The sequence below is a fragment of the Micromonospora sp. LA-10 genome (assembly GCF_051853095.1).
Classification (GTDB): domain Bacteria; phylum Actinomycetota; class Actinomycetes; order Mycobacteriales; family Micromonosporaceae; genus Micromonospora; species Micromonospora echinospora_A.
Genome location: NZ_CP195710.1, coordinates 5,856,127 through 6,086,812, shown reverse-complemented (window position 1 = coordinate 6,086,812; position 230,686 = coordinate 5,856,127). Strand labels below are relative to the sequence as shown.

The following is a 230,686-nucleotide window of genomic DNA, read 5'->3' as shown; positions in this document are numbered from 1 at the left end:
ATGGAACCGGAGCCTGCGTACGGCGAGTCCCCCGGCCACCGCAACCCGATCCTCCCGGGCTTCTGGCCCGATCCGAGCATCTGCCGCGCCGGTGACGACTACTACGTCGTGTGCTCCAGCTTCGAGTACACGCCCGGCGTGCCGATCTTCCACAGTCGTGACCTGGTCGGCTGGCGCCAGATCGGCAACGTGCTCGATCGCGCCGGTCAGCTTCCGCTGCCCGCCGACACGCTGGCGTCGCGGGGCATCTACGCGCCGACGATCCGCCACCACGACGGCCGGTTCTGGGTCGTCACGACGAACGTCACGCTCGGCCGGCACCTGATCGTGACGGCGACCGATCCGGCCGGACCGTGGTCGGATCCGGTCTACGTCGACCTGCCGCACGTGGACCCGTCGCTGGCCTGGGACGACGACGGGAACTGCTGGATGACGGTGTCCGGGGTCGAGTCGTACCGGATCGACCCGCGTACCGGAGAGGTCTTCGAAGGGCCGGTGCCGATGTGGTCGGGGACGGGTGGCCAGTACCCGGAGGCGCCGCACCTGTACCGGGTCGGCGACTGGTGGTACCTGCTCGTCTCGGAGGGCGGCACGCACACCGGTCACGCGGTGAGCGTCGCCCGCGCGCGCTCGCCGCGCGGGCCGTTTCAGCCCGGGCCAGCCAATCCGATCCTGACGCATCGAGGCACCGACCGGCCGGTGCAGGCGACCGGGCACGCCGACATGGTCGAGGCCGCCGACGGCAGCTGGTGGATGGTGTTGCTGGGCATCCGGGCCCGGGGCCAGTGGCCGCCCTACCACGTGCTGGGGCGGGAGACGTTCCTGGTGCCGGTGCGCTGGGTCGACGGGTGGCCGGTGGTCGATCCGGTGTCGTCCGAGACCGGTCCGGCAGCGACGAGCCGCTGGGACGACCGGGACGACTTCGACGGCGACCGGCTGGGGCCACAGTGGATCTCGCCCCGGGAGCGGCCGGCCTCGGCGTGGTCGTTGACCGACCGGCCCGGCTGGCTGACCCTGCGCGCGACAGGCGACAGCCTGGACCGCAGTGGCGCCACAGTCGTCGGCCGCCGCCAGCAGCACCATGACTGCCGGGTCAGCGTCCGCGTCGATCCCGGCTCCGGCCGGTCCGGCCTGACGATCCGGATCGACGAGGCCCACCACTACGAGCTGGAACTCGCGCGGGGGCAGGCCCGGGTCATCGGCCGGGTCGGGCCGTTTCGGCAGGTGTTCGGCGAGTGCCCGGTGCCCGCGGGGGCGGTGACAGTGGCAGTGAGCACGCGGACCGCCGACGTGCTGCCCCCGACTGTCACCTCGTCCGACGCGCCGGCGCAGGCGGGCCACGTGGGCGTCATGGCAGCCGGGAGCGACACGATCAGCTTCGAGGTCGAGACCGCGGACGGCTGGTCGTGTCTGGCGGAACTCGACGGGCGCTATCTGTCCACCGAGGTCGCTTCCGGGTTCACCGGCCGCGTCATCGGCATGTACGTCACCGAGGGGACCGCCGGCTTCGACTGGTTCGACTACCGGTCGGCCGGATGACAGGGCCGGCACCTCATCCCTTGAACGCGCCTTCCATGATTCCCTGCACCAGGCGACGCCCGACGAAGACGAACAACACCAGCAGCGGAATGGTGGCCAGGAAGGAGCCGGACATGGCCAGGCCCAGGTCGATGTCCCGGTTCTGCTGCAGGGCCTTGATGGCGATCTGGACGGTGTAGTTCTCCGGCGACTTCAACACGATGAACGGCCACAGGAAGTCGTTCCACGCGTAGACGAACGTGAACAGGCCCAGCACGTACGCCGCCGGGCGGACCAGCGGGAAGGCGATCCGCCAGAAGATCTGCCAGGTGGTCGCGCCGTCGACGCGCGCGGCGTGCATCAGCTCGTCGTCGATGGTGCTGCCGATGTGCTGGCGCATCCAGAAGATGCCGAACGCGCTGACCAGGCCGGGGACGATCACCGCCTGGAGGCTGTCCACCCAGTTCAGCTGGGACATGATCAGGTACTGCGGTACCACCGCCAGCTGCGCCGGCACCGTCATGGTCAGCACGACGATGAGGAACAGCGTGTTGCGGCCGGGAAAGGACAGTTTCGCGAAGGCGAAGCCGGCCAGCGCGCAGAGCACGGCCTGGCCGACGGCGACGGTGGTGGCCACGATGAGGCTGTTGAGCAGGGACTGCACGAACGGCACGATGCTGAAGACCAGCTCCGCCAGGTGCAGGAAGTTGCCGCCGGGTGTGATCGTCGGCGGGAGGGTCGTCGCGGTGGCGGCGTCCGTCGTCGCCACCACGAACATCCAGTAGAGCGGGAAGACGCTGACGAGCGCCACGAGGGTGAGCAGCGCGTACACCGTGATCGAGACGCGGTTGGCGTGGCGCCGCCGGGCCCGCGTGGGCGCGGCGGTCGAGGGTCCGGGCTTCATGGGCGCTCCGAGCGGACGCGGGTGGCCAGCAGGTAGTTGATTCCGGAGAAGGCGACCACGATGACGAAGAGCGCGACGCCGACGGCCGCGCCGTAGCCGAAGTGGAACTGCCCGAAGGACTGCTCGTAGAGGTAGAGGGTAACGGTCTGGCACTGCCGTGCCGCCCCGCACGTGAGCCCGCCCACCGGGTTGGCCAGCAGCGGCTCGGTGAAGACCTGTAGACCGCCGATGGTCGACGTCACCACGGTGAATGCGATGATCGGCCGCAACGACGGGATGCTGATGTGCAGGAACTGTCGCCAGCCGTTGGCGCCGTCGGCGGCGGCGGCCTCGTACAGCTCGCGGGGAACCGCCTGGAGCGCGGCGAGATACAGCAGCGTGTTGTATCCGGTCCAGCGCCAGGCGATCATCGTGGCGATCATGATGTGGCTGCCCCACAGCGAGGCTGTGAAGTCGATGTGCTCGAAGCCCAGCAGCCCGAGGAACCAGTTGATCATGCCGTAGTCACGGTCGAACATCTGGGCGAAGACGATCGTCGTGGCCGCCACCGAGGTGACGTAGGGAACGAGCACCGACATCCGGAACAGACCGGCCAGCCGCAGCCGCGCATGGTTGAGCAGATGCGCCAGGCCGAGCGCCAGCAGCAACTGCGGCACCGTCGAGAGCACCCAGATGCTGAACGTGTTCCGCAGCGCGCCCCAGAAGCGCGGATCCTGCAGGAGTTCGGAAAAGTTGTCCAGCCCCACGAAACGGTGCTCGCCGATGGGGTCCCAGTCGAACAGCGAGATGTAGAAGGTGAACAGCAACGGGAAGAGGCCGAAGATCAGGAACAGCACGAAGAACGGCGAGATGTACGCGTACGGCGCCAGGAACTCCCGTACGCCCTGCTGGATCCGCCGGTTGCGACCGGGCCTCCGCCGGACGTCCGGCGGGATCGGTGCCGGGCCGAGCATGGTGGTCAAAGCGTCACCTTCCCGATGGGCGGCGGCCGGGACGTACCCGGCCGCCGCGCATCAGCCCTCCGTCATTCGCGTACGGCGTTCTTGACATTCTTGAGCGCCGTGTCCCAGGCGTTGGCCGGGTTCACCTTGCCCTGCTCGACGCTGGTGAGCGTGTTGAGGAACTCGGTGCCGATCGGGCCGTCCTGCGGACCGAAGTAGAAGGGCTTGATCCCCACCACCGACTGGGTGTAGATCTTGCCGATCGGCGCGTTGCTGAAGAACGGGTCGGTCTTTCCGACCAACTGGGGGTCCGTGTAGACCGAGGGCGTGGTGGGCAGCGATCCCTGCAGCAGGAAGTGGTCGAGCTGGCCCTTCGGCGACTGCATCTCGGAGATGTAGTTCCACGCCGCCTTCGCGTTCTTGGCGCGTTTGGGAATGGCGAGGAAGCTGCCGCCCCAGTTCCCCGAGGCACCGGGAATGGTGGCGATGTCCCACTTGCCGTTCGTCTCGGGGGCGTTCGTCTTCATCTGGCTGAGCATCCAGGACGGTGAGCACACCACCGCGTAGTCGCCCTTCTTCATGGCCGCGGTCCAGCCGGACGAGAACGATCCCTGCTTGGCGGAGATGCCCGCCGAGAACGCCTTCAGCGTCACGTCGAACGCCGCCTTGACCTGCTCGTTGTCGTAGTCCAGCTTGCGGTCGGCGCTGTAGTAGCGCTGACTGCCCTGGTTGACCGCCTGGAAGAAGACGCTGGTCGGCGTGTTGTCCACGAACGGTTTGCCGGTCTTGTCGACGTACTTCTTACCGACGTTGATGAACTCGTCCCACGTCGGCCAGAGCTTGGAGACCTCGTCCCGGTCGGTGGGCAGGCCGGCCGCCTTGAACAGATCCGTACGGTAGGCGACCGCCAGACCGCCGACGTCGGTCGGTACACCGATGATCTTGTTGTCCTTGGTCGTCGCCTGCGCCATCACCCAGTCGAGGTAGTTGCCCTTGATGTCGCCGGCGCCCAGGGTGGTGAGGTCGACGAAGTTGTCCGGGGACTGCATGAACTTCGGCAGGTCGTCGGCCTGGATCAGCACCAGGTCGGGCACCTTGCCACCGGCCAGCGCGGCGGTGAGCGCCTGCGCGGTCTCGGTCGTGCTGCCCACCTCGGTGAGCTTGATGCGCACATCCGGGTGCGCCTTGGTGTAGACGTCGACGTCGGCCTTCTGGTTGATGTTGGCAAACGACCAGAACTCGAAGGTCTTCGAGTCGGATTCGCCGTCTGAACCGCCACAGCCGCCGAGGAGCAGCGCGGCGGTGGCGATGATGGCTACGGTGCTCCGGACGCGTTTCAACGGCCCTCCATACGGTGATCGTGCGGCGGCGGCGGGTGCCCGCGGCGAATCAGGGCGATGGTTCTACTCACCGACGGGTCAACGGTGATCCCGTCGCCGGTGAGTTCGTCGTCTCCGAAACTTATCGAGATATTTACATGCCATGATTGCGTGCGCTGAGGCTACTAACTGCCCCGGCATCCGTCAACGACCCCGCTGCCAGCACGAGCGCCGGTCAGCGAGGAACCGTTCCGACCGGCACAGCGCCGAAAATTTTCGGAGCGAGCAGCGCACCAGGGGGCGAGTTCGATAGACCGGGGTCACTGAGTGGCCTGCTCACCCGCTCCCGGGCAGCACGCCGGCGAGGTCCGGCAGCACTGGGCCGCCCGCGGTGACCGCGTTCGGTCAGCGCGCGCAGGTCCGGTGTTCGGCGGTCAGGCGAGGTCCAGCGCCACCGTGACGTACGCGTGCGGGGGAAGCTCGACCTCCAGGCCGCGCGGGTGGTCCGCGACCCCGTCGTGCTCGCGGGGCGCGACGCCAGTGGTCGACGGCGTGTTGTGCGCGTCGAGCGCGTCGGCGGTCAGGACGGTGGCCCGGTGGGCTGTCACGTCCCGGCCGCGCAGGTCGAGGACGACAGTCGCCGGACGCCGCGCGTCGAGATTCGACAGCGAGACCAGCGCCGTGTCGCCGCGCGTCGAGGCGGACGCCGAGAGCGTCGCCAGGCTCTCGCCCGCCACCTCGCGCACCGGGACCTCGTCCTTGAACGTCACCGCGAGCGACGCCGCGTCATGGTGGGCCCGGTTCATCGCGAACACGTGGTACGACGGCGTGAGCACCAGCGCGCCCGTCTCCGGGTCGGTGAGAATCATGGCCTGGAGCACGTTCACCGTCTGCGCGATGTTCGCCATCACGACGCGCGCCGCGTGGCGCTGGAACGTGTCGAAGTGCACGGCGGCGACCAGCGCGTCCCGCAGCGTGTTCTGCTGGTAGAGGAAGCCGGGGTTGGTGCCCGGCTCCACGTCCCACCAGGTGCCCCACTCGTCCACGACGAGGCCGACCTTGCGCTGCGGGTCCCAGCGGTCCATGACCGCCTCGTGGCGCGAGACCAGCTCCTCGATGCGGGTCGCGTTGCGCAGCGCGAGGTACCACTCCTCCTCGTCGAAGCCGGTGGCCGCGCCCTTCGACGACCAGCCCCGGGTCATCGTGTAGTAGTGCAGCGAGACGGCCTGGAACGGCCAGGCGCGGGAGTCCGGCGCCGCCAGGTCGTCGAAGGAACGCATCAGCGTCTCGGTCCAGTGGTAGTCGTCGCTGTTCGCGCCCGCGGCGATCCGGTAGACCGTGTTGTCGCCGTGGTCGCGGACGTAGGTGGCGTACTGGCGGGCCAGCGAGGCGAACTGCTCGACGCGCAGGTGGCCGCCGCAGCCCCACGCCTCGTTGCCCAGTCCCCAGAACGGGACCCGCCAGGGATCGTCGCGCCCGTTATCCCGCCGCAGGGCGGCCATCGGAGAGTCGTCGCCGCGGGTCAGGTACTCGACCCACTCGGACATCTCCCGTACGCTGCCCGAGCCGACGTTGCCGGAGACGTACGGGTCCGCGCCCAGCAGCTCGCACAGCGCCATGAACTCGTGCGTGCCGAAGGCGTTGTCCTCGACCACGTCGCCCCAGTGCGAGTTCACCATGCGGGGGCGTAGCTCGCGCGGGCCGATCCCGTCGCGCCAGTGGTAGTCGTCGGCGAAGCAACCGCCCGGCCAGCGCAGGTTCGGGATGCCGATGCCGCGCAGCGCCTCCACCACGTCGAGGCGCATCCCGCCCTCGTTCGGGATCGCGGAGCCTTCCCCCACCCAGAAGCCGCCGTAGACGCAGCGTCCCAGGTGCTCGGCGAAGTGCCCGTAGACGTGGCGGGAGATGGTGGGGCCGGTCAGGTCGAGGTCAATGACGGCGGTGACGGTCGAGGCGGTCATGGTCGTCCTTGGGGGAAGCGGCCTGAGGGGTGCGACGGGGCGGCCGGCGGCTGTGCCGACCGGGGAACGAGGCTCGCGCCGTGTCGACGGCCACGATACAGGGACAGACGATCATGTCGATCCCCCAGCCGCGGGCCGCGCGCCGCGATCGTGCGGGCCCGCCGGCTTCCTTGACCGCCCACCTGCTGCTTTACTACGTTACTAGTAAAGCAGCGAAGGGCTACCAGTGTTCGTCTTCCGGCTCGACACCCACTCCGGCGTGCCGCCGTACCTGCAACTCGTCCAGCAGGTGCGCCAGGCGGTGCTGCTGGGCTTCCTCCAACCCGGCGACCGCCTCCCGCTCATCCGCGAGGTGGTCGAGGACCTGGCCATCAACCCGAACACCGTCGCCAAGGCGTACCGGCAGATGGAGCAGGAGAACCTGGTCACCGGCCGGCCCGGCCAGGGCACATTCGTCACCGAGCAGCAGTCGGTCGCGATGTCGCCCTCGACGTACACGTCGTTGCGCCGTGGCCTGGCGACCTGGCTGCGCCGCGCCTACGCGGCCGGCCTCGACGAACAGGCGGTCGACGCGCTCTTTACTTCCGTACACCAGCAGACCAGGAACGAGGACGTGGCGTGACAGGGACCGAGTTCGCGCTGCGCACCGACGGTGTGGGCAAGCGGTACCGGAAGGGCTGGGCGCTGCGCGACTGCACCCTGGCCCTGCCGGCGGGCGGCGTGATCGCCCTGGTCGGGCCGAACGGCGCGGGCAAGACCACACTGCTGCGCCTGGTCGTCGGGTTGCTGGCGCCGAGCACCGGCACGGTGGAGGTCCTCGGCCACGACGTCACCGCCAGCACCCCGCAGACCCTGTCCCGGGTCGGGTTCCTGGCCCAGGACCACCCGCTGTACAAGCGCTTCACCGTCGCCGAGATGCTCCGCTTCGGCCGGGCCTGCAACCTGCGCTTCGACCAGGGGCTCGCCGAGCGCCGGCTGGCCAAGCTGGGCATCCCGCTCGACCGCAGGGCCGGTTCGCTCTCCGGCGGGCAGCAGGCCCAGGTCGCGTTGGCGCTGGCCCTGGCGAAGCGGCCGGACCTGCTCGTCCTCGACGAGCCGGTGGCCAGCCTCGACCCGCTGGCCCGGCGCGAGTTCATGCAGGTCCTCATGGGCGCGGTGGCCGAAGGCGGGGTGACGGTCCTGTTCTCCTCCCACGTCGTGCACGAGCTGGAGCGCGTCTGCGACCACCTGGTCGTGCTCAACCAGGGCCGGGTCACGCTCACCGGTGACATCGACACCCTCCTCGCCGAGCACCGGCTGCTCGTCGGCCCGCGCACCGCCACCGACCTCGACCGCTCCGGCGCCGTCGTGGAGGCCGTCCACAGCGACCGGCACACGACCCTGCTGGTACGCGACGGCGGAATCCCGGCCGCCCCGGGGTGGCAGAGCCGGCCGGTCGGGCTGGAGGACCTGGTGCTGGCGTATCTGCGCCGGCCGTCCGAGCCGGGCGCCACGGTCCCGTCGGAGGTGGCGGCATGACGTGGTTGATCTGGCGCCAGCACCGCACCGAGGTCTGCGTCCTGGGTCTGCTCCTCGGCGTGTTCGGCATCGCCCTGCTAGTGCTCGGGACGCAGGCCCACGACCTGTTCCCCGGCGGTCCCGCCGATTGTGCGGGAGAAGCCGGCGCCAACGAGACGTGCACGGCCGCCTTCCGCCGGCTCGACGAGGAGTACGGGTACGTCGAGAACCTCCTCGCCGCCTTCTATCTGGTCCCCGTCGTCATCGGCGCGTTCCTCGGCGCGCCGCTGCTCGCGCGCGAACTGGAGGACGGCACCTGGCAGCTCGCCTGGACGCAGGCCGTGCCGCGGATGCGCTGGCTGGCGGCCAAGCTCGCCGCGCTGGCCGGCGTCACAGTCGCGCTCACCGGGATGTTCACCGCCGTGCTCACCTGGTTCCGTCAGCCGTTCGACGCATGGGAAGGGCGATTCCAGTACGACGCCTTCGACCTGGAGGGACTCGTTCCGCTGGCGTACGCGCTGTTCGCGTTCGGCGTCGCCACCGCCGCGGGGGCGATCCTGCGGCGCAGCCTGCCCGCGTTCGGCGTCGCGTTCGGGGCGTTCCTCGCCGCCCGGATGTCGGTGGCGCTGCTGGCCCGTCCCGCGTACGCCACGCCGCTCACCACCATGGAACCGGTGCCCGCCGGCGGCGCGAAGGGCCAGGCCTGGCCCGGCGTCGCCGACTGGGTGATCGAACACGGCTACGCGGACGCCACCGGGCGCAGGCTCAGCTCGACGGAGTACTACGAGCTGGAGGACGCCGCCAACCAGGCCGGCACCAACCTCAACCAGTTCCTGCACGCGCGGGGCATCCAGCGGTTCGGGGTCTACCACCCGGCCGACCGGTTCTGGACGTTCCAGATCGTCGAGACGGCGGTGTTCGTCGCGGTCGCGGCGATCCTGATCGGCGTGGTGGTGTGGCGGGTGCGGCGCCGAATCATCTAACGCCCTGCGCCAACTGTTCAGCACCCTGATCATCGGTCCCAGCCGACATCACGCAGACTGGCCTCCTACGCCAGGCAAGCCCGCACCGAACCATAATCACGATCTCCGCTTGGATCACTAGAGCCTGAGCCAGGCTCGATCGGATGAGACCTGGCCGGGACGCCGACACCAGCCGGAGGCTACCCCCTGCCCTGCGATCCAGTCAGACTGTCGCCGTGTCCATGCGCAGGTATCTCACGACGTCGACCGCGAGCTTCGATGAGGTGGCTTCTGCGGTCTGGAACGACAGCGTTGCGGCGGAGCAGTATACGGGCGCAACAGAGAAGTATCAGGCGGCAATTCTTGATCAGTACAAAATGTACGTGGAGATGGCGGACCGGATCAGCGCTCGACGAGGGCTGACCAACACATTCTTCCTGACCCTCAACACGTTGATCCTCACCACCGCCGGTGTGTTGTGGAAGGACCGGCCGACGGTCGCAGTCTGGCATCTGTCGATCCCGGCAGTCGTGCTCGTGCTGCAGTGCGCCGCGTGGTTCTGGTTGCTGCGGTCCTACAGGCAGCTGAATTCCGGGAAGTACATCATCATCGGTGTGTTAGAGCAGCGGTTGCCGGCATCGCCTTATTGGCGGGGTGAATGGAAGGCGCTGGGCGAGGGTCGCGACCCGTCGCGGTACTGGCCGCTGACTTACCTTGAGAAGTGGATCCCAGTGTCATTCGCCGGGCTGTATGCGGTGGGTTTCCTCATCGCTCTCATTGCCTAACCGGTCACCGCCCGGGCGACACGGGCGGTCACGACGACGCCGCTCAGGACGCCCACTGCGAAGCCGAAGAATCCAAGGGGCCGCCCGCCCTCCTTCGACCCGCAGCTCCCGCCTGTCTACAAGTCGTCCTCACCGCCACCACCATAGCGGCTCTGAGCGGCTCGCGAGACACGCCTTAGCCGCAGACTGCCATCGATTCACGTGAGTCTGATTTCTGACCGTTGTCGTGAGGTCACCCAAGTGTAAAGTCCGAATCACACTCAACATCGAAGCCTCTGATCAGGGGGTTCACTCATGCCGCACGGATCCGGCAGGCGCTACGACATTTTCGTCAGCTATGCCAGCGTGGATCGCGAGCAGGTGGAGAGCTTCGTCCGGCAGCTTGAGGCCGACAACTTCAAGGTGTATTTCGACCGTAATGATGTGATCGAGTTGCGGCCGCTGCCCCTTCAACTCGCCGAGGCGCTCGACGCCTCGGCCCACGTTCTGCTGTGCCTGACCCCGGCGTACATGCAAGGCCCGTGGGCCGGCTTCGAGGCCCAGAACGCCTTCGCCTCCGACCCGGCCGGGCTGGGAGGTCGGATCGTGCCGGTCTGGCTGGAGCGCACCGATGCCCAACTGCCCACGTACCTCAGGCAGTTGCCGTACTTCGATCTGAGCCGCGACCCGTTCGGTGCGTACCGGCAGCTCAAGGGCGCCCTGGAGCGTGCGTTGAACGATCCGCCCGCGTTGCCCGGCTCCGACGAGGTCCGACGCTGGCACGACGAGGCCCTCGCCCCTCTCGACGATCCCGGGCTCGCCCTGCTGCTGGTCCGCCGCGCGGCGAAGGGCCTCGTCTCGCTGATCTACCGCGAAACCTGCGGTGATTCCGACGCGACCGGGACCCTCGATGCGCTGGCCGAGGCGCTGCTGCGCTCGGGCAAACTGCCCGAGGCTGCTGCCGGCGACCTCGCGAGGCTGCAGCTCTTCGTGCGGGATGCGCTGCGGGAGGAGGTGGAGGGGACAGGTACGGCGACGCACGAGAAGGTGCAGCCGGCCTTGGCGGCGCTGAGCCGCCTGGGTAGGTGGAAGTTCGGTGTTCGCCTGGCGCCCGGACCGGAGCCCTCGTCATCCGATCTCAGAAGGTTGGCATTGTCGCGGGTGGACGCCCGGGCGGCGTGGCCGTTGGCCGATGACGCGATCGTGGTCTGGGATCGGGCCGGCCAGCTCCGCAGCATGCGCGGTGATCGGATGTCGTGGCAGGACCACGAGAGAATCGCCATTCGCCGGGTGACGACCGCGGCGGACGGCCGTCTGGCGATCGGTGGCTGGGGCGGCGCGGTCCGGTCCTTCTCCAGCGGGGCGGAACCTGCGGCCGCGTTTCGCCTCGACGGTACGGTCGGTGATCTGCGCTACGTCCGGGGCGCCCTGATCGCCGGCAGCTGGAAGCGTGAGCTGTGGCGAATCGGCGACGACGGGGAACGTCGGGAGCTCGTGCCAGTGCAGGGTGGTGTGCACCGCATCGCCGTGCCCGAGCGGGGCGACCGGTTTGCCGTTGCGGAGCTGTCCGGACGGATCGACTTCTACCTGGCTGGCGGCGACCTGCACGGCTCTCCGCAGCCGCCCGCCGGCACACTCGCCGATATCGCATATGCGGGCCGGCGCTTGGTCCTGCTCACCGACGAGGCGGTCGTCGGCCTGCGAGTGGACGGGGCACGCAGCGGGCCCGTACCGCTGCCCGGTGCCTTCGCCCTGTGGCCGAACAGCGGCCACGAGCACTGCCTGCTGCTGATCCGCTCGGGGCCGCCCGACCGCCCCGCGACCACCCGCGTGCTCCAGGTCGACGAGGTGGACCGTCACCTGCCCTATCTGACCCTGCCAGCCGGCGACCGGCTGTTGTCCGCGGACGCTGCCGGGCTCCGGCTGGTGACCCGCCGTTCGGACGGCTGCGTGTACTGGCGTGACCGAACCCAGGTGATGTTCTGGCATGGGGCGACTGCGGCGGCGATCTCCGGTGACGGGCGGCGCGTCGCGGTGTGCCGCGACCGACAGGTCGAGCTGTACGAGGACCGCGCATGATGCGTGATCGCGCCGGGCTGCTGGATCGTGTAGCCAGCCTGGAGCAGCGTCCCCGGGTTCCGCAGGTCCGGCTGGCGCTGTCCGAGGCGGAGTTCCGGCTGGCGCTGATCCCGGGCACACCGCCCGAGGAGGCGATCGCGCGGCTGCGGCGGTCGATCGAACACGACCCGTTCTCCGCCAAGGCGCACCTGCATCTGGGGCGGACCCTGCACCGGGAGTCCCGCCGCTGGGCTGCCCTGGCCGCTTACCGCCGCGCGTACGCGCTGGCGCCCGGCACCACCCGGGCGCCACTGCTCATGGCATACGCGCTGCTGGATCTCGGCCGGCCCGAACGCGAAGTCGCCGCGGCACTCCTCGCGGCACTCGCCGGCGGCGATGCGTCGGCGGTCGACGCCGCGATTGGCGAGTTCGACGGGCTCGCCGCCAACGCTCGGGCGCCGGAGGGTGCCGCGAGATCTGCCCGGCGGAGGGCTGCGGCCACCGTGGACCCGACCCCGGACCTGCCGGTCGAGGTCTGGCGCGCGCTGTTGGCCGAGCGGGTGTCCCGGAAACCGCCGAATGCGGCGTGGGCGCGGAAGTACCTGCGAGCCGCCCCCGACTGTGACGAGAGACCGTCGGAGATCGCCGCAGCGGCGGTCCTGATGGTCGCGAGCGGGACGGCGCCATCGGACGTCCGGGAGGCGCTCGCGGAGGCCAGCGACCGGTTGCCGGGCTTTCACCCGGCGGCCAGGATGCTCCTCGCCTTCCTGGACCTGGGTGACTGTGACCGGAACAGGTTCACCGCCGAGGCGGCCCGCCTGATCAGCGGCCGGATCGTGCCCGCCGAGGCGGTGTGCGCACTGCACTTCACCCGGTTCGGCCCGGACCGGCTGGACGCCGTCGAGGCGATCCGAATGCTGGACGAGTACCCGGATGAGCTGGGGGCGCGGCCGTGCTTCGCCGCGCTGCGGATCGCGATCCTCGACGCGTACGCGCGCCGCGCCTGGACGGCCGAACGCTTCGACGAAGCCGGTCTGCTGTGGCGCGCGACGATCCCGGTGGACCCGTTCAGCGTGGCGGTCGCCGTCGACCTCGCGCTGCTGGCCACCCGGACGCATTCGGCGGCGTACGGTCCGACCTGGGAACGGGTCGCGGAACTGCTTTACCTTCATGCAGCCGGGCACGGCGACCCTGAACACCTGGTGGACGACCGCGTCGCCCTGCACCGCTCGCTCTCCGAGCAGAGTCTCCGGCAGTCGGGCGGTGACGATCCCTCCATGGAGGAGGTCACCGGATGGATCGCTGCGGGCGACGCCGTCGAGGTGTGGCTGCGACATTGGGACCTTTTCTACCTCAACGTCCGGTTGCGGTTCCGCTCGCCCTGGCACGTGCTGGGCGTCGAACCCGGCGCCGATCCGAAGGCCCTCGCCGCGGCACGCGACCTGATGCTGCGCCACCTGACCGACACCGTCGGGGCGCAGGAGTGGGCCGGTGCCAGGACGTTCTGTGAGCTGGCCCGACAGCGGGTGATCCGGGCCTGCGCAGAGGCGGCCGGCCGGAACGCGCACTTCGAACGTGAGCAACCGGCGGCCGACCGTCTGCTGGACGAAGCGAAGCGGCGGGTCCTGGTGCTGCACAAGATCTCCCTCGCCCTGCGCGGCGAGAAGTCAGCACGGCACCGGCGGCTGCTCTGCGCAGTGGTCCGCCACGAGTTCGCGCTGCCCCTCGACCGCCTGCACGACCTGTGCGTGGAACAGGAGATCCTGGCCGGTGACGTCCGGCTCGCCGAGATCCTTGAGCAGTCCGCAGCCGAGTTCGCGGCGGGCTGGGAGCGCAGCGCCCCGGCCGGCCTTCCCGACCCTCAACGTTTGCTGGCCGATGTCGAGGCGGTGGTACGTGCCGTGCCGGACCGGCCGGGCCTACGGGTGGCACATGCCCGGCTGCTGATGTGGAACGGGCGGACGGCCGACGCGTACGCGACCGCCGCGGAGGCCGTGCCGGATGGCGGCGACGAGGCACATCCGCTGCGCTGCCGGATCCGGGAGCTGCTGACGAGGGTGATCGACGACGTCGTGTGGGCGGACATCGGCGCCACCGAGGCCGGTGATCTCATCGCCATCGGCCGTGACGCCATGGCGCGCTACCCGCGCAGTGTCGCGCCGGTGATCACTGTCGCGCGCGGGCTGAGCGCCCAGGGTGATCCGGACCGGGCCGTGGCGGTGCTGTCCGACCGGCTGGGCGCCGTGGACACCGACGTTCAGAGGCAGGCCCTGCGCGGCGCTGTCCGCGGGCTGCGCGGCGCGGACGCCGCCGTACAACGCCACGTGCGCGATCTTTGGCGGCGAGCGGCGACCCGGATGAGCGAGGACCGGTCGAAGGGCGGCGTGCGCGCGGCGATCGTCCACCTCGAGCACGCCGTGGCGCTGGCCAGCGCCCGTGGTCTCGGCCGCACCGTCGATCGCTTGGAAGAGGAGATCGCACGACTGCTCGGGGCGACGAAAGGAGCAGCCTGATGTTCATGGTCGAGATCAACACAGATTCGCTCTACTCGGTCCTGGGTGTCGCCCCGGACGCGCGTCCCGTCGAGATCCGGGAGGCACGCGACCGGCTCATCGAACAGCTGCGCGAGCAGCAGCGGCTCCAGCCGACGAACCGCGACGAGTTGGTCGAACGTCAGAAGGCCATCAACGCGGCCGGTGAGGAGCTGGCTCGGCCCGCCCGGCGGGAGAGGTACGACCGGGAGAACCAGCACCTCAGGTTCTTCGCGGTTCGTGCCGCCGCGGCGCCGATGTTCGCGGATGGCGCAGACCTGGTGACGGCGCTTCGGTCCGCCGTCGCCGACCATCTCGACGCGGCCGGTGTGCCGCTCATCGCCGCGTCCGACCTGGACCGCGTCGACTTCGCCGCCGACCTGACCCGGCACCCGTTGCTCGACGACCGAGGAGAGGCCGGCATGTCATGAGTGAAGACCAGGTCGGACAACGGCTGGACGCAATCGGGCAGCAACTGGAGGAACTCCTCGACGACAACACCGCGTTCCTGGCGGAGATGAGGCACCTCGACCGGACCAGCCGCGACGCCGCGGCCGCGGTCGGCCGTGTCGTGGACGCGCTGCGACAGGACCTCGAAACGGCCATCGCCCACCAGGCGCTGCGCGACCTGTGCACCGAGTTGATCGGCCCGCTCGACGCGATGGAGGCAATGCTCGCCGAGGCGGATTTCGGTGACCCGCAGCGGATCGCCGGGCACATCCGCGGCCTTACCGCGACACTGCGCGGCGTGCTGACCCGGATGGGCGTGGAGGTTGTAGCGATCACCATCGGCGAGGACGCCTTCGACCCGGAACGGCACCGCTGCGTAGGTGTCGTGGACCCGCGCGACTCACCGTTTCCATTTGCCCGTCCCCACACCGTGGTCCGGGTGGTGGAGCACGGCTACCAGCTGCGCGAGCGCCCGCTGCGTCCAGCGCAGGTGGAGATCCAGGCCGATCAGTCGGCGACGCGAGGAGGAGTGTTATGAGCTTTCACAGGGTGATCGGGATCGACCTCGGCACCACATACTCCGCCGTGACCGTCTGGGACGGCAAGGACACCGTGGTCATACCGAACCGCGCCGGCTACCGCACGGTCCCGTCCGTGGTGGGGCTCGACGGCGACGGGCAAGTGATCGTGGGCGTGCCCGCGCAGAACAGCATGGTGCTCAGGCCCGAAGACACGATCATCGAGATCAAACGCTCGATGGGTACGTTCGAGCAGCAGCCCGCCGGCCCCGACGATCCTGGCGTTCCCACGCGGGTCCGTTTTCGCGGCCGCGACCACCTGCCGCAGGAGATCTCCGCGTTCATCCTGATGGAACTCAAACGCCAGGCCGAGGAACACATCGGCGAGCCCGTACATGATGCGGTGATCACCGTTCCGGCGTACTTCCGCGAACCGCAGCGCCGGGCTACCGAGGAGGCCGCCCGGATGGCGCGGCTCAACGTCCGCAAGCTCGTCAACGAACCGACCTCAGCCGCCGTGTGCTTCGGCGCCGACAAGGCCGACGACGACCGGACCAGGACATACGTGGTCTACGACCTTGGCGGCGGCACCTTTGACGTGTCGATCATCCAGGTGCGGCGCGGCAACGTGAGCGTGGTCGGCACCGGTGGCGACCCGAACCTGGGCGGCGGCGACTTCGACGACCGGATCGTCATGTACGCGCTGGACCAGATCCGCCAGGTGCACGGCGTGGACCTCAGCGGCGACCAGCAGGCACGCCGCCGGATCAAGCGCGAGGCCGAGGTCCGCAAGCGCGAGCTCTCCAGTGCCAACACCACCCAGCTCGACCTGCCATACCTCACGGGAGACGTGAGCGCCAACATCCCGCTGAGCCGGGCCACCTTCGAATCGCTGATCAAGGATCTGTTGGACAGATCGATGACCTGTCTCGACGACGCGCTCGAGTCGGCCCACCAGAGCAACGGCATCGAACTCGACGACATCGAAGAGGCGCTGCTCGTCGGCGGTTCCACCAGGATCGCGTGCGTCCGGCCGATGCTCGCCGAACGGCTCGGCCTGCCGCTGCGCGGCGTACGCATCGACATCGACCCGGACGAGGTCGTCGCCCGAGGGGCCGGCATGTTGGCCCGGGAGTTCGCCGCCTCCGGCTCGTACGAGGGCGACGAGATTCACATCGACCGGGCCGGGGAGGCCGCGCCGGCCGAGGACGCCGTCGTGCTCCAAGATGTCACCAGTCACTCGCTCGGCGTCCGTACGCTCCACGACCGCTTCTCGGTCATCCTGCACAAGGACAGCCGGATCCCCGCCGAGGCCACCGAGCACTACACCAATGCCGGCCCGTACACCGAACTGGCCATCCAGGTCTTTCAGGGCGAGCAGCCGTCGGCGATCGACAACGAATTCGTCGGCTCGGTGCCCATCACGTTCCCCGAGCCGAAAGAACGCGGCTACTGGGATCTGGCGGTGACCTTCGGGCTGGACGCCAACGGCCTGCTGCGGGTGAAGGTGCATTGCGTGAACAACGGAAACGTGTGGGAGGCCGACCTGCGCTGCAGCGCGCACATTGACGCCGCGAAGCTCGACGCGAGCTCGGCCAGGCTGCACGACGCGATGGCCGGGATGCCAAAGCCACCGCAGCCCAAACCGGCTGAGGAGGTCCTCCCGCCCCCGCCGGACGGCACACCAGCCGACTACCGGATGGTCGCCCGCCGGTCGTACAAGGACATCCCCCAGCTCGATCCCGAACCGCAGGCCGAGTTGCGTGCGGCGTATCTGGCGTTCGTCGCGGCCGTGAGCGCCGACTCTGACGACACCGAGGATCTGGGCGACACCCTGTTCGACGTCTACACGAGGGTTAAGCGGCCATGACCGCCGACGACCCGGCCCCGCCGGGCGAGGTTCTGGGGCGTACCGGTCGGGGTGTGCTACGCCGCGACAGCGGCCATCTTGTGCGGGACATCGACCCGCGGCTGTGCGACGAGGGCTTCCGTACCCGGCTGGCCGAGCTGCGTGCCCGGAACCATCCCCGGACGCTGATGGTGGTGGCCGACGGCCCGGCCCGGGAGGCGTATCGCATCGAGTACGACGCGCCGAGCGAATGCCGGACGCTCGGCTCCGAGCTGGCGGCACAGCCGCTGTGGACGGAACGGTTGAAACTCGTCGCGGCGGTCTGCGACGCGCTGGAGGTCTGGCATGGCAGCCGGCTCGCGTCGGTCAACCTCGGCCCGTCCGACGTGCTGCTGATCGGTCAGGGGGCGGAGACCACGGTGTGGCTGGCGCCCTGCCCTCCGGTCCGGCTGTCGTCGGCGTACGACCTGTCCGGCATCGACTGGCAGTCACTCGCGGCGATCGCCCCTGAAGTGATCCGCGGCCTGGCCTCGGACGGCCGCATAGAGGACATGTACGCCCTGGGAACCCTCGCCGCGCTGGCGATCGGATGCGGTTGCGTCGGCGCCGAGGACCTGCTCGAAGCACAGGCGCGGGGAGCGCTGCTCCGAACGGGCCCGGCGGCGTCGGAAATCCAGCCGTTCCTGCATGGCTGCTCGCCGATCGAGACGTTGTTCGCCACCATCCGTCGATACCGCGACCACACCGTGGACGCCCGGCCGACCGACGCGGACGACCTGCGTCGGGCAATCTACGCGGTGACCGATCTGGCCGGGCTCGCCCAACAGTTGCGGACGGTCGACCCGGCCGCGGCGTTGACGGTGCTCGGCTGGGGGGTCGGACGCGACGCCACCGAGCGGATCGCGCAGCTCCGGCTCGCAGCCGAGATCAGTGCCGAGACGGGCGATCTCCCCGCCGCGCTGAATCATCTGGATGAGGCCATCGCGCTGACCCCGGACCAGACCTACGTGGCCGACCGCCGCCGCCGCTGCGACGTGCTGTGGCGACTATGGAGCCAGCAGGCCGAGGACCGCGACAGTTGGGCTTCGCTGCTGCTCGATGATCTGCGGTACCTGCAACCGCTTGAAACGCGAGGCGCTGAACTGTGGATCCGTGAGGCGGAGGTGCTCGAGCACCGGAGGGACTACGACGCCGCGCTGCACGCCCTCTACACCGCCGACGAACGGGACGCTGCGCGGCTGACCATCCTGTTCCGTTCCGCCAGGTTGTGGCGACAGGTCGGCAACCACGCGAACGCCGAGAGGGTAAAGGCGCTCGCCCGGCGACGAATCCCGACGCTGGTCGCGACCGGGGATCTCGCGGAGGGAGCCGTGCAGCGATGGCTGGACGATTTCGACGCGGTCTGACGGCGCTCGTGGCTCTCGCCGGTCCGATCGTCGCGGGACCAGCCGCAGCGGCCCCGCCGCCGCCGGCCCCCGCCGCCACGGTCCTCGTGCAGTTGCCGGCCGGCGCGTCGCTGCCGCCCGGCCGCTACGACGTCGTGCTGCGCGACGGCGGCCGGCAACTGTCCGCGACCGGTACGGTAGTGACCCCGTCGCCGACCGCGGCCCCGACGGCCCCTGGACCGGGCGTCAAGGGCCTGCTCATCGGGGCGGTGATCCTGCTGGTGCTGGCCGCCCTGCTGTACCTCGCGCAACGCGCCTTCCGGGTGCCGCTGCGCCGACGCCGGGAGTACGAGGACCTGGTCCGCCTGCTCGAAACCGGCGACGCCAAGGCGGCGGTCACCGGTCTGACCAGGATCGAAGCCCAGTTACCGCCGTCACTACGGGTGAGGGCTCGGTTCTACATCGGGTACGGCCTCTACCAACTCGGCGAGCTCGACGAGGCCGAGCACCGGCTGGCTGCCCTGCACCGCGAGGAACCGGACGACCCCTCGGTCGCGTACCTTCTCGCCTACCTGCGGGTGCAGCGCCGCGAATTCGACGGTGCCGAGCCGGTGCTGGGCGCGCTCGCTCGTCGCAACCGGTTGGACATTGGTCACGCACGGCGGCTCTACGGCATCGTCCTGTTCCAGCAGGCGACGCAGGCGGTCACCGACGGCCGGATCGAGGCCGCCGCTGACCTGTTCGACCGTGTCGATCAACTCGGCGACTTCCGCGACCGGATTCCGGTTGACCTGCGCAGCCGGCACACCGTGATCGGGGCGCGGGCGTTGCTCGACCGCGACCTGCCGGCTGCCCGTAGGCAGTTCGAGGAGCTGGCCAAGGCGGCGGAGAGTGGCGATCTCCTCGTGTCGGCCAAGCTCGGGCTGGCTCTGGTCGCTTGGCTGGACGACGAGCCCGGCTCGCCCCGGCGGGTCGCCAACCTGCTCACCGAATGCGTGCGGCTGCTGCATCCACGCGGCCAGGGGCAGGAGGACTGGCCCGGGCCGCCGAGCGACGACCTGGCGGGCCGGCTGGAGGAGCTGAGCGCGCTGGGCGACCAGCCCTCGACGCGCCAGGAGCTGCGGCAGGGCCTACGCGACATCTACCTGTTGCGAGCACTGGCGATCATGCGGATGTGGACCGAGAACGACGTCGATCCGGCCAGGGCGAGGGCCTTCGTCGAGGCCTGCGCGCGTCGGTTCGCCTGCGCCGTCCGGCTGGACCCGCAGTTCGCCGACCCGTACCTGCTCGTCGGCTTGCTGCGGTACCGGCTCGCTGCTGGCGACCCCCACGACCGGCGCCAGGCGGTCGCCGAGCTGCGGGCCGCGCAGATCCTGGGCGTACGCCGGCCCGAGGTGCTGCGGATCATCCGCGACCACGACGACCGGGAACGCCTACGGGAACAGGGGTATATCGCGCTGCTGCACCGGCTGGCCGGTCCTGGTGCCGCCTCGCCGGACCCGGAGACCGCGCGCCGGCACCACAGGCGATTCGGCCGGACGCCGAACCGGGACACGCCGACCGACGGCGTCGCACCTGAAACGGCACCGACCGTGACGGAACTGAGCGAGCGCGCCGAACTGCTCACTACAAAGCTGGAGAACGTCCAGGGCGCGTTGGGCGACGACGCTGCCGTTGCTGCGGACCTGGCCCGCAAGCTCGCGCAGGACAGTGCCGCACTCACCGCGCGGGCCCAGGCGATCGAGGAGGGCGAAGCAGCGCTGCTGGCGTTGCTCGGTGCTCGCCTGAAGGAGACGGAGGCATGATGAGGGCGATTCCCGGGCCGGCTGTGCCCGAGCCGGCGGCGATGCTGGACCGTCTGCCGACACCGGAACTCGACATCGACGAGGAGGCCGGCGAGGATCTGCACCGAATTGAGCTGCGGCGGATGATCCTGGAGCTCGCCGAGGTCGGGCATGCCCGGGAAATCGCGGCGGTAGAGGCCGCCGCCGAGAGGTTCCGCGGTGGAACGGCCCGGCAATGACCGGATCCGACGACGAGCCGCCCGGCCTCGCCGGACGAGACGAGCGGCGCGCCTCGAGCGACGACGCGGCGATCCTCAACTTCGACCTGTCCACAGGCGGGATGCGGCCGCCGGAGGACCCGGTCGAGAAGGTGCAGCGGCTAGTGGATCGGGCACGGGACCGGCACGACGCCGGCGAGTTCCAGGCGGCCATCGCGCTGACTGACAAGGCTCTGCAACTCGATCCGACCTACCTGCGGGCCTGGCTCTGGAAGGCGCACTGCCTGGAACGACTCCGAAATCTCGACGGTGCCATCGCGGAACTCACCCGTGCACGCCGGGCGGTCCAGCGCGCGGATGCAGTCAGCAAGGTGGACGAGATGCTGGACGTGTACCGCCGGCGCCTCACCGACCGCCCGATGGAGAAAGCCCGCGGCGAACTGCGCCACGGCCGTCCCCGACAGGCCGTAATGATCCTCGAAGGGCTGACGGGCACGCTGGCCGGAGACGAGACATTCGAGCACCGCCTCACGTACGCACGGGAATGCGCCTCCGCGGCGGCGACCAGCCGCAGCCCACTCGCCGGCTCAGCCCTCACTCTGGCTGCCCTGCAGAGGGTGCTGGCGTGGCTGTGCCGGGAGGAAATGGAGAACGGGAACCGCGCCCTCAAAGGAGAGGACTACCGAGCGGCGGCCATATGGTACGGCCGCGCCCGCAAGCGCGATGAACGGCACACTGCCGCCGCACTGAACGAGGCCAGGGCGGTATTTGGCCTTGCCTGCATGTCGGACCTCGACTTCCCCCAGACGTGGCCGGGGATCCGCGAGGCCATCACCCAGGTCGCCCACCTGCTCCGACGTGCGGATCTACTGGCCCAGGGCGCTGCGGCCGACCGCTCGCTCGCCGAGGAGGCAGCCGCCCTACGCGCGGCAGTGGCCGAACTGACAACGGTCAACGACGCCCGCGGCCAGCAAGCGGACAAGATCATGAAGGTCAACGAGTGCATCGCCGACTTCAACGCGCTGATCCGACAGTTCGAGATGAGCGAGCGGAACTGGCTCACCTTCAGCAACTTGCGCACGTCGTTCCCGCAAATTGAGGCGCGGGCGCATCGGCTGTTCCGGAAGTACGGACCCGACGACGCGGATGTCGGGGAAGGACTCGCCTCGCTGCACGCCGCCGTAACCGAGCTGCGCAAGAACATCCGCTGGTAGAGCCGGTCGGCGATCCCGTCCAACGGGTGCCGCCGCCGAGACGACCGGCGCGTAGAACCAACAGCCGGACATTCGGTGGGTTCGTCAGCGGGCTGCCGTCCCGGCGGAACGCATCACCGCGTCCAGCCAGCGCAGCTGCCGCCGTACGTGGACCGCCTCCCCGCCCTCGTGGCCGTTGAACGGGTACGTGTGCATCTCCCGTGACGGCACCGCCGATCCGCTCGCGGCACCGTACTGGTTGTAGGCGGCGAAGCCGGTGCTCGGCGGGCACACCTCGTCGCGCAGACCGATCCCGAAGTGCGCCGGGGCGGTGGCCCGCCGGGCGAAGCTGACGCCGTCGACGTAGGACAGTGTGCGCCGGACCGGCTCCTCGGCTTCGCGGTGCACGGCCAGGTAACTGGCGATCTCGCCGTAGGGGGACGCTTCGGTGAGTTCGATGGCGCGCTGGATGTCGCACAGGAACGGGGCGGTGACCAGGAGCGCGGCGAGGCCGTCGACGAGGCCCGCCGCAGCGAGCGCGAGTCCCCCGCCCTGGCTGTTGCCCACCGCTGCGACGCGGGCCGGATCCACCCCGGGCAGTACGCGGACGGCGTCGATCGCGCGGACCGCGTCGGTGATCAGGCGGCGGTAGTGGTAGTCGTCCGGGGACAGGATGCCCCGTGTGGCGGGGCTGGGCCCGCCGGGCGCGTCGTGCGGGTCCGGGGTGTCGCCGCGGCTGTACAGGCCGGCCTGTCCCCGGTTGTCCACCAGCAGGTGGGCGTAGCCGGCGACCGGCCAGGTGAGCCGCTCGCCCGGCAGGCCCCGGCCGCGTCCGTAGCCGGGGTACTCCACCACTGCCGGCAGCGGCGTGGCCACGCCCGTGGGACGGGTGTACCAGGCCCGGACCGGTTCGCCGGCGAAGCCGGCGAACGTCACGTCCCACGTGTCGACCAGCCGCAGATCGGTGGGTTCGGGACGGACGTCGACGAGCACCGGGGTGGCCGCGGCGGCGGTGAGGGTGGCGCGCCAGAACCGGTCGAAATCGGCGGGTTCGACCACGGCCGGGGTGTAGCGGCGGAGCTGTTCGAGGGTGATATCAATCGACGCTCTTGACACGAAGATAACGATACCCATAAATTTCCGCAAAGCTTACGGCGCATTACCGGAAAGTTCCGGCCAACGTTCAGGTGGGAGGATGAGCTTGGCAGCCCCGACCCTGCGCAGTCGTCGTACGCCCTGGCGGCGGGCCCTGCGCCGGGACTGGCAGCTCTACTCGCTGGCCGTCTTGCCGCTGCTGTTCTTCCTGACGTTCCGCTACCTGCCGATGCTCGGCAACGTGATCGCGTTCCGGCGCTTCCAGCCGGGCGGCAACATCTTCGGCGAGTACTGGACCGGGCTGCGGTACTTCCGGCTGTTCTTCACCGACCCGACCTTCTGGAGCGTGTTCACCAACACGCTCGTGCTGGGCGCGCTGACGCTGGTGTTCTGCTTCCCGCTGCCGATCGTGCTCGCGCTGCTGCTCAACGAGGTGCGCAACCGCGCGCTCAAGCGGTTCGTCCAGTCGGTGTCCTACCTGCCGCACTTCCTGTCGATCGTGATCGTGGCCGCGATGGTCCTCCAGCTGCTGTCGGTGGACGGCACTGTGAACCAGATGGTGCGTGCCGTGGGCGGCGAGCCGGTCTCGTTCATGCAGCAGGCCGGATGGTTCCGGACGATCTACGTCTCCTCCGAGGTCTGGCAGACCGTCGGCTGGGGCACCATCCTCTACCTCGCCGCGCTCACCACGGTCGACGGCGACCTGTACGAGGCGGCCCGCATCGACGGCGCCAACCGGTGGCGGCAGACCTGGCACGTGACGCTGCCGGGGATCCGGCCCACGATGGTGACCCTGCTGATCCTCAACATCGGCACCTTCATGGCCGTCGGCTTCGAGAAGATCCTGCTGCTGTACAACCCGCTCACCTACCCGACGGCGGACGTGATCTCGACCTACCTGTACCGGGTGGGCATCGTCTCCGGGAACCTCAGCTACGCCGCCGCGATCGGCCTGTTCGAGTCCGTGATCGGGCTGACGCTGGTGCTGTCGGCGAACGCGATCTCCCGGCGCACGGTGGGAACGAGCCTGTGGTGAGCACGCAGGACCGTGCCCAGGCCCGTACTCGGAAACCGGCTGTCCGGCCGCGTGGTCAGCGGCCCACCACGGGCTACCGGGTCTTCCAGGTCGTCAACGCCGTCGTGCTGACCGGCGTCGTGGTGGTGACCCTGTACCCGTTCCTCACCATCGTGGCCCGCTCGCTCAGCGACAACGCGTACATCGTCGCGGGTGAGGTGAACCTCGTGCCGCGGGGTTTCAACCTCACCGCGTACCGGGTGGTGACGTCGGACCCGACGTTCTGGGTCAGCTACCGCAACACCGTCTTCTACACGGTGGTCGCCACGCTCATCTCCGTCGTGCTGACCACCTGCTACGCGTACGTGCTGTCGAAGAAGCACCTGCGGGGCCGCACCGCGCTGGTCGGGATCGCCGTGTTCACCATGTTCTTCACCGGCGGCCTGATCCCCAACTACGTCCTGGTCACCAGCCTCGGGCTGAAGAACACCGTGTGGGCGATCGCTCTGCCCAACGCCATCAACGTGTTCAACCTCCTCGTCATGAAGGCGTTCTACGAGAGCCTGCCGGTCGAGCTGGAGGAAGCTGCCGCCGTCGACGGGCTGAACACGTACGGCACGCTGCTGCGGATCGTCCTGCCGCTGTCGAAGGCGATGGTCGCGACGATGGTGCTGTTCTACGCCGTCTCGTTCTGGAACTCCTGGTTCGCCGCGTTCCTCTACATGGACCGGCAGGACCTGCTTCCGGTGACCGTCTATCTGCGCAACCTCATCGCGGGTGCGACCGATGCCACGCAGACCGGCGGCGGCCTCGGCAGCGCCGGCGACGTCGTGCAGTCCGCCGCCACCATCCAGTCCGTGACCATCGTGCTGACGATCCTGCCGATTCTCGCGGTCTATCCCTTCATCCAGCGCTATTTCGTCTCCGGAATCATGCTCGGCGCCGTGAAGGGATAGCCCAGGCACCACCCCACCACCGGAAGGAAGAATCCATGGCCAAGCTGTCCCGGCGCCAGGTGCTGCTCGCCACCGGCGCGGCCGCCGTCGCCTCCCTGGCGGGTTGCGGCGACGACACCCCGGACAAGAAGGACCTCGACGGCAACCGTACGGGCGCGATGGACAAGTACGGCATCGGCGACCAGTTCAAGGCCACCGAGCCGGTCACGTTCTCGATCCTCTACAACAACCACCCGAACTACCCGCTCAAGCCGGAGTGGCTGTTCTGGACCGAGCTGGCCCGGCGGACGAACGTCAAGCTGGACCCGGTCGCCGTGCCGCTGAGCGACTACGAGCAGAAGCGCAGCGTGCTGGTCGGCTCCGGCGACGCCCCGATGATCATCCCGAAGACCTACCACCCCCAGGAGAGCTCGTACGTCTCCTCCGGCGCCATCCTGCCGGTCAGCGACTACCTCGACCTGATGCCGAACTTCAAGGACAAGATCGAGCGGTGGAACCTCAAGCCGGAGATGGACACGCTCCGGCAGGAGGACGGCAAGTTCTACCTGCTGCCCGGTCTGCACGAGAAGCCCTGGCAGGACTACACGCTCGCGGTCCGCACCGACGTGCTGGAGCAGCTGAAGATCCCGTCCCCGACCACCTGGGACGAGGTGTACACCATGCTCAAGGCGTTGAAGGCGGCCCACCCGGACGTCATTCCGTTCTCCGACCGGTTCGGCAAGCCCAACCCGGCCGGCAACCTGCTGAACATGCTGGCGCTCGCGCACGGCCTGCCCGGCGCCGGCTGGAACTACCAGCCGACGGCCTGGGACGAAGGGGCCGGGAAGTACGTCTTCACCGGCGCCTCGGACGGCTACCGGCAGGTGGTGGAGTACCTCCACAAGCTGGTCGCCGAAGGGCTGCTCGACCCGGAGACGTTCACCCAGACCGACGACCAGGCCCGGCAGAAGCTCGCCAGCGGCAAGTCGTTCGTGATCAGCACGAACGCGCAGACCCTGGTGAACGACTACCGCCCGGACATCGCGAAGATCAACCCGAACGCACGGCTCGGCAAGATCCTCTTCCCGATCGGGCCGGCCGGCCCGGTCAACGCGGCGAGCCGGCTGGAGAACGGCGTGATGATCTCCAGCAAGGCCCGGGAGGGCAAGAACTTCGTGGCCATGATGCAGTTCGTCGACTGGCTCTGGTATTCCGACGCCGGCCAGGAGTTCGCCAAGTGGGGCGTCGAGGGAACGACGTACACGAAGGACGGCTCGGGCAAGCGCGCCCTCGCCCCGGACGTCAACGTCATCGGGCTCAACCCCAAGGCCACCAAGCACCTGCAGAAGGACTTCGGCTTCTACAACGGCGTCTTCGCCTACGGCGGCAAGCTCGACCTGGTGCAGTCGTTCTTCTCGCCCGAGGAACTGGAGTTCCAGAAGGAGATGAACGCCCGCAAGGCCGCGCCCTGGGTGACTCCGCCACCCGCGCCGCTCAGCGACGAGGAGCGGGAGCAGACGACGCTGTGGGCGACCGCGCTGAAGGACCACGTCACCCAGAACACGCTGAAGTTCGCGCTCGGGCAGCGACCCCTGAGCGAGTGGGACACCTACGTCTCGGAACTGAAGGGCAAGAACGCGCAGGCCTACACCGACCTGGTCAACAAGGCGTACGAGCGGTACCGCAAGAGCCACGGCTGACCGGCGATGCGCGGCACCGTTCCCGAGCGGCCCGTCGGCCGGCTGACCGACGCCTGGCGTACCTGCGTGGGCACCGGCCGGTTCGACCTGGCGCTGCGACGCGACTACCAGGACTCGCTGGCCCTGGTGCAGCGGGACATCGGCTTCCGGCACATCCGCGGGCACGGGCTGCTCAGCGACGGCGTCGGCGTGCACCGCCCCTACACGTACCAGGGCGAGCGCCGGGTGCGGCACGCCTTCACCTACGTGGACCAGGTCGTCGACGCCTACCTCGCCCTGGGCATCCGGCCCTTCGTGGAGCTGGGGTTCATGCCCTCGGCGCTCGCCTCCGGCGACCAGACGGTGTTCTGGTGGCGGGGCAACGTGACCCCTCCCCGGTCGTACACCGAATGGGGTGACCTGGTCCGCGCGACGGTGGCCCACCTGGTCGACCGGTACGGCCTCGACGAGGTGCGCGGCTGGCCCGTCGAGGTGTGGAACGAGCCCAACCTGACGGCGTTCTGGCAGGGCGCCGACCAGGACGCCTACCACCAGCTGTACGAGGTGTCGGCGCACGCCGTCAAGGACGTCGACGCGGCGCTCCAGGTCGGCGGCCCGGCCCTCTCCCCCGGCGCCGACGAGTGGCTGAAGCCGTTCGCCGAGTTCGTCACCGACCGCGACGTACCCGTCGACTTCGTCAGCCGGCACGCCTACACCTCCGGCCCGGCCCGGCACCTGCCGTTCGGCACCCGGCAGACCCTGACCCCGGCCGCGGACCTGCTGGAGCAGTTCGCCGCGCCCCGCCGGCACCTGGCCGGCACCGCGCTGGCCGACCACCCGGTGCACATCACCGAGTTCAACTCCTCCTACCGGCCGGACAACCCGATCCACGACACCGCGTTCCACGCCGCCTACCTCGCTCCGGTGCTGGCCGGCGGCGGGGACCTGGTCGACTCCTTCTCCTACTGGACCTTCAGCGACGTGTTCGAGGAGGAGGGGGTGCCCACTGCGCCACTGCACGGCGGCTTCGGCCTGCTCACCCACCGGCAGATCAAGAAACCCACCTACCACCTGTACGCGTTCATGGCCCGGCTCGGCGACGAGGTGCTCGCGCGCGGACCGGACCACCTCGTCACCCGGCACCCCGACGGCCGGGTCGCGGTGCTGGCCTGGGCCCCTGTCGACGTCACCGGCCGGGAGCCGGCACCCGAGCGGCACACCCTGTCGCTGTCGGTTCCGATCGGCCCGCCGGGCACCGCGTCGGCGTTCCTGCTCCGCTCGTCGGTCAGCGAGGACGCCGGCAACGCCTGGGCGGCCTGGCGGGAGATGGGCAGCCCGCACTCGCCCCGATCCCGGCAGCTCGACGCGTTGCGGGAGGCGGCCGAGCCGGCCCGTACCCATCGCGCACTGCCGGTCGTGGCCGGGCGGGCCGACCTCGACCTCGTCCTCGCCCGGCACGAGGTGACCCTCGCCGAGCTGACGCCGGTGGTGGACGAGACCCCGCCGTGGTGGGACGACCGGTTGCTCGACCCGCCCGGGGACCGGCAGTGACCGGCGCGACCGGCGGGCTGCGGGAGTTCGGCGACGGGCCGTTGTCGCGGGCCGCCGCGACGGTCCACACCCTGCTCGTGGTCGAACTGCTGCTCCTGCTGAGCACGCTGCCCGGTCTGGCCGTGCTCGTGCTGCTCGACCGCGACAGCAGCAACCTCCCGCTGGTCGCCATAGCCGCGCTGCCGCTCGGTCCGGCCGTCTCGGCCGCGCTGCACACGCTGCGGCACCAACGCCCCGACCTGACCGATCTCCGTCCCGCCGCCACGTTCCTCCGCGCCTACCGGGCCAACCTGCCGGCCGTGCTGCGCGTCTGGGCGCCGACGCTGCTGTGGCTTGCAGTCATCGCGGTCAACCTGGCGAACCTGCCCGCCGCCGCCGTCCCCGGCTGGTGGGCCGTGCCGCTGGTGGTGGTCGGCGCGGGGGTGGTCCTGGTCGGGGTCAACGCGCTCGTCATCGTCTCGCTGTTCACCTTCCGCACCCGCGACGTGCTCCGGCTCGCCCTCTACTACGTGGCACGCAAGCCCGGCGTCACAGTCGGCAACGTCCTGCTGCTGGCCGCCGCCGTCGGCGTCACCGCGGTGTTCTCCGAGGCGGTACTCGCCCTGCTCGCCGCGCTCCTGGTGCTGGCGCTGCTGCGGATCGCCGACCCCATGATCGACGACATCCGGGCGGAGTTCACGGCGTGAGCGTCCCGGTCGCCGGCCGCGCGTCGGCCGACAGCGGCGAGTCGGACTGGCACGCCGCCTGGCTCCCGCCCGCGGCGTTCCGCGAACTCGGCTCCCGACCGGTGCTGGTGCACGGCGACGGGCTCCTTGTCGACACCGTCCTCGACGAGGTGAGCCGGGCCTGCGCCCGGTACGGCGGACAGCTCTGGCACGGTCCACCGTGGCAGGTCGACGCCGACCTGGTGCTGGCCCTGCGCGAGGCCGGCCCGGTGCCGAACGCGGCGGCGGAGGCGGCCCGGCTCGGCGCGACACCGGCGGTGAACGGCACGGGCGACGGCGCCCTCGGCGACGAGGGATACCTGCTGACGCGGGCGAGCGGCGTGACTGTGGTCCTGGCCGACGCGCCGGCCGGCCTGCTGTACGGGATGTTCCACGTGGTCCGGCTCGGCGCGGCGGCCTTCGACGACGACCTTCCGGCACGGCGGCACCGGCCGGCGCTGAACCGGCGGATGCTCGACCACTGGGACAACGTGGCCGTACACCCGGTGTCGGGCCAGATCGAGCGGGGCTACGCGGGCGGCTCCCTGTTCTGGCGCGACGGTGCCGCCCGGCACGAGCCCGCCCGGCTCCGCGACTACGGCCGCCTGCTCGCCGCCTGCGGCGTCAACGCGATCTGCGTGAACAACGTCAACGTGCACGACACCGAGGCGCTACTGCTGACCGACCGGCTCGGCGACGTCGCGGACATCGCCGAGGTGCTCCGCCCGTACGGCATCCGGGTGCATCTGTCGGTGACGTTCGCCGCCCCGGTGGTCCTCGGCGGCCTGCCCACCGCCGATCCGCTGGACGAACGCGTGCGGGCCTGGTGGGCCGCCGCCACCCGGCGGGTCTACCAGCGGATCCCCGACTTCGGCGGCTATCTGGTGAAGGCCGACTCGGAGGGCCAACCCGGCCCGTTCGCGTACGGGCGCGACCACGCCGACGGCGCGAACCTGCTCGCCGGGGCGCTCGCCCCGCACGGCGGCGTGGTGCGCTGGCGGGCGTTCGTCTACGACCACCGCCAGGACTGGCGGGACCGGTCGACCGACCGGGCCCGGGCCGCCCACGACCACTTCGCGCCGCTGGACGGGCAATTCGCCGACAACGTGATCGTCCAGGTGAAGTTCGGCCCGATCGACTTCCAGCCACGCGAACCGGTGTCCCCGGTGCTCGCCGCGATGCCGTCCACCCGGCTGGCGGTGGAGGTGCAGGCCACGCAGGAGTACACCGGCCAGCAGCGGCACGTCTGCTACCTCGCGCCCTGGTGGAGCGAGGTGCTGCGGTTCCGGCCCCGGGGCGCGGCCGGCGGCACGATCGCCGACGTGGCGGGCGCCGGTGGCGGCCTGGTCGCCGTGGCCAACGTGGGTGACGACCCGTTCTGGACCGGGCATCCACTGGCCCAGGCGAACCTGTACGCCTTCGGCCGGCTCGCCTGGGATCCGCTGCTGGATCCCGGCGCGATCCTCGACGAGTGGATCGACCTGACCTGGCTGCCGGGCACCACCGGCGATCCGGAAGCGGTACGGCGGACCATGCACGCGATCATGGACGACTCCTTGCGCACCTACGAGCGCTACACCGCCCCGCTCGGCGTCGGCTTCATGGTGCGGCCCGGCCACCACTACGGCCCGGACGTGGACGGCTACGAGTACACCCAGTGGGGCACCTACCACTTCGCCGACCGCGACGGCGTCGGGGTGGACCGGACCCGGGCGACCGGGACCGGCTTCACCGGCCAGTACCCGCCGCCGTGGTCCGAGGTGTACGAGTCACGCGAGCGTTGCCCCGACGAACTGCTGCTGTTCTTCCACCACGTCCCGTACCGGCACGTGCTGCACAGCGGCCGTACCGTCATCCAGCACATCTACGACACGCACTTCGCCGGGGTCGAGGAGGTGGCGGCGATGCGGGAGCGGTGGCGGCTCCTCGCCGGGGCGGTCGACCCGGCCGTCCACGACCGGGTGGCCGAGCGCCTCGACGAGCAGTTCCGCAGCGCCGTCGAGTGGCGGGACCAGATCAACACCTACTTCTTCCGCAAGTCCGGGATCCCGGACGCGCACGGTCGTCGCATCCACTGAACCAGGACGCTCACCAGGGGTGTACGGTGCCGTCCGTCAGCCGGTTCACCGGCAGGTAGGCCGGCGCGTACGGGTAGCGGGCCGCGGCCTGCTCGTCGATGTCCACCCCGAGCCCCGGGGTCTCGGCCGGATGCAGGTAGCCGCCGTCGTAGTGGTAGCCGTGCGGGAACACCTCGTCGGTCGCGTCGGTGTGCCGCATGTACTCCTGCAGGCCGAAGTTGGGGATGGCGAGGTCCAGGTGCAGCGCGGCGGCCATGCAGACCGGGGAGAGGTCGGTGGCTCCGTGCGAGCCGCTGCGGACGTGGTGCAGCGCGGCGAGGTCGAAGATGCGTCGCAGGTGGGTGATCCCGCCGGCGTGGACCACAGTGGTGCGGACGTAGTCGATGAGCTGTTCCCGGATGAGCTGGGCGGCGTCCCAGATGCTGCTGAAGACCTCGCCGACGGCGATCGGCGTGGTGGTGTGCTGCCGGATGAGCCGGAAACCCTCCTGCAGGTCTGCCGGGACGGGATCCTCCATCCAGGTCAGCGCGTACGGCTCCAGGCTCTTGCCGAGCCGCGCCGCCTCGATCGGGGTGAGCCGGTGGTGCACGTCGTGCAGCAGCCGGAGGGTCGGCCCGAACTCCTCGCGGACCCGGGCGAACACGCTCGGCACGTGGGTCAGGTAGGCCTCCGTCGACCAGGTCGTCTCGGTCGGCAGCGCGGCGTCGGCGGGCTCGTAGAACATCTTGTCGGCGCTGACGCCGTACGTCCGGGGCAGGCCGGGCACACCGCACTGCACCCGCACCGCGCGGTAGCCGAGGTCGACGAAGCGGGCGACCTCGGCCAGCACCTCGTCGACCGTCTCGCCGTTGGCGTGCCCGTACACGGTCACGCCCTCGCGGGACCGGCCGCCGAGCAACTGGTAGACCGGCAGCCCGGCGACCTTGCCCTTGATGTCCCACAGCGCGGTGTCCACGGCGGCGACGGCGCTCATCGTGACCGGCCCGCGCCGCCAGTACGACCCCTGGTAGAGGTACTGCCAGGTGTCCTCGATCCGGGCCGGGTCGCGCCCGATCAGCAGCGGCACCACGTGGTCACGCAGGTAGGACGCCACGGCGAGTTCCCGGCCGTTGAGGGTGGCGTCGCCGACGCCGGTGACCCCCTCGTCGGTGACGACCTTCAGGGTCACGAAGTTGCGGCCGGGGCAGGTAACGATCACCCGGGCGTCGACGATTCTCATCCGGTCTCCCCTGCGGTCGGCGCGCCGGTCACCACAGGATTATCCATCATCGTCGATCAGTCGGGGCCCTGGCGCCGGCCGGTCAGGCCGGTTCGGGTACGCCCCCGGGATCACCGTCGTCGGGCATCGGCTCGACCGGCGCCTCGGGCAGTTCGCCCGGCGTGTCCGGGAGGAGTTCGCCGGGGTCGTCCGGCACGTCCTCACGCGGGTCGATCGGCGGGTACAGCTCGGGGTCGAGGTCGGGGTTGGTCATCAACTCAGTATCCGACGCCTCCGCCGGGACCGCCCGCCGAGCACTCAACCCTTCACCTCTGCGATCCACGCGCGGTCACGGGGTCTCACCGTCGCCCACCGGGGGCGCGGACGACCGGTCCGCCGGCTTGCGCAACCACAGCCACACCCCCGCCAGCATGCACGCCGCGCCCCCGATCGCGACCGCCGTCTCGGCCAGTTCGGGGAAATCGTCGAGGAACGGGAAGGCACGGGTGGCCGCCATCGCCAGCAGCCCGATCAGCAACAGGACGCCGGCGGCAATCCGCTGGAGAATCATGTGCTTCATTGGATCACGACCGCGCCACAGCCCGCAGGCGCCGTCGCCCCGGCCGTTGCCGAGTCACCGCGGGCTCATCTGGTGCGCTCGATCACCCCGGCCTGGCGGAATCCGTCGACGACCGCACCGCCGGCTCCCCAGAAGAACGAGGTCCCCGGGATGTTGGCCAAGGCGTCCAGGTGCGGATCGTTGCCCCCGACCTTGGGCCCGTACGCGACACTCCACCGCCCGCCGGTGTAGCGCAGCAGCAGCGTGCCTGGGTACTCGATGTACGGCGGGATCGGGTTCGTGCCGCTGATCCACACGTTGCCGTTCGCGTCGCCCGCGACGGCGTACGCCCGGCCGGCGGGCGCCGGTCCGGCCACCCGCTGCCACGTCCGGCCGTCCCAGTGCAGGATGACCGGTTTGGGCGAGGAGTCGAAGTCCTGGGTGCCGACCGCCCAGGCGTCGGTCGCCGAGCGGGCCCACACGCCGGTGAGCTGGACGCTCGCGATCGGCGGAATCGGGGCCACCCGCCACGACCCGCCGACGCGCTGCACGATCATCGGCTCCGGGTAGGGCGCGTCGGCGACGTACCGATCACCGGCGGCGAAGACGGCACCGTCCCTGGTGCGCGAGACCGCCCGGAGGACACCGTTGACCCCTTCCGTCCCCGGTACCGCCACCCGGCTGAACTGACGGGTGTCGCCTTCGACGACCAGCGGCCGGCCGCCGTCGTGACCGACGAGCACGGCCCGCCCGCCGCCGGTCGCGGCCACGTCCAGCAGGTCCGAGGTCCCGGGCGGGGCGGACCACGGCGTGTGGGACGTCCAGGTCTCGCCGTTGAAGTGCCCGGCGTACGGCTCGCCGAAGCGCCGGGAACCCACCGTCCAGACGTCGCCAGCGTTCACCGCGTCCACCTTGTACAACACATGCGCCTGGTGCGGCAGCCGCCGTTCCGCCCACGTTTGCCCGTTCCACCGGAGCAGGGCGTACGGCTGGTCGATCGAGTATCCCGTGTAGGTCGACGCCTGGTAGCCGACGGACCAGGCGTTGTTCGGGCCGGTGGCGGCCACGTCGGTCAGCCGGCTGTCGTGGATCAGCGCGGGAACCGTCGCCGTCCACGTCGACGGGGTCGCGGCTGCGACCGGCGTGACCGGCGGAAGCAGCACACCCACCGCCAGAGTGGACAGTATCGCCGTCGACAGCCCGTACCGTGCCAGTTCTCCCATGGTGACCCTCTTCCCCGATTGACAGCCGGTCCTCAGCATCGCGCTCCGGGACGTCCCGCGTACGCCCGGCTGCCGTCCTGTAAGAGAGTGGTAAGAACGGCTCCTCCGGCGATCCGGAGGCGCGGGACTCGGCCGTGGCTCCTGGATCTTGGGGGCCGCGAAGGTGTCGACTCTTCAAGTCTCTGATAGACATCGCTAATCTACACATGTAGTTTAAGGTCCATGGAACCGCTCGCCCGTATAGGCAGGGCAACCGTTGACGTCCTGACCGTCCTGCTTGACTCTGAGCAGCCGCGATGGGGGTTGGAAATCATCAATGCTACCGGCCGGCCGTCCGGCACGGTCTACCCACTGTTAGACCGCCTGGAGAGAGCCGGATGGGTCACATCCTCCTGGGATGACCAGGATCGCAAGGGTGCCCGGCGGCGACTGTACGTACTGACGCGCGACGGGGCGACCGAGGCTCGCCGGATCTGCCAACGCGCCGCTCAGCGGAGCACGCTCCGGATCTCCACCATTCGGCCGGACCTGGCCCGATGACAGCATCCCGCCGCATGCGCCTCGCTTTGGCCGTCAGCCGGTTTGCCTCGGCCGCGTTGCCAGTCTCCGATTCCCGTTCGCGCTACCGCGAACAGTGGGAGGCCGACATACGCGGCGCCGCCGACATAGGGCTGTCTCCGCTGCGGCTCGCTCTCGGCACCGCAGTGGCAGCCCTCCAACTTGCCGCTACCACCAGAAAGGGGACAGCAGTGCTTGCGTCAGGGAACATTGTGCTGGCCATCCGGGCAGCCGGTGCGCCCCGCGTACGTACCGTCCTTGCCGCGGCGCAGTTGGGATTCGGCGGTCTATATGCGGTCGTGCTGGTGTTATACGCCGTCAGCCGGATCCGGTTGGGACTCGGCCACTATGAACTCACCCACGAAATGCACGACCCCAAGGACCTCGTGCCTTTCGGTTTCTCCCTGCTTAACCCCTTCACCTGGCTGTTCATGACCTCGCAGCTGTACATAATGCTTCATGGTTGGGTGCTCGGAGCTGTCCTCGCTGCAGGGTCACTCGTCCATGCGCTTACCGGCAACGACCGTCGGCGGCGGCTCTCCGTGACCGCGACGGCGGTCGGCGCCGTTGTGCTGACCATCGCTCTCAGTGGCTTCGGCTGGGACATATTCGTTTGGGTTAGGGATTAGGGCGAGCGAGATCGCGTAGCCATATCTTTATCGTGGCGGCGTCAACCGTAGCCTGGTACATGAACTCTCTCTTGTCGTAGCGGGTGGCCACGGCTCGGAACTGCTTGAGCTTGTTGATCGCCCGCTCGACGACGTTGCGCTGTTTGTACAGCTCACGGTCGAAGGCGGGCGGGCGGGCGCCCGCCCCGGCTGCCCTTGGCCGCCCGAGCGGCGACCTGGTCCTTCTTCTCGGGAATCACCGCCGTGATCCTGCGTCGGCGCAGCTCAGCCCGGATCTTCTTGTTCGTGTACGCCTTGTCGGCAAGCAGCCGGCCCGGCCGGGTCCCCGGCCGACCCAACCGTCGCCGGACGCGGATACCGTCCATGACCATGGCGAACCCGACGCTGTCGTGGCGCTGCCCGGCGGTGAGGGTCCGGCTGACCGGCCGGCACCGGCGGTCTGCAGCCAGATGCAGCTTCGTGCTCAGCCAGCCACGGAACCGACCAAGCGCCTCACGATCACCCGATTCGCCCAATACCGGCCGCCCCCTTTGCCTTCGCTGGCCTGCTCGGACAGCTCCCTGGGCAGGTCGCGGCGAGCACCGGCCGCGTGCTGGTGCGCCCGGACCACGGTCGAGTCCAAGCCCAGCGTCCAGTCCTCGCCCGCCTCGGCATCGCAGTCGGTGCGCAGCGCGTCGCAGATCCTCGCCCAGGTACCGTCGAGGGCCCAGCGACGCTCGCGCTGGTAGACCGTCTTCCATGGGCCGAACCGGGCGGGCAGGTCCCGCCAGGTGATCCCGGTCCGTTCCCGGAACAAGATCCCCGAGATCGTCGTACGGTGATCACGCCACCGCCCGCCCCGCAGTGGATCCGTCGGCAGCAGCGGTCTCAGCAGCTCCCACTCGGCGTCAGTGAGCTCAAATCGTCCAGACACGACAAACGTGCTACACGTTCACGTCTCAAAGATCCACGAGACACGCCCTCGTTCGGGTTCGGAGATCGGTCGCCGGCGGCCGCTACGGGCGCAGATCCGTCCGGGCCTTCCCGGTCGAGGGGTCGTACGGGTAGGAGAGGTGCTGGTGGGTCATCAGCCAGGCTCCGTCGCGCCGCTGGAAGACCCGGGTGCCCCGGGACCAGCTCTCGATCGGCGGACCACCGCTCGGGCGTACCGAGACGCGGTTGAGGCCCCACGCGACGGCGAGGTCGCCGTCGACCACGATAGTCAGGTCGGGCACGTCCCAGGCGACCGCTCCGTCACCCGACGCCGCCAGGCCCGCCGCACAGATCTCGCGGACCGCGTTCACGCCGACGTGCCGCAGCGGCTGGTCATGCTCGTACGAGACCACGTCGTCGGCGATCGCATCCATCAGGGCATCGAGGTCCTTGGCCGCGGTGCCGTCGAACCAGCGCTGGTGGAGCCCGCGTACCTCCGCCTCGGCGGCGGCCGCGTCCGGAGCCGCCTCGGCGGCGGGATCAGCGAGCGGGAAGGAGTGGTGTTCGTGGGTGACGACCCACCGGCCCTCCCGCCTCCGCAGGCCGAACGTCAGCCGCAGGCGGTTCTCCGGACGCGCGGCGAAGTCGGCCGCCGTGCCGCAGCGCACGAGCGCGTACGCGAAGGCCACGTCCTCGCCTGCGACGACGTCCAGCGACTCGACCTCGAACGACGCGCCCTGCGCCTGCCACCTGAAGAACGGCGGCCAGATCTCCCGGTAGGCGTCCAGCCCGCGCACGCCCTCGTACGGCGGCGGCACGTCGAACATCACCATGTCCTCGGCATGGTCGGCCAGGACGCCGGCGAGGTTCCCGTCAGAAACCGCGGCGGCCCAGCGCTCGATCAGGTCCCGGATCTGTTCTTCGTTGCTCGGCATGTCGGCTCTGCCCTTCGTGGCTGGTGCACCCGTCAGGACTACAACCCCGGCCGAACCGCGAACTCATCGCGTCCGCGCGACCTTTCCGGCAGCCGCTCCGGCAGGTCGAAGGCGGGCAGGCGCGCGTCGAGGAACGAGACGACCTCGGCCACCCGGCATCCCCGCAGCACGAGCAGGTCCAGCCCCGCCGGCAGGTAGGCGGCCGCCGCGTCGTTCCACAGGTACGTCCCGAAGGCGAGCTGCCCGTTGGCGCTCGTCGGCAGGAACCGCCACCTTCGCCCCGCGGTCACCTCGGTCAGGAAACCGTGGAGCTGTTCATGGCCCTCGTACCAGACGGTCAGCGGCGGCATCGAGTACCGCGCGTCCTGCGTCAGCATCGCCACGATCGCCTCGACGTCCCCGGATTCCCACGCCGCGGCGTACCGCCTGGCCACCTCCCGCTGCCCCGCGTCGCCCAGTTCGGCGAGGATCCGCTGCTGACTGCCGGACGGCGTGAGCCCGGCGACGATCCGGCGGGCCCGCTGCATCGCGCTGTTGACCGCGGCGACGGTGCAGACCAGCATCCCGGCGGTCTCCTCGGCGGAGTAACCGAGCACGTCGCGCAGCAGCAGAACGGCGCGTTGTCGCGGTGGCAGATGCTGCAACGCGGCGACGAAGGCGAGTTCCATGGCCTCCCTCGCGACCACGTGGGCCTCCGGATCCGGTCGAACGGACGGGGCCGCGAGGCGGTCCGGATACGGTTCGAGCCAGCTCACCTCGGCCCGGGACACGCCCTGGGCGGTGAAGTCGGTGGGCAGTTCACGCCGCCCGCGCGAGTGCAGAAGAGACAGCGCGCGGTTGGTGGCGATCCGGTAGAGCCATGGCCGGATCGAATGCCCCTCGAACCGGTCGACAGCCCGCCACGCCCGGTCCATGGTGTCCTGGACCGCGTCCTCCGCGTCGTGGAGGGAACCGAGCATCCGGTAGCAGTGCGCACGGAGTTCGTCCCGCAGGGGTGCGACCAGTCGACTGAAGGCCGCGCCGTCGCCCGCACGCGCCGCCGCCAGCATTCTCGCCGTGGCGTCCCCGCCCGACGGACCGGTTTCCGCGGATGGTTCGCCCTGACTCACCCGTCTCAATCTACTGCCGGACACCGATCGAACACGGCGCCCCCTGGGGAAGAAAACGATATTCGTCGATTCCTTGACACCTCCGGACGCGGTCGCCAACACTTGTCTGCAACGCGCGCTTAACAGTCAGAAGACATGGCGCTGCCCCGGGGTGACGCGCCGGAGCTGCTCGCGCGGCACGTCAACCACCACCGAAGACCAGGAAGCCCGGGTTGCTGGGGACGCAGCGATGTTAGCGCTAACAGGACTGCGTTCCCGGAGGACTTCATGGCTGCCGCACCACGGCGGGCAGCAGCGGCTCCGGCAGCCTGATCTCGAACCCAGAGAGGCTGGATCACGTGACCGACCACTTCCTGACGCGGATCACGTCGCCGAGGCGCCATGCGGCGGGACGACCGCGGAGCACCCGGTCATTACGCAAAATGCTGATCGTGCTGGTGGCCGCGCTGACGGCGATGGTCGGCGGTGTCGTCGTCATGTCGTCGCCGGCCATCGCCGCCACCAACCAGTTCCGCGGCATGAACTGGGCCGTGCTGGGTGACAACTTCAGCACCGGCCCCCTCGTCGTGCAGGGCCTGAGCTCCTCCGACAGCAACGCGACGGTACGGGCCAAGGCCAACGCCCTCTACGACGACATGGCTTCCACAATGGGGGTCAACACCGTCCGGCTGCCCATCAACACCCACACGGTGGGGACGGCGTGGTGGGACGCCTACCGGGGCGCCATCGACGCCGCCACCGCCCGCGGGTTCAAGGTCATCCTCGCCTACTGGGAGGACGGCGCCGCCTCGGGCGGCAGGATCACGAACCTCGCCGCGTGGAACGCGATGTGGTCCACGGTGACCAACACGTACGGCTCGAACGCCAACGTCTACTTCGAGCCGATGAACGAGCCGCACGGTTACAGCTCGACGGAGTGGCGCAACGTCGCGGCGAACTGGCTCAGCTACCACTATTCGGCGGTGCCCAGCCGGGTGCTGATCGGGGGCACCGGGTTCAGCCAGGACCTGCGGGACATCTGCAACGACACCCGCTTCAACGCGACGTTGCTGTCGTTCCACTACTACGCCTTCTTCTACGGCGCGATGACCTACGACGCCTTCCGGAGCCACATCCAGACCCGCCTCGGCAACTGCGCCGGCCGGGCCGTCGCCACCGAGTTCGGCGCGCCCATGAGCGACGGCCGCAACTACGCCGACGCGAACAGCACCGACAACTTCGTGCGTTACATCCGCGCCATGGCGCAGGTCATGCGCGACAACCGGATGGGCGGCACCTACTGGCCCGCGATCGGCGGCAAGCCCGGCACCATCGGCTACGACTGGTACTCGATGTACTCGCTCAGCGGCGGCGGCACCGACCTCCAGCTGACAGTCCGCAACCCATCCGGCGCCGACCAGGTCCGCTACGCCTGGGGCGACACCATCGGCGGCGGCCCCACGACGCCGCCGCCGTCGACGGACACGTTCTACCGGGTGATCGTGCGTCACAGCGGAAAGGCCATGGACGTCCAGGCCCCGAACACCGAGAACGGATCGCGCGTCGGCCAGTACACGTACAACGGCAACACCTGGCAGCAGTGGCAGTTCCAGGACGCCGACAGCGGCTACTGGCGACTCGTCAGCCGCAACAGCGGGAAGTGCCTCGACGTGGTGAGCGCGTCCACCGCCGACGGCGCCGAGCTGATCCAGTACACCTGCGGCAGTGGCACCAACCAGCAGTTCCAGATGGTCGCCAGCGGCAGCTACTTCCAGCTCCGGGCACGACACAGCGGCAAGTGCGTGGACGTACCGGCCGCATCGACCGCGGACGGTGTGGTCCTCAAGCAGTACACGTGCAACACCGGCGCCAACCAGCAGTGGTCGCGTACGCCAGTCTGACGGGCCCTACGGCCGCTGCCGAATCGACGGGCCGGGTACGAGCTCGCCGCCCGCCGCGGATACGCGGCGGGCGGCGGTTCGCAGCCGTCGGTGTGGCTTACACCGCTCCCCCGGTCACCGGCGCAGATGGCCGATGCCGTGCTGGTCGAGCCAGGTGACCGTCCGCGGCACGAACGTCGGCGCCCCCGGGCCGGCACTGACGTCGGTGGCGACCAGCGGCACCTGGGCGGCGACCGGGAGCAGCGTGGACCGCCAGCAGGCCGGCGTGGCGCAGGCCGAGCGGTCGTCGACACGCCAGGCGGCGGCCACGCTGCGGCCGTCCGGGTCGGCCGGGCGGTATTCCAGCCACCGGCGCAGGTCGTTGCCGCCGTCGATCCCGGCGGCGAGGACCAGGTTGAACGAGCCCTGGATGCGAAGCAGGCGGATCTGCTCCTGCACGCCGACGTTCGGCACGCCGATGCCCGCGCACTCGGTACCGCCGTCGCGCCAGCACCTCCAGACCGCCGCGGGGTCGGCGCCGCCGGCCGCCGGGAAGTCGTACGGCGAGATGTCGAAGACCACCGCGTTGTCGTCGCCGAACACCTCCGCCGCCGCGCTCCAGAAAGAGCGCGTGGCGAGGATGTCGCTCTGGCGCAGCGACACGACGGGTGTGATGCCGGCCCGGACGAGCCGGTCGACGTACAGGGCCGCCTCGTCGAGGTAGCCGACGCGGTTCTGCCTGTCGGTGGGGCTGCCGGTGTAGATGTGGCAGGCGTCGCTCAGCACGACCCGCACCGCGTTGACGCCGCGGGCCCGCAGCGCGCCCACCGACGCGTCGTCGACCGGGCCGTCCCAGCGGATCGGTCCCCACGCGCAATCGCCGGGCGCAGCCGACCGGATGATTCCGCGTGGCCGGTACGGCCTCGGGGCGGCGGTGACCGTGAGGATGCGGTTGCCGAACGCCTTCAGCGCAGGTGCGGCGCCGGGTGCCTGCGGCGGGAGCACCCGGACTCCGCGGACCTCGGCGGTGGCCTGGGCGCCGCTGCTGTCGTAGGCGGTGGCGGTGACGCGGGTACCGCTGTTCGGCGGCACGCCGCGCCAGTCGAACGCGTACGGCGCGGTGGTGTCCACGGCGAGCAACGTGCCGCGCTCCCGGAACTCGACCCGCTCGATCCGCCGGCCGGGCGCCGCAGTGGCCTCCGCACGGATCGGGATGACGCCCGGCGCGGCGAAGAAGTCGTTGGGCAGGGGCGAGGTGAGCGCCACCGACGGCCCGCCCGGCAGCGGGCTGGGGCTGGGCTGCGGGCTGCCCGAGGCCGGCGGCGGCGACGAGCCGGTCGGGCCGGCGACGTCCCCGTTGCAGGGCTGGCCGCTCAACACCCAGTCGGTCGGCTCGGGGTCGGCGCCCCGGTAGTTGCCGCCGAACCGCACCGTCACCGAGGCGCCGGTCGGCAGCGTGGATCCCGCCGGTGGGCGGAGCATGGTCATCGGGTACAGCTCACCGCTGCCGAGCGTGTATCCGTCCGGCAGCCGGTCGAGGCCCATGGTGATCGTTTGACCGTTTGCCTGCCGGAGCCGCAGCCACCAGTCGGTGACGGGAGGACCCAGGTTGGTGACGGTGAGCTCGGCCCAGAAGCCGCTGGACCATTCCCGGGTGATTGTGTAGTCGACCGTGCACGCGGTCGCGGCGTAGGCCGGCCGCAGCACCATCGTCGTGGCCCCGCCGACGACGACAGCGGCGGCCGTGGCCAGCGCGAAGATTCTGCGTCGCATCATGCCCCCATGTATCGATATGAATAGCTTCCGGCGAACTCGCAGTCGTACGTCGATGCCGCCTCAGCCGGCCGCTCGACGTGGTCAGAAGCCGGCGGCGGCGTCGTACCGGCGCCGCAGGTCGGCCATCTCCGATGCGGGCAGCGCCTCCTTGAGTGCCAGTTCCTCGTACTTGTCGGGGAACATCTCCCGCAGCCGGTCGACGAACCTGACGTCGGCGGTCGCCTCGACCACCGTGATGCCGGGAGGTTGGGTGGTCATGTCCATGATCAACGGGCCGACGAGTTTGACCGCCCCGTCCCACTGGCGCTTCTGCTCGGCGACACCGCAGAGGTGGAAGCCGTAGACCGTCTTTACGTCGGCCAGTGTGGCGGCCCCGGCGGGCTCGTGGCCGTAGACATGGACTCCGCAGACGACCGCCGGCGCGGCCTGCTCTCCGGCCGGCGCCTGCGGGGCGGTGTGCCCGGCGTGACGGTGCTGTGCCGGGTCCGCCTGCTCGAGGGTCGTCCGCATCCGGGTCAGGATCTGCCGGTGGAGTTCTGCCGGGTCCGTCTTCGGGATGGTCGAGGTGACCAGGGCGGCCACACCGATCGACGCGACCAGCAGGCACACCTCGATCCACACGGAGGGGCTTCGGTACCAGCCGCTGACGCTCACCCGGGAAATCATGATCGTTCTTCACCTCGTCGCGGTTCCTGATGGTGGCGGAGGGCAGCGGCCGACACACTGCCGGCACGGCGATGCCCCGACGGTGGGGTGGCGCAGTTCGCGCCACCCCACCGCAGATGCTGTTACCGAGCGGTGCAGGTGAGGTTGGGTGTGGAGTTGGTGCCGTTCCAGGAGGCGTTGAAGCCGAAGCTGGTGCTGGCGTTGGCGCTCAGGGAACCGTTGTAATTGGCGTTCGACGCGGTGACCGACGAACCGTTCGAGGTGACCGTCGCGTTCCAGGAGTTGGTGATGCTCTGGCCGTTGGGCCAGGTCCATGCCACAGTCCATCCGGAGATGGCGGCGTTGCCGGCCCGGACGGTGACCTCGGCGCCGAATCCACCGGACCACTCGTTCGTCTTGCGGAAGGTGGCGGTGCAGGCGCCGTTTCCGGCCGGCGGCGGCGTGGTGGGCGGCGGGGTCGTGGGCGGCGGAGTCGTCGGCGGCGGCGTGGTGGGCGGCGGGGTCGTCGGCGGCGGGTTGCCACCGCCACCGAAGATCACGTCACTGCAGAGGTAGTACGGCTGGTCGAGGTGCGACGCCTGCCAGATGGTGTAGACGACGTGCCGCCCGGTGCGGTTGCCCGCGTTCACCTGTGCCTCGTACAGCCCGGTGGTCGGGTAGCTGCCGGTGCGGAGCACCAGCTCGAGGCTGTTCCAGGTGAGCGGCTGGGTGGTCGGGTCGAAGCCCTGTTTGGTGATGTAGATCAACATGTAGTCGGCGCCGTGCTTGGCGCCGTCGGTCAGCGTCAGGGTGAAGTTGTTCGGCATCGGCTTCGCGGTCCACGCGCCGACCGCGTCGAGCGAGGCGTACAGGCCGTTCTGGGTACGGCCACCGCTGCACAGCTGCCCGTCCGGCACGGCGGCCTGGTGGTTGCCGCCGACGTTCTCGCGGTACAGGCCGTTCCAGTTCCACATGGTGTTCGGGTTGGCCTGCCACGCCTGCCAGCACATCGGGTCGGTCTGGGCCATCGTGGGGTTGAGGTGGTCGGAACCCCAACGCTCGTAACATCCGTAGTTGCGTGACGGCGGGTTGGTGACCGATCCGTGCGCCGAGGCCGGACCGGCCTGGTTGACGGCGACCATCGTGAACGAGGCGACGAGAACTGCGACCGCGCCCAGTCCCAGACGGCGTACTGTCCGTGAGATTTTCATGATGCTCCAGTGGATGCGCCGGCGCCCAGTGGCCCTCGCTGGGTGCCCACCCCGGAGAAGGTGACGCCGATCGATTCAAGCCGTCCCAGGGGTGGACGGCACTGCTGCCCAGCAGCGCATGGCGACTCCCAGCCACGATCTTAGTAAAGACGGCCGTCAATGTAAATCGGCACCGATGGCACGACGCCGCCTGGCGGAGGCCAGGTGGCGCGTGGGACGCTCCCGTCATGCGCATCGCCGAGCACATCGCCACGCTCGATGAGGAAGGCCTCCGGCTGGCAGAGGCGGCGGGCCGGGCGGGTCTGGACGCGCACGTGCCGACCTGCCCCGGCTGGCAGGTCCGTGATCTGCTGCGTCATGTCGGCGGTGTCCATCGCTGGGCCACGGCCCACGTGATCACGGGACGCCGTCAGCCCTTCTCCACCCGGGAAGAGGCGGAGTTCTTCGCCGCAGCCGATGACGACGAGCTGCTGGACTGGTTTCGGGAGGGCCACCGCGCGCTCGTGGACACGCTGGCAGCGGCTGACGAGAGCGTGGAGTGCTGGACGTTTCTGCCCGCGCCCTCGCCGTTGGCGTTCTGGGCACGTCGCCAGGCTCACGAGACCGCAGTGCACCGCGCCGACGCCGAGTCAACTGTCTCCACTGTTCCGTACTGGGACCCGTCCTTCGCCGCCGACGGCATCGACGAACTGCTCAACGGCTTCTTCGGCCGGCCCGGTAGGCGTCTGACGGCCAACCCACCCCTCAGCATGGCCCTGACGCCTACCGACATCGACGCGGGATGGACCTTTCACGTCGAGCCGGCCGGGCACCGCGTGGTCGCCGGTGCGATGCCGGCCCAGCTGACCGTCGTGGGACCTGCGTCCGAGCTCTACCTCCTGCTGTGGAACCGGAGTGGGACCGAACGCCTCGACCTACGCGGGGACGCGGCAGTCCTGGATATCTGGCGCACACAGGCCACGATCACCTGGGACTGAGGCGGTCGTCCGCGACCCGGCCCGGGTCAGACCGCGAGGGCCGCGCGTACCTCCCGCTCCGCCGTGACTCCCCCGTCGCCGTGCGAGGTGACCCGGCCGGATTCCAGGACGTGGTAGCGGCTCGCCACCCGCAGCGCGAACCCGAGGTGTTGCTCGACGAGCAGCACACTGAAGCCGGACTGCCGGGTCAGCTCGACGATCCGCTCCTGGATCTCGGCGACCACCGACGGCTGGATGCCCTCGGTCGGCTCGTCGAGCATGAGCAGCCGCGGCCGGGTGATCAACGCGCGGGCGATGGCGAGCTGCTGACGCTGACCGCCGGAGAGCAGCCCGGCCCGTCGCCGCAGCAGCGGACGCAGCGCCGGGAACAGGTCCAGCACCTCCGCCGTCGCCACCGCGCCGTCGCGCCGGGTGTCGGCGACGAGGCGCAGGTTCTCCGCCGCCGTGAGGTGCGGGAAGCACTGCTGGCCCTGCGGGACGTACGCCATGCCGCGCGCCACCCGCTCGTGCGGCGCCAGACGGGTGACGTCCTCGCCGTCCAGCTCGACGGTGCCGGCGGCTGGGCGCAGCAGGCCTGCCGCGACCCGCAGCAGAGTGCTCTTGCCGGCGCCGTTGTGCCCGAGCACCGCGGCCACCCCGTCGGGAGGGACGGCCAGGTCCACGCCGTGCAGCACCCGGGAACGCCCGTATCCGGCGTGCACCCCACGCAGGGTCAGCATCATGCCTCCAGACCGCTGGGGGCCGACCCGGCGTCGACCGGGTGGCCGAGGTAGACCTCCTGCACGCGCGGGTCCGCCTGGACCTGCGCCACAGTGCCCTCGCTGAGCACCCTGCCCGCGTGCAGCACGGTGACGCTGCGCGCGAAGCGACGCAGGAAGTCCATGTCGTGCTCGATCACCACCACCGTGCGGTCCCGGCTCACCGTCTCCAGCAGGGCGCCCGTGGCGTCGCGCTCCTCGTGGCTCATCCCGGCGACCGGCTCGTCGAGCAGCAGCAGCCGCGCGTCCTGCACCAGCAGCATGCCGATTTCCAGCCACTGCTTCTGGCCGTGCGCGAGCGTGCCGGCGAGCTGGTCGGCCCGGCCGGTCAGCCCGATGGTCTCCAGCGCGGCGGCCACCTCGTCGGGGATCCCCCGCCGACGCCGGGCCAGGGTGACCCAGCCGCGGCGGGCGCCCGCGGCGATGTCGAGGTTCTGCACGACCGACAGCTCCTCGAAGATCGTCGACGTCTGGAACGTCCGGCCGATGCCGAGCCGGCTGATCCGGTGCACCGGACGACCCAGCAGCTCCTGGTCGCCGAAGCACACCGAGCCGGTGGCCCGCACCAGACCGGTGATCGCGTCGACCAGTGTGGTCTTGCCGGCGCCGTTCGGCCCGATCAGGAACCGAATGTCACCGGCGGGCACCTCCAGCGAGACGCCGTCGACGGCGGTGAAGCCGTCGAAGCTGACCCGCACGTCACGGACGGACAGCCCGTCCAGTCGGCCGTCGCTCATTGGTGCACCTCCGCCCGCTCGGCGCGGCGGCGGGCCAGCGCCCACAGCGACGCCAGGCCGCCGGGAAGGAACGCCACCACCACCACGAAGAGCAGACCCTGCAGGTACGTCCAGGTGCCCGGGAAACGTTCGGAGAGGGCGGTACGCGCCCAGGCGACCGCCACCGCGCCGAGCACCGGCCCGAGCAGCGTGGCCCGGCCGCCCACCGCCACACCGATGACGAACTCGATCGACGGGACGATGCCGATGAGGGCGGGCGAGATGATGCCCACCGCCGGTACGAACAGCGCGCCGGCGAGGCCCGCCATGCCCGCCGCCACCACGTAGGCGACGAGCTTGACCGATGCCGGGTCGTAGCCGAGGAAGCGGACCCGCTCCTCGCTGTCCCGCACCGCCACCAGCAGTTCCCCGTAGCGGCTGTGGATGAGCTGGCGGGCCAGCGCGAGCAGGGCGAGCAGGACGCCGGCGATGATGAAGTACACCATCCGCTGGTTGACCGGGTCGTCCAGGTCGTAGCCGAAGAAGCCCTGGATGTCGGTGAGCCCGTTGGTGCCGCCCGTGGTCCCCTGCTGGCCGATCAGCAGGATCACCATGGCGGCGGCGAGAGCCTGGCTGAGGATGGCGAAGTACGCGCCCCGCACCCGGCGGCGGAACACCAGTGAGCCGAGCCCGAAGGCGACGGCCATCGGCAGCAGCACAGTGGCCGGCAGCGCGAACCACGGGCTGGCGAACGGCCGCCACCAGACTGGTAGTTCGTCGAGCTGCCCGTACAGCTGCATGAAGTCGGGCATCCCACCGGGACCCGCGTCGGCGAGCTTGAGGTGCATGGCCATCGCGTAGCCGCCCAGGCCGAAGAAGACGCCCTGGCCGAGGGTGAGCATGCCGCCGCGTCCCCAGGCGATGCCGATGCCGACGGCCACCATGGCGATGCAGAGGTATTTGGCGAGCAGGGCCAGCCGGAAGTCCGACAGCGCCAGCGGCGCGACGGCGAACAGCAGCGCCGCGCCGAACGCGAACCCCGCCGCCGCGCGCAGCCGGGACCGGCCACCGGACCGGCTCGCAGGCGCGATGTCGGCCGGGGCCGGGGCGTCGGCGGTGCTCGGCGGCGCGGGTGTCACGGCGGTCATGCGAGGCTCCTGGTCCGCAGGGTGAACAGGCCCTGTGGCCGCCACTGGAGGAACGCGACGATCGCCACGAAGACGATCACCTTGGCGACGCTGAGGGTCGTGAGGTACTCCCCGGTGGCCTGGAGGACCCCGAGGGCGAAGGCGACGATCAAGCTGCCCTTGAGCTGGCCGATGCCGCCGACCACGACGACCAGGAAGGCGTCGATGATCAGGTTGGTGCCCATGGTCGGGCCGATCGGGCCGAGAAGGGTGAGCGCCACCCCGGCGAGCCCGGCCAGGCCGGAGCCGAGAAAGAAGGTCGTCCGGTCGACCCGGGCGGTGGGGATGCCGGACACCGCGGCGAGGTCGCGGTTCTGCACCACCGCGCGGATCCGGCGCCCGAGCGGGGTGAGCCGCAGCGCCAGGGTGAGGGCGGCGACCGCGGCCAAGGCCAGGGCCAGGATGAACAGCCGGTTGTTGGCGACCGTCAGCCCGCCGGGCACCGCCACGTTGCCGGTGAGCAGGTCGGGCGCGCGGGTCTGCACGTTCGGACTGCCGAAGATGTCCCGGGCGAGCTGTTGCAGCATCAGGGACACGCCCCAGGTGACCAGCAGGGTGTCCAGGGGACGGGCGTAGAGCCGGCGGATCAGCAGGACCTCCAGCAGCACACCCATCGTGCCGGCGACCACGAACGCCACCGGCAGCGCGACCAGCAGCGACAGGCCGGCGCCGGTGATGCTCTGTTGCAGCACGTAAGTGGTGTAGGCGCCGGCCATGATGAACTCGCCGTGCGCCATGTTGATGACGTTCATCTGGCCGAAGGTCAGCGCCAGCCCGAGCGCGATGAGCAGCAGCACCGCGCCGATGCTGATGCCGGTGAAGAGTTGACCGAAGAGGACTGTCACGGTGGGTACTCCCGTACTGCTGGTCGAGGGACCCGGACGGGCCGCGTCGTCGCGGTGCCCGCCCGGGGCCGGCGTCGTCAGCTCAGGGCGCTCGCCCACGGATAGGTCTTGAGGTACGGGTCCGGCGCGATCGGCTTGCCGGAGTTCCACACCTCGGTGATCAGGCCGTCCGCGCCGACCTTGCCGATGCGGGCGGTCTTGGCGATGTGCTGGGTCTTGCCGTCGACGGTGACCAGGCCCTCCGGCGCGTCGAAGGTGATTCCGTCGGAGGCGCCGCGGACCTTCTCGACGTCGAACGCGCCGGCCTTCTCGACCATCGCCTTCCACAGGTAGACGCTGACGTAGGCGGCCTCCATCGGGTCGCTCGTCGGCTTGTCCGCGCCGTACTTCGCCTTGTACGCGGCCACGAACTTGCTGTTCGCCGTGCCGGGCGTGGTCTGGTAGTAGTTCCAGGCGGTCAGCTGGCCCTCCAGGTACTGGGTGCCGATGCTCTTGACCTCCTCCTCGGCGATGGACACCGACACCACCGGCATCGCGGCGGCGGTCAGCCCGGCCGACTTGTACTCCTTGAAGAACGCCACGTTGCTGTCGCCGTTGAGGGTGTTGAAGACCGCCTTCGCGCCGGACGACTTGACCTTGTTGACGATCGTGCCGAATTCGGTGGACCCGAGCGGCGCGTAATCCTCGCCGACCACCGTCATGCCGTTCGCCGCCGCGTACGCCTTGATGATTTTGTTGGCCGTGCGCGGGAAGACGTAGTCGCTGCCGACCAGGTAGACCGATTTCGTTCCCTGGGCCTTGAGGTAGTCGAGCCCGGGAACGATCTGCTGGTTGGTAGTCGCGCCCGTGTAGAAGATGTAGGGCGACTGTTCCAGGCCCTCGTACTGCACCGGGTAGAACAGCAGCGCCTTGTTCTTCTCGAACACCGGCTTGACCGCCTTGCGGCTGGCCGACGTCCAGCAGCCGAAAACGGCTGCGACCCGGTCCTCGGAGAGGAGCTTCTCGGCCTTCTCCGCGAAGGTGGGCCAGTCCGAGGCGCCGTCCTCCCCGACCGGCTGGATCTTCTTGCCGAGAACGCCGCCGGCCGCGTTTATCTCCTCGACGGCGAGCATGATGGAGTCGCGGACGGTGACCTCGCTGATCGCCATGGTGCCGGAGAGCGAGTTGAGCAGGCCCACCTTGACGGTGTCGCCGGAGACGTCGGCGGTGACGCCGGCCGCGCCGCCCTCGTCACTGGTCTTGCTGCCGCACGCGGTCATGGCCGCCGCGGCGACGAGGGTCATGGCGCCCGCCAGGATGCGGCGGCCCCAAAGAAGTGACATCTAATCTCCCTGCGGTGCACTCAAGTAGTGAAAGGACGGTCGGTGCGGTCCGGTGGAGTTGGCGATGCCGGGGTCGACGGGTGGACGTCGCCTGTGGTCATCGCATCGGTTACGGGCACGCAAAGCGTTGACCGGCATGATTGCGCGGACGTTTCCCAGTCCTTAATTGACTGTTTCCCGGGCCCCGGAGAGAACACATGCGGCAACGGCTGAAGCCATCCCACGAGAGATGGTTTCAGCCGTGATTAATTCGGTGAAGAATTGCGCCACCACAATGGTCGGCGGACAGATTCCGCCGACGGTGGACAGACATTCGCGGTATCCACCCCGAGGGTAGATACTTCACGCAGGAAGTATTTTAGGGCCGGGCCGGGTGGACGTGTCAAGGGCCGGTACCGGGCGGTCAGATCTGGGCGAGCACTGTGAAGTCGAGACCGTCGGCCTCGGCCAGGTAGATCCGCTGGCGCACGTGCCGCCGGCGCAGCTGCAGCCGACCGCGCGGCCCGTGGTACGCCACCGTGTCGGCAGCCGTCTCGATCGCCCGTACGTCGAGCGTGCGGGCCTGCCCGATCAGGGCGGCGAGCAGCATCACGCCCTCGTAGCAGGACTCCCCCAGGCTGCCCAGCGGCGGCGCCTCCACCCCGAACCGGCGGGCGAACTCGCCGTGGAAGTCGAGGTTCTCCTGCGTCACGAGGCCGGCGAAGAAGCCCGCCGTGCTGTAGAGCCGCCGCGTCGCGCCCGCCCCGCTGGCCAGCAGCATGTTCTCGTCCATCAGGGTGCTCAGCCGCAGGCAGCGCTGGTCCATCGCGGCACGCCCGAACGCCCGGTTGAACCGCACCGCGTCCGCGCCGACGAGCAGCATCACCACGGCGTCGGCCGCGCTGCGCTCGATCTGGCGCAACACGTCGTCGAAGTCGTGCGTCTCCAACGGCAGGAACGCCTGCCCCACCACGCGACCACCGCCGCGCAGCGCGTACCGATGGGCCGCCCGCGCGGTGCGCCGCGGCCACACGTAGTCGTTGCCGACCACGAACCAGCGGCGCACGCCCTGCTCCCCCGCGAGCAGCCGCATCGCGGGCCACAGCTGGGCGTCCGGCGTCTCGCTGGTCAGATAGACCCCCTCGGTACGCTCACCGCCCTCGTACAGTGCGGTGTAGACGTACGGCACGCGGTGCGCGACCCGGGGCGCGAGCGCCTGCCGCACCGAGGAGATGTGCCAACCGGTCACGCCCTGCACGGCGCCCACCGACACCAGCGCCTCCACCTGGGCGGCCACCTCAGCCGGCGGGGCCCCACCGTCGACCGGCACCAACCGCACCTCGCGGCCCAGCACTCCGCCACAGGCGTTTATCTCCTCGACCGCGAGCTGGGCACAGAGTTCGCAGGTCGGGCCGAACATTCCCGCCGGCCCGCGCATCGGGTACACCAGCGCGATGCTGACCACGGTCCGATCGACGGTGAGCCACGGCGGGGCCGGCGCGGACATGAGCCCATGATTGCCCGGCCGACGTGGGAAAACCATAGCTCTCCACGGACCGGGACGAGTCGCTACCATGACAGGGCCACCGGCCCAGGGAGTTCCATGTCAGACGTGCCCGGGGCGCCAGCCGATCTGCTGCGCTCGCTCACCCGCGCCGAACGGCTGCTCTCCCGCCGGTTGGCCGCCGTTCTGGCCGACGACGACCTGACCACCGAGGCGTGGCGGGTGCTCTGCCTGCTCGCCGACGGTCAGGGCCATCCGATGAGCGAGGTGTCCGCCGAGGCGTCGTTGCCGCCGGGGACCCTCACCAAGCTGGTCGACCAGCTCGTCGACCGCAACCTGGTGTTCCGCCGGATCGACCCGCTGGACCGCCGGCGTATCCGGGCCTATCTGACCGCCCGGGGCCGCCGCGAGCACGCCAGCCTCGACGAGCGGGTCCGGACCAGCCTCGCCGAGGCGGGCGTACCGGCCGACACCGTCCTGCTCGACCACCTCGCCGACCTGATCGCCCGACTCGACCCGGCGGGGCGCCGCGACGACGCCGAGGCGGCCGGCCTTCGCCGCTGACCCTCGCCTCACTCCACCCTGGTGAGCAGCGGCTCACCTTGGAGGTGGGCGCGCAGCGTGTGCGCGTCGGGAGCGGTGGCGGTCCACAGTGTCGCCGGGCCCCCCGCCAGGGGCAGCCGGGCGACGGTGCCGTCGACCGTCGCGGTCTCGTGGGGCAGCGACGGGTCCACCACCAGCAGCGACCCGGTGGCCGGCGCGCCGCCGAGCACCGCGGGGCCGGCCCAGCCGGGCGCGCCCGGTCCCACTGCGAGCGACTGACGCAGCAGCGGCCGGCCGTCGTAGTCGACCCGGGTGTGTACGACCACACCGCCCGGCGCCTCGCCGTACCGGCCGCAGATCACCTCGTCGCGCCAGGTCAGCCTCGCCCCGGCAGCCAGCTCGAGCCGGGACTCGGCGAGGTGGGCGCAGCCGGCCGCCGCGACCAGTTGCTCGGGCAGCCAGTGCAGTGCGCCGCCGTCGTGCACCACGGCGCGGACCGCCATCCGCGACACGACGCCGGGCCGGCCGGGCAGGGCGACCGAGGCGGCGACGGTGTGCAGGCGCACCGCCGCCCCCGGTCCCACGTCGATCTCCAGCCGCAGGTCGTCGCCGGCGAGCGGGCCGGCCGCCCCGCCGACGACGTACACGGTCACGCCACGACCGCTGCCGGGCGTCTGCCGCAGCAGCAGCGGCGTCTCACTGCGCAGCTCGGCGAGGACCGTGCCGCCCCGGCCGTCGGCCCGGGCCACCAGCCTGGCGTACGCGCGCATCAGGCCGGGCCGACCCGCGCGGCGATCGGGTGTACTGCCGCGTGGTGGGCCAGTTCGTGGCGGATCCAGTCGGCGACCTGCCCCGCCGTCGGGTCGCCGACTATCGACAGGAACACCGTCGGCAGGTCGCCGCGCCGGGCCCGCGCGTCGCGGTCCATGACGGCCAGGTCCGCGCCCACCATCGGCGCCAGGTCGGTCTTGTTGATCACGAGCAGGTCGGCGGACGTCACCCCCGGTCCACCCTTGCGCGGCACCTTGTCCCCGCCGGCCACGTCGACCACGAATATCTGCCGGTCCACCAGGCCCCGGCTGAACGTGGCGGTCAGGTTGTCCCCGCCGCTCTCGACCAGCACCAGGTCCAGCGGGCCGACCGCCTCGGCCAGCTCGTCAACCGCGTCGAGGTTGGCCCCGATGTCGTCCCGGATGGCGGTGTGCGGGCAGCAGCCGGTCTCCACGGCGCGGATCCGGGCCGGGTCCAGCACGCCGGCCCGCTTGAGGAAGTCGGCGTCCTCGGTCGTGTAGATGTCGTTGGTGACCACGCCGAGTCGCAGCTCGCCGGCGAACGCCCGGCACAGGGCCGCCACCAGAGCGGTCTTGCCGGACCCGACCGGCCCGCCGATGCCGACGCGCAGCGCCCGGCCGGCTTGGGCCAGCGGCGGATGCGGGTCCACCCCCGGTTCGGGGTGGGTGTGCGGAACGGTCTCGTCGTGCGGGGCAGGATTCCGGCCGGCAGTGGGCGCAGCGGTCGGCACAACGGTGTCAGGACGCAAAGAGACGCACCTCCCAGGTGGCATGAGCTTCGGCATGGATGTCGGCAAGGGGCGCGGCCGCCGCGGGCAGCCGCTCGGGTGGGTCGTCGGCGGCCCGGAACGCCGCGGCGGCGGTGCCGTCGCACTCGGAGGCGAGACCGACCAGCAGGGCCTGGACCCGGTACGGGTCGAGGCCGAGCAGGCGTACGGCCGCGCTGGCCGCACCGGTCACCGTCGCGTGCACGGCGACCGTGGCAGTCTCGGCGCGGCTCAGGCCGGCGGCGGCGCAGAGCAGCCCGAGCACCAACGGCTGGTGCGCTCCCCCAGGTGTGGAGGGCAGGTCGTCGAAGGACGCCTCCGGCCAGATGGCCCGGCCCGCGCGCAGCAGAGCCCGCCCCTGGCGACGGGACACCGTGCGCAGCGCCGGCGCCGCCGTCCGGGCGTCCAGCTCCGCGTCGAGCAACGCCAGCGTGGAACCGCGTACGGCGGAACCGGCTGACGTCACCGCCCGGTGCGCCGCCGCCGCGAACGCGGCGCCGACCAGCCCGGCGGTGGCCAGCCGGCCGGCCAGGAACGCCTCCAGCGTGACCAGGTCGGTGACCCGGCCGGCGGCGACTGCGGCCTCCAGGCCGTTGGAGTGGGCGTGCGCGCCGGCCGGGAAGCGACCGTCGGCCAGCAGCAGGAGCAGACTCGACGTCGCCATCAGAACAGGAAGTACCGCTGGGCCATCGGCAGGCGTGGCACCGGGTCCGGCTCCACCACCTGACCGTCGATCCGCACGGTGAAGGTGTCCGGGTCCACCTCGATCCGGGGCATCGCGTCGTTCTCCGGCAGGTCGGCCTTGCCCCGCGAGCGCACGTCCGCGACGGGCACCACCCGTCGCCGCACGTCGAGACGCAACCCGGCGTCGAGGGCGGCCGGCGCGACGAACGCCAGGCTGGTGGCAGGCGCCGCGGCGCCGTACGCCCCGAACATCGGGCGCGGCAGCACCGGCTGCGGCGTAGGGATGGACGCGTTGGCGTCACCCATCTGGGCGTACGCGATCATGCCGCCCTTGAGCACCAGGTGCGGTCGTACGCCGAAGAACGCCGGATCCCACAACACCAGGTCGGCCAGCTTGCCCGGCTCGACCGAGCCGATCTCCCGGTCCAGCCCGTTCGCCATCGCCGCGCAGATCGTGTACTTCGCCACGTACCGGCGGGCCCGGTGGTTGTCGGCCGCGCCGTCGCCGGGCAGCGCGCCGACCCGCTCCTTCATGACGTGCGCGCTCTGCCAGGTTCGCAGGATCACCTCGCCCACCCGGCCCATCGCCTGGGCGTCGGAGCCGATGATGGAGATCGCGCCGAGGTCGTGCAGCAGGTCCTCGGCGGCCATCGTGGACGGCCGGATGCGGCTCTCGGCGAAGGCCAGGTCCTCCGGCACGGACGGGTTGAGATGGTGGCAGACCATCAGCATGTCCAGGTGCTCGGCGAGGGTGTTGGCGGTGTACGGCCGGGTCGGGTTGGTCGACGACGGCAGCACGTTGGGCTCGCCGGCCACCGTGATGATGTCCGGCGCGTGCCCGCCTCCCGCGCCCTCGGTGTGGTACGAGTGGATGGCCCGGCCGGCGATCGCCCGCAGCGTGTCGGCCACGAAACCGGCCTCGTTGAGGGTGTCGGTGTGGATGGACACCTGCACCCCTGAGGCGTCCGCCACCCGCAGGCAGGCGTCGATCGCCGCCGGTGTGGTGCCCCAGTCCTCGTGCAGCTTGAAACCGCCCGCGCCGGCGCGCAACTGCTCCCACAGCGCCTCCTGGGAGACGGTGTTGCCCTTGCCGAGCAGCAGCACGTTGACCGGCAGCGTGTCCAGCGCCTCGTGCATGCGGGCCAGGTGCCAGGCGTTCGGGGTGACAGTCGTGGCCCGGGTGCCCTCGGCGGGGCCGGTGCCGCCGCCGACGAGTGTGGTGATGCCGCTGGCCAGCGCCTCGGTGACGATCTCCGGGCAGATGAAGTGCACATGTGTGTCGACGGCGCCGGCCGTGAGGATCCGGCCGTTCCCGGCGATGACCTCGGTGGCCGGGCCGATGACCAGATCGGGGTGGACGCCGGGCATGGTGTCCGGGTTGCCGGCCCGGCCCAGCGCCACGATCCGCCCGTCGCGCAGGCCCACGTCGGCCTTGACCACGCCCCAGTGGTCGAGCACCACCGCGCCGGTGACGACGGTGTCGAGGGCGCCCTCGGCGCGGGTCGCCCGCGACTGGCCCATCGACTCGCGAATCACCTTCCCGCCGCCGAAGACCGCCTCGTCGCCGCCCACGCAGTGGTCGGTCTCCACCTCGATCAGCAGGCTCGTGTCGGCCAGCCGGATGCGGTCGCCGGTGGTCGGCCCGTACAGGTCGATGTAGCGGTCCCGTCGCACGGCGCTCACCGCGCCGGCCCGTCGGTCGTCGGCGCCCCGCTCGTCGGCGCGTCCGTTCCCGGCTCTTCTGTTCCCGGCGCGTCTGTTCCTGGCGCGGTCGGTGGCGCTTCGTCCAGCGGCCCGGCGCATTCGCCGCGGAGGCCGGGCACGACGCGTGCGCCGCCGAGCGGGACCAGTTCGACGGTGCGGCTCACGCCCGGCTCGAACCGGACCGAGGTACCCGCCGGAACGGCGAGACGCTGACCCCAGGCGACGGCCCGGTCGAACATCAGGGCCGGGTTGGCCTCGGCGAAGTGGTAGTGCGAGCCGACCTGCACCGGACGGTCGGCGGTGTTCACCACGACCACTGTGGTCACCGGCCGACCCGCGTTGATATAGACCGGGCCGGCCGCCGGCAGGATCTCCCCCGGGATCACGGGATCGGGTGGTGCACCGTCACGAGCTTGGTACCGTCCGGGAACGTCGCCTCCACCTGCACCTCCCTCAGCATCTCGGGGATGCCGTCCTGGACGTCCTCGCGGCCGAGCACCGTCCGGCCGGCGGACATGAGGTCGACCACCGACCGTCCGTCGCGGGCCCCTTCCAGCAGGAAGGCGACGATGATCGCGACGGCTTCGGGATAGTTGAGTCGCAGGCCGCGCTCGCGGCGGCGGCGAGCGACATCGGCCGCGACATGGACGAGCAGGCGATCCTGCTCGTGCGGGCTGAGGAACACGGGACTCTCCGGTGGGGATCGGCGTGGCCGCGCTCGCCGTCGGCTCCGCGCGGAGCCGCGCCGGGCAGCACCACCCGGAGTACGAGCTGGAGTCACACGACCGCCGCGACACCGCCGACGGGGTGGCCCGGGACTCCACCGTCCCGGCCCGCGCGACGGGCACCCGGCGGTGTCGGTCGGATGCGGACCGCACCGCCCACCGCTTCAGCCGACCGTAGAGGATCGCCACCGGCGGGGGCAACAGTGTGCTCGGGATGAGGGATCGAGCCGCTCACGGCCGGCCCCGCCCCCTACCGCGACCGGCTCGCCCCGGGCAGCTACCTCGCCCTGTCGGCCCACAGCCGAGGCCGGCACAGGAGAGCTCGACCTGTCGCTGTGCCGCGGCCCGCCGGATCGTGACAGGCCAGGCTCAGCTCGTCGCGCGGGTGCGTCGCGCCGCGACGTAGCGGCGCATCTTCTCGGACGTTCCGCAGTCGTCCATGCTGCACCAGCGGCGACTGCGGTTCTTGCTCTCGTCGTGGAAGAGAAAGCGACAGCCGCCGCATCCCTTGATCCGGTCCAGCGCGCCTGTGGTGAGGAGCTGGACCGCCGCGTGCACCACCGGCCGCAGCGGCCGGGCAAGCGTCTGGTCGTCTCGCCAGGTCCATCCGAACGCACGCCCTGGATCGAGTCGTGCGTGACCGAGCGCGTCCGCTTCGTCGTCCCGCAGGCGAGCCAGTACGGACCGGCCCGGCCTGCGATCGGCAGCCACTGCCCGGAATACGTCGTCGAGATCGTCGCGGATCCGCAGCGATCGGGCGAAGGCGGTCTGAGAGCCGGCCGGATCATCGTGTGACAGCCGGCGCAACGCCTCCGCCTCCGGCTTGCTGAGCGCACCCGCGTACACGCTCCAGGCGACGAGCTCGGGGTAGCCGGTCAGCACGTCGCCGTCCGGAGATCCGACGGGCGGACCGGTACGGGTGTTGATGAAGTCCAGCGCGAGATTGCCGCCTACCAGGCGCATCCGCGTCACGCCGTCGAGTGTTTCCATCGAAACTCACTTTACCAGTTGACCCACATCGACGGGCGCAGCTAGCGTGTTGCCACCATAAGCGGTTTTGCCGGAAACAGGGGGCCTGATGAGACGCGGACGGGCAGTGGGAGCGCTGATCGGCCTGTCCGGTGGGACGTTCCTCTACACCACCGCCGAGGCGCTGCCGATCGGGCTGCTGCTCCCGATGGCGATGGACCTGGCCGTCTCGCCGCCGCAGGTGGGCATGCTCGTCACCGCGTACGGCGCGGTGGTGATGGTCGCCTCGGTCCCGTTGACGGCGCTGGTCCGCAGGGTCCCCCGCCGCCGGCTGCTGTCGGTGCTCCTGGCCGGCTTCGTCCTCAGCACCGCCGTCACGGCATTGACCAGCACCTTCACGCTGCTCCTGGTCGCCAGGATGGTCACCGCGACGACCCATGCGCTGTTCTGGGCCGTGGTGGTGCCGGCTGCGGCCGAACTGTTCCGGCCCGCACTACGCGGGCGGGTCGTCGCGGTCGTATTCGCCGGCGGCACCGTCGCGCTGGCGCTGGGAGTGCCCGCGGGCACCTGGCTGGGCGACCGCGCCGGGTGGCGCACATCGTTCCTGGCGGTGGCCGGGCTCGGCGCGGTCACCCTCGTCCTGGTGGCCGCGCTGCTGCCCTCGACGCGGCCGGAAGACGGCCACGCCGCCCGGGGTGCGACGCCCGACGCCCGACGCTTCTGGCTGCTGGTGGCGATGGCCGTCCTGGCGACCGCCGGTGCCATTGCCGCCTACACCTACGTCGCCCTCTTCGTCACCGAGGTCAGCGGATTCTCTGCCGCGTCAGTCGGGGCCATCCTGTTCGTGCGTGGCATCGCCAGCGTGCTCGGCATCCTCGCCATCGGCGCGCTGCTGGACCGCAGCCCGTGGCTCGCTCTCCTCACGACCGTCGCACTGCAATCGGCAGCACTGCTCGGCCTGTACACGTTCGGCCAACGGCCGTCGGTGTCCGTCGGCCTGATCGCTCTGGCCGGACTGGCATTCGCCGCGTTCACCGCGACGCTCGGCGGCCTCGTTCTGCAGGTGGCCCCCGGACGCTCCGACCTCGCCGCCGCCGCAGTCTCCGCCGCGGTCAACGTCGGCATCACCGCCGGCGCGTTCGTCGGCGGCCTGGCCCTGCCGAGCCATGGTGTACGCGCTACCGTGCTGATCGGCGCCCTGCTCGGCGCAGCCGCCCTGGTGCTGGCTCTCGGCGAACGACTCATCCGGCCCTCGCTCCGTCTCAGCCACGGTGCGGACTCTCGTCACGCAAGCGCCGGTGGCGGTACATCCAGCTCCTCGGCCAGCCGGCGGACCCGCGTCTAGACAGGGCTACCGGCAACCAGGTCCACACCCGGCAACCAGACCGAGCACCGCCCACCCCGACTCCGCAAGCCCCGATGGGCTGCGGAATCAGGATGCAACAAGCTCTTTGATCATGAAGTCCGGACGTGGGCGCCGGGCTCGCCTGGCGGGGCGTCGAGGGCCAGCCTCAGCGCCGCCTCGACCGGGTAGACCGGGCAGTACAGCGGAGTCTCGGTGGCTGGCGGGGACGCGTCCTTCGCCTCGAACGCCTCGCGGGCCCGGCCGAGGTCCGCGAGCAGGTCGACGACCGACGGCTCCTTCTTCGGCTCCGGGGGCGCCGCCTCGACGGCCGCCTCCGTCTTCGGCGCCGTGATCGAGACGCCGAGTGCCGCCGCGGCGGCGTTGAGCCCGTCCTTCGGCATCGCGGCGGCCAGCGCCGAGAGGCGGCCGACGGCCTGGTGGGCGTACGCGGCGTCGACCGGCACCGCCGGCAGCTCGAACCGGGTGCCGGCCTGAGCGCCGAACGGGGCGTCGCGGAACACCCGGTCGCGGTTCTCGGCGTCGACGAGCACGTGGCGGCCGTCATGGAGGTCGGCGTACAGGTTGGCGGCGAGCACGTTCCCGTCGAGCAGCAGGTTCTGGCCGGGCACGGTCGCACGGACGGCGATGCTGTCGGCGAAGGCGAGCACGTTGGCCTCGACCCGCACGACGCCCCGGCCTGAGATGTCCAGCAGGCAGCCGGTCGTGGACTGCCCGGTCGAGGCCCGGCCGGTGGGGTCGGCGGCGAACAGGACCGTGTTGCCGCGGACGGTCCAGGGGCCCGCGCCCGGTGCCTGGATACGGACGGCGGTGCCGCTCGTGTTGACGACCACGTTGTTCTCGAACGTCCCGTACGCCGCGCTGAGCTGCACGGCGCAGTACGCCGCGTTCGCGAAGACGCAGTTGCGCACGGTGATGGCGCCGCTTCCGCCGCGCAGGTCGAGCAGCGCCGCCGACTGGGAATGGCCCGCGTCGAGGGCGCCGCTGTCGGCGTACACGTTGTAGGTCGCCCCGTCGAACACGAACCCGTCGAGGATGAGGCCCTCCACTGAGTCCTCGCCGGTGAGCACCGGGTCGCCGAAGATGCCCTTCGCCTTGGTCTCCGGGGTGAGCACGAAGCGCACGGGGTGGCGCCAGGGGTCGCGCGCGGCGAACTCGGCGTCCCACCCGCCCAGCAGCGTCAGGTTGCGTACCGGGATGCGCCACGTGCCCGACCGCAGGCGGCCCGTGTAGTCACCCGCGGCGACGAGGATGCGGTCGCCGTCGGCGGCCTTTTCGAGGGCCTGGAACGGGTCGCGGAACGGCGCCTCGCGGCTGCCGCTCCCGCCGGAGGACCCGGCCCGCACGAACCAGTCGCGCCCGGCCGGCCGGGGCGGCTCGGGGGCCGTGATGTCGAGCACGGGTGCGAGGGAGTCGAGGACGATGGTGGCGCTCTGACGGCCGCCGGGCGGCGTGAGGCGGTACGTGCCGCGGAGCAGGTACGTGGACTCGACGTCCAGGCCGCGCGAATACCGTACGGCCTCCTCAGTCTGGTGGTGGACGAGGCCGTAGCGCGGGGCGAGCGCCCACCACGGGGTGTTGTCGGTGCCGGGCTCGTAGACGGCGACGCCGATGTGCGTCTCCGCGAGCTCGGGGATGATCTGCGTGTTCTGGTCGAAGCCGACCCCGGCCCGCACCTGCACCGGGGTCCCGGCGAGCGCCGGGTCGGCCTCGTAGAGCCGCGCCCAGTCGACGGCCTGGTACGCCGGACCGGCCGGGAGCTCGGTGAACGGCTCCGGCGCGGCCAGGTCGGCGGGGTGCGCGCCCGGGGCCGCGCCGACCGCGAGGACGAGCACCTCGGCCGGGGCGAGCCGGCGCATGACGGGCCGCTGAACATCATGGTCCGGTGTGGGCGGCAGCTCACCGAGGCCGGCCGATTTCCGCAGCGCGTTGAGGGCGGCGGTCGGCGGGCGCTCGTACGTGGCGGCAGTGTCCGCTGTGTACGGGTCGAGCCACGCCGCCGGGATCCCGGTCAGCTGCGGGTCGCCGACGGTGTTGCCGGCCGCCGAGCGCAGGCCGACGTCTTCGAGCTCCGCGGCGTACTCCTCGGTGACCTCGGCCTCCGCGCCCGGCACACGGCTGCGCACGATGTCGCGCGGTGTGGCGAAGAACAGGTTGCGGTCGACGGCGATCTGCCCGACGTCGCGCAGGCAGGCGACGGCCGCGTTGCCGCAGCCGACGAACACGTTGTCGGCGATCGCGGCAGCGCCGTCGACCCGTACGCCGACGGCCCGGTCGGCGCCCGAGCCGCGCGGCGGGTCGGAGTCGTCGTGGGCGAAGGCGAAGGTGTTGCGGCTGACCGCCGCCGGGGTCTCGGGGGCGCCGTCGCGGACGGTGAGCAGGCTGAGGCCGACGCAGTTGACGACGATGTTGTTCTCGAAGACCACGGAGTCGCCGCCGAGCTCGACGGCGCCGGAGCTGCCGTTGGCGAAGCCGCAGTCGCGGACGGTGACGCGCTCGCCGCGCAGGCTCACCAGCGGGCCGTCCCCGTAGGAGGCGCGCTGCAGGCCGCCCTGCTCGTCGTAGTCGTCGCGCCCGGCCCCGTCGAAGAACAACCCGTCCAGGACGAGGCCGTCGTGGCTGCCAATGCCCTGGAGCATGTTCGGCTCGTTCGGGACGCGCAGGCCGGCCTTTGCCGCGAAGACCGTCGGTGTCTGCCAGGGGGTACGGCGGGTGAAGTCGGGGCTGTACCCGCCGAGCACTGTCAACTCGGGGGTGTCGACGACCCACGAGGAGCGCTCGCCGCGCCCGGTATAGGTACCCGCCGCGATGTGGATGCGGTCGCCGGGCGCAGCCTGCCGCAGGGCGAGCCACGGATCGTGGAACGGCCGGGTCCGGGTGCCGTCGCCGACCGGACCGCCCGCCGCGACGAAGAGGTCGGTCATGACTTCTTCACCTCGTCGTCGGCTTCCTCCGTCTTGTCCGCGAGCAGCTTGAAGCCCACCTTGACCGCGTCTTTGACCTGGGCGAATGCGGCGAGGCCCGTCTGCTTGTAGGGTCCCTCGGCCAGGTCCTTGACGTATTCCTCCTCAGTCGCCAGCAGCGACTCCAGAGAATCCGAGGCCTTCTTCAGCTCCTCGTTGAACTTCGCCAGCGTGTCCGGATCATCGGTCAGCTGGGCGAAGGCATTGGTGCTCTCCTCCACGAGCGTGGGGAAGAGCTCGTCGTAGAGCTTGCCGGACTGCTCCTTGGCCGCCTCGGCCCGCGTGTCGAGCCCTCGATCGAGGACGTTCTCCTTCATCCAGTCCCAGTCGGTGGCCCGGTAGTCGCCGGACGCGCCGATGCCGCGCCAGTTCCCCGCCGCCTCGGCGCCGCGGGCGAAGAGCTTGTCGATCCAGTCCTCGTCGAGCTGCTCGCGGGCCGCGGTCAGCAGCTTGATGTTGTCGACCACCGTCTGCTTCGCGGCACGCTTCTGCTTGGCCGCCATGAGGTTCTCCGCGGCGAGCTTCTCGAAGGTCTTGATCGCCTCGTTGGCGGCTTCCTTGGACGACGGGTCCCTCATGAAGAGGACGATCAGGCGGGCGCCCGAGGTCGGGAGGTACTTGACGAGCAGGCTCTTGACCGTGTCCTGGATGGAGCCGAAGTTCTTGAGGAGCAGCTGCTCGACGATCGCGTCGTTGCTGCGCGCGTTCTTGAGGTCCTCCTCGCACTTCTTGATGAGCGCGAGGTCGGCCTCCAGGACCTTGCCCATCAGCGTGGCGACCTCGGGGACGTCGAGCCGGGCGACCTGCGCCCAGATCTTGCGCTCCCCGGCGAGGAAGTCACGCGGGCCGACCGCGGTCCACCGTTCGTCGGCGGACATCGCGTTGGCCTGGCTGTCCTCCAGCACCGACCGGATGTCCGATTCGAGGCGCTCCATCAGCGCCTCGGCCTGCTCGCAGTTGGTCTCCCACCGGTCGGTCAGGCCGTCATAGCCCGGTTGCTCCAGCTTGGAGAGCATCTCCTCGAACAGCTTCTCCCGATCGGTGTCGAAGCGTTCCAGCAGATCCATGACCTTGTCGAGGATGTCCTCCTCGAAACCCGTGGCGCGCATCCGCTGCTCAACGAGCTCGCGGGCGTCATCGACATCTTCCACAAATTTCAGCGTAGGAGGCCCCGGTCACCCCAGGCAGTCGTAAACCCGATCCCTGCCAGATCAACAAGGCGTCCCGGCGGATGTCGCCGGTGCCACCGATGACCAGCAGGAAAAGCCGCTCGATCTCGGCGTGCTGGGCGAGCAGCAGGTCGACCACGTCCTCCTGCGGACCCGGGCTGGCCGGGGCGTCGGTGTCAGGCATGGGTGCCTCCCTCGGCGCGCAGCCGCTCCACCGGGTGCGGGCCCTCGGTCTCGATGCGGTACTCGTCGCCGAAGCGCTCCCGGTGCATGTCGATCACCTGCTCGCTCGGCGGCTGCTGGCCGTCGTGCAGCTGCTGCTGCATCCACTCGAAGCGCTCGTGGGCCTCGATGACGTAGCCCTCACCGAGCTTGGTCAGGCCGACCGTCTCGGCCAGCAGGTGCCGCAGGTACTGCTTGTTCGGCTCGAACGTCAGCGGCTCGGGCAGGCCGGCGCTGCCGACAATCTCCTCGGGCTCCCGGCCGTCGTGGCGACGCAGCAGGTCGGCGGCCTGCTGCAGGTGGGCCAGCTCCATCTGCAGGTGCAGCTCCCAGATCGCCTTGACCTTTGGGTCGCTCTCCTGTTGCAGGAAGGAGTAGTAGAGCCAGCACTCGTTGTACTCGTGGGTGAGCAGCCGCTCCCACCAGTTCTCACCCGGATCGAGCAGCGACTCGTAGTGAGTGACGTGCTCCTGCTCGATCAGGCTGATCTCCTGGTAGAGCTGGCGGGCGATCGGCTCCATGTACTGCGGGCCGACGTTCATGTAGTAGAACATCACCTGCTGCTCGGCCGAGAGGATCGTCAGCGCGTGCAACTTCGAGCGCGGGTCCACCGAGTTGCGGTCGTACGGCGTGCGGACCTCGTCGAACGGGTGCCGGTGCTCCTGCACGGTGGGCCGCCCGGGCATCACCTCGGTCAGCCCGTCGACGATCTTCTCCGCCTTGCGACGCTCGACCATCTCGTACAGGTTGGCGTAGCGGTACAGGTGGTCGAAGTCCTCCAACACACCGAACTCGTACGCCCGCTTCAAGTACGGGTCCGGCTCGTGCCGGGCCACCCAGGCGGTGAGGTCGACGGCGACCTGCTCGTATCCCAGCGTCGTCTCCAGCACGCTGGCCACCCCGGGCAGCAGCCAGTTCACCACCCGCTGCTGCTGGCTCTCCACGTACCGCACGTACGCGAGCTGCCGGCGGACCTCCTGGTCGGGGCAGTTGCGGGCGAACTGGTGCTGGAAGTTGATCGCCTCGACCTCGATGCCGTTCATCGTGATGATCCGGCACCGGGTGTACGGGTCGACGGCCTCGGGGTCGATCGGCTCGACATCAAGCTCGCGCCAGTTGCGGATCTGGCTCTCCAGCGGGATTCCCTTGTGATCCAACGGATTGAACATGGCACTCCTTCGTTGGGTGTTGTTGCGGTCTCCACCCGAGGGCACGAGCAGGTGGGCCGGTGCTCGCCGAGCCCCGCCACCCTGCACGCCGCACGAACGGCGCCGGCAGGCGCGTGGGCCGGGTATCCCCCTTGCCGACATGGCACCTCCGCTCTCCGTGAACGACCCACCCGCGTTACGCGAAACAGCAGGGGAGGACCCGGAAGGGCGCATGTCTTGACCCGTTCGTCCCCTCTACCCCACCCGAGCGACCTGACACCTTCCCGGGTGCTTTCCGACCTATAGGTGCAGGCGTACACCCGGCTGGGCGTGCCGGGGCGGAAACGGCGTGTTTGCCCCGACGTCGGCGGGGGGACCTCAAGGACCGGCGCATACGGCCGCTACGGCGGCATTCGGCGCTTCCCCGGTGGGTCACCCGGACTTCCGTGACCAGAGATGTCTTCTCGATGCCCCCGGCATCCGCGTCCAGCGACAGCGGACCTGACGGTCCTTCCTCCCTGGGCGCACCCCGATAACCAGGATCTGTTCATGGCCTCGTCCCCCACTGCCACCGCCCGGCGCGGCACCAACGCCACCGAGTCGCACCGCGTCCACGGCGAGACGAAGCCCGCCTACAAGACCACCGAGTTCGTCGCGTACGTGGTCATGGTCCTCGGCGTGCTCATCGCCTCCCTCGTGGTCGACGGCAACGGCAACGGCGACAACGGCAGCGGCGGTGACTTCTTCCGCGCCGACCGCGCCTGGCTCTACGTCACCATGCTGACCATCGGCTACATGGTCAGCCGCGGCTTGGCCAAGGCCGGCAGCCGCTCCACCCACAACGCCTGATCCCAAGCACGACATCGCCGCCCGGTCGCCATCCGCGCGACCGGGCGGTGCTGCGTCTCGGCGACGACCACCCTGCGGGCCGGAGGAGTCGCAACGCCCTGGTCCTCAGGTGCGGGAGCGACTTGCGAGGGTAGGGACAGGCCCGGGTCAAGAAGCGCGCCCTACGTGTCCACCCCGGACCGCGCCCTCGACCGGCCCGGGCGGGCGGGGTTCCGGTGGATGGTGAGGTGCCCCATGACGATCTCGTTCGTCGACCCGCGGAGCGCGAGCGCGCTGCCGCCGGCCGCACCTGTCGGCGCGGCCTTAGGGCCAGCGCCCCGATGTGGCGCATGAGGAGCCGTCCTATGCCGTGACCGGCGGCCGGGGGTGCACGAACATGGTGTAGACCTTGTTGCCGTCGCGGGAGACGGTGCCGATGATCCCACTTTCTTCGGCGACGAAAATCTGCCGTTGTGTGGCGAGTTCCTTGATGCGATGTTCGGTGAAGTGTTCGCACATCCGCTCGATCACCTCGCTCGGATAGTCATAACTGTTGGCCTCACGTAGGCAGCGTTCGATGAGGCCCGCCACGGCAAGGGCATCGGCGTTGTCGAACCGTCTTACGATCACCATCGATCAATCTTGCCTGCACCATGTGCCAGACGGAGCACCGGCGTGCTCTTCTACCACCAGCACATCCCCGCGGTCCTCGTCCCGTTGCCCGAGCACGATCCGCGCACTGCCCCGGAGCTACCAGACGTAGTCGACGAGGACCGGCGCCTGCTCGACGGCCGTCATCTACCGGCGTTCCGGGACTTGCTCGTCTTCGGCACCACCGCCACCGGTGAGGAGAGCACCCGTGCCTGAGCCTCGTCCGCCGCTCCACAATGCCGAACCCCACAACTCGGAACCGTCGTGCTCTGCCGCGTCTGAGCCAGAGCGGGACGGCGCCGACGTCGCGCGGTTCGGGTCAGGTGGAGCCGCGGACGACCAGCGTCGTCGGCAACACGGTCGGCTTGGGCGGGTCGTCGCCGCCGTGCAGCATGGCGACCAGCGCCTCGGCGGCGGCCGTGCCGAAGCCGGGCTTGTTCTGGGCGACGGTGCTGAGCCCGGGCGGGATCAGCGCGGCCACCTCGATGTCGTCGAAGCCGATAATCGCAATGTCGTCGGGGATCCGTAGGCCGGCCGCCTGGGCCGCGCGCATCGCGCCGACAGCCATCTCGTCACCGGCGACGAACACTGCGGTAGGGCGGTCGTCGAGGGCGAGCAGCCGGTTCATCGCGGCGTGACCGCCGTCGAGATAGAAGTCTCCCTCGATGACGTGGCTGTCGGCGAGCGGCAGGCCGGCCCCGGCCAGAGCGGCCCGGAAGCCGACGAGCCGTTCGGCTCCCGGCCAGGTTCGCAGCGGGCCGGTGATGGTGGCGATGCGCCGGTGGCCGCGTTCGACGAGGTGGCGCACGGCGAGCGCCGCGCCGCCGGCATTGTCCGAGGTGATGTAGGTCGATGTCGGGCCGTCGACCCGCAGGTCGAGAGCGACGCACGGCACCTGGGCTTCGACGAGGGCGAGCACGGCCGGGTCCCGGGTGCCGTTGTCGATGATGACGGCGCCGTCGAGATTGTGCTGGCGGACGGCGCGTACGTATCGCTGCCCGTCGTCGGGCCCCGCCGCGTCGTGACCGGCGAGCATGAGCAGGTTCAGCCCGTGCGCGCTGAGCGCCGTCTTGAGCGCGACGAGGATCTCCTGCAGGAACGGGTGGCGCCATCCAGGGCGGCGATGGTCGGTGTCCCATACCAGGCCCACCATGTTGGATTTCTTCGTGGCGAGCGTCCGGGCCGACCCGTTCGGCAGGTAGCCGATCTCGGCGGCCAGGTCGAGGATGCGCTGACGGGTGTGCTGGCTGACGACCTCGGGGGTGTTGAAGACGCGGGACACGGTGGCGACGGACACGCCGGAGCGGCGCGCCAACTCCCTAATTGTGGTCAATGTGGTGCCTTCTCTGTAACCGGTTTCACGACCGTAGCGTCAGCGATGTCCGCCGGTCAAGCCGCATCGACCGTTACCGTTTTGTAACTTGACACCCCCTAGCCGAAACCGTTCACACTTCCCAGGAAAGGCGCTCACCGGCGACTCGGCCGGCATCCGATCTTCATCCAACTCCACCCACCCCACCGCCATCGCTTCGCCGCGATGTAACCGGTTTCAGGTAACCGGTTACATCACCGCACGAAAGGGTTCCCTGGTATGCACCCAAACCGATTGTTGCGACTGACGGCGGCCATCCTGGCCGCCGGAGTACTGCTGACCGCGTGCGGCACCGGCACTGACGAAGGCTCCGACGGCGGCAACGAAAAGATCACCCTGAACGTCAATCTGTTCGGCAACTTCGGGTACCAGGACCTGTACGCCGAGTACCAGAAGTCGCACCCGAACATCACGATCCAGGAGCACACGGCCGCCTACAACGACCATCATCGCGACCTGATCACCCACCTGGCCACCGGCTCCGGCGCGGGCGACATCGAGGGCGTCGACACGGGCTTCATCGCGCAGATGCGCGAGCGGGGCAACCTCTTCGTCGACCTGGGCAAGGACCGCCAGTCCGAGTACCTCGACTGGAAGTGGGCGGCGTCGCTGGCCAAGGACGGCAAGCAGATCGGGTACGGCACCGACGTCGGCGGCCTGGCCATCTGCTATCGGCGTGACCTGTTCGAGAAGGCCGGCATGCCGGTCGACCGCGACCAGGTGTCGGCCGCCTGGGGCAGCGGCTGGGACAAGTACATCGAGTTCGGCAAGCGGTACGCGGCGAAGGCCCCGGCCGGCAGCGCCTTCTTCGATGGCGGAGGCCAACTGTTCAACGCCATCATCGGCCAGGCCCCGGTCGGGTACTACAACGAGGACAACGGCATCGTCGTGGGCACCAACCCCGATGTCCGCAAGGCCTGGGACCTGACGGTGACGGCGATCCAGAGCAGCCTGTCGGCCAGGCTGATCGGCAGCTCGCAGGAGTGGAACAACGGCTTCGCGAAGGACCAGTTCGCCACGATCGCGTGCCCGGCCTGGATGATGGCCAAGATCAAGGACCAGGCGAAGCACGCCGCCGGCAAGTGGGACGTGGCGAGCGTCCCGGGCGGCGGCGGCAACTGGGGCGGCTCGTACCTCACCGTTCCCAAGCAGGGCAAGCACATCGAGGAGGCCAAGAAGCTGGCGGCGTGGCTGACCGCCCCGGAACAGCAGGCCAAGGTGTTCACCGCGCGGGGCAACCTGCCGTCCATCCCGGCGCTGTACGACAAGCCTGACATTGCCCAGTACAAGGACGCCTTCTTCAACAACGCCCCGGTGGGCCAGCTCTTCACCACCGCGGCAAAGCAACTCAAGCCCCAGCACCAGGGCCCGCGAGCCGGGGATGTGCAGACCACCATCCGCGACGCCCTCGTCCGCATCGAACAGGGCAAGCAAAGCTCCGACGAGTCCTGGAAGCAGATGGTCAGCGACGTCGAGCGCCTCGCCAAGTAACTCGACCCGCGCCGCCGGCGGTCGCCCTGACCGCCGGCGGCCCCCGGCGACGAAGGATCGACGATGGCCACCTACCTCCACCAGGCCCGCCGGGCCGGCCTGAGCCGGCTCGACACCAAGGGCTCGCCCTACCTCTACATCCTGCCGTTCTTCCTGCTGTTCGGCGCGTTCGGGCTGTTCCCGCTGCTGTACACGGCGTACGTCTCGTTCAATGACTGGGACCTGCTCGACTCCGGGTCGCACCGCTGGGTCGGCCTCGCGAACTACCGCGAGATGCTGCAGGACGCGTACTTCTGGAACGCCCTGGGCAACACACTCAGCATCTGGGTGCTGTCCACCGTGCCGCAACTGCTCGCCGCGCTCTGGATCGCCCACCTGCTCAACCACCGGCTGCGGGCCCGCACCGCGCTACGGATGGGCGTGCTGCTGCCCAACGTCACCTCGATCGTGGCGGTGACGATCGTCTTCACCCAGCTGTTCGGCCGCGACTTCGGCATGGTCAACTGGGCGCTCGGCCTCGTCGGCATCGGCCCGATCGACTGGCAGGCCAACACCTGGAGCTCCCACCTGGCCATCTCGTTCATCGTCGCCTGGCGATGGACCGGCTACAACGCTCTCATCTACCTCGCCTCGATGCAGGCGATCCCGCACCACCTGTACGAGGCCGCCGACCTCGACGGCGCGTCGCAGGGTCAGCAGTTCAGGCGGATCACCGTCCCGATGCTGCGGCCGACGATCATCTTCACCACGGTGATCTCAACGATCGGCGGCCTGCAGATCATGGCCGAACCCCTGCTGTTCGCCAGCTCCCAGACGCCCACCGGCGGCTCCGACCGGCAGTTCCAGACCGTCGCCCTGTTCATGTACGAGCAGGGGTTCCGGGAGTTCCGCTTCGGCTACGCCTCGGCGGTCGCCTGGACGCTCTGTCTGGTCATCGCCATCTTCGCGATCATCAACTTCCTGCTCACCCGGCGCATCGCCAAGGACGAGGACTGAGGAGGACGCCGTGACCACCCTCGCGGACCCCGCACAGACCGGCACCACCCCCTCGCCGCCGCAACGCCGGTCCCACCGGCGCAGGAGCTTCGGGTACCCACGCAAGGGCTCGGTCTGGAGCTACGGCGCCCTGCTGGCGGTCGTGGCCGGGTCGGTCTTCCCGCTCTACTGGTCCATCGTCGTGTCCTCGCAGACCAGCGACGCCGTCACGAAGGTGCCGCCGGCCCTGGTGCCCGGCGGGCACCTCTTCGACAACATCGCGCGCGTGTTCGACACGACCGACTTCGGCCGGGCCCTGGTGAACTCCTTCATCGTCAGCGGCTCAATCACCGTCTCCGTGGTGTTCTTCTCGACCCTGGCCGGGTTCGCCTTCGCCAAACTGCGGTTCCGAGGCCGAAAGGCGCTTCTCGTCGTGGCCATCGCGACCTCGATGGTGCCGCACCAGCTCGGCATCATCCCGCTGTACATCCTGATGGCCGACCTCGGCTGGACCGGACGCCTCACCGCCGTGATCGTGCCTGGGCTGGTAACCGCGTTCGGCGTCTTCTTCATGACCCAGTACCTCGGCCGCGCCGTGCCCGACGAACTGCTGGAGGCCGGCCGCGTCGACGGGTCCAGCACGTTCGGCCTGTACTGGCACATCGTCCTGCCGGCGGCCCGCCCCGCCGCGGCGGTGCTCGGGCTGTTCACCTTCATGCAGGCGTGGAACGACTTCTTCTGGCCGCTGGTCGTGCTGCAGAACAACGCGACCGTGCAGGTGGCGCTCTCCGCACTGGCCAGCGGCTACACCACCGACTACACCCTGACGCTGACCGGCACGTTGCTCGCCACGCTGCCGATCCTCGTCGTCTTCATGCTCCTCGGCCGGCATCTCGTCGACGGCATCATGCAGGGGGCCGTGAAGGGATGACCACCACATCCCAAGGCGCCGCCGCGGCCGCAACCCAGCCGGACCTGCCCGAGCTGCCGGACCTGCCGGCCGGCTTCAGCTGGGGCGCGGCCACTGCGGCGTACCAGATCGAGGGGGCGGTCGACGAGGACGGCCGCGGGCCGTCGATCTGGGACACCTTCTGCCGCCGCCCCGGTGCCGTCGACGACGGCACCTCCGGCTCGGTCGCCTGTGACAGCTACCACCGCTGGCGGGAGGACGTGGACCTGCTGGCCGGCCTCGGCGTGGACGCCTACCGTTTCTCGATCGCCTGGCCACGGGTCATGCCGGCCGGGCGGGGCGCGGTGAACCGGCGGGGCCTCGACTACTACGACCGGCTCGTCGACGCCCTGTGCGGGCACGGCATCCGGCCGTTCGTCACGCTGTACCACTGGGATCTGCCCCAGGCGCTCGAGGACGAGGGTGGCTGGCGGGTACGGGACACCGCCGAGTGGTTCGCCGAGTACGCCGCCGCGGTGGCGGGCGTCCTCGGTGACCGGGTCCAGGACTGGATCACGCTGAACGAGCCGTACTGCTCGTCGATGGTCGGCTACGCGGAGGGCCGGCACGCGCCCGGCGCCGCCGAAGGACACGGTGCCCTGGCCGCCGCCCACCACCTGCTGCTCGGGCACGGCAGGGCGGTCGCCGCAGTCCGGTCCGCCGCCGGCCCGCGGGCGCGCGTCGGCATCACGCTCAACCTCTCCCCCGCCGTGCCGGCCAGCGATACCGAGGCCGACCGGGCGGCGGCGGATCGGCAGGACCTCATGCTCAACCGGCAGTTCACGGATCCGGTGCTGGGCGGCGCGTACCCGTCCGGGTTCGAGCGGCTCTACGCCGGGGTGAGCGATCTGTCGTTCCGCCGGGACGGTGACCTGGCGGTGATCTCCACGCCGCTGGACTTCCTCGGTGTCAACTACTACTACCGGGTGCACGTCGCCGACGCCCCGTACGAGCAGCCCGACCCGGCGCTGCGCAGCGCGTTCGACATCGGGGTCCGGCAGCTACGGCCGGACGGGTTGCCCACCACCGACCTGGGCTGGCCGGTGGAGCCGCAAGGGCTCTTCGACACCCTGACCGGGCTCGCGGACCGTTACCCGGGCCTGCCTGCCGTGTACGTGACGGAGAACGGCTGCGCCGACCTGCGGGACGGACCCGAGCCGGACCCGGAACGGATCTCGTTCGTGGCCGGGCACCTGGCGGCGGCGGCCCGTGCGGCCGCCGTCGACGACCGGCTCGATCTGCGGGGGTACTTCTACTGGTCGCTCATCGACAACTTCGAGTGGGCCCGCGGGTACGGGCCCCGCTTCGGTCTGGCCCACGTCGACTACGGCACCGGATCCCGTACGCCCAAGGCCAGCTACCACTGGCTGCGTGACCGCTTGCAGGCGTGGCGGAAACGCACCTCCACCTGAAGCACCCGGAACCCGTACGCCTTCCGTGGCCTCATCTACTGCGCCGCCTGCGACCGACGCATGCAGGGCCAGTACAACCACGGCGACGCCTACTACCGCTGCCGCTTTCCCCAGGAGTACGCCCTCGCCGACCAGGTCCCACACCCCCGCAACGTCTACCTGCGCGAGGACGCACTCACCGACCCGCTCGACACCTGGCTAGCCTCCGCGCCCCACCGCATCGCACACACGATCACCGCGATGGCCGACGCCCAACCCCTCAACCAACCGCCCACAACGAGCACCGCAGCCCAAGCAATCATCACCGAGTGCGACGCCAAACTGGAGCGCTACCGCGCCGCCCTCGACGCCGGCGCCGATCCGGCAGTCGTCACCGTGCTCCGTAACGCCGACCCGGCCGACAAAGCCGAGGTCTACCGGCAACTCGGACTCCGACTGAACTACCAGCCGGAAACGCAAACGGTGCGCGCTGAAGTCGATCTCAGCGCACACCGTGGGGTTATCGTTTGTGTCCGAGGGGCCACACGACCCATTGCCCCACCGCCGATGACACTCACGGCTACTCTGAGGCTTGCGCAAGCCTAGCGACGCCAAGAGCCTGTGTCAGGTGTGTTTGGCTGACCTTCGTGGTGGCTCATCTCTACTGTGGACGACACACCCCTAGGGCATTGTTAGGTTCGGCGGCGTTTGTTGCCGTGTAGCGGTTTCACGGGTTGGTGGCGGGTGATGCAGGCGCCGGTCCAGGTCGCGAGGAGTCGTTGCAGCTCGCGGATGACCCTGTAGAGGGTCAGGCCGGCGCAGCCGCTTTTGGGCCCAGACGCAGTTCCGTGATGAACAGGTGCGCGGCGGTGACCAGGGTGACGTAGCGGTGCCGCCCGGTCCAGGAACGGCCTTCGAAGTGGTCCAGACCGAGCCCGGTCTTCAGCTCGCGGTAGTCGTGTTCGATGCGCCAGCCGATCGTACCGTAGCGGACCAGGTCGACGCGGCTGGTCGTCTCCGCCGAGTTCGATCGGGTGCACAGCATCCAACGGGCGGTCGAGGTGAATTCGGTGGACGCCGTCATCAGCACCGCCGACCTACGGCCATGCATCATCGAGGCGATCGTGCGGGGCATGAACAGTGACCCCGTGACCCCGCGGCGCGCTTCAGTCCTGCGGGCTACCGTCCCGGCAGCTCGACGACCACCGCGGTCACCATCAGGCCTCGGCCTATGAGGAACGAGCCAGACAGCGCGGTGAGCGGGGGACCGCCATCCAGCCGGTCACCGGGAATGAGGAGGTGCGCGACGAAGGTACGGGCTCGGGGATCGATTTCCAGGTGCACGTCCTCGAAACCGAGCCACCGCGCGGTCAGCGGAAACCACGCCTTGTAGACCGATTCCTTCGCGCTGAACAGCAGTCGGCCCCATTGCGTCGCCGGGTCGTGAAGCGTGACCCGGCGAAGGGTATCGGTGTCTCCAGGGGCGACGATCGACTTGAGTACACCTCTTGGTAGCGGTCCGTGCGGCTCGGCGTCGATGCCCACCGACGAAATCTCCGCAGCCCGGGCAACCGCCGCGGCGCGGTATCCGCTGCAGTGTGTCAAGCTGCCCACCACACCGGCCGGCCACAACGGCTCCCGCTTCGGCCCCGACCGGATCGGGGCGGGAGGCAATCCCAGCAGGCCCATAGCCTGTCGGGCGCAGCGGCGGGCGGTGATGAACTCGCGCCGTCGGCTCTTGACCGCGGCGGCGATCAGGGCAGCCTCGCCCGGGTATGGCGGCTCGTCCGGAATGTCCCCGTACGCCTCCACGCTCCGCACCGCCGCCGGGAGCAGCTTGTCGATCACCGGGTGTCCTTCAGGATGACGCGCATCGGTGCTGGAGTAGACGACCGGCGCATCCTCTCCCGCGGGTAGCCCAACGACACCTGCTCGAACGGCACGCCGCCGTAGGCGGTCGAGCAGGGAATGTGCAGATGTCCGTAGACAACCGCGACCGCCCGGAACCGGATGCGCCAGTCGACGGTCAGCTCTGTGCCGCACCACTGGGCGAACTCCAGGTACGACAGCACGTCAATCGGCTGCCACACCAGCGGCCAGTGACTGACCAGCACCGTCCGGAGCCCCGGGTCGATCGCGGACAGTCGGGCCTTGGCGGCGACGCGGGCCCAGCGCCAGGACTCCCGGTTCCGGTACGGGTCCGGGTGCAGCAACGACTCGTCCGCGCACATTACGTCGGCGTCGTACGCGCGCTTCAGCGCCTCCTCCTTGGTGGCCGCACCGTCGACCCGGAAGGAGTAGTCATAGAGCGGGAAGAGTGGCGCCACGACCACCGGGCCGTCCGGTGCCAACCAGACCGGGTACTCATCCTCGGGCGTGACCACGTCGAGGTCGCGGCACAGGCGTACCAGAGCCTTGCAGCGCGCTACTCCGCGCAGTTTCACCGGATCGCTCGGGTGTGTCCACAGCTCAATTTTGCCCGGCGTCCAGACCACCCGGCGGAACCGGCCGCGCAGCAGGCGCAGTACCGCCTCGATGTCGGCGAATATCTCACCGACATCGCCGACCACGATCAGCCAGTCGTCATCGGTATCGGGCACAATCGCATCGACGGCACGTCGTTTCTCCACGCACGCGACGTAAAGGTCGCTGACCGCGAAGAGGGAGCCAGGCACGTAACAATCCTTCCAAACGGATCGGTCTCCCGGCCGTCCCGTGACGTCCGGGTGGGTCATTCGCCGCGTACCGGCCCCTCGGCCAGCCGTCACCCCGCAGGCTCGACCACTTCCACCACGACGCCGCTCGCTTCACGACATACCGGAACCACGGCGCTGGCCACGCGCCGCGCTCTTCCCACGGCGAGGCAACGCATCCCGAAGGTCCGGTCACGGAACTCGGTAGCCTCGTCCAGGTCGTCCACCACCATGCCGGCCTGATCGATGCCGGCCACCCTGAGGTCGGTGAGGTTCATGCTCTCATTCTGGGTCAGCAGCTCGACATAAGTACTTCCGCCCGACCGATCGATGACCCGGGTGAGCCCGCGCTCGTGCCGCAGCGGCAGTTGAGCGTTGCGGGCGATCCGGGCCGAGAAACCGCTGGGCAGCGTGTCGTTGCAGGGCGACGCGCCACAGCCCGGGCGCCGCCTCGACCGCGGCCGGGCTGATGCCGCCGGGTCGATCCGTCGCGCCCACCCCGGCCTCCTGACCGTGGGACCACCGACCGGGCTGGTCGCCTGTCCCGTCGGCATAGGCGGGGCCGCGACGACGGCGAATCGGAACGGCGGATTCCCCGGCGGGGTGCCCCGCCTCCGTCACACGGGCACGGACCCCCACCGGAGCAGACCCGCCCCAAGGCTCATCCCGCCCCCGAAACCGGCGAGCAGCACGAGGTCGCCCAGGCGCAGCCGGCCGGCCCGGTTGGCGTCGTCCAATGTCACCGGCACCGACGCGCTGCCCACGTTGCCGTAGCGCTCCAGCGTCCGGCAGGTGTGGGCCCCGGTCAGACCGCACCGCCGGACGAGTTCGCTCAGCAACACCCCGTTGGGCTGGTGCGGCACGAAGTGGTCCACCTCGTCCAGCCCGACTCCGGCCCGCTCGGCCAGGCCGCGCAGAGCGGGCGGGACGTGCGCGAAGACGAAGTCCCGCACCCCGCGGCCGTCCATCCGGAAGAAGTGGCCGCCGTCGGCCACCGTCTCCGCCGACGCCGGCAGCCGGCTGCCACCGGCCGCCACGTGGATCAGCCCGTGCGCCGACCCGACGCTGGACAGGTCGAAGGCCAGGAAGCCGCTGCCCTCGGCGACCGGGCCGACCACGGCCGCGCCCGCACCGTCGCCGAGGAGCACCGCGGTGCGGCGGTCGTCGAAGTCCAGCGAGCGGGAGTAGACGTCCGCGCCGACGACCAACGCGTGCCGGCCCGGGTTCACCGCCAGCAGTCCCTGGGCCAGCGCCAGCCCGTACACGAAGCCGCTGCACACGACGTTCACGTCGAAGCACGCCGCCCGGGTGGCGCCGAGCGCGTCCTGCACCAGGTACGAGGTGGGCGGCTGGGGCGAGTCCCCGGTCGAGGTGGAGACGATCAGGTAGTCCACCCCGTCCGCCGGCAGCCCGCTCTGCGCCAGCGCCCGCTCGGCGGCGCGTGTCGCCAGGTCGGACGTGGCCTCGTCGGGGGCGGCGTACCGCCGGGAGGTGATCTGGGTCTTCCGCTCGATCCAGTCCGGCTCGACCCCCACCCGCTCGGCCAGCTCGGCGCTGGTCACCTCGTGCTTCGGAAGGTACGACCCGGTGCCGAGGATGCCCGTCGCGGTCCCGCTCACGACGCGACCGACAGGGTCGACTGACGCAGCGGGTTCAGCCGCTGCTCGCCGATCCGCTCCCGGGCCGCCCGGTCCGTGACGCCGAGCCCCGGCTCGGGCGCCAGGCAGAGCACTCCGACCTTGCCGATGTGCGCGTTGGTCTGCACCAGCCGGGCCGCCTCCCCCACCTCGGCGAGCGGGTAGCACCGGGACAGCGCCGGCGACAGGTGCCCCAGGTCGAACAGGCGGATGCACTCCGCGTTTTCCTGGAGGTTGGCCACGTGGCTGCCGATCACCCGCTTGAGGTTCATCCACAGGTAGCGGTTGTCGTACTGGTGCTGGTAGCCGGTGCTGGAGCCGCAGGTCACCACGATCCCACCGCGCCGGACCAGGAAGACGGACAGGCCGAAGGTCGCCCGGCCGACGTAGTCGAACACGATGTGCGGGTCACCACCCGCTCGCTCCCGAATGATCCTGCCGAGCCGCTTGCCCGCGGCGATCGTCTCCTCCGGACCGTTCCCCGCCCCGCCCAGGCCGAGTTCCTCGCGGTCGACGACGATGTCGCAGCCGAGGCGCCGGAGCAGCTCCGCCTTCTCCGGCGAGCTGACCACGCCCACCGGTATCCCGCCGCCGTTGCGCACCATCTGCACGGCGTACGCGCCCAGCCCGCCGGTGGCACCCCAGACGAGCACGATGTCGCCCTGCTTCATGGCCGCACCCTGCCGGCTCACCAGCATCCGGTACGCGGTCCCGGCGCACAGCGTCACCGAGGCCGCCTCCTCCCACGTCAGGTGCGCGGGCTTGGGCAGGAGCTGGGTGGCGCGGACGACCGTGTAGTGGGCGAGCCCGCCGAAGTTCGTCTCGAACCCCCACGCCCGCTGCTCGGTGCCCATCATCCCGTCGCCGTGGGTGGCCGGCTCCTGGTCGTCGACGCAGGCGGGACTGACGACCACGTGGTCGCCGATCTGCCAGTGCCGGACACCGACGCCGACGCGCACCACGACGCCCGCGCCGTCCGAGCCGACCACCTGGTATGGCTGGTCGTGCCGGCGCGCGAAGCCACCGGTCGCGCCGAACCGCCGGAGGAAGCTGAACGACGGCAGCGGCTCGAACATCGCCGACCAGACGGTGTTGTAGTTGATCGAGCTGGCCATCACCGCGACCAGCACCTCGTCCGGGGCCAGTTCCGGCATCGGCACCTCGCCGACCCGCAGGGACCGGCGTACGTCCTTGTCCTCGGTGCTGGCGAACATCTCGACGTCCTCGACGCGCAGGTGCGCGGCGACGTACCGGTCAGGCACCGGCGCGGCGGCCAGCACCTCCGGCGACGCGCCGGCCAGCACGGCCTGGGTCAGTGGATCCATCGGTCTACTCCTCGGGTTCGTCGAGAGCGGGCAGGTAATGGCCGACGGGCCGTTCCGGATCGGCGGCGACGGCCGCCAGGAGCCGTGCGAAGGCCCGGCTCCAGTGCGGCACGGCGCCGGGCGGGAAGAAGCCCGCCCGGTGGTTGATCGAGATGAAGATGTGGTCGTTCGCCACCGCCGCCTCCACCCGCAACGGGTGCTCGGTCTGGGCGAGGACCTGCACCGGCGCAGCGCCCAGCACGGACATGAAGCGGCCCAGGTTGGTGCCGAACCCGGGCAGGGTCTCGCTGACGAAGTAGCTCTCGAACAGCGGCTGTTCCACCGGCGCGCCGGTGATCTCGTGCAGCGCGGCCGGGGTCACGTACTCGTGGTCGCTGATCGCCGAGATCCGCTGGTGCAGCTGGTGCAGCCAGGCCGGCAGCGGCGTCGTCCGCTCCACCCGGGCCCGCACCGGCAGGACGTTGAACAACAGGCCGACGGCTTGGTCGACATCGGCGGAGGTGGTGCTGCGGCCGGAGTAGACCGCCCCGCAGACCACGTCCGAGGACCCGGTGATGGCGCTGAGCATGAGCGTCCAGGCGCCGTGCAGCACCGTGTTCAGGCTGATCCCGAACGCGGCGGCCAGCTCGGCGAGTTGCGCCGAGACCGCCGGCCCGACGTGCACCGGCTCCTGGAGCAGCACCGGTACCAGGTCCGCGGTCCGCTCGGCCGGCGGCAGCGTGGCGGCGGCCAGCGGGAACGACAGGCCGCCGAGTTCCTGGCGCCAGAATGCCTCGGCGGAGGCGTTGTCCCGCTGCGCCTGCTCGGTGCAGAAATCGCCGAACACCCGGGACACGGGCAGCGTCGCCGGCTCCCCGCCGGAGGTCAGCGCGTCGTAGGCGTCCAGCACGTTGACCACCATGATCTGGTAGCTCCAGCCGTCCTGGCCGAGGAGGCTGAACATGTGGACGTGCTCCCAGACGTCGTCGCCCAGGCGGAACAGCACCAGTCGCATCTGCGGTGGCGTCCCGTCGAAGCCGCGCCCGCGCATCGCCTCCACGTACGTCTCGATCCGCCGGTGCTGCTCGGTCTCGGAGACGCCGCGCAGGTCGAACCGCTCGATCGGCAGCCAGACGTCGCGATGGACGACCTGGATCCACCGGCCGCTGTCGTGCCACTCGTAACTGGCCCGCATCGACTGGAAGCGGTCGATGGTGTGCTGCCAGGCCTGCTCCAGCGCGTCCGGGTCAAGGCCGGCGTCGGTGAACCGGAACCGCTGGTGGGTGACGTTGAGCCCGACGCCCGGGTGGCGCCGACTGGTCTCCAGCATGCGCTGCTGGGTGCCGGTGGTCGGATAGGCGTCCTCCGCGTCCGGGAAGCGGGCGCGGGCCCACTCCAGCAGGTCCGGGTCCCGGTCCGCGAACGTCTCCGTCCGCGTCGACCCTCGGGACGCCACGAGTTCCGCCAGCTCCGCGATGGTGGGGCTGGTGAACACGTCCTGCGGAGTGAGCGCCATCCCGCGGGCGTTGGCGCGGCTGACCATCTGGATGCCGAGCAGGGAGTCCCCGCCGAGGGCGAAGAAGCCGCTATCGACGCCCACCTCGGCCAGCCCGAGGACGTCCCGCCAGATCGCCGCGAGGTGCTGCTCGACCTCGGTGCTCGGGGCCGCCACCTCACCGGTCGCGTGCAGCGCCCGCACCGGCATCGGCAGTGCCCGCCGGTCGAGCTTGCCGTTGGCGTCGGTCGGGAACTCCGACAGGGCGACGACGGCCGAGGGCAGCATGTAGTCGGGCAGGCTGTCCCGGACGAAACGCGGAATGTCGGTGCTCAACCAGCGGCTCAGTTCCCGCAGTCGGGGGTTGTTGGTGAAGTGCGCGGAGGTGCGCCCGGGCGCGACCGGGTCGGCCCAGTCGGCGAGGTACGCCGATCCGGGCCGCCGGAACGTCGCCCGGTAGCGGCCGTCCTCGGCGCCGCCGACCCACGCCACGTCGACCGCGTATCCCGACTCCTCGGCGAGCGCCCACCACGTCTCGGGCTCGACCCCGTCCGCCGGCTCCCGCCGCAGGCCGGCGACCAGCAGGTCGTCGGCGGCGTCCCGGGCGGCCGCCCGGAAGCCGTTGATCTCGGCCAGCCGGGCGTTCGGGACCTGGTCCACCCGCAACGCGTCGGGCCGCTCGGCGGTGAGCACCCGGCGGACCTCCGCCACCGACACCCCGGTCAGGGTGCGCGGCTCGGCCGCCGGCGCGGCCGGTTCTCCCACGTGCAGGACGACGTCGTAGCGGTACCGGGTCAACTCGTTGTGGTGGTCGCCGCGCTTGAGCATCAGCTCGACCCGCGCGATGCCGGGCACCTCGGCCCGCAGCGCGGTGAAGAACTCGGGGGCCACGACCAGTTCCTGCTCGTGCTGGGTCCGCTGCTGCACCCGGCCACGGAGCTGGCCGAGGGTCAGTCCCGGCTCGGCCCGGGCCAGCTCGACCTCGACGTGGAACGCGTCCAGCGTGGGCAGGTGCCGCAGGTCGCCCAGGAAGACGGTGCCGCCCGGACGGACCCGGGCCACCGCCTGGCGGATCACCTCGCGCAGGTAGCCCGGGTCGGGGAAGTACTGGGCCACCGAGTTCACCACGACCACGTCGAACCACTCGTCGGTCAGCCCGGTGAAGTCGTCGGCGGCCCGCTGGAACAACTGGACATCGACCCCGCCGGGCAGGCCCGGCACCAGGTTCTGCCGCACGTAGTCGAGCACGACGCCGGAGATGTCGGTGCCCCGGTACGCCTCGGCGCGCGGCGCGAGCCGGGCGAGCAGCATGCCCGTGCCGCAGCCGATCTCCAGCACCCGGCGCGGCGCGGCCGCGAGGATGCGCTCCACCGTCGAGTCGAGCCAGACCCGCATCTCCGCCCCGGGGATCGGCTCGTCGGTGTAACTGCTGGTCCAGCCGACGATGTTGAAGTCCGTCTCGTCGACCGCGGCGTCGCGCCCGTAGCTCTGGTCGAACAGGTCCTGCCACTGCGCCACCCGGTCACCGGCGGACGTCTCCGGCGCGGCGGCGTCGGCCGCCGGGATGACGTAGGCGACGAGCTGCTTGTCCTCGGCGTCGTGCGGCAGCTCCCGGGCCAGCACCACCACCTCGTCGACGGCCGGGTGCCGGGCCGTCGCCGCCTCGATCTCCTCCAGCTCGATACGCATCCCGCGCACCTTGACCTGGAAGTCCGTCCGCCCGAGGAACTCCATCGTGCGGTCGGGCAGGAACCGGGCCAGGTCACCGGTCTTGTAGAGGGCGGTGCCCAGGTCCGGACGGAACGGGTCGGGCAGGAAGCGCTGCGCGGTCAGCTCGGGACGGCGGTAGTAGCCGCGTGCCACACCGATGCCGCCGATGTACGCCTCCCCGGGCGTGCCGATCGGCACCGGGTTCAGGTGCCGGTCGAGGACGTAGGTCTGGGTGTTGGCGATCGGCGGGCCGAGCGACACCACACCCGGGTCGCGGGGGCACTCCCAGCACGTGCTGTCCACCGAGCACTCGGTGGCACCCCAGAGGTTGTGCACGGTCGCGCCGGGCCAGCGCGCGTAGAGCGTCCGGATCGACGCCGGAGGCAACGCCTCGCCGCTGGCCATCACCCGTCGCACGGAGGTGCACCGCTCGATGCCGGGGTGCTGGAGGAAGACCCGGAGCATCGACGGCACGAAGTGCAGCGTCGTAATGCCGTGCGCCTGGATCAGGTCGCTGAGGTAACCGGGGTCCTTGTGCCCCTCCGGCCGGGCCACCACCATCCGGGCGCCGGTGAGCAGCGGCCAGAAGAACTCCCAGACCGACACGTCGAAGCTGAACGGGGTCTTCTGCAACACCCGGTCGTCGAGGGTCAACCCGAACGCGTCCTGCATCCACAGCAGACGGTTCACCACGCCCCGATGGGTGATCATGGCTGCCTTGGGCCGGCCGGTCGACCCCGAGGTGTAGATCATGTAGGCCAGGTCGTCCATCCCGGCGACGTTCTCCGGCCGCGTGTCCGGCTCGTCGTCGAACTCACCGGGCCGGTCCAGCGGCACCGTCTCCGCGCCGTGCTCGGGCAGCCCGTCCACGAGCCGCTCTTGGACCAGCAGCAGGCTCGGCTCCGCGTCGGCGAGCATGAACGCCACCCGCTGCGCCGGATACGTCGGGTCGATCGGGACGTAGGCGCCGCCGGCCTTGAGGATGCCCAGCAGGCCGACCACCATCTCCACCGAGCGTTCGACGCAGATGCCCACCGGCCGGTCCGGTCCGACGCCCATCCGGCGCAGCCGGTGCGCCACCCGGTTGGCCCGGCGGTCCAGCTCGGCGTAGGTCACGTCGACGCCCTCGAAGGTGACCGCGACCACGTCCGGCCAGCGGTCGGCGGCGTCCTCGATCAGGGTGTGCAGGCAGCGGGTCAGCGGGTACGGCACGTCGGTGTCGTTCCACTCCACCAGGAGCTGCCGCTCCATCGCGGGCGGAAGCGCGGGCAGCTCCGACACCCGCCGGCCGACCTCGCCGGCGAACCCGTCCAGCACCGTGCGATAGACGTCGAGCAGCCGTTCCACGGTCGCGTGGTCGAAGATCTCGCTGTTGTACTCGACGTCCACCAGCAGGGTGTCCTCCTGCTCGGTCACCGAGATCTCGATGTCGAACTTGCTGGTGTCGGTGTGCACCTCGACGACGTCGAGCGCCCCGCCGCCCGGCCGGGAGTCGACGCCGTACCGCTTGAGGTCGAAGACGACCTGGAACAGCGGGTTGGCGGTGGGGTCCCGGTCGGGGGCCAGCTCGGCGAGCAGCGCCTCGAACGGCAGGTCCTGCTCGTCGTAGGCGCGCCGGACCGCCCGGCCGACCCGGTCGAGCAGGTCCGCGACGGTGGGGTCGTCGCCGAGCCCGGTCTTGAGCACCACCGTGTTGACGAAGAAGCCGACGAGCTGTTGCACGGCGTCGTGCTGCCGGTTGGCCATCGCGGTGCCGACGATCACGTCGCCGGTGCCCTGCATGTCGCCGCCGTACCGGTAGATCGCCACCTTCAGCGCGGCCAGCAGCGTGGTGAACAGCGTGACGCTCTGGTCGGCGCCGAAGGCGCGCAGCGCCGCGGAGGTGGCGGCGCCGAGGTCGAAGCTCAGGTTGCCGCCGCTGAACTGCTGCACCGCCGGCCGGGGCCGGTCCGTCATCAGCTCCACCCCGGCGGACCCGCCGAGCAGCTCACGCCAGCCCGCCAGTCGCGCGGCGAGCCGGTCGTCGCCGAGGCGGCGCCGTTCCCAGATGGCGTAGTCGGCGTACTGCACCGGCAGCTCCGGCAGCTCCGGGCGGCGGCCGTCGACGAACGCCCGGTAGGCGGTCGCCAGCTCACGGGCCAGGACGCCGCCGGACCACACGTCCACCACGATGTGGTGCACGGTGACGAGCATCCGGTGCGCGGTCGCGCCGAGGCGGTACAGGACCACCCGCAGCAGCGGGCCCTCGGCCAGGTCGAACGTCCGGCGCGACTCCACCCGGATCAGCCGCTCGCACTCCGCCTCCCGCTCGCCGGGCGGCAGGTCGGCCAGGTCGACCACCGGCACCGGCACGGTGAGCCGGGACGCGATGCGCTGCCAGGCCCGACCGTCGCGGCTGGGGAACGTGGTCCGCAGCACCTCGTGCCGGCGGACGACCTCGTTGACGGCGCGCTCGACCGCGTCCGGCCGGACCGGGCCGTCCAGCGCCAGCGCGAAGGCGGCGTTGTACGCGTGGCTGTCCGGCACGAGCTGGTCGAGCGTCCACAGCCGCTGCTGGGCGAAGGAGAGGGGAATCCGCTCGTCCGGGTCCGGCGCCTCCCGCCGCCGCCGGGCGATGCGCAGCAGCTCCGCCCCCTCGTCCTCGCCGCCGTCGGACGCGGCGAGTTCGGCGAGCACGAAGTCGGCGAGCGCGGCGGGCGTCGCGTGGTCGAAGACCATGCTCACCGGCAGGGTGAGCCCGGTGGCCCGGTTGAGCCGGTTGCGGACCTCCAGCGCGGTCAGCGAGTCGAACCCGAGATCGAGGAAGTCGCGGTCCGGCGCGATCTCCTCCGCCGAGCGGTGACCGAGGACGCCGGCCACCACCGTCGCGACCACCTCCCGCGCGGCCTTCCGCCGCTCCGGGGGCGGGCCGGTGAGCAGCAGCTCGCGGACGCCGTCGGTCGTCTCCTCCGCCTCCGGGAGACCGGCGAACGGGTCCTCGTCGCCCGCGGCGACGCCCGGCGCGACCGTGTCGAGCCAGAACCGCTGCCGCTGGAAGGCGTACGTCGGCAGGTCGACGGCGGCGCCGTCCCCGGCGGGCAGGGCGCCGCCCCAGTCCAGCCGCACCCCCGCCACGAACGCCTCGCCCAGCGCCGCCAGCAGTCGGTCGCGGTCGCCCCGACCACGCCGCAGCGTGCCCAGCGCGGTGAACGGCGCGCCCACGCCCTCCAGCGTCTCCTGGATCTCGGCGGCGAGCACCGGATGCGGGCTGACCTCGATGAACGTGTCGAAGCCCTGCTCGGCCAGCGTCGCGGTGGCCGACGCGAGCCGGACCCCGCCCCGCAGGGCCCGGAACCAGTACCCGGCGTCCATGGTGGCGGTGTCCACCCACGCACCCGTCACGGACGAGAAGACCGGCACGGTCGACCCCTCGGGCCGGATCTCGGCCAGGTCCGCGAGCAGGACGTCCCGGACCCCGTCCACGTGCGGCGAGTGCGGCGCGTACCCGGCGTCGACCCGACGCACCCGCGGCCCGCCGGCCGCCCCGAGGCCGACCAGTTCGTCGACCGCGTCGGCGTCCCCGGAGACCAGGACGGACGACGGGCCGTTCACCGAGGCGACCACCAGTCGCCCGCACCAGCGGCCGACCAGCTCGGTGACCTCCGCCTCGGTGCCGGAGACCACGGCCATCCCGCCCCGGCCCTCCATCACCTCCGCGATGGCCCGGCTGCGCAACGCCGCCACCCGGGCCGCGTCGGGCAGGCTGAGCGCGCCGGCCACGCAGGCCGCGGCGATCTCACCCTGGCTGTGCCCCAGCACCGCGTCCGGCTCCACGCCGTGGGAGCGCCACACGGCGGCGAGCGACACCATCACGGCGAACAGCGCCGGCTGGACGACGTCCACCCCGGCCAGCGCCGGAGCGCAGGGCGCCTCGCGCAGCACGTCGACGACCGACCAGTCCAGGTGCTCCCGCAGGGCCGCGTCGCACGCCGCCATCTGCCGGGCGAACGCGGGCTCCGTGTCCAGCAGCTCGGCCGCCATCCGCGGCCACTGCGAGCCATGGCCCGGAAAGACGAAGACGACCCGGCGGCCGGACCGCCCGGAACCCCGCGCCACGCCCGCCGCGTCCACGCCGTCGGCCACCGCGCGCAGCCCGGCGAGCAGGTCGTCGCGCCGCCGGCCGGTGATCACGGCCCGGTGCTCGAAGGGGGTACGGTCGGCCAGCGCCCGGGCCAGGTCCGCGAGCCCCACCCGCGGCGCCGAGTCCACGTACGACCGCAGCCGGCCGGCCTGGGCGCGCAGCGCGGCGGCCGACCGGGCGGAGACCACCCACGGCATCGCCTCCTCCGGCGCGGCCGGCGCGGGCCCGGCGGCCGGCGTCTCCGGCGCCTGTTCGAGGATGACGTGGGCGTTGGTGCCGCTCAGGCCGAACGAGGAGACCGCGGCCCGGCGCGGGCGGTCGACGTCCGGCCAGGGCCGGGGCTTGGTCACCAGCTCCACGGCGCCGGCCGACCAGTCGACCTGCGGGCTGGGCGCGTCCAGGTGCAGCGTGCCGGGGACGGCGCCGTGGCGCAGGGCCAGCACCATCTTGATCAACCCGGCGACCCCGGCCGCGGCCTGGGTGTGCCCGACGTTGGACTTGAGGGCGCCCAGCAGCAACGGCCGGTCGGCCGGCCGGTCCTGACCGTACGTGGCGAGCAGCGCCTGGGCCTCGATCGGGTCGCCGAGCGTGGTGCCGGTGCCGTGTCCCTCGACGACGTCCACGTCGGCCGTGGTCAGCCCCGCGTTGGCCAGCGCCTGCCGGATGAGCCGCTGCTGGGACGGGCCGTTCGGCGCGGTCAGTCCGCTGCTCGCCCCGTCCTGGTTGACCGCGGAACCGCGGACCACCGCGAGCACCCGGTACCCCAGCCGCCGCGCCTCGGAGAGCCGTGCCAGCACCACCACGCCGGCGCCCTCGGCCCAGCCGACGCCGTCGGCCGCCGCCGCGTACGACTTGCAGCGGCCGTCGGGGGCCAGCATCCGCTGCTGTGACGTCTCCAGGAAGACCTGCGGGGTGGCCATCACCGTCGCGCCGCCGACCAGCGCCAACGGGCACTCGCCCTGACGCAGCGCGGTGGCCGCGGCGTGCAGGGCCACCAGCGAGGACGAACAGGCGGTGTCCACGGTCATCGCCGGGCCCTCCAGCCCCAGCGTGTACGAGATCCGGCCGGACGCGACGCTGCCGGCGCTGGTGTTGCCCAGGTAGTCGTGGTACATCAGGCCGACGAACACGCCGGTGCGGCTGCCCGCCAGCGACCTCGGGTCGATCCGGGCACGCTCCAGCGCCTCCCAGGAGCACTCCAGCAGCAGCCGCTGCTGGGGGTCCATGGTCAGCGCCTCGCGCGGGGAGATGCCGAAGAAGGCCGCGTCGAAGTCGGCGGCGTCGTGCAGGAACCCGCCCTCGCGCACGTACGAGCGGCGGGGCCGGCCGGGCTCCGGGTCGTAGATCGCCTCGACGTCCCACCCGCGGTCGCCCGGGAACGGTCCGATCGCGTCCTCGCCGTCGGTGACGAGACGCCAGAGCTCCTCCGGGGTGCTCACGCCGCCGGGCAGCCGGCACGCCATGCCCACGACGGCCAGGGGTTCGCGGGCGGCGTCCGCCAGCTCCTGGCTCTGCCGGCGCAGCCGCTCGTTGTCGATCAGGGACGCCCGCAGCGCCTCGACCAACGAATCGGAAGTGTTGTCCACTGCGGATACCCCCATGAGGTGTCGGTGGCGGCTGGCGTCGGCCGGATCAGAAGGTTTCGAGCTGCTCGTCGAGAAGTTCGAAGAGTTCGTCGGCCGTCGCCGACCCCACCTCGACCACCGGTTCCTGCGCGCGTACGCCCAGATCGCGCATCAGGTGCCGCAGTCGTGCGGCCAGGTCGGCCCGGGCCGGGTCGTCCGGCGGCTGCGCGGCGACCGTGGCGCGCAGGTGCTCGACGGCGGCGGTGACCGGGTCGATGCCGTCCACCTGCCCGGTCTCGTCACCGACGAGTTGGCCGCGGAGGAACGTCGCCAGCGCGGCGGGGGTGGGATGGTCGAAGACCAGCGTCGCCGGCAGCCGCAGCCCGGTCGCCGCGCCGAGCCGGTTGCGCAGCTCCACGGCGGTGAGCGAGTCGAACCCGAACTCCTTGAAGGGGCGGTCCACGTCGATCGTCGCGCCGGCGGCGGGCGGGTGCCCGAGGACCGTCGCCACCCGGGCGCGGACCAGGTCGGTCACGGTGGCGATCTGCTCGGCGGCCGGGAGCGCGGCCAGCTCCCGCCGCCAGGCCGAGGCGTCCCCGGCCGGCGAGTCGGCCGGGCCGTCCGGCCCGGCCGCGGCGGCCGGCGTACGCACCAGCGCACGCAGCATTGGCGGCACCGGTCCGTCGCCGGCCGCCCGGCGCAGCGCGGCGAGGTCGAGCCGCGCGGCGACCACCGCCGGCTCGGTGGCCGCCCGACCGGCGTCGAACAACGCCAACGCCTCCGGCGACGGCATCGGCACGATGCCGGCGGCGGCGAGCCGGCGGCGGTCCTTCTCGGCCAGGTCGGCGGTGAGGTCGCTGGCCTCCGCCCACTGCCCCCAGGCCAGCGACAGGCCGGGCAGCCCGAGGTGACGGCGGTGCCCGGCGAGCGCGTCCAGGCAGGCGTTCGCCGCCGCGTAGTTGGCCTGCCCGGCGGCGCCGAGCACCCCGGCCAGCGACGAGCAGAGGACGAAGTCGGTCAGGTCGGCGCCCTGGGTCAGCTCGTGCAGGTTGATCGCGGCGTCCACCTTGGGCCGCAGCACCCGGTCCAACCGGTCCGGTGTCAGCGTCTCGACCGTGCCGTCGTCGAGCACGCCCGCGGCGTGCACGACGGCGGTGAGCGGGTGCTCCGCCGGAACGGCCGCCAGCAGGGCCGCCGCCGCGCCCCGGTCGGCCATGTCGCAGCCGGCCACCGTGACGGCGGCGCCGAGCGCGGTCAGCTCCTCGACCAGGCGGTCGGCCCCCGGGGTGTCCGCCCCCCGACGCCCGACGAGCAGCAGGCGCCGGGCGCCGAGCCGGGTCACCAGGTGCCGGGCCATCGCCGCGCCCACCGTGCCGAGGCCGCCGGTGACGAGCACCGTGCCGTCGCCGACCGGGCCCGCCTCGACCGTGGGGCCGGCCGCGCGGACAAGCCGGGCCACCCGGACCGACCCGGCCCGCAGCGCGCACTGCGGCTCGTCCCCGGCGAGGACGTCGGGCAGGACGGCGACCGACCCCGGGTCGCCGTCCGTGTCGACCAGGAGGAACCGCCCCGGATGCTCGGACTGCGCGGACCGCACCAGCCCCCACACCGCCGCGCCGTCGAGTCGTGGCGCGTGGCCGCCGTCCACGGCGACCGCGTCCCGGGTGAGGACGGCGAGTCTGGCCGCCCGGAGCCGGTCGTCGGCGAGCCAGGCCCGCACCAGCGTCAACGCGTGGGTGAGCGTCGCGTGCACCGACCCCACCGCCGACCCCGTCGGGTCGGCCGGGTCGACGGCCGCGACGACCACGTCCGGCGGGGGCGCACCCGTGTCCAGGGCCGCGGTCAGCGCGGCGAGGTCCGCGTACCGGTCGGCCGCCGGGACGTCCGGTACGTCGCCGAGCAGCGCGTACCGCAGCGGTACGCCGGGTCCCGCAGACGGGGCGACCGGCCAGTCCAGGCGGAACCAGGCGTCGCGCAACGCGCCCCCGGCCGAGCGGAGCTGTTCCGGCGAGACCGTGCGCGTGGTCAACGAACCGACCGAGACCACCGGCGCGCCGCCCGGGTCGACCGCCGTCACGGTGATGTCGTCCTCGCCCCGGTGGGCGATCCGCACCCGCAACGCGTCCGAGCCGCTGCGGTGGACCACCACGTCACGCCAGGCGAACGGCAGGCTCACCCGCCCGTCGGCGGGCGCGCCGTCCGCCCGGTCCACCAGCACGGCGTGCACCGCCGCGTCGAACAGCGCCGGGTGCAGGTCGAAGCCGGCCGGTGACACGCCGTCGGGCAGCGCCACCTCGGCGAACAGTTCCCCGCCGCGCCGCCACACCGCGCGCAGCCCCCGGAAGGCGGGGCCGTACCGGTAGCCGATGTCGTCGAGCCGGTCGTACACCCCGCTGATGTCCACCGGGTCGGCGCCGGCGGGCGGCCAGGCGCCGCGCAGGGCGGACCAGGCCGCCGGGTCGTCCTCGGGCGGGCCGGCCCGCAGGACACCGCCGGCGTGCCGCGTCCAGGGCGCGTCCGTCGTGTCCCCGGCCGGCCGGGAGTGGACGGCGAACGGCCGCCGGTCGGTGTCGTCCGGGTCGCCGACGGTCACCTGGAGGGCCAGGTCGTCCTCGTCGGGGACGACCATCGGCACCTCGATGGTCAGCTCCTCGACGTGTCCCCCACCGGCCCACGCCGCCGCCCGCCCGGCCAGCTCCACGCCGACCGTGCCCGGCGCCAGCAGGATGCCGCCGGCGGCGTGGTCGGTGACCCAGCGCTGGTCGGCCGGGGACAGTCGGCCGGTGAGCACCGCTCCGGCACCGCCCGCCAGGTCGACCGCCGCGGCGAGGAGCGGGTGGTCCACCGGGGTCAGGCCGGCGGCCCGGACGTCGCCCCGGGCGGGTGCGGGGCCGTCCATCCAGTAGCGACGGTGCTGGAACGCGTACGTGGGCAGCGGCACCCGCCGGGCGCCGGTGCCGGCGAAGACGGCCGGCCAGTCGACCCAGCCGCCCCGGACGTGCAGCTCGGCCAGGGAGGTCAGGAACCGCGCGGGACCACCGTCGTCGCGGCGGAGCGAACCGGTCACGGTCACCTCGACACCGCGACGCTCGGCCAGTTCCTCGATGCCGAGCGCGAGCACCGGATGCGGGCTGCACTCGACGAAGGTCCGGTGACCGTCGCGCAGCAGCGCGTCGACGGCCCCGACGAAGTCCACCGGGCGGCGCAGGTTGTCGAACCAGTAGGACCCCGTCAGCTCGCCGCCGTCGAGCTGACCGGCGGTGACCGCCGAGTAGAACGGCACCCGGGCGTCCCCGGCCCGGAGGTCGGCCAGCACCGTCCGCAGTTCCGCCTCGACGGCGTCGACGTGGGGGGAGTGCGAGGCGTAGTCGACCGGAACCCGCTGGGCCCGGACACCGTCGGCCGCGCAGGCGTCGAGGAACGCACCGAGGGCGTCCGGGTCCCCGGAGACGACCGTCGAGGCGGGACCGTTGACGGCGGCGACGACGAGCCGGTCGTCGTCCAGCAGCCGCCGCACCTCGGCCACCGGGCGGGCGACGGAGGCCATGGCGCCGCGACCGGCCAGCGTGGCCCGGATCGCACGGCACCGCAGCGCCACCGCGCGGGCGGCGTCCGGCAACGACAACGCGCCGGCGACGACGGCGGCGGCCAGTTCGCCCTGGCTGTGTCCGACCACCGCGACCGGCGGGACGCCCCGGGCCGCCCAGAGCGCGGCGAGCGACACCATCACCGTGAACAGGCTGGTCTGCACCACCTCCACGTCGTCCGGGTCGCGCCCCGCCGGGATCCCACGCAACACGTCCGCCAGGGACCAGTCGAGGTACGGGGCGAAGGCGTCGACGCACTCCTCGACCCGGGCGGCGAACGCCGGCTCGGTGTCGAGCAGGTCACGGGCCATCCCCACCCACTGCGAGCCCTGGCCGGGGAAGACCAGCACGGCGCCCGGGGCGGGCGCGCCGGTCGCCACGCCCCGGACCAGGTTCTCCGCCGGCTCGTCGGCGGCCAGCGCGGCCAGGCCGGTCCGCATCGCCTCCCGGTCGACGCCGACGACCACCGCGCGGTGACGCAGCATCGCCCGACCGGCGGCCAGCGACAGGCCGATGTCCCGGTCCGAGGCCACCGGCTGCCCGTCCAGGTGGGTGAGCAGCCGTGCGGCCTGTGCCCGCAGCGCCGCGGCGCTCTTCGCGGAGAGCACCCACGGCACGGCCCGCGGGTCCCGCACCGGTTCCTCGGCCGCGGTCGCCTCGGCGACGGGGGCCTCTTCCAGGATCACGTGGGCGTTGGTGCCGCTGAAGCTGAACGACGACACGCCGGCCCGCCGGGGCGCGCCGGTGCTCGGCCACGGGGTGTTCCCGGTCAGCAGCCGGATCCGGCCGGCGGACCAGTCGACGTGCGGGGTGGGCTCGTCGATGTGCAGACTCGCGGGCAGCACGCCGTGCCGCATGGACAGGACCATCTTGATCACGCCGGCCAGCCCGGCGGCGGCCTGGGTGTGCCCCAGGTTCGACTTGACCGAGCCGAGCAGCAGCGGCCGGCCCTCGGCGCGCCGGGCGCCGTACGTGGCGAGCAGCGCCTGACCCTCGATCGGGTCACCGAGGGTGGTGCCGGTTCCGTGCGCCTCCACCACGTCCACCTGGTCCGGGGTGAGACCGGCGTTGTCGAGCGCCTGCCGGATCACCTGCTGCTGGGCGGTCCCGTTGGGTGCGGTCAGGCCGTTGGAGGCGCCGTCCTGGTTGAGCGCGGACCCGCTGATCAGTGCCAGCACCTCGTGGCCGGCTCGCCGGGCGTCGGAGAGCCGCTCCAGCACGAGCACGGCAGCGCCCTCGGAGAAGGACGTGCCGTCGGCTGCGGCGGCGAAGGGCTTGCACCGCCCGTCCGGGGCGAGGCCGCCCTGGCGGCTGAACTCCACCAGCAGCGTCGGGGTGGCCATCACCGCCACCGCGCCGACCAGGGCGGTGGTGCAGTCCCCCTGGCGCAGCGCGCGGGCGGCGTCGTGGATCGCCACCAGAGCCGACGAGCACGCCGTGTCGATGGTGATCGCCGGCCCGTGCAGGCCCAGCGCGTACGCGATGCGGCCGGAGGCCACCGCGCTTCCATTGCCGTTGAGGAAGAAGCCGCCGAAGCCGGAAGCGCCCTGCGCCGCGGTGAGCCGGGCGCCGTAGTCGTTGCTGATCATGCCGACGTAGACGCCGGTGGGCGTGCCGCGCAGGGAGTCCGCCGGGATGCCCGCCTGTTCCAGGCCCTCCCAGGCGAGTTCGAGCAGCAGCCGGTGCTGCGGATCCATCGCCACCGCCTCGCGGGGGGAGATCTCGAACAGCTCGGCGTCGAAGTCGGCGGCCTCGTGCAGGAATCCGCCCAGGCGGGGGGTGGGCGGCCGGTCGGCGTCGGCGTCGAACTCCGCGGGATCCCAGTTCCGGTTCTCCGGCAGGCCGCCGATGCCGCTGCCACCGCGCTCCAGCAGGCGCCACAGGTCGTCCGGTGACCGCACGCCGCCGGGGAACCGGCAGGCCATCCCGACGATCGCGATCGGTTCGTCGTCGCTCGCCGCCGCCAACTGCTGCCGGGTCTCCAGCAGCTCGGCGGTCACCCGCTTGAGGTAACCGCGGAGCTTCTCCTCACCGCTGCCCACCCGACTTCTCCCCCCCTGTCGCCGGCCTGCCGCTCGGCTCGCCCGGACGCGGTGCCGGCGAACCGGCCGCCACCGGGTCCTGGTGTCCGCGTGCGCTCCCCCGCCGGCGCACCGGGCGGTTCCCGGACGACGGGGCGGCCACCGCCGCGAGCGCGCGACGGCATGCGGCACGAGCGCCGCCGGCCTCCGTCGGCCGGGACACGCCGCTCGTGTCACCTGCGAATGATTGGTAGTGGCGACCGGCACCGTCCAGGCAGAAACGACGGCAGATCGGGTGGCCGCCCCGCCACCGGTCCGTGGCTGCCGCAACCCGCCGCCGGTTCTGCCTGGACCCGCCGCCCTCGGGCCGTCGATCATTGCGCTCACACCGCCCGGGCGCGTACCGCCCGGCGCTCCCCGCCGACTCCGGAGGTCGTTCGTGCTTCCCCAACCCACCCGTGGCGACCTGCCCGTACGCTTCGGACCGGGCGTGCCCGCCGTGCCGCCGATCGGGCCGGCGACGCTCGACGCGGACGTCTACCGCGACCCGGAGCGGTACGAGCGGGAGCGCGTGCGCATCCTCAACCGGAGCTGGCAGATCATCTGCCGCTCGGAGCAGATCCCCGACCCCGGCGACCACCACGTGTGGGAGGGGCACGGGGAGAGCGTCGTGGTCACCCGCCGCCCGGACGGTGGCCTGGCCGGTTTCCACAACGTCTGCCGGCACCGCGGCGCCCGCATCGTGCCGGAGAGCGGCACCGGCGCCCGGCGGTTCACCTGCCGGTGGCACAACTGGGCGTACGACATCGAGGGCCGGCTGACCGACCTGCCCGACCGGGAGGACTTCGACCAGGACGTGCTGGCCGGCCTCTGCGCCCCCGTGCTGGACCTCGACGAGTGGGGCGGCTGGGTGTGGGCGGTGCTGGCCGGGCCGGGGGTCGCCGCCCCGCTGCGCGACTGGCTCGGTCCGGAGATCTCCGCCGACCTGGGCGCCTACCACATGGAGGACATGCGGCTGGCCGAGAAGGTCGAGTGGGAGGTGGACGTCAACTGGAAGGTGTGCGTCGACGCCTTCAGCGAGTACTACCACGCCCAGGCGCTGCACAACGTGCCGCCGAAGGAGGCGCGGGACGCCCGCCACTCGACCATCCACGTCTTCGGGCGGCACGGGATGATGGTGGTGCCGTTCATGGGGGTCCTGGAGGACCTGCAACGGACCCTCGACCACACCATGCTGGCGAACTGCAACTACCAGCTCTTCCCGACCGCGGTGGTCAACTCCAACCGCCTGCACACCCAGCTCTTCCGCGCCGTTCCGCTCGACGTCGACCGGACCCGCTTCGAGGCCTGGGAACTGCGGTACGACTCCGACGACGAGGAGTACCGGGAGACCGTCGGGCTGTTCTGGTCGATCTTCAAGGGCGTCATCCAGGAGGACGTCGACCAGTGGGCCGAGCTCGCCGCGACCCGCCGGTCGTCCGCGTACCGGGAGAACGTGCTCAGCGACCGGGAGTGCCTGATCACCCACTTCCACCGCGTCTGCGAGGACATGCTCGCCGGCGGCGACGGGCTCGACCCGACGCCCCGACCCGACGGGGCCCCGGCGGCGGGGTGATCCCGCACGGACGGTCCGGGGGCCCCGCGAACGCGACGGGGCGCCCGGAGTCCGGCGGGCGCGCTCAGGCCGGGGCGAGCAACTGCCGGCTGACCAGGTCGGCCACGGCCTGACGCTGCTCGGCCAGGTAGAAGTGGCCGCCGGGGAAGACGTGCAGGCGGAACCCGCCGGTGGTGTGGTCGCCCCAGGAGCGCGCCTCGTCGAGGTCGACCTTGTCGTCGTCGGCGCCGACGAGGGCCACCACCGGGCAGCTGAGCGGCGGCCCGGGGCGGAAGCGGTAGCTCTCCACCGCGCGATAGTCGCTGCGCATCGAGGGCAGGACCATCCGCAGCACGTCCTCGTCGTCGAGGATCCGGCTGTCGGTGCCGCTGAGCTTCTTCAGCTCGGCCACCAGCCCGGCGTCGTCACGCAGGTGGACGCTCTCGTCCCGGACACGGGACGGCGCCCGGCGGCCGGAGACGAACAGCGTCGCGGGGGCGGCGTCCAGGCGCTCCCGCATCAGGTTGGCCACCTCGAAGGCGATCATCGCGCCCATGCTGTGGCCGAAGAACGCCACGGGCCGGTCCAGCAGCGGTCGCAGCGCCGCGTACGACTCCTCGGCCAGCTCGAAGATGCTGGTGAGGCAGCGGTCCCGGAGTCGGTCCTGGCGGCCCGGGTACTGCACGGCGAACACGTGCAGGGCGGAGCGCAACTCCGACGAGAGGGCGGTGAAGTAGCTCGCCGACCCGCCGGCGTGCGGGAAGCAGACGAGCGTCGGCCCGTTCCTCGGTCCAGGGTGGAACCGACGGATCCACACATCGTCCACGACGGCTTCGGTCATCACGGGCTCCAATCGTCGGTGCGGGGATGAGGTCGTGCGCCGGACCGGTCACCGGCACCCGTCGAGGTAGTCGGCCAGACCCTCCAGCAGGCGGTCGATGTCCTCCTCGGTGGTGTAGGGCGCCAGCCCGACCCGGACGCCGCCGGCCGCGCCCAGGCCGAGCCGCCGGGACGCCTCGGCCGCGTAGAACGTCCCCGAACCGACGTCGACGCCACGGCCGGCGAGAAACCGGTGCACGTCGCGGGGATCGTGGCCAGCGACGCCCAGCAGCAGCGTCGGGGTGCGCCGGGCGGCCCGCGAGTAGACCGTGACGCCCGGCAGGTCGGCCAGCCCTCGCTCGACCCGTACCCGCAGCGCGTCCTCGTGCTCCTCGATCGCGTCGAACGCCGAGGCGAGCCGCGCCCGCCGGTCGTCGTCGCGGGACGGGCCCAGGCCGGCGAGGAAGTCCACGGTGGCGCGGGCGCCGGCGAGCACCTCGTACGGCAGGATGCCCAGCTCGAACCGCTCCGGGACGTCGTCGGTGGCGGAGACCAGCTTGTCCGGCCGGAGTTCGTGCAGCAGGTCCGTGCGGGCGGCGAGGACACCCAGGTGCGGGCCGAGGAACTTGTAGCAGGAGCAGGAGAGCAGGTCCGCCCCGAAGGTGTCCAGGTCGACGCCGGCGTGGGCGCTGTAGTGGGCGGCGTCCACGTAGAACAGGGCGCCGGCCCGGTGGACCAGGCGGGAGAGCGCGGCGACGTCCGGCCGCGTGCCGATCAGGTTGGACGCGGCGGTGACGGCGACCAGGCGGCTCCGGTCGGACAGCACGGCCGCGAGGTGCTCGGGCGTCAACTCGCCGGTGTCCGGGTCGAAGTCCACCCAGCGGACCGTGGCGCCGCGGCGTTCCGCCGCCTGGACCCAGGGCCGGACGTTGGCCTCGTGGTCGAGCCGGGTGACGACCACCTCGTCGCCCGGCCCCCAGGTGTTGGCCAGCGCCCGGGAGATGTCGTACGTGACCTGGGTGGCGCTGCGTCCGAAGACGATCCCCTCCGGCGCCGCGCCGAGGAGGTCGGCGAGGGCGCGCCGCGCCTGCACGACGATCGCGTCGGCGTTGCGCTCACCGGCGGTGTACGCGCCGCGGTTCGACACCGGGTTGGCCATGGCCTCGGCCATCGCGTCGATGACCGGCTGTGGGATCTGCGTCCCGCCCGGCCCGTCGAAGTGGGCCGACCCGGCCTTGAGCGCCGGAAACTGGGCCCGGAGCGCGCCGACGTCGTAGTACCAGGGTGCCTTGTTCAATGCTCTCTCCGGAGGTCAGGGCGGAGCGAGGACTCCGCTACCGGGCCGCGGTCAGATCCGCGGTCGCCGGGAGATAGGTCAGGTAGAGGTCCTTGAGCGGGCCCGCCGGGAAGGACTCCTGCCACGGCTTCTTCTTGCCGGCGAAGTGGATGATCCGGGTCCGGTCGACCGCGCCGAGGTCCTGCTCGAAGCGGGTGAAGTCCATGTCGTTCCAGCGCGCGTCGAGGCGCAGCCACCGGTCGTCCACCGCGACGTTCATCGCGTCCTGCACGGCGAACCGGAGCGTCGCGGAGTTCGCCCGGATGTAGTCCAGCGCCCGGGTGGACAGCTCCGCCTCCCGGCACCGGGCCAGGTCCATCAGGAGCACCCCGGAGTTGAAGTAGTCGCTGCGTCGCCCGATCCGGCCGGCCTTCTCGTCCAGGCCCGGCACGCCCGTCGCCGCGCCGACCGTCGGCGTGCCGATGTCGATCGCCGCGCCGAGCAGCGCGTCCCCCAGGTCGGTACGCCACAGCTCGGTCAGGTCGCCGACGCACATCACGTCGGAGTCCAGCCAGAGCATGCGGTCCACGGCGTGCGGCACCAGGTCGGGCAGGAGGAGCCGGTAGTAGGCCGCGTTGGAGATCCGGGACGACATCATCCGCCACGACGACAGCGGCAGCTCGTCGAGTTCGCCGGGCACCCGCAGCACCTCGACGTCGCCGGAGCGCCGGCCCTGCTCGACGACGGCGGCGAGCACGTCCTCGGGGACGCCGGCGCCCGGCATCAGCCACCAGGTCACGGTCGCGCCGGCCGGGACGCCGGCCGCCGCGACCGAGTTCATCGTCGCCACGGTCCACCGGGCGAAGGCGAGGTCGAAGGCCACCGCGACGTGCATCGGTCCACTCATGGTCTCTCCGCTCACTGGTCGGCTGTCCCGGGACGGTCCCGGCGCCGGCGCTCGATCGCGCGCCCGCGCCGACGGAGCCCGGTTCTGCCGGGTCCGCCGGTACGGCGCGTTGGTCGCGTGTCACCGACGCGGACGCCGGGCGGCCGCCACGGCGTCTCTCGGCTCGCCCGGAACTCGTGGTCGCCGGACGTGCGGTCCGATTCGAATCATCGGTTGCCGGCGGGGTCGGGAACCAGGCAGAACCGTCGGAGGAATCGGTGCGCTGTCCTGTCGCCCCCGGGATCGTCAGGCCGGGACCGGCTGTTCCCAGTCGATGTGGTGCCCCCACAGGCGGGCCATCTCACCGCCGCTCAGCGCACCGGTGCGCCGGATGGTCCGGCGGTCGTGCCAGAGCGCGACCGACACGGCCAGGTTCCGGACGAACGCCTCGGCGCGCCCACCCGCCTGCATCCGTGCGTCCATCTCGGTGCCGATCCTGATCACCCGCTCGACCCGTTCCCGCCGGGCCCGCTCGTACCGGTGGAACGCCTGGCGCAGGTCCGGGGCGTCCCGCAGGCACCGCCCCAGCGTGGCCGCGTCCTCCAGCGCCATCGACGCGCCCTGCCCCACCGACGGCCGGACCGGGTGGGCGGCGTCCCCGATCAGCACCACCCGGTCGGTGAACCACGGCCGGCCGTCGGGCAGCGCGTGCGCCACGCTCGGCGGGTAGGCGGTCACGGTCCGCGCCACGATCCCCGCCGCGGGGGTCCGGTCGGCCTCCAGCATCCGACGCAGCTCGGCGAGCCAGCCCTCGGCGGGCAGGGCGGCCAGGCGTAGCGCGGCCTGCGGCGTGTCGGTGCCCGGCGTGGCCAACCACTGCACGGTCCCGTCGGGCTGCCGCACGTAGCCGAAGAAGGCCCGGGATCCGAAGAACGTCTGGAAGTCGCCCGGCTCGCCGGGCACGTCGAGCCGGTCGGTCCGGCCGCCCACCCCGACGATCGGCGTGGGCTCCGGCGGCGGCCCGTCCGGGTCGACCGCCTGCCGGACCGTCGACCACAGGCCGTCGGCGCCGATCACCGCGTCCCCGTCGGCCGATCCCCCGTCGGCGAAGGTGACGCGCACCCCGTCGGGGGTCTCGTCGAGGCCGACGAAGCGCTTGCCGTACTCCACCGGCACGCCCTGCCGGACGGCCTCCTCCAGCAGGACGGCGTACAGGTCGGCGCGGTCGATCATCTGCGTGGGCGTCGCGTCGGCCCGGTGCCGGCCGAAGGGCGCCGACCCGAGCCGGCGGCCGGTGTGCCCGTGCGCGACCACGGCCGTCATGTCCAGGCCACGCTCCAGCACGGCGTCCTTCATCCCGAGGGAGTCCAGCGCGTCCAGCCCGTTGGCGGCGACGAAGATGTACGCGCCCACGTCGTGCGCCGACCCCGGATACGCCTCGAACACGACCGGATCCGCGCCGATCTTCCGCAGGGCGACGGCCGCGGCGGCGCCCGCCACCCCGCCACCGACGATGAGTACTCGCATGGGCTCTCCCCGTTGTCTCGTGCGTCTCAGCGCGGATAGGTGTGGAACCCGCGGCCGGCCTTGCGACCGACCGCCCCCTCCGCCACCAGGCGGAGCAGCAGCTCCGGTGGGGCGTGGAGAGGCTCCTCGAACTCCTCGTGCAGCGCGGCGGCGGTCGAGGCGACGACGTCCAGCCCGATCAGGTCGGCCAGCTCCAACGGCCCGAGCGGATGGTGACAGCCGAGCTTCATCGCGCGGTCCACCGCGTCCGCGGTGGCGAGCCCGGCCTCCACCATCCGCACGGCGCTCAGCAGGTACGGGATGAGCAGGCCGTTGACGATGAACCCGACCCGGTCCGGCGACCAGACCACCTCCTTGCCGAGCTGCTCGGCGGCGAACCCGTGCACGGTGCGCCGGGCGTGCTCGCCGGTCTCCGCCGAGGCCACCAGCTCCACCAACGGCAGCACCGGCACCGGGTTGAAGAAGTGGGCACCGACCACCCGCTCGGGACGGCTGGTGGCCGCGGCCAGGCGGTGGATCGGGATGGATGAGGTGTTGGAGGCGATGACCGCGTCCGGCTCCGGCAGGACCCGGTCCAGTTCCTTGAACAGGGCGAGCTTGATCCGCTCGTCCTCGGGGACGCTCTCGACCACGAGCTGCCGGTCGGCGAGCGCGTCGAGGTCCGTCACGAAGCTGATCCGTCCGAGGGTCGCGTCCCGGTCCGCCTCGCTCAACCGGCCCTTGGCGACCAGCCGGTCCAGCGACCCGACGATCCGGGCGCGCCCCCGCCCGGCGGAGTCCGGGGTGGCGGCGGCCACCCGGACGTCGATGCCGGCCCGGGCGCTGATCTCGGCGATGCCGGCGCCCATGGTGCCGCAGCCCACGATTCCGACTCGTTCCACGTGCATGCGCAGTCCTTTCGGGGTCAGTGGAGCCGGTTCACGGCGGCGAGCACCGCGCCGGCCCCGTCCTCGGTGGCGATCCGGTCCCGCAGGCCCGCAGCGGCGTTCCGGTACGACGGCTCGCGCAGCGCGGCCGAGAGGGCCCCGGCGAGGCGGTCGACGGAGAGCTTGCGGTACGGCACCGGGGCCGGCCCGGCGCCCAGCGCCGCCACGCGACCGGCCCAGAACGGCTGGTCACCGAGGATCGGCACGCCCACCGTCGGCACGCCGGCCCGCAGCCCGGCGGCGGTGGTGCCGGCGCCGCAGTGGTGCACCACCGCGGCCGTGCGCGGGAAGAGCCACTCGTGCGGCGTCTCCCCGATCGTGATCGTGCTGTCCGACCGGCCGGCCAGCTCGCCCCAACCGGCGTGGATGACGCCGCGCGCGCCGACCCGGCGCAGCGCCTCGTCCACGGTCGCGGCGATCCGCGCCGCGTCGGAGATCTTCCGACTGCCGAATCCGACGTACACCGGCGGCGGCCCGGCGGCGAGGAAGTCGGCCAGCTCGGCCGGCGGCTCCCAGTCCGGCCGGACGGCGGGCCACAGGTAGCCGCACACCTCCAGCGCGGGACGCCAGTCCGCCGGCCGGGGCAGCACGCTGGGGCTGTAGCCGTGCAGGACCGGCCACGCGTCCATCTGCGCGGCCAGCTCCCGGCGGCTCAGTGGCCGCAGGCCGAGCCGCGAGCGCAGCTCCCGGGTGGCGCCGGAGACGAGGCGTCCCATCACCCCGAGCAGCAGGTGCCCGCTGGCCCGGTTGCCCCACCGGCCGAGCGACCCGCCGCTGCCGATGAACGACGGCGGGTGCTCCGCGGTCGGGAAGACCGGCTGGAGGAACACGCCCATGCTGGGGATGCCGAGGCTCTCGGCCACGTGCACGCCCTGCTGCGCCGGCATCGACAGCAGCAGGACGTCGGCGCCCTCCTTGGCCGCGGCGAGGATCGACTCGCCCAGTTCCAGCGTCTTCGCGGTGACCCCGCGCAGCGCCTGGGAGGAGTTCTCCGCCTGCGTCCACTCGCCCACCACCGCCGGGTCCCCCGGCATCTCCCGGAACTCGGCCCCGGCCGCCCGGACCAGGTCGGCGAACCGCGGGTACGCGGCGATCGCCACCTCGTGGCCCGCGCCCCGCAGCCGGGGCACCAACCCGGTGTAGGGAGCGACGTCCCCCATCGTTCCCAGTGCGACGACGAGCACTCTCATGGCATCTCCTGAGTTGGTTGCGGCACGGACGTCATCCGTCCAGGTCCCGGTGCCGGAGGGTCAGCTTCTCCAGCGCCGGCACCACCTCGTTCGGCGTCGGGTCGCTCATCGACTCCCGGCGCAGCCGGTCCGCCCCCTCGGCGAACCGCGGCTCGGTCAGCACCCGCTGGAGGCCGGCCCGCAGCGCCTCGGGGGTCAGCTCGGCCTGCGGGATCACCAGGGCCGCGCCCACCTCCTCGGTGCGCCGCGCCCGGTACGAGTTCTCGAAGACCATCGGCGAGATGAGCTGCGGTACGCCGTGGTGGACCGCGGTCGACCAGGTGCCGGCGCCGCAGTGGTGGGCCACGGCGGAGCAGGTGGGCAGCAGCGCGTGCAGCGGCACGAAGTCCACGGCCCGGACGTTGTCCGGCAGCCGGGAGACCTGCTCCCGCTGCTCGGCGTTCAGCGTGGCGACGATCTCGACGTCCAGGTCGCCCACCGCGTCGAGGAGCCCCTCCAGCGAGCCGAGCAGGTAGCCGGCGTCGTCGCGCGCGGTCAGGCCGAGGGTCAGGCAGACGCGGGCCCGTTCCGGGGGCACGCGGAGCCAGTCGGGCACCACCGCCGGCCCGTTGTACGGCACGTACCGCACCGGCACGGTCGGTTCGCCCAACGGCATCCGGATGCTCGCCGGCAGCGTGTCGATGGTCCACTGCCCCCGCACGACCGTCTCGTCGAAGTCGAGCCCGTACCGGTCGAGCAGCCCGCCGAGCCAGTCGGCGAGCGCGTCGTGCGCGGCGCCGGGCGGGCGTTCGGCGCGCTGGGCGAGGAACCGGGCCCGCAGGTCGATCAGCAGGTCGGCCCCCCACAGCAGCCGGGCGTGCGCCGCGCCGACCGCGCGGGCGGCGACCGCGCCGGCCACCGTGAACGGCTCCCACACCACCAGGTCGGGACGCCACGAGCGGGCGAACTCCACCATCCCGTCGACCATCGAGTCGTTGTTCGCGTGGGCGAAGAAGTGCTCCGGCAGCATGCCGTTGAGGGCCTTGAGGAACTCCCAGCTGTGCACCTCCGGCCGGGCCGGGTCGAGGTCGACCGCGTTCCATCTGTCCTCGGTTCCGCCGCCCACACCGGACACGGCGTCGAGCAGGTCGTGGTCTTCGCCGACCGGCACCGCGGTCAGCCCGGCGGCGGTGACGGCCCGGGTCAGTCGCGGCTGGCTCGCCACCCGCACCTCGTGGCCGGCGGTGCGCAGGGCCCAGGCCAGCGGCACCATGCTGAGGAAGTGGGTCTCCATGGCGAACGAGGCGAACAGGACACGCACGTGGTCAGCCTCCCGGGGTCGGGGTCGGGGTCGGGTCGGGGCGGGTCATCCGACGCCGATCTCGCGGTCGATGAGCGCGAACATCTCGTCGTCGGTGGCGGCCACGATCGCCTCCTGCGCGGGGGCCTCACCCCCGTGCCGGGTGACGAGCGCGCGCAGCCGGGTGACGAGCGCGGCCCGGTCGGCGTCGGGCACGTCGAGCGCGCCGAACGCCTCGTCCAACCGATCCAGTTCGGCGTGCAGCGACTCCGCCGGCGTCGGTTCCGCGCCGATCAGCTCGCCGCGCAGGAAGGCCAGCAACTCGGCCGGGGTGGGGTGCTCGAACACCATGGTCGCGGAGAGCCGCAGCCCGGTGGCGGCGCCGAGCCGGTTGCGCAGCTCGACCGCGGTCAGCGAGTCGAGGCCGAGGTCGCGGAAGGGCCGGACCGGGTCGAGCGTGGCCCCGGACTCGTGCCCGAGCACGGCCGCCACCTCGGTGTACACGAGGTCGGCCAGGGTCTGCTCGCGACGTGACGCCGGCATCGCGGCGAGCCGGTCGGCCAGCGACCGCCCGTCGCCGGGCCCTGCGGCGGTCCGCCGTCCGGCGCCGGAGAGACCACGCAGCAGCGCGGACGACAGGGCGGCCGGGTCCAGCCGGACCGGCACGAGGACCGCCTCGTCGCGACGCATCGCCGCGTCGAACAGCGCCAGCCCCTCCTGCGCCGAGAACGGGCGGATGCCGCCGCGGGCCAGCCGGCGGCGACGGTCCTCCGGGTCGAGATGTCCGGCCATGTCGCTGTCTTCCGCCCAGAGGCCCCAGGCCAGCGAGGTCGCCGGGAGTCCGGCGGCCCGCCGCCGGACGGCGAGGGCGTCGAGGAAGGCGTTGGCGGCGCAGTAGTTCGCCTGGCCCGACGCGCCGAAGGTGCCGGACGCCGAGGAGAAGAGCACGAAGGCCGCCAGGTCGGCGTTCCGGGTCAGCTCGTCGAGATGCGACGCCGCGTCCGCCTTCGCGCCGAGGACGGCCTCGAACCGCTCCGGGGACTGCGCGGCCAGCAGCGCGTCGTCCAGCACCCCGGCGGCGTGCACCACGGCGGTCAGCGGCCGGTCGAGCCGGGCCAGCAGGCCGGCCAGGGCGTCCCGGTCGGACACGTCGCACGCCTCGAACCGGACGTCCGCGCCGGCGCGCCCCAACTCGTCGACGAGTTCCGCCGCGCCGGGGGTGTCCGGTCCCCGGCGGGAGGCCAGCACCAGGCGACGCATGCCGTGCGCGACCACCAGGTGGCGGGCCAGCAGCCGGCCGATCCCGCCGCCGCCGCCGGTGACCAGCACCGTCCCCTCCGGGTCGGGCATCCGGCCGGCCGCGGGACCGGCGGTGGAGGGGACGAGCCGGCGCGCGTACAGCCCGCCGTCGCGCACCGCCACCTGCGGCTCGCCGCTCGCCACGGCGGCGCCGACGGATGCTGTGTCCCCCGGCACGTCCACGTCGACCAGGACGAAGCGACCGGGGTGCTCCGCCTGCGCCGACCGGACCAGCCCGTGCACGGCCGACTGGGCCGGGTCGGCCTCCGCGCCGCTGGTGACCAGCGCCAGCGTGCACGCCTCGGTCCGGTCGTCGGCCAGCCAGCCCTGGAGCAGGGTCAGGACCCGCGCGACGTACGCCCGGGCGGCCTCCGGCGCCGGGCGGCCGTCCGGGGCCGGCAGGGCCACCGCGACGGCGGCCGGCAGCTCCGCCGGCAGGTCGGCGAGGTCGTCGACGGCCACCACGCTCACCGGCTCCCGGTCCGGCAGCGGGGTCCACACCAGCGAGAAGAGCGCGTCGTCGACGACGGCCCGGGTCGGGCCGAGCTGGTCGCCGGTCAGCGGCCGGGCGACGATGCCGGCGACCGACGCGACCGGCGCGCCCTCGGCGTCGCACACGTCGACGCGGCGTCCGTCCGGGCCGGCCGGGCCGATCCGCACGCGCAGCGCCGACGCCCGCACCGCGTGCAGGGCGATCCGGTTCCAGGAGAACGGCAGACTCGGTGTGCCCGATCCGTCCGTGAGGTCGGCCACCACCGCGGCCTGCAACGCCGCGTCGAACAGGGCCGGGTGCAGGCCGTAGCCGGTCGGTTCGACACCCTCCGGCACGGCCACCTCGGCGTAGACCTCGTCGTCGGTGCGCCAGACCCGCCGCAGGCCCCGGAACGCCGGACCGTAGCGGAACCCGTGCTCGGCCAGCCGGTCGTACGCGTCGGCGAGGTCGACCTCGGCGGCGGGTGGGGGCCAGCGGGTCAACGAGACCGCGTCGGAGGCTGGCGCGGGGGCCAGTGTGCCGACGGCGTGCGTGGTCCAGCCGGCGCCCGCGGTCGCGGTGTCCGGTTGGCCGTACACGGTCAGCGGACGCCGGCCGTCGTCCTCGGCCGGCCCGACCACCACCTGGAGGCGCACCCCGCCCTCGGCGGGCAGGGTGAGCAGGGCCGGGATGGTCAGCTCGTCGACCACCTCGCATCCGACCTCGTCGGCGGCGCGCAGCGCCAGCTCCACGAAGGCGGTGCCGGGAAGGACGACGACGTCCCGCACCGCGTGGTCGGCCAGCCACGGCTGGGTACGCAGGGACAACCGCGTGGTGAACAGGAAGCCCCCGGTCTCCGGCAGCGCCAGGGCCCCGCCCAGCAGCGGGTGGTCCGGGGCGGCCAGGCCGAGCGACGTCACGTCCTGCTCCGGCGGACCGACCACGTCGAGCCAGAAGCGGCGGCGCTGGAACGCGTACGTGGGCAGGTCCACCCGGCGGCGCACGCCGCCGTGCACCGCCGTCCAGTCGAGGTCGACCCCCCGGGTGAACGCCTCGGCCAGCGCCGTCGGGAAGCGGTCCCCCTCGTCGCGGCGCAGCGAGCCGAGCACCGCGGCGTCCACGCCCCGGTCGTCGACGATGCCCTGGAGCGCCATGGTCAGCACTGGGTGCGGGCTGCACTCCACGAAGATCCGGAAGCCGTCGTCGAGCAGGGCGTCCACGCCGCCGGCGAAGTCCACGGGTTCGCGGCAGTTGTCGAACCAGTACGCGGCGTCCAGTCCGGCCGTGTCCCGTGGCCCGGGGGTGACCGTGGAGTAGAACGCGACCTCGGACGGGCCCGGGGAGAGCCGGCCGAGCCGGTCGAGCAGGGTCTCCCGGATGCCGTCGACCTGCGCCCAGTGGGTGGCGGCGGCGGCGGACACCACCCGGGCGCGCAGGTCGTCGGCCACGCAGGCGGCGACGAACTCCCGCACCGCGCCGGCCTCACCGGCGACGGTGGTCGAGGTCGGCCCGTTCATCGCGGCCACCGTGAGCGCGTCGCCCCAGCCGGCGATCCGCTCCCGCACCTGCTCGGCGGAGAGCATGACCGAGGCCATCGCGCCGCCCAGCTCGGTGACGATCAACCGGCTGCGCAGGGCGACCACCCGGGCGGCGTCAGCGAGCGGCAGGCCGCCGGCCACCACCGCGGCGGCGAGTTCGCCCTGCGAGTGACCGATCACGGCCGCCGGGCGGACCCCGTACGACTGCCAGAGCGCGGCCAGCGACACCATCACCGTGAACAGCGCCGGCTGGGCCACCTCCAGGTCGTCCAGGGTGGGCGCGTCCGGCCGCCCGAGCAGGACGTCGGTCAGCGGGAAGTCGAGGTACGGCGCGAACGCCTCGGCGCACTCCGCCGCCCGGGCCGCGAACACCGGGTGCCGCATCAGCTCCACCGCCATGCCGGCCCACTGCGATCCGTGGCCCGGGAAGACGAGGACCAGGCCGCCGCCGACCACGCCACCGCGGACGACGGCGGGGTCGGGCGTGCCCTCGGCCAGGGCGGCGAGCCCGGCGACGAGGGCGGGCCGGTCGCCGCCGAGCACCACCGCGCGGTGCTCCAGCGCGGCCCGGGTGGTGGCCAGCGACCAGCCCACGTCCACCGGCGCGGCGTCGGTCCGGGCCAGGAAGGCGCTCAGCCGGTCGGCCTGCGCGCGCAGCCCGGCGTCGTCGCGTGCCGAAACCGGCCAGAGGATCGTCGCCGGGGCCGGCGCCGCGACGGGCGGGTCGACCGGTTCCTCCTCCGGGGGTGCCTGTTCCAGGACGAGGTGGGCGTTGGTGCCACTGAGACCGAAGGAGGAGACGCCGGCCCGACGGGGACGGTCGACCTGCGGCCAGTCGACCTGCTCGGTCACCAGGGACACCGCACCGGCCGACCAGTCCACGTGCGGGGTCGGCTCGTCCACGTGCAACGTGCGCGGCACGACGCCGTGCCGCATCGCCTGCACCATCTTGATCACACCACCCACACCCGCCGCGGCCTGGGCGTGACCGATGTTCGACTTCAACGACCCCAACAACAACGGCCGATCCCGGTCCTGGCCGTACGCCGCGATCAACGCCTGCGCCTCGATCGGATCACCCAACCGCGTCCCCGTCCCGTGCGCCTCCACCGCGTCCACGTCCACCGGCGTCAACCCCGCGTCCGCCAACGCCGCCCGGATCACCCGCTGCTGCGCCGGACCATTCGGCGCCGTCAAACCGTTCGACGCACCGTCCTGATTGACCGCCGAACCCCGCACCACCGCCAACACCCGATGACCACGACGCCGCGCGTCCGACAACCGCTCCAACAACAGCAACCCGACGCCCTCGGCGCCCGCGGTGCCGTCCGCGTCGGCGCTGAACGACTTGGCGCGCCCGTCCGGGGCGAGGCCGCGCTGCCGGCTGAACTCGATGAAGAACGACGGGCTGGACATCACGGTCGCCCCGCCGGCCAGCGCCATCGTGCACTCGCCCCGACGCAACGCCTGGACCGCCAGGTGGATCGCCACCAAGGACGACGAACACGCGGTGTCCACCGTCATCGCCGGCCCCTCCAGGCCGAAGGTGTAGGACACCCGACCGGCGGCGACGGCCACCGTGTTGCCGTTGGAGAGGTAACCCTCGTACTCGCCGGCCAGGCCGGGCGACATCATCTGCCGGACGCCGTACCCGCCGGCCATCACGCCGGTGAACACGCCGGTCTGGCTGCCACGCACGGACGTCGCGTCGATCCCGGCCCGTTCGAACGCCTCCCACGCGGTCTCCAGCAGCAGCCGCTGCTGCGGGTCCATGGTGGTGGCCTCGCGGGGCGAGATGCCGAAGAAGGCCGCGTCGAACTCCCCGACGCGCGGCAGCAGCCCGGCCTGCCGCACGTAGCTGCGACCCGTACGGTCCGGGTCGTCGTCGAAGAGGTTGTCCAGATCCCAGCCGCGGTCGTCGGGGAAGTCCCCGATGGCGTCGGTTCCCGACGACACCAGCCGCCACAGGTCCTCGGGCGACTGGACGCCACCCGGGTACCGGCAGCTCATCGACACGATGGCCACCGGCTCGCCGCTGGCCTCGACCTGACGCCGCAGCCGCTCGGTCTCCTTCAACGACGCCCTGAGGGCCTCGATCATCCGGTTGTCGGAACTTGTCATGGTGATCCTCCGCTGGGGACGTCGTCAGGAGTCGGTGCCGAGCGCCATGGCGATCAGGTCGTCGGCGCCCATCGCGTCGATCGTGTCGTCGGTGCGCCGCTCGCCGGTCGCCGTCCGTCCGGCGAGCTTCAGCACCTGGTCGAGCAGTCCGCTCTCGCGCAGCGCCCGGACGGGGACGGCCGCCAGCGCCGCGCGCACGTCGGCGTCGTCGTCGTCGGTGCCGGCCGGCTGGTCCGGCGCCAGCTCGGTGAGCAGGTGATCGGCCAAGGCCCGTGGATTCGGGTGGTCGAAGACCAGGCTGGCCGGCAGCCGCAGACCCGTCACGGCGTTCAGCCGGTTGCGCAACTCCAACGCGGTGAGCGAGTCGAAGCCCAACTCCTTGAAGTCGCGCCCCGCCTTGACCGCGTCCCCCTGCTCGTGCCCGAGCGCCGCGGCGGTCTCCGCGAGCACGGTCGTGACGAGCACCTGGTGCCGCTGGGCCGCCGGCAGGCGTTCGATCCGTTGCCGCAGGGTGTGCCGGGCGGCCTGCGCGGACGCGGCGCGGCGGGCCGGCGTCCGCACCAACCCGCGCAGCGGCGACGGCAGCGTCCCGGATTCCGCCCGGGCGCGCAGCGCGGCGCGGTCCAGGTGGACCGGGACCACGGCCGGCTCGTCCAGCACCACCGCGGCGTCGAACAGGGCGAGACCCTGCGCCGCGGTCATCGCGCGCACGCCCGCCCCGGCCAGCCGGCCCCGGTCCCGGTCGCCGAGCCCGCCGGTGAGGTCGCTGGTCTCCTGCCACAAGCCCCAGGCCAGCGAGATCGCCGGCAGCCCCTCGGCCCGGCGGTGCGCCGCCAACGCGTCCAGGAAGGCGTTCGCCGCGGCGTAGTTGCCCTGCCCGGGCGTGCCGAAGACGCCCGCCGCCGAGGAGAACAGCACGAACGCCCGCAGGTTCCGCCCCCGGGTCGCCTCGTGCAGGTGCAGCGCCGCGTCGACCTTGGACCGGAACACCGCGTCGAGCCGGCTCCGGTCCAGCGAGCCGATCGCACCGTCGTCGAGCACCCCCGCGGTGTGCACCACGACGTCGACCGGGTGCGCGTCGAGCAGCCCGGTCACCGCCGCCCGGTCCGCCAGGTCGGCGGCCACCACCACCGCCTCGGCGCCGTGCGACGCGAGGTCCGCCACCAGGTCGTCCGCGCCGGCGGCGGCCGGACCGCGCCGGCTCGCCAACACGAACCGGCGTACGCCGTGCGTCTCGGCCAGGTGCCGGGCGACCAGGCCGCCCAACGCGCCGGTGCCGCCGGTGACCAGCACGGTCGCGTCCGGGTCCCAGCCCGGGCCGTCGTCACCGGGCGGTGTGGCTCGGACCAGCCGGGGCGCGTACACCACGCCGTCGCGGACGGCGAGTTGCGGCTCGTCGTGCCCGGCCACCCGTTCGGCGAGCTCGCGGTACGGCTGCTCGGCGTCGGTGTCGAGCAGCACGAAGCGTCCGGGGTGTTCCGACTGGGCGGTGCGGACCAGTCCCCAGGCGGCGGCCGCCGCCACGTCCGCCGGGCGCTCACCGGTCGCGCCCCTGGTCACCAGCACCAGGCGGGAGTCGGCGAACCGCTCCTCGGCGAGCCAGCCCCGTACCAGGTCGAGCGCCTGCCCGGCGCGCTGCCGGGCGGCCACGGCCAGGTCCGTCCCGGTCGTGTCGTCGAGCGGGGCGAACACCAGCCCCGGCACCGGCGCGCCGCCGTCGAGGAGCGCGCCCAGCTCCGCCAGGTCGGCGGGGCCGTCCGGATCGGTTCCACCGACCGACGTCCAGGCCGGCAGCGGCGTGGCCGCGGCGTCCGGCAGCCGCGACCAGGCCAACCGGTGGAGGTGGTCGTCGGGCCGCTCCGCGGGCACCGCCATGGCCCGCACCAGCAGCGCGTCCACCGTGGCGACCGGCGCCCCGAGCGCGTCGGCCGCGACCAGGGCGAAGGTGTCCGCCCCGGTCGGCGTGACGCGCACCCGCAGCGTGGTCGCACCGGCGGCGTGCAGCGCGACGCCGGCCCAGGTGAACGGCAGCTTCGGCTCGCCCAGCTCGGCGCCGAGCGCGGCGGCGTGCACCGCCGCGTCGAGCAGTGCCGGGTGCAGGCCGTAGCCGGTGACGGCCAGCTCCTCGGCGGGCTCGATCTCGGCGAAGACCTCGCCGGCGCGCGACCAGGCGGCCCGTACCCCCTGGAAACGTGGACCGTAGCCGAGCCCGGAGGCGGTGAGGCGGTCGTACAGGTCGGCCACGTCCACCGGTTCGGCGCCGGCCGGCGGCCACTCGGTGAGCGCGTCGGGCGGCGCCGGGCGCTCCGGCGAGAGGGTGCCGGTGGCGTGCAACGCCCAGTCCTCCCCGCCGCCGGTGCGGGCGTGCACGGTGAGCGACCGGCGGCCGGACGGATCGGCGGGCGCGACGGTGACCTGCACCTGCGCCGCGCCGGAGCCGGCCAGCGCCAGCGGCGCCACGATGGTCAGCTCCTCCACCAGCGGGCAGTCGGTCTCGTCGCCGGCACGCACGGCCCACTCGACGAACGCCGTGCCGGGCACCAGCACGGAGTCGCGCACGGTGTGGTCGGCGAGCCAGGGATGGCTGCCGACGGACACCCGGGCGGTGAACACGTGCCCGCCGGAACCGGCCAGCGGGACCGCCGCGCCCAGCATGGCGTGCTCGACCGTGTCCAGGCCGGCGGTGGAGACGTCGGCGGACTCACCGGCGTCGAGCCAGTAGCGGCGGCGGTGGAAGGCGTACGTGGGCAGGCTCACCCGCCGACCCCGGACCACGGTGTGCCAGTCCACGCCGACGCCCGAGACCCACGCCTCGGCCAGGGAGTTCCCGAGCCGGCGGGGACCGCCCTCGCCCCGGCGCAGCGACCCGACGGCCGGGCCGTCGATCGCCGGGGCCAGCACCGGATGCGCGCTGCACTCGACGAACACGTGCCCGTCGAACGCCCGGACCGCCTCGTCGAAGCGCACCGGCCGGCGCAGGTTCTCGTACCAGTAGTCGGCGTCGAGCCCGGCGCCGTCGACGATCCCGCCGACCACCGTGGAGTAGAAGGGCAGGTCGGTGCTCTGCGGCGCGATCTCCGCCAGGGCCGCCAGGAGGTCGTCGTGCAGCGTCTCGACCTGGGCGGAGTGCGAGGCGTAGTCGACCGGGATTCGCTTGGCCCGGTCCCACTGGGCCAGCACCTCGTCCAGCGCGTCCGGGTCGCCGGAGACCACCGTCGCCGACGGGCCGTTGACCGCCGCCACCGACACCCGGTCACCCCAGCGGGCCAGGGTGGCGGACACCTCGGCCGCCGGCAGCGGCACCGACACCATGCCACCGCGTCCGGCCAGCACCTCACGGATCAACCGGCTCCGCCGCACCACGACCCGGGCCGCGTCGGCGAGGGAGAGCGCGCCCGCGACACAGGCCGCGGCGATCTCACCCTGGGAGTGCCCGGTCACCGCCACCGGCCGTACGCCCCGGGCCTGCCACACCGCGGCCAGCGACACCGCGACCGCGAACAGGGCCGGCTGCACCACGTCCACCCGTTCCAGGGCGCGCGCGTCGCCGAGTACCTCGAACAGGTCCCAGTCGGCGTGCTCCCGCAGCGCCGCCGCGCACTCGGTCATCCGGGTGGCGAAGACCGGGTCCGCGTCGAGCAGGTCCTGGGCCATGCCGGCCCACTGCGAGCCCTGCCCGGGGAAGACGAACACCACGCCCGGGTCCCGGCCCGCACCGGTCACCACCCGCGTCGACGGGGTCCCCTCGGCGAGGGCGGTGAGCGCGGCCACGGCCTCGGCCCGGTCCTCCGCCCAGATCACGGCCCGGTGCTCCATGGTGGACCGGCCGGCCAACGAGTAGGCGACATCGCCGAGACCGACCTCCGGGTGCGCGGCGAGGTGCGCGCGCATCCGGTCCGCCTGGCCGCGCAGTGCCTCCGGGTCACGCGCGGAGAGCACCAGCGGGACCGGGCCGGCGGCCGGCGCGTCGGGCGCGGGCTCGGGTTCCTCCGGGGGGGCCTGTTCGAGGACGAGGTGGGCGTTGGTGCCGCTGACGCCGAAGGACGAGACGCCGGCCCGGCGGGGACGGTCGACCTGCGGCCAGTCCACCTGCTCGGTCACCAGGGACACCGCGCCGGCCGACCAGTCGACATGCGGGGTCGGCTCGTCCACGTGCAACGTGCGCGGCACGACGCCGTGCCGCATCGCCTGCACCATCTTGATCACACCACCCACACCGGCGGCGGCCTGGGCGTGACCGATGTTCGACTTCAGCGAGCCGAGCAGCAGCGGCCGTTCCCGGTCCTGGCCGTACGCGGCGATGAGCGCCTGCGCCTCGATCGGGTCACCGAGGGTGGTGCCCGTGCCGTGCGCCTCCACCGCGTCCACGTCCACCGGCGTCAACCCCGCGTCGGCCAACGCCGCCCGGATCACCCGCTGCTGCGCCGGACCGTTCGGCGCCGTCAAACCGTTCGACGCACCGTCCTGATTGACCGCCGAACCCCGCACCACCGCCAACACCCGATGACCACGACGCCGCGCGTCCGACAACCGCTCCAACAACACCAGCCCGACGCCCTCGGACCAGCCGGCGCCGTCCGCCTCCGCCGAGAACGACTTGCACCGGCCGTCGGGCGCGACGCCGCGCTGCCGGCTGAACTCCACGAACACCTGCGGGGTCGCCAGCACCGTCACACCACCGGCCAGCGCCATCGAACACTCACCCCGACGCAACGCCTGCGCCGCCAGATGAATCGCCACCAACGACGACGAACACGCCGTGTCCACCGTCACCGCCGGACCCTCGAACCCGAACGTGTACGACACCCGACCCGACGCCACACTCCCCGCACTACCGTTACCCAGATACCCCTCCACATCCCGAGGCACCCGCCGCACCCGAGACCCGTAATCGCCATACATCACACCCACGAACACACCCGTCGCGCTCCCCCGCAACGCCACCGGATCCAACCCCGCCCGCTCCACCGCCTCCCACGACGCCTCCAACAACAACCGCTGCTGCGGATCGATGGTCAACGCCTCACGCGGCGAGATGCCGAAGAACCCGGCGTCGAAGTCGCCGACGCGGTCGAGGAACCCGCCGCCGGTGGTGTGCGTCGTGCCCGGGTGCTCCGGGTCCGGGTGGTACAGCGCCGTCAGGTCCCAGCCGCGGTCGTCGGGGAACGGGGTGATGCCGTCGCGGCCCTCGGCCAGGAGCTGCCACAGCTCCTCGGGGGAGTCGACACCACCGGGGTAGCGGCAACTCATCCCCACGATCGCGATCGGCTCGTCCGCCGGGGCGGCCGTCTCGGCCGTGCGCAGGTCGTCGTCCTCGTCGGCCCCGAACAACTCGGCCATCAGCAGGCCGACCAGGTCGTCCGAGGTCGGGTAGTCGAAGATCAACGTTGCCGGCAGCCGCAGCCCCAGCGCCGTGTTGAGCTTGTTGCGCAGCTCGATCGCGGTGAGCGAGTCGAAGCCGAGGTCCTTGAACGGGCGCTCCGTGGCGACGGCGTGGGGAGAGCCGTGCCCGAGCACGTCGGCCACCTGCTCCCGTACGACCTGGGTGACCGCGGCCCGGCGCTCGGCCGCGGGCAGCGCCGCCAGCCGCGCGGCGGTGGTCCCGGCGTCACCGGATCCCCGCACGGCGGCCCGCCGGACCGGGACCCGGACGAGGTCCCGCAGCACGGGGTGCAGCGTGCCGTCGGCGGCCCGCTCCTTCAGCGCCGCGCCGTCGAGGCTCACCGCCACCACGGCGGGGGCGGCCGTGGTGGTGGCGGCGTCGAGCATGGTGAGGGCCTCGTCGGTCCCCAACGCCGCCAACCCCGACCGCGACAACCGCGCCAGATCCCGCCCCGACAACGACCCCGTCATCCCCGACGACCCGGCCCACAACCCCCACGCCACCGACGTACCCACCAACCCCGCCGCCCGACGCGCCCGCACCACCGCGTCCAACCCCGCATTGGCCGCCGCATACGCACCCTGCCCCGCCGTCCCCAACACCCCCGCCACCGACGAGAACACCACGAACGCCGACAACCCACGATCACGCGTCAACTCGTCCAACACCTGAGCCGCGACCACCTTCGGCTCCCACACCCGAGCCAACCGGTCCCCCGACAACCCCTCCACCACACCGTCGTCCAACACCCCCGCCGCATGCACCACCGCAGACACCGGGAACCGCGACAACACCCCCGCCACCACCGACCGGTCCGTCACATCACCGGCCACCACCGACACCCGATCCGCACCCAACTCCGCGACCAGACCCGCCACACCCTCGGCAGCCCCACCCCGCCGCGACACCAACACCACCCGCGACACCCCATGCGACACCACCAGATGCCGCGCCACCACCGCACCCAACGCACCCGTCCCACCAGTGACCAACACACAGTCACCCGCAGACCACACCGCAGCACCCACCGACCCACCCACCGGCCGCAACCGCGGAACACACACCTCCCCACCACGAACCCAGAACTCCGACTCCCCCAACGCCACCAAACCCGCCGCCAACGACCCCACCGCATCCACATCCGCGTCAGCACCCACATCCACCAACACGAACCGACCCGGATGCTCCGACACCGCCGAGCGCACCAGACCCGCCACACCACCCTGACCCGCCACCACATCCGCACCCCGCGTCACCACCACCAAACGCGAACCCACGAACCGCGAATCACCCAACCAACCCCGCAACACCCCCAACACACCCGCCGCATCAACCCCCGACACCACCACCACATCCGGCACCACCGAACCCACCGCCACCGGCCACACACCCACCGACACACCACCCACCACCGGCACCACCACCGGAACCCCCACCACCTCCCACAAAGGGTTCGCGGGCACCACGGAGGTGGGCGGCGCAGCGGGCCGGAGGACGAGCTCGCCGGCGGTGAACACCGGCTGCCCGTCGGGGTCGACCACGCGGACGGAGAGGGCGTCGGCGCCGACCGGCGCCAAGCGGACCCGGACCGTGACCGCACCGGTGGCGTGCAGCGCGACGTCGGACCAGGCGAACGGCACCAGCGGTCGGGTGACGTCGGTGGTGAACGCCGCCGCGTGCAGCGCCGCGTCGAGCAGCGCCGGGTGGATGCCGACGTGGTCCGCGGACAACCCGTCGGGGAGCGCGACCTCGGCGAGAACGTCCGCGCCGTCGCGCCACGCCCGCCGTACGCCCCGGAAGGCCGGGCCGTAGTCGAGCCCCACCTCGGCGAGACGGTCGTACAGGTCGGCGACGTCGAGTTCGTCGGCGCCCGCCGGCGGCCACGCCGGAGCGGTGGCGGGGGTCGGGCGATCGCCGGGCCGCAGGGAGCCGCTGGCGTGCAGGGTCCAGGCCGTGTCGTCGGGGACGTTCTCGGCGAGGGAGTAGACGCCGATCCGACGCGCACCGGCGTCGTCGGCCTCGCCCACGGTAACCCGGAGGCGTACGCCGCCGGCGGACGGCACGACCAGCGGCGCGGCCAGGGTCAGCTCGGCCAGCAGGTCGCAACCGACGTCGTCACCGGCGCGGATCGCCATCTCGACCAGGGCGGCGCCGGGCAGGAGCACCTCGCCGCCGACCGCGTGGTCGGCCAGCCACGGGTGGGTGGCCAGCGAGAGGCGGGACGCGTAGAGGAACCCGGCGCTGTCCGGCAGGGCCACCGCGGCGCCGAGCAGCGGGTGCTCGGTGGGGGTGAGGCCCAGGCCGGCGGCGTCGGTGGCGGCCGGCGCTCCCGCGTCGAGCCAGTAGCGCTGGCGTTGGAACGCATACGTCGGCAACTCCACCCGCGGCGCCGACGGGAACACCGCCGACCAGTCCGGCGACACCCCGTGCACATGCAACGCCGCCACCGCCGCCACCAACGACTCCACCTCAGGACGACCCCGACGCAACGTCGGCACCGACACCGGCGCCGGCACCAACGCCGACAACACCCCGTCCGGACCCACCTCCACGAACGCCGACACACCCTCGTCCACCAACCACGACACCGCGTCGGCGAACCGCACCGTCTCCCGCACCTGCCGCACCCAGTACTGCGGCGCACACACCTGCGAACCCGACACCAACCCACCCGACACCGTCGACACCAACGGAATCACCGGCGCCCGGAACTCCAGACCCTCCACCACCGACGCGAAATCACCCAACATCGCATCCATCCGCGACGAATGAAACGCATGCGACGCCCGCACCCGACGCCACTTCCCACACCGCCGCGCCACCGCCAACACCGCAGCCTCATCACCGGAAATCACCACCGACTCCGGCCCATTCACCGCCGCGACATCCACACCCGCGGACAACAACGGCACCACCCGCTGCACCGAAGCCCGCACCGACACCATCAACCCACCAGCCGGCAACGCCTCCATCAACCCCGCACGCGCCGCCACCAACACCACCGCATCCGACAACGACAACACCCCGGCCACATGCGCAGCCGCGACCTCACCAATCGAATGCCCCACCACAAAATCCGGCCGCAAACCCCACGACTCCAACAACCGGAACAGCGCCACCTCCACCGCGAACAACGCCGGCTGCGTGAACCCCGTCCGATCCAACGCCTCACCGTCGCCCGCGATCACCTCACCCAAACCACGCGGCAACAACCCATCAAACGCCGACACCACCTCGTCAAAAGCCGCCGCGAAAACCGGGAACGCAGCCACCAACTGCAAACCCATCCCCACCCGCTGCGAACCCTGACCCGTGAACACCATCGCCCACCGCGACCCCACACCCGCCGCACCAGACACCACCCCCGACGCCGAACCACCCGACGCCACCACACCCAAACCCCGCACCAAACCCGCACGACCACCCGCCACCACCACCGCACGATGCTCCATGGCGAACCGGTACCGGGCGGCCGCGCGGGCCAGGTCGGTGACCGAGAGATCGGGGTGGGACTCCACCAGGTCCCGCAGGCGTACGGCCTGCTCGGCCAGCGCGGCCGGTTCCCGGGCGGAGAGCACCACCGGCACGGTGTCGGGCCAGTCGAGGTCGCCGACCGGCTCCTCGGCGGGGGCCTGTTCGAGGACGAGGTGGGCGTTGGTGCCACTGACGCCGAAGGAGGAGACCCCGGCCCGACGGGGACGGTCGACCTGCGGCCAGTCCACCTGCTCGGTCACCAGGGACACCGCACCGGCCGACCAGTCCACGTGCGGGGTCGGCTCGTCCACGTGCAACGTGCGCGGCACGACGCCGTGCCGCATCGCCTGCACCATCTTGATCACACCACCCACACCCGCCGCGGCCTGGGCGTGACCGATGTTCGACTTCAACGACCCCAACAACAACGGCCGATCCCGGTCCTGGCCGTACGCCGCGATCAACGCCTGCGCCTCGATCGGATCACCCAACCGCGTCCCCGTCCCGTGCGCCTCCACCGCGTCCACGTCCACCGGCGTCAACCCCGCGTCCGCCAACGCCGCCCGGATCACCCGCTGCTGCGCCGGACCATTCGGCGCCGTCAAACCGTTCGACGCACCGTCCTGATTGACCGCCGAACCCCGCACCACCGCCAACACCCGATGACCACGACGCCGCGCGTCCGACAACCGCTCCAACAACAGGACGCCCACGCCCTCGCCCCAACTGGTGCCGTCGGCGGCGGCGGCGAAGGACTTGCACCGTCCGTCCGCGGCCAGTCCGCGCTGCCGGCTGAACTCCACGAACACCTGCGGGGTCGCCAGCACCGTCACACCACCGGCCAGCGCCATCGAACACTCACCCCGACGCAACGCCTGCGCCGCCAGATGAATCGCCACCAACGACGACGAACACGCCGTGTCCACCGTCACCGCCGGACCCTCGAACCCGAACGTGTACGACACCCGACCCGACGCCACACTCCCCGCACTACCGTTACCCAGATACCCCTCCACATCCCGAGGCACCCGCCGCACCCGAGACCCGTAATCGCCATACATCACACCCACGAACACACCCGTCGCGCTCCCCCGCAACGCCACCGGATCCAACCCCGCCCGCTCCACCGCCTCCCACGACGCCTCCAACAACAACCGCTGCTGCGGATCGATGGCCAGCGCCTCACGCGGCGAGATGCCGAAGAACCCGGCGTCGAAGTCGCCCGCGTCGTGCAGGAAGCCGCCCGTGCGCGCGTAGCTGTGGCCGTGGCTGTCCGGGTCGTCGTCGAAGAGGCCGGCCAGGTCCCAGCCGCGGTCCTCCGGGAAGGGGCTGATTCCCTCTCGGCCCTCCACGAGCAGCCGCCACAGTTCCTCCGGGGAGTCGACACCACCGGGGTAGCGGCAGCTCATCCCCACGATCGCGATCGGCTCGTCGGCCCGGATCGTGGTCGTCACCGGGTCGGTCGCCGGCGCCGCCGCGCCGGAGAGTTCGCGCAGGAGGAAGTCGACGAGCGCCAGCGGCGTCGGGTAGTCGAACACCAGCGTGGTCGGCAGCCGGAGCGCCAGCTCGGTGTTCAGCCGGTTGCGCAGTTCGACCGCGGTGAGCGAGTCGAAGCCGAGATCCTGGAACGGTCGGGCGGGGTCGACGGCCCGCACGTCGTCGTGGCCGAGGACGTCGGCCACCTGCCGCAGCACGCTCCGCAGCACCGCGTCGGCCAGTTCGTCGCCGGACAGCCCGGCGAGGCGACCGTCGGTGGACGCGTCGGTGGCGGTCGCCGTGCTGACCGCCCGCCGCGCCGGCGCACCCACCAGGTCCCGCAGAATCGGTGGGATCTCCCGGCCACGCAGGGCGGCCGGATCGGGCCGGGCGCCCACGTAGACCGCCGCCGGACCGGCCACCGCGGCGTCGAGCATGGTGAGGGCCTCGTCGGTCCCCAACGCCGCCAACCCCGACCGCGACAACCGCGCCAGATCCCGCCCCGACAACGACCCCGTCATCCCCGACGACCCGGCCCACAACCCCCACGCCACCGACGTACCCACCAACCCCGCCGCCCGACGCGCCCGCACCACCGCGTCCAACCCCGCATTGGCCGCCGCATACGCACCCTGCCCCGCCGTCCCCAACACCCCCGCCACCGACGAGAACACCACGAACGCCGACAACCCACGATCACGCGTCAACTCGTCCAACACCTGAGCCGCGACCACCTTCGGCTCCCACACCCGAGCCAACCGGTCCCCCGACAACCCCTCCACCACACCGTCGTCCAACACCCCCGCCGCATGCACCACCGCAGACACCGGGAACCGCGACAACACCCCCGCCACCACCGACCGGTCCGTCACATCACCGGCCACCACCGACACCCGATCCGCACCCAACTCCGCGACCAGACCCGCCACACCCTCGGCAGCCCCACCCCGCCGCGACACCAACACCACCCGCGACACCCCATGCGACACCACCAGATGCCGCGCCACCACCGCACCCAACGCACCCGTCCCACCAGTGACCAACACACAGTCACCCGCAGACCACACCGCAGCACCCACCGACCCACCCACCGGCCGCAACCGCGGAACACACACCTCCCCACCACGAACCCAGAACTCCGACTCCCCCAACGCCACCAAACCCGCCGCCAACGACCCCACCGCATCCACATCCGCGTCAGCACCCACATCCACCAACACGAACCGACCCGGATGCTCCGACACCGCCGAGCGCACCAGACCCGCCACACCACCCTGACCCGCCACCACATCCGCACCCCGCGTCACCACCACCAAACGCGAACCCACGAACCGCGAATCACCCAACCAACCCCGCAACACCCCCAACACACCCGCCGCATCAACCCCCGACACCACCACCACATCCGGCACCACCGAACCCACCGCCACCGGCCACACACCCACCGACACACCACCCACCACCGGCACCACCACCGGAACCCCCACCACCTCCCACAAAGGGTTCGCGGATCCGAGGTGGTCGGGCAGCGCGCGCATGACGACGGAGCCGGCCGTGAGCACCGGACGCCCGTCACCGTCGGTCGCCTCGACCGAGAAGACGCCGTCGGCTCCGGCGACGAGCCGCGCCCGCAGGGTGGTGGCCCCGGCGGCGCGGACCGACACCCGCTGCCAGGCGAACGGGAGGCGGGCCCGGCCGGTCAGGTCGAGCACCAGCGGCTGGAGCGCGGTGTCCAGCAGGGCGGGGTGCAGCACGTACCCGTCGGCCGGCACGCCCGGGGGCAGGTCGACCTCGGCGTACCACTCGTCGCCCCGGCGCCAGGCCGCCCGGAGGCCGCCGAAGGCGGGACCGTACTCGTAGCCCCGGGCGACGAGGGTCGCCCGGACCTCGGCCAGGTCGACGGGGGTGGCGTCCGACGGCGGCCACGGCAGCGGCTCCACGGTGGCGTCGTCCTCAGCGGCGACCAGCACGCCGCTGGCGTGGCGGGTCCACTCCATCGCGTCCGTGGCACGGGAGTGCACGGCGAGGGCACGGCGGCCGGAGGCGTCCGGCGCGCCGGCGGTGACCTGCACCTCGACCGTCGCCGCGTCGGGAAACACCAGCGGGGCCTCGAGCGTCAGCTCCTCGACCAGGGCGCAGCCGACCTCGTCGGCCGCCCGGACGGCCAGCTCGACGAAGGCGGTGCCGGGCAGCAGGATCGCGCCGGCCACCCGGTGGTCGGCGATCCAGGGAAGGGTGCGGGTGGAGAGCCGGCCGGTGAAGACGACGGCGTCGGAGTCGGCGAGCCGGGTGGGGGCGTCGAGCATTCCCCGGCCGGTCCAGGTGCCGTCGAGCCAGTAGCGCTGGCGTTGGAACGCATACGTCGGCAACTCCACCCGCGGCGCCGACGGGAACACCGCCGACCAGTCCGGCGACACCCCGTGCACATGCAACGCCGCCACCGCCGCCACCAACGACTCCACCTCAGGACGACCCCGACGCAACGTCGGCACCGACACCGGCGCCGGCACCAACGCCGACAACACCCCGTCCGGACCCACCTCCACGAACGCCGACACACCCTCGTCCACCAACCACGACACCGCGTCGGCGAACCGCACCGTCTCCCGCACCTGCCGCACCCAGTACTGCGGCGCACACACCTGCGAACCCGACACCAACCCACCCGACACCGTCGACACCAACGGAATCACCGGCGCCCGGAACTCCAGACCCTCCACCACCGACGCGAAATCACCCAACATCGCATCCATCCGCGACGAATGAAACGCATGCGACGCCCGCACCCGACGCCACTTCCCACACCGCCGCGCCACCGCCAACACCGCAGCCTCATCACCGGAAATCACCACCGACTCCGGCCCATTCACCGCCGCGACATCCACACCCGCGGACAACAACGGCACCACCCGCTGCACCGAAGCCCGCACCGACACCATCAACCCACCAGCCGGCAACGCCTCCATCAACCCCGCACGCGCCGCCACCAACACCACCGCATCCGACAACGACAACACCCCGGCCACATGCGCAGCCGCGACCTCACCAATCGAATGCCCCACCACAAAATCCGGCCGCAAACCCCACGACTCCAACAACCGGAACAGCGCCACCTCCACCGCGAACAACGCCGGCTGCGTGAACCCCGTCCGATCCAACGCCTCACCGTCGCCCGCGATCACCTCACCCAAACCACGCGGCAACAACCCATCAAACGCCGACACCACCTCGTCAAAAGCCGCCGCGAAAACCGGGAACGCAGCCACCAACTGCAAACCCATCCCCACCCGCTGCGAACCCTGACCCGTGAACACCATCGCCCACCGCGACCCCACACCCGCCGCACCAGACACCACCCCCGACGCCGAACCACCCGACGCCACCACACCCAAACCCCGCACCAAACCCGCACGACCACCCGCCACCACCACCGCACGATGCTCCAGACCGGAACGGCCGACGCCGAGCGAGAGGGCGAGCGAGGAGAGGGACACGTCCGGGTTGACGGTGACGAAGTCGCGCAGCTGCGCGGCCTGGGCCCGCAGCGCCGCCGCACCGCGGGCGGAGAGCGGGACCGGCACCGGATCGAGTTCGGTCACGTCGGCGGCGGGTACGGTCGGGACGTGGTCCGGGACGTGCTCCAGGATCACGTGGGCATTGGTGCCGCTGACGCCGAAGGCCGACACGCCCGCGCGACGCGGGGCGTCGGTCGTGGGCCAGTCCGTCCGCTCGGTGACCAGGGACACCGCACCGGCCGACCAGTCCACGTGCGGGGTCGGCTCGTCCACGTGCAACGTGCGCGGCACGACGCCGTGCCGCATCGCCTGCACCATCTTGATCACACCACCCACACCGGCGGCGGCCTGGGCGTGACCGATGTTCGACTTCAACGAGCCGAGCAGCAGCGGCCGTTCCCGGTCCTGGCCGTACGCGGCGATGAGCGCCTGCGCCTCGATCGGGTCACCGAGGGTGGTGCCCGTGCCGTGCGCCTCCACCGCGTCCACGTCCACCGGCGTCAACCCCGCGTCCGCCAACGCCGCCCGGATCACCCGCTGCTGCGCCGGACCATTCGGCGCCGTCAAACCGTTCGACGCACCGTCCTGATTGACCGCCGAACCCCGCACCACCGCCAACACCCGATGACCACGACGCCGCGCGTCCGACAACCGCTCCAACACGACCATGCCGGCGCCCTCGGCCCAACCGGTGCCCGAGGCGGCGGCCGCGAACGAGCGGCAGCGCCCGTCGGCGGAGAGCCCACCCTGGCGGCTGAACTCCAGGAAGACGCCCGGGCTGGAGAGCACCGCCACGCCGCCGGCGAGCGCCAGCGAGCACTCGCCCCGACGCAACGCCTGCGCCGCCAGGTGGATCGCCACCAACGACGACGAACACGCGGTGTCCACCGTCATCGCCGGGCCCTCCAGGCCCAGCTCGTACGCCACCCGTCCGGAGATCACCGCGTCGAGGCTGCCGGTCAGGAAGTGCCCCTCCAGCCCGGCGGGCACCTCGTGCAGCCGTGGGCCGTAGTCCTGGCTGCTCGACCCGACGAACACGCCGGTGTCCGTGCCGCGCAGCGTGGTCGGGTCCAGCCCGGCCCGCTCGAACGCCTCCCACGCCGTCTCCAGGACCAGCCGCTGCTGCGGGTCCATGGCCAGCGCCTCCCGGGGCGAGATCCGGAAGAACGCCGCGTCGAAGCCGGCCACGTCCGCCAGGAAGCCGCCGTGCCGGGTGTAGGTGGTGCCGGGGTGCTCCGGGTCCGGGTGGTACAGCTTCTCGACGTCCCAGCCACGGTCGTCCGGGAAGTCCACGACCGCGTCGACCTCCCCGTCCACCAACCGCCACAGGTCGTCCGGCGACCGGACGTCACCGGGGTAGCGGCAGCTCATCCCGACGATCGCGATCGGCTCGTCGGCCGGGGCACGGACCGCCGTCACGACGGGCGGGGCGGCCCGGTCGCCGTAGACCCGTTCGAGCAGGTGGGTGGTGAGCGCCTCCGGCGTGGGGTGGTCGAACACCAGGCTGCTGGGCAGTCTCAGGCCGGTGGCGGTGGAGAGCCGCGTCTTGACGTCCACCGCGGTCAGCGAGTCGAAGCCCAGCTCCTTGAACGTCCGGCCGGCGATGTCGGTGCCGGCGTCGTGCCCGAGCACCCCGGCCACCGCCTGCCGCACCAGGTCGCGGACGGTCCGGTGCCGGTCCGCCTCCGGGACGGCGGCCAGCCCGGTGGCGGCGGCCGGGGCGGCGCCCCGCGCCCGGCGCACCTCGGGCAGGTCCGCGAAGAGCGTGCTGGGCCGCGCCACGGTGAAGGTGGCGACGAACCGCTCCCAGTCCACGTCCGCCACGGCGAGGAAGGTCTCGTCGTCCGCGATCGCCTGGTCCAGCGCGGTCAGCGCGGCCTCCGGGCGCATCAGCCGCAGGCCGAGCCGGGCGAAGCGGGAACCCGTGTCACCGGCCGCCATCCCGTCACCGGCCCACGAGCCCCAGGCCACCGAGAGGGCGCGCCGGCCGCGGGCCCGCCGGCGGGCGGCGAGCGCGTCCAGCATGGCGTTGCCGGCGGCGTACGCGCCCTGGCCGCTGCCGCCCCAGACCCCGGCGTTGGACGACATCAGGACGAAGGCGTCCAGCTCCCGGTCGAAGACGGCGTCCAGGTTCGCGGCGCCGACCGCCTTTCCGGCCACCGCCTCGGCGACCGCGTCCGGGGTGAGGTCGGCCAGGTCGCCCCAGTGCGGGACGCCCGCGGCGTGCACCACGGCCCGGATCGGGCCTTCGGTCTCGACGGCGGCGACCAGCTCCGCCAGCGCCCCGGCGTCCGCGACGTCGCAGGCGGCGATCGTCACCCGCGCACCCAGGGCGGCCAGCTCCGCGGCCAGCGCGTCGGCGCCCGGGGCGTCCGCGCCGCGCCGTCCGGTCAGCACCAGGTGCTCCGCGCCGCGCGCGGCGAGCCGGCGGGCGACGTGCGCGCCGATGGCCCCGGTGCCGCCGGTGATCAGGACGGTGCCGGCGGGCCGCCAGACCGCCTCGCCCGACCCGGTACGCGGGGCGCGCACGAGTCGCCGGCCGAACGCCCGGTGGCCCCGCAGGGCGACCTGGTCCTCACCGCCGCCGGCGGCGAGGACGGCGGCGAGCCGCTGGTAGGTCTCCTCGTCCGCGTCCGCGGGCAGGTCCACCAGACCGCCCCAGCGGGCGGGCGCCTCCAGGGCGGCCACCCGGCCCAGCCCCCACACGGCCGCCTGGTCGACGGCCGGCTCGGCGCAGTGCACCGCCTCGCGGGTCACCACCCACAGCGGGGCCGGCAGGTCGGCCTGGACAAGGGTGAGCGTGGCCGCGACCGGGTCCGGGTCGGTCGTCGCGACCAGGGACAGCACACCGGCGACGTCCGGCGTCGCGGCCACGGTCTCCGCGAGCGCCCCGACGGGCACCGGGACCGGCGACGCGCCGAGCGCGCCGAGCGCGGCGGCGACCGGCGCCGCGACGGCCTCGTCGGCGTGGACGACCAGCCAGGTGCCGGCCAGCGCCGACGCGGCGGGGACGGGGAGGGGCCGCCAGTCGATCCGGTAGCGCCAGCGGTCCGGCCCGGTGGGCGCCGCGGGCGGCTCCGGGGCCTCCAGCCAGAGATGGGTCCGCTGGAACGCGTACGTGGGCAGGTCGACGCGGCGGGCCCGGGCGGGCAGGGCCGCGGACCACCGCACCGGCACCCCCTGGGTGTACGCCTCGGCGACCGAGCGCAGGAAGCGCCGCTGCCCGCCCTCGTCGCGACGCAGCGAGCCGACCACGGCGACGTCGTGTCCGCCCGCCTCGGCGGTGCCGGCGACCGCAGCCGTGAGCACCGGGTGCGTGCTGACCTCGACGAACGCGGTGATCCCCTGGTCGAGCAGGCCGCGCACGGCGAGGTCGAAGCGGACCGGCTGCCGCAGGTTTCGATACCAGTAGCCGGCGTCGAGGGCGGTCGTGTCCAGCCGGGTGCCGGTGACCGCCGAGTGGAAGGGGATGTCGGACGGGCGCGGCGCGACCGGCGCGAGGAGTTCGCCCAGCTCCGCCTCGACGGCCTCGACGTGCGCCGAGTGCGACGCGTAGTCGACCGGGACGACCCGCGCCTCGGTGCCGGCCAGGAACTCCCGCAGGGCGTCCGCGTCCCCGGAGACGACGGTGGCCGTCGGACCGTTGACCGCGGCCACGTCGATCCGGCCGGCGAACGGCGCGACCAGGTCGCGGACCGTCTCCACCGGAAGCGCCACGGAGACCATGCCACCGTGCCCGGAGAGCGCGTCGCGGATCACCCGGCTGCGCAGGGCGACCACCCGCGCGGCGTCGGCCAGGCTGAGCGCGCCGGACACGCAGGCCGCCGCGATCTCGCCCTGCGAGTGCCCGACCACCGCGGCGGGCTCGACGCCGTACGAGCGCCAGAGCGCGGCCAGGGACACCATCGCGGCGAAGAGCACGGGCTGCACGACGTCCACCCGGTCCAGGGCCTCGGCGTCGTCCAGCGCCTCGAACAGGTCCCAGTCGACGTGGTCGGCGAGGGCGTCGGCGCACTCGGCCATCCGGGCGGCGAAGACCGGCGAGGCGTCGACCAGTTCCCGGGCCATGCCGACCCACTGGGAGCCCTGCCCGGGGAAGACGAACGCCACCCGCCGTGGCGTGCCGCCGTCGCCGCGGACGACGTCGGCGGCGGCGAGCAGCTCGTCGCGGTCCGCGCCGAGCACGACGGCCCGGTACGGCATCGTCGCCCGGGTGGTGGCCAGGGCGTGTCCGACGTCGGTCGCGTCCAGGGCCGGGTCCGCCGCCACGAAGCGGGTGAGCCGGTCGAGCTGGGCGGTCAGCGCCGGGGCGGTGCGGGCGGAGAGCACCCACGGCACGACCGCCGGCACGTCCCCGCCGGGGTCCGGAACGTTCTCGGGCTCGGCCTGTTCGATGACCACGTGCGCGTTGGTCCCGCTGACCCCGAAGGACGACACGCCGGCGCGCCGGGGACGGCCGGCGTCGGGCCAGTCGGCGTTCTCGGTGAGCAGGGACACCGCGCCGGCGGACCAGTCGACCCGCGGCGTCGGCTCGTCGACGTGCAGCGTGCGGGGCAGGACGCCGTGCCGCATCGCCTCGATCATCTTGATCACTCCGCCCACGCCGGCGGCGGCCTGGGCGTGACCGATGTTCGACTTCAGCGAGCCGAGCAGCAGCGGCCGTTCCCGGTCCTGGCCGTAGGTGGCGATGAGCGCCTGCGCCTCGATCGGGTCACCGAGGGTGGTGCCCGTGCCGTGCGCCTCCACCGCGTCCACGTCCGCCGGCGTCAGCCCCGCGTCGGCCAGCGCCGCGCGGATCACCCGCTGCTGGGCCGGGCCGTTCGGGGAGGTGAGCCCGTTCGACGCCCCGTCCTGGTTGACCGCGGTGCCGCGGATCAGCGCGAGCACCCGGTGGCCGTTGCGCCGGGCGTCGGACAGCCGTTCCAGCAGCAGGACACCGGCGCCCTCGGCCCAGCCGGTGCCGTCGGCGGCGGCGGCGAACGAACGGCACCGCCCGCCGGGCGACAGGCCACGTTGCCGGCTGAACTCCACGAACAGCGACGGTGAGGACATCACGGTGACGCCGCCGGCGAGCGCCATCGGGCACTCGCCGCGCCGCAGCGCCTGGACCGCGAGGTGCATCGCCACCAGCGACGACGAGCAGGCGGTGTCGACGGTCAGGGCCGGGCCTTCGAGACCCAGCGTGTAGGCGACCCGGCCGGAGGCGACGCTCGCGGCCGTGCCGCTGGCCAGGTAGCCCTCGAACTCGCCGGAGCCCTCCGGCGCGGCCATCTGCTGTGCGCCGTACCCGCCGTTCATCACCCCGGCGAACACGCCGACCTCGCTGCCTCGGACGCTGTCCGGGTCGATGCCGGCCCGCTCGAACGCCTCCCAGGAGATCTCCAGCAGGATCCGCTGCTGCGGGTCCATGGCGGTGGCCTCGCGCGGCGAGATGCCGAAGAAGACCGGGTCGAACTCGCCCGCGTCGAGCAGGAACCCGCCCTCCCGGACGTAGCTGCGCCCGGCGCGCTCCGGGTCGGCGTCGAACAGGTTGACCAGGTCCCAGCCCCGGTCGGTGGGGAAGTCGCCGACGGCGTCCCCGCCGGACTCGACCAGCCGCCACAGCTCCTCCGGCGACCGCACCCCGCCCGGGTAGCGGCAGCCCATCCCGACCACGGCGATCGGCTCGTCGGCGTGTTCGCGGGTGATCGCCGGGGCCGTCGCCAGCCGCGCTCCGGACATGCCGGCGGCCAGGAAGTCGGCCACCGCCCGGGGGGTGGGGTGGTCGAAGACCAGCGTGGCCGGCAGTCGCGTGTCGAACTGGGCGTTCATCCGGTTGCGCAGCTCGACCGCGGTGAGCGAGTCGAACCCCATCTCCCGGAACGCCCGGTCGACGTCGACCGCGCCGCCGGAGCCGTGCCCGAGCACCGCGGCGACCTGGCCGCGTACCAGCTCCAGGACCGCGTCGGCCCGCTCCCGGGCCGGCAGGGCGGCCAGGTCCGACCGGCCCCCGGCGGCGGGCGCCGACCGGCGCGCCGGCACCCGGACCAGGCCGCGCAGCGCCGCGGGCAGGGTGCCGGCGGCGGCCTGCGCCCGCAGCGTGGCGTGGTCCAGCCGGACGGCGGTCGCGGTGACCGGTCCACCGGCGACGGCCTCGTCGAGGAGCGCGAGGGCGTCCACGGTGGACATGCCGAGGATGCCGGAGCGGGCCAGGCGGGCCCGGTCGGTGCCGGTCAGCTCGCCGGTCAGCGTGCTCGTCTCGGCCCACAGCCCCCAGGCGACGGAGGTGGCCGGCAGCCCCGCGGCCCGCCGGGTGGCGGCGAGCGCGTCGAGGGCCGCGTTGGCCGCCGCGTAGTTGCCCTGACCGGCGGTGCCCAGCACGCCGGCGATCGAGGAGAACAGCACGAACGCGGTGAGGTCGCGGTCGCGGGTCAGCTCGTGCAGGTGGACGGCGGCGGCGACCTTCGGCGCGTACACCGTGGCCAGACGCTCCGGGGTCAGCGACTCCACCACGGCGTCGTCGAGGACCGCGGCGGCGTGCACCACGGCGGTGACCGGATGCGCGGCGAGGACCGCCGCGAGCGCGTCGCGGTCGGTCACGTCGCACGCGACCACCGCGGCGCCGGGCCCGAGGTCCGCGCGCAGTTCCGCCGCGCCGGGCGCCGCGGGCCCCTGCCGCGACAGCAGCACGAAGCCGCGTACGCCGTGGGTCCGGGACAGGTGGCGGGCCACCGCCGCGCCGACCGTGCCGGTGCCACCGGTGATCAGGACGCAGTCGTCCGCCCGCCACGGGGCGTCCCCGCCCGGGCCCGTGACGGTACGCAGGCGCGGCGCGGTCACCGTCCCCGCCCGCAGCCACACCTCGGGCTCGCCGCCGGCCAGGATCTCGGGTACGCGTGCCGCGACGGTCGCCGGGTCGTCCGCGTCGACCAGGACGATCCGGTCGGGGTGCTCCGCGAGCGCCGAGCGCACCAGTCCGCGCACCGCCGCCTGGCCGAGGTCGCTCCCGGCGTCCCGGGTCACCACCACCAGCCGGGCGCCGGTCGGACGGTCCCCGGCGACCCATTCCTGCACGACCCGCAGCACCCGCTCGACCGGGGCCTCGCGCAGCAGCACGGCGCCGGTGGACGCCGGCACGGCGGCCAGGTCCGGCACGTCGTCGACGGCGGTCACCGGCACCGGCGGCGCCTCGGCGGCGCGCGGCACCGCCACCGCCGACATCTCCAGCAGAGCCCCGGCCCGCCGCCGCGCCAGGCCCTCGGGGACCGGCCGCAGCACCATCTCGGCGGCGGTCAGCACCGCCGCGCCGTCCTCGTCGGCGACGTGCACCGACAGCCCGGCGGCGGTCGGCACGAGCCGGACGCGCAGGGCCGTCGCACCGGTTCCGTGCAGCGTGACGTCGCGCCAGCTGAAGGGCAGTCCGGGGGCGTCGAGCACGGCCGCGTGCAGGGCGGCGTCGAGAAGCGCGGGGTGGATGCCGAAGCCCTCGGCGGCGCGCGCCTCGGGCAGGGCCACCTCCGCGGAGATCTCGTCGCCGTGCCGCCAGGCCCGGCGCAGGCCCTGGAACACCGGGCCGTACTGGTAGCCGTGGTCGTGCAGCGTCTCGTACGCCGTGGCCAGGTCCAGCTCCTCGCCGGCCGGCGGCCAGGGCAGCGCCGGGACGGAGGCACGCCGGCCGGGGACCAGCACGGCGGTGGCGTGCAGCGTCCACTCGGCGTCCTCGGCCTCCTGCCCGGCCAGCGAGTGCACGGTGAGCTGGCGTCGGCCGTCGTCCGCCGCGGCGCCGACGGTCACCTGGAGGCGCACGCCGGCGTCGTCGGCGGGCAGCACCAGGGGCGCGGCGAGCACCAGCTCCTCGACCGACTCCCCGCCGACCTGCTGGCCGGCCCGCAGCGCGAGTTCCAGGAACGCGGTGCCGGGCAGCAGGACCACGTCGTGCACCGCGTGGTCGGCCAGCCAGGCGTGCGTACCCAGGGAGATCCGGGAGGTGAAGAGGTAGCCGCCGGAGTCGGGCAGCGCCACGGCGGCGCCGAGCAACGGGTGGTCGGCGGCGAAGAGTCCCAGGCCCGCGGCGTCGTTCGCGGTGGGGACGGCGGCGTCGAGCCAGTACCGGCGGCGCTGGAACGCGTACGTGGGCAGGTCCACCGGACCGCCCTGGACCACGCCGTGCCAGTCCACCGCCAAGCCCACGACGTGCGCCTCGGCGAGCGACTGGCGGAACCGGGCCGGGCCGCCCTCGCCGCGGCGCAGCGAGCCGAGCGCGGGGCCGTCCAGCCCGTGGACGAGCACCGGGTGCGGGCTGCACTCGACGAAGACGTGCCCGTCGAGGGCGCGCACCGCCTCGTCGAAGCGCACGGTCCGGCGCAGGTTCTCGTACCAGTACGCCGCGTCCAGCTCGGGGCCCCGGACCGGCGCGCCGGTCACGGTGGAGTGGAAGGGCACCCGCGCCGGCTGCGGGTCGAGGCCCGCCAACGCGGCCAGCAGCTCGTCCCGCACCGCCTCCACCTGCGCGGAGTGGGAGGCGTAGTCGACCGGGATCCGCCGGGCCCGGTCCCACCGGGCGAGCACCGCGTCCAGCGCGTCGGGATCGCCGGACACCACGGTCGCCGACGGGCCGTTGACGGCCGCCACCGACACCAGCCCGTCCCGGTCCGCCAGGGCCGCGCGCACCTCGGCCGCCGGTACCGGCACCGACACCATGCCACCGTGACCGGCCAGCCGCTCACCGATCAGGCGGCTGCGCAGCACCACCACCCGGGCCGCCTCGTCGAGGGAGAGCACGCCGGCGACACAGGCCGCCGCGATCTCGCCCTGGGAGTGCCCGACGACCGCGGCCGGCTCGACGCCGTGCGACCGCCACAGCTCCGCCAGCGACACCATCACCGCGAACAGGGCCGGCTGCACCACGTCGACGCGGCGCAGGGCGTCGTCGTCGCCGAGCACGTCGAGCAGGTCCCAGTCGGCGTGCGCGGCGAGGGCGGCGGCGCACTCGCGCATCCGGGCGGCGAAGACCGGCTCGCTCCCCATCAGCTCCAGCGCCATCCCGGTCCACTGGGAGCCCTGCCCGGGGAAGACGAAGACCGCACCCGCCGGCCGGGCCACCCCGGTCACCACGCCCGGCGCGGCGGCCTGCCCGGCCACCGCGGCGAGGCCGGCGAGCAGCTCGTCGCGATCGGCGCCGAGCACCACCGCGCGGTGCTCCATCAGGGTCCGCCCGGCCAGGGTGGCGGCCACGTCGGGCAGCGCCGCGTCGGGCCGGGCGGCGAGGTACGCGTGCAACCGCCCGGCCTGCCCGCGCAGCGCCGCGCCGTCGCGCGCCGACAGCGTCACCGGCACCGGTCCGGCCAGCGGGGCGGTGGGCACGGGTGCCGGGTCGGCCGGTGGCGCCTGCTCCAGCACCACGTGCGCGTTCGTGCCGCTGACCCCGAACGAGGAGACCCCGGCGCGCCGGGGCCGGTCCACCTCGGGCCACGGCGTCTGCTCGGTCAGGAGCGACACCGCCCCCGTCGACCAGTCGACGTGCGTGGTCGGTCGGGTGACGTGCAGCGTGCGGGGCAGGACGCCGTGCCGCATCGCCTCGATCATCTTGATCACGCCACCGACGCCGGCGGCGGCCTGGGTGTGGCCGATGTTCGACTTCAGCGAGCCGAGCAGCAGTGGCCGCTCCCGCTCCCGCCCGTACGTCGCCAGCAGCGCCTGCGCCTCGATCGGGTCGCCCAGCCGAGTCCCCGTGCCGTGCGCCTCCACCGCGTCCACGTCGGCCGGCGCCAGGCCGGCGTCGGCCAGCGCGGCCCGGATCACCCGCTGCTGCGCCCGGCCGTTCGGCGCGGTCATGCCGTTGGACGCGCCGTCCTGGTTGAACGCCGTCCCCCGCACCACCGCGAGCACCTGGTGCCCGTGCCGCCGGGCCGACGAGAGGCGCTCGACCAGCAGCACGCCCACGCCCTCGGCCAGCCCGAACCCGTCGGCGCTGTCGGAGAAGGCCTTGCTCCGGCCGTCGGGTGCCAGGCCGCCCTGCCGGGAGAACTCGACGAACATCCCGGTGCCGGACATCACCGTCACGCCGGCGGCCACCGCGAGGGCGGACTCGCCCCGGCGCACCGACTGCACGGCCAGGTGCAGGGCCACGAGCGACGACGAGCAGGCGGTGTCGACGGTCACCGCCGGCCCCTCGAACCCGTAGAGGTAGGCCAGCCGGCCGGACATCACGCTGCCCGTGTTGCCGGTGAACACGTAGCCCTCGACCTCGGATCCGGCGTCCATCCGGGGTCCGTAGTCCATCGTCATCGCGCCGACGAAGACACCCGTGCGGCTGCCCCGCAGCGTGCCCGGCGCGATCCCGGCGCGCTCGAACGCCTCCCACGAGGTCTCCAGCAGCAGCCGCTGCTGCGGGTCCATCGCCGCGGCCTCCCGCGGGCTGATCCCGAAGAAGTCCGGGTCGAACAGGTCGGCGTCGTACAGGAAGCCGGCCTGCCGCTGGTAGAACGTGCCGGCGGGGCGGGAGTCGCCGTCGTAGGACGCGGCGAAGTCGTAGCCGCGGTTGTCCGGGAACGCGGAGACCGCGTCGGCGCCGTCGAGCAGGAGCTGCCACAGCTCCCCGGGGCCGGTCACGCCGCCGGGGTACCGGCAGCCGACGCCGACGACCACCACGGGATCGTCGGCGTCGGCCGCCGCGGGCAGGGCGTCGTCGTCGGCCGGGGCGTCGCCGGTCAGCGTGACCCGGAGCTGCTCGGCCAGCTCGGCCGGGGTGGGATGGTCGAAGACCACGGTCACGGGCAGCGGCGTGCCCACCGACGCGGCGATCCGGGCCCGGATCTCCAGCGCGGTGACCGAGTCGAAGCCCAGTTCCCGGAACGGCAGGTGCGAGGCGACCGGCTCGGTCGTGCCGAGCAGCGCGGCGACCTCCTGGCAGACCAGCTCGACCAGCAGGGCCCGCTGCTCCGGCACGGTCAGGCCGACCAGCCGGGCGCGCAGCGGGGACTCCGGCCGGGCGCGGGCGTCGTCGGGCGCCTCGGGCAGCTCCACCACCTCCGGGCGGTGGCCGGCGAATACGGCGGCCCAGTCGGCGTCCACACCGTCGACGTGGAGCTCACCCAGGCTGCGCAGGACCTTGTCGAGGTCCGCCTGCCCACGCCGGACGGTGGCGCGGACGCTCGCCCGCGCGCCGGCCGCCTCCACGGTGCCCTGAAGGGCTGCGGTCAGGACGGGGTGCGGGCTGACCTCCAGCAGCACGCCCGCCCCGTCGGCCAGCGCGGTCCGGGTGGCCCGCTCGAACTCGATCGTGCTGCGCAGGTTGCGGCACCAGTACTCGGCGCCCAGCGGCACGTCCTCGGGCAGGATCCGACCGTCCACGGAGGAGTAGAAGCGCAGCCGGGGCGGTCGCGGGTCCAGCGGCGCCAGGACCTCGCGCAGCCGGGGCACGATGCGGTCGATGTGCGCGGAGTGCGCGGCCAGGTCGACCCCGATCAGGCGGGCCTTCACCCCCTCCCCGCGCAGCGTGTCGAGCAGGGTCGCGACGGCGTCCGCGTCACCGGAGACGATCACGGCTCCCGGCCCGTTCACCGCCGCCACGTCGAGCCGCCCGGCGAACGCGGCGAGACGCCGGCGCACCTCGTCGAGCGGCAGCGGCACCGCGAGCATCGCGCCGTCGCCGGCCAGAGTGGCCTGCGCCTGGCTCCACAGCGCCGCGATCCGGGCGCCGTCGGCGAGGGACAGCGCCTCCGCGACGACCGCGCCGACCACCTCGCCGAGGCTGTGGCCGAGCACGGCCGACGGTTCGACGCCGTAGGACCGCCAGAGCGCGGCGAGCGACACCATCACGGCGAAGAGCACCGGCTGGACCACGTCGGTCCGCTCCAGCGACGGCGCGCCGGGCACGCCCCGGACGACGTCCAGCAGTGACCAGTCGAGGAACGGCGCGAGGGCGTCCGCGCACTCGCGCATCCGGGCCTCGAACACGGGTGCGGTGGCCATCAGGCCGACGGCCATCTCCGGCCACTGCGAGCCCTGGCCGGGAAAGACGAACACCACCCCGCCGGGGACCGGCGCGCCCTCGGTCAACCCGGCCGCGCCCCGCCCCTCGGCCAGGGCACGCAGCGCCCGGCGGAACCCGTCCGCGTCCGCGGCCGTCACGGCGGCGCGCCAGCCGTCGGCCCCGCGCTGCCGGGACAGCGACCAGCCGACGTCCGCCGGCCGCCAGCCGGGCCGGCGGTCCAGCTCGTCGAGGAGCAGTCCGGCCTGCGCCCGCAGCGAACCCGCGCTGGCTCCGGACAGTCCCCACAACAGCGAGTCGGCGTCGCTCCGCACGATGTTCATCGCCCCTTCGGTGTCCGGTCCCCCGCGACGGCGGCCGGAAAGGTGGTTCTCGGTCGGTCAGGTGGCTCAGGCGCCGGCGCGGCCGAGCGCGAGGCGGATCAGTTCCGGGCCGTCCATGCCCCTGATCGCGGTCTCGGCCGGCGCCGCGGCGTCGGCGGTGTCGGTGTCGGTGTCGGTGTCGGGGCCGTCGACGGCGAGCGCGAGCACCTGGTCGAGCAGGCCGACCGCCCGCAGCCGCGCCACCGGCACCGAGGCGACGCGTCGTTGGATGTCCGCGTCGTCGCTCACCGCGGGCGCGGGCTCCTCGTCGGGGAGCAGCCGCGACAGCAGGTGCTCAGCGAGCGCCCGCGGGGTCGGGTAGTCGAAGCCCACGGTCGAGGGCAGTCGCAGCCCGGTGACCGCGTCGAGGCGCTTGCGCAGCTCGACCGCCATCAGGGAGTCGAATCCCATGTCGAGGAATCCCTGGCCGGCGTCCACGGTGGCCGGCGTCGCGTGTCCGAGGACGGCCGCCACCTGCTCGCACACCAGGTCCAGGAGGTGACGCGGCCGGCGGGCGGCGGGCAGCGCCGCCAGTCGGGCCCGCAGCGCCTCGGTCTGTCCACTGGCGAGGCCGGCACGCGGGCGGGGCAGGCGGACCAGGCCGCGCAGCAGCGGCGGGACCTGGTCGTACGTGCCGAAGGCCCGCCGCATCAGCGGCACGTCCAGCCGCGCGGCGACCACCGGGTCGGCGTCCGCCCCGACCGCCCGGTCGAGCAGCGCCAAACCGTCCTTCGGGTGCAGCGGGGCTAGGCCCGTGCGCGCCATCCGGGCGGTGTCGGCGGTCCGCCCGGCCATTCCGTCACCGGCCCAGCTCCCCCAGGCCACCGACACGGCGGGCAGGCCGGCGGCCCTGCGGTGCGCGGCGAGCGCGTCGAGGAACGCGTTGGCCGCCGCGTAGTTCGCCTGCCCCGCCGCGCCGAGGGTGCCGGAGAGCGACGAGAACAGCACGAACGCGCTCAGGTCCGCGTCCCGGGTCAGCTCGTGCAGGTGCCAGGCGGCGTCGACCTTGGGCCGGAACACCGCGGCCAGCCGGTGCGGGGTCAGCGACTCCAGCACCCCGTCGTCGACCACGCCGGCCGCGTGCACGACTGCCGTCAGCGGGTGCTCCGCCGGCAGCTCGGCGAGCACGTGGGACAGCGCCGCCCGGTCGGCGGCGTCGCAGGCGACCGTGCTGACCCGCGCGCCGAGCGCGGTCAGCTCGGCGTCGAGGTCCGCGTCGGCCCGGCCGGTACGGCTGAGCAGGACGAGGTGCCGGACCCCGTGGCTGGTGACCAGGTGCCGGGCGACCTCGCGGCCGAGCGCGCCGGTGCCGCCGGTGACCAGCACGGTGCCGTTCGGGCGGAACGGCTCGGCGGCCGGGGGCGCCGCCGGGCGGCGGGCCAGCCGGGGTGCGGTGAGCTGCCCGTCGCGCACCGCCACCTGCGGCTCGGTCAGGCCGGCGACCGCCGGGAAGATCCGCGCGGAGGCCTCGGCGTCGTCCAGGTCGACGACGAGGAACCGGCCGGGATGCTCGGTCTGCGCGGTGCGGAGCAGCCCCCAGACCGCCGCGCCGGCCAGGTCGACGCTGCCGGCGGCGGCCGGTGCCGCGTACCGGGTGACGACCACCAGCCGGGAGGAGGCCAGTCGGGGCTCGGTGAGCCAGGCGCGCAGGGCGGCGAGGGTCCGCGTGGTCACGTCGAGGACGCCCGCCGGCACGTCCCCGGGTGCCGGCGCCGGGCAGTAGAGCACCCCGACCGCCGGTGCGGGAGCGCCCGCGTCGAGGGTCGCCGTGAGCGCGTCCGGGTCGGCGTGCCAGTGTCCCTCGCCCCAGGAGGGGCGCAACGCCGCGGAGAGCCGGACGTCGTCGGGGCCGAGCACGGTCCAACCGCTGGCCAGCTCCGCCGAACGGTCGTGCGGTGGTTCGTCGACGGGCACCCAGTCGACCCGGAACAGGCTGTCGTCCGGCACGTCGCGGGCGACGAGCTGGTCGACCGCCACGGTCCGCAGGCCGAGCCCGGCGACGCTGACCACGGCCGCGCCGGCGGGGTCCGCCGCGGCGAGGGTGACCTCGTGGTCGCCGACCGGCACCACCGCGACCCGCAGGCTGCGCGCGCCGGTGGCGTGCACGTGCACGTCCCGCCAGCTGACGGGCAGCCGGGCCTGCGTCATCTCGCCGTCGTCGCCGAGTCCGGCGGCCGCCATCGCCTGCACCGCCGCGTCGAGCAGCGCGGGATGCAGCACGAACCCGTCCACCTCGACGTGTCCGGCGTCGGGGAGCGCCACCTCGGCGAAGACCTCGGTGCCGCGCCGCCACACCGCGCGCAGCCCGCGGAACGTCTCGCCGTAGTCGTGCCCGTGCTGCGCCAGCCGCTCGTACGTGTCGGTGACGTCCACCGCGACGGCTCCGGTGGGTGGCCACTCGGCCGGCACCCGGGGCGTCGCCTCCGCCGGGGCGGCGGTGAGGACTCCCCCGGCGTGGTGCCGCCAGGGTTCGTCGGGGTCGCCGCCCTCCGGGCGGGAGTACACGCCGACCGCACGGTCCCCGCTCTCGTCCGGCGGCTCGACCACGACCCGCAGGTGCACCGCCGTGCGGTCGGTGAGGAGCAGCGGCGCGTGCAGCGCCAGCTCGCGGACGCCGGGCCGGCCGACCAGGTCGCCCGCGGCGGCGGCCAGGTCGACGAAGGCCGTGCCGGGCAGCAGCGGCGTGTCCCACACGGCGTGCTCGGCCAGCCAGGGATCGGTGTCCAGGGAGAGCCGACCGGTCAGCACCACCGCGCCGCCCGGCAGGTCGGCCACCGCGCCCAGCAGCGGGTGCGGGAACCGGCGCAGGCCCGCCGCGCCCACGTCGGCGGAGGTGGTGGCCGGGCCCGTCCAGTAGCGCTGCCGCTGGAAGGGGTAGGTGGGCAGGTCCACCGCCCGGGCCGGCCGCCCGGCGAACACGGCGGACCAGTCGACCGGCTCGCCGGCGGTGTGCAGCCGCGCCACCGCCTCGACCATGGTCGTGACCTCCGGACGGCCCCGGCGGAGCGCGGCGGCGACCACCGCGTCCCCGGCGCCGGGCAGGTCGGCCAGGACGTCCTGGGCGGCGACGGCCAGCGCGCCGTCCGGGCCCAGCTCGACGAAGCGGCCCACCCCGGCGCCGTGCAGCCACCGGACACCGTCGGCGAAGCGGACCGTCTCCCGCACGTGCGCCGTCCAGTACCCGACGGAGCAGGCCTGCTCGTCGGTGAGCGGCGCGCCCGTCACGTTGGACACCACGGGGACCCGCGGCGGGGCGAACGTCACCGTGGCGAGCACGTCGGCGAGGCGGGCCAGCACGGGATCCATCCGGGACGAGTGGAAGGCGTGCGAGACCCGCAACGGCCGGGTCCGCAGGCCCTCCGCGCGGCACTCGGAGGTGATCTTGCGGACCACCGCCTCGTCGCCGGAGATGACGACCGCGGCGGGACCGTTGACCGCCGCCACGCTGACGTCGGCGTCGAGCTCGGCGATCCGTTCCCGCATCCACTCCTCGGTGGCGGCGACGGCGACCATCGCCCCGCCGGCCGGCAGCTCGCGCATCAACCGCCCGCGGTGGGCCACGATCCGGGCGCCGTCGGCCAGGTCGAACACGCCGGCCACGTGCGCGGCGGCCAGTTCGCCCACGGAGTGGCCGATCAGGTGCGACGGCCGTACGCCCCAGCTCCCCAGCAGTCGGTACAGCGCCACCTCCAGGGCGAACGTCGCCACCTGGGTGTAGTCGGTGCGGTCGAGGAGCTGCGCCTCGGCGGTGTCCGGCCGGGCGAAGACCACGCTCCGCAGCGGACGGTCGAGGTGCCGGTCCAGCTCCGCACAGGCCTCGTCGAAGGCGGTGGCGAACACCGGGAACGCGGCGTGCAGTTCCCGCCCCATCCCCGCCCGTTGGGAGCCCTGGCCGGTGAACACGACGACGAGCCGGCCGGGGCGGGCCTCGCCCCGCGCCAGGTCGGGGTCGGTGCCGCCCGCGGCGAGCGTGTCCAGGCAGCGGAGCAGGTCGGATCGGTCGGTCGCGAGCACGGCCGCGCGCTGGGCCAGGGCCGGACGTCGGGCCAGCGCCACCGCCACGTCGGCCGGATCGAGGTCGGGACGCCGCTCGACGTACGCCCGCAGCCGCGCCGCCCGGTCCCGCAGCGCCTGTTCCCCGCGCGCGGACAGCAGCCAGGGCAGCGGCCCGGCGAGCGCCGGCGATTCGGCCGGCTCGGCCGGCTCGGGCGCCTGTTCCAGGACGACGTGCGCGTTGGTGCCGCTCAGGCCGAACGACGACACGGCGGAGCGCCGGGGGCGGTCCACGGCCGGCCACGACACCGGCCGGGTCACCAGCTCGACCGCGCCCTCGCTCCAGTCGACCTGGGGCGACGGCTCGTCCACGTGCAGGGTCGGTGGCACGACGCCGCGCCGCATCGCCTCGACCATCTTGATCACCCCGGCGACGCCGGCCGCCGCCTGGGTGTGGCCGATGTTCGACTTGATCGAGCCGAGCAACAGTGGGCGGGCCGCCGGGCGGTCCTGACCGTAGGTGGCGAGCAGCGCCTGCGCCTCGATCGGGTCACCGAGCGTGGTGCCGGTGCCGTGCGCCTCCACCACGTCGACCTCGGACGCCGGCACCCGCGCGGTGGCCAACGCCTGGCGGATCACCCGACGTTGGGACGGTCCGTTGGGGGCGGTCAGCCCGTTGGACCGGCCGTCCTGGTTGACCGCCGTGCCCCGGACCAGCGCCAGCACGGGATGCCCCAGCCGGACGGCGTCGGAGAGCCGCGCCAGCACCAGCACGCCGACCCCCTCGGCGAAGCCCGTCCCGTCGGCTCCCCGGGCGAAGGACCGGCACCGGCCGTCGACCGACAACCCACGCTGCCGACTGAAGTCGACGAACAGGTCCGGCGTGGTCATCACCGTCGCGCCGCCGGCCAGCGCCAGGGTGCACTCGCCGGCGGCGAGCGCCTGGCACGCCAGGTGGAGGGCGACCAGCGACGACGAGCAGGCGGTGTCGACGGAGACGGCCGGCCCCTCCAGCCCGAACGCGTACGCCACCCGCCCGGACGCGAGGCTGCCCGTCTGGCCGGACGAGGAGTTCGGCATCACCCCGCTGTACACACCGGTCCGGCTGCCCCGCAGCGCCTCGGGGGTCAACCCGGCCCGCTCGAACGCCTCGGCGGAGCACTCCAGCAGCAGGCGGTGCTGGGGGTCCATGGAGGCGGCCTCGCGCGGGCTGATGCCGAAGTGGTCGGGGTCGAACAGGGCGGCGTCCGCCAGGAAACCGCCGTGCCGGGTGTAGCTCCTGCCGGCGGCCTCCGGATCGGGGTCGTACAGGCCGGAGACGTCCCAGCCACGGTCGCGGGGGAACTCGGTCACCGCGTCGCGGCCCTCGACGACGAGGTCCCACAACGCCTCCGGCGAGTCGACGCCTCCGGGATACCGGCAGGCCATGCCGACGATCGCGACGGGCTCCCGGCCCCGGCTGTCCGCCTCGTCGAGCCGCCGCCGCAGCTCCTGGATCTCGGCGGTGGCCCGCCGGAGGTAGCCGAGGTACTTCTGGTCGTCCGTCATCGCGCCGTCCCCCCGTTGTCCGCCGGCCGGCGATCGCTTCGATGGATCAACCGAAATCATCTGGACTGGGACCGGCCGGGTCCAGGCGATTCCGGCGGCGGTTTCGTATGCAGAAGCGGCATGACGAAACGTTCTGCCTGCACGAATGCGGAATCGGCGGGAGGGCGCGTCAGGCCGCCTCGTGGGCGGGGTGCGTGGGTGTCAACGGAGGCACGTCGATGGTCCACACACCCTCGAACGCGGCGAGTGTCCGGGGAGTGGTGACAATGATCGCGCACGATCCGCCGCGCGGCAGTAGCGGGCGGATGTGAGCCGCGTCGGTGACGTTCTCCAGGACCAACAACACCCGCCGGGTACGGAGGGTCCGGCGAATCCGGCCGGCCTGTTCCTCGGGTGTCGCGCCGTCGCCCAGATCGACTCCCAACAGCCCGGATAGACGGTTGGTCAATACGGCCCGGCCGAGGTGGGCGGTATCCGCGCTGACATAGAACTGGCCGTCGGGGAAATGCCGGCGGAATCGTGCCGCCGCCTGGACGACCACCGCCGTCTTGGCCGGGCCCGGAGCGCCGACCAGTTCCACCAGTCGCACCTCGTCGCGCCCCGGCGCCTCCGCCGGTCGGGTGCCGACCGGCTCCTCGACGAGCACCTGCCGCATCCACTCGATCAGCGCGGAGAGCCCGCCGTGCTGCCGTTGGTCAGCGGCGACGTGGGCCATGGGCAGGGACTTCGGGCCGAACGGCGCCGGCGCGGGCGCGCCGGTTGCCAGCCGTCGGCGCGCCGAACGGCGGAAGTCCTCCAGGAGGTGGTCCTCCACCCGCAGCGCCTGCGCCAGCAGCGCCACGGAGCGCCGGTGCGGATTGCTGGTCCGCCCGCGCTCCAGGTCGGAAATGGCCCGGATACTCAACCCGGAACGTTCCGCCAATTCTTCCTGGGTCAGGCAGGCCCGCGTCCGTAGCGTACGCAGCAGCAGCGCGAACTCGGCTCCGACGAAATCCTCACGAACATTCTGTGCTTCCACTTCTTCCTCCCCCGTGGGCCGCGACGGACAACCCGAAGGAATGCGCGATTGCAATTTCACGGCGAATGCAGGACACGCGAAAGGCGCCAATGTTCCGGCGCGACCGCCTACCAGCGGAATTCTCCGCTCTCAGCGTTTTCTCAGACGATCATCAGCTCTTGGGCCGCTCTCGCATCCTGGCCGAACGATGTCCAGCATCGACCGTCGTGTGCTATCCGCGCCTCCCGTTTATCCGCGGCATGCAGGTGATCTTTATATCCGAGCACACGAAGCCGTCGCAACCCGCCGGCCGCCACGAGTTCACAAGTTCATTGATGATCACGGACAGGGCGCGCGCATCGACCACCGCAAATCATCCGGCATTGTCGGCGTTCGGCGAGTTGCCGTCGAAGGCCCGTTAGGTCGGGTATCTCCGCGGGGCGCCGGCGCTCCCGCGCAGGTCACGTTCCGTGCGCGACCGACGCCGCAGGGGCGTGGGACGCCCACAGCTCCCGGATCCCGTCCCGCAGACTCTCGCGGGGCGACCAACCGAGAAGATCGCGGGCCCGGTCGATGCTCATCTGCTGCCAGGTGCCCTCCACCACGTCCGGCTCGCTCTCCACCAGGTCGGTCGGGACGCCACTGACGTCGATGAGCATGCGGACCATCTCCCGGGCGCTGGTGGCCCGGCCGGTGCCGATGTTGAAGACCCGGCCCGGCAGGTCTGGCACCGCCGCGGCGGTCACGATGGCGCTGACCGCGTCGGACAGGTGGATGAAGTCCCGGAGCGCGCCGAGCGACCGCATCCGCACCACCGCCGGCCGGTCCTCCTCGCGCGCCGTCCACAACTCCCTCGCCACCACGCCGAGCAGGCTCACCGCCGGCTGGCCGGCACCGGTGACGTTGCCGATCCGCAGGGACACGCCGTCGACGACGCCGCGCGCGGACGCCTCGACGACGGCTTCGGTGCACCGCAGCTTCAGCCCCGCGTACGCGTTGACCGGCTGCGGCACGTCACTCTCGGTCGACGACGCTCCGACCGCGGTCAGCCCGTACTCGTGCACGCTGCCGAGCTGGACCAGCCTCGGCGGACCGGGAAGGCCGCCGGCGGCCGCGATCACCTTCTCGACGAGAGCGACGTTCGCCGCGAACATCTCCTCGTCGGTGAGGCCCCACATCCCCCCGGCCGCGTTGACGATCGCGTCGACCCGGGCCTCCCGCAGGACCTCGGCGATCTCGCCGACCTCGGCCCGCGCGAGGTCGAGCAGCCGCACCGGGTGCGCCGCCGCGCCGGGGGCCGTGCCCCGGGCCACCCGCAGGACCTGGTGGCCGAGCGACTCCAGGGTGGCGCTGAGCCGCCGCCCCACGAACCCCGTACCGCCGAGCACCACGACCCGTCGGGGCCGGTCGGCCACCGAGCGCCGGAACATCGCGTCCATCCCGTCTCTCCCCTCTCACCGGCCGACGACGGGCGCGACGCGGGCGGTGACCGGCGGGCCGACTGCCGTGGCACCGCCATGGTCGACCCGGGATTCCACGGTGGACCAGGCAGAAACGGTGGTGGATTGGCGGAACGGCAGGTGGGACGCGGGTTCCGGGGCGCGGGACCGGCGGGACCGGCCACCCACGGGGCCGGCCGGACCGCCCTTTGTGGCTACCATGCCGCTCGTGACTCCGCGTACGCTGCTCATCACGAACGACTTCCCGCCCCGCATCGGCGGCATCCAGTCGTTCCTGCACAACCTCGCGATCCGCCAGCCGGCCGGTTCCGTCGTCGTCTACACCACCGCCGCGCCCGGCGCGGCGGCCTTCGACGCCCGGCAGCCGTTCGAGGTGGTCCGGGAGGACACCCGCCTGCTGGTGCCCCTGCCCCCGGTGCTCCGCCGAGCGGTCGACATCGCCCGGACCCACGGCTGCGACCAGGTGTGGTTCGGCACCGCGGCACCGCTCGGGATGCTCGCGGGCGAACTGCGACGGCAGGCCGGCGTCAGCCGGATCCTCGGGCAGACCCACGGCCACGACATCGCCTGGGCGGCCCTGCCGGGAGCACGGTCGGTGCTGCGTCGCATCGGCCGCGAGGTCGACGTCGTGACGTACCTCGGGGAGTACACCCGACGCCGGCTGGCCCGGGCGCTGACCAACCTGCGGCAGCTCGCCCCGGGCGTCGACACCGAGGTCCACCACCCCGGGGTGGACGGCTCGCGGGTGCGCGAACGGCACGGGCTCACCGGGCGCCCGGTCGTGGTGTGCGTCTCCCGGCTGGTCCCGCGCAAGGGCCAGGACGTGCTGCTGCGGGCGCTGCCGCTGGTACGCCGCCGCGTGCCGGATGCCGCCCTGCTGATCGTCGGCGGCGGTCCGGACCTGGCCCGGCTGGAGAAGCAGGCGCGCGACGCCGGCCTGGACGACGCCGTGGTGTTCACCGGCGCGGTCGAGGCGGAGGAACTGCCGGCGCACTACGCCGCCGGGAACGTGTTCGCCATGCCGTGCCGGACCCGGCGCGCCGGGCAGGACATCGAGGGCCTCGGGATCGTCTACCTGGAGGCCTCCGCGACCGGCCTGCCCGTGGTGGCCGGCGACTCCGGCGGCGCGCCGGACGCCGTCCGCGAGGGCGAGACCGGGTACGTGGTGGACGGCCGGGATCCCGCCGCGGTCGCCGAACGCCTGATCGCCCTGCTGGAGGACGACGCGCTCGCGAAGCGCCTCGGCGCGGCCGGTCGACGCTGGGTCGAGGACGAGTGGCGCTGGGACCGGCAGGCCGCCCGGCTCGGGGACCTGCTCCGCGGCGGGCCGGTCGAGGACTGACCGGCACCGGCCGTTTCTGCCAGCGAAACCGCATTCTGGCGCCGGTCCCGGGCGGATAACCTCGCGCTGTGTTGATCCCGTTGCTGCGCGGATTCCTGCGGCCCTACCGGCGGCAGCTCGTCCACGTGGTGCTGTGGCAACTGGTCGGCACGCTGGCGGCGCTCTACCTGCCCAGCCTCTACGCCGACATCGTCGACCGCGGCATCGCGACCGGTGACACCGGCTTCATCCTGCTGACCGGGCTGCGGATGCTGGGCGTCGCGGCGGTCCAGGTCGGTTGCCTGATCGCGGTGGCGCACCTCGCCGCCCGCGTCGCGATGGGTGTCGGGCGGGACATCCGGCGGGCGCTCTTCGCGCGGGTCGGCGAGTTCTCCAGTCGCGAGATCGCCCGTTTCGGCCCGTCGTCCCTGACCGTCCGGTGCACCAACGACGTCCAGCACCTGCAACTGCTGCTCATGCTGTCACTCACCATGCTGGTGACCGCGCCCATCATGGGCGTCGGCGGGCTGGTCATGGCGGTGCGCGAGGACCCGGCCCTGTCCTGGATCATGGCGTTGAGCGTCCCGCTGCTGGCCGTGGCCATCGGCCTGATGGCGCGCCGGCTGCTGCCGCAGTACCGGGCGATGCAGACCAGGATCGACGCCGTCAACGCCATGCTGCGGGAGCAGATCGCCGGCGTACGCGTGGTGCGGGCGTTCGTCCGGGAGCCGCACGAGACGGCCCGCTTCGCCCGCGCCAACACCGACCTCACCGCCACCGCCCTGCGGGCCGGCCGGCTGTTGGCCCTGGTCCTGCCGACGGTGACGCTGGTGCTCAACCTGTCGAGTGTGGCCGTGCTGTGGTTCGGCGGCCGGCGGGCCGACGCCGGCCTGGTGGGGATCGGATCGCTCGCCGCCCTGCTCAGCTATCTGATGCTGATCCTCATGGCGGTGCTGATGGCCACGTTCATCCTGATGATGGTGCCCCGGGCCATGGTGGGCGCCGGACGGGTCCGGGAGGTGTTGCAGACCGAGTCCTCGGTGGTGCCCGCCGCCCGTCCGGTCACCGTCGCGTCGACACCCGCCGAGCTGGCCCTGGACGGGGTGCGGTTCCGCTACCCGGGCGCCGCGCAGCCGGTGCTGGACGGCGTCAGCTTCCGGGTGCCGCCGGGAGGGACCACCGCCGTCGTCGGCAGCATCGGGGCCGGCAAGACCACATTGCTGTCGCTGGTGCCGAGGCTGCTCGACGTGACCGGCGGCAGCGTGCGGCTCGGCGGGGTCGATGTCCGCGATCTGGACCTGGACGACCTGTGGCGCCGGGTAGCGCTGGTGCCGCAGAAGCCCTACCTGTTCTCCGGCACGGTGGCGAGCAACCTGCGGTACGGCGACCCGGCCGCCACCGATGAGGAGCTGTGGGCCGCCCTCAACGTCGCGCAGGCGCGGGACTTCGTGGCGCGGATGCCGGAGGGCCTGGCGACGCCGATCACGCAGGGGGGCGCCAACGTCTCCGGTGGACAGCGGCAGCGGCTGTCGATCGCCCGGGCCCTGGTCCGGCGCCCCGAGGTGCTGTTGCTCGACGACCCGTTCTCCGCGCTCGACCCGGGCACGGAGAGCCGGCTCCGCGCAGCCCTGCGCGTCGCCACCGCGCGGATGGCGGTCGTGTACGTCACCCAGCGGCTGTCCGCCGTCGTCGACGCCGACCAGACGGTGGTACTCGACGGCGGGCGGATGGTGGGCCTGGGGACACACACCGAGTTGATGCGCACCTGCCGCACGTACGCGGAGATCGTCGAGTCGCAGCCGGCGGCGGTCGCATGAGCGACCCAGGAGGCGCGGCCGGGGGGTCGTGGGCAGCCACGCCGGCAGTCCGTCCGCGCGCGTTCGGACCGTCCGCGGTCCGGCTGCTGCGGCGGCTGGGGGGCGAGCGCCTGCGGTTGCTGTCCCTGGTCGGGTTCGCCATGGTGAGCGTGGTGTTGACCGTGCTCGGCCCCTGGGTCCTCGGGCGGGCCACCGACATCGTCTTCGCCGGGGTGGTGGGCCGGCGACTCGACAGCGACAAGAACCTTGACCAGGTCGTCGCGGAGGCACGCGCAAACGGCGACAGCAACCTCGCGGACATGCTGCTCCGGATCCAGCCGGTCCCCGGCGTCGGTGTGGACCTCACCCGCCTGGGCCAGGTTCTGCTGCTGGCCCTGTGCCTGTTCGCGGGCGCCGGCGTGCTCGGCTGGTTGCAGGGGCACCTGCTCGCCGGCGTCGTGCAGCGCACCGTGCGCCAACTGCGGGCCGAGGTCGGGGCGAAGCTGCACCGGCTACCGCTGTCGTACGTCGACAGGCAGCCCCGGGGTGAGCTGCTCAGCCGCGTCACCAATGACGTGGAGAACATCGCACAGAGCCTGCAACAGACGCTCAGCCAACTGCTGACCTCCCTGCTCACGGTCATCGGCGTGCTCACCATGATGATCGTCGTGTCGCCACTGCTGGCGGTCATCGCGCTGGTCGCGCTGCCGCTGTCCGCAGTGGTCACCGAGCGGATCGCGCGGCGGTCGCGGCGGCACTTCACCGCCCAGTGGACGGCGACCGGCACGCTCACCGGCAAGATCGAGGAGGCGTTCAGCGGGCACGAGCTGGTCCGGGTCTTCGGCCGCCGGCGCGAGGTCCAGGCGTCGCTCGCGGCGACGAACGACGACCTGTACGAGGCGGGCTTCCGCGCCCAGTTCCTGTCCGGAACCGTCCTGCCCCTGATGATCCTGGTTGGGAACCTGACCTACGTCGGCATCGCGGTGGTCGGCGCGATCCGGGTGGCGACGGGGGCCATCTCCCTGGGCGACGTGCAGGCCTTCATCCACTACTCGCAGCAGTTCAGCCAGCCACTGGCCCAGGTGGCGTCGACGGCGAACCTGGTGCAGTCCGGGGTGGCCAGCGCCGAGCGCGTCTTCGCCCTCCTCGACGCCGAGGAGGAGAGCGGCCGGCCGGCGGTGTCGACCGGCGCCGCCGAGCCGGCCCGGGTGGGCGCCGGCCGGGTCGTCTTCGACCGGGTCTCCTTCGGCTACACGCCGGACCGGCCGCTGATGCGGGAGCTGTGCCTCACGGTCGAGCCGGGCCAGACCGTGGCCATCGTCGGCCCCACCGGCGCCGGGAAGACCACCCTGGTCAACCTCGTCATGCGGTTCTACGAGCTGGACGGCGGCGGGATCACCATCGACGGCGTGGACATCGCCCGGCTGCCCCGGGCCGACCTGCGCGGGCGGATCGGCATGGTGCTCCAGGACGCCTGGCTGTTCGGCGGCACGATCCGGGACAACATCGGCTACGGGCGGTTGGGCGCCACCGAGGAGGAGATCGTCGCCGCGGCGCGGGCCACCCACGTCGACCGGTTCGTGCGCGCCCTCCCCGACGGCTACGACACCGTCGTCGACGAGGTCGGCGGCGCCATCAGCACGGGTGAGAAGCAACTGGTGACCATCGCCCGGGCCTTCCTGTCCGATCCGCCGCTGCTCATCCTGGACGAGGCGACCACATCGGTCGACTCGCGCACCGAGGTGCTGGTCCAACGCGCGATGGCGGCACTCCGGGCCGGGCGCACCACGTTCGTCATCGCGCACCGGCTGTCGACGATCCGCGACGCCGACCTGATCCTGGTGCTGGAGGACGGGCGGATCGTCGAGCAGGGCACGGAACCGGAGCTGCTCGCCGCGGACGGCGCCTACCGCCGGCTCCACCGGGCGCAGTTCGTCGACGCGGTCGACGGGCGGGCGGAGACCAGCGGCACATGCTGACCGACGGCAGCGCCATCCACCGCGTCCCGAAGCCGCGCGTCGGTCGGAGACCGCGCCCCGCGCCGTGTCCGGGACACTCACTGGAGGGACATTCCATGACGGACGTCGTCTGCCGCACCGCTGCCCGGTGCCGTCGCGCGCCACTCGCGGCGGCCACTACCCGCCGGGTGACGGAATGAGTGCCGCGGCGCGCGGCGCCGTCGTCCTCGGCGGCGGACTGACCGGCATGCTCGCCGCCCACGTGCTGGCCGGGCACTTCGATACCATCACGGTAGTGGACCGGGACGACCTGACCGCGTCGGGCCCGCAGCCGCGCACCGGGCTGCCCCAGGCCCGACACCTGCACCAGCTCTGGTCCAGCGGCGCACGGGTGCTCGACGCGCTGCTGCCCGGCCTGACCCGCCAACTGGTCGAGGCCGGCGCCGTACGGGTCGGCGTCCCTAGCGGGAACGTCCTGCTCAGCGCGTACGGCTGGCAGCACCGTTTCCCCGAGGCGCAGTTCATGCTCTCGTGCAGTCGGGACCTTGTCGACTTCACCGTGCGCCAGCGGGTGCTGGCCGATCCGAGGATCTCCCTGCTGGACCGGACCCAGGCCGTGGGCCTGCTCGGATCCGCCGGGGCCGTCACCGGGGCGGTGGTGCGGTGGGCGGCCGACGGCGGGACCGCCGAGCTGCCCGCCGCCGTCGTCGTCGACGCGACCGGCCGCGCCTCGGTGAGCCGGCGGTGGCTGGCGGAGATCGGAGCGGGCCCGGTCGAGGAGGACGTGGTCGACACCGGCATCACCTACGCCACCCGCCTGTTCCGGGTGCCCGAGTGGGTGGACGGGAACTTCCCCGGGGTGAGCGTGCAGCCGGACCACCGGGAGCGGCGCCCGGGCCGCAGCGGATACCTCCTGCCGATCGAGGGGAACCGGTGGATCGTCGCCCTCTCCGGTACCCGTGGCGGCGAGCCGTCGGGGGACGACGCCGCCTTCACCGAGTTCGCCGGCACCCTGCGCCACCCGGTCATCGCGGAGCTGATCGCCGACGCGGAGCCGCTCACCCCGGTTCACCGGTCGCGCAGCACCGCCAATCGGCGCCTGTACCCGGAACGCGCCACCGACTGGCCGGACGGCCTGCTGGTGCTGGGGGACGCGTTGGCCTCGTTCAACCCGTCGTACGGCCACGGCATGGTGACGGCGGCCCGCAGCGCCGCGGTGCTGGACCGCGAACTGCGGACCGGTGGCGCCGGTCCGGACACGGTCCGGCGGGTCCTGCGCGGGCTCGCCGAGGTGGTCGACGAGGCGTGGGCGTTCGCCACCGCGCAGGACATCTGCTACCCGGACTGCCGGGTGTCCACCCGGGACGCCCGGCTCACCCCGGAGCACGCCGGGGCCCGGCGGGAGATGACCGACGCGATCGGCACGGCCGCCGCACGGAACCCGGTGCTCGCGTCGGCGCTGTTCTCCATCGTCACGCTCGGCGCCCCGGCGAGCAGCCTGCTGGATCCGCGGGTGTTCGCCGCGCTGCGCGCCGGCCCCACCCACCCGGCGCTGGAGTCGCCTCCGTTCACCGCCGACGAACTCGCCATGCTCCGGCGGGGCCACCGGCGTGGCGCGGGCGACCGGCTGCCGGCCGCCGGCTGACCGTCGCGGATGGCCGCGACCGCGCCGGCTGCGGCCACCCGTGCCGCCGGTGCCGAAGGACGGTCCCGGTCCGCGCCAGAAACCCGCCTTGTCGACCTGCGCCGCCACCGCCGCGGATGACACTTCTATCGGTGCGACGCCGCAGTACGAAATGAAAGCGGGCTCCGACCGGAACCTGTTGACGGCGCCGGAGTGGGCCAGGATCTTCGCGGCGGTGACGTCGCCGATGCCGTGCAGATCGGTCAAGGTGGTGCCAGATGCTGCAGCCGCAGCGAACAACGTTGCTGTTGCCTCGGCGATGCGCCGCTCGAGGCAACGCAGCTCGCCGAGCAGTTACACGGCGACCTGGCGCATGGTGCGGGCCAGCACGGCCCGTGGGCGGATGCTGCGCAGCGCAGCGGCCGGTGCTGTCGGCGGTCAGTCCGCGGGGCAGGCCGGCGGGAATGAGCTGGGCCAGCAGCGTTGCAGACGGTTGACGATCTGAGTGCGGCTGCGGACGAGGTCATCGCGGTGTTCGGTGAGGCATCGCAGGGCGGCGATAGCCTCATCCACCACGGCGGTGTTGAGTCGCGCAGCGGTGTGCGCGGCGATCCCGGCCGAGAGAGCGTCGGCCTGGTCGGTCTTGCGGCCGCGCCCTGCGGAGAGCATCCGAACGCGGCGGGTGAGCTTCGCGGGCACATCCACGACGTCGACGCCGTCGGCTGCCAGACGAGTGGTCAGCGTGGCACCAAGGCCGGTGGCGCCTTCGACCGCCCAAATGGCATGCGACCAGCGGCCGGCGAAGGGAAGTAACTGCCGATAGCCGTCACGGTTGACCTCGACGCGGATCGCGGCCAAAGGCTGGAATCGGTTATCGACCGCGACGGCGGTCCAGGAGGCCTTGAGGGGATCGATCGCGATAACGACCCGGGGTGGTGTTGACGACGCAGCGGCGGGCACTGGTTCTCCTTGCAGGACCGGAAAAGGGGGATCCGGCGAGGAGGGCACACCAACTTCGGGCTTAACAGACCTCTCTCGAGCCATTCTCGCCGGTGTATGGCCGACGCAGGCCGTTCGAGGGCCAGCCCATGGGCGGCAGATGTTTCCGATCAACCCCGACCACAACCTCGGAGATCATGGCTGCAGACCCTGATCTCCGCCACCAATCCAACAAGTTGGAAACCTCTCTGCTGCCGAGGCCTTGACACAGAGAGGTGCCTTTAGGCATCTCGAAGTCAGGTGCGGCGTGTCGGTGATCGATAGATAGCGAGGTCTCCGGTAGAGGGTTCATCGACCAAGAAGAACCTGAATACCGGAGACCTCGTGGCCACCATAGCGGTGACGAGGCGGCACGACCTGACCGACGCCCAGTGGAGGGTGTTGGAGTCGCTGCTGCCTGCGGGTAAGCGGCCGGGCCGACCGTCGCAGTGGAGCAAGCGGCAGCTCATTGACGGCATCCGGTGGCGGGTGCGTGTCGGTGCGCCGTGGCGGGACGTCCCGGCCTGCTACGGCTCCTGGCAGGCGATCTACGCGCTGTTCCGGCGCTGGCAGCGGGCCGGGGTCTGGCAGCAGATCGTGACCGGCTTGCAGGCCCGCGCGGACGCGGCCGGGTTGATCACGTGGGATGTCAGCGTCGATTCCACCATCGCTCGAGCCCATCAGCACGCCGCGGGGCGCCCGGCGACACCCGCAGCAGCAGATCGAGCCGCCCGGCGGAGTCCGTGCCGAGCCGGGCGACCACGCCCTGGGCCGGTCGCGTGGCGGGTGGACTACGAAGCTGCATCTGGCTTGCGAGCAGGGCGGCAAACCGCTGTCGATGCTGCTGACCGCCGGGCACCGCGGTGACAGCCCGCAATTCGCCGGCGTGTTGGCCGGCATCAGAGTGCCCCGCCTCGGTGTCGGTCGTCCCCGGGTGCGACCCGACCGGGTCATCGCCGACCGGGCCTACACCTCCCGCGCCAACCGGACCTACCTGCGCCGCCGAGGGATCAGGGCCTGCATCCCGAGCAAGGTCGACCAGGACGCCCACCGGCGGGCCAAGGGCTCCGCAGGCGGCCGGCCGCCCACGTTCGACGCCGAGGTCTACCGGCAGCGCCACGCCGTCGAGTGCGGCATCAACCGCCTCAAGCGTCACCGAGGGCTGGCCACCCGATACGAAAAGCTGGCCGTTCGCTACGAAGCCACCGTCCACGTCACCGTGATCAACGAGTGGCTACACGCACTTCGAGACACGGCCTAGATCCACACTCCCCTCCGACTCCGACGCGCACGATCGGCGGCAGATGAGGTTGCCTGGCAGGCCTGAGGTTCCCCCGGTTTGCCGGAGGGTTTGATGTTCCCCGGGTTCGGTGGAGTCGGGTTGGTTGACTCGTCAGGCTCGTCGCTCGTTGAGGAGAGACGTGCCGAGAAGATATCCGCCCGAGTTTCGTCGCAGGGTCCTCGATCTGCTCAAGGCCGGCCGATCAGTCGCGGAGCTAGTCCGGGACTTGGAAATCAGCGATCAGACGATCTACAACTGGCGCCGCCAAGACCTGATCGACACCGGCCAGCTTCCAGGTGTCACCTCCACCGACCAGGCAGAGCTGGTCGCGGCTCGACGGCGTATCACCGAGCTGGAGACCGAGTTAGCGGCGCATCGCCGCGCGGCCGAACTGCTCAAGGAGATGGTGCCCCCAAAAGACCGGTACGCGGTCATCCAACGGATGACCGCTGAGGGGTTGCCCGTCGATGTCTGCTGCCGCGTACTCGACGTCTCACCGTCCGGGTACTACGCCTGGCGCAACCGACCGCTCTCGCAGCGGGCGCTGCGCCACGCGTGGCTGACCGAACAGATCCGCGCGGTGCACCTGGCATCGCGTGGCACGTACGGTTCTCGGCGCGTGCACGCAGAACTGCGGCTGGGCCGCGGCCTCGTCGTGGGCTATCACGCGGTAGAGATGCTGATGCGCCGTGCCGGCATCCGCGGCCTGCCTGGTAGTCGTCGGCCACGGGCGAAGCACCAGACCCCCACCGCCAGCGACCTGGTCAACCGTGACTTCACCCGCTCGTCGCCGAACCAGCTGTGGGTCACCGACATCACCGAGCACCCGACTCGGGAGGGCAAGGTGTACTGCGCGGTGGTGCTGGACACCTTCTCCCGCAGAGTGGTCGGCTGGTCCATCGACGCCACCCAGACGGCCACGTTGGTGACCAACGCCCTGAGCATGGCCATCAGCACCCGCCAACCCACCGGCACCGTGATCCACTCCGATCACGGCGTGCAGTTCACCTCATGGGCCTTCACCCGCCGCGTTCAGGAAGCCGGCCTGGCGCCGTCGATGGGATCGATCGGTGACTGCTACGACAACGGCATGATCGAGTCGTTCTGGGGCCGGATGCAGACCGAACTGCTCAACCGCCGGCGCTGGCGCACCCGCATCGAACTGGCCAACGCGATCTTCGAGTACCTGGAGATCCTCCACAACCGACAACGCCGCCACAGCTCGCTCGGCATGCTCACCCCGGTCGAGTATGAAAGGCTCCGCCCGATCGCCCTATCCGTTGCCTGACGCCAACCAACACGGCTCCGCGAAAGCCGGGGAACATCACCTCTACAAGATCCGGGACGGTTCACTGAGCCGTTTTCAAGCTGAACTTGCAGCTCAGGGCAGGCACGGCGCGAGAATCCGCGCTCGTGGCGAACGAGCCATCGCCACGCTCAAGACCTGGAAGATCCTGGCCAAGCTGCGCTGCTGCCCGCACCGCGCCACCGCGATCGTGCAGGCCATCCTCGTCCTGCACCACGTCGAAGCCAACCGCTACACAGGATGAAAAGGGCTCACTCAAGCCGACAATAGCGGCAGCACGCGTGCTCACGGGTCAATTCGCTGTCGTCATCGCCTCATGTGTACGCGGAGGTTCGACTTGCGAGGCTCGGCCTTGATTGTGGAAACAATTCCTCCCACGCGAAGGCGATGGAGGATGGCCCGGTGCGCCTGAGTGTCGGCAAGTTGGGCCTGCCGATTGCCCCTGTCGGCAATCCTGGCGTAGTCGTCGCCCATGTTCCGAAGGGTATCGCGAAGCTCGTCGAGGGAGATCGTTTCCCCCGCAGCCGCCAGCAGTCCGGCGACCGTCGCCTGCTGTGCGCCGCCCCGGCGCAACGCTTCGATCTGGTCGGCGCGGAGCACCAAGCCCGACCGGAGCGCATACGCGGCCATCGCCTGGTGGGCATTATGAGATGCTTCGTCTGCGAATTCGTCCAGTGCCTCCAAGACTGCGTTCTTGATGTCGTCGGCGACTTTCGAACTCTGCACCAGCGCGGCGATGTATGTAGGTTGTAGTGTCCGTGGACCGACGAGTTCGGCGTAATTGCTCGACCGGGTGATCGCGTGCTCGAGCGTGAGCCAGTCGATCATGAGACGAGAGTCGAACGTGTCCTCGTCGTCGTTGATCAGTTCTCTCTCGATGAGTAGAGCGATCAGCTCGCCGGACTCGGGGTTGATAGATTCCGCCTGAAGTGGCCCCGGCTGCAGGGAACCCGCGATCTGCGCCCGTATAGCGGGTTCGGGCAGTTGTTCCCGCGCGTTGACAATGGTCGTCGCGAGGTCGCGCCTGTCGGCGAGTTCTTCGCCGTTCGCGTCTGTCACTTCGCGCCTAGACGCGAGCAACGTCGCGAGCTGTCTATCGATGCCGCCTGCCCACTCAACGTAAGCACTCACGTTGGCGAAGGTGGGTGGAACCCGACCTGTCTCTACGAGAGCGGGCCAGGCATCCTCTGGAGCGTCGCCGAGGTCATCGAGTGTGCAGTCCGGGCTCGCGTCGTGCACGAGTCTGCCGAAGTCGGGTTTCGTGTGCCGTGCGACGTCCTGTAGCACCTCGACGAACATCGCACAGGACTCGATGGTCCAGCTCGTACCCCCGGACTCGCGGTTTGACTTGAGGTACGCGCCGAGGTGCCGGAGTGCATGGCCGTAGATCTCGCGGTCGACCTTGGCGAGGTGGTCGAGTGCGACGTTGTCAGTCCCTGCGAGCACCTCGAGATTCTGAGCCGTGATGGTGTAAGCACGTGCCTTGATCAGTGCCGCACGTGCTGCCGCTGACAGCCCAACAACGCTCGGGATGACTGCGCCGGCGCTGGCGATGAACTGCACCGCGCGGCGGGCCACGTCGCCGTCCCGCTCTTCCCAAAGCGACGGAAAATCGGCGTATGCGGTTTCGAAGAAGGGTCGCACCTGGTCCGGGTGTACGTACTCTGTGTTGTCAGACTGGTGTGTAAGAGCGACATCTACGAGACGGCTTCGCTCGTCTCGACTGAGGGGTGCGTCACCGATCAGGTAGCCGAAGATGTTGGGCAGAATCGGGGTGAGCTGTTCAACGAGCGCGGCCTTTGCCGCGCCAACGCCTAGGTAGTGGTCAACGAACCAGCGCTCGTCGGGTCCCCAGTCGGCGAGGCGTTTCACCACAACCTTGGCTCGATCGGCATCGTTCTGGAGCAGGTGGTTAAGGACCGAGACGTTGTACATGCTGCGGTCACCGAGCACGCTGTCGCCGCGGTCGCGGAGGATCGCATTGATGTCCTCGCCGTCAAGGGCATAGTCAGCGTCCGGCGTGCCGCGGTCGACGTTACGCATCAGGTAGGTCATCGCGTCAGGCCGGATCAACTCGCCGTAGAAGGACGAGACGTGAAGAGAGAAGTAGGACGTTATGTACCCGTGCATGACCAGGTCGGCGACAAGCTGTGATGGAAGGAGTCGCTCGATCAATTGGCGGAAGCTCAGCGCAGTCTCGGCGTCCGTCGTTCTGCACGTGAACTGCGGACGGCCGACAAGATCGAGCCAAGCGTGGTGTCGAAGGAAATCGGAGTCGCGCTCGTTCCGCTCCAGGACGCCTTGATCAGCGGTCACTGACCGCTCGACCCATTCGGCCAAGTTGAGGGAGGTGCCAAGCAGGTCGCCCAGCAGCGGCCCTGGGAAGAACAGCACGCGTTGCTGGCCATGGCTGTCACGGACACGCAGCATGATCTCGCCGTTGTCGTGCAGTAGATCGCGCCAAAACTGCGCAGTCTGGGGCTCCGTGGCAGCGATGACGCGACTCCCGACCGTTAGCTGCTCGTTCACGATTGTTGATCCTCGCGACGCCACCGCGCGAGCGAGCGCGGCGACTCGCGTCTGGAGCGTCGCTGCCAGCTCACCCGCCCTCTCCTCGGCCGCTTCCTCGCGTTCGATCCGCTCTTGAATCCTGGTGGACTCATCGCGGAGCCGCTGAAGGTTTGTGCTGACCAGCACACGCCAGACGTCATACAGCTTGTCCAGCGAGCTCTCGCCCAGCCGGATCGCTTCGAAGTCGGCCATGTGGACGTTCTTGAAGAGGACCATCGCGAGGAGGCGCTCTTCATCGAGTTGCGGTACCGGTGTGGCGACGTCTATGAGCTGGTGCTTGAACACCTCGTACTCGTTGACAATGTTGTAAATGAGCCGCATGTCCGCTACGTGCCGCGCAGCGAGGTCAACGAGTTCCTTCGAGATCGAGTGCCCACGCTCTCGCAGGAGCCTGTGCAGGTGGTCGCGAGCGTTCTTGTGCGTGATGAACGGCACCACGGGTACTACAAGATCAAAGAACTTTGTCCGGTTGGCTCGGACAAGTTCTGCCTTGGCTTCGTCGGTGATTCCCGTGCTTTCGTCGCGGCCCAGCTTCTCGAAGATGCTATCGCGGAGGGCGTAGATGAACTTGATCCTGCGGCCCTTGAGTTGTCTGGCAGTGTTCAGCAGGTTGTTGAGTGACCGTAGTGTCTCGAAGATGAGCGGGTCGTCGAATCGGTCAAGGTCCTCCAGAATAAGGATGTCGCGGTGGTTGGTCTCGAAGAGGTAGACAATTTCGTCGAGGTATTCGTCGAAGTAGCTAGCCGAACGGGGCGGGAGCGTGATGCTGGCAGGCCCCGCCGTGACCTGCTCAATCCTCAGCCTGTCGTGCAAAAGAAGGCGCACCAAGTAGACGGTCATGGCGAGGGCGGCTACAAGCGCGAGGTAAACAAGCGGTGTGCGTAGCCAGTCGGGCCGGCTGACAGGGTCGGTTCCGGTGAGCGCGATCACGGGCCGGTCCAATCCTGTCACCACCATCAGGCAAACGAGGACTAGACCGACACCCAAAGCGAGCAAGAACTCACGCCAGCGGGGAAACCGACTGATGCGCCGGAACCGTGACTCGGGAGCATCTGAGGGCATCTGCTGATAGAGCAACTGCTTGACGATTTCCTTTTGGATAAGGTTCGTCTTTGTCGCCGCGGCAGGGTTGCCCTCGTCCCCGGATCCGCCGGGCTCCGGCTGCACCCCCAACGTCGACAGCGACACCTCGATTACCCTTTTGGGGTAGGTCTTGGCGACACTACGCAGGATGCTGCTCTTCCCGGTGCCGTAGGTGCCGGTCAGGGCGATGTTGCGTACATCGGTCTGTTCGTCGATAGCCCGCTTGAGCACCGAGACGTAGATCCCGTGTTCTTCCTTGTCAACCCTGGGGGCCAAACTATCTAGCTTGGGAGCGTCATCCGTAGTTGCTCTGGCTACGGCTCCTCGATGGCTCATGGCGGTCACCCCCGCCCCGTCAGTAGCGAGCGGCTGGCCATTCCGACTTGGTGGAGGATTTCCTCGGCGATTGACCGAGCGGTCGTGATCAGGTCGTCGGGACCTGCTGGTGCCGGTACTTCGACAAGGATCGGGGTGACCTTGCTGACGGTTCGGGTACCGCGCATCTGCCCTACGGCCTCCGCGACGAATGCGCCGCGACGTTCACGGCCGATCAAGACGAAGAGCTTACTGTTGTCGGGGCTGACGACTTCGACGCGAAGTGCGAAGGGCAGTTGCTCGCCCAGATGGCGTCCGTAGGTGTTGCTGAGTGCTACGAGGTCGGCTGCGAAGCTCTCGGTCAAGGTGCGCGGAACGTGGTGGCGGGCGGGGAACAAGGGGTCGTACCAGCCTTCGAGTGCTACGGCGAAGCCAGCCGCACCGTCGTGGTGAAGCCGGACGTGGAGGAAGTGGCAGCGAGCGTGAGGGCTGACCGACGGCAGGTTTTGGGAAATCCACCGGCGCAGGCCAACTCGTGGGTTGAGTGCTGCCTGGTCGAGTTCGCGCAGCAGCGCGTAGCGGTCAAACGCGCGCAGGGGTAGGAGTTCGTTGGTCCTGTTCACAGCCTGCTCCAGGACCGCGGCAATGTCACCGCGGGTCGGCACGGTGCTGATGGCGGGCCGTGGCACGCGGGGATGCACCGAGGCGGTTGGCGTAGGCGCGCTCGAGATCCCCCGCTCGCATCCAGTGCGTCTCGGGGCCCGACCAGTAGGGCACTTCGAGACAAGTTGCCACGACCAATGACGTGCGGTACGTCTTGCCTGCGTGGGATCGAGAGGGCGAGCAAGTTGGTTTGGCCGTCGTCGTTGGTGAGGGAAACGAGGTTCAATCCCAGGACCGGTGGGTGGATGCGATTGGCTGCCGGCGCACGCCGTCTTCGCCGGCTGACCTCCGAAATGTCGACGCTCTGCATGGACTAGGTGCGGCCTGTTCCGCGGTCCCTCATTGACGCCGCAGACGATGAGGCCGCCGGCGGTGTTAGCCATGGCGGCAACGTCCTTGGCGAACTCCTCCAGTTGGCCATTGTCCTTGCCCGGTAACGTCGCTTTCCAGTCGAGGTCCTCCGCTTCCGGCATCTGCTCCGCCAACGCGGAGGCGAGAAGCTGGTAGGTAGGCTCGCCGGGAACCTCACCCAGTTGGGCATGAATAGGAGACCACCTCATCGACACCACGACACCGTAGTACCTGCCTGCGACAAGGTCCCTACCATTGCTCAGCATGCGGCGGGGGCGCTGCGCCCGCCGAGTCCGGGGCTGTCTCGCTGACGGCGTTTCCGGCGATCTTGGTTAGTAGGATTCAGCGGCGGGGAAGCGGTCGCTGAACGCGATGGCGAAGGCGTTCAACGCGGGTTTCCAGCGCATCGTCCATCGGGTTCGGCCTGCTCTGGTGGGGTCGAGGGGACCGGGTCACCAGGTACAAAAACTTCAACGCGGCCTGCTCGTTAGGGAAGTGGCCGCGGGCCTTGGCCGCCCGCCGGTAACGGGCGTTCAACGATTCGACGGCGTCTGACCGAGGGGCGATCTTGTGGTTCGTCCGACTCCCGGTGCCCCCTTTAGCACCGGCCGCGTGTTGGTGAGCTCGCACGATCGTCGAGTCGACCGGAGCTGGCAGCTCACCCAAGCAACGACGCTCATCCAGCCTCACGGTGGACGCATCGTCACGGGGTACTTCGACGTCGCCATGGATGTCGACAACCACCGCGTACGCGCAACGCGCCGCTGAGGAAGCCAGCCTCCGGGGTGAGCGGCAGACCGCAATGGTGGAGGCCGTCGTCATCGGTGCGGCCTTGGCGTCCCGGCTCGACGGCGCACCCGCGGCCACGAGTCGGACGACACTCCTGCCCTACCGCTGGGCCCTTCCCGCAACTCGGCCACCGGTGACGTGGGCGCCGCTGACCAGATGACATGGCTCGCTCCGGTCGCCCGGGCAATCTCCTCCCCTGTTGCTGCATCAGCCCCCGCTCCGCGGGCCGTCTTACGCCTTGAGAAGCGATCTGTCCGTTCAGCGAGTTGACCTACGCAGCCCGCCAGGATGCGGTTGACCGCTGCTCGGGCCGACATGTCCTCCATGGAGCAGACACGGATTCTTAGAGCGTGTTTGAGATCGGGTTGATCAGGACCAGGTGAAGGTGCGGCGGGCTTGGCGGCGTGCGGGTCGGCTGCGGGTGATGCGGCGGGTCATGCCGGCGATGGCGGCCCAGCGGATGAGGGCTGCGGAGATGGAGGGGTGTCGTTCGTAGTCGCGGGCGAGCCGGCGGCAGGCGGTGAGCCAGGCCAGGGTGCGTTCCACGACCCAACGGCGTGGGTGAACGGCGAAGCCGCGCTGGTCGGCGGGTTTGCGGACGATCTGCAGCGTGGTGCGCAGGGTGTCGCGGGTCCAGTCGATCAAGCGGCCGGTGAAGCCCTGGTCGGCGAAGACGTGCCGGATCGGGGTGAGCATGTAGGCGCCGAGCAGGGCACTCTTGGCGCCGTCGCGGTCCTGCCAGCTCGCGGCGAGCACGGTCACGGTGACCAGCAAGCCGAGGGTGTCGGTGATGATGAACCGCTTCCGACCGTTGATCTTCTTGCCCGCGTCGTAGCCCCGACTGTCCCGGCCGACGGTGTCAGCGCCCTTCACGCTCTGCGAATCCGTGGGTAGCAGGGAGGCAACAGTGAGCAGACCACGCATCGGGGCTCCGGGACGTCCCGACGGCGCACAGCCGCTCGCCATACTGCCGAGCCCGCCTCGGCAAAGGCTTCGCCCCGCGTACGCGGGGCCGGGACGGCTGTAGCCGGTCCACACGCAGGCCGGTGGCGGCCTTGCTCGTGGTGTCTCCGTCCGGTGGTGCGGGTCGGTGGCGACGCGGGTTGCGGTGGGCAGTTGCACTCACGCGACCGCCCCTCCCCCACCGGTGTCCTTCGGGGTTCCTGTGCCGGAGCCGGTGTGGTTCTTGGTGAACACGAGGACGTCCTCGTGTGCGATCAGGTGCATGGGGGTGCCGGCGGCCCGGGCCTTGCGGACGGCCTGGAGTTGGAAGAACGACGGCCGGGCGACGAGCCCGCCGTCGCGGACGGCCGCGAGTAGCGCTACGCATCGGTCGACGGGGGTGAGACCGGCCCGGATGCCGGCGCCGATGACGGCCGACGGAAGGTCAACCAGTGTGCCCTGCTTGCGCCACGGCCGAGCGGTCACGACGACGACCCCACCGGGGCGTAGGAGGGTGTGGCAGCCGGTGAGGATCTGGGCGAACCCGTCGGCGAGTCCGGTGAGGTCGCGGTAGGCAAGGTTTCCGCGGTCGGTGCCGTCGTTGTAGGCGTTGTCGAACTTCGCCACCCCGTCGGCGCCGGGCCGGACCAGGCCATGCACGGTCGGCCCGTACGGCGGTGAGGTCACGACGAGGGCGACCTGCCCGGTCAGGGCGCCGGGTACGAGCGAGAGGATGCTGGTGGCGTCGCCGCGGATGACGCCGGCCCGTCCGGTCGCGCCCTGGGTGTGGGCGTGTTTGATGTTGGCGTCGGCGATGTCGGACCAGCGGGACTCGTACTCCACGCCGATCGCGTCGCGGCCGGCGTGGATGGCCTCGACGAGGGTGGTGCCGATCCCGCACATCGGGTCGAGCACCAGGTCCCCTGGCTGGGTGTAGGCGGTGACGGCGTGCGCGGCGATCGCGGGGAGCATCCGCGCCGGGTGTTGCACGGACTCGCGTACGTACCGGCCTCGGCGCTGGACCGGGCCGGTGGCCTGGGCGGTCGCCCACACCGACAGGCCGTCGGGGCCAGCAGCCCGATGGCCTCCGATCGGGTTGCTGGTGGTGGCGGCGGTCGGTGTGCTCTGCTCGTTGGGGTCGCCGGCGGTGTCTGCGTGGTGCTTAGCCACGGTGACCACCGCCCTCGCGCCCGCCTCGTCCACGCGGGGCGCGGCTCTGGGACCGGCTGAAGACCATCAGGTCCGCGTGGATTCGCAGGTGCGCCATCTGCCACCGCTGGTCGGTGGTGGTGAGGGTGAGTAGTTCCTCGTCGGTGACGTGGTAGACGAAGGCGTCGCCGTCGGTGTCGGCGGTGACGGCGACGAGGTGCTGCAGGTAGCCCAGTCCGACGCCGGCGGCGGCCTGGACCACGCCGGAGAAGTCTTCCGGGCCGGCGGTGGTGCCGGCCGGGACGGTGACGACGAGGATCAGGCAGCCGCCCGGTTGCAGCAGCGCGGCGCAGGCGGTCAGCAGCCACGCCAGCCGGACCCGGTTGGCGGCGGCGTGCTCGTGCAGGGGCCAGCAGTGAAGTGACCCCCTGAGACCGGACACCTCCTGACTTGGCATCCTGCCGAGGAGGAGGAAACCGCTGTGGCTCGACAGAGCAAGTACCCCGAGGAGTTCCGCCGCCAGGCTGCGGCGCTGGTGCTCGACTCCGGTCGCACGATCCGCGACGTGGGCCGGGAGTTGGGCGTCAACCACGAGACGCTGCGCAACTGGGTCGACCGGATGCGGCAGGAACGCGACGGCGGCCGGACCAGTGACCTGGCCGTGGACGAGCGGGCCGAGCTGGTGCGGTTGCGGCGTCAGGTCGCCCAGCTGGAGCTCGAGAAGGAGATCCTGAAAAAAGCCGCGGTCTTCTTCGCACGCGAGACGGAGCGGTGAACCGAACCGACGTGTATCGGTTCATCGACGCGGAGAAGACCACCTACCCGGTCCGTCTGCTCTGCCGCCTGCTCGGCGTGGGCCACAGCGCCTTCTACCAGTGGCTGCGACAGGGACGTCACCGCGCGCTTGAGCGGGAACGCCACGACCAGCAACGCGTCGAGATCACCCAGCAGGCATGGTCAGAGCACCGCGGCGTCTACGGAGCCCGACGGCTCACCGCCGAGCTGCACGATCGCGGACACCGGTGGAATCGCAAGGCAGTGGCCCGACTGATGCGGCTGGCGGGGATCGAAGGCGCCCACCGCCGGCGGCGCGGCAAGCCCCGCCGCAAGGCCGCGTCCACGGCCACCGCGCCGGACCTGGTCCAGCGGCAGTTCACCGCCACCGCACCGAACCGGCTGTGGGTCGCCGACATCTCCTACCTGCGCACCTGGGAAGGATTCCTCTACCTCGCCGTCGTGGTCGACGCCTACTCCCGCCGCGTCGTCGGCTGGGCGATGGCCGACCATCTGCGCACCGAGTTGATCCTCGACGCCGTCGGCATGGCCATCCAGCACCGCCGACCGGCCCGAGACCAGCTCATCCATCACTCGGATCGAGGGACGCAGTACACGTCGTTCGAGTTCGGCCGCACCCTGCGTTCCTGCGGCGTCCTCGCGTCGATGGGCTCGGTGGCCGACTGCTACGACAACGCCATGGCCGAGACCTTCTTCGCCACCCTCAAGACCGAACTGGTCTACACCCGCGCCTGGCCCAGCCGACACGAACTGGAGATGGAGGTCTTCTCCTACATCGAAGGCTTCTACAACCCTCGCCGCCGGCACAGCCGTCTGGGTAACGTCAGCCCCGACACCTACGAGAAGATCCACCGAGAGTCCCTGACACACATCGAGGTGTCCGGCCGATAGGGGTCACTTCAAGACACGTATGACGCCATGCAGCACGCGATCGACAGCGGCAAGCCGTATGAGACGGTCTTGAATCCACCGCCTGGTCAAGGCCTGCGGCATCCGGCACGAGAAGAGGCGAGCGCATGAGCGACGACGTCATCATCCCGTCGCGTCACGATGAGCTGGTCCGCCAGGTAGGCCGGGACCTTATTGATCAGGGTCTGCGTCAGGGACGGTCGCTGTTCACGCCCGACCGGTCGGTGTGGAATTTGGATGTCGCTCAGGATCTGCGCCGCTGGTACAACGAGCAGCCTGATCTGGGCAAAGACCCGTTCATGGTGAAGCTCCAGCGCCAGCTCGCCTCGGCGTCGGACGAGGCAATCCAGTTGGCGGCAGAGCTGCTGACGCTGCAGGGACTGCCGCTGCTGAACCTGACGCCAGAGAAGCTGCGCGAGCGGGTGCTGACGGTGCTGAGCTGGATGCGGCAGCCCGTCGCGGTGCCCGAGCGTGTGCTGGCGGCTTTTACACAGGGCACATGGAATGGCGGAACCGGCGCCCACACCATGCTGTGGAAATGGCTGGTGGACGCCGTCGAGTTGGTGTGCGACTGGTGGGTGCTGCCGGCGGAGCAGCGAGAGCAGGCGTTCACCGGCCCTTGGGCCTGGCAGGCTGCTATCTACCAGCACAAGATCATGCCGTCGCTACGGGAGGAGTTGCTGTACCTGGCCTACCCAACGCACTTCCTGCCGATCCTGAACATGGCGCACAAGAAGGCGATCCGGGCCGCGTTTGCTGAGCCGGACACGGCGCTCACCGGCGACCTCAACCGGGACCTATTCGAGATCACCGTCCATATCCAGCGCGAGGCAGGGCAGGCGGTGGACTACTACCAGGCGCCGTTCATCGCACAGTGGCGCAAGCAGGCCGACCGGCCGCCAGGTGAGCGCCGCGCCTGGCTCGTACGACCCCGCCAAGGCGGGCACGAACTTGTCACCCGTTGGACGGGAGAGTCCTTCGTCTCTTTGGCAGCGTCCCACTTCGGCGACGTGCCGCCCGGGGCCTCTAAGTCCGAGGTTCGGGCTACAGTCGATTCCGGCTACCAGCACCTCGACTATGCCCAGCGGGTGGCGCTGGCCAACGAGTACCACGCGTTCCTGTCCCAGATGGATAGTGACGACGTTGTGGTGACGCTTGTCGATGACCACCTGTACCTGGGCGTCATCGACGGGGACCCGGAGTACCACGCCGCCGACAACGGTGCGCGACTGCGTCGTCCAGCCGGCTGGCTGGCGACTCCCCCACTGCCGGTCGAGACGCTGCCGGCACCGATACCCGCCGAACTGGATCAGCAAGGCACGGTCGTCGACCTGACCGGCGCGCTGGAGGTGCTGTCAGCACTTGTGGACACCAGCGCCGAGTCGTCCGATACGGTTGAGCCGTCCGAGCGGATCCCACCGCCTGCACGCGTCGTTCCGAAGCTGCCGAACGCGACCGAGGATCTTGCGACCAGGCTGTACATCGCCCGGCCGTGGCTACAAGACCTCATCGAGCTGTGGCAGGACCGTTCGCAGATCATCTTGTACGGACCGCCGGGAACAGGAAAGACGTACCTTGCACGAGCGCTCGCCGCGCATGTCGCCGAACGAGATGCCGTACGGTTGGTGCAATTCCATCCGTCGTACGCCTACGAGGACTTCTTCGAGGGCTTCCGGCCCGTCGAAGGGGCCGATGGCGGGTCAGTTGCCTTCGCCAAGACGCCTGGGCCGCTGCGTGAGATCGCGGTTGAGGCACGCGACAATCCCAAGCGGCCGTACGTGCTGATCGTGGATGAGATCAACCGGGCCAACCTAGCCAAGGTGTTCGGTGAGCTTTACTTCCTGCTGGAGTACCGCGACGCCACCATTCGGTTGCAGTACTCACCGTCCGAGGCGTTCAACCTGCCCCCGAACGTCTTCATCATCGGCACGATGAACACCGCCGACAGGTCGATCGCTTTGGTCGACGCGGCCATCCGACGCCGGTTTGCATTCGTCGAGCTACATCCCGACGACCCGCCGGTGCGCGACGTGCTCAGCAAGTGGCTCAAGGCTAACAACAAACCCGGCGATGAACGCGCATCGCTGCTTGCCGCCTTGAACGAGTCGATCGGTGAGGAGGACCACGACTTCAAGATTGGCCCGTCCTACCTGATGAAGCCAAACCTCGACACGGAGGCAGGGCTTGACCGGGTGTGGCGCTATGACCTAATGCCGCTGCTGGAAGAGCATTACTATGGCCGGCTTACCAAGACACAGATCCGCAACCGCTTCGGACTCGCCGCCGTCCGGTCCCGGATCAGCCCCCCGCCACCCGACGTCCCAGCAGCCGAGCCACCGACTCTGCCGCAGGCGTGACCGTGTCCGCGTCGATCAGCCTCGCCGAACTAGACCGCGTCGGTGTCCGGCACCAAATGGACGACCATCAGGCGACCGCACTGAGCGCGACGGGCCTCGTCAGCCTTCGGCCCGAAAGCGACGGATGGTGGCACATCCTGCCCTCCGGCAAGGTCGGCGCGGTGCGGACAGCCGGACTCGACGTCCAGGTCCGGCCCAAGGTTGGCATCGCCAGGCTGCTATTCTTCCTCGGCTACGCGCTGGACCCAGGGTTCCGGCCAGAAGACGTCGCCGCGAAGCCGGAGCCCGACCTGTGGGCCGCCCTGGCGGAGTCACTGATCCGGCAGGTCGAACGTGCACTCGCGCCGGGAATCCTGCAAGGCTATGTCGTGACCGATGAGGCCCTGCCGCTGGTCCGGGGCCGGATCAGGTTCGCAGACCAACTCTCCCGTCGCCCCGCTATGCCACTGCCGATCGACGTCCGCTTCGACGAGTACGCCGCGGACATTGCTGAGAATCGGATTCTGCGCACTGCACTTCGACGCATGCTCGCGGTGCCGCGGCTGCCCGCCGAAGCACGGTCGCGACTGACTCATCTGGACGGCCGCCTCGACGGGGTTCGGGTGCTGCCACATGGCGCCCCGCAGCCGACCTACAGACCCAGCCGTCTCAACGCCCGGTATCTCCCGGCGCTCAGGCTCGCCGAACTGGTCCTCCGCAATCAGTCCGCCGAGCCGGGACCCGGCGACGTCACGATGGCCGCGTTCGTCGTCAACATGGCAAAGGTCTTCGAGGACTTCGTCACCACGGCGCTGCGCGAATCCCTAGTGGAATATCCGGGCCACACCGACAGTCAGTATGGCGCGCACCTCGACACCGAGCTCACCATTCCCATCCGACCCGACATCGTTCACATCGCCGGTGACCGGCCCGTCGCAGTCTTCGATGCCAAGTACAAGCTGGAAGGAATTACCTCTGGCTATCCGAACGCCGACGCCTACCAAATGCTCGCCTACTGCACAGCACTGCGCCTGCGCACCGGCTGGCTGGTGTACGCCCAAGGGGCGTCGCCGCCCGGCCCTCGGCGCGTCCGCAACACCGAGATCGACATCGTGCACTATCCCCTCGATCTGTCCGCGCCGCCACGCGATCTCCTCATCGAGATCGACCTCCTGGCTCAGCAGGCCATGCATGTGGCCAACTATGAAGGCTCGTGGCGAGCGAGCAGCCCGGGCTGAGACGTGCATTTCGGGTGGCGTAGCTGCATCTGGTTGGCGGCACAGGTAGCGCAGGTTGTATCTGCCGGGGACACGGGGCAGAACGGGCACGATAGCGACGCATGTGGCCCCAAGGTCGTCTGTGAAGAGCGCTCGCAGCCCGTGGGCGAGCTCGCATATGCAATGGCCATATCTCGCTCCCAGCAGGACGGGGCAGCCAGGCTCCCCAGGCTCCGCAATCGTGCCCGATCGGTGACGTACCCGGCCGCCACAATCCGGCGTGTGACGATCGCCGACGCCCGCCTGCTCGGGCTGATCCCCACGTACCCCGCCTCCGACGTGTGCTGCCTGGAGGCACCGAAGAAGGCGCTGCTACGGCACCGCATTACTGCAACCCGGTACCGGGAGTTACTGCGGGCGCAGGGCGGCGGGTGCGGAATCTGCGGCGGCCCGGCATGGCGCTACCCGGTCGGACTGGTGCCCCTGCCGGTCGACCATGACCACTTGTGCAGCCCGGGACGAGATTCGTGCGGTCGGTGCGTACGGGGGCTCTTGTGCGCCGACTGTAACGGGAACCTCGGTTTGGTCGAGCTGCATGGCAATGCGATGCTGTCGCCGAGACGGTGGATCGAAGCTGCCCGCACCTACCTGACACAGGCCGGAATCGATCCCTGGGAGACGAACAGGTTCACCGCCGGTGGGCGCATCCATCGCGATCGGCGGATCAGGGATGAGGTGGACTGCCGCTGCTACCACTGCACCGGCGACCCTCAGGGCGCGGGCGGATGGATCGCAGCGGCGATCGCCGTCGGTGAGCCCGTGGGGGACGAGATCATTCGAAGGACCGCGCAGCAGCGGACAAAGGGCAACGAGCTCGGGTTGAACGTTACCGACAACGAGCTGTGAGCCACGGATCGGCCCCGAAGCCAGCATCGCCCCGACCCGGAGCTAAGGATCGGAACGATGCGGTCCCCGGGGCATCTCAATCCGTCTGGTGCCGGCGCCACAACGGCGTAAGCATTGTGAGCCCTCTCCCGGTGGGGAAAGGGCTCACGATCGCGGGTCGCGTCAGACTCGCTGGGTGATCGTCGTCCCCGGGTGCCGGGCCGCAGTGGCTGCCGTCACGAATCGGCCGGTGCTGGCGCTGCGGTTGACGGTGCGGGTGTTGCTTGTCCCGCGTCCGACGCGTTCGGTTGTGGTGGTCCGCGGCGACCGCACCGCCGTGCTGCTGCGGACGAACCGACCTGTGCTGGCGCTGCGGGCCACGGTGCGGGAGCCGCCTCGAGCCATGATGATCATCTCCTCTGGTAGTGCAGTCTCGGTTGGACCGCTCCTGCCGGAGGCATATGTGCTGGTCGGCCGGTTACCCGCCACTCTTTCGGCCGGTTTTCCGGCCGAGATTGCTGTGGGGGGTACGCGGGGCCGCTCCAGCCGCCCGGGCGACGATGGCGCGGGCGGTCGCGGTGGAAGTGCGGGCGCGCATGGCACGGGCGTCGGCGGTGCCGAGCGAGGAGCGCTCGATCTTGGCGTGGATCGTGGACTCTGACTCCTCGTTGCGCCCGCTGTTTGTCAGCGTGGCCGAGCGTTAGTTCATCGACGAGCCGAGCTTGACGGTTCGGCGTTTGAAGGGCACCGGACCGCCTTCCAGGTGGTAGAGCGTCAGGACGTTGAGGTCGTGGCGTTCGAGGGAGCCGGTGGCTTCGACGACGCCGTTGTTCGCATCGGAGGTGAGAGTGATGATCATTTCGGCATCGGCGGAGACGACTAGGCCGGGGCTGCGGGTGGCGAAGATGTACTGCCGGCCACCGCGCAAGTCGCGCAGTTTCGCGACAAGGTATTCCTCGATCCACGGGGCGTGAAGCGCGTCCTCGGGCTGGTCGATGATCAGAGGGTCGTTGCCGTCGGCGAGGGCGATGATGAGGATGGCGGTGCACTTCTGTCCGTGCGCGAGCCGCTCGATCGGCACATAGCCGTCGTTGGCCTGCTTGCGGAACTCGACGGACAGGCCGTCGTGCAAGTCGAGGGTTTGCATCCGCAGGAAGTCCTCGATGATGCCTTTCTCCCGCACGTGCTCGAAGAGGGTCTCGACGTGCTTGCGTTCGACGCCGGTGGCGGTGCATACGCCGTCGACGTCGTCGGCGAGGAACGAGCGGACCAGTTTTACCGGCAGGGTCTTTTCGCAGATCAGCTTGAGGACCGGGGCGCGCAGCCGGGATCCCTTGGCGATGGCGGTCACGTCGGCCAGATAGGCCGAGTCGTCGTTCTCGGAGAGCATCTTGATCCGGACGATGCCGCCCATGAGCTTGTTGAGCGCCTTGATCCGTTCTTCGCGCCGCCGACGGCGTGCTTTGCGCGCCTCGAGTAGCTCGGTGATCAACTCTTCCCGATAGGTCGTGGCGGCGACCAGGTTCGGCAGGAACTCGTCGTTGAGCTGGGTCCGCTGGGCGTCGAGCTTCGCCTTCTCCGTCTGAAGTTCCACCAGCCGGGTGCGCAGCGCGGCGAGGCCCTTGTTGTCGACGTCGATTTGACTGACCGCCTCGGCGAGTTCCTGATCGAACTTCCGGTACCGCTCGAGCCATTCCTGCCGGACAGCGACCAGCTCCTTGTTCACCACCAACAGGACCTGGGCCACCTGCGCGTTGGCCGCCTCGATCGCCTCCCACAGCTGCTTGTACGCGGCCTGCACTCGCTGGTAAAGATCTTGATTGTCGGCGATCGCGGCCGAGCCCCGGAACTTGTCCCCGCCGTCGGTCCGGACGGTGATCTTCAGTTCGGGGATGCCGACGACCGGCTCAAAGAGGGCCTTCTCGGCGCTCCACTTTGCCTGCATCTTGATGGTCTCGCCGTCGAACAGGCCGGACAGTTCCTCCAACCGCTTCTCGACGTCTGGAAGGGTCTCCAACCTGGCGCGGGCCTGTCCGATTTTGGACTCCAGCGAGCCGATAAGTCGGCCGTTGTCGATGAGCCGGCCGACCGCGTCCGATTCGCGGATCTCGAACTCGTTCAAGTCGAGCGCGGCGTCGATGAGCGCCATCCGGCCGACCGGCGTTCGGGCGTACTCGATCACCTCGCTCTGCGAGAACCCGGTGATCGCGATCCGGCCGGCCAGGCCGGTCAGCTGCTCGGTGTCGCCGATGAACTCCGGCTGGGTGGAGCCGTCCTCGAAGTACGCCCGGCGCACGAGGCACCGCGCGTGGCCACGGGCGAGGACGACCTCGACAGTCGAGCCGGAGGTGAGGGCGTATTTGAGCCGGGAGTCGACCTCCTTGCGGACCTGGGGGAAGTCGCCGGCGTCGGTCTGCTGGTCGAGGGCGAACCGGACCAGCTCTATCAGCAGCGACTTGCCGGCGCCGGTCCCGCCGAGCAGGCAGTTGAGGTCGCACGAGAACTGGAACTGCTGCCCGTCGAGGAACCCTCCGGTCACGGTCACCGACTCGATCACCGTGTGCTCCGGCGCCCGGGGCTCGTCCAGGCGGACGCGCAACTCCGGATCCGCCAGTGCGTGCCGGAGGCCGCGCAGGTCGGGCCGCGACGCCTTGATCCAGGTCCGGCGATGACCGATGCCGCGCAGGACATGCCAGCTCACGCCGGGTGCCGTGGTGTCGGAGCTGCGGACGAGCGCGAGCTCGCGCCGGCCGTCGAGCCGGGCCTTGATCCGCTCAGCCTCTGCGACGTCGACGATCTCGACCGCGCTGATGGCGTCGTCGAGCAGCGTCTGGTTGATCCGGTCGGCGACGGCGAGGCGGAGCAGGCCCTTCGCCCGGTCGGCGTGCGCCGGGACCGCCAGGCCGCCCCGGGCAGCAATGATCTTTGCGGTGTCGGCGAAGCCCTTGTCCAGGGCCTTGTGCAGGTCACCATGGTCGGCGCGGACAACGCCGAGTTCGACGAGCACGTCCTCGAGATGCTGTGCCGGGGTGCCCTCCTCCCAGATGGCGAGGAGATGCCCTTCCGCCGTGCTGAGTTCCAGACCGGGCAGCACCACGAGCGTCGTGCCGCGGGCGGCCTCGGCCATCCGGTCGCACCAGCCGACCGTGTTGTGGTCGGTGACGGCGATCGCGTGGAGTCCGGCGGCGATCGCCGCGTCGACGATCTGCCGGGGCTCGATGGCGCCGTAGGTGTGCACGTCGACGTCGCGCGAAGCTGGGGTGTGGACGTGGAGGTCGACAGCCCAGAACCGTGCCGGTCCGTGCTTCGCGCTCACCGGCGGTGCTGCCTGGCTGCTTTCCGTTGGTGCCGTTGCTGGCGTCAAAGCACTCGCTCCGTGATCATTCGTCGCCGTCTGAGCGTCCGGCTCGACACCCTAACGCTCAGCGAGCTGAAGAAGAGGGGCGACACTCGCCCATATGTACGACCAGGCGCCAACCGGATGAAGGTCCACCGGACCATTGGCTCGACCAGCCGTCCGATCCGCCGAGGCGTTCCGGCTTGGCGGGGTGGTCGGCCGCACCGTCAAGGACGAAGCCAACCACTCCGGACGTTCCGTTACCGAGGCGGGCTGAAGCCCGCAGGCCTTCTGGCCCTGATGGTCGGCAGCCGCATCGTGTCCAACGGCTGCAGCACCGCGCCAACGCGTCCTTCGATCCGATGCACGAGAGCCACCTCGGTGTCGGGATCAGCGGCACCACCATCAGGCGGGTCCAGCGTGTCGCCCGACCGGCTCGTACATGCTCCTGGATACGGTAGTCCACGCTGGCGAGCCCCGACCGGACCGCGCTCCCGACGTAGCGAAAGGCGTTTTTCGAGTCGGCCGCGACGTAGACGGCCGTCACGAACTCCGACCACAGCTTCTCCTCGACGATCTGCAGAAGCGTCGTCGCCGCCGGGATTCGTCGCAGGAGACTGGCGCCGGCAAGGTCGCAGGCGGTGTCATACGCCGCCGGGCGGGATTTGGCCGCTGCGCCTGGCTCTACGTACGAGCTTCCTCAAAGGCTAAGGCGAGCTCACAGCCACAGCCCAGGCTGCAATACGCCATTGTGTCCCCATCGACGTCCTGGCGAAGCTGTCGCTCCAGCACGACTGCGCACCGGACTGCTCCCGGGGCCCCGGCACGTCGGTCCTGAGCATCTGAGCTGTTTCCGTGTGTCATCAGCCATGCTTTGGTGTTCGACTTCCAACGGGTGACATGGGCCGGGCGGTTGCCATGCCGGCTTGTCGTCGGTAGGCCGGGGAGCTACCTGCTCCCAATCTGCTCCCAATTTAAGGGGCAACAGCGGAGAAGCCCGTTACCGGTGAATCCGGTGACGGGCTTCCTACCTGCGTATATTCATGGTGGGCGATACTGGGATCGAACCAGTGACCTCTTCGGTGTGAAGAGAGTGCTCTTTCCAGCAAGTTGGCCCACCCGGGCGCCCAGCAAGCCGCGCCATCATGCGCTTGCCACCAACCTCGACGGCCGCCACCAACCAGCCTGGCGACCGCAGAGACGTAACGCCCACTGCTCAACGAGCGGCCGACGCCTGACGGCACCGGCCGCTTCTTCATGCCCGCCGGAGGAACCGGCACCGACCAACCCGAAGGACATCTCCCATGACAACCCACCCATGTGCCACGGCACGAGTCGCCAGCGCTACGAGCTGCAGAGGCACGATCCCGCCCAACCACGCCGCCAATGCTGGCATCGCCCTCCAATCCGCCCCCTCTCACAGCGAACTGACGGAGGCCGAGGAGCGAACGGTGCACGCCCACCGCAGCGTGTGCCGGCCGGGGCGACCGCCGGACGGAGGCGCATGACGCTGCCGCCCGACCACCAGGCCGAACATCACCAAGAGCCGGATTCGACCGCGCCGGCCGACGAGCGACTTGACCAACCCAGCGAAGACGACCGTTCATGGACGGTCGAGACCATCGACAGCAGCGCACCGCCCGGCGTCACCAGCGTGGTGGTACCCGGCCAGCCACCCGAACTGCACCCCGGCGCCGCTGCGGCCCTGCTGAAGATACTCAGACACATGAACGACCGCCGCACCGACAACTCGAACCGGGAGAACCGATGACCACCCCTCCACCGAAACCCTTCGCCTTCTACGGCCGCGTATCGACCGAGGACAACCAGGACCCCGAGTCCTCCCGCAGCTGGCAACTCAGCCGGGCAACAACCCTCATCCAGCCCCACAACGGCCAGATCACCGCCGAGTACTTCGACATCGGCCAGAGCCGTTCCCTGCCGTGGCAGCGCCGCCCGCACGCCAGCCGACTTCTCGCCGCGCTCCGCGACCCCGGACGCGGATTCTCCGCCGTCGTCGTCGGAGAGCCCCACCGAGCCTTCTACGGCAACCAGTTTGGTCTCACCGTGCCGCTGTTCGCCCACTACGGCGTCGAACTGTGGGTACCGGAGATCGGCGGCCCGATCGACCCGGACAACGAAGCCCACGAACTGGTGATGTCCGTCTTCGGCGGCATGAGCAAGGGCGAACGCAACCGGATCAAGCTGCGCGTCCGGACCGCCATGGCCGCCCAGACCCTGCTCGAAGGCCGCTACCTCGGGGGACGTCCCCCATACGGCTACACCCTGCAGGACCTGGGCCCTCACCCCAACCCGGCGAAGGCAGCCGACGGCAAACACCTACGCGGCCTCACCCCGGACCCACGGACCGCCCCTATCGTCCGCCAGATCTTTCACGAGTTCCTCAATGGCAGCGGCCTCTACGCCATCGCCGAAGCACTCACCAGCAACCACATCCCCTGCCCCTCCGCACACGACCGGGCCCGAAATCCGCACCGCAGCGGCATCGCCTGGTCCAAGAGCGCCGTGCGGGTCATCCTCACCAACCCCCGCTACACCGGACGGCAGGTCTGGAACAAACAACGCACCGACGAGGTCCTCCTCGACGTCGACGACGTCGCGCTCGGCCACACCGGAGTCATGCGCTGGAACCCGCGGGACAAGTGGGTCGTCTCCAAGAAGATCACCCACTCACCCATCATCGATGAAGCCACCTTCGAACAGGCGCAGGCACTGCTCGCACGACATCGATTGGGATTGGACATCCCGCAACGGCAACGCCGTGCCCGCAACCCGTACGTCTTCCGCGGCCTGATCTACTGCGCCGCCTGCAACCGCCGGATGCAGGGCCAGTACAACCACGGCGCCGCCTACTACCGCTGCCGCTTCCCCCAGGAATACGCCCTCGCCAACGACGTCACCCATCCTCGCAACGTCTACCTCCGCGAGGAGACCCTCACCGACCCACTCGACACCTGGCTCGCCACCGCATTCCACCCCGACCGCATCGAGAACACGATCACCGCGATGGCAGACGCCCAGCTGGGCGACCACCCATCCCCCGCCATCACCGCCGCCCGCGCGACCATCACCGAGTGCGACACGAAACTGCAGCGCTACCGGGCAGCCCTCGACGCCGGAGCCGACCCCTCGGTCGTCAGTAATTGGATAGCCCAGACACAGGCCGAACGGACCCGAGCCGAAACGAAGCTGCACGCAGGGAACTCCGCCGCACCACGCCGGATGACCCAGGAAGAGATCACCACGCTGGTCGAGGCCCTTGGGAACATCGTCACCGCGCTCCGCGACGCGGACCCCGCCGACAAAGCCGAGGTCTACCGCCAGCTGGGCCTGCGGCTGACATACCACCCTGAAGCGCAAACGGTGCACGCTGAAACCGATCTCAGCGCACACCGTGGGCCTATGGGTCGTGTCCGAGGGGGGACTTGAACCCCCACGCCCTATACGGGCACTAGCACCTCAAGCTAGCGCGTCTGCCATTCCGCCACCCGGACCTGCACGTACCAGCCTACTCGGTCGGCCAAAGTGATCATCTCACCGCATCGGCCGGCCTGGCGGGCCGCACGGGGCATTACTGTACACGGCCCGGAACGATCATGCACATCAGCTCCAGCTCGGCACGTTTGCGCAGGTCAGCACCCACAAGGATCGGGTGGGTAGCGCTCGACAGGCGATTCCGGGCAGCATTGCTCCCGTGTCCCACCCCTCCCCGTTGATCGCCACCCAGCACCAGGCCCTCGCGATGCGCGCCGCCGGCGACCTGACCAGCGCCCGCCGCCTGCTCGCCGACGCGATCGTCGCAGCCCGGCCGGCGTACGGCGAGGACCACCAGGACGTCCTGGCCACCGGCCACCTGCTGGCCCAGCTGCACCGCGAGGCCGACGACCCGGCCGCCGCCCGGCGCGTACTCGAAGAGGCCTATGCGGCCGGCGAGCGCCGCCGGAGCGCCGCCGACCCGCTGATGCTCGCGCTCAGCTTCGACCTCGCGGGGGTGGCCGAGGAGCTGGGCAACCGGCACGAGGCCCGCCGCAACTACAGCCGCGTGGCCACCGCCGGGCCCGCCGTGCTCGGTCCGGACCACCCCGCGGTACGCGCAGCCCGCCAGTACCTCGGCGGCTCCGCCGCCGCTCCCGCCGGCTACGGCCCACCTCCCGGCGGCTCCGCCGCCGCTGCCGGCCCGCATCCTGCTCCACCCCTTGCCGCGTACCCGCAACCGGGCCGACCCGGGCACCCCAATCCGTCCCTACCCGGGTACCCGAACCAGGGTCCGCCCGTTCACCCCGATCCGGCGCTGCCAGGAGGCCCCGGTCCGGTCCGGCCCGGTCAACCCGGTCCCGTCTCCTCCGGGCATCCTGGGCACGGAGTGTCCGAGCCCACCGTCTCGCTGCGGGCGGTCGCACCGCCGCACCCGCACGCTCCGGCGCCGCCCCGGCCCACGGCTCCGGGTACGCCCGCCGCGAGTCCGCCGGTGCCCGGTTCCCAGTGGGCTCCCCGCCCCGGCCCGGCGCCGCACGCCCCCCACGCCGGGCAGCCACCTCAGTACGCGCCGGACCCGCGGGTCGTCGCTCCGCCGCCTCCGGTGACGTCTGCCCCGCCGTACCAGCCTTCCGCTGCCAGGCCGGACGGACCGGCGAGTCCGTGGGCACCGCCCTCGCCGCCTGCGTCAGAGCCGACGACCCGGTTCGCGCCCATCACGGAGGAGGCCACCACCCGGTTCCCGGTAGTGCCCATCGAACCCACCGTCCCGGCGACGCCGCCCGCTGCCGGGGCGGCCCCGCAAGTTCCCGGTGTCCGCCCGGTGCCCCCGGCTCAAGGCGTCATCCCGGTTCCGCCGGCCCAGCGCGCCACGCAGGCTCCACCGGCGACGTACGGTCGACCGGCCGCCGCTCCCGGGGTGACCCCGGTGCCGCCACGCGCCCCCGTCACGCCCCCGCATCCGGCAACCGCCGGCACGTCGATGCCCGGACAGCCGACAGCGTCTCCCGTTCCCGGCCCGGCATCCTCGCCTGCCGACCCACACATCGCGCCTGTGTCAGCGCCGTCCGCCGCCACGCGTCCGGTACCGCCGACCGCCACCCCTACGCCTCCAATACCGCCGACGCCCGGTACCGCCGGCACTCCGCTTCCGCCTTCGCAGATGCCAGGCACGGCCGGTACGCCGCTGTCACCCCCGCAGCCGGGCACAACCGGTACGCCGCACCCCCAATCACAGGTGCCCGGAACCGCCGGCACGCCCCCGCAGGCTCCCTCACAGATGCCTGGAACCGCCGGCACGCCCCCGCTGCCGCCGCCGCGGATGCCCGAAACCCCCGGCGCTCCCCCGCTACCGCCCCCGCCGGTCATCCCGCCCCCGCCCGCCACGCCGATCACCGAGCCGCCCTCCGCCGGGATCACCCCGCCACCGTCGCGGACGCCCTCGGCGGGACTCGTGCCGCCGCCTCCGACCGTCCTACCGCCGCCGCCTCGCGTGCCGGCTCCGGCGAGCGGCGCGCTGCCACCACCGCCGGCCGTTCCGGTCGTCCCGCCGGTGTCGTCCCCGCCCGCCCCGCCACCGGTCGCCCCTCCGGCCTCGGCAGCGCCACCGGCGCCCGCCCCCAATTCAGTGGCCGAGTCGACGCCGGCAGCTGCCACCGCACCGACGCCGACCTCAACGCCGGTTCCGTCAGCGCCCACGCAGCAGGCGACCCCGAGGGCCGAGACGACCGCTCCCGTACGGCCCGCCGTGGACCGGGTGGTCGGCGACGACACGAGCGCTTCCGGCCGGGATACGACATCGTCTGTCCCCGGTGGACCTGGCTGGGACAAGCCGACGATCCAGGTGCAGCAGATCGGTCCGCTGCTGGAAGAGGAGGCAGCGCGCAGCGCCGCGACGGCTACCCCTGGCACGCCGGTCAAGCCCGCATCCGCCGGCACCGCCGGCGAACCCCCGGTCGGTGCACGGCCGGTCAGCAGTCCTCCGGCCAGCGGATCGGCCGACGGCTCAACGCCCGTCAGTGCACCACCGGTCAGCGCTTCCCGGGCCGGCTCGCCCGCGACGCCCGCAGCAAGCGCGCCGCCGGCGAGCACATCCCCGTTCGGCGGACCGCCGGTCAGTCCGTCGGCTGTGGGTGGCGGCGACGCTGCCGCGACCGTGAAGCAGCCGAGCGCGCCCTCGGCAGGCGCGCCGGACGTCCTCCGCGCACCCGCCGCAGGTGCGCCGGCAACAGACGGCGCACCACCGATCGCCGCACCCCGGACCAGCACTACGTCCACCAGCGCTGTGCCGGCCAACCCACCAGCCGCCAGCGCAATCCCGATCAGCGCACGGCCGATCGGATCGCCCTCGACGTCTCCGGTGAGCGCTCCCCCTGTGCACCCGGTCAGCGGGCCCGCCGGACGTTCGGTCAGTGGGCCTCCGGGGCCGCCGATCAGCGGACCACCCGGGCCCGGCTACCCGCCGCCGGTCAGCGGATCACCGGCACCCGGCTACCCGTCGCTGGTCAGTGGACCACCAGCACCACCTGTCAGCGGGCCTCCAGGACCGCCGATCAGCGTGCCACCAGCACCGCCGATCAGCGCGCCACCCGGACCCGCCTACCCACCGCCGATCAGCGGACCACCAGCGGGATATCAGCCGGTCAGCGGACCACCAGCGGCGTACCCGCCGGTCAGCGCTCCCCCCGGCACCTATCCACCGCCCGTGAGCGGACCACCCGCTGCACCCATCAGCGCCGCACCGGTCAGCGGCTCCTCCGTACCGCCGTGGGGCATGGTCGCGCCGCCGTGGAGCAGTGTCGCCCCGTCCCAGCCGGTCGACCGGCCCGCCGACCCCGAGCAGGACGCAGGCGAGCCTGACACGGACGAGCCGACGACCGGCGACGCGGCCGGACAGCTGGAAGGCGACGCGCCGGAGCGGAATCGGCCGATGCCGATCTACGAGGACCTGCTGGACTTTCCCGAGTCCACGCGACCGGAGCCGCCCGCCCAACCGGAGCCGGGCGCCTGGCCGGTGAACCCGCCGATGTTCCACCAGCCGGCGTCGGTCCAGCCGCAGGACGCGTACCCGATGGAGCCGGAGCGGCCGGGCCGCAACCGCACGGTCCTGGCCCTTGTGGTCGGGGGCGCGGTGCTCGCGGTGATCGCGGCGGTCGGTGTCGGCGCGGTGTTGCTGAACCGGGAGGCGGCACCGCCCCCGGCTCCCGTGCCCGCGTCCGGCGCCGCGTCGCCGAAGGTGGCGGGTCCGCCGCCGGGGGACCTGGCGTTGCGCGACGACACCACGACTGTCACGGTGTCCTGGAGCGACCCGACGAACGGTGGGGTGCCGTTCGTGGTGGCGGGTGGCCGGGCCGGGCAGAAGCTCGGGGTGATGGCCACTGTGGAGGCGGGGCAGACCCGCTACACGGTGAACGGGCTGAGCGCGAAGCTGGACTACTGCTTCACAGTGCTGGCCGTCTACTCGACCGATTCGTACGCGACCTCGGGTCAGGTCTGCACGGACCGGGAGGGCGACGCCACGCCGAACTGACGACCCAGGGGCGACACGCTCGGTGTCCACAGGGAGACGGTGCGGGTTTCACCGGCTCCGGGCGGCACCTATGATGGCTCCCGGCTCTGGGGAGGGTCGACCGCGCGCGGGCGGACCTCCCCCACCGACACGGGGAGGCAGCCGGCAGTGACCACCATCGAGGACGTCACGGGCACCGGGCCGGAGCCGGCCCGACCACGGTCGCGGATGCGGGGCGGGCTGGTGACCGTCGGCACGGTGGCCGCGCTGCTGGCCGCGATGGGCCTGACGGTGCTCGGGCTGGGCGCCGCCGACAACGCGGTGGCGAGCTTCGACGCCTCCTCCTGGTTGTGGAGCACCACCCGCAGCGAGCTGGCCCGGGTCAACGGCGTCACCGCGCGGGTGGACACCCGGATGGAGGTGCCGGGCGGGCGGCGGCACCAGATGCAGGTGACCCAGACCGACCGGCTGCTGATCCTGCGCGACCTCAAGACCGGCCAGGTCAGCTCGCTGGACCTGGCGACGCTGCAGATCACCGCGACCACGCCGACCGCGCCGGGCCTCGGGGTGAGCGTGGCGCTGCACGAGGACGCGGCGTTCGTGGTGGACGCGGTGCAGGGCATCGTCCGGCAGCTCGACCCGCGGGCGCTGACGCCGGTGGGCGAGCCGGTCCGCTACCCGCCGGGCATCACCGGCGGCGCGTTCGACGGCGCGGGCAAGCTGTGGATCGGGGTGCCGAGCGAGGGCACCGTCTCGGCGGTCACCGCCGCCGAACTGCCGGAGACGCCCGGTGACGCGCCGCCCGCCGGGCTCAGCCCGAAGCGCGTGGAGACGTACGACGTGGCGGAACCGGCACACGAGCTGGTGGTGTCCACGCTGGACGAGGGCGTGGCGGTGCTGGACCGCACCTCGACGTCGCTGGTCACGGTGGTGGGCGGCCGGACCACGCGGGCCGAGCTGACCATGACCGCACCGGGCTACCTGCCGCCACGTACCAGCGGGCAGCAGGTGCCGGTGACGGTTCCCGGTGAGCGGTCGGTGCACGTGGTGCGGGACAGCCGCGAGGTGAAGCGGTTCACGGTGCCGGGCGACGGCGTCCGGCTCAGCCCGGCGGTGGCGTGGGCGGGCCGGTTCTACTGCGCCGACGAGACGACCGGCACGGTCTACGCCTTCGACGCCGAGGGGCAGCTCGTGCAGACCGTGAAGGGCTCCGGCCGCCCCGGTCCGGTCGAGCTGGAGGTCCGCGAGAACCACCTGTTCATCAACCCGCCGGACTCGTCCACCGCGCAGGTGGTCGACGACCAGAACCGGGTGCGCGAGGTCAACAAGTACGCAAACGACGTGCTCGGCGGGGATCCGCCGCCGGTTGCTCCGCCGCCGCCCCCGCCGAAGAAGCCGAAGGTGGGCAAGCCGGGCGCGCCGAAGTCGGTCACCGCCGCCGCCGGCGACGCCTCGGCGCGGGTCAGCTGGCAGGCAGCCGCGTCGAACGGCGCCGAGATCACCAGATACGTGGTGGAGGGCGCCGGTCAGACCCGCCAGGTCGGCGCTAACCAGCGCTCGCTGGAGGTGACCGGCCTGACGAACGGCGAGACGTACACGTTCTCGGTGCGCGCGGTGAACGCCAAGGGTGAGGGGCCGGCGCGGCGCAGCAACCCGGTGGTGCCGACCGCGGAGGTGCCGGACCCGCCTGCGTCGGTGACCGCCGAGGCGCGGCCGGACGGCACGGTGCGGGTGAGCTGGACCGAGGCCGACGGCCAGGGCAACAAGATCGCGAAGTACGCGGTGACGGCGACCTCGGCGGGTGCGAGCGCCCCGGCCGGCGAGTCGGCGAAGACGGAGCTGGTGGTGCCGGCCGGGCAACTGGAGTACGGCACCCAGTACGCGTTCACCGTGACTGCGGTCAGCGAGAAGGGCGCCGGGTCGAAGGCGTCGCCGGTGAGCAACACGGTGGTGCCGTTCACGGTGCCGAAGGCGCCCGGTGAGCTGCGCGCGTCCACAGTCGCCGACCAGCCGGGCACTGTCGCGGTGCAGTGGTCCCCGGCGGTGGACAACGGCCGCCCGGTGACGAAGTACGTGGTGGAGGCGGCCGGGAAGTCCGTCGAGGTGACCGACGTGCGGGCCACTGTGGGCGGGCTGGGCAACGGGCAGAACGTGACGGTGAAGGTCAAGGCCGTGAACGAGGCCGGCGCCGGGCCGGAGGCGAGCACCACCGCGCGGACGGTGGCCGAGCCGCGGATCACGGTGACCGGATCGTCGGCGGACGCCACGTCGGTGACTGTGACGTTCACGGTGGACGCCGGTGGTGGGCGGACCACCTGCACGGCGGCGACCGGCGGGAAGACGGCGAGCGGCAGTTGTTCCAGCCTGCGGGTGACCGGTCTGACGCCGGGCACCGCGTACACGGTGACGCTGACCGCGTCAAACGCCGCCGGTAAGGGCACGGCCAGCCGCGCGCAGACCACCGACCCGGTGTACGGCATCGCCACCTGCAAGAACGGGCCGGACGGGGATCAGCGGACGTACTGCGACAAGGACGTGCCGGGCCGCAACGGCAACGAGATCTTCGAGGTCACCCGGCAGGACAACGACCGTCAGGCCGGCTGGGTGCCGGACGGCCGGCGGCTGCGCACGTACTGCAAGGCCAAGGGCGAGGACGTGGACGCCTGGATCTACAACAACAACAAGAAGAGCACCTGGTGGATCCAGGTGGAGTACAAGGGCAAGACGTACATTCCGTGGGCCTGGCTCAACCTGGAGGGCGGCGACGACCTCGACGTGCTGCCCACCTGCTGACCGCACCACCCCGAGAGGCGCATCCGTGAACACGCACGAACCGCTGAGCCAGCCGGAGGTGCAGGGCTTCGCCGCCCTGGCCGCCCGGCTGGCCGACAACGTCAACGCGGTCGTGCTGGGCAAGCCGCAGGTGGTGCGGCTGGCGCTGACCGCGCTGTTCGCGCAGGGGCACGTGCTGCTGGAGGACGTGCCGGGCGTCGGCAAGACCACGCTGGCGCGGGCGATCGCGGCGACGGTGAAGGGGCAGTGGCGGCGGATCCAGTTCACGCCGGACCTGCTTCCCTCCGACGTGTCAGGGGTGACCATCTTCAACCAGGCCAGCCGGGGTTTCGAGTTCCACCCGGGGCCGGTGTTCGCCAACATCGTGATCGCCGACGAGATCAACCGGGCGTCGCCGAAGACGCAGTCGGCGCTGCTGGAGGTGATGGAGGAACGCACCGTCACTGTGGACGGCGTACGCCACCCGGTGCCGCAGCCGTTCCTGGTGGTGGCGACGCAGAACCCGGTGGAGATGGACGGCACCTACCGGCTGCCCGAGGCCCAGCTCGACCGGTTCCTGGTGAAGCTGTCGGTCGGCTACCCGGACGAGGCGGTCGAGGTGGAGGTGCTGCGCGGCGCCACGGTCCGCTCCCCCGACTCGCTGACCGCTGTCACCGACACCGCCACCGTCGGCGAGATGGTGAAGATGGCGCGGCGGGTGCACATCGCCGAGCCGCTCTACGCGTACGCGGTGCGGCTGGCCGCTGCGACGCGTACCCATCCGCAGGTGCGGGTCGGGGTGAGTCCGCGCGGGGTGATCGCGCTGACCCGGGCGGCGTGCGCGTACGCGCTCATCGACGGCCGGGGCTGGATCATGCCGGAGGACCTGAAGGCACTCGTCGAGCCGGTGTTCGCGCACCGGCTGCTGCTCACCCCCGACGCGCAGGTGCGTGGTGTGACGTCCGCCGAGGTGCTGCGCCAGGCGGTGGCGTCGGTGCCGGTGCCGTTGCCGACGGGCCAGGCCACGCCGGTGCACGGCTGAGCGTGGGGATCACCGCCCGTGGCATCGGGCTGCTCGTCGCCGCCCTGGTGCTGCTCGGCGTGGGGTTCCGGTACGCATACCCGGAGCTGACGGTGCTCGGCGCGGCGGCCGGGGTCGCGGTCGGCTACGCCGTGGTGAACGCGGCCTGGCGGCCCCGGCTGAGCGTGACGCGGCGGGCCGACCCGGACCGGGTGGCCCGGGGTGAGCCGGCGGCGATGGAGTTGACGGTGCGCAACACCGGGCGGCTGCGGGCGGCGAACCTGGTGGCCGAGGACCGCTGCGCGGGGGCGCTGGTGCCGGTGCCGCTGCTGCGGTTGCGCCCGGGCCGGGACACTGTGGTGCGCTACGACGTGCCGACGCACCGGCGTGGGGTGGTGCCGGTGGGTCCGCTGCGGGTGGTGCGCCGGGATCCGCTGGGGTTGGTGGCGCTGGCGCGCGGCTACGGCGGCACGGTGCCGGTGTGGGTGCACCCGCGCATCCACCCGCTGTCCGCGGTGCCGACCGGCGCGGGGCGCAGCCTGGACGGGCGTACCGACAGCGTGCCGCACGGGTCGATCACGTTCGACTCGCTGCGGGAGTACGTGGTGGGCGACGAGTTGCGCCGCGTGCACTGGCGCACGAGCGCCCGGGTGGGCGAGCTGATGGTGCGGGAGAACGTGGACACCAGCCTGCCGCGCCTGGTGGTGGTGCTGGACAACCGCGCGTCCGCGCACCCGGGCCGCGCCGGTGGTGTCGCGGAGTCGTTCGAGGCGGCGTGCGAGGCGGCCGCGTCGGTGGTGGCCGCCGCGGTGCGGGAGGACCTGCCGGTGCAGCTGCTGCTCGTCGCACCGGCCGAGGTGGAGCCGGAGGGGGCGGCCGGGCCGCTGGACCGGCTCGCAGCGGTGGAGCTGGCGGTCGCCGGGCCGGACGTGCTGCCGGCCGCGACGGGGCGGCTGCGCCGGGACCGGCTCGGCGACACGCTGGTCTTCCTGACCGGGCCGGGTGGCCGCGACGATCTGGGGCACGTCGGCGCGCTGCGCGGCGCGTACCCGTCGGTGGTGGTCGGGATGTTCGGCGCGGACGGGCCGACGGCGGCCGGCGAGGCGGGCCTGGTGGTGCTGGACGCGGCGGACGGCGCGGCGTTCGCCGCCGAGTGGGACGGGGTCCGCCGGTGGTGACGCCGCCGCGGACGGAAGCGGCGGCGGAGCGCGTGGTCCGGGCGTTGCGGGCCGTGCCGGTCCCGGCCGCGCTGATCGTGCTGGTCGCGCTCTCCGGCGTGGTGCTGGGCCGGGTGTACGCCGATCCGCTGCTGACCCGCCTCATGGCCGGCGCGGCGGTCGGGTCGGTGCTGGTCAGCGTGGCCGCGCGGCGGTTGCCGTCCTGGCTGGTGGCGCCGCTGTCGGTGGCCGCGTTGGCCGGGTGGACGCTGCTGTCGCTGCGGCTGGCCGCCGTGCACGCGGCGCTGCCGGGCGGGCTCGGCGAGGTGACCGCCGACGCCGCCCGTAACGCGATTCCCCGGCTGCTCACCGCGATGATTCCGGTCGAGCCGGCCCCGGACACGGTGCTGGTGCCGGTGGTGGCGGCGTGGCTGGCGGGGCTGACCGCCGCCGAGGTGGCGCTGCGCGCCGGGCGGGTGCTGCTGGGCTACCTGCCGCCGGCGCTGCTCTACGCCGGCGCGCTCTACGTGGTCGGGCCGAACGCGGAACCGGCGGTCGGCCCGACGGTGGTGTTCGCGGCGGTCGCGGCGGCCGGCCTGGCGACGCCCGGACGCCGCGACGGCCCGGCGCCCGATCCGGTGGCCGCGCTGAGCCCTGCGGTACGCGCGGCGGTGCGGCTGCGGCTGGTCGCGGCGAGCGCGGCCGGGCTGGCGGTGGTGGTGGCGCTGGCGGCGCTGCTCGCCCCGGTGGTGGCCGCCCAGGTCGACGAGCGGCCGGTCGACCCGCGCCGCTACGTGGAGCCGCCCCGGGTGGAGTCGCTGGACGAGAACCCGCTGATCCGGATCTCCGGGTGGGCGCTGAACCCGGACCAGCGGCTGCTGGACGTGCGCACCGTCGCGGGCGCGGTCGACGGCGGGCCGCCCCGGATCCGGCTGGCGGTGCTCAGCGACTACGACGGCGTGACCTGGCGGGTGGGCGCGACGTACCGCAACGCGGGGCGGATCCTGCCCGCCACCGACCCGGCCCCGGGCGCCGCCACGGAGGCGGTGCGCCAGGAGATCACCGTGGCGGACCTGACCGGGCGGCTGCTGCCGGCGGTGCCCACGCCACGCGAGGTGAGCGGCGCGCGGGTGGCGTACGACCCGGCGACCGGCACCCTGATCCGCCCGGAAGGGCTCGCACCGGGGCTGCGGTACGAGGTGTCGTCGGTGCGGGAGCGCCCGGATGTGAACCTGCTGAGCACGGCGAACGTGCCCGCCGGTGACGAGGTGGCGCGGGTGCTGCGGGTGCCCGACGGAGCGCCGGAACCGTTGCGCCGGCTGGCCACCCAGCTCGCCGAGTCCAACGGTGCCCCGTACGCGCGCGCCGACGCGATCGCCACGTTCCTCGCCGAGCACTACCGGGTGACAGCGGACGCGCCGAGCGGGCACGCGTACCCGAATTTGGCGTTCTTCCTGTTCGGACCGCGTAACGGCGGCGGTCAGCGGGGCACGTCGGAGCAGTTCGCCGCCGCGTTCGCGGTGCTCGGCCGCCTCGCCGGCCTACCCACCCGGGTGGTGGTCGGGTTCGGGCCGAAGGGCGACGGGCCGGTGCGGGCCGCCGACGCGTACGCCTGGCCGGAGGTGCTGTTCGACGGCGCCGGCTGGGTGCCGTTCGACCCGATGCCGCGTCCGGACTCCGAGCCCCGCCCGGTGGAGGAGGACTTCCGGCCGCAGCCGGAGGACCCGCCGCCGTCGGAGGTGCCCGCGCCCACCAAGGAGCCGAGCGCCACGCCCCCGGCCGCCGCGCCCGCGCCCGGCCGGAGCGAGGGTGGGCTCGGCACGCCGGTGCTGGTCGGCGGTGGTGCCGGTGGCCTGCTGCTGGGGGTCGGGGCGGTGCTGGCGGCGCTGGTCGCGATGCGCCGGCGGCTGACCCGCTCCCGTCTCGCAGTGGGCGACCCTGGCGAGCGGGTCGCGGGCGCGTGGCGGGAACTGACCGACGCGCTACGCCTGGCCGGGCACCCGGTCGGGCCGGACCTGGCGGCGGCCGAGGTCGCCGAGCGGGCCCGCCGGACGCTCGCCGAGGCCCGCGCGGCGCGGTCCGGACAGGGCGCGGCGATCGACGCCCCGGACGGCGCTGCGGTCAACGAGCTGGCCGATCTGCTCAACCAGGCGGGCTTCGCGCCGGGCAGCGTCACGCCGGAACAGGCGGACCGGGCCGCAGGACTCAGCGTCGGCTTCGCCGACGCGCTGCGCGCGGCCCGGTCGTGGTGGCGACAGGTGCTGTGGACGGTCCATCCGGGGCCGCTACGGTGGCGACGCTGACCGGAGCGCCCGTGACGTGCCGGGCTCAGCGGTCGGCGGCGCGCAGCTTGCGGACGAGTTTGCGCAGCCCGGCCTGCCACCCGTCCGGGTCCTCGGCGCGCCGGCGGGCGTAGTCGGCCACCTCGGGGTGCGGCAGGATCAGGAACCGTTCCTCGGCCAGCCCGGCGATCACCGCGTCGGCGACCTGGTCGGGGCTGAGGATCGTCCCGGACGCGGCGATCACCCGGGCGCCCAGGTGCCCCTCGGTGAGGCCGTCGGCGAGCATCGGGGTGTCCACGCCCTGCGGGCAGAGCGCGCTGACCCGGATCCCGGCGTCCCGGTAGGTGACCGCCAGCCATTCGGCGAGGCCCACCGCGGCGTGCTTGGTGGCGGTGTACGGCGCGTCGCCGACCGCGGTGAGCAGGCCCGCCGCCGAGCAGGTGAGCAGCAGGTGGCCCTGGCCCCGGCTGAGCATGCCGGGCAGCACCGCGCGGGCGCTGTGCAGGTGCCCGAGCACGTTGACCCGCCAGGCGCGGTCCCAGTCGGCGTCCGGCGCGTCGATGCCGCCGCCGGTGGCGACTCCGGCGTTGGCGCAGAACAGGTCGATCCGTCCGTGGCGGCGCTCGGTGTCGTCGACGAGCGCGCGTACCGCCGTCTCGTCGGTGACGTCGAGCCCGACACCGGTGGCCACCGGGCCGATCGCCTCGGCTGTGGCGCGGGCCGCGTCGGCGGCCAGGTCGGCCAGGACGACGGCGGCGGCGCCCTCGGCGGCGAAGCGGCGGCCCAGCGCCGCGCCGATCCCGCCGGCCCCGCCGGTGATCACCACTACCCGGTCGGTCAGGTTCATCTCAGGCCGCCTTTCCGGGGCCGAGCCGGGGCAGCAGGTCCATCCAGGCGGCCGCGCCGCCCTCGGTGATCTCGGGCGTGGGCAGCACGGCCAGCACCGGCACGTCGACGCCGTTGTCGGCGTAGCGGCGGACCGCGGCCGCGCACTGCTCGGGTGAGCCGTGCAGCACCAGCGCGTCGACCACCTCGTCCGGTACGGCGGCGGAGGCGCCACGCCGGTCCCCGGCGGCCCATGCCTGCCACATCGGACCGAGCGAGTCCTCGCGGCCCAGCCACCTGTGGAAGGCCGCGTACGCGGGCACGGTGAGGTAGCCGGTGATCATGCGGCGGCCCAGCGCGCGGGCGTACGCGGCGTCCTCGGTGGGGCAGACGAAGATGCGGGCCGCCACCTCGAACCCGGGGCGGCGCTCGCCCACCTCGGCGAGCGCTGTCGGCACGTCCTCGGCGGCCAGCCAGTTGAGGATCACCCCGTCGGCCCCGGCGGCGGCCAGGCGCAGCATGCCGGGGCGCAGCGCGGCCAGCACGACCGGCGGCGGCACGCTCGGCGGGCGTTCCAGTGTGAAGCGCCGTACGGCGAACGTGTCGAACGCGCCGTCGACGGTCTCGCCGCGCAGCGCGGCCCGCAGGAAGCGCAGCACGTCGCGGGTCCGTTTGAACGGCTCGTCGAATTCAATCGCGTTCCAGTCCCGGACCAGCACCGGCGACGAGGCGCCGACGCCGAGCGCGAAGCGGCCCGGCGCGGCCTCGGCCAGCGCGGCGGCGCTCATCGCCAGCAGTCCCGGGCCGCGGGTGAACACCGGCGTGATAGCGGTGCCGAGGCGCAGCCGCGGCGACCAGGCGGCGGCCAGGGCCAGCGGGGTGAACGCGTCGGCGCCGGCCACCTCCGAGGACCACACGTCGGTGAACCCGGCGTCGTCCAGGGCCGCGTAGACCGCGGCATGGTCGGCGAGCGGAATCCCGCCCAACGGCACTGTCATGCCCCATCGGTTCGTCACCCGTCGATGGTGCCCGTCCGGCACCGCCGCGAGCAAGATCCAGGCTGATATGGGCGATCAGGGCCGAGACGCCGGGAAAGAGTGTTACGACTGCCGGATGAGGCGGACCGGGGACGGGACGGCGCGGTGAGGACCGCCGAGCCGGCCGCGCTGCGCACCTCCGGCGGCGGACCCGGCCGGGCCACGTTCCTGGAGCTCTTCTTCGACCTGGTCTACGTGTTCGCGCTGACCCGGATCTCGGCGCGCGCCTTCGAGGACCTGGTGCTGGAGGGCGGGCAGACCGGCTGGTCGGCGGTGACCGGCGGCGGCAAGACGCTGCTGCTGCTGCTCGCGCTCTGGGGCGTCTGGCAGGGCACGGCGTGGACGACGAGCCGCTACGACCCGCACCACCTGTGGTTGCAGGTCATCGTGATCACCGCGCTGATCTCCGCGATGGTGATGGGAGTGGCGGTCCCCCGCGCGTTCGGCCACAGCGGCCTGATGTTCGCCACCGCGTACGTGGTGGCCCAGGTGAGCCGTCCGGCGATCCTCATGCTGGTGCTGCACAAGGCCCAGTACCGCCGGCTCAAGCTGCGTATGCTGATCACGTTCGCGGCGACCGGCGTGCTCTGGCTGGCCGGCGCGCTGCTGCCGGTGAACGCCCGGGTGGTGCTCTGGAGCACGGCGATGCTGCTGGAGTACCTCGGCGGCCGCTTCGGCTGGCCGGTGCCGGGCCTGGGCCGCTCGACGGTCTCCCGCTGGGACATCCACGGCGAGCACCTGGCCGAGCGCTACCAGCAGATCTTCCTGGTCGCGCTCGGCGAGACGATCCTGCTCGCCGGCCTGTCGTTCACCCGCTCCACCACCAGCCCGGGCATGGTCACCGCGTTCGCCGTCGCGCTCGCCACCTCGGTGCTGCTGTGGCGGATCTACGTGCAGCGGGCCGGGCAGATCCTGGGCGAGGCGGTGACCCGGGCCGCGCACCCGGCCACCGTCGGCCGCTCCGCCGCCGACACCCACCTGGTCATGGTGATCGGCGTGGTCGCCACCGCGATCGGCTACGAGCTGGTGATCGAACACCCGGTCGGGCACAACGAGCTGCCCTGGCTGGCCGTGATCGTCGGTGGTCCGGCGCTGTTCCTGGCCGGCCGGGCCCGCTTCGAGTACGAGGTGTTCGGCCGCGTCTCCCCGTCCCGGCTGGTGGGCCTCGCCGCGCTGCTGCTGCCCGTACCGCTGCTGGTGCGTCTCGCGCCGCTCGTCGCGGCGGGCTTCGCCGCGGCGGTCCTGACGGCTGTCGCGGTGGCCGACGCCCGGCGTGCATGGGGCCGCCCCCCGGAGGACGCGGCGCCGCCGTTCTGAGCGGTGCCGCCGGAGCGGGGTTCCGCGCCCGCCCTGCGGGCTACGATCCGCGCGTGACCTTCTCGCTCGTCGCCCGCTCCGCCGACGGGCGCCTGTTCGGAGTGGCAGTGGCCAGCCGGTTCCTCGCCGCCGGGGCGCTGGTGCCGGCCGCCGAGGCGCTGGTGGGGGCGGTCGCCACCCAGGCGCACGCCAACCTCGCCTACCGGGCGCAGGCGCTCGCGCTGCTGCGTACCGGCGTCAGCGCCGTCGACGCGGTGGCCGGGCTGGTCGCAGCCGACCCGGGACGCGACGACCGGCAGCTCGCCGTGGTCGGGGCGACCGGCGACGGTGCCACCTGGACCGGGCCACGCTGCCACCCGTGGGCCGGCGGGCAGGCCGGCGACGGCTGGGCCGCGCAGGGCAACATCCTGACCGGCCCGCAGGTGATCGACGCGCTGCGCGACGCCTGGCTGGCCCGCGAGGACCTGCCGTTCCCGCAGCGCCTGCTGGCCGCGCTCACCGCCGGCGACGCGGCCGGCGGCGACCGGCGCGGGCGGCAGAGCGCGGCGATGCTCGTGGTGCAGCGCCACGGCGGCTACGCCGGGACCGGCGACGAGCTGGTGGACCTGCGGGTGGACGACCATGTGGACCCGGTCTCCGAGCTGCGCCGCCTGCTCGGCATCCACCACATGCTGTTCGGCCGCCCCGACCCGGCCACGCTGCGCGACCTCACCGGCCCGCTCGCCGCCGAGGTGGCCGAGCTGCTCGCCGCCACCGGGCACCCGGTCGGCCCGGCCGGCCTGGACGAGGCGCTGGCCGCCTGGACGGGTCTGGAGAACCTGGAGGAACGCTTCGTGCCCGGCCGGATCGACCCGATCGTGCTGGACCACCTGCGGCGCTGCGCGGCGCGCTGACGAAGGCTCAGCCGCCGAAGGCCAGCCGGCCGATGCCGGCGCGGGTCAGCTCGGCGCGCTCCTCGCCGGTGATGGTCAGCCGCCCGGTGGCCTTGCGCAGCACGATGAGCGCGTCCCAGCGCAGGCCCGGCGGCACCGGCGCGCCGCCGGTGAGCACGCCGACCACCACGTCCGCCGCCGCCGGGGTCAGCCACGGCGTCCGGTCCAGCGCGTCGGCCAGGTCCAGGCCGTGCACCGCGACCTCCACCACCCGGGTACGCAGGAACTCCGGCAGCGCCATCGCGTCACCGTGGCGGGTGCGTACCACCCGTGCGGGCGGCTCGGCGGCGACCGCCTCGTCGGTGGCGCGCCAGGCCCGGCCGAACTCCCGGGCCACCTCGGCCGCGCCGGGGTGCTCCCGGGCCGCACGCTGTGCGCCCTCGACGCGGTCCCGGTCGACCGGCGGGCTGAACTTGGCCGCGCCGAAGTAGGCGGCCGCGTCCACCTCGGCCCGGCGCGGCGCGGGTTCGGCGAGCATCCCGGCCAGGCGTCCGGCCCCGGTGCTCACGTGTGCGATCAGGTCGCGTACCCGCCACGGCGGGCACGGCGTGGGCCGGTCCAGCGCGGTGTCGTCCAGGTCGCGCAGCACCCGCTCCAGGCGGTCGCACTCGGCCCGGAACGCCGCCCGCACCGTCTCCATCCGCCGGGTCAGCCCTTCCACCGGGGCACCAGCCGGTGCACCACGACCAGCACCAGCGCGGCCACCACGGCGATCGTGCCGCCGATGCCGGCCGCGCTGCCCGCGTATCCGACGAAGAGCTGACGGCGGCTGAGGGCCTCGACGGGGATCGTGGAGCGGTCCACCAGCCAGGACAACGCCAGCGCGGAGCCCAGCAGCGCCACCACGCCGGCGCCGCCGAGCACGGCGGCCGCGACCCGGTGCGCGTCGCCGGGCTCGACCACCGCCTGCTCCCGCTGGAAGACCAGCAGCATCAGCCCGGCGACCGCGGCCCACGCGCCGACCACGAGGTACGCGGCGACCGCGTCGCTGGGCCGGTGCCAGCCGGCGGAGAGCGTGGCGACGCCCGCGGCGGCGGCGTACCCGGCGCCGAGGAACGCCCCGGCCGCCCGCAGCTTGCGGGGCAGCACCAGGATCAGCGCGACCGCCACCGATGCGGCCACCGAGGTGTGGCCGCTGGGCAGGCTGTTGCCGGCGGCGGCCCGCTCCGGGTCGATGCCGAAGTCCGGCCGGACCAGGAAGTGCTTGAGCAGTTGCGTGGTCACGTTCGCCCCGGCGATCAGCAGCGTCGCGGTGACGGCCAGCGCCTTGCGGCCCCGGATCAGCGCGATGAAGCCGATCACCGCGGTCGCGGCCAGCAGCGACACCACGGACATGGCGTTGAGGAGCGTGTCCACCGGACCGTCGATGCGGTCCTGGCCGATCCGGTTGCCGGTCAGCGCCACCGTGTCCAGCCACTGGCCCAGTTCGGTGTGCACGGCGAAGCGCCACACCAGCACGAACGCAGCTGTCTGCAGCAGGGCCAGTACGACCAACCAGACCGCCGTCCAACCCCTCGCCGTCTCCCGCACCCGGACAACTTAACGGTAGGGCCGCCCACGCGCGCGGCGGAGCGCCATCGGCTGCGGCGTACGGTGAGGCGGGCGATTCGAGGAGGTGGGGCGTGACCGGCACGCCGCAGCGGGAACCGGAGGCCGGGCCACGGCCGGAGTCGCTGGCCGACCTGCTCGGCGGCCGGCGCGGGGCGGTCGACGCCACGCTGCCCCCGCTCGCGTTCGGGCTCGGCTGGGTGCTCGGCGGGCTGGGCGGCGGCGTGCTCGCCGCGGTGCTGACCGGCACGGCGGTGGCGGGCTGGCGGTGGCGGCGCGGTGACCGTCCCCGCTCGGTGCTGATCGGGCTGCTCGCGGTCTGCGTGGCCGCGCTCGTCGCGTTGCGTACCGGCCGGGCCGAGGACTTCTTCCTGCTCCAGATCGCCGCCAACGCGGCGAGCGCGCTGGCCTGGGCGGTGAGCATCGTGGTGCGCTGGCCGCTGCTCGGCGTGGTGGTCGGCACGGCGCTGGGCCAGCGGACCCGGTGGCGGCGTGACCCGGCGCTGCTGCGGGCGTACGGCCGGGGCAGTTGGGTGTGGGCGGGCACCTACGCGCTGCGGCTGGCGGTGTTCATCCCGCTGTGGCTGGAGGGGCAGGTGGTCGCGCTCACCGTGGCGCGGGCGGCGCTCACCTGGCCGCTGATCGCGGCGGCGCTGGCGTCGAGCTGGGTGGTGATCCGGCGGTCGTTGCCGGCCGGGCATCCGGGACTGCGGCACCCGGTGACGGCGCCGGCTTCCGGCGGTGGGCCGGCCCGGGAAGAGTAATGGAGAGGCCGCCACGGGGGGAGCGGCCTCTCCGTCAAATACGTTACTCCGTCCACGGCCCGGATGTGATCCCGTGGACCGCTGATTTTTGCGTGCCTTTTCGCGCCATGGGTCGTCGCCGGGCGGAGTGGTGGGCCGGCCGGTCCGCTGCGTCGGCCGGACGGCGGGCCCACCCGGCCTGACCGTGGGCGTCAGGCCGTCCACCGACCCGGCCGCTCCGTTCCCCCATCGGCCGGGTCGGCCTCCTTCGTGGGCGGGCTCGCACCCGCCCACGAAGGAGAGGTCACCTCACCCTTGCGGGAAGTAGGTGCCGTAGTCGGCGTACGCCATGGCGATGTCCGCCTGCGCCCAGAACCGGTGGTAGTTGAAGACCGGCTCGGGACCGCCGTCCAGGTACGCCTGCACCTTCGGCCAGTCCGGGTCGTTCTTGTAGAACGAGCGGATGTCCAGGAAGCTCTTGCCGGGGGCGATCGCGTCGCCGTTGGGCATCTTCCCGGTCCAGCCGTTGGGGATGTAGAGGCCCTGGCCGTCGGCGGCGTTGTAGACGTCGTCGAAGCGCTTGTAGTCGCCGCGCTTCTCCGGCGTCGAGACGCCCTTGCTGTCGGCGGACGCCGAGAGCGCGTCCAGCAGGCCCTTGGCGGTGTCCTTCGCCGCGGTGTTGCCGGACTTGGCCGCGTACGCGATGAGCGTGCGGGCGTAGGCGCCGGCGACGCCGACGTCCTGGCCCTTGACCGTCACCTCGACGTGCAGGTTGGTGTTCGGCTGCGGGCTGCTGGGGTTCCAGTTGGCCGGCTGGCCCGTCCACTTCATGTCCGACGGGATCGACCAGTTGGTGCCCAGCGTGGTGTTGGCGATCGCCCACGGCACCCACTTGTCCAGCAGCGCCTTGGCCTTCGCGTTGCCGGTCTCCAGGTACAGCTCGGCGATGCGCTGCATCGACCATGCCTGCATGCCGAACCACTGGTTCGACGGCGGGTCGTTGTATACCGGGTCGACGTCGTAGAACATGCCGTAGAAGGTGGCGGTGCCGGCCGGCGGCTGGGCGTAGCTGCCGTCCCAGCTGTTGGTGGCGCCACCGGCGATGCCGCCCTCGGCCGACTGGAGCCAGGTGTAGAACTCCAGCTGCCGGTCGAGGCTCTTCTGCCAGTCGGAGGACGCGGTCGGCGACTTCGGCTTCAGCTCCGCGACGTTGGTCATCACCCACGCCGCGAACGGGTTCTGGTAGCCGAAGTGGCTGTGGCTGGAGCCGATCCGCCACGACCAGTTCTGCGAGGTGTCGTACGCGCCACCCCAGGCGTAGTACCAGGAGAGCAGGTAGTGCGCCGAGTCACGGCCGGAGGCCGCCGGGCAGGTGCTCGCGCCGACGCAGTTGCCGATCTTCTTGAAGTACTTGTCGAACAGCGCGTAGCGCAGGTAGTCGCCCATCTTGGCGGCCTTGGCCACGGTGGCCGCCACGTCGGCCGCCTTGCCCTGCGCCTTGGCCCAGGTCAGCGCCCAGTAGGCGGCCTGGACGGCACGCGCGTCGGCGTCCGGCGCGTTGGTGTACTTCCACTGCTTGGCCGGGGCGCTGGACTCCTTGACGAACAGGTCCAGGTAGCCGTTCGGGCCGCCGTGCTTGAACGTGTCGCAGGACGGCTGCGGCACGGTCTCCCACACCGACTCCTGGGTGCCCCGCTGGAAGGTGTTGATGTACGCGGGCCGGGTGGTGCCGTCGCCGCAGTGGCCGTAGCCGTAGGTGTTGTCGACGTCGAGCAGCCAGTGCATGCCGTAGATGTCACCGGTGCCGTACGTGGACTGCAGCTCCGAGCGCAGCGGGTCCTGGCCGACCGGGACGCTGGCCTCCAGCGCCGACGGGTACTGGCTGGGCAGGTTGTGCTCGGCGGCGTACTGCGGGGTGCCGGGCGAGCCGGCGGTGGCCTGGTCGGCGTGCGACGGGATGATGTACTTCTCCATCACCGTCCAGGCGTTGTTGAACGGGGCCCAGTTCTGGGTGACCCGGCCGTACTGCGCCTCCAGCCAGAGCCAGAAGCTGAACGCCTCCGAGGTGGTCTCGTGGCCGTGGTCGGGCGCCTCGACGATGAGCGTCTCGATCGAGTGGTACGGCACGCCCTCGGGGCTGAAGTACCCCGAGTTCTTGATCTTGCCGTACTGGTCGAGGAACTTCTTGATGTAGGCGTTGTCGCCACCGGGGCTGTCGTTGTCCGCCTCGGTCGCGACGACGGAGACCGGCGCGTAGCCGGTGGCCGACGCGGTGATGGTGGCGGTGCCGCCGACCGTGTCGGCGTCCTCCGCGGCGGAGACCGTGGCGGTGACGCCGGTGCTCCAGTTGCTCGAGGTGAGCGTCAGCGTGGACGGCGAGACCGTGATGTCGCTGTCACCGGTGACGGCGAGGGTCACCGGCACGTTGGCGGTGGGCGCCGCGCTGAGCGTGTACCGGACCGTGGCGCTGCTGCCCTCGCCCACGGTGACCGCGGACGGCGTGGCGACCAGCTTCGGCCCGGTGGCCGCGGTCACGGTGAACGACTTCTCCGAGACCGCCGAGGCGCCGGCGTTGTCGTACGCCTTGGCCTGCACGGTGTAGCTGCCGGCCGGCAGGTCGAGCAGGTCGTAGCCGTACGGCGCGGTGGTGTCGGTGTTGACCAGCAGGCCGTTGCGGTAGAACTCGACCTTGCTGATGGTGCCGTCGGGGTCGCTGGCGGTCGCGGTGAGCGGGACGTCCGCCGGCGCCTCGAACGGGCCGGACGGCACGCCGAGCGAGACCGTCGGCGGCTGGTTGGTCTGCGCGCCGTTGCACGCCACGCCGTTGAGGGTGAACGCGGTGGGCTTCGGGTTGCTGCCGCTGAAGCTGCCGTTGAAGCCGATGCTCGTGGACGCGCCGGCGGGCAGGCTGCCGTTCCACGACTCGTTCGTCGCGGTCACCTCGCTGCCGGACTGGCTCCACCGGGCCGACCAGCCCTGAACCACGCGCTGGCTGCTGTTCGGGAAGGTGAACTTCAGCGACCAGTTGTTGAGCGCGTCGCCCAGGTTCTTGATGGTCACGTTGGCGGTGAAGCCGTTGTTCCAGTCGGTCGTCGCATACGTCACGTCGCAGGCGGGCGCGGCCTGGGCGGCGCCCGCGGGCAGGGCCACCCCGCCTATGACGAGGGCGGCGGCGGCGAGCATCGCCGTACGGCGACGTCTGGCCAGAAGTCTCATGTGGGCGGTGTCTCCTCGGACCGGGCCGGGACCTCAGGGGCCCCGGCGGGGCGCCTCCACGCGACGACGGGGCGTACGCGGGGGGACGGAGGCGTCCGGAAAGGTGGTCGTCCCGGCCGTGCCGGGGATCGGGGCGCCGCACCGGTTAGTCACCGGGTGCCCTCGGCGGCCCGCGCTCGCGTTCACTGGCTCCGCGTGGCGTGACGAGAGTGTGACATGGAAGCGCTCCCACCACAACGGCCAGCGCAGATACGAGCTTCCATGTTTCGATCTCGTTTAGGGGCTTTTCCAAACCCGTGACGGGCGTTACAGTCGCAGCATCGCCGATGGGAGCGCTTCCATCGACGGAGATACAAGTACTGGATCGCCGGGTACGCCCGTGCCCGGCGCGTCGGCCCAGAGGCCGGCGGCGGACCAGCCCGGACGCCGCCACCGGCCGCCACCCGCCAGACGGAGGGAGGTGGAACCAGAGCCACTCGCGTGGCCCGGCTCCCGCGCGACGCGCACGACGGACGCCAATTCCACTTCGTGCGTGTGTGCACCATCGGTGGGGACGGGGGTTGCCCTCCCCCGTCCCCACACTAAACCCCCGTTGTCGACGGCAAAAGAGGCCGACGGGACAGGCGTGTCACGCCACCCGGACGGCCTTTCTCGCTATCCACCCCATCCCTCGCCGCTCACGCCGCCCCGAGCGGCGTTCCCGAGCGACGCCCCCGCCCACCCACTTTCCGGCCGCCCGCCGGCCGCGCCGCACCTCGCCGCGACCGCCGGATCAGGGCCGGCCGCTCCCTGGCTATGATGGGAGCGCTCCCGGCCCAGGGCGGCCCGTCACTCCGAGGAGAAACCTCATGTCGTTACTCACCCGACGGCGCCTGCTCCGCCGCGCCGCCCTGTCCGCGACCGCGGCCGGCGCGGCCCGGACCGGGCTAGCCGGCGCCACAGCGGCGGCGACCGCCGCGTCGACCGTCGCGCTCGGCGGCTGCGACAGTCCGCCCGAGCGCGCCACCGACCCGGAGCAGGACCGCGGACTGCGCTTCCCGGACGGCTTCGGCTGGGGCGCGGCGACCTCGGCCTACCAGATCGAGGGGGCCGCCAAGGAGGACGGGCGGGGTGAGTCCGTCTGGGACACCTTCAGCCACACGCCGGGGCGCATCCGCAACGGCGACACCGGTGACGTCGCGGCCGACCACTACCACCGGTACGCCCAGGACCTCGACCTGATGCGCGACCTGGGGCTGCGCAGCTACCGGTTCTCCATCTCCTGGCCCCGCATCCAGGCCGACGGCTCCGGCCGCCCCAACCAGCGCGGCCTCGACTTCTACCGCCGCCTGGTGGACGGGCTGCACGAGCGCGGCATCGCGCCGATGGCCACGCTGTTCCACTGGGATCTCCCCCAGGCCCTCCAGGACGCCGGCGGCTGGGAGAACCGGGACACCGCCGAGCGCTTCGCCGAGTACGCCGACGCGGTGTTCCGCGCCCTCGGCGACCAGGTGCCGGTCTGGCTGACCATCAACGAGCCGAAGACCGTGGTGCAGAACGGCTACATCTGGGGCCACCACGCCCCGGGCTTCCAGGACGAGGACGCGGCGTACCTGGTCGCCCACCACCTTCAGCTCGCCCACGGCCTCGCCGTGCAGGCGCTGCGCGCCTCCGGCGTCTCCGGCCGGATCGGGCCTGCCCTCAACCTGCACCCCTGCTACCCCGCCGACGACACCGCCGAGGCGGCCGCCGCGACCAAGCTCTACGACGGCTACGAGAACCGCCTCTACCTCGACTCGATCTTCAAGGGCGCGTACCCGCAGGACGTGCTGGAGGACCGCGGCCCGGACAGCCGGATGGTCCGCGGCGTCCGCGACGGCGACCTGAAGATCATCTCCAGCCCGGTCGACCTGCTCGCCGTGCAGTACTACACGCCGATCTACGTCACCGGCGCCGGCAGCACGGTCCGCAAGTGGCCCACCTCCGAGGCGGAGTGGCAGCAGATCTACCCCGAGGGCATGTACGACATCCTGACCCGGGTCACCCGCGACTACGGCCGGGTGCCGATCACCATCACCGAGAACGGCCTGCCCTGCCCCGACGTGCCCGGCGCGGACGGCAACATCGACGACGCCGGACGGGTCAGCTTCCTGCGCGACCACTTCGCCGCCGCCCACCGGGCGATCCGCGACGGCGTGCCGCTGGAGAGCTACCACGTCTGGTCGCTGCTGGACAACTTCGAGTGGGCCGAGGGGTACGAGCAGCGCTGGGGCCTGGTCTACGTGGACTACCCGAGCCAGCGGCGGGTGCTCAAGCGCAGCGCCCACTGGTACCGCGACGTGATCCGCCGCAACGGGCTGTAGGAGGTACGGCCCGGCCGGCTGCGTGCCGGCCGGGCCCCCACGTCGGCGGATCGGCGCGCACGCGCCGGGCCGCGTCTCAGCGCGGCAGCGCCTGCTGGAGTTCGGCCCGCAGCGCCGGGGTGAGCATCTCGCCGGCCTGCTTGGCCAGCCGCGCCATCTCGTAGCCGACCACGCCGATGTCGGCGTCCGCCCCGGCCAGCGTGGCCAGGATCGAGCCGTCCCGGATCTGCATCACCAGGAAGTAGCCGCGCCCCATCTCCACCACTGTCTGCTTGACGACGTCGCCGTCGAACATCTGGGCCGCGCCCGCGGTGATGCTCATCAGGCCGGAGGTCACCGCGGCGAGCTTGTCCGCGTGGTCCCGGGGCAGATGCGCCGAGATCGCCACCAGGAGCCCGTCGGAGGACACCACCACCGCGTGCGCCACCCCGGGAACGCGCTCCGCGAACGCGTTCACCAGCCAGCTCAGGTCGCGTGCCTCCTGGCTCAACGTCGTCACTGTCGTCGTCCTCCTTCGTCGCGCGGCAGGTACATCTCGGTGGTCTCCTCGGCTTCGGCGCGCCGCACCCCGCTGTAGAGGCGCGACAGCATGCCGCCGACCGCCTCCGGGTCCGGCTCGTGCCGCATCACCGGACGGTCAGCGGGGGACGCCGGGGCGAGCTGGGCCATCGGCACGCGTACCGGAAGCCCGCGCTCGTTGGTCCCTCCGGTCACCGGCGTCGCCGCCGGGGCGGGCGTCACACCCAGCGTCGACGCCGTTGGCCCCTGCCGACTGAACCAGCCGCCACCAGCGGGGCCGGCGGCAGCCGGGGTCAGGACGTCCTCGGCCCGGCCCGGCCGGGGTCGCGGCACGGCGCCGGCCGGCGCGGCGGGCGCCGGCGACCCGGCCGGCGACGCCTCCGGCCCGTCACCGAGCGGCCGGCCGGTCAGCGGCGACACCGGCAGCGCCGCCGGCTGGCCGGGCGCCGGACGCCATCCGGCCACCGGCAGCTCGGCCGTCGGCGCGGCCAGCGCGCCGGACGCCGCGACCGGGCCGGTGAGCACGCGGGCGGCGTTGTCCGTCCCCGGCGTGAGCCGGGCCGGGGACGGCCGGTCCGCCTCCGGCGCGGGCGCCTCGGCCAGCAGCTCGGCCGGGATCCGCACCCGGGCGACCAGGCCCGCGCCGGCGGCCTGCAACCACACCCGTACGCCGTTGCGGGCGCCGAGGTGGCTGACCACGAACAGACCCATCCGTTCCGAGGCCGACACGTCGGCGGCCGGCGGCTCGGCCAGCACCGCGTTCGCCTCTGCCAGCGCCGCCGGGCTCATGCCCAGCCCTTCGTCGACGACCTGCACGAGCGCGCCCCGGCCGTCCGGCTCGACGACGACCCGCACCGTGGTCTCCGGGCGGGAGAAGGCCGTGGCGTTCTCCAGCAGCTCCGCGAACAGGTGCACCAGGTCACCCACCGCGTGCCCGACGATGTGCAGGTCCGTCCGGTTCTCATGGCGTACCCGCTGATACTGCTCGATCTCCGCGCTCGCGGCCAGCAGCACCGCGCCCAGACCCACCGGGCGGTTCCACCGCCGGGTCGACTCGCTGCCGGCGAGCACCAGCAGGCTCTCGTCGTTACGGCGCATGCGGGCGGCGAGGTGGTCGAGCTTGAACAGGTTCTCCAGCTGGTCCGGGTCGCTCTCCTCGCGTTCGAGGTCGTCGAGAAGCTCCAGCTGGCGCTCGACGAGCACCTGGCTGCGCCGGGCCAGGTTGACGAACATGGCGTTGACGTTGCGCCGCATCATCGCCTGCTCGACCGCCACGTCCACGGCGCTGCGGTGCACCGCGACGAACGCCTCCGCCAGCTCGCCGATCTCATCCTGCGAGTCGATCACCGCGGGCGGCACGTCGATCGCGCCGACCGGACGGTCGACCGTACGCAGCCGTTCCAGCGTCAGCGGCAGGTCCACCTGCGCGATCCGCAGCGCCTGGCCCCGCAGCTGCCGCATGCCGCGGGCCACCGACCGGCCGACCAGCAGCGAGATCAGCACCGCCACCAGCAGCACGGTGGCGATGCCACCGGCCACCAGCAGCGTGTCGCGCAGCTGCCGGGCGCTGGCGTCGTCGGCCCGGCGTACCGCGTCGTCGACGACCCCGCTCTCCATCTGGCGCAGCAGCTCCTGCCGCTGCTCACTCGCCGCCCACCACTGCGCCGCGTCGAGCAGGACCGGCTTCGCGTCGCCCCCGCCGGGCAGGGTCCGCTCCTCCATCCGGGTGGCCGCGACGAAGGCCGGGTCGACCGAGGTCTGGTCGTAGCGGCGGATCTGGTCGGCGGTCGCCGCGACCCGGAACGCGCCGAGCGCGGTGAGCTGCTGGGCCCGCAGGTCGCTGAGCGTCACCTGGTCGTCGGCCTCGTACCGGCCGGACCGGGCGGCGGCGTACAGCTCCGCGCGGATCCGCGAGGACAGCTCCTTGACGCGGGACAGCTGCACGTAGCGCAGCACCGCCTCGGTCAGCTCCTGCCGGCCGCCGCCGGGCGACGGCTCGGCCAGCAAATTCAGCAGCGCCGCGACGGACCGGTGGTAGTTGCTGAGGACGGTGTCGCTGGACAGCACCGCCGGCGCCACCGCCGACCGGATGTTGACCACCTGGTCGTACGCCTCCAGCGCCTCCGAGTAGGACACGCGCCAGGCGGCGTCGGCGTCGGCGTCGGCCAGCGGCGTGGCCGCGGCACGCAGCTCCGCCATCGCGCGGTCGGTGGCCTCCTGGAGGGGCTTGAGCGCGGCGACCGCGGCGTCCCGGTCGGCGCCGGTGCCCGCGCGGCGCAGTCCCGCCAGCTCCCCGGCGGTGCGGTCCCGCTCGTGCTGGAGCCGGTCGACGGCGACGGCGATCTGCCGGCCGATGCCCACCTGCTCGGCGAAGGCGCTCAGCGTGGTGGTCTGCCCGACCAGCCCGCGCGTCTGGATGCCGGCCAGGACGAGGAACGCCAGCGACGGGATCACCAGCACGGTGGCGAGCTTGGTGCCCATCCGCCAGTCCCGCAGCCGGAACCCGGAGCGCCGCCGGTTCGGCTGCGCGACAGCGCCACGAGCCGGGTCGGGACCTGCGCCCACGCCTGCCTCCTCGTCCCACTCCACCACGTCGGGGAGCGGAGTCCATCCAACCAGGCCGGCGGTCGGTGTCAACGGCCGCCCGGACGGCACGAGCAGGCCGGTCAGCGCTCCGGACGGACAGTCACGCGTGTGAGGCGGTCTCGTCCGTTCGACCGATGCCCCCGATGTGGGCCGCCTCGGGCAGACGGCCCAGCGCCACGAGCGCCGCGCCGGCCGCCCCGATCTCCGGGTTGCGTTGCCACCGCACCTCGCGCGGGGCGAGCACGTCGGCGAACGCCGCGCGCCACCACGGCGAGGCGGTCAGCGCCCCGCCGCCGAGGACCACCTCCATCGGCTCGCCGACGCCGCCCTCCAGCAGGGCCAGGTCGTCGGCGACGAGCCGGCACAGGCCCTCCATCAGCCCGGCGAGGACGTCCACGGCGGTGGTGCCGAAGCTGAGCCCGCGCAGCTCGCCCGAGCCCGCCGGGGCCGTGCCCGGCGGCCGGTCACCGCCCAGCCGCGGGTTGGCCCGCACCGACCCGGAGGCGCGGCGCAGCGCCGCCTCGAGCGCCGCGCCCTCCGGCAGCCGCAGCTCCCGGTTGGCCCAGGCGAACAGGTTGCCGCCGCTGGAGTACGCCGCGCCGGTCACCACATGGTTGTGGTCGACCCGGTACCGCCAGAGCTGCTCCGGCAGCGGCGGCGGTTCCGCGCCCGGCGGTACGGCCTGCATCATGCGGACCGCGGCGGAGGTGCCGACTGTCACCGCCGCGCGTGTCGGGTCGACGCAGCCCGACCCGACGTTGGCGGCCGCCCCGTCGCCGACCGGCGGCGCCCACCGCGCCCGGGCCAGCTGCGGCCAGCGCCGCGCGTGCTCCGCGTTCAGCCGTCCGTGCCAGCCGTCCGGGGCCAGCCGCAGCAACTGCTCCGGGCGTATCCCGGCCAGCTCGCACGCCTCCGGGTCCCAGTCCAGGCGCCGCAGGTCGAGCAGTCCGGTGCCGGACGCCATCGACATGGACATCGGCACCTCGCCGAGCAGCGCCCCGAGCACGTACTCGGCCAGCCCGGTGAAGCGTGCGTTCCGCTCGCCGTGCGCCCGCAGCCAGGGCAGCCGCACCGTCCAGAAGCAGCGGTGCCACCAGGTGCCGGTACGCCTGTGGAAGTCCGCCGGGTCGGCCGGGCCGACCGCGCCGGGCAGCGGCTCCGGCCGGGTGTCCAGCCAGGTCAGCACCGGTCCCGACGGGGCGCCGTCGGCGGCGAGCGGCAGCACCGAGTGCCACTGCGCGGAGGTGGCCACCAGGTCCACGTCCCGCAGGTGCCCGCCGGCGGCCAGCTCGTCCAGGCACTCCATCAGGCACGCCAGGTAGGCCGGGCCGTCCAGCGTCCCGGTGCCGTCGTCCCCGGTGACCAGGTGCACCCGGCGACGGGCCAGCGCGCCCGGACGCGGCACGGCGTCCGCGTCGAGCACCAGCCCGCGCACCGAGGAGGTGCCCAGGTCGAGAGCGAGAATGTCCATCGCGGGTCAACCTACCCGGCGCGACCGGCTTACCGGAGGCGGGCCGATCGCGTACAGTCACGGTCATGCTCGCGCACCTGTCCTGCTGGTGGCCCGCCGACCCGGCGGCCCACTCCCGCGCGTAGCTTCCCCACGCGGCCGCCCGACGAGGCGGCCGCCGGTCTTCCCCGGCATCCCGGGTCGCCTTCACCGGCGGCCACCGGCCCACCGAGGAGACCCGATGACCCGCCCGTCCGACCCGCTCGCCGCCGTCGCGGCCGGCCGTGACCCCGGCCCGTTCGCGCTCGTCCGCCGCGAGGGCGCCGACCACGTCGACCTGTTCACCGGCCCGGTACGCACCGCCGACCGGCTCGCCGACCTGCCGCTGCCCGACGACGGCGTAGGCCCGCGCACGCTGGCCCTGGTGCCGTTCCGGCAGGTCACCGAACGTGGCTTCGAGTGCGTGGACGACGGCATGCCGCTGGAGTTCCTGACCGTCGAGGCGCACCGGCGGATACCGCTGGCCGAGTTGCTCGGCGCGCTGCCCGACGCCGCCGTACGCACCACCGGCGCGGGTTTCGACATCGCCGACGACGAGTACGCGGCGCTGGTGGACCGGGTGCTGGCCGACGAGATCGGCCGGGGTGAGGGCGCGAACTTCGTCATCCACCGCACCATGTGCGCCACGGTGCAGGGCGACCCGCTGGCCGCGGCCCTGGCCGCGCTGCGCCGGCTGCTGCTGCGCGAGCGGGGCGCGTACTGGACGTTCCTGGTGTACACCGGCGCCCGGATCCTGGTCGGCGCCAGCCCGGAGCGGCACGTCAGCGTCTCCGACGGCCTGGTCGAGATGAACCCGATCAGCGGCACGTTCCGGCACCGGGGCGAGACCGTCGACCGGGCCGCGCTGCTGCGCTTCCTGCACGACCCGAAGGAGGTGGAGGAGCTGTACATGGTGCTGGACGAGGAGCTGAAGATGATGGCCGTGGTCGCCGAGCACGGCGGCCAGGTGGTCGGGCCGTACCTGAAGGAGATGGCGCACCTGGCGCACACCGAGTACCTGCTGGCCGGACGGTGCTCCCGGGACGTACGCGAGGTGCTGCGGGAGACCATGTTCGCCCCGACCGTGACCGGCAGCCCGATGGAGAACGCCTGCCGGGTGATCGCCCGGCACGAACGCGCGGGAAGGCGCTACTACGCCGGGGTCCTCGCGCTGCTCGGCCGCGACGAGCAGGGCCGGCAGACGCTTGATGCGCCGATCCTGATCCGGACCGCCGAGATCTCCCCCGAGGGCGCGCTGCGGGTGCCGGTCGGCGCCACGCTGGTCCGGCACTCGACGACCGCCGGGGAGGTGGCCGAGACGCACGCGAAGGCGGCGGGCGTGCTGGCCGCGCTCGGCCTCGGCCCGGACGCGCCGGGCGCCGGCGCCGAGCCGGTCGTCAGGTACGCCGACGACCCGGAGGTGCGCGCCGCGCTTGCCGCCCGCAACGCCCCGCTGGCCCGGTTCTGGCTGGAGCAGCGCAGGCCCGGTGCGCTCGCGCTGCGCGGGCTGGCCGGGCGGCGGGCGCTGATCGTCGACGGCGAGGACACGTTCACCGGCATGCTCGCCCACCAGCTCGGCGCGCTGGGCCTGGCGGTGACCCGGCGGGACTGGCCGGACCCGGGCCCGCTCGACGGTTACGACCTGGTGGTGGTCGGCCCCGGGCCGGGCGACCCGCGGGACCCGGCCGCGCCGAAGATGGCGGCGTTGCGGACGCTGCTGGCCGAGCTGCTCGCGTCGGGCCGGCCGACGCTCGCGGTGTGCCTGGGCCACCAGCTGCTCGCCGGGCTGCTGGGCCTGCCGCTGCACCGCCGGGACGCGCCGTACCAGGGGTTGCCGCGCGACGTGCCGGTGTTCGGGGTGACCCGCCGGGTCGGCTTCTACGCCAGCTTCACCGCCCGCGCCGACGCCGACCGGATGACCGGCCCGTACGGCCCGGTCGAGCTGTCCCGCGACCCGGCCGACGGCGCGGTGCACGCGCTGCGCGGGACGGGTTTCGCCGGGGTGCAGTTCCACCCGGAGTCGGTGCTCAGCCAGGACGGCACGTCGGTCCTGGCGGATCTGCTCGGACATCTGCTCGACCGGCCCGCGCTGAGCGCGCATGGAGCGGTCGATCGCGGGTAGGGCGAGGGGCGACCGGTGGTCCGGACGGGTTCGAGAGCCCCCGTCCGGCCACCGGTCGCCATCTGCCGGTCAGCCGGCCATGCCCCGCTTCAGCGCGGCGCCCATGAGCGTGGCCCGCTTGGCGGTGAGCGCGGTGGCGGCCAGGGCCACGTGGTCCGGGGCCACCTCGCCGTTGTTGCTGGTGTGCGAGGCGCCGTACGGGTTGCCGGCGACGAACTGGCTCGGGTCGGTGTAGCCGGGGGTCACCACGATGCCGCCCCAGTGGTAGAAGACCGTGTACAGCGACAGCAGCGTCGCCTCCTGGCCGCCGTGCGACGTGGCGGTCGAGGTGAACCCGCTGTACACCTTGTCGGCGAGCGCGCCGGCGGCCCAGAGCGGGCCGGTGGTGTCGATGAACTGCTTGAGCTGGGCGGCGACCATGCCGTACCGGGTGGGCGAACCCATGATGATCACGTCGGCCCAGGACAGGTCGTCCGGCTGCGCCTCCATCACGTCCTGGGTCTCCAACCGGTGCGCCTGCCAGCCCGAGTTGGAGCGGATCGCCTCGTCGGGCGCCAGCTCACGCACCTTGCGCAGGCGCACCTCGGCACCGGCCTCCTCCGCCGCCTCGACGGCCGACTGCGCCATCTGGTAGGTGATGCCGGTCGCGCTGTAGTAGATCACCGCGACCTTGACCTGGCCATCCATCAGACGATCCCTCCTTGTTTGGGGTCAGCTCCCGCGACTACCCGTTACTTGTCGCGTCAAACGGCGGGCGTGGCATGTCCGGGAACACCCCGGCGGTCGCCTCGCGGCGGTCGCCGGGACTCGCCGACCGAGGCTCAAGATTTGCGCAAGTTCCGCGCGAAAACGCTTTCCCGGTCCAGCTCAGCGAGGATCCTGGTCGAACCGGCGCCAGCCACTTCGGCTGCCCCCGCGCCGGGAACCTGAACGGGGGATCGCGCTTCGTCGGCAGCGCGGCCGGCGCAGCGCGATCAGGGGCTTGTCGTACCCCGGGCCTACGCTGACGCCCGTGACGGTTCGCCTCAGCTGCGCCGAGGCGCTCGCGCTACGGATGACCGGCCTGCTGCTGCGCCCGCACCCGACGGCCCGCCCCGAGGGCGTCGCCGACGTGGTCGAGTGGTTCGGCGCCATGCAGGCCCAGGACGCCGCGAGCGGGTTGTGGTCGCTCGGCGTACGCCTTCCCGGCGCCACCCAGGACGACATCCGCGCGGCGCTGGAGCGGCGGGAAGCCCTGCGCACCTGGCCGATGCGCGGCACCGTGCATCTGGTCCCGGCCCGCGACGCGCGGTGGATGCTGGACCTGACCGGGGTGCGGACGCTGGCCGGGATCGCCGGGCGGTGGCGGCAGCTCGGGCTGAGCGTCGCCGACGGCGAACGGGCCGGTGAGGTGCTGGGTGCGGCGCTGACCGGCGGCGGCCGGCTCTCCCGCGCCGAGTGCCTGACGGCGCTGCGCGCCGCCGGGCTGGACACGGACGGGCAGCGCGGCTACCACCTGCTCTGGTACGCCAGCCAGCGCGGCGTCACCTGCATCGCCCCGCACGTCGGCACCGAGCAGACGTTCGCCCTGCTCGACGAGTGGGCGCCCGATCCACGCCGCCCGGAGCGCGACGAGGCGCTGGCGATGCTGGCGCACCGCTACGTGCGCGGGCACGGCCCGGTGAGCCGGCACGAGCTGGCCCGGTGGACCGGCCTGACCGTCACCGACGCGACCCGGGCGATCACGCTGGCCGGTGACCTGCTCGCCCCGGTCGAGGTGGACGGCGAGCCGGCGGTGGTCGACGCCACGCTGCTCGACGCGCCCCGCGCGCCCGTCGACGACGTGCACACCCTGCCCGGCTTCGACGAATACCTGCTCGGCTTCAAGGACAGGTCACTGATGCTCGACCCGGCGCACGCCGCGGCGGTGGTTCCCGGCAACAACGGAATGTTCCGCTCCACAGTGGTGCGCGGCGGGCGCGTGGTAGGCACCTGGACGCGGACGCTCGGCGCGAGGGCGGTGACCGTATCGGTGCAGCAGCTCGTGCCGTTCGACGCCGCGCTGCGCGCCCGGGTGGACGCCGCGCTGACGGGTTACGCCCGCTTCCTCGGCCTGGAGCTGCGCCACTCCTGGTGAGCGACGGCTCCCCCTACGCCACCGAGCGGGTCCGGCACGGCCGCAGCGGCACGCGCTCGTGCTCGGTGGAACGCCATGGGTGTCAAAACCGCGCCGAGACACCCGTGGCGTTCCACTCACGCCGATGGCCGACGACGGAGGCCAGCCGCGACGGAGGGTGGGGCCGGCCGGACAGGCCGAAGGGCCGGCGGCACCGCGTGCCACCGGCCCTTCGGCACGTCGCGGGTCAGTCGGCCAGGGCGCCGGCCGAGCGGCCCTCGTGCAGCGTCAGGTTGCGGCCGCTGCCCGGGTCGAACAGGTGGATCTTCTCCAGGTTGAACCACACCCGGCGCGACTCACCCTCGCGTACCGGCGACTCCGCCGACAGGCGGGTGACCAGGTTGGATCCGGCGCCGGCGAAGTCCGCGGCGCCCGTATCGGCGGCCAGTTCCTCCAGTTCGGCGGCGGTGGCGCGCTCCCCCTCGACGGTGAAGTAGACGTACTTGTCCGAGCCCATCGACTCGACGATGTCGACCGGCGCCTCGAACTCGACGCCCCGGCGGCGGGTCTCGTCGTCGATGAGCGCGGCGTCCTCGAAGTGCTCCGGGCGGATGCCGAGGATCAGCTCCCGGGGCGCGTCGCCGCCTTCCAGCTCGCGGCGGATCCGGTCGCCGATCGGCACGTCACCGATCGCGGTCCGCAGCCGGCCGTCCTCCACGACGGCGTGCACGAAGTTCATCGACGGCGAGCCGATGAACCCGGCGACGAAGAGGTTGCGCGGGTGGTCGTACAGCTCCTGCGGCGGGCCGACCTGCTGCACCGCGCCGCTGCGCATGATGACCACCCGGTCGCCGAGCGTCATCGCCTCGGTCTGGTCGTGGGTGACGTAGACGGTGGTGGTGCCGAGCTGCTTCTGCAGCCGCGAGACGACGGTGCGCATCTGCACGCGCAGCTTGGCGTCCAGGTTCGACAGCGGCTCGTCCATCAGGAACGCCTTGGGCTGGCGGACGATCGCCCGGCCCATCGCCACCCGCTGCCGCTGGCCGCCGGAGAGGTTGGCCGGCTTGCGGTCCAGCAACGCGGTCAGCTCCAGCACCTTCGCCGCCTCGTCGACCTTCTGGTTGATGGTTTCCTTGTCCATCTTCGCCAGCCGCAACGGGAACGCCATGTTCTCCCGTACGGTCATGTTCGGGTAGAGCGCGTACGACTGGAAGACCATGGCGATGTCGCGGTCCCGGGGCGCCTTGTCGTTGACCCGCTCGCCGCCGATGCGCAGCTCACCGGAGCTGATGTCCTCCAGCCCGGCGATCATGTTCAGCGTGGTGGACTTTCCGCAGCCCGACGGGCCGACCAGGATCACGAACTCGCCGTCGGCGATCTCCAGGTCGACGTCCTGCACCGCTGTCGTCCCGTCCGGGAACCGCTTGCTCACCTTGTCCAGCACGATGTCGGCCATTGCTATCACCTATCCCTTGACTGCGCCGGAGGTCAGACCGGAGACGATGCGGCGCTGGAAGAAGAGCACGAACAGGATGATCGGCACGGTGATCACCACGGCGGCGGCGCAGATCGCCCCGGTGGGGTCCTCGAACTGCGACTCGCCGGTGAAGAACTGCAGCGCCACCGGGACCGTGCGGGACCGCTCGGTCGAGGTGAGCGTGATCGCGAACAGGAAGTCGTTCCAGCAGAAGATGAAGACCAGGATGGCCGTGGTGAACACGCCCGGCGCGGCCAGCGGCGCGATCACCCGCCGGAACGCCTGGGCCTGGGTGGCGCCGTCCATCTTCGCCGCCTTCTCCAGGTCCCACGGGATCTGCTTGAAGAACGCCGACAGCGTGTAGATGGCGAGCGGAAGCGCGAACGTGATGTAGGGCAGGATCAGGCCCGGCCAGGTGTCGAACAGGCCGAGCTGCCGCTCGATCTCGAACAGCGGCGACACCAGCGACACCTGGGGGAACATCGCGATCAGCAGTGAGACGCCGACCAGCAGCTTCTTGCCGGGGAAATCCAGGCGGGAGATCGCGTACGCGGCCATCGCCCCGAGCACCACAGCGATGGTGGTGGCGATCAGCGCGATGCCGATGGAGTTGATCAGGGCCCGGACGAACTGGTCGGTGTCGAAGATGGTCCGGTAGTTGTCCAGCGTCCACTCGCGCGGCCAGAACTTGCCGTCGGTGAGCGTGGCCGGGGTCTTGAACGACAGCGAGGCGATCCAGAGCACGGGGACCAGCGCGAAGACGACGACCACGACGTCCAGCAGGCCCCAGCGCACCTTCGCCCGCGTGGTGGTTTCCACTGCCATGTCAGCGCCTCTCCCCATCGTCGCTGCCCGGGGCAGCGGTGCCGAACAGCTTCACGAACACGAAGGCGATGATCGCCACGGTGATGAAGATCAGCACCGACATCGTGGAGCCGATGCCGAGGTTCAGGCCCCGGATCAGGTTGTTGTAGGCGAGCATCGACACCGACGACGTCTCGTTGCCGCCGTTGGTGAGCACGAAGATGTTGTCGAAGACCCGGAACGCGTCGAGCGTGCGGAACAGCAGCGCGACCAGGATGGCCGGCTTCATCACCGGCAGCATCACCTTGGTGAACCGCTGCCACGCCGTCGCGCCGTCGGTGGAGGCCGCCTTGAGCAGGTCCTCCGGCACCAGCGCCAGCCCGGCCATCAGCAGCAGCGCCATGAACGGGGTGGTCTTCCAGATCTCCGCCAGCATGATGATCGCCAGCGAGCTGGCCCGCTCGGTCAGCGGGGCGCTGCCGTCGAACAGGTTCGCCAGGTAGCCGGTGCCCGGCGTCCAGGCGTACCGCCAGGAGAACGCCGCGACCACGGTGACGATGCCGTACGGGATCAGCGCGGCGGTGCGGACGATGCCCCGGCCGACGAGCGTCCGGTGCATGATCAGCGCCAGGCCCATGCCGAGCACCAGCTCGATCGCGACGGTGACCACGGTGATCAGTGCGGTGACCCCGAACGCGGTCCACCAGAAGTCGTTGGTGAGGACGGTGACGTAGTTCTCCAGCCCGACGAACTGCCGCTCGTCGGGGAAGCGCAGGTCGAAGCGTTGCAGCGACAGCCAGACCGAGTACAGGATCGGGTACGCGGTGACCAGCACCATGACCAGCGCGGCCGGCGCGCACAGCAGCCAGCCGAGCCGCCGTTCGGCCCGCTTGTTCTCGCTCAGCGGGGCGCGGGAGCCGCGCCGGGACCGCTGCTCCGGTACGGCGGCGTGCCGGCCGCCCGGCTTCTCGGACTCGGCCTCGGCGGCGGCCTGCGCGCCGGCCGGAGTGGCGTTCACGCTCATGGCAGAACCCCCTTGGACTCCAGCGCGTCGGAGATCGCCTTGCGCAGCTCGTCGGCGGTCTGCTCGGGCCGGATCGCCGACGGCGGCGACAGGATCGCCGACATCACCGTGGAGATGCTCTGGTACGCCGGGGTCAGCGGTCGCACCGCCGGCTCCTTCAGCTCCTCCAGGATGGTCTCCTTCATCGGGTACGCCTCGGTCATCTCCGGGTCGTCGTAGACGGCCTCGATGGTGGGCGGCACGCCGTCGTTGACGGCGGAGAACTTCTGGTTCTCGGCGTTGCGCAGGCAGCGGGCCACCTCGAACGCCTCCTCCGGGTGCTTGGAGTAGCTGCTGACCGCCAGGTTGACCCCGCCGATGGTGACCTTGCTGGGGGTGCCCGGGTCGATGCCCGGCACCCGGGCCCACTTCACGTTCTTCGCCAGTTCGGGGTTGGCCTCCTGGAGGGCCGGATAGACGAACGGCCAGTTCACCTGGAACGCGCCCTTGCCGGACTGGAACTCCAGCCGCACCGGGTCCTCCAGCGCGTTGCTGAACGACGGCGACGTCACGCCGGACGTGGCGAACTTCTTGAGCTGGTCGAGCGCGCGTACCGCGCCGGCGTCCATCTCCGCCTTCTTGCCGTCGTCACTGAGGATCTTGCCGCCGGCGCTCTCGGCGAGCGTGTTGTAGAGGACCACGAGGCCCTCGTACTGGGCGCCCATGGTCAGCACCTGGTACGGCTTGCCCTGCTCCTTGAGCTGCTGGGCGGCGGAGATCATCTCGTCCCAGGTCTTCGGCGGCTGCGACACCAGGTCGGTCCGGTACCACAGCAGCTGCACGTTCGTGTTCTTGGGCGCGGCGTAGAGCTTGTCCTCGTACCGGGCGGTGTCCAGCGGGCCGGCCAGCGTGCCCTGCTCCACCTCGGCCTTGTCCGGGCCGGTCCACTCCCGGATCCACTTCGCGCTGGCGAACTCCTGGGTCCAGGTGACGTCCAGGCCGAGCACGTCCATCCCGCTGTCCTGCGCGGCGAGCCGCCGCACCATCTGGACCCGCTGCTCGTCGGCCTCGCGCGGCAGCACCCGGTAGTCGATCCGGTACCGGCCCTGCGCCGCCGTGTTGCAGTTGTCGACGACCTTCTGCAGGTTCTGCTCGGGCGGGTAGTACAGGTTGATCGTGGGGACGCCGCCGTCGCCGCCGCCGGACCCGCAGGCGGCCAGCGGGGCCACCAACGCGAGCGCGGCGGCTGCCGCCGCCGCGCGTCCGGCCGGCCGTCGTGCGGCCGTGTCGGGGACTGTCGTCATCACCCTCCCCCTCTCTTCGGCGAAGAACCGGGGAGTGACCCGTGCCCCGGCGCACGGCGATTCGGCCGGAGTATCGGCCCGATCGCCGAACGCCCCGGGCGTGTCGTGCGGCTGAACGTGCCCGACCTGCGACGGAGCGAAACATCACGGACATGTGACGGTGACGGCGCGCACACCGCCGGGCGGCGCGACGACGGCGCGGCCGACACGCCGTCCCACGTGGTGAAACGGCGAGGCTACCGAGCGTCAGCGGTCGTGCATTAGCGTGGGGCTGGCTCCGTAGCCGGCGCGTCGCCGTCGACGTCGATACGCCTCCGGCCGTCCCCCACTGCCCGCCCGATCGGTTGGTTCTGTCGGGAAGTGCCGCCCGCTCGTTCCCCGGTTGGGCAGGATTCGCCCCGAGGAGGTGCCGTCGTGCAGGACACCCGCGCTCTCGCCCTGACGTTCGAGGTGAGCGGCCTGCCCCCGGTCAAGACCGAGGCCCTGTCCATCTTCGCCGCCGGCCACCGGCAGGCGACGAGGGTCCGCGCCCTGCTCCAGGCCGCCTGCGCGGCGGCCCAGCGCACCGGGTGGACCCCGCTCACCGGCCCGGTCGAGGTGGACCTGACCCTGCGGTGCCCGCCCGGGCACCGCACCTCCGACGCCAGCACCCTGCTGGGCGGCGTGTGCGCGGTGCTCCAGGACAAGAAGCGGGTCGCCACCATCGGCCTCGCCCACCTCGGGGTGCTCGTCGACGTCGCGCTCTGGTCCGACGACCGGCAGATCCGCCGGCTGTCGTACGTCGAGGAGCCGGCGGAGGAGTTCTCGTACCTGGTCCGGGTGTCGGCCGTACCGACGATGGTTTGACCGACGTCCGCGGTGGGGTACCGCGGACGCCGACGAAGGGAGCGCCGATGTCGGAGCCACATGTCACGCTCGACCCGAGCGGGCTTGACCCTGTGCAGCGGAAGCTGCGTGGCCCGCTGGAAGATCAGCTGACCTCGGCCCTGCAGGCCGCCGCGGACCGGGTCCGCTCCGGCTACGCGGGCGAGCCGGTGGAGGACGTGTGCCGCCGCCTGCTCGACGAGACCCGCTCCGGTCTGCACCCGGACATCGCGGCCGGCTTCCAGCCCGACATGGACGAGTTCTGCCGGGTGGCGGTGGCGATCGTGCGGGGCGAGCTGACCTGAGCCCGGGCCGTCCCCTGGAATTGAGTACCCGTACCGATGGCGGGCCCGCCCGGGGCGGCGACAATTCTCCCCGTGCGAACTCGAATCATGATCGTTCTTGCCGTGCTCGGACTGGCCGGGCTGATGGCGACCACCGGCTGTTCCCTGCGGCAGAGCATCTGCGGCAGCGACGAGTACCCGGTGATCGCGGTCGGTCCGCAGGGCGGCAGTTCCTGCGTGCCGGACGGGGAGGAGCCGTCCCCGCCGTACGTGCGCTACCCGGAGGGCAAGGTGCCGAAGCACGTCGACGACGAGTGGGACGTCTACTGGCGCACCCACGGCATCGACGAGAACAACACCATCATCGACCGCTGACCCCGTCGGCCCGCGCCGCTCCGCCCGGTGCGGGCCGACATCAGCTGCGCCGCACGTCCACGGCCACGACGTGCGTACCGTCCGGGCGGGTGGACTCCCCCAGCCGCACCGGCAGGCGGCCGCCGTCCGGCGGCAGCAGGCCGAGCCCGAAACTGAGATGTCCCTCGAAGTCGCCGGCCACCGCCCATCCGCGCAGCGTCGGGAAGCGGATCGCCGCCGGCGGCAGGTCCGCCGTTCCGCCGCCGCGCGCGTCGTGCGCCTGGGCCGGCTCGAACCGCACCGACAGGTACGCCGTGCCGGGCAGCGCGACCGGCGCGCCCCGGCCCTCGGTCACCACCCGCGGCACGTAGGCGACCTGGTAGGACGGGGTGGGTCCGCGGAACGCGAAGGTGATCCGGCTGAAGCCGTCCGCCGGGTGGTCGCCGACGTCCACGGCCACCAGGACGGGCAGCGGCTCCCCCGGCGGCGGCGTGACCGGCACCCGTACCCGGTGGGCGACCCGGGCCGGCTGGCCCGGCACGGCCCAGTCCCAGGTGACTCGCCAGGAGCCGCCTGTCGCGGCGCCCTCGGTCGGCACGGGCGGGGTGGGTGGGGTGGGCGTCTCCGTCGCGGTCGCCGCGGGGGCCGCCGCGGCCGTCGGGGTGGGCGCCGTGGACGCGCCGTCGTGGCCGGTCGCCGTGCAGGCCGCCGCGAGCAGCACGACCAGGCCGGCGAGCAGCGGTACGCGCTGAGGAGTCATGACTCAGTGTCGCTCCGTGACCGGCCCGCGCACCAGAGGCGTCCCACCCCGATTCCAGCGCCGATCCGGCCGTCAGGCGGCCCACGGGTCGAACAGCTGCCCGGTCGCCTCCCGCACTGGCACGTGGCCCACCGCTGCCAGTTCGGCGGCGTAGTCGCTCACCAGGGTCGGCAGCCGGTAGTCACCGTGCCGGTCCCGCTGGGCCAGGTGCGCGTCGACCAGGTCGTCCAGGGCGCGGTGCGCCCGTTGCGGGGAGACGCCGAGCTGGTCCGCGGCCGTGTCCACCGGCGTGCCCGGCCGCGCGGCGAGCAGTTCCAGCATCCGCCCGGCCAGTTCGTCGTCGGAGCGGACCACAGCCACGCCGGTGGCCAGGCTAGCCCGTACCGACAGGTCCTCGTAGGCCAGCAGGTCCAGCCGGTCCCGCCCGTCACCCAGCTCCGCGACGAGTGTGGACACCGATGCGCCGGACCGCCGGCCCAGCCGGGCGCCGGCGATGCGCAGGGCGAGCAGCGAACCGCCGCAGATCCGTACCAGGTCGGCGGTGGCGGCCGGCTCGGCGGCCAGCCGCTCCGGCCCGGCGAGCGTCGCCAGCAGGTCGCGGGCCTGCGCGCCCCCGACCGGGCGCAGCGCCACCCGGCGTACGCCGTCCAGGCTGCCCAGATTCCGCTGCGCGACGGTGATCAGCGCCGGACCGGGGCCGGCGGGCAGCAGCGGACGCACCTGCGCCGCCCGGGTGACCCCGTCGACGACGAGCAGCAGCCGGCGGCCGGCCACCAGCGAGCGGAACCAGCCGGCCCGCTCGTCGGTCTTCTCGGGGACGTCCGCGGCCGGTACGCCGAGCGCGCGCAGCACCCGGGCCAGCACCTCCCCCGCCGTCACCGAGGTCCGGTATCCGAGGTCCACGAAGACCTGCCCGTCGGTGAACAGGTCGGACACGGCGTGCCCGGCGCGTACCGCGAGGGTGGTCTTGCCGCTGCCCGGGGCGCCGGTGACGACCACGGCGGCCGGGGTCTCGGCGGTCACCGCCGCCACCACGTCGGCGGTCTCCGCGGTACGCGCGACGTAGGTGAGCGGGTCCGCCGGCAGCTCCCGCGGCACCGCCCAGCCGACGGCGGGACGGAGGTCCGCGACCGGCGCCGAGACGGTAGCGACGGCGCCTGCGGGCTCGACGTAGGACAGCTCCGGCGCGCGGTCCAGCATCGCCCGGTGCAGCCGGGCCAGTTCCGCGCCGGGTTCGAGGCCGAGCTGCTCGTCGAGGACGGCCCGGGCGTCCCGGTAGACGGTGAGCGCGGCCGGCACGTCTCCGCAGCGGTAGAGGGCGAGCATCAGGTGCTCCCAGGCCCGTTCCCGCAGCGGATGCGCGGCGAGGTGCGCGCGCAGGTCGGCTAGGAGGTGCGCGTGTTCACCGGCGGCCAGGCGCGCCTCGGTCAGTTCCTCGAAGACTTGGAGCCGCTGCTCGTCGAGGGCGGCCCACCGGTTGTCCAGCGCGGTGCCCCGGGGCAGCCCGTCGCCGGCCGGGCCCCGCCACCAGGCGAGGGCGGAACTCAGCGTGTCGATCGCTCCCGCGGGATCGGCCGACGCGAGCAGTGACCGCCCCTGCGCCGCCAGCCGCTGGAACTCGGTCACGTCCAGCTCGTGCGGCGCCAGCCGCAACTCGTACGCCTGCGGCCGGGCGACCAACCGGTCGCCGACCGTGCGCCGCAGGCCGGCGGCGTGCGTTCGGAGGTTCGCAGTGGCGGACGTCGGTGGGTGGTCGGACCAGACCATCCGGGCCAGCCGGGACAGGGAGACCGAGTGGTTCGCCTCGATCGCCAGCCCGGCCAGGACGGCCCGTCTCTTCGCCGCGCCGGGCGTGACGGTCTCGCCGTCGACGCACAGCTCCACTGTGCCCAGAAGCCGAATCTGAAGTTTCATCGCGCCGCTCCCCGTAGACCCTAGACGCGCCGCCCACGCTATGGGTCCGGTTCGCGGCCAACAAGGGTCGAACCGGACAATTAAGCGTGATGAATGTCAATATGGTTGGCGGCGTGTCGAGGTAACAGAAACGCCGCTGGAGACGCATCACTCACATGATGCGCAGTGAGGGAAGGCCGTGGCCGCCGTTCCGGTCCACGGGGTCGCGCCGCCGTCGCGGTACCGACATCCGCAGCGTACATACCGCCGATCTTGTCATTGCAAGAGCAAGCCTTTACGGAGGCTGAATATCCTGCAATTCATCCCGCAGCGGCCGCATCTCAGGATCCCGAAGCAGCACCGATCCGACCCGCGATCAGCCGGTCATGGAACCGCCCTTTCTCCGGCGTCGAGAATGCGGCGGGCGGTTCCGGCCATGGTCTCGTCGAGATCGATACTCTGCCAACCGCCCGCCGGGCCGGTCACACGCGCCTCGGCCCGGACCAGGAACCACAGCACGCTGACCAGTGCGGGGTCGGCAAATCCCATCTCTGCTGTCTGCGTGAGCGCCAGCAGGTCGGCCCTGACCGCTGGCCGACCCCTCTCGAGATCGACGAGTATCCCGGTCAGGGCCCGACCACCGGGCCCGGCCTGCCCGGTGATCTCCCAATGCGACCTTGCCGCGCCGAGTGTCGCCCACCTGCCCAGTCCAGGCAGGAGCTGTTCGAGGCGGCCGGCGTAGTCCGCGCCGGCCGGCCCCAACGCGCCGATCAGATGCAGGGCCGAGTCCGACAGCGGTTCGTCCGATCCGGCGTCAGGCAGCTCGGCGAGCACCGGTCCGACGTCGGCGGTGATCCGGGTGTACGCGCGTATGAGCGTGAGCCGGTCCACGCCCGGCGCTGCGGACACCCGTTGGAACGCTGGTCGCAGCAGTCCGATCGGCACATCGGTCGCGGTCGCGCCGATCGCGGCGAGTGCGATGATCTCAAGGGTCGGGTCCGGTGTCGCCAGGCCGTCCACCAGCACGGGCAGCGCCGCTCCGGCCTTCGGCCCCCACCCTGCGACGGTCCGCAGGAGCGCACGACGCTCGGCGCCCGCCGGCGTTCCCGCCAACCGCCGCAGGACGCCGGAAAGCAGCCTGTCGGACCACGCGGCCGCCTCCAGCAGGATCTCGTCGACGGATGGCAGGACGGGACGGGACACGTTGGCCTCGTACACCTGGTGATCGCGGTATCCGAGGTGTGCGGACCGCAGGGACGACAGCAGGTGCGGCACACACCGCGAGTCACCCATCCGGGCCAGGCCCCAGATCGCCGCCAGCCGCGGATAGCCGTCCGGGCCCTCGGCGAGTTCCGCGAGCCGATCGGCGTGCTCGGGCTCGCGCGACCTGGACACCGCGAGCGCGAACAGCGCCCTGCTGCTGACGGCCTCGTCCGGATCGTCCAGCGCGTGGAACCCCGCGGCGGCGACATCCACCATCGGGGACCGCCACCTCGACGCCACCCGCATCAGCACGTCGAACGCCGACACCCGGGTCGCCGCGTCGGCCGAGGCGACCAGCCCCTTCCCGAGGGCCAGGCGGAGGTCCCGGTCCTCCCGCAGCCGCTGGTCGACCCAGGACACGATCGACTGGCGTCGGCCGGGCACACACCAGGTCCGCCGCCATTGTTCGACATCGGGCGCGCGGAGCGCGTCGAGGAAGACGCCGGCACCGACGGGCTCGACCTGGCGAAGCACGAAGGCACCCGCCATCCGCACCTGCGGCGACCCGCCCGACACGATCTCGGCCGCCCGGTCGACCGTCAGGGCCCGCACGGCCGGCGGGACCGCAGGCAGCAGGTCGGCAACGGCGGTCAGCTGCCCCAGCCGCGCCGGCTCGTCCCGCTCCGCCGCGTACGCCTCCAGCAACCGTTCCAGGAGCCGGTCCTGGTCGAACTCCGCCGAAGCCAGCGGTGCCGGAGCGGCCCGCCGCACCTCGACGTCGTCATCACGCAGCAGGTCAGCCATCAGTGGCAGCTTCCCGCGCCACATCCGCGACCAACGGACCTTTGTCTCCTGCTCCGCCCCGACCCGGGCGGCCTCTGCGGCGAGGTCGCCGATCAACCGGACGATCGCCGGCCGGGCGGGACAACTGCCGTCCGACACCATGTCCACGAGGATCGGGACGGCTTCCACGGTCGCGGAGTACACCACGTGACCCTGGTGAACCAGCCGGTCGCGGAGCATCCCGACAATCTGGTCGGGATGCTCCGCTACGCCGATCCCCCGCAGCAGAGCGGGCAGGTCCGTCGCGTCGTCGTACGCGTGCTCAAGCCGCATCCACGCGACGTCCTCGACTCTGCTGCTCAGATCCACCGGCGCTCCGGCCTCTCGAAGGGACTAGAAACGGATTCCAAGCGCTCCCAGGAGTCGCTGGCATCCTCGACAGGGTCTCGCCGCAGTACCATGCCTGCCGTTCGAATCCCCGACGTGCACTGTTCTCATGGTGCCACCCCGAATGGATGCAGGATCACCGCCCGAGGCCTCGAATGCCTTTGCCAGACACTTGACTTCCGAACACATCAACGACGGGTGGTTGACGTTCGGCAGGGCATTCCGGAACTCCGGGCTCAGGTGAACGTACTCCGCGTTGTCGGCACGGAACACCTGGCCGGACGCCGATGTGTACTCGGAGGCAAACACTGCCCCCGCATCTTCGGCGTCGTTCGCAACCTGCTTCAGGCTCGTGCACGGGCAGCCCGGGTTGTCACAGTTGTGCACGAGAATCGGCGTGTCGCCGGCGGTCACGAAGTAGGTGTGTACGCCCTCGACGGTGATGTTGTGGACGCGTTCGTGCCGGACGGTCTTGCTGATCGCGGTGATCTGCGCCCACGTTCCGTCCCCGGTCTGCAACCACATGCCGGGCTTGAGGTCGTCACCGGTGACCCACTGCCCGGCATCGGGCAGCCAGATCAGGTGCTCGGCGGTGGAGGTGATGCTCCCGGTCTTCGATCCATCCTTCCCGTCGACGTCGACGGTGATGGTGACCAGGGTCTTCTTCCCGGCGTGGCTACGCACGTTGGTCACCGTGCGGCCCTGCTGGGAGTCGGACTCCACGTCCTCCGCGGCGACCTTGTCGCCGACCTTGAGTTCCTCGATCGCCTTGGTGCTCCCGTCAGCGAGCAGCACCTTGGTCCCCGGTACGAAGCTGTTACAGCGTTGCTTCGTCGGCGTGGTCTGCTGCTTCGGCGTGCTCGGCTGGTCGGTCGCGGTCTTCGGCGACGGCGTGTTGGTGGGCAACGCCTTCGACGCGTCGGTGGTCGCCTCGACGCCCTTCTTGACGTCGTTGGCGGTGTCGATGCCGTCGGCGATCTTCTTGCCCGTCTTGGCCAGCTTCGCCGCCGTCACCGCGTTACCCGCCAGCGGAATCGCCGAGGCCATCGACAGCGCCGCGTCGACGTAGTTGCCCTCGGCCGCGTACCAGATGCCGTTGGCGACGTCGGCGACCTCACCGACCACCGGCACCATCCCGACCACGTCCAGGGTGGCGTGACCGATGTCCGACCACGACATCCCGAACAGGTGCCCGTCCAGCTCGATGAAGCTGATCGGGTTCCCGCCGGCGAACGCGTACCGGTTGCCGGTGAACGGATCCATCCCCAGCGCCATGTCCGCCATCGCGCCGCCGTAGGTGTCCCGCGTCAGGAACCGGTTCAGACCCGGATCGTAGTTGCGGAACCCCATGTCGTACGTGCCCGAACCCGCATCCCACCGGGAGGCGTTGAACCGGAACGCGTTGTACGGCTCCTCGCCCTCCGGCTGCGCTCCCGGCTTGTCCACACCGGTGAACTGCGACGAGTCGTCCTTGCCGTACGCGGTGTACCCGTACGTCGCCCGGGTCTTGCCGTCCTCCTTCGTGATGCCGATGACGTCACCGCGCGGCCGGTAGATGAACTGCGAGTACTCCCGCGCCCCGTCGTCCTTGTGCTTGATCTGGGTCAGCTGCTGACCCCACGGCGCGTACTGGTACGACTTCGTCGCCTTGCCCGCGACCTCCTCGCGCAGCACCTGGTTGTCCATCCCCAGGTACGTGAACAGGGTGGTCTTGCCGGCCGTCGTCTGCGACACCGTCCGGTCGAACGGGTCGTACACGTACGTCGTCGACTTGGCGTTGGCGCCGATGCCGGCTGTGGTCTTCGCGGTCCGGTCGAAGCCGTCGTAGTAGTACTTCTGCGCCCGCTGGCCACCGACCGACACCGTGTCGAGGCGCCCGAGCGGGTCGTAGTTGTACGTCGAGGTCACACCCGCCGTGGTGGTCGAGTGCAGCCGGTTCCGGTCGTACTTGCTGGTGCTGGTCGTCCCCCCGACGGTCTGCGACACCGTGTTGCCGTTGGCGTCGTAGGTGTAGTTCTCCGTGGAGGTGCTGTCACCGGTCTTGTCCAGCTTGGCGATCCGGTCCTGCGGGTCGTAGCTGAAGACGTACGTGTTGTCGATGTAGTCCGACGAGTTGTCGGCGTTCATCAGCTTCAGCACGTCCCGCGACGGGTGCCCGTTGGCCTGGTACTGGAGGTTGTGCTCGGCGACAGTGGCGCCGCCGGACGTCTTCTCCAGCTGACGCTTGGTGGCGCCGTCGAGGTAGTACTCGAAGTCCACCGTGTTGCCGTTGGGCTTGGTCTGCTTGAGCACCTGCCCGCGGTTGGTGTAGGTGAACGACGAGATCTGCTGGTTGCCGGCCGCCGGCGAGTCGGCGTTGGTGACCTTGGAGACCATGTCCCGCGAGTCGTACTCGATCTTCGACCAGGTGAGGTCGTGGGTCGAGGTGAGCGGGTTGCCGTTGTCGTCGTAGGTCAGCGCCGTGGTGTTCTTCGCGCTCGTGTCGCTGAGCCCGGCGAACTCCTTCACCGTGGAGATCTGGTTGAGCTGGTCGTACGCGATGTCGTACCGGCCGATCTTCGCGCCCGGGCTGAGGTCCTTGACCTCGACCATCATCCCGTTCGGGTTGTACCGGTAGGTGAACTCCTTGCGCTCGTTGTCGACGTCGGCGGCGTTGTCCCGCACCAGCTTGACCGCGTCGGCCAGCACCTTGCCGGTCGCCTGGTCGGTGACGGTGATCTTCTGGACGCCCTCCTCCTTGAAGGAGTAGCTGCCCAGGCTGATCCAGGCGCCGGGGTTCTGCGTCTGGTTCACCGTCTTCGTGACGCTGCCGCCGTCGTGCGTGATGGTGAACTTCGCGTCCGTCGCGGCGCCGGTGACCTGCGGGTGCCGGACGAACACCTCGTACGTGCCGTCGCGCGGGATGGTCAGCTGCCAGTTGAACTGCGCCGAGCCGCTGCCGGCCGGAGCGGTGGAGACGTCGTAGCCCCACTGCCCGGTGGCGGTCCCGTTGCTCCAGGTGCCCTGCGAGGCGGTGTTGTTGGAGTCGGTGTTGTCGACCAGGACCACGTCCTTGCCGACCGGCAGGCCGTCCTCCGACCGTCCCTTCTCGTTGCCGGACTGGTAGTACTGCCAGGTCATCGTCCGCGTGGTCGACCCGCCGGCCGAGTTCAGCGTGTTCTTGGTCTGCTGGCCCAGGTCGTTGTAGTCGTAGGAGTTGACGATGTCCCACGGGTCCTTGGACGTCCTGGTCCACCCGTTGTCGTAGTAGGTGTACTCGGTGTCGTTGCGGACCGTCTGCCCGTCCGACGGGGGCGCGCTGACCTTCGTCAGGTTGCCGATCTCGTCGTAGCTGTAGAAGGTCTTGTCGGGCTTGTTGTAGCGGCTGTCGTCCTTGTCGTAGGACGACCACTCCTCCTTCTTGCGGTTGAGCGCGTCGTAGACGGTCACCACGGAGAAGTCGTCGGCGTCGTCGGTGGTGTCCACCCCGCGCGGGGTGATCAGCTTCGTCTGGTTGCCGACCTGGTCGTACTCGTACTTGGTGGTGCGGTAGGTGACGGTGCCGGAGCCGTCCTTGCTGTGCGGCACCTTCGACTCGACCAGCGCGCCGCGGGCGTCGTACGTCGCCAGCGACTCGTTGCCGTCGGCGTCGGTGGTGCCGAGCGTCAGGCCGTCCTTGTCGTAGCGGGCGGTGGTGAACTTGCCCGCCGCGTCAGTGGTCTTCACGACCCGGCGGTTCAGGTCGTACTCGTACTTCGTGGTGAAGTCGTCCGCCGCGCTGGCGGTCTTCTTCGCGTCGTACAGGACCGTGACGTTGCCGACGTTGTCGTAGTCGGACTTCACCTTCTGGCCGAGGCCGTTGGTGACCTCGGTCGGCTGGTAGATCGCGTCGTACTTCGTGGTCGTCGTGTAGTCGCCCACCGTCGAGGTCAGGTTGCCCTGCGGCTCGGTGACGGTGAGGACGTTGCCGACCTTGTCGTACGTCGTGGTCGTCCTGCGCTCCGGCTCCGCCGTGTTGGTCGGCTCGTCCTTCGGGGCGAGCGTCTCGACGACCTGGTCCGCCTTGTCGTAGACGGAGGTCGACACGGCCCCGTTCGCGGCGTACGCGGTGGTGATGTTGTCGTTCGGGTCGTACACCGGGGCCTTGGTGGTGATGAAGCGGTTGTTGGCCGCGTCCACCGGCTCCACCTTCGTGGTCGGCCGGCCGAACGTGTCGTACGCCTGGGTCACCTTGGCGTTCTTGCCGTTCTTGACCTCGGTGACGTTGCCCCGGTCGTCGTAGGTGAAGTACGACTTGCCGGTGCCCGCGTCCGTGGTGGTCGTCGGGTACCCGCTCGGGTGGAACGGACCGTACGCCGTGGTGTTGCCGTTGGCGTCCCGGGCGCTGAGCAGCTGGCCCCACTCGTCGTAGGTGTTGACGCTCGTGTAGTCGCCGTCAGTCGACGTGGTGTTGCCGACCGGGTCGGTGACCGTCGCGACGTCGCCCTCACCGGTGTACGTGAAGGTCCACTTGCGGCCCTCAGAGCTGGTCTTGCTGAGCACCTCGGCCACGTAGCCGTTGAGCTGACGCTGGTAGGTCAGCACGGTGCCCGGCCAGCCGTTCTTGACCGCCTCCGCGTCCCGGATCTGGGTCGGGTAGCCGGTCTTCGGGTCGAACGCCCAGGTGGAGACCGCGGTGTTGGCCTCCTCCAGCCGGACGACGTTGTGGTCGTCGTCCCAGCCGGTCTTGGTGACCTCGTTCTTTGCGTTCGTGACCTGGTACGCCCGGCCGTAGCCGTCCAGCAGGTACTGGGTGGCGTGGTTCTCCGCGTCGGTGACAGTGGCGTTGATGTTGTTGCCCTGCGGGCCGTCCGGGTCGACGTAGCCGAACTGCGTCAGGTGGGTGAGCCGGTCGGTGTAGGACTTCGTGGTCCAGTGGAACTTCGGGTCGTCGCCGGTCTGCGGGTAGTTGTAGACCACGCCGGTCGCGTTGCCCCGCGGGTCGGTGACCTTGACCAGCTTGACGTTCTTGTTGCCCTGGGTCATGTCGTAGGCGAACTTGAACGTCTTCGGCGTGCCGTTCGTCGAACCGGCCCCGTCGATCAGCTCACCGAGCAGGCCCTTGTCCGTGTAGGTGAACGTGAGCTTGCGTCCCGAGACGTCGGTGATCTGCGAGATGTGGTCGATGATCTTCGGGTTGGTCAGGTTCGTCGCCCCGGAGACCCGCGTCCAGGTGGTGTCGTTGATGTAGTCGTACGTCTGACCCTTGGCGTAGTAGTCGATGGTCAGCGTGATCCGGCCGGTCGGATCGGTGATGTACCGCAGGAACTTCGTCGGCTTGTTGTTGGACTTGCGCTCCTCGTAGGTGAAGAGCATCTCGTTGCCGTTGTTGTCGACGACACTCGACAGGAAGCCCTCGCAGTCGTAGAAGAACTGCGTCCGGTCCGGCCGGGTGAGCACCCACGCCTTCGGCTCGTCGGTGTTGGGCTTGCAGTCCACGCTGCCGTACTTCTGCAGGTAGAGGTGCACGCCCTTCGGGCTCTTCCACTCGTTCGCGGTGGCGTCCCAGGTGAACCGGTGGCTGGTGCCGTCACCGTCGGTCAGGGTGACCTTGGTGGGGTTCGGGTTGGGGTGGAAGTCCAGCGGGGCGCCGAGACGCATCATCGACGACGCCTGCAACGACCATCCGTACCCGGCCACCGTGTCGGTGGTGTCCAGCGAGTTGTAGGACATCCGGACGAACGTCGACAGGCCCCGGGACGGGTTGTTGAACGCGTTGTACGACCAAACCGAGTTGCCGGAGTACAGGTTGTTCATCAGGGTGCCGCCGGCGCCGGTGTTCTTCCCCGCGTACGAGTAGAACTTCTCCAGGCCGAGCTGGTCGGAGGTCGGCTCCTCCACCGAGATGTTCTGCGGCAGCGCCGGGATCGACGCGGTCTCCGACAGCTTCTTGCCGGTGAGCTTGTTGCGCAGGTCCCACTGCAGCACGTAGTCGGTGCGCTCGTTGCCCTCGGTGGACGACGGCGGCGTCTTCACCTGTGCGGCCACATCGACGGTGCCGCCCGCCGGGACGCTCTTGGGCAGCGCGGTCCGCAGCTCGTAGGTGGCGTCCGCGCCGTCGGTGACCCCGTCGGCCCGCTTCCAGTCGTAGGCCAGTTCCCAGTCGGTCGGGTTCCACGCCGCGAGCGTCGGGTTCGACAGCGTCACCGGCACCGTGTACGTGGAGTTGGCGGTCGCAAGCGCCGGCGTCGAGGCCGCGTAGTACGTCGACTCCGCGGTCTGCTCCAGGTAGGTGACCTCCAGCGTGGGCCGCAACAGCGGCTCCGGCGCCTCGGACGACAGCAGCACCGCCCGCGCGGTCTGGTTCGCCTCGTCGCGCTGGCGCAGCAGCAGGCCGAAGTTCTTCGTCGGGTCCTTGACCCAGCCGTCGGCCGCGGGCGTCACGTCCCAGGAGGCCCACTTGGGGTCGTTCGTGAACTGGTTGAAGCTCGCCTTCCACGAGGTGTCGTAGTCACCGCCGGCGGTGGTCCACGCGTTGGTGCCGTCGTAGGTGTTCCACGTCGCCGTGGTCTCGGTGAAGTTCCGGGTCAGCTTGTGGACGTCGACGTACTCGTCGGTGTCGGTGCCCGGGTAGAGCCCGCTGTTGTACAGCCGCAGGTCGGCGTCGACGACCCGGGCGTTGGCCGGGATGCCGGTCAGCGTCGGGAACTTCACCAGGCCGCGGGTGTCGCCGTAGTAGGACGAGTTGTTGCCCGGGCTGACGTACGGGTCACCGTCGTAGACGTCCACGTTCTCCGTCGGGCGGGCCTGGGAGAGCGTGGTGTCGGTGGTGCCGGTGCGGTAGATCCGGGTGACCTGGCCCGCCTTCGGCAGGATCGCCGACTGGGTGGGCCCGGCCAGGACCTGACCGTCGCGGGTCTTCACCGCGACCATGTAGTAGTAGAACTTCCGCGCCAGCGGGTCGGTGTTGTCCGCCGCCGTCGGGATCGCCGTGGTGTCCTGGTACGTGCGGGTGCTGGTGGACACCGGGGCGATCAGGGTCGCCGCCGACGGGGTGAAGTTCTGGTAGATGCTGCGGTGCACCTGGTACTCCACCGCGTCGTCCGCCGTCGACGACGACGGGTCGACGTACGCCGGCCAGTCCAGCACCGCGCCGGTGGAGGTGAGCGTCGTCGGCGGGCTGACCGCCACGCCCGGCCGGCCGTACGTGATGACCAGCTTCGGCAGGTTGTAGTCCCGGCGGGCGTTGTTGTACGCGTACTCGGAGGCCTCGTAGATCGGGCCGCCCCGGCCCTTGGCCGCCTCGTCGACCGCCTTCACCATGAAGCCGTGGTTGGCCGACGCGCCGTTGACCCACTCCTGCACGACGTTGCGGACCGGGAAGGAGCTCCACGTGTTGGAGACCGACGCCTTCTTGGTGGCCGCCCCCCACTTGGTGAACCGCACCGCGTCGGCGATCACCGACTTGCCCGACACGTCGCCGAGGACGACCTTGCCGGTGGTGCCGGCCGCGAACGGGTGCACGCCGAGCGTCTTCCACTCGCCGCGCGCGCTGCCGGTCTGGTCGACGGTGTACGTCTTCGAGCCGCCGTTGTAGTGCACGGTGTACGGCGTGTTCGTCGGCCGGTCCGACTCCGACACGTAGTGGACCTCGACCTGGTAGTTGCCGGCCTCGGTGATGGTCGGCACCCAGGTGTGGGTGTGCCCGGTGGTGGTGTCGTTGTTGAAGCGGTAGTCGCCGTTGACTGCGAGCCCGGTCAGCGCCGTGTTCGTCGAGTACGACCAGGTGCCGGTCACCGAGGTGCCGGCGTCGCCGTCGTCCTGCGTGACCATGTTGCCGGCCGGCTGGGCGGCCATGTTGGCGTTCATGTTCGCCCAGGTCGCGGTGCTCTCGGTCCAGGGCTGGGTGACCTTACGGGCCTCCATGGCCACGTCGAAGCCCCACGCGTGGTGGGTCTGCGAGTAGTACATCTGCAGCTGCGCGTCGTCGATCGGCGTGTTCCGCGGGATCGAGCCGACGTCGAACTTGACCAGCGTGCGGTACGCGTTCGACGCGTCCGTGCCGACCTTCAGCTGGTAGGTGTCGTTGTAGTTGGTGGTCGTGGCGCCGGAGTAGATCTGCACGTCCTGCGCGTCGGTGGGCACCGGCTGCAACTTGATCGTCGGGTCGATCACCACCGGGTAGACCCGGGACCGGTCGGCCAGCCAGCCGCTGTCCGCGGTGACGGTGACCGTCGACGTGCCGCCCGAGCTGGTCACCTTCTGGGTGACCTTGTCCGACCACACCTTGCCGTGCGGTGAGGACTTGTCGTCCTTGCTGTCGTACATGAACGGCGGCGGCATGACGAACACCGGAGCGCCGCCGTCGCGACCGAGGAACGCGATCGAGCCGTCCGAGCGCTGCTGCGCGGTCAGGCCCGCCGTCTGGAGCGTGAACGTGTAGGACGCCGGACCGGCCGGCGCCTGCCGCAGGACGATCTTCTCCTTCAGCGCGGTGCTGGTCACGTCGTAGACGACGTCCGCGCCGCCGGCCAGCCCCGGGTACGTCACAGTGGAGCCCGAGACCTTCGGGCTGACGTCCCTGGCGGCGCCGGCCAGGCCCAGCTCGATCGCGCGGCCGTCGCGCTCGAAGCGGACGAGCTCGTCGGAGCTGTCGCCGAAGAGGCTGGTGTAGGCGTTGGTGCGGTTGCCCTGCGCGTAGCCGGGCTCGTCCACCGGACGGACCGTGGTGTCGATGGGCTGCCACCGGCCCTTGCCGTCCCGGTAGTGCAACGGCGTGGCGGAGATCTCCGCCTGCAACCGGCCGTCGGCCAGCTGATAGATCTTGGCGTTCTCGCTGCGCCGGCCGGGCAGCTCCTTGACCCGCTTCTGCGCCGGCCACTTCCGGCCGGCGACGGGCTTCTCGTCGCGGTGGAGACCCGCGCTGATCACCTCGGGCCGCGCCCGGTTGCCACCGGCGACCAGGCCACGCGCGGCGTCGCCGAGCCGGTCCAGCAGTCCGCTGTCGTCGTTCTTCCCGCTCGGCGCGGCGGCCTGTTCTGTTGCGGGGGGATCGCGGTCCGGTAGGACCGCGGCCCCGCCCAGCGTGGCCACCATGGCCAGCGCCAGGCCCCCGATCAGGGCGCCTCGTGATGGTCTCCTCACCCGTTACCCTCCGGTCAACTCCGGTGACAGGACGGGTGAAGGCTAGGAACGGCACATACACGCCGGGCTATCCGTCAGCTACTTCCCGACCGGCGGCGGGAGTGCGGGCAACCGCGCCGTGAGCAGGCAGAACGGACGCGCCGACGGCAGGCGGGTGAAACGGGAGAAAGGCCGGCGGCGAGGCGCGGCGGAAGGGCCGGACGGGTCAGGACCGGGTCCGCAACTCCCCGGCCCTGACCCCGGCCATCCGGTTGGGTAGCGGTCTGCGCCGTGGGAACACGGCAGGCGTGGCACGACGCCGTTCGCCGGGCTCCGCGCGGCGAGCCGGTATGCCCGCACTCAGCTCCACGGTGCTCTTACCACCGGACTCCGGTGCGCCCCCGACTCACCCCGACGAGGCGTGGACGCCGGCTCAGGTTAGGCGCGTACGCGCAGGCCGGACAAGCGATGACCGGCGGCTGCGCTTGTGATTGATGTCTATGCGGAATTGCGGCATGTCGGCGTAACGGGGTCAGCCGGTTCCGCGCTGTTCGGCTTCGAGGCGCCTACTGCGCCCGGCCGGTCGCGGCGCGGCGAACCGGGCGGCGAGAGCGCCGGCGACGAGCGCCAGCGCGACCACGTGCAGCGCCCGTACGCCGGCCGGGCCGGGCACGTCCGCCGCGGGCAGCGCGGGCAGCAGCAGCGCGCCGAGCCCGGTGACCGCCAGCGCGACCCGCCAGAACACGGCCGGGTTCGCCTCCGGCAGCGACGGCGCCGCGCCCCCGGTCCGCTGTCCCCGGCGGGCCTCCCCCACGGCCAGGACGACCACCAGCAGCCCACCGGCGAGCCCGGCGGTCACGTCCACGAACTGGTACCAGTACATGCCGGTCAGGGCGTGGAAGTCGGCGACGCCGAGCAGCCGGGGCAGGCGTTCGCTGTGGCTGACCCGGTCCCACGCGACGTGGCTGAACGCGCCGATGAGCGCCGAGCAGACCGACACCTGCCAGGGGTGCCGCACCCCGGCCAGCGTCGCGCACCAGGGCCAGCCGAACAGCCGCCGCCCCGGCAGGTGCGCGGCGACGCCGGCGACCACGCGGCGCGCCACCCAGGCGTACGCGAGCGCGACCGGCAGCCCCCACCAGAGCAGCCCGCCGAGCGTGTGCGTACGCATGCCCAGCGCCAGCGGCGTGCCGGTGAGCAGGTACGCGGAATCCGGCGCCACCGCTCCGGCGCACAGCGCCACCCCGTCGAACCAGCGGGGCCGCCACAGTTTCAGCGGCAGCACCGGCGCCAGGTGCGACGGGAAGGTGAGTGGCACCTCCCGGACGTTACCGGCCGCCTCAGAAGTGCTGGACCAGGTCGGGAAACGCGGCCAGCCGGATCACCTGGGAGTCGGACGGGTCCAGCTCGTCGTGCTCCAGGATCCAGGTGTTCTCGTTCGGGATGAAGACCGCGTTCATCCCGGCGGCGCGGGCGGGCAGGATGTCCGAGCGCGGGGAGTTGCCGATCATCCAGGCGGCGGCCGGGTCGAAGGCGTGCTCGCGGGCCAGCCAGCGGTACGTGTCGGCGTTCTTCTCCGGCACGATGTGCGCGGAACGGAAGTGGTGCAGCAGTCCGCACGCGTCCAGCTTGCGCTGCTGCTCCTCGCGCTCGCCCTTGGTCAGCAGCAGCAGCTCGTGCCGGTCGGCCAGGTCGTCGAGCGTCTCGGCCACCCCGGGCATCAGCTCGACCTGGTGCCCGATCAGCGCCGCCGCGAGCTGCTCGATCTCGGTGCGCTCCCGGGCGGTGGCCGGACGCTCGCGCAGCTTCTCCAGGCACTCGCCGAGGCTGCGCAGGAAGACCTTGCTGCCGTAGCCGTGCGCCACGGCGTTGGCCCGCTCGATGTCGTCGAGCACCGCGCGGATGCGGCCCCGGTCCAGCGTGGGATGGTCGAGCCAGGTGAGGAAGTCGTCGATGACGCGCTCGAACAGGACGTTGTTCTCCCAGAGCGTGTCGTCGGCGTCGAAGACCAGCACGGCGGCGTCCCGGCGCGGCATTCGGGCTCCCTCCCTCACGGACCTCGCACACCGTACTGCCCGGTCTCCGGACGGACCACGCGGATTATCCGGTCGGCGGGCGGTTACCGGCGGCTACCCGACTGCGCGATCCCTGGTCGGGCGACATGCTTCGGCCATGACGATCTCACCCGATCATCCGCCTGGGCGCAGACGGGGCGCGGCCGTAGCCGTGGCCGCGGCGCTCGCCGTCGCGGGCGCGGCGCTGCCGGGATCCCCGGCGCTCGCCGTCAACGCCGCACACACCACAGTCGTCGGCACGAACCCGGTCGACTGGACGCCGCACGCGCTGGACGGCACCGTGCACCGCATCCTCCAGATCGGCAACCGCGTCTACGTCGCCGGCACGTTCACCAAGGTGCGCAACGCCGGGCAGACGGCCCAGCTCGCGATGCCCCGCCTGGTGGCCCTCGACGCGACCACCGGCCGGATCGACACCACGTTCCGACCCCAGGTCAACGGCGCGGTGAAGGCGCTCGCCGCCGCGCCGGACGGCCGCTCGCTCTACATCGGTGGCGCGTTCACCACTGTCAACGGCGCCGCGGCGTCCCGGCTGGCCCGGATCGACGCGGCCACCGGCGCCCGGGTCGCCGGGTTCACCACGCCGGCCCTCAACAACCAGGTCAACGACATGCGCCTGGTCGGCAACCGGCTGATCGTCGGCGGCGCGTTCCAGACCGTCGGCGGGGTGACCCGGCGCGCCCTGGCGGCGGTGAACGCCACCACCGGAGCGGCCGACCCGTCGGTCAACCTGAACCTGGCCGGGCCGCGCAAGACCACCTCCGGTGTCACCGCGCCGGTGAAGATCGAGGCGCTGGACGTCTCGCCGGACAACACCCGGCTGGTGTTCGCCGGCAACTTCAGCACCGTGGCCGGAGTGGCCCGGCACCAGCTCGCGGTGGCGAACCTGTCCAGCGCGGGCGCCACGCTCTCCGGCTGGGCCACCGACCGCTACCAGGCGCAGTGCGCCCGCTCGATGCCGTCGTACCTGCGCGGTGTCGACATCTCGCCGGACGGCACCTGGTTCGCGGTGGTCACCACCGGCGCGGCGTTCCCGGGCACGCTCTGCGACACCGCGGCGCGCTTCGAGTTCGGCACGGCCACCGGCGGCAAGCAGCCGACGTGGGCCAACTACACCGGCGGCGACACGCTGCTGTCGGTGGCGGTGACCGGCGCGGCGGTCTACGTCGGGGGGCACCAGCGCTGGCTGGACAACCCGCAGGGCCGCAACTCGGCCGGTCCGGGCGCGGTGTCCCGGCCGGGCATCGGGGCGATCCACCCGACCACGGGCAAGGCGCTGCCGTGGAACCCGACGAAGGACCGCGGGGTGGGCACCGGCGAGCTGTACGCCACCGACCGTGGTCTGTGGGTCGGCAGCGACACCGTCACGGTGGCCGGCGAGTACCACGCCCGGCTGGCGTTCCTGCCGCTGGCGTGACCGTGCGGGGCGCGGCGGGGTCTCCGTCGCGCCCTGCGCACGCGGTCAGCGGCGCAACGTGAGGATCAGGTCGGCGACCAGCGCGGTCCACCCGGTCTGGTGCCAGGCGCCGAGCCCGGCGCCGTTGTCGCCGTGGAAGTACTCCGGGAAGCAGATCAGGTCGCGCCAGTCCGGGTGGGTCTGGAACAGCTGCGCGGCGCCGTAGATCGGCCGCCGTCCCCACCCGTCGCGGGTGAACAGCGAGATCAGCCGCGCGGAGAGGTCGTCGGCGATCTCGTCGAGCGTCCGCTTGACCCCGGACCGGGTCGGATACTCGACCTGGAGGTCGTCGCCGAAGAACGCGGCGTAGTCGCGCAGCGCGCTGATCAGCAGGAAGTTCGTCGGCATCCAGATCGGGCCGCGCCAGTTGGAGTTGCCGCCGAACAGGCCGCTGGTCGACTCGGCCGGCTCGTAGCCGACGCTGAACTCCTGCCCGCCGAGGGTGACGGTGAACGGCTTGTCGAGGTGGGCGCGGGACAGCGTGCGCAGCCCGTACTCGGAGAGGAACTCGTCGGTGTCGAGCATCCGGGCCAGCAGCCGCACCACCTGGTCCGGGGCGACCATCGACAGCAGCCGCTGCTGGCGGCCGTCCGGCCCGATCCGCCGGCCGCCGATCACCTCGGCGTACTCGGGACGGTTGGTGAGGAACCAGCGCAGCCGCGCGCCCAGCTCGGGCAAGCGGCGCATGGTGCGGGCGGTGAGCCGGGTGACGGCTGCGAGCGGCAGCAGCCCGACCACGGAGCGGACCTTCAGCGGCACCTTCGTGCCGTCGGCGAGGCGCAGCACGTCGTAGAAGAACGCGTCCTCGGCGTCCCAGAGCCCCTGGTGGTACGCCGCCGCGGCGATGTACGCGAAGTGCTCGAAGAACTTGGTGGCGGTGTCCACGTACGCGCGGTCGTGCTCGGCCAGCACGATGGCCATGTCGAGCAGGTTGAGCGCGTACATGGCCATCCAGCCGGTGCCGTCGGACTGCTCCAGCGTCCCGGCGACCGGCAGCGCGGCCGAGCGGTCGAACGGGCCGACGTTGTCCAGCCCGAGGAAGCCGCCCTCGAAGACGTTGTTGCCGCCGGTGTCCTTGCGGTTGACCCACCAGGTGAAGTTGAGCAGCAGCTTGTGCATGACCCGGGCGAGGAACTCGTGGTCGCGGGAGCCGTCGATCTCGAAGACCTTCAGCGCCGCCCAGGCGTGCACCGGCGGGTTCACGTCCCCGAACGCCCACTCGTACGCCGGGATCTGGCCGTTGGGGTGCAGGTACCACTCGCGCAGCAGCAGGAGGATCTGCTCCTTGGCGAAGCCCGGGTCGACGCGGGCGATGGTGACGCAGTGGAAGGCCAGGTCCCAGGCCGCGTACCAGGGGTATTCCCACGGGTCCGGCATGGAGATGACGTCGAAGCTGTTCATGTGCCACCAGGCGCTGTTGCGCCCGTGCCGGCGGCCGGCCGGCGGCGGCGCGGAGCCGGGGTCGCCGGCCAGCCAGCGCTCGACGTCGAAGTGGTAGAACTGCTTGCCCCACATCAGCCCGGCGATGGCCTGGCGGGCGACCAGGGCCTCGTCGGCGGTGGCGGCGGCCGGGATGACGGTGTCGAAGAAGCGGTTCGCCTCGGCCCGGCGCGCCCAGAGCACGGCGTCGAACCCGTCGCCGAGGTCGGCCGGGGCGGGCGACTCGGCGGCCGGCGGTGGCGCGGTGCGGGTCAGCCGCAGCCGGATCTGCCGCTGCTCGCCGGCCGGCACGTCGAGCACGTAGTGCAGCGCGCCCTTGGTGCCGGTGCGCTCCGGGTTGACGGTGGCGGCACCGTTCACGACGTGGTCGTTGATGCCGTCCTTCGGGTACGCGGACCGCCCGGGCAGCCCCCACAGCCGCTCGGCGTTCGTCTCGTTGTCGCACAGCAGCGGCACCGGGTCGCCGTCGCCTTCCAGCAGCAGCTGCCCGAGCACCCAGTGCTCGCCGACGAGCCGGGCGCCGGCCTGCGGCCCGGCCGCCTCGCCGGTCAGCCGGGGCACCCGGTCGGTGCCGGGCAGCCCCCACGCCCAGGTGTTGCGGAACCAGAGCGTGGGCAGCACGTGCAGGGTCTCGTCGGTGTCGGCCCGGTTCGCCACGGTGATCACCACGCACATGTCGGTCGGCGACGCCTTGGCGTAGTCGACGGTGACCGCCCAGTACCTGTCGTCGTCGAAGATGCCGGTGTCGACCAGCTCGTACTCGGTGTCGTCCCGGCCGCGCAGCGCGTTCACCGCGACCAGCTCGTCGTACGGGAAGGCGGCCTGCGGGTAGTGGTAGCGCCAGCGCATGAAGGAGTGCGTGGGGGTGCTGTCGAGGTACCACCAGTACTCCTTGGCGTCCTCGCCGTGGTTGCCGCCGTCGCCGCCGAGGCCGAACATCCGCTCCTTGAGGATCGGGTCGCGCCCGTTCCACAGCGCGAGGGCGAAGCAGAACGTCTGCCGGTCGTCGCAGACGCCTCCCATGCCGTCCTCGTTCCACCGGTAGGCTCGGGACCGCGCGTGATCGTGGGGGAAGTAGTCCCAGGCCGTGCCGTGTTCGCTGTAGTCCTCACGTACCGTCCCCCACGCCCGCTCGGACAGATAGGGGCCCCATGCGCGCCAGTCCTGCTCCCCGGCGTCGGCCTGGGCGAGCCGGTGCCGCTCGGGGTCGGGGGACGCGGAGGTCGACCGGTCGGTGATCACTGGCACATCTTCGACGCCGCCGGGGTACTTCTCCACAGCGGCCATTGTCGCCGTGGCATGTCACACCTCGCTGCCGGTGGAGGAAAGTTGATCGACATCCGTTTCGGGCCGCGGCTCTGCGGCGAGCTGTCCGCCGCCGCCGCGCGGGAATGGCTGGTCACGGACGGGCTCGGCGGATACGCCATGGGCACCGTAGCCGGGCTGCGCACCCGCCGATACCACGGGCTGCTCGTGGTGGCCGGTGACACGCCCGCGTCCCGAAAGGTGGGACTGGCGAGCCTCGATCCGGCGGTGACCCTGCCGTCGGGACGGCAGGTCCGCCTCGGCGCGCACGAGTGGTCCTCCGGCGTGGTCGACCCGCGCGGCTTCGAACTGCTGGAGCGCTTCGACCTCACCGACGGGGTGCCG

At 71.9% G+C, this 230,686-nt stretch carries 139 protein-coding genes, 1 tRNA gene and 13 pseudogenes (1 of these 153 cut by a window edge); 67 read left to right on the top strand and 86 right to left on the bottom strand.

All coding sequences use genetic code 11. From position 1 onward, the window contains the following. A complete protein-coding gene (locus ACSDG8_RS28330) occupies positions 1-1,539 on the top strand; it encodes a glycoside hydrolase family 43 protein (protein WP_210891950.1) in 1,539 nt (512 codons plus the stop codon). A gap of 13 nt (positions 1,540-1,552) precedes the next feature. Here the strand turns inward: ACSDG8_RS28330 and ACSDG8_RS28325 are convergent, their stop codons facing one another. The 4 genes from ACSDG8_RS28325 to ACSDG8_RS28310 all read right to left on the bottom strand — a co-directional run bounded on the left by ACSDG8_RS28325 (position 1,553) and on the right by ACSDG8_RS28310 (position 6,643). After that, entirely contained in the window at positions 1,553-2,422 is an 870-nt protein-coding gene (locus ACSDG8_RS28325) for a carbohydrate ABC transporter permease (RefSeq protein WP_210891948.1), read from the bottom strand. After that, complete coding sequence (locus ACSDG8_RS28320) at positions 2,419-3,375, bottom strand: carbohydrate ABC transporter permease (RefSeq protein WP_210892381.1); 957 nt, start codon at positions 3,373-3,375, stop codon at positions 2,419-2,421. The genes ACSDG8_RS28325 and ACSDG8_RS28320 overlap by 4 nt, the downstream gene beginning before the upstream one ends. A gap of 71 nt (positions 3,376-3,446) precedes the next feature. After that, positions 3,447-4,703: an ABC transporter substrate-binding protein gene (locus ACSDG8_RS28315; RefSeq protein ID WP_210891946.1), complete on the bottom strand. Its 1,257-nt coding sequence runs from the start codon at positions 4,701-4,703 to the stop codon at positions 3,447-3,449. A 413-nt stretch (positions 4,704-5,116) separates the two neighbouring features. Then, positions 5,117-6,643 carry an alpha-N-arabinofuranosidase gene (locus ACSDG8_RS28310; protein WP_439427396.1) on the bottom strand — a complete coding sequence of 509 codons (1,527 nt, stop codon included), beginning with the start codon at positions 6,641-6,643 and terminating at the stop codon, positions 5,117-5,119. Between the two features lie 226 nt (positions 6,644-6,869). Between ACSDG8_RS28310 and ACSDG8_RS28305 the strand changes: the two genes are divergently transcribed. The 13 genes from ACSDG8_RS28305 to ACSDG8_RS28245 all read left to right on the top strand — a co-directional run bounded on the left by ACSDG8_RS28305 (position 6,870) and on the right by ACSDG8_RS28245 (position 21,873). Next, positions 6,870-7,265 carry a GntR family transcriptional regulator gene (locus ACSDG8_RS28305; protein WP_439427395.1) on the top strand — a complete coding sequence of 132 codons (396 nt, stop codon included), beginning with the start codon at positions 6,870-6,872 and terminating at the stop codon, positions 7,263-7,265. Then, the gene (locus ACSDG8_RS28300; RefSeq protein WP_210891937.1) at positions 7,262-8,161 is read left to right on the top strand and encodes an ABC transporter ATP-binding protein; all 900 of its coding nucleotides are present in this window, start codon (positions 7,262-7,264) and stop codon (positions 8,159-8,161) included. The genes ACSDG8_RS28305 and ACSDG8_RS28300 overlap by 4 nt, the downstream gene beginning before the upstream one ends. Then, positions 8,158-9,123, top strand: coding sequence for an ABC transporter permease subunit (locus ACSDG8_RS28295; protein ID WP_439427394.1), 966 nt, complete (start codon positions 8,158-8,160; stop codon positions 9,121-9,123). Before ACSDG8_RS28300 ends, ACSDG8_RS28295 begins: the two co-directional genes overlap by 4 nt. Before the next feature lie 221 nt (positions 9,124-9,344). Then, positions 9,345-9,887, top strand: coding sequence for a RipA family octameric membrane protein (locus ACSDG8_RS28290; RefSeq protein ID WP_439428078.1), 543 nt, complete (start codon positions 9,345-9,347; stop codon positions 9,885-9,887). Between the two features lie 294 nt (positions 9,888-10,181). Then, the gene (locus tag ACSDG8_RS28285; RefSeq protein WP_439427393.1) at positions 10,182-11,945 is read left to right on the top strand and encodes a TIR domain-containing protein; all 1,764 of its coding nucleotides are present in this window, start codon (positions 10,182-10,184) and stop codon (positions 11,943-11,945) included. Further along, positions 11,942-14,437, top strand: coding sequence for a hypothetical protein (locus ACSDG8_RS28280; protein ID WP_439427392.1), 2,496 nt, complete (start codon positions 11,942-11,944; stop codon positions 14,435-14,437). The genes ACSDG8_RS28285 and ACSDG8_RS28280 overlap by 4 nt, the downstream gene beginning before the upstream one ends. Continuing rightward, positions 14,437-14,886 (top strand): hypothetical protein, encoded by a 450-nt coding sequence (locus ACSDG8_RS28275; RefSeq protein WP_439427391.1) that lies wholly within the window; start codon positions 14,437-14,439, stop codon positions 14,884-14,886. Before ACSDG8_RS28280 ends, ACSDG8_RS28275 begins: the two co-directional genes overlap by 1 nt. Beyond that, a complete protein-coding gene (locus tag ACSDG8_RS28270; RefSeq protein ID WP_439427390.1) occupies positions 14,883-15,443 on the top strand; it encodes a nucleotide exchange factor GrpE in 561 nt (186 codons plus the stop codon). Before ACSDG8_RS28275 ends, ACSDG8_RS28270 begins: the two co-directional genes overlap by 4 nt. A gap of 11 nt (positions 15,444-15,454) precedes the next feature. Next, on the top strand, positions 15,455-17,293 hold the full coding sequence (locus ACSDG8_RS28265; RefSeq protein ID WP_439427389.1) for an Hsp70 family protein: 1,839 nt from the start codon (positions 15,455-15,457) through the stop codon (positions 17,291-17,293). After that, positions 17,290-18,678 (top strand): hypothetical protein, encoded by a 1,389-nt coding sequence (locus tag ACSDG8_RS28260; RefSeq protein ID WP_439427388.1) that lies wholly within the window; start codon positions 17,290-17,292, stop codon positions 18,676-18,678. The genes ACSDG8_RS28265 and ACSDG8_RS28260 overlap by 4 nt, the downstream gene beginning before the upstream one ends. 86 nt (positions 18,679-18,764) lie before the next feature. Next, the gene (locus ACSDG8_RS28255; RefSeq protein WP_439427387.1) at positions 18,765-20,462 is read left to right on the top strand and encodes a tetratricopeptide repeat protein; all 1,698 of its coding nucleotides are present in this window, start codon (positions 18,765-18,767) and stop codon (positions 20,460-20,462) included. Continuing rightward, positions 20,459-20,680, top strand: coding sequence for a hypothetical protein (locus ACSDG8_RS28250; RefSeq protein WP_439427386.1), 222 nt, complete (start codon positions 20,459-20,461; stop codon positions 20,678-20,680). The genes ACSDG8_RS28255 and ACSDG8_RS28250 overlap by 4 nt, the downstream gene beginning before the upstream one ends. Then, positions 20,677-21,873, top strand: a complete 1,197-nt coding sequence (locus tag ACSDG8_RS28245) for a tetratricopeptide repeat protein (RefSeq protein WP_439427385.1) — start codon at positions 20,677-20,679, stop codon at positions 21,871-21,873. The genes ACSDG8_RS28250 and ACSDG8_RS28245 overlap by 4 nt, the downstream gene beginning before the upstream one ends. An 84-nt stretch (positions 21,874-21,957) precedes the next feature. Here the strand turns inward: ACSDG8_RS28245 and ACSDG8_RS28240 are convergent, their stop codons facing one another. Next, on the bottom strand, positions 21,958-22,986 hold the full coding sequence (locus ACSDG8_RS28240) for an acetylxylan esterase (protein ID WP_439427384.1): 1,029 nt from the start codon (positions 22,984-22,986) through the stop codon (positions 21,958-21,960). A gap of 61 nt (positions 22,987-23,047) precedes the next feature. Between ACSDG8_RS28240 and ACSDG8_RS28235 the strand changes: the two genes are divergently transcribed. Genes ACSDG8_RS28235 through ACSDG8_RS28210 form a run of 6 tightly spaced genes read left to right on the top strand, consistent with a single transcriptional unit; the run spans position 23,048 to position 30,909 of the window. Next, a complete protein-coding gene (locus ACSDG8_RS28235; protein WP_247688005.1) occupies positions 23,048-23,983 on the top strand; it encodes an ABC transporter permease in 936 nt (311 codons plus the stop codon). Then, positions 23,980-24,918 (top strand): carbohydrate ABC transporter permease, encoded by a 939-nt coding sequence (locus ACSDG8_RS28230; RefSeq protein WP_307856100.1) that lies wholly within the window; start codon positions 23,980-23,982, stop codon positions 24,916-24,918. Before ACSDG8_RS28235 ends, ACSDG8_RS28230 begins: the two co-directional genes overlap by 4 nt. A 35-nt stretch (positions 24,919-24,953) precedes the next feature. Further along, the gene (locus ACSDG8_RS28225) at positions 24,954-26,597 is read left to right on the top strand and encodes an extracellular solute-binding protein (RefSeq protein ID WP_210891923.1); all 1,644 of its coding nucleotides are present in this window, start codon (positions 24,954-24,956) and stop codon (positions 26,595-26,597) included. Positions 26,598-26,603: 6 nt separating this feature from the next. Then, positions 26,604-28,127: a GH39 family glycosyl hydrolase gene (locus ACSDG8_RS28220; RefSeq protein WP_210891921.1), complete on the top strand. Its 1,524-nt coding sequence runs from the start codon at positions 26,604-26,606 to the stop codon at positions 28,125-28,127. Then, positions 28,124-28,813, top strand: coding sequence for a DUF624 domain-containing protein (locus ACSDG8_RS28215; protein ID WP_210891919.1), 690 nt, complete (start codon positions 28,124-28,126; stop codon positions 28,811-28,813). The genes ACSDG8_RS28220 and ACSDG8_RS28215 overlap by 4 nt, the downstream gene beginning before the upstream one ends. Then, positions 28,810-30,909: an alpha-glucuronidase gene (locus ACSDG8_RS28210; protein WP_210942401.1), complete on the top strand. Its 2,100-nt coding sequence runs from the start codon at positions 28,810-28,812 to the stop codon at positions 30,907-30,909. The genes ACSDG8_RS28215 and ACSDG8_RS28210 overlap by 4 nt, the downstream gene beginning before the upstream one ends. Before the next feature lie 10 nt (positions 30,910-30,919). Here the strand turns inward: ACSDG8_RS28210 and manD are convergent, their stop codons facing one another. From manD to ACSDG8_RS28190, 4 genes are all read right to left on the bottom strand, one after another. Continuing rightward, positions 30,920-32,128, bottom strand: a complete 1,209-nt coding sequence (gene manD, locus ACSDG8_RS28205; RefSeq protein ID WP_210891915.1) for a D-mannonate dehydratase ManD — start codon at positions 32,126-32,128, stop codon at positions 30,920-30,922. An 82-nt stretch (positions 32,129-32,210) separates the two neighbouring features. Next, on the bottom strand, positions 32,211-32,381 hold the full coding sequence (locus ACSDG8_RS28200; RefSeq protein WP_210891913.1) for a hypothetical protein: 171 nt from the start codon (positions 32,379-32,381) through the stop codon (positions 32,211-32,213). A gap of 75 nt (positions 32,382-32,456) precedes the next feature. After that, entirely contained in the window at positions 32,457-32,678 is a 222-nt protein-coding gene (locus tag ACSDG8_RS28195; protein ID WP_247678060.1) for a hypothetical protein, read from the bottom strand. A 74-nt stretch (positions 32,679-32,752) separates the two neighbouring features. Continuing rightward, a complete protein-coding gene (locus tag ACSDG8_RS28190; RefSeq protein ID WP_210942402.1) occupies positions 32,753-33,889 on the bottom strand; it encodes a hypothetical protein in 1,137 nt (378 codons plus the stop codon). 222 nt (positions 33,890-34,111) lie between these two features. On the opposite strand from ACSDG8_RS28190, the gene ACSDG8_RS28185 reads away from it, so the two are divergent. Beyond that, positions 34,112-34,429: a PadR family transcriptional regulator gene (locus tag ACSDG8_RS28185; protein ID WP_210891907.1), complete on the top strand. Its 318-nt coding sequence runs from the start codon at positions 34,112-34,114 to the stop codon at positions 34,427-34,429. 14 nt (positions 34,430-34,443) lie between these two features. Next, complete coding sequence (locus tag ACSDG8_RS28180; RefSeq protein ID WP_210891905.1) at positions 34,444-35,076, top strand: hypothetical protein; 633 nt, start codon at positions 34,444-34,446, stop codon at positions 35,074-35,076. Here the strand turns inward: ACSDG8_RS28180 and ACSDG8_RS28175 are convergent. The 3 genes and pseudogenes from ACSDG8_RS28175 to ACSDG8_RS28165 form a co-directional block, all read right to left on the bottom strand. After that, positions 35,066-35,989 (bottom strand): annotated as a pseudogene (locus tag ACSDG8_RS28175) (IS5 family transposase). The gene ACSDG8_RS28180 and the pseudogene ACSDG8_RS28175 sit on opposite strands and share 11 nt — an antisense overlap. Before the next feature lie 82 nt (positions 35,990-36,071). Further along, the gene (locus tag ACSDG8_RS28170) at positions 36,072-36,923 is read right to left on the bottom strand and encodes a nuclear transport factor 2 family protein (RefSeq protein WP_210891903.1); all 852 of its coding nucleotides are present in this window, start codon (positions 36,921-36,923) and stop codon (positions 36,072-36,074) included. A gap of 38 nt (positions 36,924-36,961) precedes the next feature. Beyond that, entirely contained in the window at positions 36,962-37,972 is a 1,011-nt protein-coding gene (locus ACSDG8_RS28165) for a sigma-70 family RNA polymerase sigma factor (protein ID WP_210892379.1), read from the bottom strand. 482 nt (positions 37,973-38,454) lie between these two features. Here ACSDG8_RS28165 and ACSDG8_RS28160 point away from each other — a divergent pair, with 482 nt between their 5' ends. Next, on the top strand, positions 38,455-39,912 hold the full coding sequence (locus ACSDG8_RS28160; RefSeq protein ID WP_247678059.1) for an RICIN domain-containing protein: 1,458 nt from the start codon (positions 38,455-38,457) through the stop codon (positions 39,910-39,912). A 114-nt stretch (positions 39,913-40,026) separates the two neighbouring features. Here the strand turns inward: ACSDG8_RS28160 and ACSDG8_RS28155 are convergent, their stop codons facing one another. The 3 genes from ACSDG8_RS28155 to ACSDG8_RS28145 form a co-directional block, all read right to left on the bottom strand. After that, positions 40,027-41,667 (bottom strand): Ig-like domain-containing protein, encoded by a 1,641-nt coding sequence (locus tag ACSDG8_RS28155; protein ID WP_210891894.1) that lies wholly within the window; start codon positions 41,665-41,667, stop codon positions 40,027-40,029. A gap of 81 nt (positions 41,668-41,748) precedes the next feature. Beyond that, positions 41,749-42,333 carry a hypothetical protein gene (locus ACSDG8_RS28150; protein WP_210891892.1) on the bottom strand — a complete coding sequence of 195 codons (585 nt, stop codon included), beginning with the start codon at positions 42,331-42,333 and terminating at the stop codon, positions 41,749-41,751. 122 nt (positions 42,334-42,455) lie between these two features. Further along, on the bottom strand, positions 42,456-43,523 hold the full coding sequence (locus ACSDG8_RS28145) for a lytic polysaccharide monooxygenase auxiliary activity family 9 protein (RefSeq protein ID WP_210891890.1): 1,068 nt from the start codon (positions 43,521-43,523) through the stop codon (positions 42,456-42,458). Positions 43,524-43,750: 227 nt separating this feature from the next. Here ACSDG8_RS28145 and ACSDG8_RS28140 point away from each other — a divergent pair, with 227 nt between their 5' ends. Then, the gene (locus ACSDG8_RS28140) at positions 43,751-44,500 is read left to right on the top strand and encodes a maleylpyruvate isomerase family mycothiol-dependent enzyme (RefSeq protein ID WP_210891888.1); all 750 of its coding nucleotides are present in this window, start codon (positions 43,751-43,753) and stop codon (positions 44,498-44,500) included. Positions 44,501-44,526: 26 nt separating this feature from the next. Here ACSDG8_RS28140 and urtE read toward each other — a convergent pair whose 3' ends face one another. From urtE to ACSDG8_RS28110, 6 genes are all read right to left on the bottom strand, one after another. Continuing rightward, positions 44,527-45,222, bottom strand: coding sequence for an urea ABC transporter ATP-binding subunit UrtE (gene urtE / locus ACSDG8_RS28135; RefSeq protein WP_439427383.1), 696 nt, complete (start codon positions 45,220-45,222; stop codon positions 44,527-44,529). Next, the gene (urtD, locus tag ACSDG8_RS28130; protein WP_210891884.1) at positions 45,219-45,995 is read right to left on the bottom strand and encodes an urea ABC transporter ATP-binding protein UrtD; all 777 of its coding nucleotides are present in this window, start codon (positions 45,993-45,995) and stop codon (positions 45,219-45,221) included. The genes urtE and urtD overlap by 4 nt, the downstream gene beginning before the upstream one ends. Beyond that, positions 45,992-47,122, bottom strand: a complete 1,131-nt coding sequence (urtC, locus tag ACSDG8_RS28125) for an urea ABC transporter permease subunit UrtC (protein WP_210891881.1) — start codon at positions 47,120-47,122, stop codon at positions 45,992-45,994. Before urtC ends, urtD begins: the two co-directional genes overlap by 4 nt. Continuing rightward, on the bottom strand, positions 47,119-48,006 hold the full coding sequence (gene urtB, locus ACSDG8_RS28120) for an urea ABC transporter permease subunit UrtB (RefSeq protein WP_210891879.1): 888 nt from the start codon (positions 48,004-48,006) through the stop codon (positions 47,119-47,121). The genes urtC and urtB overlap by 4 nt, the downstream gene beginning before the upstream one ends. Positions 48,007-48,083: 77 nt before the next feature. Then, complete coding sequence (urtA, locus tag ACSDG8_RS28115) at positions 48,084-49,328, bottom strand: urea ABC transporter substrate-binding protein (protein WP_210891877.1); 1,245 nt, start codon at positions 49,326-49,328, stop codon at positions 48,084-48,086. A 403-nt stretch (positions 49,329-49,731) separates the two neighbouring features. Continuing rightward, positions 49,732-50,814, bottom strand: coding sequence for a substrate-binding domain-containing protein (locus tag ACSDG8_RS28110; RefSeq protein ID WP_439427382.1), 1,083 nt, complete (start codon positions 50,812-50,814; stop codon positions 49,732-49,734). Positions 50,815-50,910: 96 nt separating this feature from the next. Between ACSDG8_RS28110 and ACSDG8_RS28105 the strand changes: the two genes are divergently transcribed. Further along, a complete protein-coding gene (locus ACSDG8_RS28105) occupies positions 50,911-51,375 on the top strand; it encodes a MarR family winged helix-turn-helix transcriptional regulator (protein ID WP_439427381.1) in 465 nt (154 codons plus the stop codon). A gap of 8 nt (positions 51,376-51,383) precedes the next feature. Here the strand turns inward: ACSDG8_RS28105 and ACSDG8_RS28100 are convergent, their stop codons facing one another. From ACSDG8_RS28100 to ACSDG8_RS28075, 6 genes are read right to left on the bottom strand one after another with little or no spacing between them, the layout of a single operon-like run. Continuing rightward, the gene (locus ACSDG8_RS28100; protein ID WP_439427380.1) at positions 51,384-52,124 is read right to left on the bottom strand and encodes an urease accessory protein UreD; all 741 of its coding nucleotides are present in this window, start codon (positions 52,122-52,124) and stop codon (positions 51,384-51,386) included. Further along, positions 52,124-52,894: an urease accessory protein UreG gene (gene ureG, locus ACSDG8_RS28095; RefSeq protein ID WP_210891869.1), complete on the bottom strand. Its 771-nt coding sequence runs from the start codon at positions 52,892-52,894 to the stop codon at positions 52,124-52,126. The genes ACSDG8_RS28100 and ureG overlap by 1 nt, the downstream gene beginning before the upstream one ends. Next, a complete protein-coding gene (locus tag ACSDG8_RS28090) occupies positions 52,884-53,576 on the bottom strand; it encodes an urease accessory protein UreF (protein ID WP_210891867.1) in 693 nt (230 codons plus the stop codon). Before ACSDG8_RS28090 ends, ureG begins: the two co-directional genes overlap by 11 nt. Next, complete coding sequence (locus ACSDG8_RS28085) at positions 53,576-55,279, bottom strand: urease subunit alpha (protein WP_210891866.1); 1,704 nt, start codon at positions 55,277-55,279, stop codon at positions 53,576-53,578. Before ACSDG8_RS28085 ends, ACSDG8_RS28090 begins: the two co-directional genes overlap by 1 nt. After that, positions 55,276-55,686 carry an urease subunit beta gene (locus ACSDG8_RS28080; protein ID WP_210891864.1) on the bottom strand — a complete coding sequence of 137 codons (411 nt, stop codon included), beginning with the start codon at positions 55,684-55,686 and terminating at the stop codon, positions 55,276-55,278. Before ACSDG8_RS28080 ends, ACSDG8_RS28085 begins: the two co-directional genes overlap by 4 nt. Beyond that, complete coding sequence (locus tag ACSDG8_RS28075) at positions 55,683-55,985, bottom strand: urease subunit gamma (protein WP_073827834.1); 303 nt, start codon at positions 55,983-55,985, stop codon at positions 55,683-55,685. The genes ACSDG8_RS28080 and ACSDG8_RS28075 overlap by 4 nt, the downstream gene beginning before the upstream one ends. A gap of 11 nt (positions 55,986-55,996) precedes the next feature. On the opposite strand from ACSDG8_RS28075, the gene ACSDG8_RS28070 reads away from it, so the two are divergent. Next, a complete protein-coding gene (locus tag ACSDG8_RS28070; protein WP_210891857.1) occupies positions 55,997-56,203 on the top strand; it encodes a hypothetical protein in 207 nt (68 codons plus the stop codon). 191 nt (positions 56,204-56,394) lie between these two features. On the opposite strand, the gene ACSDG8_RS28065 is transcribed toward ACSDG8_RS28070, so the two are convergent. Then, entirely contained in the window at positions 56,395-57,015 is a 621-nt protein-coding gene (locus tag ACSDG8_RS28065; RefSeq protein WP_210891855.1) for a CGNR zinc finger domain-containing protein, read from the bottom strand. A gap of 88 nt (positions 57,016-57,103) precedes the next feature. Here ACSDG8_RS28065 and ACSDG8_RS28060 point away from each other — a divergent pair, with 88 nt between their 5' ends. Further along, on the top strand, positions 57,104-58,339 hold the full coding sequence (locus ACSDG8_RS28060; RefSeq protein ID WP_210942407.1) for an MFS transporter: 1,236 nt from the start codon (positions 57,104-57,106) through the stop codon (positions 58,337-58,339). A 110-nt stretch (positions 58,340-58,449) separates the two neighbouring features. Here ACSDG8_RS28060 and ACSDG8_RS28055 read toward each other — a convergent pair whose 3' ends face one another. From ACSDG8_RS28055 to ACSDG8_RS28040, 4 genes are read right to left on the bottom strand one after another with little or no spacing between them, the layout of a single operon-like run. After that, on the bottom strand, positions 58,450-61,281 hold the full coding sequence (locus ACSDG8_RS28055; protein WP_439427379.1) for a right-handed parallel beta-helix repeat-containing protein: 2,832 nt from the start codon (positions 61,279-61,281) through the stop codon (positions 58,450-58,452). Beyond that, on the bottom strand, positions 61,278-62,471 hold the full coding sequence (locus ACSDG8_RS28050) for a hypothetical protein (RefSeq protein WP_210891849.1): 1,194 nt from the start codon (positions 62,469-62,471) through the stop codon (positions 61,278-61,280). Before ACSDG8_RS28050 ends, ACSDG8_RS28055 begins: the two co-directional genes overlap by 4 nt. Further along, positions 62,455-62,673: a hypothetical protein gene (locus ACSDG8_RS28045; RefSeq protein ID WP_210891847.1), complete on the bottom strand. Its 219-nt coding sequence runs from the start codon at positions 62,671-62,673 to the stop codon at positions 62,455-62,457. The genes ACSDG8_RS28050 and ACSDG8_RS28045 overlap by 17 nt, the downstream gene beginning before the upstream one ends. Continuing rightward, a complete protein-coding gene (locus tag ACSDG8_RS28040) occupies positions 62,666-63,880 on the bottom strand; it encodes a hypothetical protein (protein WP_210891845.1) in 1,215 nt (404 codons plus the stop codon). Before ACSDG8_RS28040 ends, ACSDG8_RS28045 begins: the two co-directional genes overlap by 8 nt. 528 nt (positions 63,881-64,408) lie before the next feature. On the opposite strand from ACSDG8_RS28040, the gene ACSDG8_RS28035 reads away from it, so the two are divergent. After that, positions 64,409-64,708, top strand: a complete 300-nt coding sequence (locus tag ACSDG8_RS28035; RefSeq protein WP_210891842.1) for a hypothetical protein — start codon at positions 64,409-64,411, stop codon at positions 64,706-64,708. A gap of 342 nt (positions 64,709-65,050) precedes the next feature. On the opposite strand, the gene ACSDG8_RS28030 is transcribed toward ACSDG8_RS28035, so the two are convergent. Then, a complete protein-coding gene (locus tag ACSDG8_RS28030) occupies positions 65,051-65,320 on the bottom strand; it encodes a hypothetical protein (RefSeq protein WP_439427378.1) in 270 nt (89 codons plus the stop codon). 12 nt (positions 65,321-65,332) lie between these two features. On the opposite strand from ACSDG8_RS28030, the pseudogene ACSDG8_RS28025 reads away from it, so the two are divergent. After that, positions 65,333-65,554, top strand: a pseudogene (locus ACSDG8_RS28025) (hypothetical protein); the annotation flags it as partial. Positions 65,555-65,657: 103 nt separating this feature from the next. Here the strand turns inward: ACSDG8_RS28025 and ACSDG8_RS28020 are convergent. Then, positions 65,658-66,653 (bottom strand): LacI family DNA-binding transcriptional regulator, encoded by a 996-nt coding sequence (locus ACSDG8_RS28020; protein WP_230650269.1) that lies wholly within the window; start codon positions 66,651-66,653, stop codon positions 65,658-65,660. 276 nt (positions 66,654-66,929) lie between these two features. Between ACSDG8_RS28020 and ACSDG8_RS28015 the strand changes: the two genes are divergently transcribed. From ACSDG8_RS28015 to ACSDG8_RS27995, 5 genes are all read left to right on the top strand, one after another. Beyond that, positions 66,930-68,201, top strand: coding sequence for an ABC transporter substrate-binding protein (locus ACSDG8_RS28015; protein WP_210891838.1), 1,272 nt, complete (start codon positions 66,930-66,932; stop codon positions 68,199-68,201). Between the two features lie 63 nt (positions 68,202-68,264). Beyond that, complete coding sequence (locus ACSDG8_RS28010; protein WP_013476096.1) at positions 68,265-69,197, top strand: carbohydrate ABC transporter permease; 933 nt, start codon at positions 68,265-68,267, stop codon at positions 69,195-69,197. A gap of 10 nt (positions 69,198-69,207) precedes the next feature. Then, positions 69,208-70,107: a carbohydrate ABC transporter permease gene (locus ACSDG8_RS28005; RefSeq protein WP_030274737.1), complete on the top strand. Its 900-nt coding sequence runs from the start codon at positions 69,208-69,210 to the stop codon at positions 70,105-70,107. Continuing rightward, complete coding sequence (locus tag ACSDG8_RS28000) at positions 70,104-71,537, top strand: GH1 family beta-glucosidase (RefSeq protein WP_210891836.1); 1,434 nt, start codon at positions 70,104-70,106, stop codon at positions 71,535-71,537. Before ACSDG8_RS28005 ends, ACSDG8_RS28000 begins: the two co-directional genes overlap by 4 nt. A gap of 60 nt (positions 71,538-71,597) precedes the next feature. Beyond that, positions 71,598-72,122, top strand: coding sequence for a hypothetical protein (locus tag ACSDG8_RS27995; RefSeq protein ID WP_439427377.1), 525 nt, complete (start codon positions 71,598-71,600; stop codon positions 72,120-72,122). Positions 72,123-72,324: 202 nt separating this feature from the next. Here the strand turns inward: ACSDG8_RS27995 and ACSDG8_RS27990 are convergent. The 9 genes and pseudogenes from ACSDG8_RS27990 to ACSDG8_RS27950 all read right to left on the bottom strand — a co-directional run. Continuing rightward, a pseudogene (locus ACSDG8_RS27990) lies at positions 72,325-72,546 on the bottom strand (IS701 family transposase); the annotation flags it as partial. 149 nt (positions 72,547-72,695) lie between these two features. Further along, positions 72,696-73,364, bottom strand: a complete 669-nt coding sequence (locus tag ACSDG8_RS27985) for a 4'-phosphopantetheinyl transferase family protein (RefSeq protein WP_439427376.1) — start codon at positions 73,362-73,364, stop codon at positions 72,696-72,698. Then, positions 73,361-74,251, bottom strand: a complete 891-nt coding sequence (locus ACSDG8_RS27980) for a metallophosphoesterase (protein ID WP_439427375.1) — start codon at positions 74,249-74,251, stop codon at positions 73,361-73,363. The genes ACSDG8_RS27985 and ACSDG8_RS27980 overlap by 4 nt, the downstream gene beginning before the upstream one ends. Positions 74,252-74,280: 29 nt before the next feature. Then, positions 74,281-74,487, bottom strand: coding sequence for a hypothetical protein (locus ACSDG8_RS27975; RefSeq protein ID WP_439428084.1), 207 nt, complete (start codon positions 74,485-74,487; stop codon positions 74,281-74,283). A gap of 66 nt (positions 74,488-74,553) precedes the next feature. Continuing rightward, a pseudogene (locus tag ACSDG8_RS27970) lies at positions 74,554-74,763 on the bottom strand (hypothetical protein); the annotation flags it as partial. 63 nt (positions 74,764-74,826) lie between these two features. Beyond that, positions 74,827-75,828, bottom strand: a complete 1,002-nt coding sequence (locus tag ACSDG8_RS27965) for a 3-oxoacyl-ACP synthase III family protein (protein ID WP_439427374.1) — start codon at positions 75,826-75,828, stop codon at positions 74,827-74,829. Next, the gene (gene ccrA / locus ACSDG8_RS27960) at positions 75,825-77,171 is read right to left on the bottom strand and encodes a crotonyl-CoA carboxylase/reductase (RefSeq protein ID WP_439427373.1); all 1,347 of its coding nucleotides are present in this window, start codon (positions 77,169-77,171) and stop codon (positions 75,825-75,827) included. The genes ACSDG8_RS27965 and ccrA overlap by 4 nt, the downstream gene beginning before the upstream one ends. Positions 77,172-77,265: 94 nt before the next feature. Further along, a pseudogene (locus ACSDG8_RS27955) lies at positions 77,266-86,040 on the bottom strand (amino acid adenylation domain-containing protein); the annotation flags it as partial. Between the two features lie 67 nt (positions 86,041-86,107). After that, a pseudogene (locus ACSDG8_RS27950) lies at positions 86,108-91,636 on the bottom strand (type I polyketide synthase); the annotation flags it as partial. A 451-nt stretch (positions 91,637-92,087) separates the two neighbouring features. On the opposite strand from ACSDG8_RS27950, the gene ACSDG8_RS27945 reads away from it, so the two are divergent. After that, a complete protein-coding gene (locus tag ACSDG8_RS27945) occupies positions 92,088-93,263 on the top strand; it encodes an aromatic ring-hydroxylating oxygenase subunit alpha (protein ID WP_439427372.1) in 1,176 nt (391 codons plus the stop codon). 64 nt (positions 93,264-93,327) lie between these two features. Here ACSDG8_RS27945 and ACSDG8_RS27940 read toward each other — a convergent pair whose 3' ends face one another. From ACSDG8_RS27940 to ACSDG8_RS27885, 12 genes and pseudogenes are all read right to left on the bottom strand, one after another. Next, a complete protein-coding gene (locus tag ACSDG8_RS27940) occupies positions 93,328-94,083 on the bottom strand; it encodes a thioesterase II family protein (RefSeq protein WP_439427371.1) in 756 nt (251 codons plus the stop codon). Between the two features lie 48 nt (positions 94,084-94,131). Then, the gene (locus tag ACSDG8_RS27935) at positions 94,132-95,358 is read right to left on the bottom strand and encodes a cysteine desulfurase-like protein (protein ID WP_439427370.1); all 1,227 of its coding nucleotides are present in this window, start codon (positions 95,356-95,358) and stop codon (positions 94,132-94,134) included. Positions 95,359-95,395: 37 nt separating this feature from the next. Then, complete coding sequence (locus ACSDG8_RS27930; RefSeq protein WP_439427369.1) at positions 95,396-96,244, bottom strand: glycosyltransferase family 8 protein; 849 nt, start codon at positions 96,242-96,244, stop codon at positions 95,396-95,398. A gap of 285 nt (positions 96,245-96,529) precedes the next feature. Further along, a complete protein-coding gene (locus ACSDG8_RS27925; protein ID WP_439427368.1) occupies positions 96,530-97,750 on the bottom strand; it encodes an FAD-dependent oxidoreductase in 1,221 nt (406 codons plus the stop codon). 26 nt (positions 97,751-97,776) lie between these two features. Continuing rightward, positions 97,777-98,637, bottom strand: a complete 861-nt coding sequence (locus ACSDG8_RS27920) for a 3-hydroxybutyryl-CoA dehydrogenase (protein WP_439427367.1) — start codon at positions 98,635-98,637, stop codon at positions 97,777-97,779. A 17-nt stretch (positions 98,638-98,654) separates the two neighbouring features. Further along, entirely contained in the window at positions 98,655-99,866 is a 1,212-nt protein-coding gene (locus ACSDG8_RS27915; protein ID WP_439427366.1) for a glycosyltransferase, read from the bottom strand. A gap of 31 nt (positions 99,867-99,897) precedes the next feature. Continuing rightward, entirely contained in the window at positions 99,898-101,166 is a 1,269-nt protein-coding gene (locus ACSDG8_RS27910) for an activator-dependent family glycosyltransferase (protein WP_439427365.1), read from the bottom strand. A gap of 45 nt (positions 101,167-101,211) precedes the next feature. Continuing rightward, a pseudogene (locus ACSDG8_RS27905) lies at positions 101,212-106,536 on the bottom strand (SDR family NAD(P)-dependent oxidoreductase); the annotation flags it as partial. A 63-nt stretch (positions 106,537-106,599) separates the two neighbouring features. Continuing rightward, a complete protein-coding gene (locus tag ACSDG8_RS27900; RefSeq protein ID WP_439427364.1) occupies positions 106,600-132,717 on the bottom strand; it encodes an SDR family NAD(P)-dependent oxidoreductase in 26,118 nt (8,705 codons plus the stop codon). 66 nt (positions 132,718-132,783) lie between these two features. Then, the gene (locus tag ACSDG8_RS27895) at positions 132,784-138,297 is read right to left on the bottom strand and encodes a type I polyketide synthase (RefSeq protein WP_439427363.1); all 5,514 of its coding nucleotides are present in this window, start codon (positions 138,295-138,297) and stop codon (positions 132,784-132,786) included. 169 nt (positions 138,298-138,466) lie between these two features. Continuing rightward, complete coding sequence (locus ACSDG8_RS27890) at positions 138,467-139,315, bottom strand: helix-turn-helix domain-containing protein (protein WP_439427362.1); 849 nt, start codon at positions 139,313-139,315, stop codon at positions 138,467-138,469. Positions 139,316-139,755: 440 nt separating this feature from the next. Next, positions 139,756-140,733, bottom strand: a complete 978-nt coding sequence (locus ACSDG8_RS27885) for an NAD-dependent epimerase/dehydratase family protein (protein ID WP_439427361.1) — start codon at positions 140,731-140,733, stop codon at positions 139,756-139,758. A 229-nt stretch (positions 140,734-140,962) separates the two neighbouring features. On the opposite strand from ACSDG8_RS27885, the gene ACSDG8_RS27880 reads away from it, so the two are divergent. The 4 genes from ACSDG8_RS27880 (at position 140,963) to ACSDG8_RS27865 (ending at position 147,474) form a co-directional block, all read left to right on the top strand. Continuing rightward, entirely contained in the window at positions 140,963-142,096 is a 1,134-nt protein-coding gene (locus ACSDG8_RS27880) for a glycosyltransferase family 4 protein (protein ID WP_439427360.1), read from the top strand. Positions 142,097-142,164: 68 nt separating this feature from the next. Beyond that, on the top strand, positions 142,165-143,892 hold the full coding sequence (locus tag ACSDG8_RS27875; RefSeq protein WP_439427359.1) for an ABC transporter ATP-binding protein: 1,728 nt from the start codon (positions 142,165-142,167) through the stop codon (positions 143,890-143,892). Next, entirely contained in the window at positions 143,889-145,850 is a 1,962-nt protein-coding gene (locus ACSDG8_RS27870; RefSeq protein WP_439427358.1) for an ABC transporter ATP-binding protein, read from the top strand. Before ACSDG8_RS27875 ends, ACSDG8_RS27870 begins: the two co-directional genes overlap by 4 nt. A 175-nt stretch (positions 145,851-146,025) precedes the next feature. Next, on the top strand, positions 146,026-147,474 hold the full coding sequence (locus ACSDG8_RS27865; RefSeq protein WP_439427357.1) for an FAD-dependent oxidoreductase: 1,449 nt from the start codon (positions 146,026-146,028) through the stop codon (positions 147,472-147,474). Positions 147,475-147,639: 165 nt separating this feature from the next. On the opposite strand, the pseudogene ACSDG8_RS27860 reads toward ACSDG8_RS27865, so the two are convergent. Beyond that, positions 147,640-147,720 (bottom strand): annotated as a pseudogene (locus tag ACSDG8_RS27860) (hypothetical protein); the annotation flags it as partial. 171 nt (positions 147,721-147,891) lie between these two features. Further along, positions 147,892-148,413, bottom strand: a complete 522-nt coding sequence (locus tag ACSDG8_RS27855) for an IS110 family transposase (RefSeq protein ID WP_439427356.1) — start codon at positions 148,411-148,413, stop codon at positions 147,892-147,894. A gap of 363 nt (positions 148,414-148,776) precedes the next feature. On the opposite strand from ACSDG8_RS27855, the gene ACSDG8_RS27850 reads away from it, so the two are divergent. From ACSDG8_RS27850 to ACSDG8_RS27840, 3 genes and pseudogenes are all read left to right on the top strand, one after another. After that, a protein-coding gene (locus ACSDG8_RS27850; RefSeq protein ID WP_439427355.1) for an IS5 family transposase occupies positions 148,777-149,692 on the top strand; the annotation gives its coding sequence in 2 pieces (ribosomal slippage) (positions 148,777-149,124 and positions 149,126-149,692; 915 coding nt in all). 160 nt (positions 149,693-149,852) lie between these two features. Then, the gene (locus ACSDG8_RS27845; RefSeq protein WP_439427354.1) at positions 149,853-151,001 is read left to right on the top strand and encodes an IS3 family transposase; all 1,149 of its coding nucleotides are present in this window, start codon (positions 149,853-149,855) and stop codon (positions 150,999-151,001) included. A 100-nt stretch (positions 151,002-151,101) separates the two neighbouring features. Beyond that, positions 151,102-151,263, top strand: a pseudogene (locus tag ACSDG8_RS27840) (IS5/IS1182 family transposase); the annotation flags it as partial. A gap of 62 nt (positions 151,264-151,325) precedes the next feature. Here the strand turns inward: ACSDG8_RS27840 and ACSDG8_RS27835 are convergent. The 7 genes and pseudogenes from ACSDG8_RS27835 to ACSDG8_RS27805 all read right to left on the bottom strand — a co-directional run. Then, on the bottom strand, positions 151,326-154,949 hold the full coding sequence (locus tag ACSDG8_RS27835; RefSeq protein ID WP_439427353.1) for a YobI family P-loop NTPase: 3,624 nt from the start codon (positions 154,947-154,949) through the stop codon (positions 151,326-151,328). Positions 154,950-155,014: 65 nt separating this feature from the next. Beyond that, positions 155,015-155,611 carry a hypothetical protein gene (locus ACSDG8_RS27830; protein WP_439428083.1) on the bottom strand — a complete coding sequence of 199 codons (597 nt, stop codon included), beginning with the start codon at positions 155,609-155,611 and terminating at the stop codon, positions 155,015-155,017. A 429-nt stretch (positions 155,612-156,040) separates the two neighbouring features. Further along, positions 156,041-156,124, bottom strand: a pseudogene (locus ACSDG8_RS27825) (hypothetical protein); the annotation flags it as partial. A 210-nt stretch (positions 156,125-156,334) separates the two neighbouring features. After that, positions 156,335-156,557: pseudogene (locus ACSDG8_RS27820) on the bottom strand (transposase); the annotation flags it as partial. A gap of 603 nt (positions 156,558-157,160) precedes the next feature. Further along, on the bottom strand, positions 157,161-157,664 hold the full coding sequence (locus tag ACSDG8_RS27815) for a transposase (RefSeq protein WP_439427352.1): 504 nt from the start codon (positions 157,662-157,664) through the stop codon (positions 157,161-157,163). A 249-nt stretch (positions 157,665-157,913) separates the two neighbouring features. Continuing rightward, positions 157,914-158,825 (bottom strand): TRM11 family SAM-dependent methyltransferase, encoded by a 912-nt coding sequence (locus ACSDG8_RS27810; RefSeq protein WP_439428077.1) that lies wholly within the window; start codon positions 158,823-158,825, stop codon positions 157,914-157,916. A 70-nt stretch (positions 158,826-158,895) separates the two neighbouring features. Continuing rightward, a pseudogene (locus ACSDG8_RS27805) lies at positions 158,896-159,297 on the bottom strand (hypothetical protein); the annotation flags it as partial. 66 nt (positions 159,298-159,363) lie between these two features. Between ACSDG8_RS27805 and ACSDG8_RS27800 the strand changes: the two are divergent. The 6 genes from ACSDG8_RS27800 to ACSDG8_RS27775 all read left to right on the top strand — a co-directional run bounded on the left by ACSDG8_RS27800 (position 159,364) and on the right by ACSDG8_RS27775 (position 165,685). Beyond that, on the top strand, positions 159,364-159,657 hold the full coding sequence (locus ACSDG8_RS27800) for a transposase (RefSeq protein ID WP_439427351.1): 294 nt from the start codon (positions 159,364-159,366) through the stop codon (positions 159,655-159,657). Next, positions 159,654-160,568: an IS3 family transposase gene (locus ACSDG8_RS27795; RefSeq protein WP_439427350.1), complete on the top strand. Its 915-nt coding sequence runs from the start codon at positions 159,654-159,656 to the stop codon at positions 160,566-160,568. The genes ACSDG8_RS27800 and ACSDG8_RS27795 overlap by 4 nt, the downstream gene beginning before the upstream one ends. A 125-nt stretch (positions 160,569-160,693) precedes the next feature. Continuing rightward, positions 160,694-162,943, top strand: coding sequence for an McrB family protein (locus tag ACSDG8_RS27790; protein WP_439427349.1), 2,250 nt, complete (start codon positions 160,694-160,696; stop codon positions 162,941-162,943). A gap of 2 nt (positions 162,944-162,945) precedes the next feature. Beyond that, complete coding sequence (locus tag ACSDG8_RS27785; RefSeq protein WP_439427348.1) at positions 162,946-164,160, top strand: McrC family protein; 1,215 nt, start codon at positions 162,946-162,948, stop codon at positions 164,158-164,160. A gap of 261 nt (positions 164,161-164,421) precedes the next feature. Continuing rightward, positions 164,422-165,045: an endonuclease domain-containing protein gene (locus ACSDG8_RS27780; RefSeq protein WP_439427347.1), complete on the top strand. Its 624-nt coding sequence runs from the start codon at positions 164,422-164,424 to the stop codon at positions 165,043-165,045. A 175-nt stretch (positions 165,046-165,220) separates the two neighbouring features. Then, a complete protein-coding gene (locus tag ACSDG8_RS27775) occupies positions 165,221-165,685 on the top strand; it encodes a hypothetical protein (protein ID WP_439427346.1) in 465 nt (154 codons plus the stop codon). 39 nt (positions 165,686-165,724) lie between these two features. Here the strand turns inward: ACSDG8_RS27775 and ACSDG8_RS27770 are convergent, their stop codons facing one another. Beyond that, on the bottom strand, positions 165,725-168,340 hold the full coding sequence (locus ACSDG8_RS27770; RefSeq protein ID WP_439427345.1) for a PHP domain-containing protein: 2,616 nt from the start codon (positions 168,338-168,340) through the stop codon (positions 165,725-165,727). Between the two features lie 1,525 nt (positions 168,341-169,865). On the opposite strand from ACSDG8_RS27770, the gene ACSDG8_RS27765 reads away from it, so the two are divergent. Together ACSDG8_RS27765 and ACSDG8_RS27760 are read left to right on the top strand one after the other, a co-directional pair. Further along, positions 169,866-170,132, top strand: a complete 267-nt coding sequence (locus ACSDG8_RS27765) for a hypothetical protein (RefSeq protein ID WP_439427344.1) — start codon at positions 169,866-169,868, stop codon at positions 170,130-170,132. Next, positions 170,129-171,811: a recombinase family protein gene (locus ACSDG8_RS27760; protein WP_439427343.1), complete on the top strand. Its 1,683-nt coding sequence runs from the start codon at positions 170,129-170,131 to the stop codon at positions 171,809-171,811. Before ACSDG8_RS27765 ends, ACSDG8_RS27760 begins: the two co-directional genes overlap by 4 nt. Here ACSDG8_RS27760 and ACSDG8_RS27755 read toward each other — a convergent pair. Continuing rightward, positions 171,793-171,876, bottom strand: a tRNA-Leu gene (locus tag ACSDG8_RS27755). The genes ACSDG8_RS27760 and ACSDG8_RS27755 overlap by 19 nt on opposite strands. 248 nt (positions 171,877-172,124) lie before the next feature. Here ACSDG8_RS27755 and ACSDG8_RS27750 point away from each other — a divergent pair. The 6 genes and pseudogenes from ACSDG8_RS27750 to ACSDG8_RS27725 form a co-directional block, all read left to right on the top strand. Further along, a pseudogene (locus ACSDG8_RS27750) lies at positions 172,125-172,250 on the top strand (hypothetical protein); the annotation flags it as partial. Positions 172,251-175,061: 2,811 nt separating this feature from the next. Further along, positions 175,062-175,886: a fibronectin type III domain-containing protein gene (locus ACSDG8_RS27745; RefSeq protein ID WP_307856106.1), complete on the top strand. Its 825-nt coding sequence runs from the start codon at positions 175,062-175,064 to the stop codon at positions 175,884-175,886. Positions 175,887-176,093: 207 nt separating this feature from the next. Next, positions 176,094-178,658 carry a fibronectin type III domain-containing protein gene (locus ACSDG8_RS27740; RefSeq protein ID WP_439428076.1) on the top strand — a complete coding sequence of 855 codons (2,565 nt, stop codon included), beginning with the start codon at positions 176,094-176,096 and terminating at the stop codon, positions 178,656-178,658. A 25-nt stretch (positions 178,659-178,683) separates the two neighbouring features. Then, positions 178,684-179,679, top strand: a complete 996-nt coding sequence (locus ACSDG8_RS27735) for an AAA family ATPase (RefSeq protein WP_166457311.1) — start codon at positions 178,684-178,686, stop codon at positions 179,677-179,679. Positions 179,680-179,681: 2 nt separating this feature from the next. After that, positions 179,682-180,836 (top strand): DUF58 domain-containing protein, encoded by a 1,155-nt coding sequence (locus tag ACSDG8_RS27730; RefSeq protein ID WP_210942474.1) that lies wholly within the window; start codon positions 179,682-179,684, stop codon positions 180,834-180,836. Then, positions 180,830-183,118: a DUF3488 and transglutaminase-like domain-containing protein gene (locus tag ACSDG8_RS27725; protein ID WP_439427342.1), complete on the top strand. Its 2,289-nt coding sequence runs from the start codon at positions 180,830-180,832 to the stop codon at positions 183,116-183,118. The genes ACSDG8_RS27730 and ACSDG8_RS27725 overlap by 7 nt, the downstream gene beginning before the upstream one ends. Positions 183,119-183,143: 25 nt before the next feature. On the opposite strand, the gene ACSDG8_RS27720 is transcribed toward ACSDG8_RS27725, so the two are convergent. Further along, on the bottom strand, positions 183,144-183,944 hold the full coding sequence (locus ACSDG8_RS27720) for an SDR family oxidoreductase (protein ID WP_439427341.1): 801 nt from the start codon (positions 183,942-183,944) through the stop codon (positions 183,144-183,146). A 1-nt stretch (position 183,945) separates the two neighbouring features. Beyond that, a complete protein-coding gene (locus ACSDG8_RS27715) occupies positions 183,946-184,920 on the bottom strand; it encodes an LLM class F420-dependent oxidoreductase (protein WP_439428075.1) in 975 nt (324 codons plus the stop codon). Between the two features lie 144 nt (positions 184,921-185,064). Between ACSDG8_RS27715 and ACSDG8_RS27710 the strand changes: the two genes are divergently transcribed. Together ACSDG8_RS27710 and ACSDG8_RS27705 are read left to right on the top strand one after the other, a co-directional pair. Next, positions 185,065-186,276: a low temperature requirement protein A gene (locus ACSDG8_RS27710; protein ID WP_439427340.1), complete on the top strand. Its 1,212-nt coding sequence runs from the start codon at positions 185,065-185,067 to the stop codon at positions 186,274-186,276. Positions 186,277-186,329: 53 nt separating this feature from the next. Beyond that, positions 186,330-187,169: a DUF1028 domain-containing protein gene (locus tag ACSDG8_RS27705; RefSeq protein ID WP_210942478.1), complete on the top strand. Its 840-nt coding sequence runs from the start codon at positions 186,330-186,332 to the stop codon at positions 187,167-187,169. A 7-nt stretch (positions 187,170-187,176) separates the two neighbouring features. Here the strand turns inward: ACSDG8_RS27705 and ACSDG8_RS27700 are convergent, their stop codons facing one another. Beyond that, the gene (locus ACSDG8_RS27700; RefSeq protein WP_210942503.1) at positions 187,177-187,848 is read right to left on the bottom strand and encodes a maleylpyruvate isomerase N-terminal domain-containing protein; all 672 of its coding nucleotides are present in this window, start codon (positions 187,846-187,848) and stop codon (positions 187,177-187,179) included. Positions 187,849-187,856: 8 nt separating this feature from the next. After that, a complete protein-coding gene (locus tag ACSDG8_RS27695; protein WP_439427339.1) occupies positions 187,857-188,738 on the bottom strand; it encodes a phosphatase PAP2 family protein in 882 nt (293 codons plus the stop codon). A gap of 92 nt (positions 188,739-188,830) precedes the next feature. Between ACSDG8_RS27695 and ACSDG8_RS27690 the strand changes: the two genes are divergently transcribed. Beyond that, positions 188,831-189,520: a DUF3159 domain-containing protein gene (locus ACSDG8_RS27690; protein ID WP_210942480.1), complete on the top strand. Its 690-nt coding sequence runs from the start codon at positions 188,831-188,833 to the stop codon at positions 189,518-189,520. A gap of 288 nt (positions 189,521-189,808) precedes the next feature. Here ACSDG8_RS27690 and ACSDG8_RS27685 read toward each other — a convergent pair whose 3' ends face one another. Then, entirely contained in the window at positions 189,809-192,706 is a 2,898-nt protein-coding gene (locus ACSDG8_RS27685; protein ID WP_210892350.1) for a glycoside hydrolase family 48 protein, read from the bottom strand. A gap of 857 nt (positions 192,707-193,563) precedes the next feature. Between ACSDG8_RS27685 and ACSDG8_RS27680 the strand changes: the two genes are divergently transcribed. Then, on the top strand, positions 193,564-195,057 hold the full coding sequence (locus ACSDG8_RS27680) for a GH1 family beta-glucosidase (RefSeq protein WP_210942481.1): 1,494 nt from the start codon (positions 193,564-193,566) through the stop codon (positions 195,055-195,057). A 76-nt stretch (positions 195,058-195,133) separates the two neighbouring features. On the opposite strand, the gene ACSDG8_RS27675 is transcribed toward ACSDG8_RS27680, so the two are convergent. The 3 genes from ACSDG8_RS27675 to ACSDG8_RS27665 all read right to left on the bottom strand — a co-directional run bounded on the left by ACSDG8_RS27675 (position 195,134) and on the right by ACSDG8_RS27665 (position 199,633). Beyond that, the gene (locus tag ACSDG8_RS27675; protein WP_013287300.1) at positions 195,134-195,556 is read right to left on the bottom strand and encodes a roadblock/LC7 domain-containing protein; all 423 of its coding nucleotides are present in this window, start codon (positions 195,554-195,556) and stop codon (positions 195,134-195,136) included. Next, on the bottom strand, positions 195,553-198,141 hold the full coding sequence (locus ACSDG8_RS27670; protein WP_307871154.1) for a sensor histidine kinase: 2,589 nt from the start codon (positions 198,139-198,141) through the stop codon (positions 195,553-195,555). The genes ACSDG8_RS27675 and ACSDG8_RS27670 overlap by 4 nt, the downstream gene beginning before the upstream one ends. A 121-nt stretch (positions 198,142-198,262) precedes the next feature. Continuing rightward, complete coding sequence (locus ACSDG8_RS27665) at positions 198,263-199,633, bottom strand: FGGY family carbohydrate kinase (protein WP_210942483.1); 1,371 nt, start codon at positions 199,631-199,633, stop codon at positions 198,263-198,265. A gap of 220 nt (positions 199,634-199,853) precedes the next feature. Here ACSDG8_RS27665 and ACSDG8_RS27660 point away from each other — a divergent pair, with 220 nt between their 5' ends. Continuing rightward, positions 199,854-201,773: a chorismate-binding protein gene (locus ACSDG8_RS27660; RefSeq protein ID WP_210891664.1), complete on the top strand. Its 1,920-nt coding sequence runs from the start codon at positions 199,854-199,856 to the stop codon at positions 201,771-201,773. Positions 201,774-201,842: 69 nt separating this feature from the next. Here the strand turns inward: ACSDG8_RS27660 and wrbA are convergent, their stop codons facing one another. After that, positions 201,843-202,460, bottom strand: a complete 618-nt coding sequence (wrbA, locus tag ACSDG8_RS27655; protein WP_210891662.1) for an NAD(P)H:quinone oxidoreductase — start codon at positions 202,458-202,460, stop codon at positions 201,843-201,845. A 325-nt stretch (positions 202,461-202,785) separates the two neighbouring features. Here wrbA and ACSDG8_RS27650 point away from each other — a divergent pair, with 325 nt between their 5' ends. Further along, the gene (locus ACSDG8_RS27650; RefSeq protein ID WP_210891660.1) at positions 202,786-203,889 is read left to right on the top strand and encodes a winged helix DNA-binding domain-containing protein; all 1,104 of its coding nucleotides are present in this window, start codon (positions 202,786-202,788) and stop codon (positions 203,887-203,889) included. Positions 203,890-204,115: 226 nt separating this feature from the next. Here the strand turns inward: ACSDG8_RS27650 and ACSDG8_RS27645 are convergent, their stop codons facing one another. From ACSDG8_RS27645 to ACSDG8_RS27630, 4 genes are read right to left on the bottom strand one after another with little or no spacing between them, the layout of a single operon-like run. Next, positions 204,116-205,324, bottom strand: a complete 1,209-nt coding sequence (locus ACSDG8_RS27645) for an ABC transporter ATP-binding protein (protein ID WP_210891658.1) — start codon at positions 205,322-205,324, stop codon at positions 204,116-204,118. A gap of 9 nt (positions 205,325-205,333) precedes the next feature. Continuing rightward, positions 205,334-206,170 (bottom strand): carbohydrate ABC transporter permease, encoded by an 837-nt coding sequence (locus tag ACSDG8_RS27640; RefSeq protein ID WP_210891656.1) that lies wholly within the window; start codon positions 206,168-206,170, stop codon positions 205,334-205,336. Between the two features lies 1 nt (position 206,171). Continuing rightward, positions 206,172-207,173 carry a carbohydrate ABC transporter permease gene (locus ACSDG8_RS27635; protein WP_247678048.1) on the bottom strand — a complete coding sequence of 334 codons (1,002 nt, stop codon included), beginning with the start codon at positions 207,171-207,173 and terminating at the stop codon, positions 206,172-206,174. Then, on the bottom strand, positions 207,170-208,456 hold the full coding sequence (locus ACSDG8_RS27630; RefSeq protein ID WP_210891654.1) for an ABC transporter substrate-binding protein: 1,287 nt from the start codon (positions 208,454-208,456) through the stop codon (positions 207,170-207,172). Before ACSDG8_RS27630 ends, ACSDG8_RS27635 begins: the two co-directional genes overlap by 4 nt. Positions 208,457-208,870: 414 nt before the next feature. On the opposite strand from ACSDG8_RS27630, the gene ACSDG8_RS27625 reads away from it, so the two are divergent. From ACSDG8_RS27625 to ACSDG8_RS27615, 3 genes are all read left to right on the top strand, one after another. Further along, positions 208,871-209,302, top strand: a complete 432-nt coding sequence (locus ACSDG8_RS27625) for a hypothetical protein (RefSeq protein ID WP_210891652.1) — start codon at positions 208,871-208,873, stop codon at positions 209,300-209,302. Positions 209,303-209,349: 47 nt separating this feature from the next. After that, complete coding sequence (locus ACSDG8_RS27620) at positions 209,350-209,625, top strand: hypothetical protein (RefSeq protein WP_210891650.1); 276 nt, start codon at positions 209,350-209,352, stop codon at positions 209,623-209,625. A 72-nt stretch (positions 209,626-209,697) separates the two neighbouring features. Beyond that, positions 209,698-209,979 carry an SCO0607 family lipoprotein gene (locus tag ACSDG8_RS27615; RefSeq protein ID WP_307856108.1) on the top strand — a complete coding sequence of 94 codons (282 nt, stop codon included), beginning with the start codon at positions 209,698-209,700 and terminating at the stop codon, positions 209,977-209,979. 40 nt (positions 209,980-210,019) lie between these two features. On the opposite strand, the gene ACSDG8_RS27610 is transcribed toward ACSDG8_RS27615, so the two are convergent. From ACSDG8_RS27610 to ACSDG8_RS27585, 6 genes are all read right to left on the bottom strand, one after another. Continuing rightward, the gene (locus ACSDG8_RS27610) at positions 210,020-210,718 is read right to left on the bottom strand and encodes an AMIN-like domain-containing (lipo)protein (RefSeq protein WP_210942484.1); all 699 of its coding nucleotides are present in this window, start codon (positions 210,716-210,718) and stop codon (positions 210,020-210,022) included. Between the two features lie 72 nt (positions 210,719-210,790). Beyond that, a complete protein-coding gene (locus ACSDG8_RS27605; protein WP_210895142.1) occupies positions 210,791-212,632 on the bottom strand; it encodes an AfsR/SARP family transcriptional regulator in 1,842 nt (613 codons plus the stop codon). 363 nt (positions 212,633-212,995) lie between these two features. Then, positions 212,996-214,966 (bottom strand): HEAT repeat domain-containing protein, encoded by a 1,971-nt coding sequence (locus tag ACSDG8_RS27600; RefSeq protein WP_210895141.1) that lies wholly within the window; start codon positions 214,964-214,966, stop codon positions 212,996-212,998. Positions 214,967-214,990: 24 nt separating this feature from the next. Then, positions 214,991-224,086: a golvesin C-terminal-like domain-containing protein gene (locus ACSDG8_RS27595; protein WP_210942485.1), complete on the bottom strand. Its 9,096-nt coding sequence runs from the start codon at positions 224,084-224,086 to the stop codon at positions 214,991-214,993. 511 nt (positions 224,087-224,597) lie between these two features. Then, entirely contained in the window at positions 224,598-225,383 is a 786-nt protein-coding gene (locus tag ACSDG8_RS27590; protein ID WP_210895139.1) for a DUF4184 family protein, read from the bottom strand. A 22-nt stretch (positions 225,384-225,405) separates the two neighbouring features. Then, positions 225,406-226,101, bottom strand: a complete 696-nt coding sequence (locus ACSDG8_RS27585; protein WP_210895138.1) for an HAD family hydrolase — start codon at positions 226,099-226,101, stop codon at positions 225,406-225,408. Positions 226,102-226,237: 136 nt separating this feature from the next. On the opposite strand from ACSDG8_RS27585, the gene ACSDG8_RS27580 reads away from it, so the two are divergent. Further along, entirely contained in the window at positions 226,238-227,557 is a 1,320-nt protein-coding gene (locus ACSDG8_RS27580) for a hypothetical protein (protein WP_247678648.1), read from the top strand. Between the two features lie 45 nt (positions 227,558-227,602). On the opposite strand, the gene ACSDG8_RS27575 is transcribed toward ACSDG8_RS27580, so the two are convergent. Further along, on the bottom strand, positions 227,603-230,323 hold the full coding sequence (locus ACSDG8_RS27575) for an MGH1-like glycoside hydrolase domain-containing protein (RefSeq protein ID WP_210942486.1): 2,721 nt from the start codon (positions 230,321-230,323) through the stop codon (positions 227,603-227,605). Positions 230,324-230,365: 42 nt separating this feature from the next. Here ACSDG8_RS27575 and ACSDG8_RS27570 point away from each other — a divergent pair, with 42 nt between their 5' ends. Beyond that, positions 230,366-230,686, top strand: the start of a protein-coding gene (locus ACSDG8_RS27570) for an amylo-alpha-1,6-glucosidase (RefSeq protein WP_210895136.1). Its footprint extends 1,623 nt past the window's final position; only the first 321 of its 1,944 coding nucleotides appear in the window; its start codon is at positions 230,366-230,368; its stop codon lies beyond the right edge, outside the window.

What these genes read in the sequence shown, in the direction of transcription:
- ACSDG8_RS28330 (WP_210891950.1), top strand. Translation starts at nt 1, where the DNA reads ATGGAACCGGAGCCTGCGTACGGCGAGTCCCCCGGCCACCGCAACCCG.
- ACSDG8_RS28325 (WP_210891948.1), bottom strand. Translation starts at nt 2,422, where the DNA reads ATGAAGCCCGGACCCTCGACCGCCGCGCCCACGCGGGCCCGGCGGCGC.
- ACSDG8_RS28320 (WP_210892381.1), bottom strand. Translation starts at nt 3,375, where the DNA reads ATGCTCGGCCCGGCACCGATCCCGCCGGACGTCCGGCGGAGGCCCGGT.
- ACSDG8_RS28310 (WP_439427396.1), bottom strand. Translation starts at nt 6,643, where the DNA reads ATGACCGCCTCGACCGTCACCGCCGTCATTGACCTCGACCTGACCGGC.
- ACSDG8_RS28295 (WP_439427394.1), top strand. Translation starts at nt 8,158, where the DNA reads ATGACGTGGTTGATCTGGCGCCAGCACCGCACCGAGGTCTGCGTCCTG.
- ACSDG8_RS28290 (WP_439428078.1), top strand. Translation starts at nt 9,345, where the DNA reads ATGCGCAGGTATCTCACGACGTCGACCGCGAGCTTCGATGAGGTGGCT.
- ACSDG8_RS28285 (WP_439427393.1), top strand. Translation starts at nt 10,182, where the DNA reads ATGCCGCACGGATCCGGCAGGCGCTACGACATTTTCGTCAGCTATGCC.
- ACSDG8_RS28280 (WP_439427392.1), top strand. Translation starts at nt 11,942, where the DNA reads ATGATGCGTGATCGCGCCGGGCTGCTGGATCGTGTAGCCAGCCTGGAG.
- ACSDG8_RS28275 (WP_439427391.1), top strand. Translation starts at nt 14,437, where the DNA reads ATGTTCATGGTCGAGATCAACACAGATTCGCTCTACTCGGTCCTGGGT.
- ACSDG8_RS28270 (WP_439427390.1), top strand. Translation starts at nt 14,883, where the DNA reads ATGAGTGAAGACCAGGTCGGACAACGGCTGGACGCAATCGGGCAGCAA.
- ACSDG8_RS28260 (WP_439427388.1), top strand. Translation starts at nt 17,290, where the DNA reads ATGACCGCCGACGACCCGGCCCCGCCGGGCGAGGTTCTGGGGCGTACC.
- ACSDG8_RS28250 (WP_439427386.1), top strand. Translation starts at nt 20,459, where the DNA reads ATGATGAGGGCGATTCCCGGGCCGGCTGTGCCCGAGCCGGCGGCGATG.
- ACSDG8_RS28245 (WP_439427385.1), top strand. Translation starts at nt 20,677, where the DNA reads ATGACCGGATCCGACGACGAGCCGCCCGGCCTCGCCGGACGAGACGAG.
- ACSDG8_RS28240 (WP_439427384.1), bottom strand. Translation starts at nt 22,986, where the DNA reads ATGGGTATCGTTATCTTCGTGTCAAGAGCGTCGATTGATATCACCCTC.
- ACSDG8_RS28235 (WP_247688005.1), top strand. Translation starts at nt 23,048, where the DNA reads ATGAGCTTGGCAGCCCCGACCCTGCGCAGTCGTCGTACGCCCTGGCGG.
- ACSDG8_RS28225 (WP_210891923.1), top strand. Translation starts at nt 24,954, where the DNA reads ATGGCCAAGCTGTCCCGGCGCCAGGTGCTGCTCGCCACCGGCGCGGCC.
- ACSDG8_RS28220 (WP_210891921.1), top strand. Translation starts at nt 26,604, where the DNA reads ATGCGCGGCACCGTTCCCGAGCGGCCCGTCGGCCGGCTGACCGACGCC.
- manD (WP_210891915.1), bottom strand. Translation starts at nt 32,128, where the DNA reads ATGAGAATCGTCGACGCCCGGGTGATCGTTACCTGCCCCGGCCGCAAC.
- ACSDG8_RS28200 (WP_210891913.1), bottom strand. Translation starts at nt 32,381, where the DNA reads ATGACCAACCCCGACCTCGACCCCGAGCTGTACCCGCCGATCGACCCG.
- ACSDG8_RS28195 (WP_247678060.1), bottom strand. Translation starts at nt 32,678, where the DNA reads ATGATTCTCCAGCGGATTGCCGCCGGCGTCCTGTTGCTGATCGGGCTG.
- ACSDG8_RS28190 (WP_210942402.1), bottom strand. Translation starts at nt 33,889, where the DNA reads ATGGGAGAACTGGCACGGTACGGGCTGTCGACGGCGATACTGTCCACT.
- ACSDG8_RS28185 (WP_210891907.1), top strand. Translation starts at nt 34,112, where the DNA reads ATGGAACCGCTCGCCCGTATAGGCAGGGCAACCGTTGACGTCCTGACC.
- ACSDG8_RS28180 (WP_210891905.1), top strand. Translation starts at nt 34,444, where the DNA reads ATGCGCCTCGCTTTGGCCGTCAGCCGGTTTGCCTCGGCCGCGTTGCCA.
- ACSDG8_RS28170 (WP_210891903.1), bottom strand. Translation starts at nt 36,923, where the DNA reads ATGCCGAGCAACGAAGAACAGATCCGGGACCTGATCGAGCGCTGGGCC.
- ACSDG8_RS28165 (WP_210892379.1), bottom strand. Translation starts at nt 37,972, where the DNA reads ATGCTGGCGGCGGCGCGTGCGGGCGACGGCGCGGCCTTCAGTCGACTG.
- ACSDG8_RS28160 (WP_247678059.1), top strand. Translation starts at nt 38,455, where the DNA reads ATGCTGATCGTGCTGGTGGCCGCGCTGACGGCGATGGTCGGCGGTGTC.
- ACSDG8_RS28155 (WP_210891894.1), bottom strand. Translation starts at nt 41,667, where the DNA reads ATGATGCGACGCAGAATCTTCGCGCTGGCCACGGCCGCCGCTGTCGTC.
- ACSDG8_RS28150 (WP_210891892.1), bottom strand. Translation starts at nt 42,333, where the DNA reads ATGATTTCCCGGGTGAGCGTCAGCGGCTGGTACCGAAGCCCCTCCGTG.
- ACSDG8_RS28145 (WP_210891890.1), bottom strand. Translation starts at nt 43,523, where the DNA reads ATGAAAATCTCACGGACAGTACGCCGTCTGGGACTGGGCGCGGTCGCA.
- ACSDG8_RS28140 (WP_210891888.1), top strand. Translation starts at nt 43,751, where the DNA reads ATGCGCATCGCCGAGCACATCGCCACGCTCGATGAGGAAGGCCTCCGG.
- urtE (WP_439427383.1), bottom strand. Translation starts at nt 45,222, where the DNA reads ATGATGCTGACCCTGCGTGGGGTGCACGCCGGATACGGGCGTTCCCGG.
- urtD (WP_210891884.1), bottom strand. Translation starts at nt 45,995, where the DNA reads ATGAGCGACGGCCGACTGGACGGGCTGTCCGTCCGTGACGTGCGGGTC.
- urtC (WP_210891881.1), bottom strand. Translation starts at nt 47,122, where the DNA reads ATGACCGCCGTGACACCCGCGCCGCCGAGCACCGCCGACGCCCCGGCC.
- urtA (WP_210891877.1), bottom strand. Translation starts at nt 49,328, where the DNA reads ATGTCACTTCTTTGGGGCCGCCGCATCCTGGCGGGCGCCATGACCCTC.
- ACSDG8_RS28110 (WP_439427382.1), bottom strand. Translation starts at nt 50,814, where the DNA reads ATGTCCGCGCCGGCCCCGCCGTGGCTCACCGTCGATCGGACCGTGGTC.
- ACSDG8_RS28105 (WP_439427381.1), top strand. Translation starts at nt 50,911, where the DNA reads ATGTCAGACGTGCCCGGGGCGCCAGCCGATCTGCTGCGCTCGCTCACC.
- ACSDG8_RS28100 (WP_439427380.1), bottom strand. Translation starts at nt 52,124, where the DNA reads ATGCGCGCGTACGCCAGGCTGGTGGCCCGGGCCGACGGCCGGGGCGGC.
- ACSDG8_RS28090 (WP_210891867.1), bottom strand. Translation starts at nt 53,576, where the DNA reads ATGGCGACGTCGAGTCTGCTCCTGCTGCTGGCCGACGGTCGCTTCCCG.
- ACSDG8_RS28065 (WP_210891855.1), bottom strand. Translation starts at nt 57,015, where the DNA reads ATGGAAACACTCGACGGCGTGACGCGGATGCGCCTGGTAGGCGGCAAT.
- ACSDG8_RS28060 (WP_210942407.1), top strand. Translation starts at nt 57,104, where the DNA reads ATGAGACGCGGACGGGCAGTGGGAGCGCTGATCGGCCTGTCCGGTGGG.
- ACSDG8_RS28055 (WP_439427379.1), bottom strand. Translation starts at nt 61,281, where the DNA reads ATGACCGACCTCTTCGTCGCGGCGGGCGGTCCGGTCGGCGACGGCACC.
- ACSDG8_RS28045 (WP_210891847.1), bottom strand. Translation starts at nt 62,673, where the DNA reads ATGCCTGACACCGACGCCCCGGCCAGCCCGGGTCCGCAGGAGGACGTG.
- ACSDG8_RS28040 (WP_210891845.1), bottom strand. Translation starts at nt 63,880, where the DNA reads ATGTTCAATCCGTTGGATCACAAGGGAATCCCGCTGGAGAGCCAGATC.
- ACSDG8_RS28035 (WP_210891842.1), top strand. Translation starts at nt 64,409, where the DNA reads ATGGCCTCGTCCCCCACTGCCACCGCCCGGCGCGGCACCAACGCCACC.
- ACSDG8_RS28030 (WP_439427378.1), bottom strand. Translation starts at nt 65,320, where the DNA reads ATGGTGATCGTAAGACGGTTCGACAACGCCGATGCCCTTGCCGTGGCG.
- ACSDG8_RS28015 (WP_210891838.1), top strand. Translation starts at nt 66,930, where the DNA reads ATGCACCCAAACCGATTGTTGCGACTGACGGCGGCCATCCTGGCCGCC.
- ACSDG8_RS28010 (WP_013476096.1), top strand. Translation starts at nt 68,265, where the DNA reads ATGGCCACCTACCTCCACCAGGCCCGCCGGGCCGGCCTGAGCCGGCTC.
- ACSDG8_RS28000 (WP_210891836.1), top strand. Translation starts at nt 70,104, where the DNA reads ATGACCACCACATCCCAAGGCGCCGCCGCGGCCGCAACCCAGCCGGAC.
- ACSDG8_RS27995 (WP_439427377.1), top strand. Translation starts at nt 71,598, where the DNA reads ATGCAGGGCCAGTACAACCACGGCGACGCCTACTACCGCTGCCGCTTT.
- ACSDG8_RS27980 (WP_439427375.1), bottom strand. Translation starts at nt 74,251, where the DNA reads ATGACCCACCCGGACGTCACGGGACGGCCGGGAGACCGATCCGTTTGG.
- ACSDG8_RS27975 (WP_439428084.1), bottom strand. Translation starts at nt 74,487, where the DNA reads ATGAACCTCACCGACCTCAGGGTGGCCGGCATCGATCAGGCCGGCATG.
- ccrA (WP_439427373.1), bottom strand. Translation starts at nt 77,171, where the DNA reads ATGGATCCACTGACCCAGGCCGTGCTGGCCGGCGCGTCGCCGGAGGTG.
- ACSDG8_RS27940 (WP_439427371.1), bottom strand. Translation starts at nt 94,083, where the DNA reads ATGACCGAAGCCGTCGTGGACGATGTGTGGATCCGTCGGTTCCACCCT.
- ACSDG8_RS27930 (WP_439427369.1), bottom strand. Translation starts at nt 96,244, where the DNA reads ATGAGTGGACCGATGCACGTCGCGGTGGCCTTCGACCTCGCCTTCGCC.
- ACSDG8_RS27925 (WP_439427368.1), bottom strand. Translation starts at nt 97,750, where the DNA reads ATGCGAGTACTCATCGTCGGTGGCGGGGTGGCGGGCGCCGCCGCGGCC.
- ACSDG8_RS27920 (WP_439427367.1), bottom strand. Translation starts at nt 98,637, where the DNA reads ATGCACGTGGAACGAGTCGGAATCGTGGGCTGCGGCACCATGGGCGCC.
- ACSDG8_RS27915 (WP_439427366.1), bottom strand. Translation starts at nt 99,866, where the DNA reads ATGAGAGTGCTCGTCGTCGCACTGGGAACGATGGGGGACGTCGCTCCC.
- ACSDG8_RS27900 (WP_439427364.1), bottom strand. Translation starts at nt 132,717, where the DNA reads ATGAACATCGTGCGGAGCGACGCCGACTCGCTGTTGTGGGGACTGTCC.
- ACSDG8_RS27895 (WP_439427363.1), bottom strand. Translation starts at nt 138,297, where the DNA reads ATGACGGACGACCAGAAGTACCTCGGCTACCTCCGGCGGGCCACCGCC.
- ACSDG8_RS27885 (WP_439427361.1), bottom strand. Translation starts at nt 140,733, where the DNA reads ATGGACGCGATGTTCCGGCGCTCGGTGGCCGACCGGCCCCGACGGGTC.
- ACSDG8_RS27870 (WP_439427358.1), top strand. Translation starts at nt 143,889, where the DNA reads ATGAGCGACCCAGGAGGCGCGGCCGGGGGGTCGTGGGCAGCCACGCCG.
- ACSDG8_RS27865 (WP_439427357.1), top strand. Translation starts at nt 146,026, where the DNA reads ATGAGTGCCGCGGCGCGCGGCGCCGTCGTCCTCGGCGGCGGACTGACC.
- ACSDG8_RS27790 (WP_439427349.1), top strand. Translation starts at nt 160,694, where the DNA reads ATGAGCGACGACGTCATCATCCCGTCGCGTCACGATGAGCTGGTCCGC.
- ACSDG8_RS27765 (WP_439427344.1), top strand. Translation starts at nt 169,866, where the DNA reads ATGACGCTGCCGCCCGACCACCAGGCCGAACATCACCAAGAGCCGGAT.
- ACSDG8_RS27760 (WP_439427343.1), top strand. Translation starts at nt 170,129, where the DNA reads ATGACCACCCCTCCACCGAAACCCTTCGCCTTCTACGGCCGCGTATCG.
- ACSDG8_RS27740 (WP_439428076.1), top strand. Translation starts at nt 176,094, where the DNA reads ATGCGGGGCGGGCTGGTGACCGTCGGCACGGTGGCCGCGCTGCTGGCC.
- ACSDG8_RS27720 (WP_439427341.1), bottom strand. Translation starts at nt 183,944, where the DNA reads ATGAACCTGACCGACCGGGTAGTGGTGATCACCGGCGGGGCCGGCGGG.
- ACSDG8_RS27715 (WP_439428075.1), bottom strand. Translation starts at nt 184,920, where the DNA reads ATGACAGTGCCGTTGGGCGGGATTCCGCTCGCCGACCATGCCGCGGTC.
- ACSDG8_RS27700 (WP_210942503.1), bottom strand. Translation starts at nt 187,848, where the DNA reads ATGGAGACGGTGCGGGCGGCGTTCCGGGCCGAGTGCGACCGCCTGGAG.
- ACSDG8_RS27680 (WP_210942481.1), top strand. Translation starts at nt 193,564, where the DNA reads ATGTCGTTACTCACCCGACGGCGCCTGCTCCGCCGCGCCGCCCTGTCC.
- ACSDG8_RS27665 (WP_210942483.1), bottom strand. Translation starts at nt 199,633, where the DNA reads ATGGACATTCTCGCTCTCGACCTGGGCACCTCCTCGGTGCGCGGGCTG.
- ACSDG8_RS27660 (WP_210891664.1), top strand. Translation starts at nt 199,854, where the DNA reads ATGACCCGCCCGTCCGACCCGCTCGCCGCCGTCGCGGCCGGCCGTGAC.
- wrbA (WP_210891662.1), bottom strand. Translation starts at nt 202,460, where the DNA reads ATGGATGGCCAGGTCAAGGTCGCGGTGATCTACTACAGCGCGACCGGC.
- ACSDG8_RS27645 (WP_210891658.1), bottom strand. Translation starts at nt 205,324, where the DNA reads ATGGCCGACATCGTGCTGGACAAGGTGAGCAAGCGGTTCCCGGACGGG.
- ACSDG8_RS27640 (WP_210891656.1), bottom strand. Translation starts at nt 206,170, where the DNA reads ATGGCAGTGGAAACCACCACGCGGGCGAAGGTGCGCTGGGGCCTGCTG.
- ACSDG8_RS27635 (WP_247678048.1), bottom strand. Translation starts at nt 207,173, where the DNA reads ATGAGCGTGAACGCCACTCCGGCCGGCGCGCAGGCCGCCGCCGAGGCC.
- ACSDG8_RS27630 (WP_210891654.1), bottom strand. Translation starts at nt 208,456, where the DNA reads ATGACGACAGTCCCCGACACGGCCGCACGACGGCCGGCCGGACGCGCG.
- ACSDG8_RS27620 (WP_210891650.1), top strand. Translation starts at nt 209,350, where the DNA reads ATGTCGGAGCCACATGTCACGCTCGACCCGAGCGGGCTTGACCCTGTG.
- ACSDG8_RS27610 (WP_210942484.1), bottom strand. Translation starts at nt 210,718, where the DNA reads ATGACTCCTCAGCGCGTACCGCTGCTCGCCGGCCTGGTCGTGCTGCTC.
- ACSDG8_RS27605 (WP_210895142.1), bottom strand. Translation starts at nt 212,632, where the DNA reads ATGAAACTTCAGATTCGGCTTCTGGGCACAGTGGAGCTGTGCGTCGAC.
- ACSDG8_RS27585 (WP_210895138.1), bottom strand. Translation starts at nt 226,101, where the DNA reads ATGCCGCGCCGGGACGCCGCCGTGCTGGTCTTCGACGCCGACGACACG.
- ACSDG8_RS27580 (WP_247678648.1), top strand. Translation starts at nt 226,238, where the DNA reads ATGACGATCTCACCCGATCATCCGCCTGGGCGCAGACGGGGCGCGGCC.
- ACSDG8_RS27575 (WP_210942486.1), bottom strand. Translation starts at nt 230,323, where the DNA reads ATGGCCGCTGTGGAGAAGTACCCCGGCGGCGTCGAAGATGTGCCAGTG.